Origin of the sequence: Streptomyces sp. NBC_00207 (assembly GCF_045160965.1) — a bacterium.
In the GTDB taxonomy this organism is placed as follows: domain Bacteria; phylum Actinomycetota; class Actinomycetes; order Streptomycetales; family Streptomycetaceae; genus Streptomyces.
In genome coordinates, this window is sequence record NZ_CP130715.1 from 8,362,879 (window position 1) to 8,593,564 (window position 230,686).

At 72.3% G+C, this 230,686-nt stretch carries 186 protein-coding genes and 6 pseudogenes (2 of these 192 running past the window's edge); 95 read left to right on the plus strand and 97 right to left on the minus strand.

The features are described from left to right. Both OG472_RS38690 and OG472_RS38695 read right to left on the minus strand, forming a co-directional pair. On the minus strand, positions 1 to 1,222 hold the 5' portion of the coding sequence (locus tag OG472_RS38690) for a PKD domain-containing protein (RefSeq protein WP_405942742.1). It extends 464 nt beyond the left edge of the window; the window shows 1,222 of its 1,686 coding nt (coding positions 1-1,222); it begins with the start codon at positions 1,220 to 1,222; its stop codon lies beyond the left edge, outside the window. Between the two features lie 207 nt (positions 1,223 to 1,429). Then, positions 1,430 to 2,074 carry a dihydrofolate reductase family protein gene (locus tag OG472_RS38695; protein ID WP_401606289.1) on the minus strand — a complete coding sequence of 215 codons (645 nt, stop codon included), beginning with the start codon at positions 2,072 to 2,074 and terminating at the stop codon, positions 1,430 to 1,432. A 249-nt stretch (positions 2,075 to 2,323) separates the two neighbouring features. Between OG472_RS38695 and OG472_RS38700 the strand changes: the two genes are divergently transcribed. After that, positions 2,324 to 3,463, plus strand: a complete 1,140-nt coding sequence (locus tag OG472_RS38700; RefSeq protein ID WP_401606292.1) for a PP2C family protein-serine/threonine phosphatase — start codon at positions 2,324 to 2,326, stop codon at positions 3,461 to 3,463. A 25-nt stretch (positions 3,464 to 3,488) separates the two neighbouring features. On the opposite strand, the gene OG472_RS38705 is transcribed toward OG472_RS38700, so the two are convergent. After that, entirely contained in the window at positions 3,489 to 4,445 is a 957-nt protein-coding gene (locus OG472_RS38705) for a hypothetical protein (protein ID WP_401606295.1), read from the minus strand. Positions 4,446 to 4,687: 242 nt separating this feature from the next. On the opposite strand from OG472_RS38705, the gene OG472_RS38710 reads away from it, so the two are divergent. Then, positions 4,688 to 5,449 (plus strand): hypothetical protein, encoded by a 762-nt coding sequence (locus tag OG472_RS38710; protein ID WP_405833767.1) that lies wholly within the window; start codon positions 4,688 to 4,690, stop codon positions 5,447 to 5,449. Between the two features lie 121 nt (positions 5,450 to 5,570). Next, positions 5,571 to 6,179 carry an endonuclease gene (locus tag OG472_RS38715; protein ID WP_401606300.1) on the plus strand — a complete coding sequence of 203 codons (609 nt, stop codon included), beginning with the start codon at positions 5,571 to 5,573 and terminating at the stop codon, positions 6,177 to 6,179. A gap of 48 nt (positions 6,180 to 6,227) precedes the next feature. Here OG472_RS38715 and OG472_RS38720 read toward each other — a convergent pair whose 3' ends face one another. Beyond that, positions 6,228 to 6,449, minus strand: coding sequence for a hypothetical protein (locus tag OG472_RS38720; protein WP_401606303.1), 222 nt, complete (start codon positions 6,447 to 6,449; stop codon positions 6,228 to 6,230). 209 nt (positions 6,450 to 6,658) lie between these two features. Here OG472_RS38720 and OG472_RS38725 point away from each other — a divergent pair, with 209 nt between their 5' ends. After that, positions 6,659 to 7,075, plus strand: a complete 417-nt coding sequence (locus OG472_RS38725) for an ATP-binding protein (RefSeq protein ID WP_405942743.1) — start codon at positions 6,659 to 6,661, stop codon at positions 7,073 to 7,075. 173 nt (positions 7,076 to 7,248) lie between these two features. Further along, the gene (locus tag OG472_RS38730; RefSeq protein WP_405942744.1) at positions 7,249 to 8,436 is read left to right on the plus strand and encodes a glycoside hydrolase family 64 protein; all 1,188 of its coding nucleotides are present in this window, start codon (positions 7,249 to 7,251) and stop codon (positions 8,434 to 8,436) included. Positions 8,437 to 8,445: 9 nt separating this feature from the next. On the opposite strand, the gene OG472_RS38735 is transcribed toward OG472_RS38730, so the two are convergent. Both OG472_RS38735 and OG472_RS38740 read right to left on the minus strand, forming a co-directional pair. Further along, positions 8,446 to 8,775: a hypothetical protein gene (locus OG472_RS38735; RefSeq protein ID WP_405833773.1), complete on the minus strand. Its 330-nt coding sequence runs from the start codon at positions 8,773 to 8,775 to the stop codon at positions 8,446 to 8,448. A gap of 115 nt (positions 8,776 to 8,890) precedes the next feature. Continuing rightward, a complete protein-coding gene (locus OG472_RS38740) occupies positions 8,891 to 9,679 on the minus strand; it encodes an SDR family NAD(P)-dependent oxidoreductase (RefSeq protein WP_401606314.1) in 789 nt (262 codons plus the stop codon). A gap of 74 nt (positions 9,680 to 9,753) precedes the next feature. Between OG472_RS38740 and OG472_RS38745 the strand changes: the two genes are divergently transcribed. The 6 genes from OG472_RS38745 to OG472_RS38770 all read left to right on the plus strand — a co-directional run bounded on the left by OG472_RS38745 (position 9,754) and on the right by OG472_RS38770 (position 14,989). Next, a complete protein-coding gene (locus OG472_RS38745) occupies positions 9,754 to 10,395 on the plus strand; it encodes a TetR/AcrR family transcriptional regulator (protein WP_401606317.1) in 642 nt (213 codons plus the stop codon). A 296-nt stretch (positions 10,396 to 10,691) separates the two neighbouring features. Then, positions 10,692 to 12,227, plus strand: coding sequence for a sensor histidine kinase (locus OG472_RS38750; RefSeq protein WP_405833779.1), 1,536 nt, complete (start codon positions 10,692 to 10,694; stop codon positions 12,225 to 12,227). A 6-nt stretch (positions 12,228 to 12,233) separates the two neighbouring features. After that, positions 12,234 to 12,641 (plus strand): roadblock/LC7 domain-containing protein, encoded by a 408-nt coding sequence (locus OG472_RS38755; RefSeq protein ID WP_383578087.1) that lies wholly within the window; start codon positions 12,234 to 12,236, stop codon positions 12,639 to 12,641. After that, positions 12,638 to 12,997 (plus strand): DUF742 domain-containing protein, encoded by a 360-nt coding sequence (locus OG472_RS38760; RefSeq protein WP_383578088.1) that lies wholly within the window; start codon positions 12,638 to 12,640, stop codon positions 12,995 to 12,997. The genes OG472_RS38755 and OG472_RS38760 overlap by 4 nt, the downstream gene beginning before the upstream one ends. Next, positions 12,978 to 13,598 carry a GTP-binding protein gene (locus tag OG472_RS38765; protein ID WP_401606324.1) on the plus strand — a complete coding sequence of 207 codons (621 nt, stop codon included), beginning with the start codon at positions 12,978 to 12,980 and terminating at the stop codon, positions 13,596 to 13,598. Before OG472_RS38760 ends, OG472_RS38765 begins: the two co-directional genes overlap by 20 nt. Next, positions 13,595 to 14,989: a cytochrome P450 gene (locus OG472_RS38770; RefSeq protein WP_405833782.1), complete on the plus strand. Its 1,395-nt coding sequence runs from the start codon at positions 13,595 to 13,597 to the stop codon at positions 14,987 to 14,989. The genes OG472_RS38765 and OG472_RS38770 overlap by 4 nt, the downstream gene beginning before the upstream one ends. Positions 14,990 to 15,044: 55 nt before the next feature. Here OG472_RS38770 and OG472_RS38775 read toward each other — a convergent pair whose 3' ends face one another. The 4 genes and pseudogenes from OG472_RS38775 to OG472_RS38790 all read right to left on the minus strand — a co-directional run. Then, positions 15,045 to 16,073, minus strand: a complete 1,029-nt coding sequence (locus tag OG472_RS38775; RefSeq protein WP_405942745.1) for a terpene synthase family protein — start codon at positions 16,071 to 16,073, stop codon at positions 15,045 to 15,047. Positions 16,074 to 16,237: 164 nt separating this feature from the next. Beyond that, entirely contained in the window at positions 16,238 to 17,155 is a 918-nt protein-coding gene (locus OG472_RS38780; RefSeq protein ID WP_405942746.1) for a methyltransferase domain-containing protein, read from the minus strand. A 203-nt stretch (positions 17,156 to 17,358) separates the two neighbouring features. After that, entirely contained in the window at positions 17,359 to 18,228 is an 870-nt protein-coding gene (locus OG472_RS38785; RefSeq protein WP_405833788.1) for an ABC transporter permease subunit, read from the minus strand. Continuing rightward, a pseudogene (locus tag OG472_RS38790) lies at positions 18,225 to 18,626 on the minus strand (ABC transporter ATP-binding protein); the annotation flags it as partial. The gene OG472_RS38785 and the pseudogene OG472_RS38790, both read right to left, overlap by 4 nt. A gap of 10 nt (positions 18,627 to 18,636) precedes the next feature. On the opposite strand from OG472_RS38790, the gene OG472_RS38795 reads away from it, so the two are divergent. After that, the gene (locus OG472_RS38795; protein ID WP_405942747.1) at positions 18,637 to 19,293 is read left to right on the plus strand and encodes a response regulator; all 657 of its coding nucleotides are present in this window, start codon (positions 18,637 to 18,639) and stop codon (positions 19,291 to 19,293) included. 825 nt (positions 19,294 to 20,118) lie between these two features. Further along, positions 20,119 to 20,481 carry a transglycosylase family protein gene (locus OG472_RS38800; protein ID WP_401606342.1) on the plus strand — a complete coding sequence of 121 codons (363 nt, stop codon included), beginning with the start codon at positions 20,119 to 20,121 and terminating at the stop codon, positions 20,479 to 20,481. 239 nt (positions 20,482 to 20,720) lie between these two features. Here the strand turns inward: OG472_RS38800 and OG472_RS38805 are convergent, their stop codons facing one another. Together OG472_RS38805 and OG472_RS38810 are read right to left on the minus strand one after the other, a co-directional pair. Next, the gene (locus OG472_RS38805) at positions 20,721 to 21,245 is read right to left on the minus strand and encodes a VOC family protein (RefSeq protein WP_405833795.1); all 525 of its coding nucleotides are present in this window, start codon (positions 21,243 to 21,245) and stop codon (positions 20,721 to 20,723) included. 144 nt (positions 21,246 to 21,389) lie between these two features. Continuing rightward, complete coding sequence (locus OG472_RS38810) at positions 21,390 to 22,127, minus strand: VOC family protein (RefSeq protein ID WP_401606479.1); 738 nt, start codon at positions 22,125 to 22,127, stop codon at positions 21,390 to 21,392. A gap of 389 nt (positions 22,128 to 22,516) precedes the next feature. Here OG472_RS38810 and OG472_RS38815 point away from each other — a divergent pair, with 389 nt between their 5' ends. From OG472_RS38815 to OG472_RS38830, 4 genes are read left to right on the plus strand one after another with little or no spacing between them, the layout of a single operon-like run. Continuing rightward, positions 22,517 to 23,203 carry a HemK2/MTQ2 family protein methyltransferase gene (locus tag OG472_RS38815; RefSeq protein WP_405942748.1) on the plus strand — a complete coding sequence of 229 codons (687 nt, stop codon included), beginning with the start codon at positions 22,517 to 22,519 and terminating at the stop codon, positions 23,201 to 23,203. Further along, entirely contained in the window at positions 23,187 to 23,465 is a 279-nt protein-coding gene (locus OG472_RS38820; RefSeq protein WP_401606351.1) for a CDGSH iron-sulfur domain-containing protein, read from the plus strand. The genes OG472_RS38815 and OG472_RS38820 overlap by 17 nt, the downstream gene beginning before the upstream one ends. Further along, positions 23,465 to 24,535, plus strand: a complete 1,071-nt coding sequence (locus OG472_RS38825) for an iron-containing redox enzyme family protein (RefSeq protein ID WP_405942749.1) — start codon at positions 23,465 to 23,467, stop codon at positions 24,533 to 24,535. Before OG472_RS38820 ends, OG472_RS38825 begins: the two co-directional genes overlap by 1 nt. After that, on the plus strand, positions 24,532 to 25,239 hold the full coding sequence (locus OG472_RS38830; RefSeq protein WP_405833801.1) for an HAD family hydrolase: 708 nt from the start codon (positions 24,532 to 24,534) through the stop codon (positions 25,237 to 25,239). The genes OG472_RS38825 and OG472_RS38830 overlap by 4 nt, the downstream gene beginning before the upstream one ends. Here OG472_RS38830 and OG472_RS38835 read toward each other — a convergent pair. Then, positions 25,197 to 25,703 carry a flavin reductase family protein gene (locus OG472_RS38835; protein ID WP_401606359.1) on the minus strand — a complete coding sequence of 169 codons (507 nt, stop codon included), beginning with the start codon at positions 25,701 to 25,703 and terminating at the stop codon, positions 25,197 to 25,199. The two genes, OG472_RS38830 and OG472_RS38835, sit on opposite strands and share 43 nt — an antisense overlap. Positions 25,704 to 25,914: 211 nt before the next feature. Between OG472_RS38835 and OG472_RS38840 the strand changes: the two genes are divergently transcribed. Beyond that, entirely contained in the window at positions 25,915 to 26,457 is a 543-nt protein-coding gene (locus OG472_RS38840; protein ID WP_401606362.1) for a hypothetical protein, read from the plus strand. Between the two features lies 1 nt (position 26,458). Then, positions 26,459 to 27,040 (plus strand): hypothetical protein, encoded by a 582-nt coding sequence (locus tag OG472_RS38845; RefSeq protein WP_405942750.1) that lies wholly within the window; start codon positions 26,459 to 26,461, stop codon positions 27,038 to 27,040. A gap of 57 nt (positions 27,041 to 27,097) precedes the next feature. On the opposite strand, the gene OG472_RS38850 is transcribed toward OG472_RS38845, so the two are convergent. Beyond that, a complete protein-coding gene (locus OG472_RS38850; protein WP_401606368.1) occupies positions 27,098 to 27,313 on the minus strand; it encodes a three-helix bundle dimerization domain-containing protein in 216 nt (71 codons plus the stop codon). Between the two features lie 204 nt (positions 27,314 to 27,517). Between OG472_RS38850 and OG472_RS38855 the strand changes: the two genes are divergently transcribed. Beyond that, the gene (locus tag OG472_RS38855; RefSeq protein WP_405833810.1) at positions 27,518 to 27,931 is read left to right on the plus strand and encodes a hypothetical protein; all 414 of its coding nucleotides are present in this window, start codon (positions 27,518 to 27,520) and stop codon (positions 27,929 to 27,931) included. Between the two features lie 22 nt (positions 27,932 to 27,953). Here the strand turns inward: OG472_RS38855 and OG472_RS38860 are convergent, their stop codons facing one another. Further along, positions 27,954 to 29,423 carry a membrane-associated oxidoreductase gene (locus OG472_RS38860; RefSeq protein WP_405942751.1) on the minus strand — a complete coding sequence of 490 codons (1,470 nt, stop codon included), beginning with the start codon at positions 29,421 to 29,423 and terminating at the stop codon, positions 27,954 to 27,956. Positions 29,424 to 29,566: 143 nt separating this feature from the next. Here OG472_RS38860 and OG472_RS38865 point away from each other — a divergent pair, with 143 nt between their 5' ends. Continuing rightward, positions 29,567 to 30,433: a GyrI-like domain-containing protein gene (locus OG472_RS38865; RefSeq protein WP_405942752.1), complete on the plus strand. Its 867-nt coding sequence runs from the start codon at positions 29,567 to 29,569 to the stop codon at positions 30,431 to 30,433. A 76-nt stretch (positions 30,434 to 30,509) separates the two neighbouring features. Here OG472_RS38865 and sigJ read toward each other — a convergent pair whose 3' ends face one another. Then, on the minus strand, positions 30,510 to 31,454 hold the full coding sequence (sigJ, locus tag OG472_RS38870) for an RNA polymerase sigma factor SigJ (RefSeq protein WP_405942753.1): 945 nt from the start codon (positions 31,452 to 31,454) through the stop codon (positions 30,510 to 30,512). A gap of 184 nt (positions 31,455 to 31,638) precedes the next feature. After that, the gene (locus tag OG472_RS38875; protein WP_401610440.1) at positions 31,639 to 32,400 is read right to left on the minus strand and encodes a ricin-type beta-trefoil lectin domain protein; all 762 of its coding nucleotides are present in this window, start codon (positions 32,398 to 32,400) and stop codon (positions 31,639 to 31,641) included. A 171-nt stretch (positions 32,401 to 32,571) separates the two neighbouring features. Between OG472_RS38875 and OG472_RS38880 the strand changes: the two genes are divergently transcribed. From OG472_RS38880 to OG472_RS38930, 11 genes are all read left to right on the plus strand, one after another. Beyond that, complete coding sequence (locus tag OG472_RS38880; RefSeq protein ID WP_405942754.1) at positions 32,572 to 34,464, plus strand: hypothetical protein; 1,893 nt, start codon at positions 32,572 to 32,574, stop codon at positions 34,462 to 34,464. Positions 34,465 to 34,990: 526 nt separating this feature from the next. Next, positions 34,991 to 36,637 carry a BTAD domain-containing putative transcriptional regulator gene (locus tag OG472_RS38885; RefSeq protein ID WP_405942755.1) on the plus strand — a complete coding sequence of 549 codons (1,647 nt, stop codon included), beginning with the start codon at positions 34,991 to 34,993 and terminating at the stop codon, positions 36,635 to 36,637. A 135-nt stretch (positions 36,638 to 36,772) separates the two neighbouring features. Continuing rightward, the gene (locus OG472_RS38890) at positions 36,773 to 38,995 is read left to right on the plus strand and encodes a TOMM precursor leader peptide-binding protein (RefSeq protein ID WP_405942756.1); all 2,223 of its coding nucleotides are present in this window, start codon (positions 36,773 to 36,775) and stop codon (positions 38,993 to 38,995) included. Further along, the gene (locus OG472_RS38895) at positions 38,985 to 41,057 is read left to right on the plus strand and encodes a TOMM precursor leader peptide-binding protein (protein WP_405942757.1); all 2,073 of its coding nucleotides are present in this window, start codon (positions 38,985 to 38,987) and stop codon (positions 41,055 to 41,057) included. The genes OG472_RS38890 and OG472_RS38895 overlap by 11 nt, the downstream gene beginning before the upstream one ends. A 44-nt stretch (positions 41,058 to 41,101) precedes the next feature. Further along, complete coding sequence (locus OG472_RS38900; protein ID WP_405942758.1) at positions 41,102 to 42,733, plus strand: SagB family peptide dehydrogenase; 1,632 nt, start codon at positions 41,102 to 41,104, stop codon at positions 42,731 to 42,733. 13 nt (positions 42,734 to 42,746) lie between these two features. Continuing rightward, positions 42,747 to 45,527, plus strand: coding sequence for a lantibiotic dehydratase (locus OG472_RS38905; protein ID WP_405942759.1), 2,781 nt, complete (start codon positions 42,747 to 42,749; stop codon positions 45,525 to 45,527). Next, on the plus strand, positions 45,515 to 46,612 hold the full coding sequence (locus OG472_RS38910; RefSeq protein WP_401610451.1) for a lantibiotic dehydratase C-terminal domain-containing protein: 1,098 nt from the start codon (positions 45,515 to 45,517) through the stop codon (positions 46,610 to 46,612). The genes OG472_RS38905 and OG472_RS38910 overlap by 13 nt, the downstream gene beginning before the upstream one ends. Continuing rightward, the gene (locus OG472_RS38915; protein WP_405942760.1) at positions 46,609 to 47,739 is read left to right on the plus strand and encodes a peptidase M50; all 1,131 of its coding nucleotides are present in this window, start codon (positions 46,609 to 46,611) and stop codon (positions 47,737 to 47,739) included. Before OG472_RS38910 ends, OG472_RS38915 begins: the two co-directional genes overlap by 4 nt. A gap of 108 nt (positions 47,740 to 47,847) precedes the next feature. Beyond that, positions 47,848 to 48,831, plus strand: coding sequence for an ABC transporter ATP-binding protein (locus OG472_RS38920; RefSeq protein ID WP_401610455.1), 984 nt, complete (start codon positions 47,848 to 47,850; stop codon positions 48,829 to 48,831). Then, positions 48,828 to 49,583 carry an ABC transporter permease gene (locus OG472_RS38925; protein WP_401610457.1) on the plus strand — a complete coding sequence of 252 codons (756 nt, stop codon included), beginning with the start codon at positions 48,828 to 48,830 and terminating at the stop codon, positions 49,581 to 49,583. The genes OG472_RS38920 and OG472_RS38925 overlap by 4 nt, the downstream gene beginning before the upstream one ends. Then, a complete protein-coding gene (locus OG472_RS38930; protein WP_405942761.1) occupies positions 49,580 to 51,517 on the plus strand; it encodes a TOMM precursor leader peptide-binding protein in 1,938 nt (645 codons plus the stop codon). Before OG472_RS38925 ends, OG472_RS38930 begins: the two co-directional genes overlap by 4 nt. A gap of 76 nt (positions 51,518 to 51,593) precedes the next feature. Here OG472_RS38930 and OG472_RS38935 read toward each other — a convergent pair whose 3' ends face one another. Then, positions 51,594 to 51,767: a thiazolylpeptide-type bacteriocin gene (locus OG472_RS38935; protein WP_007268044.1), complete on the minus strand. Its 174-nt coding sequence runs from the start codon at positions 51,765 to 51,767 to the stop codon at positions 51,594 to 51,596. Positions 51,768 to 51,931: 164 nt separating this feature from the next. Here OG472_RS38935 and OG472_RS38940 point away from each other — a divergent pair, with 164 nt between their 5' ends. Next, positions 51,932 to 53,233, plus strand: coding sequence for an amidohydrolase (locus tag OG472_RS38940; protein ID WP_405942762.1), 1,302 nt, complete (start codon positions 51,932 to 51,934; stop codon positions 53,231 to 53,233). Positions 53,234 to 53,311: 78 nt separating this feature from the next. Beyond that, a complete protein-coding gene (locus OG472_RS38945) occupies positions 53,312 to 55,153 on the plus strand; it encodes an SMI1/KNR4 family protein (protein ID WP_405942763.1) in 1,842 nt (613 codons plus the stop codon). Between the two features lie 50 nt (positions 55,154 to 55,203). Here OG472_RS38945 and OG472_RS38950 read toward each other — a convergent pair whose 3' ends face one another. The 15 genes from OG472_RS38950 to thpR form a co-directional block, all read right to left on the minus strand. Beyond that, positions 55,204 to 56,619 (minus strand): ATP-binding protein, encoded by a 1,416-nt coding sequence (locus OG472_RS38950; RefSeq protein ID WP_401610464.1) that lies wholly within the window; start codon positions 56,617 to 56,619, stop codon positions 55,204 to 55,206. Continuing rightward, positions 56,616 to 57,338: a response regulator transcription factor gene (locus OG472_RS38955; protein ID WP_401610466.1), complete on the minus strand. Its 723-nt coding sequence runs from the start codon at positions 57,336 to 57,338 to the stop codon at positions 56,616 to 56,618. Before OG472_RS38955 ends, OG472_RS38950 begins: the two co-directional genes overlap by 4 nt. Positions 57,339 to 57,363: 25 nt before the next feature. Continuing rightward, the gene (locus OG472_RS38960; protein ID WP_405833839.1) at positions 57,364 to 57,927 is read right to left on the minus strand and encodes a hypothetical protein; all 564 of its coding nucleotides are present in this window, start codon (positions 57,925 to 57,927) and stop codon (positions 57,364 to 57,366) included. Positions 57,928 to 58,019: 92 nt separating this feature from the next. Beyond that, positions 58,020 to 58,808 carry a cytochrome c biogenesis CcdA family protein gene (locus OG472_RS38965; protein ID WP_401610470.1) on the minus strand — a complete coding sequence of 263 codons (789 nt, stop codon included), beginning with the start codon at positions 58,806 to 58,808 and terminating at the stop codon, positions 58,020 to 58,022. Continuing rightward, on the minus strand, positions 58,805 to 59,413 hold the full coding sequence (locus OG472_RS38970) for a TlpA family protein disulfide reductase (protein WP_405833841.1): 609 nt from the start codon (positions 59,411 to 59,413) through the stop codon (positions 58,805 to 58,807). The genes OG472_RS38965 and OG472_RS38970 overlap by 4 nt, the downstream gene beginning before the upstream one ends. 5 nt (positions 59,414 to 59,418) lie before the next feature. Beyond that, complete coding sequence (locus tag OG472_RS38975) at positions 59,419 to 60,183, minus strand: thioredoxin family protein (RefSeq protein WP_405942764.1); 765 nt, start codon at positions 60,181 to 60,183, stop codon at positions 59,419 to 59,421. A gap of 267 nt (positions 60,184 to 60,450) precedes the next feature. Continuing rightward, complete coding sequence (locus OG472_RS38980; RefSeq protein ID WP_405942765.1) at positions 60,451 to 60,999, minus strand: hypothetical protein; 549 nt, start codon at positions 60,997 to 60,999, stop codon at positions 60,451 to 60,453. Between the two features lie 184 nt (positions 61,000 to 61,183). Continuing rightward, a complete protein-coding gene (locus OG472_RS38985; protein ID WP_405942766.1) occupies positions 61,184 to 62,041 on the minus strand; it encodes a CAP domain-containing protein in 858 nt (285 codons plus the stop codon). Between the two features lie 201 nt (positions 62,042 to 62,242). Then, positions 62,243 to 62,746, minus strand: coding sequence for a metallophosphoesterase family protein (locus tag OG472_RS38990; protein ID WP_401610475.1), 504 nt, complete (start codon positions 62,744 to 62,746; stop codon positions 62,243 to 62,245). Positions 62,747 to 62,867: 121 nt separating this feature from the next. Further along, positions 62,868 to 65,879, minus strand: coding sequence for a hypothetical protein (locus OG472_RS38995; RefSeq protein WP_405942767.1), 3,012 nt, complete (start codon positions 65,877 to 65,879; stop codon positions 62,868 to 62,870). A 416-nt stretch (positions 65,880 to 66,295) separates the two neighbouring features. After that, positions 66,296 to 67,024: a hypothetical protein gene (locus tag OG472_RS39000; RefSeq protein ID WP_405942768.1), complete on the minus strand. Its 729-nt coding sequence runs from the start codon at positions 67,022 to 67,024 to the stop codon at positions 66,296 to 66,298. Continuing rightward, on the minus strand, positions 67,009 to 69,750 hold the full coding sequence (locus tag OG472_RS39005) for a hypothetical protein (RefSeq protein ID WP_405942769.1): 2,742 nt from the start codon (positions 69,748 to 69,750) through the stop codon (positions 67,009 to 67,011). Before OG472_RS39005 ends, OG472_RS39000 begins: the two co-directional genes overlap by 16 nt. 82 nt (positions 69,751 to 69,832) lie before the next feature. Next, a complete protein-coding gene (locus OG472_RS39010; protein WP_405833852.1) occupies positions 69,833 to 70,492 on the minus strand; it encodes a maleylpyruvate isomerase N-terminal domain-containing protein in 660 nt (219 codons plus the stop codon). A 108-nt stretch (positions 70,493 to 70,600) separates the two neighbouring features. Next, entirely contained in the window at positions 70,601 to 71,539 is a 939-nt protein-coding gene (gene bla, locus OG472_RS39015; RefSeq protein ID WP_405942770.1) for a class A beta-lactamase, read from the minus strand. 83 nt (positions 71,540 to 71,622) lie between these two features. Then, complete coding sequence (gene thpR / locus OG472_RS39020) at positions 71,623 to 72,207, minus strand: RNA 2',3'-cyclic phosphodiesterase (protein WP_401610483.1); 585 nt, start codon at positions 72,205 to 72,207, stop codon at positions 71,623 to 71,625. Between the two features lie 258 nt (positions 72,208 to 72,465). Here thpR and OG472_RS39025 point away from each other — a divergent pair, with 258 nt between their 5' ends. The 5 genes from OG472_RS39025 to OG472_RS39045 all read left to right on the plus strand — a co-directional run bounded on the left by OG472_RS39025 (position 72,466) and on the right by OG472_RS39045 (position 79,491). Further along, a complete protein-coding gene (locus OG472_RS39025) occupies positions 72,466 to 73,632 on the plus strand; it encodes a glycosyltransferase (RefSeq protein ID WP_405942771.1) in 1,167 nt (388 codons plus the stop codon). Between the two features lie 301 nt (positions 73,633 to 73,933). Further along, positions 73,934 to 74,629 carry a response regulator transcription factor gene (locus OG472_RS39030; protein WP_405943241.1) on the plus strand — a complete coding sequence of 232 codons (696 nt, stop codon included), beginning with the start codon at positions 73,934 to 73,936 and terminating at the stop codon, positions 74,627 to 74,629. A 5-nt stretch (positions 74,630 to 74,634) separates the two neighbouring features. After that, the gene (locus OG472_RS39035; RefSeq protein WP_405942772.1) at positions 74,635 to 75,921 is read left to right on the plus strand and encodes an ATP-binding protein; all 1,287 of its coding nucleotides are present in this window, start codon (positions 74,635 to 74,637) and stop codon (positions 75,919 to 75,921) included. Positions 75,922 to 76,044: 123 nt separating this feature from the next. Next, positions 76,045 to 76,827 carry an ABC transporter ATP-binding protein gene (locus OG472_RS39040; RefSeq protein WP_405833858.1) on the plus strand — a complete coding sequence of 261 codons (783 nt, stop codon included), beginning with the start codon at positions 76,045 to 76,047 and terminating at the stop codon, positions 76,825 to 76,827. A 111-nt stretch (positions 76,828 to 76,938) separates the two neighbouring features. Further along, positions 76,939 to 79,491 carry an FtsX-like permease family protein gene (locus tag OG472_RS39045; protein ID WP_405942773.1) on the plus strand — a complete coding sequence of 851 codons (2,553 nt, stop codon included), beginning with the start codon at positions 76,939 to 76,941 and terminating at the stop codon, positions 79,489 to 79,491. A gap of 31 nt (positions 79,492 to 79,522) precedes the next feature. Here the strand turns inward: OG472_RS39045 and OG472_RS39050 are convergent. Together OG472_RS39050 and OG472_RS39055 are read right to left on the minus strand one after the other, a co-directional pair. Beyond that, positions 79,523 to 80,336: pseudogene (locus OG472_RS39050) on the minus strand (alpha/beta hydrolase). After that, positions 80,333 to 80,980, minus strand: a complete 648-nt coding sequence (locus OG472_RS39055; protein ID WP_405833862.1) for a DUF4389 domain-containing protein — start codon at positions 80,978 to 80,980, stop codon at positions 80,333 to 80,335. Before OG472_RS39055 ends, OG472_RS39050 begins: the two are co-directional and overlap by 4 nt. A 168-nt stretch (positions 80,981 to 81,148) precedes the next feature. Here OG472_RS39055 and OG472_RS39060 point away from each other — a divergent pair, with 168 nt between their 5' ends. Beyond that, positions 81,149 to 82,006, plus strand: a complete 858-nt coding sequence (locus OG472_RS39060) for a 2OG-Fe(II) oxygenase (RefSeq protein WP_401610490.1) — start codon at positions 81,149 to 81,151, stop codon at positions 82,004 to 82,006. A 158-nt stretch (positions 82,007 to 82,164) separates the two neighbouring features. Here the strand turns inward: OG472_RS39060 and OG472_RS39065 are convergent, their stop codons facing one another. Continuing rightward, entirely contained in the window at positions 82,165 to 83,112 is a 948-nt protein-coding gene (locus tag OG472_RS39065; protein ID WP_405942774.1) for a methionyl-tRNA formyltransferase, read from the minus strand. 274 nt (positions 83,113 to 83,386) lie between these two features. Here OG472_RS39065 and OG472_RS39070 point away from each other — a divergent pair, with 274 nt between their 5' ends. The 8 genes from OG472_RS39070 to OG472_RS39105 all read left to right on the plus strand — a co-directional run bounded on the left by OG472_RS39070 (position 83,387) and on the right by OG472_RS39105 (position 103,537). After that, the gene (locus OG472_RS39070) at positions 83,387 to 84,742 is read left to right on the plus strand and encodes a lysine N(6)-hydroxylase/L-ornithine N(5)-oxygenase family protein (protein ID WP_401610493.1); all 1,356 of its coding nucleotides are present in this window, start codon (positions 83,387 to 83,389) and stop codon (positions 84,740 to 84,742) included. Between the two features lie 98 nt (positions 84,743 to 84,840). Further along, positions 84,841 to 85,899 carry a FecCD family ABC transporter permease gene (locus tag OG472_RS39075; protein ID WP_405942775.1) on the plus strand — a complete coding sequence of 353 codons (1,059 nt, stop codon included), beginning with the start codon at positions 84,841 to 84,843 and terminating at the stop codon, positions 85,897 to 85,899. Next, a complete protein-coding gene (locus OG472_RS39080) occupies positions 85,896 to 86,975 on the plus strand; it encodes a FecCD family ABC transporter permease (protein ID WP_401610495.1) in 1,080 nt (359 codons plus the stop codon). The genes OG472_RS39075 and OG472_RS39080 overlap by 4 nt, the downstream gene beginning before the upstream one ends. A gap of 38 nt (positions 86,976 to 87,013) precedes the next feature. Next, on the plus strand, positions 87,014 to 87,862 hold the full coding sequence (locus OG472_RS39085; RefSeq protein WP_405942776.1) for an ABC transporter ATP-binding protein: 849 nt from the start codon (positions 87,014 to 87,016) through the stop codon (positions 87,860 to 87,862). Between the two features lie 112 nt (positions 87,863 to 87,974). Beyond that, positions 87,975 to 89,039 (plus strand): iron-siderophore ABC transporter substrate-binding protein, encoded by a 1,065-nt coding sequence (locus OG472_RS39090; RefSeq protein WP_405942777.1) that lies wholly within the window; start codon positions 87,975 to 87,977, stop codon positions 89,037 to 89,039. Then, entirely contained in the window at positions 89,036 to 90,823 is a 1,788-nt protein-coding gene (locus tag OG472_RS39095) for an ABC transporter ATP-binding protein (protein ID WP_405942778.1), read from the plus strand. Before OG472_RS39090 ends, OG472_RS39095 begins: the two co-directional genes overlap by 4 nt. Before the next feature lie 56 nt (positions 90,824 to 90,879). After that, positions 90,880 to 101,847, plus strand: coding sequence for an amino acid adenylation domain-containing protein (locus OG472_RS39100; protein ID WP_405942779.1), 10,968 nt, complete (start codon positions 90,880 to 90,882; stop codon positions 101,845 to 101,847). After that, the gene (locus OG472_RS39105) at positions 101,834 to 103,537 is read left to right on the plus strand and encodes an ABC transporter ATP-binding protein (RefSeq protein ID WP_401610504.1); all 1,704 of its coding nucleotides are present in this window, start codon (positions 101,834 to 101,836) and stop codon (positions 103,535 to 103,537) included. Before OG472_RS39100 ends, OG472_RS39105 begins: the two co-directional genes overlap by 14 nt. Positions 103,538 to 103,547: 10 nt before the next feature. Here OG472_RS39105 and OG472_RS39110 read toward each other — a convergent pair whose 3' ends face one another. Beyond that, entirely contained in the window at positions 103,548 to 104,672 is a 1,125-nt protein-coding gene (locus OG472_RS39110) for an alpha/beta hydrolase-fold protein (RefSeq protein ID WP_405833876.1), read from the minus strand. Positions 104,673 to 104,765: 93 nt separating this feature from the next. Between OG472_RS39110 and OG472_RS39115 the strand changes: the two genes are divergently transcribed. From OG472_RS39115 to OG472_RS39135, 5 genes are all read left to right on the plus strand, one after another. Continuing rightward, a complete protein-coding gene (locus OG472_RS39115; RefSeq protein ID WP_383577775.1) occupies positions 104,766 to 104,978 on the plus strand; it encodes an MbtH family protein in 213 nt (70 codons plus the stop codon). A 38-nt stretch (positions 104,979 to 105,016) separates the two neighbouring features. Further along, entirely contained in the window at positions 105,017 to 106,585 is a 1,569-nt protein-coding gene (locus OG472_RS39120; protein WP_401610509.1) for an amidohydrolase, read from the plus strand. A 381-nt stretch (positions 106,586 to 106,966) separates the two neighbouring features. Beyond that, the gene (locus OG472_RS39125; protein WP_383577773.1) at positions 106,967 to 108,379 is read left to right on the plus strand and encodes a family 2B encapsulin nanocompartment shell protein; all 1,413 of its coding nucleotides are present in this window, start codon (positions 106,967 to 106,969) and stop codon (positions 108,377 to 108,379) included. A gap of 219 nt (positions 108,380 to 108,598) precedes the next feature. Continuing rightward, positions 108,599 to 109,930: a family 2 encapsulin nanocompartment cargo protein terpene cyclase gene (locus OG472_RS39130; RefSeq protein WP_405942780.1), complete on the plus strand. Its 1,332-nt coding sequence runs from the start codon at positions 108,599 to 108,601 to the stop codon at positions 109,928 to 109,930. A 2-nt stretch (positions 109,931 to 109,932) separates the two neighbouring features. After that, positions 109,933 to 110,841: a geranyl diphosphate 2-C-methyltransferase gene (locus OG472_RS39135; protein ID WP_401610513.1), complete on the plus strand. Its 909-nt coding sequence runs from the start codon at positions 109,933 to 109,935 to the stop codon at positions 110,839 to 110,841. 103 nt (positions 110,842 to 110,944) lie between these two features. Here the strand turns inward: OG472_RS39135 and OG472_RS39140 are convergent, their stop codons facing one another. Continuing rightward, a complete protein-coding gene (locus tag OG472_RS39140; RefSeq protein WP_405942781.1) occupies positions 110,945 to 112,558 on the minus strand; it encodes an FAD-binding oxidoreductase in 1,614 nt (537 codons plus the stop codon). A 64-nt stretch (positions 112,559 to 112,622) separates the two neighbouring features. On the opposite strand from OG472_RS39140, the gene OG472_RS39145 reads away from it, so the two are divergent. Further along, positions 112,623 to 113,270: a TetR/AcrR family transcriptional regulator gene (locus OG472_RS39145; RefSeq protein ID WP_401610515.1), complete on the plus strand. Its 648-nt coding sequence runs from the start codon at positions 112,623 to 112,625 to the stop codon at positions 113,268 to 113,270. Here OG472_RS39145 and OG472_RS39150 read toward each other — a convergent pair. After that, positions 113,239 to 113,706, minus strand: a complete 468-nt coding sequence (locus OG472_RS39150; RefSeq protein WP_362242837.1) for a MarR family transcriptional regulator — start codon at positions 113,704 to 113,706, stop codon at positions 113,239 to 113,241. The genes OG472_RS39145 and OG472_RS39150 overlap by 32 nt on opposite strands. An 89-nt stretch (positions 113,707 to 113,795) precedes the next feature. On the opposite strand from OG472_RS39150, the gene OG472_RS39155 reads away from it, so the two are divergent. Beyond that, positions 113,796 to 114,662 carry an SDR family NAD(P)-dependent oxidoreductase gene (locus tag OG472_RS39155; RefSeq protein WP_405942782.1) on the plus strand — a complete coding sequence of 289 codons (867 nt, stop codon included), beginning with the start codon at positions 113,796 to 113,798 and terminating at the stop codon, positions 114,660 to 114,662. 817 nt (positions 114,663 to 115,479) lie between these two features. Beyond that, positions 115,480 to 116,214 (plus strand): NPP1 family protein, encoded by a 735-nt coding sequence (locus OG472_RS39160; protein ID WP_401610519.1) that lies wholly within the window; start codon positions 115,480 to 115,482, stop codon positions 116,212 to 116,214. 24 nt (positions 116,215 to 116,238) lie between these two features. Here the strand turns inward: OG472_RS39160 and OG472_RS39165 are convergent, their stop codons facing one another. From OG472_RS39165 to OG472_RS39245, 17 genes are all read right to left on the minus strand, one after another. Then, complete coding sequence (locus tag OG472_RS39165) at positions 116,239 to 117,375, minus strand: substrate-binding domain-containing protein (protein ID WP_405942783.1); 1,137 nt, start codon at positions 117,373 to 117,375, stop codon at positions 116,239 to 116,241. Between the two features lie 34 nt (positions 117,376 to 117,409). Then, complete coding sequence (locus tag OG472_RS39170) at positions 117,410 to 118,471, minus strand: ABC transporter permease (RefSeq protein ID WP_405833890.1); 1,062 nt, start codon at positions 118,469 to 118,471, stop codon at positions 117,410 to 117,412. Then, a complete protein-coding gene (locus tag OG472_RS39175) occupies positions 118,468 to 120,021 on the minus strand; it encodes a sugar ABC transporter ATP-binding protein (protein ID WP_401610522.1) in 1,554 nt (517 codons plus the stop codon). Before OG472_RS39175 ends, OG472_RS39170 begins: the two co-directional genes overlap by 4 nt. 127 nt (positions 120,022 to 120,148) lie before the next feature. Continuing rightward, positions 120,149 to 122,935, minus strand: a complete 2,787-nt coding sequence (locus tag OG472_RS39180; RefSeq protein ID WP_405942784.1) for a SpoIIE family protein phosphatase — start codon at positions 122,933 to 122,935, stop codon at positions 120,149 to 120,151. A 140-nt stretch (positions 122,936 to 123,075) separates the two neighbouring features. Next, positions 123,076 to 124,047 (minus strand): cyclase family protein, encoded by a 972-nt coding sequence (locus tag OG472_RS39185; protein ID WP_405833894.1) that lies wholly within the window; start codon positions 124,045 to 124,047, stop codon positions 123,076 to 123,078. 185 nt (positions 124,048 to 124,232) lie between these two features. Beyond that, entirely contained in the window at positions 124,233 to 124,952 is a 720-nt protein-coding gene (locus OG472_RS39190) for a DUF2993 domain-containing protein (protein WP_405942785.1), read from the minus strand. Then, positions 124,949 to 127,198, minus strand: a complete 2,250-nt coding sequence (locus OG472_RS39195) for an MMPL family transporter (RefSeq protein ID WP_405942786.1) — start codon at positions 127,196 to 127,198, stop codon at positions 124,949 to 124,951. The genes OG472_RS39190 and OG472_RS39195 overlap by 4 nt, the downstream gene beginning before the upstream one ends. A 133-nt stretch (positions 127,199 to 127,331) precedes the next feature. Next, positions 127,332 to 128,732: an ATP-binding protein gene (locus OG472_RS39200; RefSeq protein WP_405942787.1), complete on the minus strand. Its 1,401-nt coding sequence runs from the start codon at positions 128,730 to 128,732 to the stop codon at positions 127,332 to 127,334. Then, positions 128,729 to 129,421 carry a response regulator transcription factor gene (locus OG472_RS39205; protein WP_361756759.1) on the minus strand — a complete coding sequence of 231 codons (693 nt, stop codon included), beginning with the start codon at positions 129,419 to 129,421 and terminating at the stop codon, positions 128,729 to 128,731. The genes OG472_RS39200 and OG472_RS39205 overlap by 4 nt, the downstream gene beginning before the upstream one ends. 110 nt (positions 129,422 to 129,531) lie before the next feature. After that, positions 129,532 to 130,143, minus strand: coding sequence for a TetR/AcrR family transcriptional regulator (locus tag OG472_RS39210; protein WP_401610530.1), 612 nt, complete (start codon positions 130,141 to 130,143; stop codon positions 129,532 to 129,534). Between the two features lie 185 nt (positions 130,144 to 130,328). Beyond that, positions 130,329 to 131,189 carry a 3-hydroxybutyryl-CoA dehydrogenase gene (locus OG472_RS39215; RefSeq protein WP_405942788.1) on the minus strand — a complete coding sequence of 287 codons (861 nt, stop codon included), beginning with the start codon at positions 131,187 to 131,189 and terminating at the stop codon, positions 130,329 to 130,331. Then, positions 131,186 to 132,358, minus strand: coding sequence for an acyl-CoA dehydrogenase family protein (locus OG472_RS39220; RefSeq protein ID WP_405942789.1), 1,173 nt, complete (start codon positions 132,356 to 132,358; stop codon positions 131,186 to 131,188). Before OG472_RS39220 ends, OG472_RS39215 begins: the two co-directional genes overlap by 4 nt. A gap of 56 nt (positions 132,359 to 132,414) precedes the next feature. Next, positions 132,415 to 133,587 (minus strand): acyl-CoA dehydrogenase family protein, encoded by a 1,173-nt coding sequence (locus OG472_RS39225; protein ID WP_405833902.1) that lies wholly within the window; start codon positions 133,585 to 133,587, stop codon positions 132,415 to 132,417. A gap of 70 nt (positions 133,588 to 133,657) precedes the next feature. Then, positions 133,658 to 135,760, minus strand: a complete 2,103-nt coding sequence (locus OG472_RS39230; protein WP_405942790.1) for an acetate--CoA ligase family protein — start codon at positions 135,758 to 135,760, stop codon at positions 133,658 to 133,660. A 1-nt stretch (position 135,761) separates the two neighbouring features. Then, entirely contained in the window at positions 135,762 to 135,953 is a 192-nt protein-coding gene (locus tag OG472_RS39235; protein ID WP_401610538.1) for a ferredoxin, read from the minus strand. Next, positions 135,950 to 137,302: an NADH-ubiquinone oxidoreductase-F iron-sulfur binding region domain-containing protein gene (locus OG472_RS39240; RefSeq protein ID WP_405942791.1), complete on the minus strand. Its 1,353-nt coding sequence runs from the start codon at positions 137,300 to 137,302 to the stop codon at positions 135,950 to 135,952. Before OG472_RS39240 ends, OG472_RS39235 begins: the two co-directional genes overlap by 4 nt. Beyond that, entirely contained in the window at positions 137,299 to 137,739 is a 441-nt protein-coding gene (locus OG472_RS39245) for a hypothetical protein (protein WP_405942792.1), read from the minus strand. Before OG472_RS39245 ends, OG472_RS39240 begins: the two co-directional genes overlap by 4 nt. Positions 137,740 to 138,200: 461 nt before the next feature. Here OG472_RS39245 and OG472_RS39250 point away from each other — a divergent pair, with 461 nt between their 5' ends. The 8 genes from OG472_RS39250 to polX all read left to right on the plus strand — a co-directional run bounded on the left by OG472_RS39250 (position 138,201) and on the right by polX (position 148,258). Continuing rightward, positions 138,201 to 139,367: an aromatic ring-hydroxylating dioxygenase subunit alpha gene (locus tag OG472_RS39250; protein WP_405942793.1), complete on the plus strand. Its 1,167-nt coding sequence runs from the start codon at positions 138,201 to 138,203 to the stop codon at positions 139,365 to 139,367. Positions 139,368 to 139,592: 225 nt separating this feature from the next. Next, complete coding sequence (locus OG472_RS39255; protein ID WP_405942794.1) at positions 139,593 to 140,723, plus strand: spermidine/putrescine ABC transporter substrate-binding protein; 1,131 nt, start codon at positions 139,593 to 139,595, stop codon at positions 140,721 to 140,723. Between the two features lies 1 nt (position 140,724). Further along, positions 140,725 to 141,633: an ABC transporter permease gene (locus OG472_RS39260; protein WP_401610546.1), complete on the plus strand. Its 909-nt coding sequence runs from the start codon at positions 140,725 to 140,727 to the stop codon at positions 141,631 to 141,633. Next, complete coding sequence (locus OG472_RS39265; protein WP_401610547.1) at positions 141,630 to 142,595, plus strand: ABC transporter permease; 966 nt, start codon at positions 141,630 to 141,632, stop codon at positions 142,593 to 142,595. Before OG472_RS39260 ends, OG472_RS39265 begins: the two co-directional genes overlap by 4 nt. A gap of 5 nt (positions 142,596 to 142,600) precedes the next feature. Then, positions 142,601 to 143,692, plus strand: coding sequence for an ABC transporter ATP-binding protein (locus OG472_RS39270; protein WP_401610549.1), 1,092 nt, complete (start codon positions 142,601 to 142,603; stop codon positions 143,690 to 143,692). Between the two features lie 61 nt (positions 143,693 to 143,753). Continuing rightward, positions 143,754 to 145,070, plus strand: coding sequence for a flavin monoamine oxidase family protein (locus tag OG472_RS39275; protein ID WP_405942795.1), 1,317 nt, complete (start codon positions 143,754 to 143,756; stop codon positions 145,068 to 145,070). Continuing rightward, positions 145,063 to 146,463, plus strand: a complete 1,401-nt coding sequence (locus tag OG472_RS39280) for an aminobutyraldehyde dehydrogenase (RefSeq protein WP_405942796.1) — start codon at positions 145,063 to 145,065, stop codon at positions 146,461 to 146,463. Before OG472_RS39275 ends, OG472_RS39280 begins: the two co-directional genes overlap by 8 nt. Positions 146,464 to 146,530: 67 nt before the next feature. Beyond that, positions 146,531 to 148,258 carry a DNA polymerase/3'-5' exonuclease PolX gene (gene polX, locus OG472_RS39285; RefSeq protein ID WP_405942797.1) on the plus strand — a complete coding sequence of 576 codons (1,728 nt, stop codon included), beginning with the start codon at positions 146,531 to 146,533 and terminating at the stop codon, positions 148,256 to 148,258. A gap of 31 nt (positions 148,259 to 148,289) precedes the next feature. On the opposite strand, the gene OG472_RS39290 is transcribed toward polX, so the two are convergent. The 5 genes and pseudogenes from OG472_RS39290 to OG472_RS39310 all read right to left on the minus strand — a co-directional run bounded on the left by OG472_RS39290 (position 148,290) and on the right by OG472_RS39310 (position 151,757). Next, the gene (locus tag OG472_RS39290) at positions 148,290 to 149,126 is read right to left on the minus strand and encodes a methyltransferase domain-containing protein (protein WP_405942798.1); all 837 of its coding nucleotides are present in this window, start codon (positions 149,124 to 149,126) and stop codon (positions 148,290 to 148,292) included. A 155-nt stretch (positions 149,127 to 149,281) separates the two neighbouring features. Next, positions 149,282 to 149,563: pseudogene (locus tag OG472_RS39295) on the minus strand (methyltransferase type 11); the annotation flags it as partial. A gap of 339 nt (positions 149,564 to 149,902) precedes the next feature. Continuing rightward, on the minus strand, positions 149,903 to 150,436 hold the full coding sequence (gene cpt / locus OG472_RS39300; RefSeq protein ID WP_405833926.1) for a chloramphenicol phosphotransferase CPT: 534 nt from the start codon (positions 150,434 to 150,436) through the stop codon (positions 149,903 to 149,905). A gap of 75 nt (positions 150,437 to 150,511) precedes the next feature. Further along, entirely contained in the window at positions 150,512 to 150,847 is a 336-nt protein-coding gene (locus tag OG472_RS39305; protein WP_405942799.1) for a hypothetical protein, read from the minus strand. A gap of 130 nt (positions 150,848 to 150,977) precedes the next feature. Further along, on the minus strand, positions 150,978 to 151,757 hold the full coding sequence (locus tag OG472_RS39310; RefSeq protein ID WP_401610560.1) for an NAD(P)H-dependent oxidoreductase: 780 nt from the start codon (positions 151,755 to 151,757) through the stop codon (positions 150,978 to 150,980). A gap of 154 nt (positions 151,758 to 151,911) precedes the next feature. Here OG472_RS39310 and OG472_RS39315 point away from each other — a divergent pair, with 154 nt between their 5' ends. Then, positions 151,912 to 152,766, plus strand: coding sequence for a helix-turn-helix transcriptional regulator (locus OG472_RS39315; protein ID WP_405833930.1), 855 nt, complete (start codon positions 151,912 to 151,914; stop codon positions 152,764 to 152,766). Between the two features lie 137 nt (positions 152,767 to 152,903). Continuing rightward, on the plus strand, positions 152,904 to 153,686 hold the full coding sequence (locus tag OG472_RS39320) for a BTAD domain-containing putative transcriptional regulator (protein WP_405942800.1): 783 nt from the start codon (positions 152,904 to 152,906) through the stop codon (positions 153,684 to 153,686). Between the two features lie 33 nt (positions 153,687 to 153,719). Here OG472_RS39320 and OG472_RS39325 read toward each other — a convergent pair whose 3' ends face one another. From OG472_RS39325 to OG472_RS39340, 4 genes are all read right to left on the minus strand, one after another. Continuing rightward, complete coding sequence (locus OG472_RS39325; RefSeq protein WP_401610565.1) at positions 153,720 to 154,235, minus strand: hypothetical protein; 516 nt, start codon at positions 154,233 to 154,235, stop codon at positions 153,720 to 153,722. 45 nt (positions 154,236 to 154,280) lie between these two features. After that, positions 154,281 to 154,619 (minus strand): hypothetical protein, encoded by a 339-nt coding sequence (locus tag OG472_RS39330; RefSeq protein WP_383578002.1) that lies wholly within the window; start codon positions 154,617 to 154,619, stop codon positions 154,281 to 154,283. A 166-nt stretch (positions 154,620 to 154,785) separates the two neighbouring features. Further along, a complete protein-coding gene (locus tag OG472_RS39335; protein WP_405833937.1) occupies positions 154,786 to 155,343 on the minus strand; it encodes an NUDIX domain-containing protein in 558 nt (185 codons plus the stop codon). Further along, entirely contained in the window at positions 155,340 to 156,257 is a 918-nt protein-coding gene (locus OG472_RS39340) for an NUDIX domain-containing protein (RefSeq protein WP_405942801.1), read from the minus strand. The genes OG472_RS39335 and OG472_RS39340 overlap by 4 nt, the downstream gene beginning before the upstream one ends. Positions 156,258 to 156,657: 400 nt before the next feature. Between OG472_RS39340 and OG472_RS39345 the strand changes: the two are divergent. The 4 genes and pseudogenes from OG472_RS39345 to OG472_RS39360 all read left to right on the plus strand — a co-directional run. After that, positions 156,658 to 156,756, plus strand: a pseudogene (locus OG472_RS39345) (hydroxyacid dehydrogenase); the annotation flags it as partial. Between the two features lie 103 nt (positions 156,757 to 156,859). Further along, a pseudogene (locus OG472_RS39350) lies at positions 156,860 to 157,187 on the plus strand (ABC transporter permease subunit); the annotation flags it as partial. Positions 157,188 to 157,281: 94 nt separating this feature from the next. Beyond that, positions 157,282 to 157,941, plus strand: coding sequence for a hypothetical protein (locus OG472_RS39355; protein ID WP_405942802.1), 660 nt, complete (start codon positions 157,282 to 157,284; stop codon positions 157,939 to 157,941). A 449-nt stretch (positions 157,942 to 158,390) separates the two neighbouring features. Next, positions 158,391 to 159,905, plus strand: a complete 1,515-nt coding sequence (locus tag OG472_RS39360; protein WP_405942803.1) for a M1 family metallopeptidase — start codon at positions 158,391 to 158,393, stop codon at positions 159,903 to 159,905. A gap of 16 nt (positions 159,906 to 159,921) precedes the next feature. Here the strand turns inward: OG472_RS39360 and OG472_RS39365 are convergent, their stop codons facing one another. Together OG472_RS39365 and OG472_RS39370 are read right to left on the minus strand one after the other, a co-directional pair. Then, a complete protein-coding gene (locus tag OG472_RS39365) occupies positions 159,922 to 160,617 on the minus strand; it encodes an N-acetylmuramoyl-L-alanine amidase (protein ID WP_401610574.1) in 696 nt (231 codons plus the stop codon). Positions 160,618 to 160,944: 327 nt separating this feature from the next. Beyond that, on the minus strand, positions 160,945 to 162,255 hold the full coding sequence (locus tag OG472_RS39370) for a hypothetical protein (protein WP_405942804.1): 1,311 nt from the start codon (positions 162,253 to 162,255) through the stop codon (positions 160,945 to 160,947). Positions 162,256 to 162,561: 306 nt separating this feature from the next. Here OG472_RS39370 and OG472_RS39375 point away from each other — a divergent pair, with 306 nt between their 5' ends. Next, the gene (locus OG472_RS39375; RefSeq protein WP_314247744.1) at positions 162,562 to 162,765 is read left to right on the plus strand and encodes a cold-shock protein; all 204 of its coding nucleotides are present in this window, start codon (positions 162,562 to 162,564) and stop codon (positions 162,763 to 162,765) included. 734 nt (positions 162,766 to 163,499) lie between these two features. Here the strand turns inward: OG472_RS39375 and OG472_RS39380 are convergent. From OG472_RS39380 to OG472_RS39390, 3 genes are all read right to left on the minus strand, one after another. Then, entirely contained in the window at positions 163,500 to 164,081 is a 582-nt protein-coding gene (locus tag OG472_RS39380; protein WP_401610578.1) for a hypothetical protein, read from the minus strand. A 1,515-nt stretch (positions 164,082 to 165,596) separates the two neighbouring features. Next, positions 165,597 to 166,724: a tetratricopeptide repeat protein gene (locus tag OG472_RS39385; protein ID WP_405833946.1), complete on the minus strand. Its 1,128-nt coding sequence runs from the start codon at positions 166,722 to 166,724 to the stop codon at positions 165,597 to 165,599. A gap of 595 nt (positions 166,725 to 167,319) precedes the next feature. Beyond that, positions 167,320 to 167,640 carry a subtilase-type protease inhibitor gene (locus OG472_RS39390; protein WP_405942805.1) on the minus strand — a complete coding sequence of 107 codons (321 nt, stop codon included), beginning with the start codon at positions 167,638 to 167,640 and terminating at the stop codon, positions 167,320 to 167,322. A 582-nt stretch (positions 167,641 to 168,222) separates the two neighbouring features. Between OG472_RS39390 and OG472_RS39395 the strand changes: the two genes are divergently transcribed. After that, positions 168,223 to 169,017, plus strand: a complete 795-nt coding sequence (locus tag OG472_RS39395; RefSeq protein WP_405942806.1) for an ATP-grasp domain-containing protein — start codon at positions 168,223 to 168,225, stop codon at positions 169,015 to 169,017. A gap of 283 nt (positions 169,018 to 169,300) precedes the next feature. Here OG472_RS39395 and OG472_RS39400 read toward each other — a convergent pair whose 3' ends face one another. The 3 genes from OG472_RS39400 to OG472_RS39410 form a co-directional block, all read right to left on the minus strand. Further along, positions 169,301 to 169,747, minus strand: coding sequence for a GNAT family N-acetyltransferase (locus OG472_RS39400; protein ID WP_405833951.1), 447 nt, complete (start codon positions 169,745 to 169,747; stop codon positions 169,301 to 169,303). 86 nt (positions 169,748 to 169,833) lie between these two features. Further along, the gene (locus tag OG472_RS39405; RefSeq protein WP_405942807.1) at positions 169,834 to 170,325 is read right to left on the minus strand and encodes a hypothetical protein; all 492 of its coding nucleotides are present in this window, start codon (positions 170,323 to 170,325) and stop codon (positions 169,834 to 169,836) included. Between the two features lie 791 nt (positions 170,326 to 171,116). Further along, the gene (locus OG472_RS39410; protein WP_405833953.1) at positions 171,117 to 171,563 is read right to left on the minus strand and encodes a hypothetical protein; all 447 of its coding nucleotides are present in this window, start codon (positions 171,561 to 171,563) and stop codon (positions 171,117 to 171,119) included. A 504-nt stretch (positions 171,564 to 172,067) separates the two neighbouring features. Between OG472_RS39410 and OG472_RS39415 the strand changes: the two genes are divergently transcribed. Beyond that, entirely contained in the window at positions 172,068 to 173,405 is a 1,338-nt protein-coding gene (locus tag OG472_RS39415; protein ID WP_405942808.1) for a fibronectin type III domain-containing protein, read from the plus strand. Between the two features lie 57 nt (positions 173,406 to 173,462). Further along, positions 173,463 to 174,209 carry a lytic polysaccharide monooxygenase gene (locus OG472_RS39420; protein ID WP_405833956.1) on the plus strand — a complete coding sequence of 249 codons (747 nt, stop codon included), beginning with the start codon at positions 173,463 to 173,465 and terminating at the stop codon, positions 174,207 to 174,209. Between the two features lie 244 nt (positions 174,210 to 174,453). On the opposite strand, the gene OG472_RS39425 is transcribed toward OG472_RS39420, so the two are convergent. Further along, positions 174,454 to 175,305: a LysR family transcriptional regulator gene (locus tag OG472_RS39425; RefSeq protein ID WP_405942809.1), complete on the minus strand. Its 852-nt coding sequence runs from the start codon at positions 175,303 to 175,305 to the stop codon at positions 174,454 to 174,456. An 81-nt stretch (positions 175,306 to 175,386) separates the two neighbouring features. Here OG472_RS39425 and OG472_RS39430 point away from each other — a divergent pair, with 81 nt between their 5' ends. Together OG472_RS39430 and OG472_RS39435 are read left to right on the plus strand one after the other, a co-directional pair. After that, positions 175,387 to 175,881 (plus strand): cupin domain-containing protein, encoded by a 495-nt coding sequence (locus OG472_RS39430; protein ID WP_405942810.1) that lies wholly within the window; start codon positions 175,387 to 175,389, stop codon positions 175,879 to 175,881. A 45-nt stretch (positions 175,882 to 175,926) separates the two neighbouring features. Then, positions 175,927 to 176,286: a DoxX family protein gene (locus OG472_RS39435; protein WP_405942811.1), complete on the plus strand. Its 360-nt coding sequence runs from the start codon at positions 175,927 to 175,929 to the stop codon at positions 176,284 to 176,286. 174 nt (positions 176,287 to 176,460) lie between these two features. On the opposite strand, the gene OG472_RS39440 is transcribed toward OG472_RS39435, so the two are convergent. The 6 genes and pseudogenes from OG472_RS39440 to OG472_RS39465 all read right to left on the minus strand — a co-directional run bounded on the left by OG472_RS39440 (position 176,461) and on the right by OG472_RS39465 (position 182,868). Next, on the minus strand, positions 176,461 to 177,036 hold the full coding sequence (locus OG472_RS39440; protein ID WP_401610593.1) for a hypothetical protein: 576 nt from the start codon (positions 177,034 to 177,036) through the stop codon (positions 176,461 to 176,463). A 250-nt stretch (positions 177,037 to 177,286) separates the two neighbouring features. Beyond that, entirely contained in the window at positions 177,287 to 178,792 is a 1,506-nt protein-coding gene (locus OG472_RS39445) for a M4 family metallopeptidase (protein ID WP_401610865.1), read from the minus strand. 280 nt (positions 178,793 to 179,072) lie between these two features. After that, on the minus strand, positions 179,073 to 180,137 hold the full coding sequence (locus OG472_RS39450; protein WP_405833964.1) for a M4 family metallopeptidase: 1,065 nt from the start codon (positions 180,135 to 180,137) through the stop codon (positions 179,073 to 179,075). Positions 180,138 to 180,425: 288 nt separating this feature from the next. Continuing rightward, on the minus strand, positions 180,426 to 180,671 hold the full coding sequence (locus tag OG472_RS39455; RefSeq protein ID WP_405833966.1) for a hypothetical protein: 246 nt from the start codon (positions 180,669 to 180,671) through the stop codon (positions 180,426 to 180,428). Between the two features lie 152 nt (positions 180,672 to 180,823). Next, positions 180,824 to 181,012, minus strand: a pseudogene (locus OG472_RS39460) (AMP-binding enzyme); the annotation flags it as partial. A gap of 260 nt (positions 181,013 to 181,272) precedes the next feature. After that, entirely contained in the window at positions 181,273 to 182,868 is a 1,596-nt protein-coding gene (locus OG472_RS39465) for a CocE/NonD family hydrolase (RefSeq protein ID WP_405942812.1), read from the minus strand. A 173-nt stretch (positions 182,869 to 183,041) separates the two neighbouring features. On the opposite strand from OG472_RS39465, the gene OG472_RS39470 reads away from it, so the two are divergent. Together OG472_RS39470 and OG472_RS39475 are read left to right on the plus strand one after the other, a co-directional pair. Further along, on the plus strand, positions 183,042 to 183,308 hold the full coding sequence (locus OG472_RS39470; RefSeq protein WP_405833969.1) for a hypothetical protein: 267 nt from the start codon (positions 183,042 to 183,044) through the stop codon (positions 183,306 to 183,308). Between the two features lie 41 nt (positions 183,309 to 183,349). Continuing rightward, the gene (locus OG472_RS39475; RefSeq protein ID WP_405833971.1) at positions 183,350 to 184,201 is read left to right on the plus strand and encodes an aldo/keto reductase; all 852 of its coding nucleotides are present in this window, start codon (positions 183,350 to 183,352) and stop codon (positions 184,199 to 184,201) included. Between the two features lie 270 nt (positions 184,202 to 184,471). Here the strand turns inward: OG472_RS39475 and OG472_RS39480 are convergent, their stop codons facing one another. Then, complete coding sequence (locus tag OG472_RS39480) at positions 184,472 to 184,822, minus strand: VOC family protein (protein ID WP_401610602.1); 351 nt, start codon at positions 184,820 to 184,822, stop codon at positions 184,472 to 184,474. Positions 184,823 to 185,350: 528 nt separating this feature from the next. Between OG472_RS39480 and OG472_RS39485 the strand changes: the two genes are divergently transcribed. Next, positions 185,351 to 186,625, plus strand: coding sequence for a pyroglutamyl peptidase (locus OG472_RS39485; RefSeq protein WP_405942813.1), 1,275 nt, complete (start codon positions 185,351 to 185,353; stop codon positions 186,623 to 186,625). Positions 186,626 to 186,820: 195 nt separating this feature from the next. Beyond that, a complete protein-coding gene (locus OG472_RS39490; RefSeq protein ID WP_405942814.1) occupies positions 186,821 to 187,978 on the plus strand; it encodes a mechanosensitive ion channel family protein in 1,158 nt (385 codons plus the stop codon). Positions 187,979 to 188,092: 114 nt separating this feature from the next. On the opposite strand, the gene OG472_RS39495 is transcribed toward OG472_RS39490, so the two are convergent. Further along, the gene (locus OG472_RS39495) at positions 188,093 to 189,106 is read right to left on the minus strand and encodes an EcsC family protein (RefSeq protein WP_405833976.1); all 1,014 of its coding nucleotides are present in this window, start codon (positions 189,104 to 189,106) and stop codon (positions 188,093 to 188,095) included. Positions 189,107 to 189,343: 237 nt separating this feature from the next. On the opposite strand from OG472_RS39495, the gene OG472_RS39500 reads away from it, so the two are divergent. Continuing rightward, complete coding sequence (locus OG472_RS39500; RefSeq protein ID WP_405942815.1) at positions 189,344 to 190,087, plus strand: ferritin-like domain-containing protein; 744 nt, start codon at positions 189,344 to 189,346, stop codon at positions 190,085 to 190,087. Between the two features lie 197 nt (positions 190,088 to 190,284). On the opposite strand, the gene OG472_RS39505 is transcribed toward OG472_RS39500, so the two are convergent. After that, complete coding sequence (locus tag OG472_RS39505; protein ID WP_405943242.1) at positions 190,285 to 192,357, minus strand: HelD family protein; 2,073 nt, start codon at positions 192,355 to 192,357, stop codon at positions 190,285 to 190,287. 628 nt (positions 192,358 to 192,985) lie between these two features. Then, positions 192,986 to 193,645, minus strand: a complete 660-nt coding sequence (locus OG472_RS39510; RefSeq protein ID WP_401610608.1) for a TetR/AcrR family transcriptional regulator — start codon at positions 193,643 to 193,645, stop codon at positions 192,986 to 192,988. A 185-nt stretch (positions 193,646 to 193,830) separates the two neighbouring features. On the opposite strand from OG472_RS39510, the gene OG472_RS39515 reads away from it, so the two are divergent. Continuing rightward, positions 193,831 to 194,949 carry a serine hydrolase domain-containing protein gene (locus OG472_RS39515; RefSeq protein WP_405942816.1) on the plus strand — a complete coding sequence of 373 codons (1,119 nt, stop codon included), beginning with the start codon at positions 193,831 to 193,833 and terminating at the stop codon, positions 194,947 to 194,949. A gap of 96 nt (positions 194,950 to 195,045) precedes the next feature. On the opposite strand, the gene OG472_RS39520 is transcribed toward OG472_RS39515, so the two are convergent. Both OG472_RS39520 and OG472_RS39525 read right to left on the minus strand, forming a co-directional pair. Then, the gene (locus tag OG472_RS39520) at positions 195,046 to 195,843 is read right to left on the minus strand and encodes an SGNH/GDSL hydrolase family protein (RefSeq protein WP_405942817.1); all 798 of its coding nucleotides are present in this window, start codon (positions 195,841 to 195,843) and stop codon (positions 195,046 to 195,048) included. Between the two features lies 1 nt (position 195,844). Next, positions 195,845 to 196,567, minus strand: coding sequence for a hypothetical protein (locus OG472_RS39525; RefSeq protein WP_405942818.1), 723 nt, complete (start codon positions 196,565 to 196,567; stop codon positions 195,845 to 195,847). Positions 196,568 to 196,635: 68 nt separating this feature from the next. On the opposite strand from OG472_RS39525, the gene OG472_RS39530 reads away from it, so the two are divergent. Both OG472_RS39530 and OG472_RS39535 read left to right on the plus strand, forming a co-directional pair. Continuing rightward, positions 196,636 to 197,187: a MarR family winged helix-turn-helix transcriptional regulator gene (locus OG472_RS39530; protein WP_405942819.1), complete on the plus strand. Its 552-nt coding sequence runs from the start codon at positions 196,636 to 196,638 to the stop codon at positions 197,185 to 197,187. A 523-nt stretch (positions 197,188 to 197,710) separates the two neighbouring features. Next, a complete protein-coding gene (locus OG472_RS39535) occupies positions 197,711 to 198,355 on the plus strand; it encodes a GAP family protein (protein WP_401610869.1) in 645 nt (214 codons plus the stop codon). Between the two features lie 75 nt (positions 198,356 to 198,430). On the opposite strand, the gene OG472_RS39540 is transcribed toward OG472_RS39535, so the two are convergent. After that, positions 198,431 to 198,814, minus strand: a complete 384-nt coding sequence (locus tag OG472_RS39540) for a VOC family protein (protein ID WP_401610616.1) — start codon at positions 198,812 to 198,814, stop codon at positions 198,431 to 198,433. 309 nt (positions 198,815 to 199,123) lie between these two features. Here OG472_RS39540 and OG472_RS39545 point away from each other — a divergent pair, with 309 nt between their 5' ends. Then, positions 199,124 to 200,788, plus strand: coding sequence for a hypothetical protein (locus OG472_RS39545; protein WP_401610618.1), 1,665 nt, complete (start codon positions 199,124 to 199,126; stop codon positions 200,786 to 200,788). A 302-nt stretch (positions 200,789 to 201,090) separates the two neighbouring features. On the opposite strand, the gene OG472_RS39550 is transcribed toward OG472_RS39545, so the two are convergent. Further along, positions 201,091 to 202,056, minus strand: coding sequence for an alkaline phosphatase family protein (locus tag OG472_RS39550; protein WP_405942820.1), 966 nt, complete (start codon positions 202,054 to 202,056; stop codon positions 201,091 to 201,093). Positions 202,057 to 203,300: 1,244 nt separating this feature from the next. On the opposite strand from OG472_RS39550, the gene OG472_RS39555 reads away from it, so the two are divergent. From OG472_RS39555 to OG472_RS39600, 10 genes are all read left to right on the plus strand, one after another. Beyond that, positions 203,301 to 203,489: a thiazolylpeptide-type bacteriocin gene (locus tag OG472_RS39555; RefSeq protein WP_401610622.1), complete on the plus strand. Its 189-nt coding sequence runs from the start codon at positions 203,301 to 203,303 to the stop codon at positions 203,487 to 203,489. A 22-nt stretch (positions 203,490 to 203,511) separates the two neighbouring features. After that, positions 203,512 to 203,694, plus strand: a complete 183-nt coding sequence (locus OG472_RS39560; protein ID WP_401610624.1) for a thiazolylpeptide-type bacteriocin — start codon at positions 203,512 to 203,514, stop codon at positions 203,692 to 203,694. A gap of 137 nt (positions 203,695 to 203,831) precedes the next feature. Continuing rightward, on the plus strand, positions 203,832 to 206,600 hold the full coding sequence (locus tag OG472_RS39565; protein WP_405942821.1) for a lantibiotic dehydratase: 2,769 nt from the start codon (positions 203,832 to 203,834) through the stop codon (positions 206,598 to 206,600). Positions 206,601 to 206,761: 161 nt separating this feature from the next. After that, on the plus strand, positions 206,762 to 207,937 hold the full coding sequence (locus OG472_RS39570; protein ID WP_405833994.1) for a lantibiotic dehydratase C-terminal domain-containing protein: 1,176 nt from the start codon (positions 206,762 to 206,764) through the stop codon (positions 207,935 to 207,937). Next, positions 207,934 to 209,874, plus strand: coding sequence for a hypothetical protein (locus OG472_RS39575; RefSeq protein WP_405942822.1), 1,941 nt, complete (start codon positions 207,934 to 207,936; stop codon positions 209,872 to 209,874). The genes OG472_RS39570 and OG472_RS39575 overlap by 4 nt, the downstream gene beginning before the upstream one ends. Next, on the plus strand, positions 209,871 to 211,883 hold the full coding sequence (locus OG472_RS39580) for a TOMM precursor leader peptide-binding protein (RefSeq protein ID WP_405942823.1): 2,013 nt from the start codon (positions 209,871 to 209,873) through the stop codon (positions 211,881 to 211,883). Before OG472_RS39575 ends, OG472_RS39580 begins: the two co-directional genes overlap by 4 nt. Positions 211,884 to 211,939: 56 nt before the next feature. Further along, positions 211,940 to 213,751 (plus strand): thiopeptide-type bacteriocin biosynthesis protein, encoded by a 1,812-nt coding sequence (locus OG472_RS39585; protein ID WP_405942824.1) that lies wholly within the window; start codon positions 211,940 to 211,942, stop codon positions 213,749 to 213,751. Positions 213,752 to 214,198: 447 nt separating this feature from the next. Next, a complete protein-coding gene (locus tag OG472_RS39590) occupies positions 214,199 to 216,025 on the plus strand; it encodes an ATP-dependent nuclease (RefSeq protein ID WP_405942825.1) in 1,827 nt (608 codons plus the stop codon). Between the two features lie 379 nt (positions 216,026 to 216,404). Next, positions 216,405 to 217,589, plus strand: coding sequence for an exonuclease SbcCD subunit D (locus OG472_RS39595; RefSeq protein ID WP_401610635.1), 1,185 nt, complete (start codon positions 216,405 to 216,407; stop codon positions 217,587 to 217,589). Position 217,590: 1 nt separating this feature from the next. Beyond that, the gene (locus OG472_RS39600; RefSeq protein WP_405942826.1) at positions 217,591 to 220,602 is read left to right on the plus strand and encodes an AAA family ATPase; all 3,012 of its coding nucleotides are present in this window, start codon (positions 217,591 to 217,593) and stop codon (positions 220,600 to 220,602) included. 416 nt (positions 220,603 to 221,018) lie between these two features. Here the strand turns inward: OG472_RS39600 and OG472_RS39605 are convergent, their stop codons facing one another. The 9 genes from OG472_RS39605 to OG472_RS39645 all read right to left on the minus strand — a co-directional run. Then, positions 221,019 to 222,434, minus strand: coding sequence for an FAD-binding oxidoreductase (locus OG472_RS39605; protein ID WP_405942827.1), 1,416 nt, complete (start codon positions 222,432 to 222,434; stop codon positions 221,019 to 221,021). Continuing rightward, positions 222,431 to 222,754, minus strand: coding sequence for a hypothetical protein (locus tag OG472_RS39610; RefSeq protein ID WP_401610638.1), 324 nt, complete (start codon positions 222,752 to 222,754; stop codon positions 222,431 to 222,433). Before OG472_RS39610 ends, OG472_RS39605 begins: the two co-directional genes overlap by 4 nt. Beyond that, on the minus strand, positions 222,751 to 223,119 hold the full coding sequence (locus OG472_RS39615; RefSeq protein ID WP_401610639.1) for a cupin domain-containing protein: 369 nt from the start codon (positions 223,117 to 223,119) through the stop codon (positions 222,751 to 222,753). Before OG472_RS39615 ends, OG472_RS39610 begins: the two co-directional genes overlap by 4 nt. Before the next feature lie 164 nt (positions 223,120 to 223,283). Then, positions 223,284 to 224,051 carry a response regulator gene (locus tag OG472_RS39620; RefSeq protein ID WP_405834006.1) on the minus strand — a complete coding sequence of 256 codons (768 nt, stop codon included), beginning with the start codon at positions 224,049 to 224,051 and terminating at the stop codon, positions 223,284 to 223,286. 194 nt (positions 224,052 to 224,245) lie between these two features. Next, positions 224,246 to 225,967 (minus strand): tryptophan 2-C-methyltransferase, encoded by a 1,722-nt coding sequence (gene tsrT, locus OG472_RS39625; RefSeq protein WP_405942828.1) that lies wholly within the window; start codon positions 225,965 to 225,967, stop codon positions 224,246 to 224,248. Between the two features lie 41 nt (positions 225,968 to 226,008). Beyond that, positions 226,009 to 227,220 (minus strand): acyl-CoA dehydrogenase family protein, encoded by a 1,212-nt coding sequence (locus OG472_RS39630; RefSeq protein WP_405942829.1) that lies wholly within the window; start codon positions 227,218 to 227,220, stop codon positions 226,009 to 226,011. Between the two features lie 22 nt (positions 227,221 to 227,242). Next, positions 227,243 to 228,457, minus strand: coding sequence for an acyl-CoA dehydrogenase family protein (locus OG472_RS39635; protein WP_405834010.1), 1,215 nt, complete (start codon positions 228,455 to 228,457; stop codon positions 227,243 to 227,245). A 32-nt stretch (positions 228,458 to 228,489) separates the two neighbouring features. Then, positions 228,490 to 229,788, minus strand: a complete 1,299-nt coding sequence (locus OG472_RS39640; RefSeq protein WP_405942830.1) for an ATP-grasp domain-containing protein — start codon at positions 229,786 to 229,788, stop codon at positions 228,490 to 228,492. Next, positions 229,788 to 230,686, minus strand: partial view of a lysine N(6)-hydroxylase/L-ornithine N(5)-oxygenase family protein gene (locus OG472_RS39645; RefSeq protein WP_405942831.1) — the 3' portion only. 385 nt of this gene lie beyond the right edge of the window; the window shows 899 of its 1,284 coding nt (coding positions 386-1,284); its start codon lies beyond the right edge, outside the window; the stop codon is at positions 229,788 to 229,790. Before OG472_RS39645 ends, OG472_RS39640 begins: the two co-directional genes overlap by 1 nt.

Below are 230,686 nucleotides of genomic sequence, written 5' to 3' on the forward strand. Positions count from 1 at the left end.
AGGACCCGTTGAAGACCTTGATCGTCCCGTCCGCGGCCACCGGCACGATCACCGCATTGGCCACCGTCTGACCGGGCACGAAGTTCAGGTTCGACGCCGTCGGGACCGCCCCGTCGCCGGAGTAGGCGGTCAGGTGGCCCGGGCCCTCGGGTTCGGTCACCGTGACGTTCAGCGCCACGGCCGTGATGCCCGGAGGCACGCCCTGCAGTCCGCCGATCCGGGTCGTGAAGGCACTGCGCGCGGCGAGCCGGCCCCGGGACGCGCCGAGACCCTCACGGGTGTCCACGAACCGGGCGGGTGTCATCGAGGTGTAGCCGCCGGCCGAGGCCCGGGTGAAGTAGCCGGTGACGTCGGCGATCAGGTCGACCGGCGCCGGGCCGCCGTTGTAGAGCTCCACGTACCCGTCCTCGCCGACCGGCACGATCACCAGGTTCGGGACGGACCGGCCGGCCGTGTAGTTCAGGTTCGAGGTGCCCGGGCGTTCGTAGCCCGTGCCGGGCCACGCGGTCACGTACCCGCTGTCGACGGTCTCCGTGACCGTGACGTTGAGGGCGACCGCGGTGACGCCCGCCGGGACGGCGGCGTTGCCCGCCACCTTCACCCGGACGGAACCGAGCCCGGCGACCTTGACCGCGGGCGCGCCGGTGCCGTTGCGGGTGTCGAGGAGGCGGGTCGGAGCGTGCGGGGTGAAGTCGGAGCCGGGGGTGAGGAAGGCACCCCCGTTGACGGCCTGGACGGCATTGGCGGTGTCGGTCACCGTCACCTTCACCTGGTACTCGCCGGACTTGTCGTACGTGTGCGAGTGGTGCAGCTCGGCGGTGCCCTGGGCGGTGAGCGTGTCGGTCTTCCCGTCGCCCCAGTCGATGACGACGCCGAGCGCGAAGTCGGCGCTCGTGATCAGGGTGGTGAGCTCGATCCCGTGCGCGGTGTAGCTGGTGCCGCTGACGTCCACCGCGAGGGCCGGGTTGGCCCCCGCGTCCGCCGCGGCCACCGTGGCCTGCGCGGTCTGCGGTGCGGCGGCCTTGGCGTTCGCCTTGCCGTTCGCCGCGGCGGCGCCGGGCAGGGTGGTACGGATCGTGCGGTCGGCCGGGCTGTGGAAACCCTCGGAGGTGGATGCCTTGGCTATCGCCTCGGCCACACCGGCCGCGACGGGTACGGGATCCGCGGCCTGCGCGGTGCCCGGGATGATGCCGAGACCGGCCGCCACGAGGGCAGCGGTCATTACGAGTCGGTGGTTGCGCACCGGCCCCCCAGTTGTGGTGATGAGCGAAGAGGGGCCAACGTATGGAAGGTTCCGGCCAAGGGTCACGAGGATCTGGCACGATTCACTCCATAGGGGCCAATGCTTTACCGGCTGTGCGGTTTGTGATCGACAGGAGGCCGTCGGGACCGCGGCCCGCGGGCGGGCCCGTACAGGCGCGGGGCGGCCTCAGCCGTCGCTTCCGACGCCGCGATCGGGTGCGCTCATGTCCCCCGTCGCGGGAATGCCGTCGGCGAGCCCGTAGCGCAGGTACACGGTGCCCTTCGGCCCGGCCGCCGGGGGTGCGAGGAGCCTGACGTTGGTGGGCACCGCGCCGTCGTCGAACACCTTCTTCCCGACGCCGAGCACGATCGGGTGCACCCAGAGGTCGAGCCGGTCGAAGAGCTTCTCGCGCAAGAGGGTCTGCACGAGGTTCAGGCTCCCGACGACCTTCACGTGCTCGTGCCGGTCACGGATCTCACGCACCGCGGCGCCGAGGTCCGGGCCGAGCTGCGCGGACCCGGCCCACGAGAGGTCGGGCCTGCCGCGGGAGGCCACGTACTTCGGGACACCGTTGAAGAGCGTGGCGATCTCGCCGTCCTCGCCACCCTTCTGGTGGGGCCAGTAGGCGGCGAAGATGTCGTACGTCCGCCGGCCGAGCAGGAGGGCGTCCGTGCCCTCGTACGCGGCGCCGACCTGCGCCCCGGCGACCTCGTCCAGCAGGGGCGCCTGCCAGCCGCCGAACGGGAACCCCACCGGGTCCTCGTCGGGGCCGCCGGGCGCCTGCCCGACGAGGTCGAGGGTCGCGAACAGCTCGATTTCGATGAGGCCCATGGCTTGCTCCCGATGAGTCGGTTGTCTCCGTCAAGAGATAGACCCGCGGGCGCCCGCAGACTCATCGCCGCGACGGACCCCGGTGTGAGGCGACCTGGTCCGGGTTGCTGGCGCCCTGCTTGCGGACAGTTTCCGTCCGCAAGGGAGGAGGTTGATCAGCGACGGCGAGGTTCGGTGGTGCGGGCCATCGGGCGGTCGGCTCTGTCCGTCAGAGCGCTATGCCCCCATTGCGCAGATAGTCTGGGAAGTGTGATCGAGTCCGGACGGCCGCGACTCCGTCGGCGCTACGGCCCGGGGAGGCTTGTACGGCTGTCACCGGTCATTCTGACCATCGTGATCGCCAGCTTGGCCTACGGCACTCCGCGGGAAATGGCCTTCAGTCGCCTCCTGCCCGCGGCGCCGGCCCTGGCCGCCGCCATGTGGCCGGTCCTCCCCACCGTCCTGCTGGGGACGGTCTGCCTCTTCCTGATGATCGGCCTCGGCTTCCTCTTCCCCGACCTGGGAACGTGGTGGACGGCCGCGGGGATCGTCGCGGTCACCGTGGCCGCCGCGTACGGAAGCCATGTCCGGCTCCAGCGGGAGCGCACCCTCTTCCAGGTACGGCTCGTCGCCGACGCGGCGCAGCAGGTGGTGCTGAGCCCCATGCCACACCGCATCGGGAACATCGAGATCGAGTCGCTGTACCTCGCGGCCGCGGCGGAGGCCCGCATCGGCGGGGACTTCTACGAAGTGGTAGACACTCCGTACGGGGTCAGACTGCTCATCGGCGACGTGCGGGGCAAGGGCCTGCCCGCAGTGGGGGCCGCCGCGGCGATCGTCAATGCCTTCCGGGAGGCGGCCTTCGGCGAGACCGACATGGTCAACGTCGCACGAAGACTGGACGCCAGCAGCACCCGCTACAACGCCGCCTTCCCGCCGGAGGGGCCGATGGAGCGCTTCGCCACCGCCCTTCTCGTCCAGATCCCGCACGAGGGCAGTCGTATCGACATCCTCAACTGCGGACACCCCCCGCCACTGCTCCTGAACCGCGGGAGACTCCGTGTCCTCGAGTCGGACACCCCCTCGCCACTGCTCAGCCTCGCGGAGCTGATCGGCGATCGCTACACCGTCGACACCTTCGATTTCGCGGCCGACGATCTGTTGCTCCTCTATACCGACGGGATCGCCGAGGCCCGCGCACGCGATGGCGAGTTCTTCCCGCTCACCACCTGGATGAGCCGACAGCCCCCGACACCGCCCCGCGAACTGCTCACGGCTCTTCACCGCGACCTCGTCCGCTACAGCAGGGGACGCCTTGACGACGACATCGCCGCCCTCGCCGTACGCCTGTGCGAGTCCTCAGGTCGGAGCCCCGGAGTCCCGGAGCCAGGAATCCCGGAGTCCCGGTGAGCGGCCCGCACCCTGGTGGCCGGTGTCACTCGGCCGGGGCCGCGTGTGGGCTCCGGGTGACCGGGGGGAGAGCCAGGCCGGTGGGGGTGTTGAGGCCGGTGGAGTTCAAGGTGCTCTGGGTGCCGTTGGGGAGGACACGGAGGACACGGTTGTTGAAGGCGTCGGCCACGTAGAGGGTGCCGTGGTGGTCGACCGCGAGGCCGAGCGGGCTGCTCAGGCCGGAGGTGGGGACCGTGGTCTGAGCGCCGGTGCCGGAGGCGATCTTCACCACGCGGTTGTTGCCGCTGTCGGAGACGTAGAGGTCTCCTGTGGTGCTCAGGGCCAGTCCGGTGGGCTGCGAGAGGCCGGTCGTGGGGAGGGTGGTCTGGCCGGTGCCGTCGGCCGGCACCTTCACCACGCGGTCGTTGACGAAGTCGGAGACGTAGAGGTCCCCGTCGGGTTCGAGGGCCAGGCCCCAGGGATGCAGCAGTCCGGTGGTGGGGACCGTGGTCTGGCCGGTGCCGTCGGCGGGCACCTTCACCACGCGGTCGTTGAAGCTGTCGGCGATGTAGAGGTCACCGACGGGATCGACGGCCAGGCCGAGGGGGCGCGAGAGGCCGTCGGTGGGGACGGTGGACCGGCCGCCCCCGCCCGGGAGCAGCCGCACCACGCGGTTGTTGCCCGTGTCGGAGACGTAGAGGCTGCCCGTACGGTCCCAGGCCAGGCCCGTCGGGCGTACCAGGCCGTCCAGGGGGAGGGTGGTCTGGCCGCCGCCGTTGGACAGGGTGACCACGCGGTTGTTGCCGTAGTCGGACGCGTACAGCGGCAGGGAGGTGTGCGGGCGGGCGTCGTGGGGCTGGGGGACGCCCACCGCTCGCGCGGGCAGCACGCACAGGAGCAGCAGTCCCGTGACGGCGGCGAGGCGGCGGGTCAGCGGCCGGCGGATCCGGCGGGAGGGTGCCGGAGGCTCTTGTCCGTGCGAGTCGGCCGGGACGCGTTCCACGATTGACCCACCTCTTCCGCAACGGCCGGCAGTACGTCGTGCCGACCCGGTCCGTCGACCCTAGGCGGCAGCTGCGCGTGGCTCCGGAGCCACGCCATCGGCGGCGCCGCGGGCCACTCCAATGCGCTGCCGCCTCGCTGGTGGCTCCTGCCGGGTGCCATGAGTACGCGTACTCATGCGTTCGCGCGGGGGAGCCGGGAGTGTGTGGGGGAGGAGCGAGCAGGCATGGCAAGGGGTGGGGAATGGGAGCGAGGCGCGGCCTGGGCGCCGGCGTGGTGGCCGTCGCGGGCGCCGTGATGGTGGCCATGACCAGCGGGTGCTCGACGTTGCCCGACGCCGACGAACTGCGGGCCATGGCCACCACGGACGGCGCACAGCTGAAGCGGGACTCGGCAGAGGCGCGTATCCGCGCCCTCAGCGAGCGGTTCGACCAGGTCGAGGGGTTGCGGTACGGATACACGGTGCTCGAGGACGAGTGCACCGGCCCCAGTGACGGGGGTTTCAAGAAACAGGCCACCGTTCACCTGATGACCTGCTCGATGAGTGTGAGCACCATTTTCGGGGTGGAGGGTGACGTCACCGACGTGCTGCGGCGCATCGACGACGCGGGCATCACGCAGTGGACCCCCGATGTCAACGGCCCTGGAAGTCCCTCCTCGGGCACGCTCGAGTACGCGCTGCAGTACCACCGGCTCGGCGGTGTGTTCCCTGACGGACTGCTGATGCCCGCACCGTTCCTCGCATCCGAGAACAAGGCAATCGGCATCGGATGGGACCATCCGCCCCGGCCCGGAGAGCGGGCGGAGTCGGGGCAGGTCCAGACCGTGGGCTCGTCCGTGTGTCCGCCGGATGCGGCGGTCTACTCGCGGTGCCTCACCAGCCCCGAGCGGCCGGACACCATAGCGGCCCTCCGCGCCCGATACGGAGCGGTTCTCACCGTCACGGTCGGGCCGGCTGCCGGCGGTGGGACCTACTTCACCGTGCCGCGCCCGAAGGCCACGTAGGAGGCACGCACCGAGACCACCGCACTATGGTGTGGCCGGTCGGTCGGTGCGGGACGCCGCAGACCCCGGCCGCGCGCCGCCCGCGGGGCGGCCCGCGTACGTACGGCAGGGAGAGACCGGCATGACGCAGCGCACCACGGTCCGCGATCTGCTCGACGAGCACGGGCGGACCCACGCGGCGGAGGCGGGCATCCGGCTGCGCAGCACACCCGCCCCGCTCTACCAGCTCCTGACCCTCTGCGTGCTCTTCTCGGTGCGCATCCAGGCCGGCATCGCGGTGGCCGCGGCGCGCGAGCTCTTCGCGGCGGGGATGCGCACGCCCCGGGCGATGGCCGCCGCTTCCTGGCAGGACCGGGTGGACGCCCTCGGCCGTGCCCACTACCGCCGCTACGACGAGAGCACCGCCACCGCGCTGGGGGAGGGGGCGCAGCTCCTCCTCGGCCGCTACCGCGGAGACCTGCGCCGGCTGCGCGACGCCGCCGACGGGGATCCCGGCCGGATCCGCGCACTCCTCCAGGAGGTCCCGCGGATCGGACCGGTCGGAGCGGACATCTTCTGCCGGGAGGCCCAGGGCGTGTGGCCCGAACTGCGGCCCGCGTTCGACAGCCGCGCCCTCCACGCCGCCGCCGCGCTCGGGCTCCCGAAGACACCCGCCGGCCTGGCCCGCCTCGTCACGGCCGAGGACCTGCCGCGGTTCGCGGCAGCCCTGGTCCGGGCCGAACTCTCCTGAGGAACCGGACCGGCGGCAGCGCCGGGGCTCCGGCCGGCCGTGGTCCGGTCACCACTCGGGATGCACGTCGTGGCTGTCGTAGCGCACGCCGGAGGCGGTGACCCAGGGGCGGAAGCGGCCGGGGCCGGTGCCGTCGTGGGCGTACGCGACCGGTTCGAGGGTCTCGTCGGTGACGATCACGGCGCCGGCCTTCTGGGCGCTGCGCAGGGCGTGCGTCCAGTGCCGGCCGCGGTGGCCGGTGCGGTAGTCGGGGGTCTTGCACTCGGACATCGGGTCTCACCGCCTTGATACGGCCCGGTTCGGCTGGTACCGGGAAGCACATATACCCAGATATGCCTCACTCGAACAATTGATCGCCCATGTTTCGGTCGTGGGCGGGCACGCGAGTGGGGAGGGCGGGGAGCGGGCAGGTGCATCTAGGTAGGTGTTGAACGTCCACACCGTACGTTCTCCGATACGAGGCGTCTGGAGCCGATTCCATGCCTCTTCCTCCGATCCCCCCGACATCCCCGATCCTGCACATGGAGCTGACCGGCGGGGCGGCGCCGGGCGACGCCCGGCGTGCGGCGCACGACTTCCTGGGGCGACCCGTGAACGGGGCCCCCGCGTTCCCGCCCGTTGCGCTCGACACCGCCCTGCTGGTGATCAGCGAGCTCGTCACCAACGCCGTACGGCACACCTCCGGCGGATGCGTGCTGGACCTCCACCTGACGGCCGGCGGCGTCGACGTCGCGGTCACCGATACCAGCAGCGCCGAGCCGCGGCCCCGGCAGCCCGGTCATCAGGGTGAAGGCGGGTGGGGGTGGCACCTGGTCAACCGGCTCGGAAGCCGCGTCGAGATCCGCCACCGCGGTGAGCGGGACGGCAAGACCATCCACGTCTACGTCCCCCGCTGAGGCGCGCCGCGCCGGCGTCCGGCCCCTACCGCCTGCGCGGCCGAATGCGCGATTCATTGACAGAAGTTGAACGCAATCAGATGCTGAGAGCGCTCTCAGGCTTCAATGCATCCATTCATCCATGCTCGTGTCCGTCCCTCCGGCCCGCGAGGCTCCCCCCAAGGAGGAAATACGTGTTCCGCTTATCGAGACTGCTCGTGTCCGGAGCCGCGGCACTGGTCGTCGGCGCCGGCCTGCTGGTCGCCGGTCCGCCGACATCCGCGGAGGCCGTGCCGGCGACCATCCCGCTCACGATCAAGAACAGCTCGGGACGCAGCGAGCCGGTCTACGTCTACAACCTGGGCACCGTGCTCGCGACGGGCCAGCAGGGCTGGGCCGACGCCAACGGTTCGTTCCACCCGTGGCCCGTGGGCGGCAATCCCCCCACCCCCGCACCCGACGCGTCGATCACGGGTCCGGCCAACGGGCAGACGAAGACGATCCGGATGCCCAAGTTCTCCGGGCGCGTCTACTTCTCCATCGGCCAGAAGATCGTCTTCAAGGTCAGCACCGGTGGCCTGGTGCAACCGGCCGTCCAGAACCCCTCCGACCCGAACCGCAACATCCTGTTCAACTGGTCCGAGTACACGCTCAACGATGCCGGCCTGTGGATCAACAGCACCCAGGTCGACATGTTCTCGGCTCCGTACGCGGTGGGCGTGAAGTCGGCAGGCGGCACGGTCGGCAATACCGGCCGGCTCAAGCCGGGCGGCTACAACGCCGTCTTCAACCAGCTGCGTGCGGCCGGCTGGGGCGGACTGATCCAGAACCGCCCCGACGGCACCCCGCTGCGCGCCCTCGCGCCCGGTCACGGCATCGAGGCGGGCGGAATCCCGGCCGGCGTGATGAACGACTACGTCAACCGGGTCTGGGACAAGTACAGCTCGTCCACGCTCACCGTGACGCCGTTCGCGAACCAGTCGAACACCAAGTACTACGGCCGGGTCTCGGGCAACGTCATGAACTTCACCAACGGCTCGGGCGCCGTGGTCACCAGCTTCCAGAAGCCGGACTCCGACAGCATCTTCGGCTGCTACAAGCTCCTGGACGCCCCCAACGACCTCGTCCGCGGCCCGATCTCCCGCACCCTGTGCGCCGGCTTCAACCGGTCGACGCTCCTGACCAATCCCAGCCAACCGGACGCGAACGGCGCCGGCTTCTACCGTGACGCCGTCACCAACCACTACTCCCGCATCATCCACGGTCAGATGGCCGACGGTAAGGCGTACGGCTTCGCCTTCGACGACGTGGGTGCCCATGAGTCGCTGGTGCACGACGGCAACCCGCAAGAGGCCTTCATGACGCTGGAACCGTTCAACTAGGTCCCGGGCTCAGTGGCTGTGGCGCGCGCCGTGCTCCAGCCACTGGGGTCGGCCCGCACCGGCTCCACGGCCGATGAAGATCGGGGGAGCGTGTTCGCCCGGTCCGGTGGCGGTGAGGGGAATGCCGAGGCTCTGGCACATCCGCTGGGCGCGGGCCAGCGCGCTGAAGGTCATGGGGGAGGGGGTGCCGGTCGGCAGCTCGATCGTGACCTGGGAGGGGCGGTGCGCCTGGACGAGGGACTCGATCTGCAGGGCCGCGGCGGACCGGTTGGTGACGTTCAGCTCCTGCAGGATCTTCACGTGCAGGGTGTCTGCGGCGATGTGGTGACTGATGACCATGCTGCGCCTCCCGCACACCGGGACCCGGACGGCACCGGCGGTGTGCGGTGCCCGGGTACCAGTGTCGCGCAGGAGCGCCCGAGCGGACGAGCGCGGAGCCCGGCGAAGGGCCCGGTCAGGCCTTGAGGGCGCGCCCCGCCACGGCCAGGGCGAGGCGGCGGGGAGCCAGGGCCGAGGCCGTGGCGGAGAGCCGGTTGCCGAGGCCGACGACGATGCTGGCCGGGGTCTTGCCGCGGTCCAGCGCGCGGCGCGCCGCGGTGACGACCTGCTCCGGGGTGGCCATCCGGCCCACGGCGGCGTCCCGGCTGCCGACGACGTCGAAGAACTCGGTGTGGACCGGCCCCGGCGAGACGGCGAGCACCCGCAGGGAGGAGGCGCGCGTCTCGTACGCGACGGCCTCGGTGAAGTTCAGGACGAAGGCCTTGGTGGCGCCGTAGACCGCCATCGCAGGGGTCGGCTGGTAGGCGGCCGCGCTGGCGACGGTGACGAGGGCGCCCCGGCCGTCGGCCGTCAGGCCGGGCAGGAACTCCCTGGTCAGTTCCGTGACCGCGAGCACATTGAGCTGGATCATCTCGCTGATCCGGGCGGGGTCCTCGCCGGCGAAGGGCCCGTGGCTGCCGAAGCCGGCGTTGTTGATCAGCGTGTGGACCGGTACGCCGAGTGCGTCGAGCTCCGCGTGGAGTGCCGCCGCGGCACCGGGCCGGGCGAGGTCCGCGGCGATCGGGCGCGCCCTGACCCCGTACCTGCGCTCCAGGTCCGCCGCCAGCTCCTCCAGCCGGTCGACGCGCCGGGCGACGAGGACGACGTCCGCTCCGCGCTCGGCCCACTGTCGGGCGAACTCGACGCCGAGGCCGGCGCTGGCCCCGGTGATCAGGGCTGTGGTTCCGCGGTATGTCATAGACATGGTTCGGCGCTCCGTTCCGGGACTCCGGCTGATGGTCGATACTTAGAATGTAGGCAGAGCCAACATTGTTGTCAATGACAACATCGGAGGAGGAGACCGCCTTGGCCGACGCCGATGCGCCCTATCACCACGGCAACCTCAGGGAGGCCCTGCTGGTGCGTGCGGAAACCGTGCTCGCAGCGTCGGGGGCGGACAGCCTCTCCCTCCGTGCCCTCGCACGGGACCTCGGCGTCAGCCACGCGGCGCCGGGCCGCCACTTCCGCGACCGGCAGGCGCTGCTGGACGCGCTCGCCGTCAACGGCTTCACCCGGCTCAACGAAAGCCTCCGGGCCGCCGTGGGCGGCCCCGGCCCCGTCGCCGACCGGCTCGCCCGCATGGGCCGTGCGTACGTGGACTTCGCCGTCGCGCACGCCCCGCTGCTGAGTCTGATGTTCACGGCCAAGCATGCCGACCACTCCAGCGCCGAACTCCGCGAGCTCGGCCACCAGAGCCTGGAGATCGCCGCCGAACTGATCGCCCTCGCCCAGCAGGAGGGCGTCGTACGGGCCGGAGACCCGGCCCGGCTCGCCCAGGTCGCCTTCTCCGTGGTGCACGGCCTCGCGTCCCTGGCCGTCGGGTCCCTCCTCGAGGACACCCCCCTGGACGAGGCGACCGACCTGGCCCTCGACGTCCTGCTCACCGGCCTCCGCGCAGCCGATCCCGCGCCGCGGCCCTAGCGCATTTCCCTCCAGGACGCCACCGCAGAAGAAAGCGACGCGGCCGGAACCGATCGGAACGGGCGGGTGGGTTCCCGTCCGGCGAGCGGGGCCGGCGCGCCTTCCACCTCCCGCTACGCCGCCTCTCGCCGCGGACGGGCGCTTTGACTTGCCGAAATTCGGCGTCGCTTGTGGCGCATAACGGTTCCTCCGGTCCGATGAACTCCAAGGAAAGCCCGCGTGCGGGAAGTTGGGCGTAGTTATGCTCCCGCCCACCGGTCAGAAGGTCCCCCCTTTTCGATAGTTCGAGGACGCCGATGGAGCAAAGAGACATTCCCCCCGAAAGTGCCCACGTGGAGGGCAGAGCAAGCCGGATGCTGCCCTCGATCGCGGTCGTGGCCGCCGCCTGCCTGGCCGGGGCGCTCGCTTCCTCCTCGGCACCGCTCGGCACCGCCGTGATCGCCGTGGGTGCCCTGTGCACCGCAGCGGTCTTCGTCGAAGCGCTGCGGCGCGGCCGCGCCCTCGCCGCCGGACGCGCCCAGGTCGCGGCACTCCAGCACGTTCTGGCCCGGCAGGAAGCCGAGGCGGCCCGGCTGTCCGAGGTGGTGCTGCCCGAGGCCATCGAGCGACTGCGCAAGGGCGAGCTGGCCGAGGAGGTGCTGACCGCCCTGGGAGGACGCGGCGGCCACGGCAACCGCTGGGGCGACGACGAGGCCCTGACCCCGCGCTTCAGGGCCGCCCTGCAGGCCGTGCTGTCCCACGTCGTCGACGCGGTCGACAACGAGGAGAGCCTTCGCGACTCGGCGCAGCGCGCCTTCGTGAACGTCGCCCGCCGCGTGCAGGCGATCGTCCACCAGCAGGCCCACGAGATGCGCGAGATGGAGGACCGGCACGGCAGCAACCCGGACGTGTTCGGCGACCTCCTGCGACTCGACCACGGCACCGCCCTGATCGGCCGGCTCGCCGACTCCATCTCGGTCCTCGGCGGTGCGCGCCCCGGCCGCCAGTGGAGCAGGGCCGTCACCCTCTACAGCGTGATGCGCGGTGCGATGTCGAGGATCATCGACTACCAGCGGGTGGAGCTCCACTCGGTCTCCGAGGTCGCCGTCGTCGGCCCGGTCGTCGAGCCGCTGATCCACACCCTGGCGGAACTGCTGGACAACGCCACCCGGTACTCGCCGCCGCACACCCGGGTCCACCTCACGGCCGTCGAGGTGCAGTCGGGCATCGCCGTGGAGATCGAGGACGGCGGCCTGAGCATGAGCGAGGAGGCCCGCGGACGGGCCGAGAAGATGCTCGCGCAGGCGCAGTCCGGCATCGACCTCAACGACCTGGGCGAGACGCCGAGGCTGGGCCTCGCGGTGGTCGGCCGGCTGGCGCAGGCGTACGGGTTCCAGGTGTCCCTGCGCTCGTCCGCGTACGGCGGCGTCCGCGCCGTGGTCATCGTTCCGCAGCACCTGATCACCACGGCCTCCTCCGCGACCGGTCTGGCCCACGGCATCGGCTCCTCCTCGGGTCCCAGGGCCGTGGCCGCCACACCGCGCGAGCACCCCTTCGACCGCTCGCCGGCGGGTGTGTCCGCGCCCCGGCCGGCACCGGCTCCGGCGCGCGGGCCGGCGCCCGTCGGCGCCGCGCAGCCGGCCACCGAACGCACCGCGACCGGCCTCCCGCAGCGACGCCGGAAGGACCGTGCCACCACCTTCGACGTCCGGCCGGCCGCGGAGCCGCAGCCGGCGGGCGACCAGGGCCCCGGAATGTGGCTGGAGGCCTTCCACAGCGGACTGTCCGGCGCGCCCGGCCACGACGCGCCGGGCGCCGAAGGCGCGCCGGGTTCAGCGACCAAGGGGGCGTAAGCAGTGATGACCCAGCGAATCAGCAGCATGGACTGGATGCTCAAGGACCTGGCCGCCGGAGTGCCGCAGACGCGGCACGTGATCGTACTGTCCGCGGACGGGCTCTGCGTGGCGCAGTACGGGGCCGAGACCGACACGGCCGACCGCCTGGCAGCGGCCTGTGCGGGCCTGCAGAGCCTGGCCGGGGCGGTGGCCGCGGAGCTGCCGCGCTCAGAGGGCAGGATGCGCCTGGTCGTGATCGAGATGGACGGCGGGTTCTTCTACCTGATGGCCGCCGGCGACGGCTCCTATCTCGCGGTCCTCGCCGACGAGGGCGTGGACGCGGGCCTGATGGGCGCGCAGATGCGCAACCTGGTGACCCGAATGGGGGAGCACCTGAGCAGCCCGCCCCGACATGACGGGCAGCCCGCGTGAATGAGCCGCCCACAAGCTGGGAGGACCGCAGCCCCGAACGGCTCTACGTCATCACGGGCGGACGCAGCGGACCCTCCACCGCCGTCCATCTGGACCTCGTGACCTTAGTCGTGGCCAAAGGCCCCGCCCGGCCGGAGATGCAGCCCGAGCAGGCGGCCATCCTGCGGATGTGCCGGTCACCGCTGTCGGTGGCCGAGATCGCCGCGTACGCAGGCCTGCCCGTGAGCGTCGTCACCGTGCTGGTCGGAGACCTGATGGCCGCTCAGCGCGTGTACGTCCGCCCCCCGGTTCCCGCCGCGCAGCTACCCGACCTTGCTCTGATCGAGGCAGTGATCGATGGACTTCAGAAACTCTGACCCGCCCGCCGGGCCGCGCGAGGCGGACATACTCCCGCAGACGGCCGCGGCCGCCGTGAAAGTCGTCATCGTCGGCGGATTCGGCGTGGGCAAGACGACGATGGTCGGTGCGGTCAGCGAGATCAAGCCGCTGACGACCGAGGAGACGATGACCAGGGCCGGCGTCGGCGTCGACGACACCTGGGGCGTGGCCCGCAAGATCACCACCACCGTGGCCATGGACTTCGGCCGCATCAGCATCAACGACGAACTCGTCCTGTACCTGTTCGGAACACCCGGCCAGGAGCGCTTCTGGTTCCTGTGGCGCGGGCTCTTCGAGGGCGCGCTCGGAGCGGTCGTACTCCTCGACACCCGGCGGCTGGAGATCAGCTTCGACGTCATCGGACGGCTGGAGGAGCGGGGCGTCCCCTTCGTCGTGGCCGTCAACTCCTTCCCCGGCGCGCCCGAGCATCCGCTGGAGGAACTGCGCCAGGCCCTCGATCTGCCCCCCGCCGTCCCGATCCTCGTCTGCGACGCCAGACGGCGGGACTCGTCCCGCGATGTCCTGCTGACCCTCATGCGCTACCTGCACTCCCAGGCAGCCACCCAGGAGGCAATGTGAGCACCACCCCCACCCCACCGCCCGAGTGCCCCGCCCACGCGGCGGCGACGGCGGGCGGCCTGTACCGCCTCCACGGAGCGGAGGCCCAGGCCGATCCCCTCGCGTTGTACGAGAAGCTGCGGGCCGAACACGGCGCGGTGGCCCCCGTACTGGTGAGCGGGGACCTGCCGGCCTGGCTCGTCCTCGGCCACCGGGAGAACCTGGACGTGGCGCGCACGTCCTCGCGCTTCGCCCGCGACCCGCGGGGCTGGCGCGACATGAGAGAGGGCCGGGTGCCTGCCGACACCCCGCTCGGCCCCATGGTCTCCTGGGTGCCGGTGTGCAACTTCACCGACGGGCCCGTTCACGAGCGGCTGCGCTCGGCCGTGGTGGAGTCCCTGGAGCGCTTCGACAAGCGCGGCATCCGCCGCTACGTGACGCGCTTCGCCAACCAGCTCGTCGACCAGATCGCGGCCGAGGGGTACGCCGACCTGGTGTCCGCCTTCTCCGACCAGCTCCCCATGCTGGTCATGACGCAGCTCATCGGGGCTCCCGACGAACACGGGCCGCTGCTGGTCAACGCGGCACGCGACATGCTCCAGGGGACGGAGACGGCCCTCCAGAGCGACCGCTACGTCACGACCACGCTGGAGAACCTGGTCGTCGAGCGCAAGGCCAGGCCCGCCCGCGACCTCGCCTCCTGGCTGCTCGAGCACCCTGCGGACCTGACCGACACCGAAGTGCTCATGCACCTGCGCGTCGTGCTGATCGCGGCCTACGAGACCACCGCCAACCTGATCGCCAACACGCTGCGGACCGTACTGACCGACCCGCGCTTCCGGGCCAGCCTCTCCGGAGGCCACATGACCCTGCCCGACGCCCTGGAGCAGGTCCTGTGGGACGACCCGCCGATCAACACGATCATCGGGCGCTGGGCCACCGGTGACACCCTGCTCGGCGGCCAGCAGGTGAAGGCCGGCGACATGATCCTGCTCGGGCTGGCCGCGGGCAACGCCGACCCGCAGATCCGGCCGGATCCCGACGTCTCCGTCCACGGAAACCGTTCCCACCTGGCCTTCAGCAGCGGCCCGCACGAGTGCCCGGGCCAGGACATCGGCCGTGCCATCGCGGACACCGGCATCGAGGTGCTGCTGGACCGGCTGCCCGACCTCCAGCTGGCGGTCGACGCGAGCGAACTGCAGTGGCGCGGCACCCTCATGTCACGCCACCTGCTGTCCCTGCCCGTACGGTTCGCCCCGCGCTCCGTGCCGAATGCGGAGCCCGAGGCCGAGCAGCCGGCCGGGCACCCCGTTCACGCGCTCATCCCGCCGCAGCCGACGGCGGCGCCCGCGGTCGCCGGCCGCCGACGGCGCGGCGTCAGCTGGTGGCGGCGGCTGCTCGGCCGCCGCTGACCCGCACCCCGTACCGAGGGCCCCGGCCGCACACGGCCGGGGCCCTCGGCATCGCTCAGTCGCGTACCTGCCGCCACCAGGAAGCGAGGGCCGGCACATCCGGCGGCTCGGTTCCGGCGAAGCTGGGGGCATCGGCGAACCGGACCGCGAACCGGGCCTCCGCGAGAGGCAGTTCGTGCCGGTTGCGCGGGCTCGCGTACCGGGGTGCCCGGCTCTGCCAGGCGATGGAGCCGGCGACGTAGTGCCCCAACGCGGCCAGGTGGCGGCGCAGTTCCCCGTTCGCACCGGCGGGGCCGTCCGGGCCGTCCGGGCCGTTCTCCAACTGCGCCCGCAGCCGGGTGAAGAGGACCATCACCCGGTCACGCAAGGCCACCGCGAGCGGCACCGCCTCGGCGGGGGAGCAGTTCTCCTGCCGGGCGAGGACGTTGACGAGGTTCACCTCCCGCGGCTCCAGGTGGTCGTCCTTGTCGTAGGAGAACAGGTCGTTGTCCGCGCTGACGACGAAACCCGCCGCGTCCGTCAGTGCCGTCAGAGCGGGGGAGCAGAGCACCTCCGCCGGCAGCCGGTCCCCGCGTGCGGCGTCGGACCAGGTCAGCGAGAAGCGCGTACCGTTCGCCAGCGGCCCCATGGCGACGAAGTCGTTCAGCCCCGGCATGGTCCCGGCCTCGGCCTGGGCGGCCCGCCAGGCCGCCCCGAGCAGCCAGTCGCGCGTCCCCTCGACGAACCTGCGCAGCTCGTGGGGCGTCAGCATGGCATGGGTGCGGCCGACCAGGTCCAGCAGCGCGCGGGTCATCGGCCCGTCGGGCAGAACCGACGCCCCCGGGTCCTCGATGGTCCGCAGCAGTCGTACGCCGTGTTCGACGACGGCGCCCGTCCCCACCTCGTCGGAGCCCGAGTCCTGCCAGTCGTCGACGGCGTTGGCCCAGTAGTTCCACTCGGTGAACAGCAGGAGGACCTCCACGTCCCCGTCGGGGATGATGCGGCAGGAGAAGTCGGCGCTGTGGGTGGCCAGACCCCATGCGCGCTCGACCGGGTCCGGGTAGACGCCGAAGGCGTCCAGCCACTCGACCGCCAGGGCCTCCACCTGCTTCGCCTCGGGATGGACGAGGTCGCGCTCCAGGGGGCAGTAGAAGGACGGCAGGCGCGGGCCGAGGAGCGAAGGGCGCGGTGACGGCGACGTTGTGGGTGGGGGTGGGGGTGGGGGTGGGGGTGGGGGTGCGGGTGCGGGTGTGGGTGCCGGTGACGCCGTCATGGGCGGCCACCGATCCGGAAGCGCAGGAGCCGCGTCTGCACCGCGTGGTCACGCCAGAGCCGGAAGAATCTGCTGTGTGCGAGCGTCGACTGTTCGAGCCGCTCGCCGGTCCACGCGCCGGGCACGATGCCGGCGCCGGCGCGGAGCCGGTCGAGTTCGGCGGTGTTCCACGCCATGGACTGCACCCAGAACTCCGCCACCGAGTCCGTCACGTCCTCCTCGTGCACGAGTTCGAACCCGGCCGCCTCGGCCGCGGCCAGGTACTCACCCAGCAGTCCCAGGCGCGTTCTGTAGTAGCCGTCGATGAACTCGCGCCACTGGGAGCGACCCGCGAAATGCTCCTGGATCCCGAACCATCCACCGGGCTTCAGCGCCTTGGCGACGACGTCGAAGAGCCGGGTCCGGTCGGTGTAGCCGCTGCTCTCGTTGGCGTAGACGGCATCGTACGCACAGGTCTCGTCCAGGTCGTGCACATCCGCCAGCACGGGCTTCACCCGCTCGTCGACCCCGGCGCGCCGGGCGAAGTGCCGGACGATCGGGATGTGTTCCTCCGCGATGGTGAGGCTGGTGACCGAAGCCCCGTGCTCCTGCGCCCAGTACAGCGACGTCCCGCCCAGGCCGCAGCCGATGTCCAGCAGCCGGCGGGGCGGTGCCTCGTACGCGCCCCACGAGCGGGCCGCGTGCTCGACGATCCGCTCCTGCGCGTCCAGCATGCGCTGCTGCAGCACGCTCTGGGAGACGGTGGTGTCCGGCGGACCGTCCGGGTACAGCCCCACGTGGAAGTGGACACGCGGGCCCGGGCCGTACTTCTGCAGGATCTCCTGTGTCTTGTGGCTGTAGTAGAGCCGTATGGGATCGGCCGCCGCCGAACGCCGGTCGCCGGCTAAGGACGATACGAGGGGGGTGACGCGCATGGGGTGTCCGCCCTTTCGTGGGGTAGGGCTGCCTCCGGGACACGCTGTCACCGCTCTCACCGCGTCCCGTACGGCACACTGTTGAAGCACGGATCATCGTGGCACCTTGATGGCCGCACGTCAGCCCACTGGAGCAACACGAAGCCGCGTCCGAATCCCACCGGAAACGGGCTGATCGGCCGGGTGCTTTGCCTGTCACGTCTTCACAGGTCGCGCCGGTGGACGGCGAAAGTGGCGAGGGCTGCGGCGGCGAGTGGCCAGGCCGCGTACACGATCCACGCCCCGGTGATCGTCGCCGGGTAGAGCACCGGCACGGGCGAGTCGCCCACCTCGGTCAGCCGGTCCCAGGCGCCCCGGGGCAGGGAGTGGAGGAGGGCGGCCGACCACGCGTTGCGGTCGTTGATCAGGGAGGGCAGCAGCAGGAGGACGCCGGTGAGCGTGACGATGGTGGTCGCGGTGTGCCGGATGAGTGCGCCGAGGCCCATGCCGATGAGCGCGCACACCGGCGCGAGCAGGGCTGAGGCCGCAGTGGCGCGGAGCGCGCCGGGGTAGTCGAGCGGGAGGCCGACGTGCCGGCCGGACAGGACGGCCTGCGTGACGCCGAAGGAGACGGCCGCGGCGAACGCGCCGTAGACCAGCATGACCGCCGTCACGACGGCCGTCTTGGCTGCCACCACCGAGCGGCGGGCGGGGACGGCGGCGAAGGTCGTACGGATCTGTCCGGTGCTGTACTCGCCGACGAGTGCGAGTGCCCCGATGCTGCCGGCGGCGAGCATGAGGACCATGCCGGCGCCGAGGGTGAAGGCGTCCCGCATCGCCCAGATCGGCACGAAGAGGTCTTTGGTGCCCTGGGGATAGTTCGGATAGTTGTTGTAGTCGGACACGGCTGCGTTCACGTTGATGCCGATGACGACCAGTGCACCGATCCCGAAGGCCCAGGGAGTGGAGCGCAGCGACCACAGCTTGATCCATTCGGCGGCGAGGAGATCGCGGAAGCGGACGCGGAGGGCGGCGGGGCGTACGGCGGCGGATGCGGCCGTCGTGTGCGGGGGCGCCGGGTGGGTCGGGGTCATCGGGGCTCTCCTGCGTATTCGACGCGGTCGGCGGTGAGTTCCATGAAGGCCTCCTCCAGGGAGGAGGTGCGGGTGGCCAGTTGCTGGAGCACGATGCGGTGCCGGAGGGCGAGTTCGCCGATGCGGTCCGCGCTCAGGCCGGTCACCTTGAGCTCCTTCGCCCGGTCCGGGCCGTCGCACTGGACCGAGGCGCCCTCGGCGGCCAGCACGGCCGTGAGCGCGGTGGGGTCCGGGGTGCGCACGGTGACGCTCTGGCGGGTGCCGCGGGCCGCGAACTCCTTCACGCTCTCCGCGGCGATCAGCTCGCCCCTGCCGATGACGACGAGGTGTTCGGCGGTGTGCTCCATCTCGCTCATCAGGTGGCTGGAGACGAACACGGTGCGCCCCTCGGCGGCCAGCCCGCCTTCCATGACGATCCGCGTCGTTCTCGCCGACGACCAGCCGCTGGTGCGTTCCGGCCTGAGCGTGCTCATGGCCGGCACCCACGACATCCATGTCGTCGGAGAGGCCGCGACGGGCATCGAAGCGCTGCTGCTCGTCGGGGACCTCCGGCCCGACGTGGTGGTGATGGACATCCGCATGCCCGGAATGGACGGCATCGAGGCCACCCGGATGATCATGGCGGACTCCACGACGACTCGGGTCCTGATCCTCACCACCTTCGAGGACGACGACTACGTGTACGCCGCCCTGCGCTCCGGTGCGAGCGGGTTCCTCGTCAAGAACATGGACCTGGACGACATCCTCACCGCGATCCGCGTGGTCGCCGCGGGAGACGCCCTGATCGCGCCGAGCGTCACCCGCCGCCTGATCGAGGAGTTCGCCGCACGACCCGAACCCACTCCCCGGCCACGACCGGTCGAGGGCATCACGGAACGGGAACGCGAGGTGCTGACGCTCATCGGAGGCGGCATGTCCAACAGTGAGATCGCCGCCCGGCTCTGCATCAGCGTGGCCACCGCCAAGGCCCACGTGGCACGGCTCCTGTCCAAACTCAACGCCCGAGACCGGGTCCACCTCGTCATCCTCGCCTACGAAACGGGCCTGGTCACACTGCCGGGCTGACCAACTGACCAACTGACCGCTTCGACTTCGATGAAGGTGCAGTGCTGGCGTGCGCGTGGGGCGACTACGCGAGCCACAGAGAGCTGCGCCGATGACGTGCCGGAGGTATGTCCACGGCATCCGCGGCATCGAGGGCGAGTTCGCCGGCGCGGGAGTGCACCAGCCCCAGGAGGGTCCCCACTTGGGCTCGTAGCCGCGCTCGCGCCCGGCGTTCTTCCACTGCGGACCACCGGGCGACGGAAGGGTCCTTCTGGTGCCGGGGGAACGAGTAGACGTCCACCGTGCGGCGGATCATGCGGGGTTGGGGCCTTCTGGAATTCCGCGTCGCATCGGTGAAGGTGTGTGCGCTGTACCTCAGGTCGTAGAGCACCACGGAATGCCAGGGGTTTCCTGATGAGCAGTCGTGTGCACTCCGGCTGTGCGAAGGGGAAAGATGGTGGGCGGTGCGTGTCACGGGACTCCGTTCCCAGCAACCGCCAGGTACCTCCTGGCGGGCTACCTGAAGCCCGTTGCCCCTGTCGAACGTTCGTTTTCCATGCGCGCAACCCTACCGGTCCGTCGTGGCAAACGCCGCGATCCCCGAGAAGGCTTGCGGAACGACGGTCGCGACGGTGACGACGGCGCGGTGGGGTGCAGTGGGGGGCCCGGGCTGTGGTGGGAGGGGGTGTGGAGCGGCCGTTCGGGTGGCTTCGTCCCTTCCAGGGCCCCAAGTGCCGTGGGAAGGGCGTCGCTCCGTGCTGTGCTGTGGCCACGGCCCGAAGGTGGCCGTACGTGGGCCCGCCCGCTGTTCGCGGCAGGTCCGCACAACACAGCTGAGGAGGACTGATGTCGCTCCACCGGAAGGACCGGCGAAGCCGGAGCGTGATCGGCCAACTGCTGGCCGCCGCAGTCTTGTTGACTGTGGCCCTGTTGGACGTTTCCGGGGCTCATGCCGCCGCGGTCCACTCCAAACCGAAACCTGACTGGAACGCCATCGCCCGGTGTGAATCGGGCGGGAACTGGCGGGCGAACACCGGCAACGGCCACTACGGCGGGTTGCAGTTCACCCAGTCCAGCTGGAACGCGGCCGGAGGCCGCAAGTACGCGCCGCGCGCCGACCTCGCCACGAAGTCGGAGCAGATCGCGACGGCGCGAAGACTCGCCAGGATCCAGGGCATGGGCGCCTGGACCTGCGCACGACGCCGCTGAGGGCCCACGGCCCGACAGGGCGGCGGGGCCGCCCTGTCGGGGGCGGTCCCGGCCGGAGCCCCCGACGGTCACCAGGTGTTGCCGACCGCGTCCGTCTTCCCGCCGAACCGGCCCTGGTAGTTGGAGGCGTAGTCGCCCACCCGGACCGGACGGCAGTCCTTGCCGGTCGCCCAGTGGCATGGCTGGGGGAGGCGGGCAGGGCCTGCGCCGTTGCCGGGGCCGGGCGCCGCCAGAGGGGTTCAGGGGGCCGGATGCCGTGGGGCGCTGGCCACCCCGGACTCCCGGCCGCTGAGCTCGGCGTCAAGGGTCTCCTGGGCGATGCGCATCGACTCGGCGTACTGCGGCTGGGACATCCGCTGCCAGGCCCGGTCCGGTGCCACGTCCTCGACGCGGCTCGTCACCCACCAGATGTTGCCGAACGGGTCGCGCACCCTGCCGCCCCGGTCCCCCCACGCACTGTCGATGGCCTCGGTGACCACCGTTGCCCCGTGCGCCACGGCGGCGGCCATGGCGGCGTCGGCATCGGGGACGTAGAGGCGCAGCAGCGCGGGCATCACGGGCCAGTCGGGCCTGCGGTCGAAGGCCAGGACGACCGTGTCGCCGACGCGGATCTCGCCGTGGCCGATGGTGCCGTCCTCGAGCGGCACCCGGGAGAGCTCTTCTCCGTCGAAGGCCGCGGTGATGAAGTCGAGCAGCGCGCCGGTGTCCTCGGTGACGACCCACGGTGCGACGCTGGTGTAGCCCTCGGGCGCGGTGTGCTTCATCGGGCCGTCCTCTCTGCCGGTTCCTGCTGACGTGACGACAGTACGACCGGACTAGGTCGGATTCCGTCCTAGAACCCGCCCGCCGGGTGTGCCGCGATCCGGGGGCGGGGGCACCGGGCGCGTGCCTGGTGCACGGCCGACCGGTCAGGCAGGCGGGTCCTGGGGCGCCACCACGGTGAAGAGCGCCCCCTCGGGATCGGCGAGGACGATCCACCGGCTCGTACTGGACGTCTGTACGGGGGAGGCGGTCCTGCCGCCCTCACGGATGGCGGCCTCGACCGCGCTCTCGAGGTCCGGCACCCGGAAGTGGACGTGCCAACGGGGCCGCACTTCGGGGTCGGGTGCCGCTTCGAGGGCGCCGCCGCTGATGCGGGCGACGGTGTCGTGACCGTGGCGCAGGACGACGTGGGCGTGCTCGTAGGAGACCGTGCAGCAGGCCGGCCGTTCGCTGCCCCAGTCGAGGACCTCCCCGTAGAAGATGGCCGCTGCGAAGGCGTCACGGGTCCGCAGTTCCAGCCAGGCCGGGGCGCTCCCCCGGCCGACGGACCAGTCGGGGACGACCTCGCCCTGCCAGAAGCCGAAGACGGCCCCGGCCGGGTCCGCGGCCAGGGCGGCTCGCCCGGTGCCGAAGGCGAGGGGACCGACCGCCATGGTGGCGCCGCGTTCGCGGATCCGTGCGGCGGTCACGTCGGCGTCGTCGACGGCGAAGTACGGCGTCCACACCACCGGCACGCCGGCACTCCCGCCGAGGGCGCCGACACCGGCGACGGGAGCCCCGTCGCGGAAGGCGACCATGATGCCGTGCCCCAGGTGCGTGGCACGGAATTCCCAGTCGAGCACGGCACTGTAGAACCGCTGGGCGGAGCCGAGATCCCGGGCCAGCAGGCTGACCCAGCACGGGGCACCGAAGATCTCGTGGCTCGACGTCGACACAGCTGTCAGCCTCATCTGCCGCTCAGGGGGACCGGGACCCTTCCACCGTAGACCCGGGCACGGCGCCGGGCCGTGAGCCGCCGTTCGAACCGAGCCGGTGGGCGCGGCGCACGGTCACCGGCCCGGTCCGTACGGACGACGTGGGTGCGCCGTGCCCGGCCCCGGGCAGGCGGGAGCGATTTTCCGTCTGATCCTCCGAAGATCGACGTGATTCCGGATGGGGAGCGTGTGACGGGGCAGCCGCACAGTCTCACCGGTTCACCCGTCACAGGGCGACCGGTTCACCAGCCACTGCGGTCCGCCACAGCCGGGCCCTCGACCCATCCCGGAGGTATGCGGTGTCCAGTACGGCTCTCACCCCGGGCGCGCTGCCGGTCGGCTTGATCGCACTGCCCGGCGTCTACCGGCCGCAGGCCGATACCCGCCTCCTCGCGCAGGCGCTCGCCGACGAGGAGCTCGGGCCGCGCACGGACGCACTGGAGATAGGAACCGGGACCGGTGCGCTGGCCCTGCACGCCGCGGCCAGGGGAGCCCGGGTCACGGCGGTCGACGTCTCCTGGCCCGCCGTGGTCACGGCGCGGCTGAACGCGCTGCGTCGGCGGCTGCCCCTGCGCGTCCTGCACGGCGATTTCGCCGCACGGACCGCCGGGCGCCGCTTCGACCTGGTCGTCGCCAATCCGCCGTACGTCCCCGCCCCGGGGGCCCGGCTGCCGTCGCACGGGCCGGAGCGCGCCTGGGACGCCGGTCCGGACGGGCGCGGGGTCATCGACCGGATCTGTGCGAGCGCCCCGGACCTGCTGCGTCCCGGCGGTGTGCTGCTCCTGGTGCACTCGGGAATGTGCGGAGCCGGGACGACCGTGGACCGGCTGACGGGGGCGGGGCTGGCGGCAGGGGTCGTGGCGAGGGCTTCCGTGCCGTGGGGCCCGGTCCTGCGGTCGCGAAGGGCCTGGCTGCAGGGGCAGGGCCTGGCCGGTGGCGCCGAGGAGTGGGAAGAGCTGGTGGTCGTCCGTGCCCGGCACCTCTGAGCGCAGTACTTCCGACAACGCCCCGGCCTCGACTCCGGCCCCGGTGGCCGCGCCCGCGCGCCGGGTGTCCGTGGACCCCGAGGGCCCGGTCCTGGTGGAGGGGCCCGTCGAGATCGTCCTGGACGACGGGACGGTCGCCCGCTCGGACCGCTTCATGGTCGCGGTGTGCACCTGCCGCCGCAGCCGTACGTACCCCTGGTGCGACACCAGCCACCGCCGTCGCGAGCGGGCCGACCCGCCGCCCGAGGACAGGACCCCGTGATGACCCCTCCCACCTCCGGCGCGACGGCGACCGCCGCCGGCCCCCGCCTGGCCGAGGGGCGGGGCCCGCTGTCCGCGGCCGTGGCGGACGCCCTGAGGTCCGGCGGCCCGCCCGCGTACGCCACCGGGTCCGTGCTGAAGGCAGACCCGTGGGAGGAGGACCTCCAGCTCGCGCTCTACCTCCTCTACGAGCTGCACTACCGCGGCTTCGACGGCGTGGACGACGAGCGCGAATGGGATCCGGACCTGCTGCGGCTGCGCCAGGCCCTCGAAACCCGCTTCCTCCACGCCCTGCGCACCGAGCTGTCCGACGCTCCCCGGTCACGATCGGTCGAGGAGGCCTTCGCCCCGCTGCTCGTCGAGCCCGTCGACCTCTCCGGCAGCCTCAGCCACCGTCTCGAAACCGGGGGAGAGCTCTGGCAATTGCGCGAGTACGCGGCCCTGCGCTCCCTCTACCACCTCAAGGAGGCGGACCCGCACGCCTGGGTCATCCCCCGGCTCACCGGACGGGCCAAGGCCGCCATGGCCGCCATCGAGTACGACGAGTTCGGAGCCGGCCGCGCCGACCGCATCCACGCGGAGCTCTTCGCGGCCCTCATGACCGACCTCGGGCTGGATCCCGCGTACGGCCGGTACCTGGACCGCGCACCGGCGCCCCTGCTCGCGACCGTGAACCTCATGTCCCTCTTCGGTCTCCACCGGGCGTCGCGCGGCGCTCTCGTCGGCCACTTCGCGTGCGTCGAGATCACCTCGTCGCCCGGGTCCAGGCGCCTGGCCAAGGCCATGCGGCGCTGCGGAGCCGGACCCGCCGCCGAGCACTTCTACGCCGAGCACGTGGAGGCCGACGCCGTCCACGAGCAGGTCGTACGCCACGAGGTCATCGCAGGCCTCCTGGCCGACGAGCCGGACCTCGAGGCGGACATCGCCTTCGGGTGCGCGGCGACCGTCCTGCTGGAGGACCGCCTCGCGACCCACATCGGCGAGGCCTGGGACCAGGGGCGCAGCGCACTGCGTTCGCCCCTGCCGGCCCAGGCAGGCCCGGCCACCGAGCCTCACGGGAGGCGGACATGAACCGCGCCGCCCTGTTCGATGTCGACGGCACCCTCGCCGACACCAATCACCTGCATGTCGTCTGCTGGTGGGAGGCCTTGCGGCAGGCCGGCCACGACGTCGCGATGCACGACATCCACCGGGCGATCGGACTGCCGGGGGAGGACCTCCTCGCGCACCTGCTGGGCGAGGGCCGGGACACGAGCGAGGACGACACGCTCAGCGCCGCCCACACCACCCTCTACGGCACGTACTTCGACCGGCTGCCCGCGTTGGACTCGGCAGCCGAGCTGCTGCGCGAAGTCGACCGCCGGGGTTGGCGGGTCGTGCTCGTGACCTCGGCGAAGGACGCCGAGCTCGACGCGCTCAGGCGGGCCGTCGGCGCAGACGAGGCCATCACCGCGACGGCGAGCTCCGACGACGTGAGCGAGGGCAAGCCCGCACCCGAGCCGGTGGTGCACGCCCTCGGCCTCGCCGGTGCCGCCGCGCGTGACTCCGTGTTCGTCGGCGATACCGTCTGGGACATGCGGGCGGCCTCCCGGGCCGACGTCGCGTGCGTGGGACTGCTCTGCGGCGGCATTCCGCGGCGCGACCTCGAAGAGGCCGGGGCGCGCGCCGTCTACCGGCACCCAGCCGACCTGCTCGCGCACATCGACGGCAGCCCGTTCGCCGGGGGCGGGCGTCACACGGGGTGGCCCGGCGGGATGCCCTCGGCGTCGCTGTAGCGCAGCAGCCCGACGGCGGACCCGTCGGTCCCGTCGTCCCCCGGCGGGCCCTCCTCGACCGGTGCCAGGAGGAATCCCACGTGGTCGCCGCCCTCGATCCGCCCTTCGATCTCGCCGACGAACCAGGTGCGCACGTCCGTCAGCACAGGACTGCCGTCTCTGCTGGGCCGCCAGGAGACCCGCGCGAGCTTGTCCACCCGGTCGCCGGTCTCGCCGCCGAACAGCTCCGCCAGCCCGTGCTGGTCCCGGCGCAGTGCGTGCACGGTGAGGTACGAGGCTCCGCGCGCCACGCGGTAGGTGTGATTGGCCGTGGACAGCCACACGACGAAGCGCGGCGGACGGATCGAGCACTGGGAGGCGAAGCCCACCAGGCACCCCGAGCGCTCCTCGCCGGCCGCGACCGTGACCACGTACATAGGCCCGTCCAGTACGCCGGTGAAGGCATCGAGCCCGGTCTCGGGCATGACCACTCCTCTCACCGGTGAGCGGCTACCCGGCCCGACGACTCCGAACCACACCACACCACACCACACGGCAGGGCACGGCACCGCACCGCGCGGGCCGTGTACGAGATCTTCACCGGTTGGCCTCCCGGGCCGCGACGCGGGTTTGCCCCGCACGGACAGGGGCAGCCGAGTGAATGAATCCGACGAGGCCCCGGAATGGAGGCCGACCATGTCAAGCACCACACTCATCGTCGTCATCGCCGTCGCAGCGGTCGTCGTGATCGCGCTCACGGTCGCGATGTGGTCGATGGCGCGCCGACGGCATCTGCAGAACCAGTTCGGACCCGAGTACGACCGCACGGTCGAGGCGGAGGGTGGCCGGATGGCCGCCGAGCGCGAGCTGCGCGCCCGCGAGCAACGCCACGACAAGCTCGAGATCAAGGAACTGCCCGCCGACCGGCGAGACCGGTACGCCACCGAATGGAGCACCGTACAGGAGCATTTCGTCGACCGGCCGGAGGGCTCCGTGGAGGAGGCCGACGAACTGGTGTCGCGGCTGATGCGCGAGCGGGGGTACCCCACGGACGACTACGGCGGCCGGCTGCGCGACCTCTCGGTCGAACACGGCCGGACCCTGGAGCACTACCGGGCCGCCCACGACGTCAAGGTGCGCAGCGCCGACCAGCGGACGACCACCGAGGAACTCCGCGGGGCGATGGTGCACTACCGCGCCCTGTTCGACGACCTGCTGACAGACCAGAGGAGCCGGTGAGATGCGTAACCACGGAAGCAACGAAGAACGAGTCGGCGACGCAGGCATCACGACGGAGGACATCGCCCATCCGGTCCCGGCGTCGGACCCCGGCACGAACCGTGACTTCGACGACGGCGGTGGCGGTGGCGGTGGCGGTTCGGCCGACGGGCGGACGCCGCCCACGTACCCGGGGGAGGCCACCGCGGACGCGGCCGCCGACGAGCCCGAGACGCTTGAGGACGGCGAAGGACGCCCGACGGATCGCACGGATAGCACGGATAGCACGGATCGCACGGCGGGGACGGGCCCCGCGGACGCGGCCGACGGTGTCGACGAGCCGCTGCTCGGGGCCGAGGACACCGCGGACTACCGCAAGGCGTGGAGCGAGATCCAGGGCCGGTTCGTCGACGACCCGCAGGAGGCGGTCAGGTCGGCGGACGCCCTCGTCGCCGAGGTGATGCAAACCCTCGCCCGTACCTTCTCCGCCCACAAGCAGGGGCTGGAAGGCCAGTGGGGCAAGGGCGAGCAGGTCGCGACCGAGGAACTGCGACTGGCGCTGCAGCACTACCGGTCGTTCTTCAACCGCCTCCTCAACACCTGACCCGTGACGCCGGCCAGGGCCCGCCGGCCCGCCACGGCCGGCGGGCCCTGGCGAGGGTCAGGCTTCGCTGACCGGCCGGTCGTCGGGGGGCAGCAGGTCCTTGGCCCTGCGCTCCATCAGGACCGGCAGGTAGGTGCGTACGCGTGCGTACCTGAGTTCTTCGTACGCCGTCTGTACCGAGCTGCGCACGAGCCCGGCATCCAGTTGAGGGTGCTCCTTCATCAGCCGCTCGGCGACATGGCGGATGGCAAGGGCATCCTCCGACTCGGCCATCAAGCACCTCACCCTTGCGTCGGGGACCGCCTTTCCCCAGTCTCGCGGAGCGGCCCCCGGGCGGGAAGTCGATCTTTCGCCGCTCTGTCCGGCTGTCCGGGTCCCGTCCGGCCGGAACCTGCGGGCCCCGGCCCCCCCGGCCGGAGGACGATTCCGCGTCCCGGGTCGCCCGGCGGCGTGCCGGAGCGCAGCATGGAACAGGTGATGACCGTGTTGGTGGTCGGCGTGCCCGACGGCGAGCAGCTGGAGCTGCTGCGCTCGGGCATCCAGCGCAACCCGCACTTCCGGGTCGTGTCGCACGCCGACGACCCCGCCGTCGCGCTCGCGCACGCCCGCGTCCTGCTGCCCGACATCACGGTGCTGTCCCTGCCCGCCGGGCTCGACAGGATCGACGCGGACCCGGAGGTCCTGCGCGTCTTCCACGGCGTGCGCACCCTGGACCCCCCGAGCGGTGTGGTGCTGCGGACGGCCGCCGCCCGTGTGCCCCGTGCGGTATCAGGTCTCGCGGTCGACGGAGCCGTCCACGTCGTGCGCGAGGGAGACGCCGACGCCCTGATGCGGGCCCTGCGCACGATCGGGCTGCGCCGGGCCAGCTGCGACCCCGACCAGAGGCCCTGACCCCGGCGGCCTGGCAGGAACCTCACTGGCGGCTGACGGTACGGGTCACACCCGTGAGGATGGTGGTGGCCAGGACCCAGCCGGCGATGATCAGGGCGTACGACAGCCACTGGTGCCAGCCGTCCGGGGAGAACGCCGTCTCCTGACCGAAGCTGATGACCGGCAGGAGCAGGTCGAGGGTGTAGAAGACGGCGTTGAAGCGCGGGGCCTCGCCCGCCTTGATGGGAGCGGGCTGGTCCAGACCGTAGGCGATCGCCCCGAGGGCCAGGAGGGACAGCAGCCAGACGGCCGCGCGCAACGGGCGGAAGCCGTAGCCGACTGCGGCGTCCTGAACGTAGCCCCACAGCCGTCCGTACCACGGGAGCGTGGTGCGCCGGCGGCGCTGCTTGGCGAGCTGTACGAGCCGGGCCGCGTCGTCGTCCCCGACGTGGCGGTACGCGGCCGTCAACTGCTCGTAGAGGTGGGGCTCGTACGGGCCGCCGCCCTGTTCGAGCATTGGAAGACGGCGCCCGGCGGGCTCGTGCGGGGAGAGCACGGTGTAGGTGAGATTGCTGAGGAGCACCTGGTCCGGGAGCACGTCCGGTTCGAGGCTCAGGATCTCTATCTGGGACCGCCGCAGATTCAGGGCGCCCTCGACGCGGTCGCCCGCGCCCAGCCAGAGTTCACCGATGACGCAACTGCTCGCCCGTAGCGCCGTGTCGCCCGGATGCGACAGGTCGGCGTGGAGCAGGTCGAGACGGCTCGTGATGTGCGAGCCCCGGAGCTCGACCCGGCCCCGCGCGCGCATGCGACGTGCGCGTACATGCGCTCCGACGGTGAGGTTCTGTGCGTCCAGCGCGGTGCCGCCGGGTGTGTCGAATTCCGCGTCCTGCAGGTTGATCCGCCCCGCGACGGACGCGCCGGTGAGCCGCACCTGCCCGTGCGCGCGCATCTGCGGCGCCCAGATGTCCGCCCCGATCGCGGCCTGGTTGAGCTGCAGCACCGGCTCGGAGTCGTCCGCTGCCGTGAACCGCGTCCGTTCCATGTACAGCGCCCCGGAGACCTGCGCACCGCTGAGCCGCACCGGCCCCCGCATCTGACAGTCCGTCATCCGCAGGACGCCCTCGACACGTACGTTCGCCGAGGTGAGGCCTGGCAGGACCGACCCGCTCAGGTCGAGTTCGCGCAACTGGGCGCCGTACAGGTCGGGGGCTTCGTCGAACCGGCAGCCGTTCAGTCGGACGGAAACGCCGATCGCGGCGTGCTTCAGGTCCAGTACGCCGACGACCCGCGCTCCCGTGACGACGAGCGCGGCGATCTCCCCCTCCTCCCGCGGGGCCTCGACCAGCAACCTCCGCAGCACGGCGGCACGTACGGTACGCCCGGGGCCCCGGGCGGCGTCGCCGGGCGGCGGATCCTCGTCCCCCGGGGCGCGGAAGTCCACGGCCTCGCCTCGCGGATAGGCCCGCCACACACGTGCCTCGGCGGGGGACAGACGGCTGATCTCGCTCACGCAAGGACTCTGACCTGCCGCATTCGGCCTGTCAACCGGCTTTCCGCCGTGCCGCGGCCACCCGACCGGACCGGGCACAGGATGTCGGGTGTGCCACGGTGGGCCCCTCCTAACGTGGGTGTTCGAAAGGGAAGGAGGCCGGGGTGCTGGAGCGGTGGAACCAGGCCATGGAGCACATCGAGTGCCATCTGGATCAGCGGATCGAGGTGGCCGACCTGGCACGGATCGTCGTGACGTCCGAGTACCACTTCCGGCGGCTGTTCTCCGCGTTGGCGGGGGTTCCGCTGTCGGAGTACATCCGGCGCAGGCGGCTCACGGTCGCGGGTGCAGAGGTGCTGGGCGGTGAGCGGACGCTGCTGGAGGTCGCGGTGCGTTACGGCTACACCTCGGGAGAGGCGTTCGCGCGTGCGTTCCGCGGCATGCACGGCGTCGGTCCCGGCGAGGCGAGGCGCAGCGGTGCCAGTCTGCAGTCCCAGCCCCGGATGTCCTTCCGCCTCATCGTCGAAGGGAGCAGCAGCATGCAGTACAAGGTCGTGGAGAAGGACGGGTTCCGAGTGGTCGGCAGGAAGGCGCGGGTCCCGCTCGTGCACGAGGGGGTGAACCCGGCCATCGCCGCCTTCATCCGGGGGATCGGCCAGGAGACGCTGCAGCGCATCGAAGGCTTGTCCGACCAGGAGCCGGAGGGGATCGTCTCGGTGACCGACGATCTGGACGACAGCCGCGCCGAGGGAACCGAACTCGACTACTACCACGGCGTGGTGACCCGCGCCGCGGTGCCCGAGGACATGGACGCGCTCAGTGTCCCGGCCGGGGCGTGGGCCGTCTTCGAGAGTTCCGGGCCGTTTCCGCAGACGCTCCAGTACCTGTGGCGCGACGTGTTCACGCAGTGGTTCCCGTCCAATCCCTACCAGAGCAGGCCGGGGCCCGAGATCCTGCGGACGCGGGTGTCGCAGGACGGGGAGACGGCGGACGCGGAGCTGTGGATCCCCGTGGAGCGGACAGCGGTCTGAGCGAGGGCGCGCGGCGGTCCGGGCCGCCGCGCGCCGGATACGTTGCCCACCTTCGCGGCGCGGCTGAGGCAGTGGGTCAGCCTTGTCCGTGTTCGTTCCAGGGGCGGAGTTTTTCCGGGTTGCGGACGGCCCAGATGCGGGTGATGCGGTTGCCGGTGAGGCTGAAGGCGGCCACGGTGACGGTGGTGCCGCGGTGCTGGGCGACGAGGCCGGGCCGGCCGTTGACCGTCCGTTCCAGGAGGGTCAGTCCGGGTGCCTTGTCGGCGATGTGGATCAGGTACTGGGCGATGTTCGTGCTGCCTTCGACGGGGCGCAGGACGGTGCCGACCAGGCCGCCGCCGTCGGCGGTCATGGTGGCGTCGGGGTCGAGGAGGTCGACGAGTGCCTTGATGTCCTTGGCCTCCCAGGCTGCTTTGAAGTCCCGTACCAGGCCGGCCTGTCCGGGTGCGGGGGCGGCGGGGGTCCGGGAGGCGTGGATGCGCCGGCGGGCGGAGGTGGCGAGTTGGCGGCAGGCGGCGGGTGTCCGGCCGACGATCTCGGCGACTTCGGGGAAGGGGTAGCGGAAGACGTCGTGCAGGATGAAGGCCACGCGTTCGGCGGGTGTCATGGATTCCAGTACGACGAGGAAGGCCATGTTGACGGATTCGTCGAGGGTGATCCGGTCGGCGGGGTCGGCCGGTTCGGTGGTGCCGGCGCCTGTCCGTCCGCTGATCCATTCGGTGCGGTCGGGCAGTGGTTCGGGTATCCATGCGCCGACGTAGCGTTCGCGGCGGGCTCGTGCGGAGCCGAGTACGTCGAGGCAGATGCGGCTGGCGACGGTCGTCAGCCAGGCGCCGGGTGACTCGATGGCCTGCTGTTGTTGCCGCGACATGGCGTACCAGCGGGTGTAGGTCTCCTGGACGGCGTCCTCGGCCTCGGCCAGTGAACCGAGCAGCCGGTAGGCGAGGTTGATCAGCTGCCGCCGCTCGTCGACGACCGCACTCAGGCCCGGTTCCGGCGGGGTGTCTGCGGGGGTGTTCATGGTCGCGACCGCTCCCTGGTTCTTCTCGTCCGCATTGCGCGGCCCTGTGTCGTCGAACCAACGAGACACTACCGATCCACCGCAGCGAGGCAGCAGAGGGGGCAGACGGGCGTGGCCGCCGCGGACGCGCCGGCGCCCTGCCCGCGGGGAACGGGCAGGACGCCGGAGTACGGGGCCGGGAGCGTCAGGTGCCCAGGGCGGAGCCGCGCCACTGCTGGTTGGTGTGGCTCGGGGCGCAGTCCCAGATGCCGAGGCGGGCGCCGTTGCCGGTGGCCCAGCCCAGGGCGTCGAGGCACTTGCCGGAGTGGACGCTGCGCAGCAGGCCGCCGGGCAGCTGCTCCCACTTCTGGTTGGTGCCCTGGTGGCAGCTGTTGAGGCCGAGGAGGGAGCCGTTCTCGGTCTTCGCGTACTGCACGTCGAGGCACTTGCCGAGCGCGCGGACCGTGCCGTCGGCCTCCGGCTTCCACAGCTGCGCCGAAGTGCCGTTGCAGTCGTAGAGCTGGATCGGGGTGCCGTCGGCGGTCTTGGCGCCCTTCACGTCCATGCACTTGCCGGAGTGCACGCCGACGATCTGCCCGGAGCCCGGGGGCGGCGGCGGGACGCAGTAGATCTCCAGGGACACCTGGTAGTAGCCGCCATTGCCGACCGGGGCGGCCACGGGACCGGCCGAGCGGGAGCAGTTGGCCGCCGGGTAGCCCTCCTGCGTGGCCTGGGCGTACGCGCTGTTCCAGGCGGCGTCGGTGGCGATGTTGAGCGGGCCGTAGCCGGCGCCCAGGAAGTACTTGGGGGCGGTGGGGGCCAGCGCCGCCGCCGGGGTGGGGGCGGCGGTCGCGGCGGGAACTGCCGTCGAGGAGGCGGTCGCCGAGGCGGCCGCCGGTCCGGCGACGAGCGTCGCGGCGGCCAGGAAGGTCGCGGCCGTGGTCGACAGCCATCGAGCCAACTTCACGAGGGGTCCTTTCACAAGGGGACGGATCAGGGGAACCGCCGGGCCCGCGGTGGTCACGACCCTAGCCACGGGACGCCGCCGCGAAGTCTCACCGAGGTATCAACTCCGGCCGCCGAACGTCCTGTTCCGGCCGTGACGCGAAGTGATCACCCTGGGTATCGTTCCGGGACCGTGGAGACCACCGACGATCTCGCCCGGCTTCGGGCCGCCGTGGACACGCACGCCCTGGTCAACCTGACCGGTGGGCTCGGCAGCGGGAAGAGCCGGCTCGCCCGGCGGCTGCCGGTCGCGGCGGCCGTCGACCTCGCCGCGGACGGCGGCCTCGGGGGGTTGCGAAGGCTAGCCGCGCAGCCGGGCGGTCTGCTGCTCGTCGACAGCGTGGACGGGCCGGGCCGGGCCGAGGCGGTCGCGGCGGCGCTGGACCCGGCCGGCGACGCGCCCGGGCCCGCCCCGTCCGGTCTGCGCAGGCCCGTGTTGCTGGTCAGCAGGCTTCCGCTGCGCGCGGCCGCCGACTGGGGCGAGCGGGCCCCGGTGACCGTCGGCCTCGGCCCCCGGCCCGCGGCGGCCGTGGAGGCGCAGGCCCGGGCGGCGGGGGTCACCGACCCGGAGGCGGTGGCCCTCGTGGTCAGGCTGGCCGGCGGGGTACCCCTGCTCGCGGATCTCGCCTGCCGTGCCCTGCACGCGGGGATCGCCCCGGACGTGCCCGGCGCGGCCGCCGACCGGATGGCCGGCGAGGTGCTGGAGCGGCTCGGCCGCGAACGGCCGGGCCAGCGCTGGCGCCACGCGCTGCGCCTCCTCGCGACCGTGCGGACCGGGGACGAGCGGCTGCTGTCCGGCGGGCCGGAGCTGTTCGAGACCCTGGCGGGGCTGAGTCTGGTCCGCCGGGAGCGGCTCGGGCTGACCGTCCGGGAGCCGTACCGCAGCCTGTTCGAGACGGCGTACCGGTGGCGCCGCCCCCAGGCGTACGAGGAGGTGCGCACCCGTGCGGCGGGCTACCGGCGGGCGCTGCTCGCCGAGCGGCCGGCGGGGCCGCAGGAGCGGGCCGGACTGGTCGAGGAGGGACTGTTCCTGACGGGGGATCCGCTGGTGCGGACCTCCCTCTTCCCGCCGGCCGAGGAGTTCTCGCGGATCGGTCCCGCCCGGCCCGGCGAGGCCGACGACATCGGCCGGCTGATGCACCGGTGGGCGGTGCGGGGCGGCTTCGACGTGCGGCGCTCCGAGCGGATCGTGGAGCGCTGGCTCGACGGCGGTCCCGCCGCGTTCAGGCTGGCCCGGGACCGGGAGGGCCGGCCGGTCGGGCTCGCCGCGCTGCTGCCGGTCGGCGCGGACACGGAGGCCGGGATCGAACCCCTGCTCCAGCAGCACGCGGCGGACCTGCTCGGCGGCCCCGGCCCCGGCGGGCTGTTCCTCGGGGCCGCGTACGGTGCGGATCCCGTGGTGCACGCGCAGATCCTGCGGGACATCCTCGGGCAGGCCGTACGGGCCGGGCACCTGGTGGTGTCCACCGCCAGCCCGGACTACCAGGCGCTGCTGCACACCCTGAGCTTCCGGCCGCACGGCGGCATCCGCGACGACGTCTACCGGTGCGGGCGCCGCCCGGAGGTCTACAGCCACGACTTCGGCGCGGCCGGGCTGCCGGGGTGGATGGGCGCACTGACACCGCCCGGGGCGGGTCGGCCTGCCGCGGGGTCGGCCGGGCCCGGGGGACGGGACGTACGCGGGCCGGACGCACCCGTGCGCGACCTACCGGTGCTGGTGGCACGGGCGCTGGCCCGCCTCGGCGATCCCGCGGAGCTGGCGCGCAGCCCGCTGCTGGCCTGTCCCGGGATCGGGTCGCCCGCCGGACTGCGGGCCTGGCTGCGGGACGCGGTGGCGGAGCTGGCCGTGGCCGAGGCGCCGGCCGACGCGGAGGCGGGGGCGATCCTTCAGGCGTACTACCTCGGCCGGTCCCGTACGCACCATCAGGTGGCCCGGCGGCTGCACCTGAGCCGGGCCACCTACTTCCGCAGACTGCGGCGCGGGCTCGCTCTCGTGGCGGCCCGGCTGCCGGTCCGTACCGGATGACGAGACGTGTGGCCGGTCCCTGGGACGGGGATGGGGATGGGGACCGGCCATATCAGTGGCGGAATATGCACCTTAATTGGATCACGACATCGTGCTTGGATGGCGCCGCCGCAGTAATTCGTTTACGGATGAACGGCTTTGGCGAACCGGCGGTAACTCCTCGAAGCGCCCAGGTTACGGAGAAGGGAGAAAAAGCCGACGGGTGCGAAATGGACCATCCCGCGGCTCGACTTCCGCAAGATCCGTTATGTAGTGTTCCAGCTATTCACCGCCCAACGGGGGCGGACGGCAACTGAGGGCTTGGTCCGGACTATTTCCGGAGTGTGACGGGCCCCGCAGAACCGACAGACCACCGCCCCCGCCGCGCTCCCTACAGGGGGAATGCGTGTCCCGACACGGGGGATCAGTCATCCGGTTCCAGCTTTTGGGGCCTTTGAGCATTGCGCACGGCCCCGAAACCGTAGTTCTCAAACCGTCCAAGCCGACCAGTCTTCTCGCCGCACTTCTGCTGCACCCGGGCGTCGTCGTGTCGACCACTTACCTGCTGCGCGCCGTATGGGACGAAGAACCGCCCGCCACGGCCCGCGCCGCACTGCAGACGTGCGTCCTCCGGCTGCGCCGGCTATTCGCCAAGTACGGCATTTCCGCGACCACCATAGAGGCCGTTCCCGGCGGTTACCGGATGCACAATGACACCGAGACCCTGGATCTCGTGCTGTTCCGCACGCGCACGGCCCAGGCCGCCTCGGCGGCCGGCCCGGGGGAGGAGCTCTACCGGCTCCGGGAGGCGCTGTCGCTCTGGCGCGGACAGCCGCTCGCCAACGTGGCCTCGCGCATGCTCCAGCAGGACGCCGTGCCCGCGCTCGAACAGGAGCGGTTACGGGTCCTGGAACGGGTCTGCGACCTCGAACTGGCCGCCGGGAACTGCCATCAGGTCCTCGTCGACCTGTACGAGGGCGCACGCCGGCACCCGGTGCGCGAACGCTTCACCGAGCAGCTCGTCGAGGCCCTCTACCGCACCGGACGGCAGGCCGAGGCGCTCGCCGAGTACCGCACGGTGCGCGACCGGCTGCGCGACGAACTGGGCATCGACCCGGGCCCGGGGCTGCGGCGACTGGAACTCGCCATCCTGCGCGCCGAGGACCTGGCCCCCGCCCCGCCGGAGCCCCCGCGGGCGGTGGCCACGGCCGAGGTCCCCGCGCTGCCCGCCGGAGCGGCCGCAACGGTCCGGCCGGGCCCGACGGTGCTCCCCGTACCGGCCTTCGCCGGGCGCGAGAGCGACCGTGCGGCCATGGCCGCACGGCTCACCGCCGCCGACGGACCGCGCCTGGTCGTCGTCTCGGGAGCGCCGGGCATCGGCAAATCGGCACTGGCCCGCCAGACCGCGTACGAGGTGCAGGAGTGCTTCCCCGGCGGGGTGTTCACCCTCCACCTGGCCCGGCCGGACGGGACCGCCGTCCCCGTGGAGGAGGCGGCCCGCCTGCTGCCGGAGCCCGGGGCCGGGCGGCGGCTGATCGTCTTGGACGGCGCGGCCGGCGCCTGGCAGGTGCTGCCCCTGCTGCCCGCGGCGGGGGACGCGTCCGTCCTCGTGACCAGCAGGCGCGGCCTCGCGGCGGTCGTCGCCACACACGGCGGCTCGGTGTACCGGCTCGACGTGCTGCGGCCCGCCGAGGCGTACGGGCTGCTCGCCGGGCTCGTGGGCGCCGAGCGGATCGCGGCCGAGCCCGCCGCGGCCCGGCGACTGGCCACCGTATGCGGACACTTCCCGCTCGCCCTGCGGATCGCCGCGGGACGGCTGCTGACCCGGCCCGGCCTGTCGGTCGCGGACGGTGCGGCCTGGCTCGCCGAGGATCCCCCCGGGCGGCTGGCGCTCGCGGAGGACGCCCGGCTCTCGGTACCCGAGGTGCTGGGGCAGGCGCTCGACGGGCTGGCTCCGGAGCTGCGGGAGGCGTTCCTCCGGCTGGGCGAACGCGCCGCGGACGACGACCCGTCGGCCGAGGAGAGCGAATCCGTACTCGAACAGCTCGTGGAGGCAGGTCTGTTGGAGGACGGGCCGCCCGGCCCGTACCGCCTCCACGACTTCCTTCGCATCTACGCGCGTTGGCACGTCCGCATGCGCAAGACGGCTGCCGTCGCGGCACCCACGGCCACGGCAGCAGCCGCACCCCGCTGATCCGAACCCGCCGGCCCCGCCCGCATCGCCCGCCCCCACCACCTCCCCTCCCCCTCGTCTTTCCTCCTCCCCTCGCCTCGCCCTCAGCCTCCCTCCCTCGCCGATCCCGCCCAGACCGCACTCAGGGGTGTCCCCATGGCCCACGCCAGCTATCAAGCCGTTGCCGCGACCCGTCCCCGGATCCGCCGGGACGTGCTCTTCACCGAGACGCCGGACGGCGTGCTGTTCCACAACGCGGACGGCGGCTTCCGCCTCACGGCCAAGTCCGCGTACCGCTTCGCGACGCTGATCGTCCCCCACCTCACCGGCGAGCACTCGGTCGCCGACCTGTGCCGCGGCCTCGGCGAGGCACAGCGGAAGATGGTCGGCGACCTGGTCCGGACCCTGTACGAACGGGACTTCGCCCGGCCCGTCACCACCCCCGCCGAACCCGCGGCCGGGCAGGCGGTGCCCGCTCCGGACGTGGCCCGCCGGTACGCCCCGCAGATCGCCTACGCCGACCACTACGCCGACGACGCCGAGGCACGGTTCCTGCGCTTCCGGGAGACCCGGGTGGCCGTACTCGGCGAGGACGAGGTGGCCCGCTGGTGCGCGTCGAGCCTCATACGCAATGGCTGCGCGGCCGTCGGCGTGCTGCCGGGCCTCGACACCTCGGCGCTCGACGAGGAGGTCGCGGAAGCCGTCGCCGACGGCTGCCCGGCCGAGCTCCGCACGCTGCTCCCGGCCGCCGGCCGGGAGCCCAGCTGGTCCGAACTGGCCGACTACGACCTCGTGGTGGTCACCGGCGGCCGGCGCGCCCCCGCCCGGCTGCTGCCGCTGCTGCGCGCCGGCATCCCGGCGGGCCGCACCCTCCTGCCCGCCTGGTCGTACGGCTCCGACGCCGTGATCGGCCCCCTGATGGCCTCCGGCACCCCCGGCTGCTGGACCTGCGCCGCGCTCCGGCTCGGCGCTGCCGTGGGCCGCGACACCGCTGCCGCCGCCGAGCTGTGGAGCGCACTGGCCCTGCCCGGCAGCCCCGCGGCGGCAGGCCCGGAGCCGGGACGGCCGCTGGCCGCCATGATCGGCAACCTCCTGGGGTACGAGGTCTTCCGCACCACCTCGGGAGCCCTGCCCGCCGAGACCGCGGGCCAGGTGATCGTGCAGGACACGGCCTCGCTGGACGTCACGGCGGAGCCGCTCCTCGCGCACCCGCGGTGCCCCTTCTGCGCGCCCGGTGAGGAGACGGCGCGGGAGGCCGCGGCGCCCGTGGACCTCTCCACGGCAGGCACCACCGGGACGCCCGCCCTGCCCACCCTGGAGACCGCCCGGGAAGCGGACGCGCTGGTCGAGGAATTGAACCGGCGCTCCGCACTCGTCCGTCCGTACACCGGCGTGTTCACGCGCTACGCGGACGAGCCGCTCACCCAGCTCCCCCTCAAACTCGGTGTGGTGGAACTGGGCATCGGACACGCGGGCCCCCGGGCGATCACGGCCTTCGACGTCCACCACGTCGCCGGGGCGCGGATGCGCGCACTGGACGCCGCAGCCGTGGTCTACGCCGAGCACGTGGTCCCCGCCTACGGTGTCGTGGCCCGGTCCGAAGGGGCGGTCGCGGAAGGCTCGCTGACCGTCGCCTCCGGTCTGCCGGGCACGGCCGGCGCCTGGCAGCAGGCCGTCTCGCTCGTCACGAAGGAGCCCGCGCTGGTTCCCGCGGGTGCGGTCCGCCCCTTCGGGCCGCACAACGGCGACCGGCTCTTCGAGCGCACCCGGGCCGGCGCCGGCGCCGGACCCTCGCCCGCCGACGCGGCCGCCGCGGGACTGCTGTCCGCCCTCGCCCACGACGCCCTGCTGCGGGCGGTGCGCGGGGCCGCGGCCGCGCCCGTACCGCTGACCGCCGAGACGCCCGATGCCGAACTCGCCTTCCTCGTACGGTCGGCGGAGCGCCTCGGCCTGGGCGTCGAGCTCCTGGACCTCGGCGAGGGCGGACGTTCCGGGGTGCAGGTGCTGCTCGCGCGGGCGGGGGAGCGCTGGGCCGTGTGCGCGGACCTGGACCGGCAGGCGGCGACGGTGGCCGCGCTGCGGGACCTCCTGGGCGCCGTGCAGTACGAGCGGGACGACTCCGCACCCGGCGGACCGGCCGACACCGGTGATCCGCTGCTGCGGGACCTCGACGCCCGCACGCTCCCGGTGTCCGCCGACGCCCGGCCCGTCACCGGCGGCGAGGCCGCCGACTGGTCCGAGGTGCTGGACCGGCTGCGGGGGACGGGCCGAGACGCCTACGTCGTCCGCACCGGGGCCGCGGACCTGGCCTCGGCCGGACTGCACACCGCCAGAGTCCTGCTCACCACCGCCGCCCAGGAGCCGGGCGATGACCACTGAACCGCTGACCGCCGGTCCACCGACCCCCGACCCGCTGACTGCCGGTCCACCGACCTGCGACCCACTGACCGCCGGTCCACTGACCCCGGACCCGCTGACCGCCGATCCGCTGCACACGCCTGCGCCGGCCGCCGACCGGCTGACCGCCGGTCCCGAGGTCCCCGACGCGCTCGGCCCGGACGCGGCGGCCCGCTTCACCGCGCTGCTGGAGCGCGCCCTCGGCCTGCTCGGCGGCCCCCGGGTGAGGCTGGCGGTCCTCGGGTTCGGCGACGCCTTCACCCGGCCCGCCCCCGAGGCGGGCGACGGGGCGGCCGTCCCCGTCCACCTGTACGGCCACCAGGCGGTCGTAGGGCCGCCCGGTGGCTGTGCCCGGTGTCTGGAACGCCGCTGGCAGGCAGTACGGTCCGTCGCGCTCCGCGACGCCCTGGAACTCGGCGGCGGCACGCTGGCCGCCGCCGACTCGCCGTACGCGCATCCCTTCGCCGCCGACGCGCTGGCCGCCCTCGTCACGGCGACCGCCGAGCCGCGGCCCGGACCCCCACCCCCGGGAGTCTTTCCCGAGGTCCGGCTGCTGGACCTGCGGACCGGCTGCGTACGCAGGTACCCGCTGGTCCCCGACCCCGAGTGCCCGGTGTGCGCGGAGCCGGGGGAGGACACCGCGGAAGGAGCGGTGCCGACGCTGGCGCCCGCGCCGAAGTACCGGCCCGGGGTCTTCCGTACCCGCCCCGTCGAGTCGTACGGCATCGACGTGGCGGCCTTCGCGAACCCGCTGTGCGGGGCCCTGGGGCCCTCCCTCGTCCAGGACGTCTCCTCCACCTCCACCTCCGCGACCATCGGCTGCTTCTCGATGCGCTCGGGCGCGTACCTGCGCGAGACGTTCTGGGGCGGCCACACCGACTCCTTCGCGCGCAGCGCGCACGTGGGAGTGCTGGAGGGGCTGGAGCGCTACGCCGGGATGCGGGCGCGGGCGCGGACCACGAGCGTCACAGGGTCGCTGAACCGGTTCGGGGCCGACGCCGTCGACCCGCGGGAGGTCGGCCTGTACAGCGAGGCCTTCCACCGGGAGAACCCGCGCGTGCGCCCCTTCGACCCGGACCGGGAGATCGCCTGGGTGTGGGGCTGGTCGCTGCGCGACCGGGTGCCCCGCCTGGTCCCGGAGATCCTGACGTACTATCACGCACCGGGCCTGGAGAACCGGTTCGTGCAGGAGAGCTCCAACGGCTGCGCCTCCGGGGGCAGTACGGCCGAGGCCGTGTACTTCGGGCTGATGGAGGTCGTGGAACGCGACGCCTTCCTGCTCACCTGGTACGGGCAGCAGCCGCTCCCCGAGATCGACCCGGCGAGCAGCTCCCGGCCGTCGACCCGCGCGATGGTCGACCGGCTGGCGATGTACGGCTACCGGGCCCGGTTCTTCGACACCCGGATCACCTTCCCGATCCCCGTCGTGACGGCGGTGGCCGAGCGGTTCGACGGCGGCCCCGGCCGGATGTGCTTCGGTGCGGGAGCCGGTCTCGACCCGGAGTCCGCCCTGGACTCGGCGCTCTGCGAGATCGCCACGGACGCCGTCAACCTGCCCGGGCGCACCGAGCGCGACGAGGCCCGGCTGCGCGCCATGGCGGCCGACTTCGGCCTGGTCACGGCGCTGCACGACCATCCGCTCGTGTACGGGATCCCGGAGATGGGCCGGCACGCGGACTTCCTGCTGCGCCCGCCCGGCCGGGAGCACGAGCGCCCCCGGACGGTGGCCGATCTTCAATGGCCCGACCCATGGGGCTGCGCCGCGTCCGAGGACGTGCGCACGGATCTGGAGCGGTGTGTGTCGGCGGTGACGGCGGAGGGCTTCGACGTCGTGGTCGTCGACCAGACGATGCCCGAGCAGCGGGCCCTCGGCCTGCACACCGTGAGCGTGCTCGTCCCCGGTCTGCTCCCCATCGACTTCGGATGGTCCCGGCAACGGGCCCTCGGCATGCCGCGGATGCGGACGGCCCTGTTCACCGCCGGGCTGCGCGAGCGCGCGCTGGAGCCCGGCGACCTGAACCCGGCCCCCCACCCCTTCCCCTGACCCGGCCGCCGCCACCGGCGTCCCACCCGAACGTAGGAGGACCCATGGGCTACGCCCATGTCTACGCCCACGCGATCATGCACCGCGGCCGGGTACCGATGGAGCCCGTCGACTTCGTGCCCGACTGGGCCGACCGGCCCCGCAAGGCCAAGTTCCACCCGTACGCCGAAACGCTCCCGCTGCCGGCCGAGACGCCCGCCGAGATGCCGGACGCAGTGGCGCAGCGGCCCGCGGCGGGGTTCACCCTGCCGCTGCTGTCCGGGCTGCTCAGGGACTCGTACGGGCTGACCGGACGGCGTCTCGCGGTCCAGGCCAACACCGACCTGGCCGCGCTGCCGCACTACACGCACGCCAACTGGTCGCGGGGCACCGCCTCGGGCGGCGGGCTCTACCCGGTGGGTATCCACTGGGCGGCCGGGCCGGGTGGGCCGCTGACACCGGGGCTCTACCACTACGCGCCGCACCAGCACGGGCTGCGACGCCTGCTGACGGGCGATGTCACCGGGCAGGTCAGGGAGGCCCTCGGCGCCGGGGCGGGCGCGGCTGCGCAGGCCACGCAGTACCTCGTCCTCAGCGTCAAGTACTGGCAGAACGCCTTCAAGTACAACAGCTTCTCCTTCCACGCCGTGAGCATGGACGTGGGCGCACTGGTGCAGACCTGGCGCCTGTGGGCGGCGCAGTACGGGCTGCGGATCGACCCGGTGCTGTGGTTCGACGAGGAGCGGCTGGCCCGGCTGCTGGGCGTGGTGCCCGAGGAGGAGGGCGTCTTTGCGGTCGTGCCGCTGACCTGGAAAGACGGGACGGCGCCGGGTGAAAGCACGACGGCGCCGGGTGACAGCACGGCGGTGCCGGGGGAGAGCCTGCCGGTGCCCGGTACAGCCGGCGCCGCGGACGCCGCCGTCCGCCACCGGGACGTCGAACGCTCCCGGCAGGTCATCGTGTTCGAGACGCTGCTGCGCATCCACGACGCCACCGCCGGGCGGGCCGCCGACCGCCCGGCACAGGGCCTGCTGGACCGGGCCGCCGCGCTCCCGCCGCGGGGCGCCGACCCGCTGCCGCTGCCGCCTCCCCTCGCGCCGCCGGCCGACACCGGGCGGGCCCTGCGCGAACGCCGCAGCAGCTTCGGCCGCTTCGACGCCTCCCGGCCGGTCGCGTCCGACCCGTTCGCCGCCGTACTGGCCGACTGCGCGGCCACCCGGTACGGCACGGAGGCCGAACGCCCGGACGGCCCCCCGCTCACCTCGCTGTACGCGTTCGTCAACCACGTCGAGGGCATCGCCCCCGGCGCGTACGCCTACGATCCCGCCGCGCACACCCTGCGCCTGGTGAAACCGGGCCCGCCGGGCCCCTTCCTCCAGCGCAACTACTTCCTCTCCAACTACAACCTGGAACAGGCCGGCGCGGTGCTCGTCCCGACGGTCCGCACCACGGCGGTCCTGGACACCGTGGGCGACCGCGGCTACCGCCTCGTCGGCGGCACCATCGGCGCCGTCGCGCAGACCTTCTACACCACCGCCGCGGCCCTCGGCCTGGGCGCCGGCGTCGCGCTCGGCTTCGACAACATCGCGTACATCGAGGAGTTGGGGCTGACCGGAACCGACGAGGCACCCCTGCTGATCATGCTGCTGGGCCACGAGCGCCCGCGGCCGGCCGACTTCCGCCACGAAATAGCCTGAAGGGAGCGGGACCATGAACACCACCGAGTGGCACGCGGGCGACCGCTTCATGCTGCGGGTCGCGGGGCTGCCGCTGGCCGCGGTCGACGCCCTGCGCGCCGCGGACACCCGCCGCTGGGCCGAGGACGTCCTCACGGCCGAAGCGGCGCTGAACGCGGGCGCCGCGCGGCTCGGCGACCTCCTCCACGCAGCCGTCGGGGCCACCGACCCGGCTCCGGACGGCCCGGGCGCGGTCCGGCGCCGCGCACTCCTGCGGCTGCGCCGCCAGATCCACAACGGCCGGCTGCCGGCCCGTCCGGACGCCTCGACGGAGACGGCAGTGGAGGCCGTCGCGGCCGTGGACGAGGCCTCCGCCGAGCGGTTGGCCGGCTGGCTGCACCGGCGCCGGCTGCTCGACAAGCTGCTGGCCGAAGGCCCGCTGGTGCTCACCGCGGACCTGGCCCGCAACCGGGCCGCACTGCGGGAGCTGGTGGCCGACGACCGGCTGCGCCTCGGCCTGCTGCTGGCCTCTCCGGTGCTCGAGGGCCAGCTGGACGGCTACGCGCGTACCGAGGGCGTGCCGACCGGGCGGGCCCGCAAGGCCGAGCGGGCGGTCCTTTCGTACGTGTACCGCACGGCCTGCAAGACCAGCCCGTTCAGCACCTTCACCGCGGTGGCGACCGGCCGCTTCACGGACCCTGCCGGAGCAGGCGGTGCCGGGACGGACCGGGTGGGAGCGGACGGCCGCGGAGCGGATCGTGTCGGAGCGGACGGCGTGCGGGTGGCCGACGCATGGACCAGCCACGTCCGCCTCAACGTCGTCGTCCTCGCCCGGATCGCGGAGCTGATCCTGGCCGATCCCGTCCGCCGCCGGGACCTTCCGCTGCGCCCGGCCTCGGGCTGGGGCCACGAGGACGACCGGATCCGCTACGTGCGGCGCTCGGTCACCGCGGGCGACGACGCGGCCGCCGTCACCTTCGACGCGGTCAAGGACCGGCTGTTCTTCCTGCGCCGCAGCGGCACCCTCGACCGCCTCCTCGGCCTGTTCGCCGAACGCCCCGAGCTGCGGCACCAGGAGCTGGCCGACTGGCTCGCCGCCGAGCACGCCGCCGACCCCGCCGACTGCGAGGCATACGTCCGCGCCCTCCTCCAGCTCGGCATGGTGCGCGTGCCCTGCCTGGACACCGAAGTGCACAGCGGCGACCCGCTGCGGTCCTTCCAGCAGTCGCTGACCGCGCTGGAGCGGCCCTGGGCCGACCGGCTCGCCGCCCTGCTCGAAGCACCCGCGGCAGCCCTGGCCGCCTACCCCGCGGCCGGGCACGCGGAGCGGGCCGGGCTGCTGAGGGCGCTGCGCGCCGGCCTGCACCGGGTCCAGGAGGAACTCGGCGCACCGGACGCGGCCCTGCCGCAGACCCTGCTGTACGAGGACGTGAGCGCGGGCCGCGAGCTGCCCTGCCCGCCCCCGGACTGGGCGGCGCTGCGCGCGGTCGAGCGGATCCTGCCCGCCTTCGACCTCACACTGGCCCAGCGGATCACCTTCGAGGGCTTCTTCACCGCGCGGTACGGGGCAGGCGGACGCTGCGAGGACCTGCTGGGGCTGGTGCACGACTTCCACGAGGACTTCTTCGACCAGTACCTGTCGTTCACCGCGCGCCGCAAGCCCTTCGACGAAGACGGCCGGTACGTGCCGGAGGAGAACTGGCTGGGCCTGCCGGGCATCCGGGCCCTGGACGCGGCGCGCCGGGCGTTCACCGGCCGGATGAGGCAGGCCTGGGCGGCGTACGAGGGCGCCGGCGTCCTTCGTCTCGACGAGGCGGACCTGACGGCGGTCTCGGATGAACTCGACCCGGTGACAGTCGACTTCGCGCCCCGCTGCCACCACCTCCAGCTCGCCGCCGATCCCGCCGACGGCACCCCGCTGACCGTGCTGAACCGTTCGTACGGCGGACTGTCCTTCCCCTTCAGCCGGTTCACGCACGTGAACGACGGGCCGGGCGGGACGGACTCCGGCTTCTCCGCGGAACTCCGGGCCACGGCAAGCCGGATCACCCCGCCCGGCGCGGTCCTCGCCGAGGTCACCGGCGGCCCGGCCACCACCAATCTCAACCTCCACGGCCGGCTGACCGACTACGAGATCGTCTGCCCCGGCGAGAGCGGCACGCTCCCGCCGGAGCGCCGGCTCCACCTCGACGACCTGTACGCCGAGCACGTGCCGGAGACAGGCAGGGTGGTGCTGCGGTCGCGGCGGCTGGGCTGCCAGGTGATCCCCGTGTACCTCGGATACCTGGTGCCGCTCGCGCTGCCCGCGATCCCCCGCACGCTCCTCCTGCTGTCCCCGTCGTCGATGTCGCCGCTGGAGGTGTGGGCCGGCGTGCCCGAGGGAGCCGCGCACGACCACGTGACCGCCCGGCCCCGGGTGGTGCACGGCGACGTCGTGCTCAGCCGGCGCAGCTGGACCACCACGGCGGGTCACCTGCCCGTCCAGGGGGCCCGGGAGGCGGCGCACTTCCTCGACTGGCAGCGCTGGCGCCGCGCCCACGGCCTGCCGGAGCAGGTGTTCGCGACCGTCTCGGCAGGCCCCTCGGCCGCCGGGGCCAAGCCGCAGTACGTGGACTTCGCGAGCCTCCTCTCGCTCGCGGCCTTCGAGACGCTGCTGCGCGATCCGGCGTACCGGGTCGTCTTCCGCGAGATGCTCCCCGGCCCCGACGGCCTGCACGTGCACTCCGCACGCGGCGCCCACGTCGCCGAACTGGCCGTCGAAACCTTCACCACGACCATCCGAGACCAGGAAGGCGGCACGCGATGTCCGAGCTGACCCCGTCCACCCCCGGCGCACACGACGGGACCCGCGGCGCCTGGCAGGCCCTGCACATCTTCTACGCCGCCAACCCGCAGCCCCTGCTGGTGCAGTGCGTCCGGCCGCTGATCGCCGGTCTCACCGCCGACGGGCTGCTCGCCGGGCACTTCTTCATCAACTACTGGCTGGAGGGGCCGCACGTACGACTGAGGCTGCGGCCGGCCACCCCCGAGGCAGGGCCCGAGGTGCGGCGGCGCGCCGAGGAGGCGGTCGCCGCGTTCCTCAAGGCCCGGCCGGCGCTGTACGAAGTCGACTCCGGATTCCTCAACGAGTTCTACAACACGCTGTTCGACATCGAGTTCCCGGAGGGCGACCGGGCCGCATTCATGGGCCCCGACGGCCGGATGAACCTGCGGCCGAACAATTCGTACTCCCGGGAACCGTACGAGCCCGAATTCGGAAAGTACGGCGGCCCGGCAGGCGTCGAACTCGCCGAATGGCATTTCGCCCGCTCCAGCGATCTGGTCATCGACGCCCTGCACCGGATGAACCTGCACCTGCGGACCGTCCTGCTCGGCACCTCCGCCCAGCTGATGATGGTCATGGCGGGCGTCTTCCTGCCGGAGCGCGAGGAACTCACGGGATACCTCGACCGGTACTACGCCTTCTGGCACCAGGCCTTTCCCGGTACCGGGTTCATCGGCTCCGAGGAGTACGACCGGACCTACGAGCAGACCGCGCCCGGGCTCGGCCGCCGCTTCACCGCCGTGCGCGAGGCGCTCGCCTCCGGAGAGACCGGCCGGCTGCCGGCCTTCCTCGCCGGGTGGGCGGAGCACTGCCGGGAGCTGCGCGAGCGCGCCGAGACGCTCGCCGTCGGCGGGGACCTGGTCTTCCGCTCGTGGGACGGCACCTGCGACGAGCAGGTGACGGATCCCGCCGCGGCCCTGCCGCTGCTCCTGTCCCCGTACATGCACATGACCAACAACCGGCTGCACGTCACCATCCGCGACGAGGCGTACCTGGCGCACCTGCTGGGCCGGGTACTGCGCGAGAGCGACAGCGGCACCGGAGGCCGGACCGAGGGCGCGGCGGTCGCCCCGTGACCGGCCCCGCACCCACCCCCGCGCCGGGCCCGGCCGGGCTGCTGGAACACCGGCCCGCCCTGCGGCCCGAAATCCTGCTGTCCGCCCCGCTGCTCGACGGACCGGCCACCGTCCACCTGGTCAAGGACCCGCTGTCCGGCGCCTCGTTCGAGATCGGGCCCAAGGAGTTCTTCCTCGTCTCGCGGCTGGACGGCTCCCGCAGCCTGGCCGAGATCGGCACCGAGTACGGACACGCCTTCGGGCGGCGCCTCGGCGAGGGCAACTGGCAGCAGCTGCTGGCCCTCCTCGGCACCCGCCGGCTGCTCGTGGGCGGCCCGCCGCCGCCCGCACCCGCGCCACCCGGCAGACCCCTGCAGGGCACGCTGCTCCGCGGCACGCTGCGCCTGGTCGCGGACGCCGACGCCACCACGGCCCGGCTGCACCGCGCACTGCGCCCGCTGCTGCACCCCGTGCTCCTCGGCCCCCTGCTCCTGGGCTGCCTCGCCATGGAGGCCGTACTGGCGGCGTCGTTCGGTGAACTCGCCGGTTCCTTCGGGTGGTTGCTGCGCCATCCGGCAGCCCTGGCGGCGGTGGCCACGCTCATGTGGCTGAGCACGGCCCTGCACGAGTTCGCGCACGGCGTCGCGGCCCGCCATGTCGGCGGCACCGTGGGCGAGATCGGACTGCGGTGGCGGCTGCCCGCCGCCATCATGTACTGCACCGTGGACAACTACCGCTTCCTGGAACGGCGTCGGCACCAGGTGGCGGTCGCCTCCGCGGGTGCCTTCGCCAACCTGCTGTTCCTGCTGCCGTTCTTCGGCTGGTGGGCGCTGCTGCCCGGGGGCGACCCCACCCGGCGGGTGCTCGCCGCGCTCCTGCTCGCCGGCAGCGTGCAGGCACTCGTGAACCTGATCCCGCTGCCACCGCTGGACGGGTACACGATGCTCGGCCACGGCCTGCGCGTGACACGGCTGGCGCCCGCCAGTTCGGGGTACCTGCGTCTGCGGATGCGCGACCGGGCGGCCGCCGCCGCGTACCCGCCGAGGGCCCGCCGGCTCTACCTCGGATACGGCATCGGTTCCGCCGTGCTCGTCCTGCTGCTGGCGGCCGGCCTCACGGGCGCCCTCTGGTACGCCGTCACCACCTGACCCCACGACCCGGACCACCACCGAAAGGACCTCCGGCCGAGGGGTCCGGCCCGAAATCAGACCCGACAGCCACGACAGCCACGACCGACACAGAGGGACGCACGACCCATGACAACTGACAGCACCCAGCCGCCCGACTCCCCGGCCATCGCCGTCCAGGACGTACACAAACGCTACGGCGACCGCAGGGCGGTGGACGGGGTGTCCCTCGACGTGCGCCGCGGCGAGTTCTTCGGGCTGCTCGGCCCCAACGGGGCGGGCAAGACCACCCTCATAGAGATCATGGAGGGGCTGCGGCAGGCCGACGACGGCACGGTCCGCGTCCTCGGCCAGAGCCCCTGGCCCCGCAACACCGCCCTGCTGCCCCTGATGGGCGTGCAGACCCAGGCCTCGGCCTTCTTCGTACGGCAGAGCGCGCGCGAGCACCTCGTCACGGTCGCCGGTCTCTACCGCTGCGACCCCGCGGCCGCCGACCGCACGCTGGAGAGCGTCGGGCTCACCGAGCAGCGTGACGTCATGGTGGAGAACCTCTCCGGCGGCCAGCGCCAGCGCCTGGCCATCGCCTCCGCCCTCGTCCACAGCCCGGAGCTGATCTTCCTGGACGAGCCGACGGCCGCCCTGGACCCGCAGGCCCGCCGCGATCTCTGGGAGGTGTTGCGCGCCCTCAAGAGCGAGGGCCGCACCATCGTCTACACGACCCATCACCTCGACGAGGCCGAGGCGTTGTGCGACCGCGTCGCGATCCTCGTCGGCGGCCGGATCGCCGCCCTCGACTCGCCGCACCGGCTGGTCGCCGCGGCCGGTGCGCCGTCGCGCCTGCTGCTGCCGGTGGGCCGGATCGGCGTCGACGAGGCCGCGGCGCTGCCCGGCGTGGACCGGGCCGTCCTCCAGGGCGGCTCCCTGGTCCTGGAGACCACCGCGCCGGGCAGGGTGCTCCAGGCCGTGGACGCGCTCACCGGGCTGGACGGGGTGATGACCCGTACGGCCACGCTGGAGGACGTCTACCTCGAACTCACCGGCGCCGCAGCACACCCCGACCCCCGGATCGGCCCCCAGGCAGGCCCCCACACGCAGACGGAGCACCAGGCATGAGCGCATACACGGCCCTGACCGCCGCCGGCTACCGGGCGCAGGTCCGGGACAAGGCCACCCTCTTCTTCACCTTCGCCTTCCCGCTGCTCTTCCTGGTCGTCTTCGGCCTGATCTTCAGCGGGCAGGACGTCGAGGAGACCGGCCGCCCCTACATCTCGTACATCGCGCCCGGGGTGATGTCGTGGGGCGTCGCCAACGCGGCCGTCTTCGGCATCGCGTTCACGCTGATGCAGTGGCGGCGCGACGACCTGCTGCGGCTGATCCGGCTGACGCCGACCCCGCTGACCACCGTGCTCGCCTCGCGGTACGTGCTGGCCCTGGCCGTGGGCGTGGTGCAGGCCGCGGTGTTCGTCGCCGTGGCGATGCTCCCCGGTTTCGGGCTGGTCCTGGACGGGCGGTGGCCGCTGGTGCTGCCCGCCCTGGTCCTCGGGATCACGGCGTTCCTCGCGATCGGCGTGATCGTCGGCACGTACGCGAACACCCCGGAGGCCGTGGCCGCCATCGCCAACTGCCTGATGGTGCCGATGGCGTTCCTCTCCGGCTCGTTCCTGCCGCTCGACATGATGCCGTCGTGGCTCCGGTCGGTCTCGCGCGTGCTGCCGCTGCGCTACCTCAACGACGCGGCGACCGGCGCGCTCACCGGCACAGGCCCCCTCACCGCCGTCTGGACCGGATGGGCGGCCCTCCTCGGCTTCGCCCTCCTGTTCGGCGCGATCGGGCTGAAGACCTTCCGCTGGAGCAACCGGACATGACGACGACCTCCGCACGTCCGCTCGCCCCCGACGGGACGCCCCTGGAGGCGGCGAGGCGGGACCTCGCCCGGGCGCTGGAGCCGCTCGGCGCCGTCGTGGTGACCCTGGGCGTCCACGACGCCCTGGGGCCGCGCTCCGCCGATCCCTTCGCGGCGGTCCGGCCCGGCGCGAGCGTGCACCTCACGGCGCGCGAGGTGCTCGTCGGCCCGTGGGGCGGTGACGGCACCGCACCGGCGTGCGGCCAGTGCCTGGCCATGCGGCGCCAGCGGCTGCGCAGCCGGAGCGAACGCGACGCGCTGGAGACCGGCCTGGGGACGGGCACGCCCGCCGGCCCCGAGTGGCCGCGGCTGTCCCCGTACGCGCACGACGCCGTGTACGCGCTGCACGAGGCCGTCCACGGCGGCCGGGCCGGGGCACCCGCGGGGGAGTCCGCCGACCGGACCCTGCCCCAGGTGTCCCGGCTGGACCTGGAGACGCTGCGGATCCGCACGTACCCGCTGCTGGCCGACCCGCTGTGCCCGGACTGCGGCCCCCGGGGCACCGACACCCCCCGGCCCTTCGCGCCCGCGTCCCGGCCCAAGCCCGACCCGGGCGCGCAGCGGCTGCGGGCCGCGTCCTCGTACCCGATGCCGTACGCGGCGCTGGCGAACCCGGTGACGGGGGTGCTCGGCGGCGGCACCTGGCTCAACGTCACCTCGCCGACCACCGCCCCGGTCGCGGGGAGCGTCTTCATGCGCGGGTACGCGGGACTCACGGACGTCACCTGGAGCGGGCAGGCCAACAGCTTCACCGCCAGCCGCGACCTCGCGTACCTGGAGGGGCTGGAACGGTACGCCGGAACGCACCGCCGCACCGGGAACAGCCTGCTCACCGCCTCGTACGCGGAGCTGGGCGAGCGCGCGCTCGACCCGGCCGAGTGCGGCTTCTACGCCCCCGGGACCTACCGCGACGACCCGCTCGTCTCCCCCTTCGACCCGCAGCGGCCGATCCCGTGGGTGTACGGGCACTCGCTGCGCGACGACCGCCCCGTCCTGGTCCCGGCCCGGCTGGTGCACTACAGCGCCGGGCTCGCCGCCGACAACTTCGTCTTCGAGTGCTCCAACGGCTGCGCCATCGGCAGCTGCCCGGAGGAGGCGCTGCTGGGCGCGCTGCTCGAACTCGTCGAACGGGACGCGTTCCTGATCGCCTGGTACGCCGGATTGCCGCTGACCGGGATCGACCTGGCGACGGTGCCGGGAACGGCGGTGCGCACGATGGCCGACCGGGCGGCGCTCCAGGGGTACGACGTGCACGCCTTCGACAACCGCATCGACCTGGCCGTGCCCGTGGTGACCGGGCTGGCGGTGCGGCGCGACGGCGGCCCGGGGCTGTTCTCCTTCGGCGCCGGAGCCGCGCTCGACCCCGCGACGGCCGTGGAGGCGGCCCTGTCGGAGGTGCTCACGTACATTCCGCACCTGCCCCGCCAGGTCGAGGAGCGGCGCGGCGAACTGGAGGCGATGGCCACGGACTTCAGCCGCGTCCTGCACCTGAAGGACCACGCCCAGCTGTACGGGCTGCCGGCCATGGCGGAGCACGTACGGCCCTACCGGGAACCGGTGGCCGTGCGCGCGATGGACGACGTGTACGGGTCCTGGACGGAGCACGGCCGGCCGCGCACCGGCGATCTGCGCGACGACCTGCTGTGCGTCGTGGACGAGTTGGTACGGGCGGGGCACGACGTGATCGTCGTCGACCAGACCACCCCGGAACAGCGGCGGATCGGGCTGCACACGGTCTGCGCGGTGGTGCCGGGGCTGCTGCCGATCGACTTCGGGTGGTCCCGGCAGCGGGCCCCGTACCTGCCGCGCCTGCGGAGCGCGCCGCGGCGCGCGGGGCTGCGGGAGGCCGACCTCACCGAGGCCGACATCCGCAGGGTCCCGCACCCCTTCCCGTAGCTCCCGCACACGGGCGGATGCCCCGGTCCTCGCACGGGCGAGGGCCGGGGCATCCGGGTGTCCGCTGCCCGACGGGTCAGGCGGAGCAGGAGGTGGTGCTGGTGGTCGAGGAACACGTCGAGGTGGAGCTGCAGCTCGTGGAACCGGCGAGCACGACCTCGCTGGCATCCGAGTAGTCGGAGATCTCGAAGGTCTCGGACTCCAGCTCCAGGATCTCGTCCGCGAGCGAGGCGAGCGGCGACTTCTCCATGATGACTCCTTCTGCGCGGGGGCCGGCACCGGGCTGTGCCGTGCCTGCCCCCATCAGAGCCGGTGCCGCCTGCAGCGGACCCGTCGGACCGCTGACACTCCGCTGACACGAGGTGTCAGCGCCTTGCAGTACCCGATCCCGCCCCGCCGGCCGATCATGGCGGGATGACCGGCCACGCACCCGCCCCGCTCGCCCGACTGGACGCGCACCTGCGCGACATGACGACGTTCTACCTGGAACTGCACCGGGATCCCGAGCTGTCCGGGGCGGAGCGGCGCACGGCGGACCGTTTCGCCGGGCGGCTGGAGTCGGCGGGCTACGCGACCACGCGCGGCATCGGCGGACACGGCGTCGCCGGGGTGCTGCGCAACGGCGACGGCCCCACGGTCCTGCTGCGGGCCGAACTCGACGCCCTGCCCGTACGGGAGACGAGCGGGCTGCCGTACGCGGCCGACGGCGAGGCGGCCCACGCCTGCGGGCACGATCTGCACCTGGCCGCGGCGGCGGGCGCGGCCGCGCTGCTGGCCGGGGCGCCACAGGCCTGGCGCGGCACCCTCCTGGTGGTGGGGCAGCCGGCCGAGGAGACCCTCGAAGGGGCCCGGGCGATGCTGGCCGACGGCCTCTACCGGCGGTGCGGCCGCCCGGACGAGGTACTGGCCCAGCACGCCGCGCCGCTGCCGGCCGGGATGGTCGCGCACGCCTACGGGCCCGTGACGGCCGGCAGCATCACCTTCCGGGTGGTCGTGCACGGCCGGGGCGGGCACGCGGGCGCCCCGCACCTCGCCGTGGACCCGGTGGTGGCGGCGGCCCACGTGGTGACCCGGCTGCAGACGGTGGTGGCGCGGGAGGCCGCCCCGGCGGAGCAGGTGGCGGTGACCGTCGGCTCGTTCCGGGCCGGCGACCGGGCGAACGTCATCCCGGACCGCGCCGAACTGGCCCTCACGGTCAGGGCGGTGAGCGAAGCCTCGCTGGCCCGGGCCGCCGAGGCCGTGGAGCGGATCGTCCGCGCCGAGTGCGCGGCCGCGGCCTGCCCGCGGGAACCCGAGATCGTCCGGACCTCCGCCTCCCCGGTCACCCACCCCGATCCGGGGATCACGGCCGGCCTACGGGAGGCGCACGCGGCCGAGTTCGGGCCGGAGCGGGTGGCGATGTGGCCGCCCTCGCTCGCGACGGAGGACTTCGCCCTGTTCGGCGATGCGGGCCTGGACGTGCACGGCGAGCGGGGCATCCGGCTCGGCTACTGGATGCTCGGCACGGTCGGCCCGGCCGCATGGTCGCGCGCTCCCGGCACGACGGCGGCCGAGAAGCTGGCGGCCCTCCCGGCCAACCACGCACCGGACTTCGCCCCCGACGCCCGCACCGCCCTGCCGGCCGGCATCCGTGCCCTGACGAGCGCGGCACTGGCCCGGCTCGGCCCGCCCAAAGGAGGCGGGGCAGCGGAGTTCCGGTGTCCGGGCCCGCAGTGACGGGGCGGGAGCCGGGAGCCGGGGGAGCAGGGCCCGGGTCCGCGGCCGTTGTCAGTGGGGGCTGCCAACATCGCCGTCATGATGCGATTCGAGTGGCGCCCCTTCCTCGAGCGGTGGAGCGGGGAGTGGGCCGACGCGTACGACCCGGAACACGACGGCCTGCCGGGCGCAGAGGACTGGCGTGCGGCCCGCTGGCTGGGCCGTGAGGCGGCGGACGGGACCGGGATCGAAGCCGCCGAGGCCCGTCTCGGCGTCACCCTTCCCCCGTCGCTGCGGTCCTTCCTCGCGGTCACCGACGGCTGGCACCACGCGGGCAACTTCGTCTGGCGCCTCGCCGGCTGCGAAGACCTCGACTGGTGCGGAGATCCGCACGGCATGCGGGATGTCTGGCTGGACAGCGCCGGGGACGACGCCGACGAGGACCTCGTCCGCGAGGCGGGAACATGGTCCCGCTCGCTCCAACTCGCCACCGAGTCCGACATGGTGGACGTCCTGCTGGATCCGGAGGACGTGGACGAGCGGGGGGAGTGGGCCGTCTACACCTGGGCGCCGTGGCGCGCAAGCCCACCGGAACGCCACCCGTCCTTCCGCCACTTCATGGAGGACATGTACCGGGAGTTCCACGCCATGGCCTCGGACCGGCCGGCCTTCGCGAACGAGACCACCCGGGCGTTGGACGACCATGTCGAGCAGGCGCGGCTGGCCGCCCTGCGGGGCGAGCACGAGGCGGCACGGGAAACCCTGTCCGAAGCCGTGGCGTTCGGCCGGCCGAGGGCGTCCCGGCTCCGGGACCAGATCGACGCGCTGTGCGGCACGGCCACCGGAGCCGAGGGAGGGGCCTCGCTCGCCGACCCGTACGTCGCCCACGAGGCGGTGCCGCTGACCTGCCGGGCGCAGCCGCAGTACGGCCCCCACCGGGAGGAGTCGCTCACGCGGGGGTATCCCGAGGAGGACCGGCCCGCGGTCGCCGCGACCCTGCGGGCGATCGAGGAGGCGACGTTCCGGTACCAGGCGGACGGGGCCTTCGGGGCGGCCGTGGAGACGGCCCGCGCGCTGGCCCGGCGGGCGGAGCCGGAGGCGGCCTGGCGGACGCTGGCCGCCGCGGTGCCCGAGTGGACCCCCCGGTCCGCCGACCACATCGCCCCCGTCGGCCTCCTGGCGGACCCGTACCTGGGTCCGGTCCTCACCCCGGAGCGCGGCCGCGTCCTGCTGGCCACCCCCCGCGGCCCCGGCGCCGCGAAGGCCTCCCCGGCACCCGCCGGGTCCGCTCCCGAGGACGGTCTGGGCTGGCTCGCGGAGGAATCCCGCCACGGGTTCCGCATCGTGCTGATCGCCGGCGTGGAGCCGTCCGAGGTCCCGCGCCGCCTCGGCTCCGACGACACGACGACCGTCCATCCGGCCCTGACCGTGGGCGACGCATGGCAGGCGCGACCGGGCGGAGAGCCGTGGGAGGCCCGGACGGTGGCCCGGTTCGGCGCGGCGGGCGACGGCTGGGTCTTCGCCCACTCCGACCGGGGCATGGACGCCGCCCAGGCCCGCTTCCGGTCACCCGCCGAGGAGGCCTCCCGCGGCACGCGGGCCCTGACGCTGACGTACGAACCGCAGTGGGGTTCCGAAGACAGCGCGGCCTTCCACTTCTCCTGTGCGGAGAACGGAGAGCGGCGCTACGGCCTGACGGTCCGGGGCGAGTCGCGGACGACGACCGGGGAGATACCGGCAGGGCTCACCCCCGGCGGCCTCTTCGCGGGGCGCACCATGCCCGAGGGGCTGCGTACGGCGCTCGACTCGATCGCCGCGCACTTCGGGGTCACGGTGTCACGGGAGGCCGTGTGCCACGGCCGCCTGGACGGCTTCGAGACCCGCAGCTGGCTCCGCGAGCCGGGCTCCGGGGAGGGCTACGCCTATTGGACCCGTTCCTGACCCGACCCGCCGGCCGTCCGCCGTCCCGCCGCCGCGAGCCTGTCCCGGCCTCAGGTCCGCGGTCGGCGGGTGGCCCGCCAGGTCGGACGGCGGCGGGAGAGACGCGGCCCCCGCCCCGTCGGCGACGGTGTGGCGAGCGCGAACGTCACGGTGATGTGGGCGCCTCCCAGCGGACTGCGCGTGATCCGCATCGCGCCGCCCGTCGCGGTCGAGGCCCGTTGCGCGATGTCGAGTCCCAGCCCGGTGGAACCGGTGCTGCTCCCCCGCGAGAGGGCCCGGTCCGGGTCCGGGATGCCCGGCCCGCCGTCCTCCACGACCAGCTCCACGGCGTGGGCCGTACGCGCGACGCGGACGCCGAAGGGTGTCCCGGAGGCGGTGTGGCGGAAGATGTTGCCGATGAGCGCGTCCACCACGGCGGCGACGTCGTCCTCGGAGAGGCCCACGGCCGTGGGTTCCTGGGTGAGGTCGAGGGAGCAGCAGCGCTGCTGCTGCTCCGCCAGGACCGCCCAGAAGGCGGTGCGGCGGCGGACGACGTCGGCCGCCTCGCAGCGGGGGCCGGGCGCCCCCGGGCCGGCGGCGCGGTCGCCCGTGAGAGGTTCGGCGGCGAGCATGCCCTGGCCCATGGGTCCCACGGCGAGCGGAGTGCGCGCCGTGGCGATGATGGCCTGGAGTTCCGTCTCCAGTTCGCCGACGGCCGCCTCGACCCTGGCCGACTCCGGTGTGCCGGCCATCCGCTCCGATGCCAGGTGCAGGGCGGTCAGCGGGGTGCGCAGCCGGTGGGACAGGTCGGCGACGAGTTCGCGTTCGACGGCGAGCAGTTCGGTCATCCGGTGGGCCATGGCGTTGAAGGCCACACCCGCCTCCCGCAGTTCCTTGGGACCCATCGGCTCCACACGGGTGTCCAGGTCGCCCTGGCCGAGGGCGCGCGATGCCTGCGCGAGCCGCTTCGAGGACCTGACCACCTTCGCGCCGAGACGGTCGGCGACCAGCACGGACCCGCCGATCAGCCCCACGGCGAGGAAGAGCATGACCGCCCACGACTCCTTGACGCCGCGGGTCAGTTCCTCCTCCGGTACGAAGTTCTCGATGACGGCGACCTGCTCCCCGGGAAGCACCACGGGCTGCAGACAGATCCAGCCGTGCGGAACCTCCTGCGAGATGGACTCGCGTCCCTGCTGTGCCCGCTCGAGCAGCTCCGCGGGGGCTTTGGAACTGCCGAGGGGCCCGGTGTCCGGCAGGTGGACGACCAGGTGCTCGGCGGCGTCCAGGCTCGCGGCGGACTCCCGCAGGGCCGCCGGATCCGTGCTCAGTGCGAGGACGGGCGCCAGGGCGGCGGCACGCTGTTCGGCCGCGGTGACGCCCTGCTCCTTGACGAGCGACATCACCAGTGCGGCCAGCGGTATGAGGAAGGAGAGGGCGACCATGGAGGTCACGGCGAGCGCCACTCCGGCCAGTGAGCGTCTCAACGCGGCGCCACCAGTTTGATGCCGACGCCGCGGACGGTCAGCAGGTACCGCGGGGCCGCCGCGCGTTCGCCCAGCTTGCGGCGCAGGGACGACAGGTGCACGTCGACGGTCTGGTCGTCCACGTACGGCTCGCGCCAGACCTCGGTCAGCAGGCGGCGCTTGGAGACGACCTGGCCGGTGTGGTGGGCGAGGAACGCCAGCAGGTCGAACTCCCGGCGGGTGAGGCGCAGCTCCCGGCCGGCCAGGTACGCGGTGCGCGCGCCCGGGTCCACGGCCAGCTCGCCCACGGTGGTGGGGCGCAGCGGTTCGGCGGCCGGTGCCACCGGTGCGCCCGCCTGCGCACCGGTGGGCGGGACGTGGCTCGTGCGCCGCAGGACGGCGGACAGGCGGGCGACGAGCTGCCCCCCGGAGAAGGGCTTGACCAGGTAGTCGTCGGCTCCCGCGTTGAGGAGCTTGATGATTTCGGTCTCGTCGTCGCGGGCGGTGGCCACCAGTACGGGAACGGAGGATATGCCGCGGATCATGCGCAGTGCGTCTCCTCCGTCCAGATCGGGCAGTCCCAGGTCGAGGACCACCGCGTCGACGGGCGACTGGGTGACCTCGCGCAGGGCGCCGAACCCGTCGCCCGCGCTGCGCACGGCATACCCGTGCTCCGCCAGGACCTCGATCAGTGACTGGCGGATGCTGGGGTCGTCTTCGACGACCAGGACGCTCGGCATGGGCACACCTTAGGGGCTCCTGCGCCTAGTGGGCGTCGAAGGTCGGGCCGTCACCGGTGACGCGCAGCTGCACGGGGCGGTCGGAGACCGGGATGGTGCAGCCGTCCTGGGTGCTGCAGCTCGCGTAGCCGAGCAGCAGGGTGGCGTTCCCGTCCCCGTCGGCGCGGACCGGGAGGGTGGTGGTGACGGGGCCGTCGGGGTAGACGGGGACCGGGGCGTCGACACCGGGCACGCTGATGGACCGTACGTCCTGGGCGGCCTTCAGCCTGCCCTCCGCCTTGAGGACCCCCGAGACGGCCATCGCGGTCGGGCGGCCCACGTCCTCGATGCCGGTCGCCGGCAGGTCGATGCTGTAGAGGTGGAACCCCTTGCGCTCGGGCGTGAAGACCGCGGTGACGGTGCCCTTCGAGGCGTGCCAGTCGGACACCGAGAGGGTGACGGTGACCCCGTTCTCGGTGAAGCGCGTCGTGGGCGCGGCGGTTCCGGCGGCGCCGGAGTCCCCGGCGGGCTGCTGGCCGCATGCCGCGAGCGCGGCCAGGGAGACGAGGGCGGCCGCCATGCGGGCCTTACGGGAATGTCTGACATGCATGGAAAGGTTCATGGGTGTCTCTGCACTTCTGTGTCACGGATCACGGATCACGGGATCGGGCCGGTTCTTCGATTTCGAGGCGTACGACGGCTCTAGAGGGCCGTGCTGAAGTTCGCGCTCCACAACTGCATGCGGTACACGAGGTCGTTCCACACCCCGGTGGCCAGCAGGACGCCGACGAGCACGAGCATGCCGCCGCCGATCCGCAACACCCACGGGTAGTGGCGTTTGACCAGGCCGAACGCGCCCAGGGCGCGCCGGAACGCCAGCGCCGCCAGGAGGAACGGCAGGCCCAGCCCGAGGCAGTACGCCGCCATCAGCAGGGCGCCGCGGGCCGCGCTCGCCTCGGTCCACGCGAGCGCCTGGACGGCGGCCAGCGTCGGGCCGATGCACGGGGTCCAGCCGACCGCGAACACCGCTCCCAGTACGGGCGCCCCGGCCAGCCCGAGGGCGGGGCGCCGGTGGCTGCGGAACTCCCGCTGGGTGAACCCCGGCAGGAACCCCATGAAGGACAGCCCCATCAGCACGGTGAAGACGCCGAGCACCTGGGTGACCATCTCCTGGTGGGCGAGGAGGGTACGGCCGAAGTAGCCGAACAGGGCGCCTCCGGAGACGAGTACCGCGGTGAAGCCCAGGACGAACAGCAGCGCCCCGGTCGCCATGCGGCTGCGGCGCCCGCCACGTGCCTCCGCCAGGTCGGCGACCGACAGGCTGGTCACGTAGCTGAGGTAGCCGGGTACGAGCGGCAGGACGCACGGCGACAGGAAGGAGACGAGTCCCGCGACGAACGCCACGGGGGCCGCGATCGCCAGCGTGCCGTTCACGAGGGAGGGGGCGTCCGCGAGGGCGAGCGTCCGGTACGCGAGCGCCGCCCCGGTCACGACTCCTCCTCCACCACGCGCGCGAGCAGGGGCCGCAACTGCTCGTCGGTGACGGCGCCGCCGATGGCGACGGCGATGCGTCCGCGGCGGTCGATCACGAGGGTCGAGGGGATCGCCTGCGGGTTGAGCAGCTCGGGAGGGAAGCGGAGCAGGAGTTCCCCGGAGGGGTCGTGGAGGCTGGGGAAGCCCAGGCCGTGCTCGCGTACGAACGACCGGGCCGCCGTCCGGTCCGGGTCCCGGGTGTTGATGCCGAGGAAGCGGACCTCCTCGGCCGGGGTCTCCCTGCTGAGCCGCGCCAGGTCCTGGGCCTCAGCCCGGCAGGGGCCGCACCAGGAACCCCAGACGTTGACGACGACGACCTGGCCCCGGAACCCGGCGAGGCCGACCGGCTCCCCGTCCAGGTCGTCGCCGGCCAGCACAGGCGCGTCCCGACGGGCGCCGGGGTCCAGGACCTTGGCCTCGGCGGCCCTGGTGACGCCGGCCCGGCCGTCCGGGGCCCCGGCGCCGCCGTCGTCCGTCGCGAGGCCGGCGAGGAGCAGACCGGCCGCCACCGCGAGGCCCGCCCCGGCCGGAACCACGACGGCCCTGCGGACCGATCGCCTCATGCGTCTCATGACGCCCACTTGCGCAGGAAGGAGTTGATGCCGTCCGCGGTCAGGGACGGGTTGCCCGTGACGTGGGTGTCGGTGCGCACCGTGCCGGAGGAGGAGACGACGACCAGCACGGGCATCGTGTACGTCCCGCCGGACGGGCTGTACTTGCGCAGGAGCGCCGAGTTGGCGGAGCTGTTGCCGCCGATGTCGATCTTGACGAGGTGGTACGAGGCCCCGATGATCCCCGCGGTCTGCGGCTGGGCGAACACCTTGTCGGCGGCCTTGCAGTTGCCGCACCAGTTCGCGCCGAAGTCGAGCAGTACGGCCCGTCCGTCGGACTTGGCCGCCCGCAGGGCCGCCTCGATCTGCTTCTGCGCGTCGGCCGAACTGTCGTAACCGGGTCCGGGTATCCGGGCCGGCTCCGGCGCGGCGGACGTACGGGCCGGCTTGGCCGACGTGCGGGCGGGGGAGGCCGGTCCGGACGCGGCACGCGAGGCGGTGGCGGACGCGGAGGCGGACGGCGAGGCCGAGGCGGTCGGGGAGGCCTCGGGGGACGCGGTCGCGGACTCCGACGCGGACGGGAGGGCCGCCTCCGCGGACTGTCCGGCCGTGGCCGGCGCCGCGGAACCGGCGGGCTGGGAGGACGGCCCGCAGGCGGCGGTCAGCCCCACCGCGACCACGGCGGCGGCGACCAGCGGCAGACGCGTCCCCAGGAGCGCGGCGGAGCGGGGCGCCGTCGTACGGCGGTCGGCGCGAACGGGTCGGAGCAGGCGAGAAGTCATGGCGAGGACACCCCAAGGCACGATGCGGACTGCGGGAAGGGCCGAAGGCCCCCCGGCTCGGCGGAACCGGCGGCCCGGGGGTTCGCCGGGTGCGGTTCCCCGGCGCCGAGGGCCGCTCGGCTGACGCGAGCATAGGCCCCGGCAGGGCCTGCGGAACCGCCTCGGCGCGATCTTGAGGTTGCCCTAAGGAAGCGCTCACCTTCCGCTTCGCCGGAGCGCGGCGCACGAGGGCGTACAAGACCCTGAACCGCGCAAAACGGACCGGCGTCAGAACGAGGATTCGCGGACGCTCGCCTTCGCCGACGGGACGATCGTCGCCGTGACCACCGACCGGTGGTCGGTGCCGGAGAACGTGACGGTGAGGGTGTCGTCCGAGGTCTGTGCGGTGGTGGCCTTGAAGCCGCGGCTGGGGATCGCGGAGATCAGGCACACACCCCGGCTGCCGTAGCGCACCGTCACCTTGCCGCCCGTGGAGGGGACGGTGTGCAGGCCCGCTCCGCCCTCCTCGCAGTCGACGGCGGTCTTCGGCGCGGTGGTCCGGGGAGTTCCGGGCGAGGCCTTGGCGGGGGTCGCGGCCGAGGGGGTCGGGCGCTGCGTCACGGTGGGCGAGGGGCTCGCGGACGGGGACGGTGAGACCGGAGCGGGGCTCCCCGCCTCCCAGGCCGGAGGCGTGTCGATGACCACCGGGGCGGACCGCGCGACCGGGGGCGTATGCCTGGTCGAGCCGACCACGAACTGGACCGTGGCGAGCACGGCGGTCACGCTGGTGGCCGTGCACGACAGCCATATGAACAGGTAACGCGGAATCCGGGGCACGGCCCCATAGTGACCGACCCGCCGGCCGGCTCGTCACCGCCTCCCCCCGAAGAGCCCCGGAGCCCCGTGTACGGGCCCGCCGCCGGCCGGTGAACGCCGACGTCCTCCGACCCGTGGGACGGGTCGGAGGACGTGTGTGGGGGGTGGCCGGTTCGGTACGCGGGCTTCGCCGGTCCGGGTCTCGCTACTTCGGGGTGCCGAAGTCCTGCGTCCACCACGGGCCGCCGTCGCCCTTGTGGACGCCGATGCCGATTTCCTTGAAGGAGCAGTTGAGGATGTTGGCCCGGTGGCCGGAGCTGTTCATCCACGCCTTCATGACCGCGTCGGGGTCGGCCTGACCCCGGGCTATGTTCTCGCCCAGGCGGGACCACCCGTATCCGGCGGCCTCCACCCGGCTGGTCATGGTGGACCCGTCGGGGCCGGTGTGCGACATGACGCCGCTCCGGGCCATGGTGTCGCTGTACGTCCGTGCGGCGGCGCTCAGCTTGGCGTTCATGCTCAGTGCGCCGCACCCGGCGGCGGCCCGCTCCTTGTTGACCAGGGCGAGGACCGCGGACTCGGCATCGCCGTTGACGGTGCCGGAGCCCGAGCCCCCCGAGCCGCCCGAGCCCCCGGAACCGCCGCCCGTGGTCGTGGAGGGCTTGCGCGTCGGGTCGGCGGCCCGGGTCGACGCCGGCTTGGCCGGAGCGCTGCTCTCCTCCGTGTCGGGCTTCGGCGGAGCGGCGGACTCGGAGGCGGTGGCGTCCGGGGTGCCGGACGGGCTCGGGCTCGCCGTGGCCGTGGCGTCGGTGGTGGGCGTGGGGTCGGCAGGGGAGGATGCCGCCCCCACGCCGTCACCGGTCCCCGCGGTGCCGGCGGAGGCCCCGGCGGCGCCGTCGGCCCGCCGGTCTCTGCCGGCATCACCGTCGGAGTCGGCCACGGCGACCCCGACCGCCACCGCCGCGGCCGCCGCGGTGACGGACAGGACGATGCGCGTGCGCACCGTCCTCTTCCGTCGCGCCTCGGCGCGGGACGGCGTTTCGGGAGTGTGGCTGCGGCTCATGACGGTTACACCTCACAGGAGAAGGGGAGGAGGGGAGTCCGGCTGAGCCTAGGTCGCCGACCAGCGAAAAGAGCCCGTTGGAGGGGTTCTTCAGGTTCCCCTAAGGAAACCCGCAGGGGCAACACAGGGACGAGCCGGACAATCGCCCCAACTCGGCTTGCCCGGCGCGTGTGTTGCCGGGCGGCGGAATTCGCCCCCGGCTCAGGAGCGCGCGGGCAGCCGGTGCAGAACGACGTCGTGCAGGGCGCCGTCGGCGACAGTGAGGGTCAGGAAGGTGTGGTGGGGCTGTCTCCGACGGTCCGTCGGAGAGCCGGGGTTGAGCAGCCGGAGCCCGCTCGGGGCCGTGGAGTCCCACGGGATGTGGCTGTGGCCGAACACCAGGACGTCCGCGTCGGGGAAGCGTGCGGCGCAGCGCCGTTCGCGCCCGTCGGCCGGGCCGGTCTCGTGGACTACCGCGAAGCGCAGACCGCAGAGTTCGGCGCGGGCGACCTCGGGCAGCCTGCCGCGCAGGGCGGGCCCGTCGTTGTTGCCGTACACGGCGATCAGGCGCCGCGACCTCGACTCCAGCAGGTCGAGCGTTGCCTCGTCGGTCCAGTCCCCGGCGTGGACCACCACGTCGGCTTCGCCGACGGCGGTCAGCAGGTCTTCGGGCAGGTGCCGGGCCCGCGCGGGCACGTGGGTGTCGGAGGTCAGCAGCAGCCTCATGGGTCCACCGTAGACGAGCGTGCCGTCGCCTCGCGGGGGAACCGCTGCCGGAGTACGGAGACTGCCAGGGGCGTGCCCCTGGCAGTCTCCGTCCGGTCGCCCGCTGCGGCGGTGCCGGTCCTTACGGCCTGACCCGCACCGAATCGCAGCCGAGGGCGCGGAAGACCGTGCCGTTGCCGGCCCGGAAGTCCGCCCTCAGACAAGCCTGGGTGCTCTGCGCCGTCAAACCGCTGTCTGCGGGCTTGAAGTGCATCACCATGTCGAGGTCCGCATCGCGGGTGGTCTCGTCCAGTTCGTAGGAGCGCTCGATGTGCCCCCTGTTGTGAATCTCCCTCGCGCCGGACACGGTGCCCGTGTTGAACACGTTGCCCCGCAGGCCCCAGCGGGCCGAGAGGGCGTCGATCGCCGTCGCGTCGAAGGCGAGCGGGAGCCCGTACTCACCGGCCGACGTCGTCAGCGCGGCCAGTGTCGCATCGGTGTTGAGGTTGATCGAGTTCGGGAAGCCCTGCGGCCGGACGTTGACGGCGATCGGCACGACGCAGTCGATGCGGAACGACGCGGCCTTGGAGTTGTTGGCCGTGTCTGGATCGACCGCGTCCGGATCCCGCAGGCTGATCGCGTAGTTGAACGAGATGGTCTTGTAGCCGGGTGTCCGGCAGCTCAGGGTGAACGTCTGGCTGATGGTGCGCGGCGAGCCGACCGCGAGGGCGATCTGTTGCGCCGAGGTCGTCGCCGGTGACACGCCGGCTCCCCCGCCGGCGGTGGCGGTGCCGGCCAGCACGGTGTCGACGGGGCTCGACGGCCCGCCGTTCTCGACCGTCACGTCGACCGTGGCCTGGGCGGACTGTCCGACCAGGATTTCGAGCGGCGAGGACGTGCCCACTGCCGTGACCTTGGCGTCCGCCTTGGTGATGACGAGGGTGTCCGCCGACGTGCTGTCGTTCCCGGGGTTCGGATCGGGTCCGTACAGGTTGTCGACGACGGCCTTGGTGGTGATGGACCGCTGTCCGCCGGGGTACAGGAAGCCGGGCGGGACGTCCACGCGGATGTCGAACGCCCTCGACGCGTCGTCCTCCAGGCTGCCGAGGTTGCAGGTGACCACGAGCCCGGAACGCACGCACGGCACGCTCGAGTCGACGAAGGCGACACCGTCCGGGAGGGTCGTCTTCACCTCGGTCGAGTGGGCCGGGTTCGGCCCGTGATTGGTCGCGGTCACGGTCAGCTTCAACCGCTCACCGGCACCGACCGGGTCGGGGCTGTCGGCGATGGCGACGCTCACGTCCGCCGTGTTGATCTGCGCCGTCATGACGTCCCGGTCGGCGAGCGTCGGGGGCTTGGTGGTCTCGGGATTGACCGCTCCGTTCGCCGAGTCGCCGAACTGGCGGAACGGGAGGGAGACCCGGAGCCAGTCGTGGAATCCGGTGATCGTGTCCGTGTTGGAGATGTTCTGCGCGCAGACCAGCGGCTCCTGGGTCGGAACCGCGGGCGGGGCCGGGAGCGGCGGCGGCGGACTCGAAGTGTTGATGTTGGTCGCCCCCACGTTCGTGTCGAACGGCGGGTCGTTCGAATCCCCGTCCCAGTCGATGCCGCCGGTCAGCGGGCCGGTGCGCCGGTTGCCCCGCCCGTCCTTGAAGACGGCGAGGTTGGCGTTGTCGCTCGAGTCCAGCACGACGGTCTCGTCGAGGTCGTTCTCCACCAGCGGGGGCAGTGGGGCCCTGCCGTGGGCGGGTGCCAGTCCGGGGCGTGCGCCCGTCAGTTGAATGCGCGGCGGCGAGAAGTCGATGACCGAACCGCCGCCGGCGCGACTGATGCCGAACTGCTCGTCGTAGTCCATGATGCTGAGGTAGTTCGGCTTGCAGTTCTTGTCTTCGTTGCCGCCGTGATCGAGCGCGAGGTTGTGCCCGAGCTCGTGCATGACGGACCCACCGTCATGGTTGTAGTCGACGAAGTCGTTGCCGCCGAGTTCCCCCTCCCCTCCCGCGTCGCAGGCGGTGTCGGGCCCCGCCCCGTCGGTGTCCTGATCGCTTCGCGTGCTGATGGCGTAGCGGAAGATCATCCGCCGGTTCGTGTTGAAGTTGGGTGTCGGGAACGCTCCGCCCCCGCCCCTCTTGGCGTTGTAGAAGGCCGCGTCGAGACCGCAGTTGTTCAGGTGCGCGGGGATCCGGTTCCCGCCGCCGAGGTCGTCGCCGACGAGGCAGTCGGGATTGGCGGTGTCCGCCGGTGTGCAGTTGGGAGCCGGGTCTTCGACGCTCGTCTCGAGGAACTCACCGGAATCGCCGCTGTCCACGTTGTCGCAGTCCTGGTCGGCGGCGTCGGTCCGGCCGTCCCCGCTGTTGTCGATGCCGTCCGTACAGGTGCCGGGGACCTGGCCCTTGCGGGCTTCGAGGTCCACGAGGTTGCCCGTGTCGACGTGCAGCCGGATGCCGTCTGTGTTGTCGATGTTCTCGAACGGCGCGTCGGCGAAGGCGTCCTTCATCGCCTGGATGTCGTCGCGTTCGGGAGCCTCGCCGCCCGAGTAGTCGAGCTCCAGGAAGAGGTCCTTGTGGTCGGCCGTGGCGCCGAAGCGCGGAAGGTCGACGTCGATCGTGGTGTCGCCGTTGTCGTTGTAGCCGTTGTGCTCCCAGCCGTCGAGCAGGCCGTCGGAGTCGGCATCTCCGGTGGAGGAGTTGACGCCGATGTCGAAGCAGATCTTGACGGCTTCGCCGCCGTCCCCGGTGACGCAGTTCGTCGGCCAGTTGACGTCGCCGCTCCACCTGCCGTTCCGCAGGTCGACGGCCACGGTCACCGTCTCCCCGGCGCCGGACTTGATGTCGAGCCGGTCGTCGTTCGATTCCAGCTCGCCGGTGTCCGTGCAGAAGGGGACGTCGCAGTCGTCGTGATCCCAGACGGCCAGGGTCAGATGCGCGGTGGGAACGTCGTTCACGGTGAACGGATCGACGAGGCCGGACATCACCCAGAACGGTGTGATGTGGGGATCGTCGTCCACATGGTCCGTGAAGCTGTTGCCTGCGGTCCGCTTGGCGTTGATGGTGCCCGTGGCGAACTCGACGCCGGCGTAGAAGTCGGCGTCACTGCGGCCGATCCCGTCGAGATCGTCGCCGACCCCGTCGACACTCGTCACGGTCAGGGACATCGGAAACGTGGGCGCGGCGCTCGCCGATGGCGTACCTGTCCACGTCGCCAGTCCGCAGATCACGATCATGACGACGGTGCCGACCCGGAAACGTGCTGTGCGGTGTCGCGGTGGCGCACCCCGCTTCTGTCCGAAAAGCCAATGAAATGCACGCCCGACGGCCACTTTGCCTCCTCCGAAACGGAACCGATCACCCTGATGGGAAACTGTGTGATAAGAAATGGAAAACACAGCGGCAAAGCTCGGCTCGGAGCGGGTCGAATACCCTCGCCCGGCATGCTGAAAGTTAGCGCGTCCGCACTATATGGCGTCAAGGGTTCGACAGGGTTGCGTATTCGGTGTGATGAATTACGGAGTCGATATAACTTCTGCTCGGCTTATCGCACCGATTCTTTATGCGGATGATTTCTCGGTGTTCAGCGGGTGGTGAGGTCGATGGCGTCGGCCGCTTCGCGGACCTCCGCGTCCTGGTGGCGGCGCAGGGTGCGGACGGCTGCCCTCCAGGGTCCCGGCCAGTTCAGGCCGGGGCCGAGGGCGGCGGCGAGGGCCGCGGCGAACAACCCGTCGGGCAGGGTGCCGGCGGACAGGGTGCGTACGGCCCCCAGCGCCCCTTCCATCTGCTGCATCGAGCGGGAGGAGTAGTAGTGGCGCTGGTGCAGCTGTGCGGCGCTGCGGCCGGCCAGCGCGGGGCGGTCCGCGACGGCGGCACTCAACTCGCGGCAGGCCGCGATCAGTTCGGCCTCGGGCATGGCCGGGTCCACGGCCCGGACGAGCAGGGAGACGCGCAGGCCGGTCAGCCGCGGTTCGGCGGCCACCTGCCGCGCGAGCGGGGCGCACAACCGGCCGGGCACCGTGACCATGGTCGAGTCGAGCAGGTGGCACAGCCGATGGCGGGCGGGCCGCTCGGGACCGTCGGCGTCGCCGCCCTGCGACGCGCCGTTCTGGGAGCCGCCTTCCTGGGACCGGCCGACCTGCGACGCGCCGTCCTCCGAGGCCATGGCCGACAGCAGTCGGGTGACCGCCTCGTGGAGCGCACTCCCGGGTGCCGCCCCGCCCGCCGGATGGGGCAGCTCCGATCCGGCGATGCCCAGCAGGGTCTTGCCGGCCGCCTCCCACGTGAGGGAGGAGGTCAGGTCGGTGACCATGTCCCCGTGAGCGTCCCGGTGACCTCGGGTGCGTACGCGGCCCATTCCGCCAGGGACCAGAACACGCTCTGGGACGTCAACTCGTCGGCGGTGGCGAGCAGTCCGGTCACGAGCCGGCCGTAACGGGACCGGTGCGCGGGAGCCACCTCGGCCGGTCCGCGCAGCACGGCGCAGCGGGCGGCTTCCGGGCCGTCGGCGACGGCCGACTCCAGCAGCGACCACGCCGCTTCGGCGGGGAGCAGGGCAGGAGCCAGGGCGACGGCGGCAGTCCGCAGGTCCGGATGGGCGCAGGCGTCGAGCGCAGCCCCGGCGAGGAGCTCCGCGGCGTCCTCCGGCGGGAGGTGGCGGGCGGCGAGCCGTGCCGCCGACTTGCGGACGGTGACCTTCACCCCGCCTTCGCGGGTGAGCAGTTCGCGCAGCGCGGAGGCGAGGGCGTCCGGGCGGACCCGGAGCGCCACCCGGTCGGCGACCGCCCAGACAGCGGCCGCGTCGTCGGCGCCGGCGCTGTCGACCAGCAGGCGCAGGGCGGCGTCCGGTGCCTCCCCGACGGCGGCGGCCGCCAGCGCGGCGGGGTCGGCTCCCGCTTCGGCGGCGCCGCCGCACCGCCGGACGAGCTCGTACCCGTACCCCGGGACCCCGGCCGCCTCGCGGAGCAGGGCGGCCCGGTCGTCCAGGGACCGGCCCGGGTCGGCGAGGGCCGTCTCCGCCAGGCGTACGGCGGCACGCTGCTGGCGGGGCAGCCACCGGTCCGCACGGCGGAAGCGGGGCAGCGCGCGGACCGCGCCGGGCGCCGGGAAGCGGCCGGTGGGCGGCGGGTCGGCCAGCGCGCGGTCCAACAGGTCGGTGCGGTCGGCGGCGAGCACGTCGAGTACAGGGGCGAGCGCTGCCGCCGAGGGCTCCCGCTCCAGGAGTGCGGCGACCCTCCCGGCCCGCGTCGCCGGGTCGGCCAGCCAGGCCGCGGCCAGCTCGGCGAAGGCCCCGTCGGGGCAGTCGAGCAGGCCGACGGCGAGGCGGTCCTGCAGCTCGGGGATCCGGCGCGCCCGGTTGCCGAACGCCTCGACCAGGGCGAGCAACGGCGCGTGGTCGCCCCGCCCGGCAGCGCTGTCCAGCCAGGGCCGTACGGCGTCGAGTACGAGGCGTTCGCGGCCGTGGCGCAGCGCCCGGTCCAGCCGGACGGCGGGTGCGAGCGAGCCGGTGTGGGCGGTGAGCTCCCTCATCAAGTGCACGGCGAGTGCGCGGAGTTCCGCGTCGGCCGAGGAGTCGAGGAGGCCGAGGGCGAGAGAGTGGACGGCGGTCCGGGTGGCCGGCGAGCAGTCGCGGGCGCGCAGGGCGTCCAGGCAGAGCCGCTGCAGGTCGTCGCGGCCGACCCGGCCCGTGGTCCCCGTGAGGGCCGCCGCGAGCAGCGGCGCGCGCAGGGCGCCGAAGGCCTCCAAGGCAGCCCGGCGTACGGGGTCGCGCTCATTGCGCAGCCGGCGCGCGGCCAGGTCCAGTACGGCGGCCACCTCCGCCGGATCCGCCGCGTAGCCGGCGTTGGACATCACCTGCCGCCAGGCGAACGCCCGGTCGTCGGCGTCTCCGGAGCCGGTGGCATCGAGGAGTTCCGGCCGGGCCTCGGCGGGCGGGAGCATGGCGAGCGCGGGCCACACCTCGAACGCGGACCATCGCTCGGCGCGGCCCCGCGCGACCTCCTCCCGTGCCACGGCGTGCCGTTCGGCCTGCGGCAGCAGGGCCAGTACACCGTCGGGGATGCCGCCGGGGGCGTGGCCCGGCCGTGTGGCGGCGACCGCCTCGTGGAAGGCCGTCCGGTCCGCGGGCGGCACCGCACGCAGCATGGTGACGTAGGCGCCCCGGTGGGACCAGCGGGCGGCGAGCCGGTGCAGGGACGGCGGAGCGGCTGCGACCAGCCGGCGGAGCACGGCCGGATTGGGGGTGCGCTCCCAACGGCTGCTCCCCCGGCCGGGGTCGGCGAGCCAGCGGGCGGTCCGCTCGGCATCCGCGTCGACGAGATCGGCGAGCCGGTCGTGCAGCGGGTCGGGCAGGTCGCCGGGGCCATGGCGTTCGAGGAGGTCCAGCACCCGCGCGGGTGCGGCGGGCAGGGCCGCCGCGATCCCGTTGGCACGATGTGGCCACCAGCTGCCCCGCAGGCGGGGGGAGAGCGAGGCGAGCTCGCGTTCGGCCTGGTCGAGCACGGCTGCCGGATGGCGGCGGGCCAGCAGGCTCCAGCCCTCGAAGGCGACCGCGCCGGCGAGCTCCGGCAGCATCCGGGCGGTGAACTCCGGGGAGCAGCCCGGCAGCAGCAGGGCCGCGTCCCGGTCGCCGCGCTCGGTCCGCAGCCGCAGCAGCAGGCGCTCGGCGAGGGCGGGCCGGCTGCCGTCGCGCAGCAGCCGGGCGAGGTCGGCGCGGACCACGGCGGGGGCGTCGTCGTACGCGGCTTCGACGACCCCGTCGGGGACGGCCGAAGCGCGGACGCCGCGCAGGACGTAGCGGCGGACGACCGGGTCGGGATCGGCCAGGCGCCCGGCCAGGTGGTCGGTGTCCGCCCCGGCCAGGGCGGCGAGCGCGCCGAGCCGCCGTTCGTACGGGCCGAGCCGGTCGAGTGCGGTGAGCAGCGGCCGGAGCTCGCCGCGGGCGGCCAGCGCGTGCGCGGTGAGGGCGGTGTGCCGCAGGCGGGCCTTGTGCGGGAGGGAGTCGAGTGCGGAGAGCAGCTGTTCGACGGTGGTGATCATCGGGACGGATTGTCACAGACACCCGCCCGTGACTCCTATCGAATATCGGTGCGGGCGCGGACCGGCGTGCGGCGGATCCGGGTCAGCCGAGGACGAGGGGGAGGGAGAGGGGCGTGGCCGACCTGCCCAGTTCGGCCTGCTCCGCGCCGGTCGGGGCCCGCCGTCCGGTGCCGATCAGCAGCGCGTCCTCGTCGGAGAACGACGGGGGGAAGGCCGCGCCGGCGATCTTCTCCAGCAGCTCGCGTGACCGGGCGAGGCCCTCGGCGGGCGGTTCCGCCGCGTCCGGGAGGTGCGCGATCAGGTCGAGGTGGTGCAGGGTCCATTCCAGGACGTACGCGGCGAGGTAGTCGCCCGTGGTGAGCACCTCGCCGCGGGTGCCGACCCGGACCGCGGGATCCGCGAGTGCCGCGGCGCGGCCGGCGGCGGAACCGACGTCGTCCAGGTGGAACCTGAGCAGCCACGGCTCCTCGTAGGCGGCGGCGAGGCGGACGGTCAGCGCGTCGAGCGGGTCCTCGCCGGTCGGGGCCCCGACGAGGTTCCAGTAGGTCACCGCGTCGCGGGTCGGCTCCGAATCGGCGGGGGTGACGAGGGTGATCAGCACGTCCTGGGCATCGATGACCAGATGGCAGACGAGGTCCCGCACGAGCCACCCGGCGCAGCCGGACGGCCGCGCGAAGTCCTCGTCACGGAGTTCGGCGACCGCCGTGCGCAACGCTGCCCAGGTGTGTGAGAAGAGGTCCACGGCCGCGAGCCTAGTGCGGTGCCGCGTTTTGCCGTGCCCTGCCGTGCCCTGCCGTGCCCTGCCGTGCCCTGCCGGGACCGCCGCCGGAGTGCCGGGTTCGGCGGGCCGTCAGGCGAGCGCCGCCGCCAGCGCCTTGGCGGCCCTCGCGACCAGCGCGTCCGTACGCGGTGCGGCGGGCTCCGGCTTGGTCGTCAGCACGGCCAGCACCACCGGCGGCCGCCCGGGAGGCCAGGCGATGCCCACGTTGTTGTTGGTCCCGTACGATCCGGTGCCCGTCTTGTCCCCGATCACCCAGTCGGCGGGCAGGCCGGCCCGGAAGCGGTCGTTGCTCGTCGTGTTGGCCAGCAGCCAGCTCGTCAGGTGCTCCCGGTGCCGCGGGACCAGCGCGTCGCCGAGCACGAGCCGCCCGTACGTCCGCCCGATGGCCCGCGGGCTGGTCGTGTCGGTCACCCGCGAGGGCTCGGCCGAGTTCAGCTCCGGCTCCCACCGGTCGAGCCGCGTCGTACGGTCCCCGACGGAACGGCAGAAGGCGGTGACCGCGGTGGGGCCGCCCAGCTCGCGAAGCAGCAGGTTGGCGGCGGCGTTGTCGCTCTGGGCGATGGCCGCGGAGCACAGCTCGGCCACCGTCAGCCCGCCGGCGATGTTCTCGGGCCGCTCCGTCACCGAGCCGCCGCCCGCGGCCGTGACGTCGTCCTGCGTGTAGTGGATGCGGCGGGCGAGGAACTCGCCGTCGCGGTCCAGGTCCCGCATCACGGCAGCCACGGCCGGCGTCTTGAACAGCGAGCACATGGGGAACAGCTCGTCGGCGCGGTACAGGGCCGTCCTGCCGGTGGCCGTGTCCCGCGCGTACGCCCCCAGCCGCGCGCCGTACTCGCGCTCCAGCCCGCGCAGCTGCCGGACGACCTCGCCGTCCCTGCCGTCCCTGCCGTCCCTGCCGTCCACGCTGTGCCCGTCGCGTGACGCCGCACGCGCCGTGCCCGCCGGCAGGGCCGCGGCCAGCGCCGCCCCCGCTCCCAGAGTCAGTACTGCTCGACGGGTCTGTTCCACGTCGGCTCTCCTCTTCCCTTTGACGATCACGTGGCGACATAGACGCCAAAGATGATCAATCCGGTTCCCTCCGGCCACCCGTTTCAGTCCAGTCCGTCGAAGCTCCAGGCCCGGATGTCGCGGTAGTGGATGGGGCCGGGGCCGCGGCCCGTGTTGCTGCCGACGAGGTGGAGCCGCCGCGTCTGCCACGGGCGGCCGGTGAACGCGGCGAGCCCGGCCGCCGCCTCCACCGCGCTGGTGCGGTCGTTGCGGCGGGAGCGGGCCAGCGTCAGATGGGGGCGCAGCGGCCGCTCCTGGAAGTCGATGCCGCACGCGCGGACCGTACCGCGTACGTCGGTGGCGAGGAGGTGCAGTGCTTCGAGCTCTCCGTCGATCCCGGTCCACAGCACCCGTTCGTCGAAGTGCCCGCCGCCGCGCAGTGCCAGCTTCAGGGGCCGCCGGGCCGCGGCGAGGTCCGCGAGCGGCTCCTCGAGGAGCGGAACGGAGGTGACGGGGAGCTCGCCGAGGAAGGCCAGGGTGATGTGCCAGTCCTCGATGCGGTTCCAGCGCATGTCCGGGTACGCGTCGTAGGCCGGCCGCAGCTGCTCGGCCAGCTCCTCCTTCGCGTCGTCGGGCGGGGCGAGCGCTATGAACACGCGGACGGTCTCGGCCTGGATCTTTTCGTTCACGGAGGACTTCGTACCGTGTCCGGGCGGGTCCAGTCATCTTTGCGTTCCCGCGCGCGGTGCGGCAGGGGACGACAAAAGGAAAGGCAAGGAGGTCATGCGCTCCTTGCCACGCTCAACGTATAGCGCACATGGGGCCTTGCGGCAAGACCCCGCTCGTGCCGCAGAATCGCCGATCGAACCTGGAATCTGCGGAAGTTGGGGTTGTTCACGTTGCGTGTGTTGCTGTCGACGTACGGGTCGCGCGGAAGTGTCGAGCCGATGGCGGGCCTCGCGGTCGCCCTGCGAGAGCTCGGTGCGCAGGTGCGGGTGTGCGCGCCGCCGGATGCGGAGTTCGCGGAGCGGCTGGCCGGGGTAGGTGTCGAGATGGTGGCGGCCGGACAGCCGGTGCGTCCGATGGTGCACTCGGTGACGCCGGGCTCGGCGGTGGGGCTCGCGCAGCGCGTGGCCGACCTGATGGGCGCGCAGTTCGAGACGGTCGCCGCGGCGGCCGTGGGCTGTGACGCGCTGGTGGCGACGGGGCCGTTGCCGGCCGTGACCGGTGCGCGGTCGGTGGCCGAGAAGCTGGGCATCCGCTACGTGCACGCGAGCCACCAGCCGGTCGCCCTGCCGTCCCCCTACCGGCGGCCCCCCGCGCGGCGGGGCCGGCCGTTGCCGCCGGGGGTGAGCGACAACCGGGCGCTGTGGGAGCTGGACGCGCGGATCGCGAACGAGATGTTCGGCGAGGAGCTGAACGGCCGGCGGGCCGCGTACGGCCTGCCGCCGGTGGAGAACGTCCGCGACTACGCCTTCACCGACCAGCCGTGGCTGGCCACGGACCCGGTCCTGGACCCCTGGCGGACGACGGACCTCGACGTGGTGCAGACCGGCGCCTGGACCCGGCCCGACGAACGCCCGCTCCCCGCCGGCCTGGAGGCGTTCCTGGACGCCGGCGCACCACCGGTGTACGTCGGCCTGGGCAGCACGCCCCTCGGCGCCCCGGAGGACTTCGCGCGGACGGCCGTCGACGCGGTCCGCGCGCAGGGCCGCCGCGTGCTCCTCTCCCGCGGCTGGGCCGGCCTGGACCTGGTCGACGAGCAGGACGACTGCTTCGTCGTCGGCGAGGTCAACCAGCAGGCGCTGTTCCGGCGGGCGGCTGCCGTCGTGCACCACGGCAGCGCGGGCACCACGACGACCGCCACCGGGTCCGGCACGCCCCAGGTGGTCGTGCCCCAGGGAGGAGACGCACCGTACTGGGCCGGCCGGGTCGCCGACCTGGGCATCGGGACCGCCCACGACGGCCCGGCCCCGACCACCGAGTCCCTGTCGCTCGCGCTCGAGGCGGCCCTGGCGCCCGAGACCGGCGTTCGGGCGACCGCCGCGGCCGCCGCGATCCGTACCGACGGGGCGACGGTCGCCGCGAAACTGCTGCTCGACGCCGCCGGCTGAGCCGGCCGGCGATCCCGGTGCGGGGCACCGCCCCGGGCGTTTTGTATCGGGCGGGTATCAGGGAGCGCTTGGTCGTCCATCGAACGAGCGCGCCGGGCCGGTGGCGAACGGCCACGCCCGATGTCTGCCATATCGTTCCCTTCAGGTCCCGTCCGCGCATGGGCGCGGACGGGACCTGCCCGTTTCTCACGACCGTCCGAACAGGAGCCGTCCGCCCGTGTCCTCGTCCGCCCCGCCCCCGGCACTGGCCCCGGCCTCTCCGCCGCCCGTTCGCGTGCTGCTGGTGGAGGACGACGACCTGATGCGCCGCTCCTTCACCGTCGCCCTCGAGCGCTACGGCTACCGGATGAAGACCGCGGCCGATGGGCTGGCGGGTCTGGAGCTCTTCCGCGAGGAGAGCTTCGACCTGCTGATCCTGGACGTGATGCTGCCCGGCCTGGACGGGATCGGCCTGTGCCGCAGGGTCCGGGAGACCAGCCTGGTGCCGGTCCTCATGATGTCCGCCCGCGGCGACGGACTCGACGTCGTCGCCGGTCTGGAGGCCGGCGCGGACGACTACGTGGTCAAACCCGTGGACACCTACGTGCTCGTGGCACGCATCCGTTCGCTGCTGCGGCGGGCGACCTACGCGCCCGCACCCGCACCCGCACCCGCACCTGCCCCGGAGCCCGGCCGGGCGACCGGCGACGCCGGGCCGCCACCGTCCGCGGGGGAGACGCTGGTCTTCGGGGACCTGACCATCGACACCGGCGGCCTGGAGGTCTTCGTCGCCGGAAGCCCCGTGGCGCTGACCCCGACGGAACTGAAGCTGCTGCTGGCGTTCGCCGCCCACCCGGGCATCGTGCTGGAGCGCCACACCCTGCTGCGGGACGTGTGGGACTACGGCTGGGACGGCGACAGCCGCGTCGTGGACCTGTGCGTGCAGCGGCTGCGCAGGAAGCTCGGCCGCGACAGGATCGAGACGGTCCGCGGCTTCGGCTACAAGCTCAGGCGCTGAGGCCCGTGCGTCCGTTCCACCGGCTCCGGCCGGCCCGCGTGTCCCTGCGCTGGAAGATCGCCGCACTGGCGGCGGCCACGGCGTTCCTGGTGGTGGCGGCGGTGGCCGTCCTCGTGCACGTGTGGACCGCGCAGGACATCCGCAGCCGGGCCGAAGCCCAGGCCTTCAACACCGTGTACTCCGCCATGGCCACCTACCGGCGCACCGGAACGCTGATCGACGGTGCCGAGCTCGATCCGGCCGAGCTGCCCGTCGCACTGCGCCGCCCGGCCGACGGCGTCCGGCACGTCGCCCACGACGGGCACGTCGAAGGCAACGTGGGGCCCAGCGTCTGGGCCGCCCAGCGCACCGGCGGCCCGGACAGCCCGGTGCTCGCCGTCCGGGTCAACATGAGCTCGGAGCTCCACGAGCTGCAGCGGCTCGACGTCAGCATGGCGCTGGCCTCACTGCTCGCGCTCGTGGCGGCCGTGCCCCTCGCGGTCTACGGGGCCGGGCTGCTCGCCCGTAGGCTGCGGCGGGTCTCCGAGACCGCGGGCCGGATCTCCGCCGGCGACCTGGACGCCCGGACCGGGCCCACCGGGGGCGGCGACGAGGTGGCCGACATCGCCGCCACCGTCGACCTCATGGCCGACAGCCTCAGCCGACGGCTGCGTACCGAGCGGCAGTTCACCGCGGACGTGGCCCACGAGCTGCGCACCCCCGTCGGCGGTCTGCTGGCCGCGGCCGACCTGCTGCCCCGCGGGGAGACGGAGGATCTGCTCCGGGCCCGGGTGCGCGACCTGCGCGGCCTGGTCGAGGACCTCCTCGAGATCTCCCGGCTCGACGCCGGCGCCGAACGGCCGGTCCGCGACCGAGTCCCGCTCGGCGCGGTCGTCTCCGAGGCGGTGGCGCGTACCGGCCTCGACACCGAGGTCACCGTAGGAGTCGCCGATCTGCAGGGCGCCGACGCCGCCCGGACCGGAGAGGCGGGGGAGAGCGTGGAGACCGATCCGCGCCGCCTCGAACGGATCGTCGGCAACCTCGTCGTCAACGCCCACCGGCACGGGGACACCCCGGTGCGCGTCACCGTCGAGGGCCGGACGGTCGTCGTCCGCGACCACGGCTCGGGCTTCCCCCGGGACCTGCTCCTCGACGGCCCGCGCCGCTTCCACACGGGCGGCACAGGGCGCGGCTCGGGCCACGGCCTGGGCCTGACCATCGCCCTCGGCCAGGCCCGGCTCCTCGGAGCCGAGCTGCGTTTCGAGAACGCCCCCGACGGCGGCGCGGTCGCCACCCTCCGTCTGCCGGCCTGACCGCCCGCCCCTACACAACCGATACGAAGGGGAGCGGACGCCGATACGCGGCGGCCCGGGCCCCGATACGTTCCCCGGACACCCTTCGGAGTGCACCTTTCCGCACCCGATGAGGAGTCCTACGTGACCGCCGACCCCTTTGCCCCGCACCCGCTGCACGCGCCGACCGGGGCCGCGGCCGCCACCACCGACCTGTCGAAGGTCTACGGCAGCGGCGACACCCGCGTCGTCGCCCTGGACCGGGTCAGCATCGCCTTCGGTGAGGGCGAGTTCACCGCGATCATGGGACCCTCCGGCTGCGGCAAGTCCACCCTGATGCACTGCGCCGCCGGTCTCGACTCCTTCAGCTCCGGCTCCGTCCGCATCGGCACCACCGAACTGGGCACCCTCGACGACCCGCAGCTCACCCGGTTGCGCCGCGACCGGATCGGTTTCATCTTCCAGGCCTTCAACCTGCTGCCGACGCTGACCGCGCTGGAGAACATCACGCTCCCGCTGACCATCGCCGGCCGCCGGCCCGACCGGCAGTGGCTGGACCGCGTGGTCTCCATGGTCGGACTGGCCCAGCGCCTCGACCACCGGCCGGGACAGCTGTCCGGCGGGCAGCAGCAGCGCGTCGCGGTGGCCCGCGCCCTCGTGTCCCGCCCCTCGATCATCTTCGGCGACGAACCCACCGGCAATCTCGACTCCCGGTCCGGGGCCGAAGTCCTCGGCTTCCTGCGCGACTCGGTGCGCGAGCTGGGGCAGACCGTGGTCATGGTCACCCACGACCCCGTGGCCGCCGGCTATGCCGACCGCGTGGTCTTCCTCTCCGACGGCCGCCTGGTCGACGAGATGAGCCGTCCCACCCCGGACCGGGTGCTGGACCGGATGAAGGAATTCGACACCCGCTCGCGCACCAGCTGACCCGCCCCCGCCCCGCCTCCACCCCGCCCGCACCCCGGCACCAGCCCGAGCGCCGCACCGGCCGCCCTTCCGCCCGCTCGCACCAGCCGAGCCCGCCTCCCCAGGATCCGCATGCCCATGTTCCGTACCGCCCTGCGCAATGTTCTCGCGCACAAGGCCCGTCTCCTGATGACCGTGTTCGCGGTCATGCTCGGAGTCACCTTCGTGTCCGGCAGCCTCGTCTACGGCGACAGCGTCCACCGCGCCGCCACCGCCCGGGCGACCGCCGGATACGAGCGCATCGCTATCAGCGTCTTCCCCGAGGACTCACAGGACTCCCCGAACCGGCGGGGCGGGCCGGCCGGCATCGATGGCGGCACCGTGAACACCCTGGCCAAGGTCCCCGGCGTCGCCGCCGCCGCGGGCCGCGTCACCGGTTTCGCGGCCGTTGCCGACCGCGAGGGTCGGCTGCTCGGTCACGGCCCGTCCCACAAGGGGGGCAACTTCGCCCCGGGAGCGGCCGGCACGGACCCCGCCTACCGCTTCACCCAGGGTTCCGGCCCGGCCGGCGGCGACACGATCGCCCTCGACGAGACCACCGCCGCGAAGGGCGGCTTCCGCGTGGGCGACACCGTACGCGTCGGCACGAACCAGGGCGCCGCCTCCTACACCCTCAGGGGGGTCTTCCGCACCGACGGGACCACGCTCCCCGCCGGGGGCAGCCTGACGCTGTTCGACGAGGCCACCGCGCAGCGGCTCTTCCTCCAGCCCGGCCGCTACCAGAACGTGGACATCACGGCCGCACCCGGCGCCGACGCGCAGCAACTCCTCGGCCGGATCGAATCGGTGCTGCCCCAGGGCACCGGCGCGGCCACCGGGGCCCAGCTCGCCCGGATCCAGGCGAACCTCGCCACCAGCGACGGCGACACCATGAGCCAGATCCTGCTCGGTTTCGCCGCGGTCGCCCTGTTCGTCGCCACCCTCCTCATCTCCAACACCTTCACCATGCTCGTCGCCCGGCGCACCCGGGAGCTGGCCCTGATGCGGGCCGTCGGGGCCTCGCGCAAGCAGGTGCGCCGCATCCTGCTGACCGAGTCCCTCCTCGTCGGCGCGGTCGCCTCCGCGGCCGGCCTCGCAGCCGGCACCGGGACCGCGGCCCTCCTGCAGGCCCTCTTCGCCCCGGCCGACGCACCGGCCGGGCCGCTGGTCCTCACCCCGGGCACCGTGATCGCTTCCCTGCTGGTCGGCACCGCCCTGCCCGCGGTCGCCGCCTGGCTGCCGATCCGCCGGGCCATGGCCATCCCGCCGGTCGCCGCGCTGAGCGCGGCCGAGCCCGCGGCGCCCGCGCGCACCGGCTCCCTGCGCACCGGTTTCGGCGCCGCACTCCTGGTCACCGGTCTCGCCGCCGCCGTGTACGGGGCCCTCACCACGGGGCGGGACTCCCGGACCGTCATCGGCCTCGGCGCGGCCCTCACCCTCACCGGGACGATCGTCCTCATCCCGCTGCTGGCCCGCCCGTTCGTCGCCCTGGTCCGGCCGCTGCTGACCCGCCTCCACCCGGTGTACGGCGGCCTCGCCGCCCGCAACACCGTGCGCGACCCGCGCCGTACGGGCGCCACGGCCGCCGCGCTCGCCATCGCCCTCACCCTCGCCTCGGGCCTGTCCGTCCTCGGGGCCTCCGCCGCCCGGTACCTCGACCGGGCGACCACCCACGACTTCACCGCCGACTACCTGGTCAAGCCCGCCGAGGGCGGCATGCGGATGACCCCCGACACCGCGGCGGCCCTCAGGAAGGTGCCCGGCGCCGCGGTCAGCCCGCTCAACCAGTCCACCGAGTACCGGCTGGCCGGAACCCCCTCCGTGCTGACCGGCGTCGACCCCGCCACGATCGGCCGGCTGCTGCGCTACGACGTGGTCGAGGGCTCCCTCGACCGCCTCGCCGAGGGCCAGATCGCCGTGGCCGAATTCAAGGCCAGGGCGGCCGGCTGGCACGTCGGCCAGACCCTGCCCCTGCAGCGTCAGGACGGCGGGCGGGGCAGCGTCACCATCGGAGCCGTCTACCGGGCGGACGAGCAGAGCAACCTGCTGCCCACCATCACCGCCCCCGACTCCCTGGTCGCCCGCTACGACCCCACCCCGCACACCGCCGCAATCCTCGTCGCCACGGCCGGCGGACCCGGCCGGACCGCACTCGGCAACGTCACCCATGCCCTCGGCGACAACCCCGCCCTGGCCGTCCTCGACCAGGCGGGCATCCGGGCCCAGGACAGCGGGTCCATCGGCGACCAGCTCAACGTCTTCTACGCCCTGCTGAGCATGGCCCTGGCGATCGCCGCGCTGGGCATCGCCAACACCCTCGCGATGTCCGTCCTCGAACGCCGCAAGGAGATCGGCACCTTGCGCGCCCTCGGTGTGGACCGCGCCGGCGTGAGCCGGATGATCCGGCTGGAGGCCCTGGTCCTCGGCGGGCTCGGCGCGACGCTCGGCACGGTCCTGGGCGTCTTCCTGGGCTGGGCGCTCGGCCGCACCCTCCAGGAGAGCGTCGCCGGCTACGCGCTGGTCCTCCCCTGGGGCCGGCTCGCCCTCGGCGTGCTCGTGGCGATGGCGGGTGCGCTGGCCGCCTCGCTCTGGCCGGCCCGCAGGGCCGCCCGCGTCGACATCCCGGCCGCCACGGCGGCGCAGTAGCCGCGCGCCCGGGCGCGCCGTCGTGACCTGCTCAGCAGTCGGCGGGCCCGGCACCGGGCCGGGCGAGGATGCGCCGGAGCCAGGCGGAACGGGCGTCGCGGGCGTCGCGGCTGAGCGCCGCCTGCGGTGCGAAGCCGTCGAAGCCGTGGAAGGCCCCGGGCCACACGTGCAGTTCGGCCTGGCCGCCGGCCTGCCAGATCGCGTTCGCGTAGGCCACGTCCTCGTCCCGGAAGGTCTCGGCCGACCCGACCTCGATGTGGGCCGGGGGCAGCCCGGACAGATCCGTGGCGCGGGCCGGGGCCGCGTAGGGCGGCAGGTCCGCGGCGCCGTACCGGTCGCCCAGCAGTGCCTGCCACGCGGTGGCGTTGGAGGTCCGGTCCCAGATGCCGAGGCCGGCATCTGGTGGCTGGAGACGGTGTCGCCGCGGTCGTCGAGCATCGGGCACAGGAGCAGCTGCCCGATCGGTGCCGGCCCCCCCCGCGGTCGCGGGTGAGCAGGGCGAGTGCCGCGGCGAGTCCGCCGCCGGCGCTCTTGCCCCCGATGACGATGCGGTACGCGTCGACGCCCAGTCCGGCCGCGTGCTCGGCCACCCGGACGAGTCCGGCGTAGCAGTCCTCCACCGGGCCCGGGTACTGCGCGTGCGGTGCCGGCCGGTACTCGACGGAGACGACGGCCAGCTCCAGGGTCATTCCGCCGCCGTGCAGGTAGTACAGCACCGGCAGCGGGCCCGCGACTGCGGCGGGCCGTGCGCTCACGAGCGTGACGTCCGGCTCGCCCGGCGCTCCCGGCACCACCAACGGGCCGCGGCATCCTGCTCCTGCCCGGTGTCCGAGCGCGCGGTTCATACGGCGGTCAGCTGCTCCTCACCGCCCATGTCGAGGCGGAAGGGCGGGTACGCGTCCGTCATGAGCGTGGCGTACGCCGTCACGCGGAGCACCCACCGGTTGAGCCCGATCACCAGGTCGAACAGGTCCCGCGGGTACTTCTCGGTGAAGGCCAGCGTGACGACCGCGATGAGCGCGAGCAGGCCGATCAGGCCCGCGCTCCACCAGCCGCCGTGCGCACCGGTGAAGAAGCCGATCACGAGGTAGTGCGGAATGGCGAGCAGCCACCACTTCACCAGGACCAGGCCCCGGGAGAGGTGTTCGGGGTAGGCGATGTCCAGCCGGGCCGGGTAGTCGGGTTCGGGTCCGAGGCTGAAGGGCGGGTACCGGTCGGTGCCCAGGGCGGCGTAGGAGTAGTAGGAGACCCGCCAGGACCATCGGAGGACCCCGAGGTTGAAGTCGAAGAGGGCCCGCGGATACCGCTCGGTGAAGAGGATGGCGAAGAAGGCGATCACGCAGATCACGAGGAAGGCGATCCACAGGAACGCCAGCACGATGTAGTGCGGAATGGCCATGATCCACTTGACCAGCCACAGCCAGCGCGAAAGCGGTGCGTCCAGTCTGGCCGTCACCGTTACCGGCGGGTAGGAGGTCTGCAGACTCATCGCGCTCACCTCATCGGCTCACCCCCCTTCCCATCATCCCGGCTGTGCGCACCGCCCTCCACTCGGACGGACCCGGAGCGCGGGGAGGCGGGGCGGGAGCGGCGTACTCCTGTGCGCCCCCGTGTGCTCCTTCGATGGTGCGGGCCGCTCCGCTTACGGTTCCGGGCCATGAGTGGATACGCGAAGGAACCGGCCACCCCGACGGAAATCAGCACCCGGGACTTGCCTCCCTCCGACCGGTGGTCCACGACCCCCGTCATACCGGCCCCGGTCTGCCGCTTCGAGAACTTCCTCGGCGAGGAGCGCGCCGCCGGCCTGCTGGCGTACGCGATCTCCCGGCAGCCCGACTTCAACGCGGGAACGGTCCTGGACCCCCTGTCGGGCCAGGTCTCCCACAAAGGCCGCAGCTCCCTCGTCCTCCCCGTGACCAGCTCCGTCTTCAGCCGGCACCTCGCCGACTGCCTGCCGCTCGTCCAGGAGGTCCTCGGTCACCAGGCCGCGCTCACGCAGACCCTGACGGTCCTCACCGCGCACGGGGAAGGAGGCCACTACGGCATCCACACCGACGCCTCACGGGTCCGCGACGTCGGCACGGCCGTGTCGGCCGTGTACTACCTCCACCGCAGGCCCCGTGGTTTTGAAGGCGGCCAGCTTCGTTTGTACGACACCCAGTTCCACGAGAGCGGACCGCAGCCGGCGGAGACCTACCGCACCATCGAACCCGAGCACGACACCATCGTGTTCTTCCCGGCCAGCGCCTTCCACGAGGTGGTCCCGTCCACCTGCCCCAGCGGCCGGTTCGAAGACCACCGGTTCACGCTCACGACGTGGATCAGCGACACCGAGTCCGCGCCTACGACACCCGACACCCCGTTCCGGATCTGGCAGTGGATGGCCCGCGCGGCCGAACACACCCGCCCGCTCGCGGACATCACGCGCGACCACGACGGCGCCAGGCCCATCGCCCTCCCGGCCGCCGATCCGGACACCCGGCTCACCCTTCCCGCACCCCGCACGGCACCCTGAACGAGGTCCTCGGCACCTGCCTGCTCGTACACAGCCGCCGGCAGCCGCATGCGGACGGCGCCCGGGACCACCGTCGGGCCGACGGTGGCCCCGGGCGCCCCGTCAGGGCGGCGTCGTCAGGACCTAAGCGTTACGGGCGCCCCGTCAGGGCCGACGGGTCAGGCGCGCCCGGTCAGGTATCCGCCCATCGAGGTGAAGTACTCGGCCGCGGGCAACTCCCGCCCGTCCTCGGTCCGTACGCGCGTGATGGCCAGCCCGTGGTTGCGGCCGGTCCGGGCGTCGGCGCCCGCGACGATCACCACGCCCTCGCCCTCGCGGTAGAAGATCCGGCCGGGCGTGCCGCCGTAGCGGCCCTCGGACACGCAGGCGGACAGGACCTCGAGGCGCCTGCCCTTGTGGAAGGTGAAGGCGCTGGGGTACGGCTCGGACTGGGCGCGGACCAGGCGGTCCAGGTCCTCCGCGGGCCAGGTCCAGTCGATGCGGCTGTCCTCGAGGGACCGCTTGTGGAAGAAGCTCGCCCGGGACCGGTCCTGCCGGGTGAACTCCGTCCGCCCGGAGGCGATGAGGTCGAGGGCTCCGACGGTGACCGGGGCGATGAGGTCGACGGTCCGGTGGAAGAGGTCGGTGGCGGTGTCCGTCGGCCCCACCGGTACCGACTCCTGCCGCACGATGTCCCCGGCGTCGAGTTCGTCGTTCATCATGTGCGCGGTGACTCCCACTTCGGTCTCGCCGTTGATCAGCGCCCAGATGAGGGGCGAGAAGCCGGCGTACTTCGGCAGCAGCGAGTCGTGCACGTTCAGCGTGCCGTGGCGGGGGAGCCCGAAGACCCTAGGGGGCAGCCAGGTGCGCCAGTTGTTGGCGACGATGATGTCCGGATCGGCCTCCTTGAGGCGCTGGAACAGTTCGTCGTCGTCCGGGCGGTTGCGGAGCAGGACCGGGACGCCGTGCTCTTCGGCGAGGTCGGCGACGGAGTCGCTCCAGATCTTCTCGTAGGCGTGCTCGCTCTTCGGGTGCGTCACCACCAGCACCACGTCGTGCTCGGAGTCCAGGAGGGCTTGCAGGGTGCGGTGCCCCCAGGTCTGGTAACCGAACATGACGACCCGCATGGGGTTCCTCCTCGGGGGGCAGGGGCTGGTTGAGGTCGAGTAAAGCAAGGCTTGCCTAAGTTGGCAACGGCGCCCTTCCTGCCTCAAGTTGACGATCGCTCCGCCCCCGACTGCCCGATTTGCCTATCGACAGCTCCTGATTGATCAGCTTAGCCTTACCTAAGTTTCGGTCGCGTCTCCGTCGGCGTGCCCGGTTTTCCCGCCTTCCCGATGCCGACCGACCGACCGCCTTGCCCGCCCGGCACGGCGGCTGCCCTCGCACGATGGGAGTGACATGGCACAGGCTCGTCCTGGCGACCCCCCGCTGATCCACGACCTCATAGGAATCGGCTTCGGCCCGTCCAACGTGGCCATGGCGATCGCGGTCGGCGAGCACAACGCACGCGTCGGCCGGGAGGAAGTGATCACCACTCACTTCTTCGAGCAGCAGCCGCGCTTCGGCTGGCACCGGGGCATGCTCATCGACGACGCGACCATGCAGGTGTCCTTCCTGAAGGACCTGGTGACGCTCCGGAACCCGGCCAGCGAGTTCAGCTTCCTGTGCTACCTGAAGAGCAGGGGGCGGCTGATCGACTTCATCAACCACAAGAACCTCTTCCCACTGCGGGTGGAGTTCCACGACTACCTGGAGTGGTCGGCGGCCAAGGTCGACGACATGGTCTCCTACGGTCACGAGGTCGTGGGCGTCACGCCGGTGGTCCGCGAAGGAGTGGTGGACCACCTCGACGTGACGGTCCGGTCGGGGGAGGGACTCGCGCTCCACCGGGCCCGCAACCTCGTCATCGGCACCGGCCTGCGCCCCCTCATGCCGGAGGGCGTGGAACGCACCGACCGCATCTGGCACAACTCCGACCTCCTGACGAAGGTCGACGCCCTGCAGGGCGCCGCCCCCTCCCGGTTCATCGTCGTGGGCGCGGGGCAGAGCGCCGCCGAGAACGTCGCCTACCTGCACCGCCGCTTCCCGCAGGCCGAGGTCTGCGCCGTCTTCTCCCGGTACGGGTACAGCCCCGCCGACGACAGCGGCTTCGCCAACCGGATCTTCGACCCGGAGGCGGTCGGCGAGTTCTTCACCGCACCCGAGAACGTCAAGCGCAAGCTGATGGACTACCACCGCAACACGAACTACTCCGTGGTGGACATCGACCTGATCGACGAGCTGTACCGGCAGATGTACCAGGAGAAGGTCCTCGGTACCGAGCGCCTGCGCTTCCTCAACGTCTCGCGGCTGACCGGCGTCAAGGAGGCGCCGGGCAAGGTCCACGCCACCGTGCAGTCCTTGGTCACGGGCGAGGAGACGCTCCTGGACGCGGACGTCGTCGTCTTCGCCACCGGCTACCGCCCGGCCGACCCGCTCGGCCTCCTCGGTGAGGTCGCCGACCGCTGCCTGCGCGACGAGGAGGACCGCGTGCGCGTCGAGCGCGACTACCGCATCGCGACCGATCCGGAACTGCGCTGCGGCATCTACGTGCAGGGCGGTACGGAGCACACGCACGGCATCACGTCCTCCCTGCTGTCCAACACCAGCGTCAGGGTCGGCGAGATCCTCGACTCGCTCCTCGACCGGGGCTTCACGTCCGATTCCGACGAGGTCCGGACCGTGGCCGACGGAACGGGCAGCACGGCCCGCTAGCCCGATCCGCGGACCGGTGCGGTCCGCACACTGCCGCCTGGTGGCGCGTGCCACCGGCGATGTCCCGCCGGTGGAGCGAAGGGATGACGTAGAGCGACATGGGCACGACTACAGTGCAGCGCCCCGCGCCCAGGGGTGCAGCGGAGGCCCGCCGGCGCCGGGTTGTGGGGGTGCTGGCACTCCTGTTGACCCTCCTGACCGCAGTGGTGGTGTCGTTGGCCGTCGGTGCCCGCGCGCTCGGTCCGGCCGACGTGTGGCACGGGCTGACGGCGGAGCCGGATCCGGACCGGCGGCTCACCGAGATCAGGCTCATCGTGCAGACCGTACGCGTGCCCAGAACGGTCCTGGCCGTGGTGGCGGGCGTGGCCCTCGGCGTCGGCGGGGCGTTGATCCAGGGGTACACGCGCAACCCGATCGCCGACACGGGCCTGCTCGGGGTGAACTCGGGCGCCTCGTTCGCCGTCGTGACGGTGATCGCCGTGTTCGGGCTCGCCGGCCCGTTCCAGTACGTATGGTTCGCCTTCCTGGGGGCGGCGGTCGCCGGTGTCGTCGTGTTCGGACTGGCGAGCATCGGCCGGGGGGCCGGCAACCCCCTGACGCTCGCCCTGGCCGGGCAGGGGATCACCGTGTTCCTCGCGGCGATGACCACGGCGGTCGCACTGTCGGACAAGGCCTCGCTGAACGCACTGCGCTTCTGGAACGCGGGCTCCGTGGCCGGTGTCGGCTTCGACGTCATCTGGCCGGTGACGGCGTTCATCTCGGTGGGGCTGGTGCTGGCCCTGCCCACGCTGCCCGCCGTCAACCTGCTCAACCTCGGCGACGACGTGGCGCGCGGCCTGGGCGTGAACATCGTGCTGAGCCGGACCGTCGGCATCATCGCCATCACCCTGCTGGCGGGGGCGGCGACGGCGGCGTGCGGGCCCATCGCCTTCCTCGGTCTCATGGTGGCCCACGTGGCCAGGTACCTGACCGGGCCGGACTACCGCTGGCTGGTGCCGTACGCGGGTCTGCTCGGCGCGATCGTCCTCCTGGTCTGCGATATCGCGGGGCGACTGCTGGTGCGGCCGGGCGAATTGGACGCCGGTGTCGTGGTGGCCCTCCTCGGGGCCCCCTTCTTCGCGGTTCTGGTGTGGCGCGGAAAGTTCAAGAGCGCATGAACGGGGCCGATGTGGAAGTCGTGGAGGTCGTGAAGGCGCCGGTGGCGCCGGGCGTCCGGCTCGGCCGGGTGTCGTTCGTGTGGCGGCCGTGGATGGTGTGCGCCACCCTGCTGCTGGCGGCGGCGACGTTCCTGGTGTTCTGCCTGTCCATCGGCGTCGGGGACTTCCCCATCGGCCTGCCCCAGGTGATCGCCACGATCCTCGGCCGCGGCGAGCCGGTGGACGAGTTCGTGATCATGGACCTGCGGATGCCGCGGGCCCTGGCCGGGTGCGTCGTGGGCATCGCGCTGGGGGTGTCCGGGGCGATCACCCAGTCCATCGCGCGCAACCCGCTGGCCAGCCCCGACATCCTGGGGATCACCGGGGGCGCCGGCGCGGTCGCGGTGTTCCTGGTGACGGTGTCGGGCGGGACCGCCGCGGCGGTCGTCAGCTCCGTAGGCCTGTCGGGGGCGGCGCTCGCGGGCGGTCTCGGCACGGGGCTCCTCGTGTACTTCCTGGCGTGGCGGCGCGGGATCGACGGCTTCCGGCTCATCCTCATCGGCATCTCGGTCAGCGCCGTGATGGAGGCCGTCACGACCTGGCTGCTGGTCCGGGCCGACATCAGGGACGTGGCCCGGGCCCAGGCGTGGCTGATCGGCTCGCTGGACAACCGGTCGTGGGACGACATCCGCGTGGCGGTCTGGTGCACGCTCGCGCTGATGGTCGTCGTGGCGTGCGCCGCGTTCCAGTTCAAACCGATGCACCTCGGCGACGAGGTGGCCGCGGGCCTGGGCGTCCGGTACTCGGCCGTCCGGGCGGTCCTGCTGCTGTGCGCGGTTCTGCTGGCCGGCGTGGCGGTGAGTGCGGCGGGCCCGGTTCCGTTCGTGGCGCTGGTCGCGCCGCAGGTGGCGATGCGTCTGCTGAGGTGTCCGACGCCGCCGATGGTGGCCTCCGGCATGGTGGGGGCCCTGTTGCTGACCGGCTCGGACCTGGTCGCCCGTACGGCGCTGCCGATCACCCTTCCAGTGGGCGTGGTCACCGCCGCGATCGGCGGCCCCTTCCTCGTCCACCTCCTGGTGCGGGCGAACCTCCGTTGACCGACTCGTATGCAGGCACGTCTAGTTCAGGGGGACTTGTGTCCGTACCGCAGATCACCGGGAGCCGGTCCGCGGGTGAGGAGACCTCACGGCTGGAGGCCAGGGGGGTCACCGTCGGGTACGGCGGCCGGAGCGTCATCGACGACCTCCACGTGGCGATCCCGCCCGGGGTGATCTCCACGATCATCGGCTCGAACGGCTGCGGGAAGTCGACCCTGCTGCGGACCCTCTCGCGGCTGCTCAAGCCGACGAAGGGCTCGGTCGTCCTGGACGGCGAGGACATCGCCACGCTCAGGACCCGGGACGTGGCGAAGAAGCTCGGCCTGCTGCCGCAGGCGCCGGTCGCGCCGGACGGGCTGACGGTGGCGGACCTGGTCGCCAGGGGGCGCCATCCGCACCAGAGCTGGCTGCGCCAGTGGTCCTCGGACGACGCCGCCGTCGTGGAGCGGGCGCTGGCCATGACGGGGGTGTCCGACCTGGCCGACCGTCCGGTCGACGCGCTGTCCGGCGGACAGCGCCAGCGCGTCTGGATCTCGATGACGCTGGCCCAGGGCACCGACCTGCTCCTGCTGGACGAGCCGACCACCTTCCTTGACCTGGCGCACGCGATCGACGTGCTCGACCTCGTGGACGACCTGCACGAGTCGGGATGCACCGTGGTCATGGTGCTGCACGACCTCAACCTGGCCACGCGCTACAGCGACAACCTCATCGTGATGAAGGCCGGATCGATCCTGGCGCAGGGGCACCCGCGGGACGTGATCACCGCCGAGCTGCTGCACGAGGCGTTCGGGCTGCGCGCCAAGGTGATCGACGATCCGGTGGGGGACCGGCCGCTGATCGTGCCGATCGGCCGCACCCACGTCCAGCTCGGCGGGGGCGACTGATTGGACAAAAGTCCGGTTCAAGTAAGGCTAGGCTAGCCTTACTTGAGCGCGATATGGTGTGCCTGCCCTCGGGCGGGGGTGCAGTGGACAGCCCGAAAGCAAGGGATTGCGGATGCTTCTCCATCGAACGACTCGTACGAATTCCCGGGGGCGGCTGACGGCGGTACTCTGCGCCGCGGCCCTCGGTGTCGGCCTCCTGGCCGGCTGCGGTTCCGACGCGAAGGACCCGTCCGCCAAGAAGGGCGACGACGCCCCGGCTGCCGCGGCCGGCACCTTCCCGGTCACCGTGGAGCACGCGTTCGGGTCCACGAAGGTCGCCAAGGCACCCCGGCGGGTCGTCTCCGTCGGCTACACCGACGACCAGGCCATCCTGGCGTTCGGCATCAAACCGGTCGGCATGGTCGACCAGTACCCGAACCCGCCGGGCGCCGGCCCGGACATCAACACCCAGTGGCCCTGGGTGAAGGACAAGTGGGGCGACACCCGCCCCGAGGTCGTCATGAACAACGGCGACACCGGACCGAACTACGAGAAGATCGCCGCCCTGCGGCCGGACCTGATCATCGCGGTCTACTCCGAGATCGACCAGGCCGCCTACGGGAAGCTCTCCAAGATCGCCCCGACGGTGGGCCGCACCAAGGCCGAGAAGGAGCCGTTCAGCGCCCCCTGGCAGGACAACGCGGTCCACATCGCCAAGGCCCTGGGCCAGGAGGCCAAGGGCACCGAACTGGTGAAGGGCATCCAGGACAAGCTCGACGCGGCCAAGAAGGCACACCCCGAGTTCGCGAACCAGACCGCCGTCGCGCTGTCCTGGTACAAGGACTCGGCGGCCCCCTTCACCTCCACCGACGTCCGCGGGCGCCTGGTGACGGGCACCGGCTTCAAGTACCAGACCGAGATCGACAAGATCGCCGACGGCAAGTTCTACACCACGCTGTCCCCCGAGCGCATGGACCTGATCGACGTCGACCGCATCTTCGTCGTCAACGACAAGGCCGACACGGAGGCGCTCAAGAAGTTCGAGCTGTTCGCCAACCTGGCCGCGGTCAAGAACGGCAAGGTGTCGTACCTGCTGGACAGCGAGGGCCCGGCGGTCGGCGCGGCCATGTCCCAGGGCACCCTGCTGTCCCTGCCGTACGCGATCGACGAACTCGTCAAGTCGGTCGGCCAGGTGTGAGCACCACTGACACGCGCGTCGCCCCGTCGACCCTGCGCACGACGAGCGGACGCGAGGCCACCCGCTGGGTCGCGGCGCACTGCCGCGAAGTGCCCTGGCTGACCGCCGCCACCGTGCTCACCACGGTGGCCGGGGCGGCGCTCCAGGTACTCCCGCTGCTGCTGCTCGGCAGGGTCGTGGACGGGGTGGTCGCGGGCGAATCCCGCGCCATCCTGGTCACGACAGGGGTGCTGATGGTGGCCGCCGCGCTGCTCGGCGCGGCGGCCACCGCCCTGTCGACCTACCTGGTCGGGCGGCTGGGCACGGACCTGCTCGCGCGGCTGCGCGAAGGCGCCGTACGGGCGGTGCTGGCGATGCCGAGCGCACGCATCGAACAGGTCGGCCGGGGAGACGTGCTGTCCCGGGTCGGTGACGACGTCGCCGTGCTCTCCAGGGGCATCCGCACGGCCGTCCCCACGGTGTTCTCGGCGGGCGTGCTGGTGGTCATCGCCACGCTCGGCATGTTCGGCCTGGACTGGCGGCTCGGCCTGGCCGGCGCCGGCGCACTGCCGGCGTACGCCCTGGCCCTGCGCTGGTACCTGCCCCGCTCCGCCCCGCTCTACCGCAGGCAGCGCGCGGTACAGGCCGACCGCGCGCAGGCCTTGATCAGTGGGCTCAACGGGATCGACACGGTCCGGGCGTACCGCCTGGAGGGGGCCGTCCGGGACAAGGTCACCAGCGAGTCGTGGCGGGTGCGCGAACTCGGCATCGAGGTGTTCCGGCTCTTCGGCCGCTTCGTCGGCCGGGAGAACCGCGCCGAGTTCATCGGACTGGTCCTGATCCTCGTGGTGGGGTACGCCCTGCTGGAGGCCGATGCCGCCAGCCTGGGCGAGGTGTCGGCGGCCCCGCTGCTGTTCCACCGCCTGTTCACCCCGCTGGGCTCCATCATGTTCACCTTCGACGAGGCGCAGAAGTCGGGCGCGAGCCTGACCCGGCTGGTCGGCGTGCTGGGGGAGGACGCGGAGGACCGGCTGGTCGGCGCCCCCGGCGTCGCACCGGCGGCCGACGTGCCGTACGCGGTGACGGTGGAGGGGCTCACGTTCAGCTATCCCGACACCGACGAGCCGGTCCTGCGGGACGTCAACCTGACGATTCCGGCCGGGGGTTCGCTCGCACTCGTGGGGGCGACGGGCGCCGGCAAGTCGACCCTGGCCGCGCTGATCGCGGGCATCGGGACCCCGCAGGCCGGGTCGGTGCGCATCGGGCCGACCGACCTCGCCGGTCTGGACGAGGCCGGGGCGCGGGCCCTGGTGACCATCCTGACGCAGGAGACGCACGTGTTCTCCGGCCCGCTCGCCGACGACCTGCGGCTGGCCGCGCCGGAGGCGACCGACGCCGAGCTGATGGACGCCTTGCGCACGGTCGGCGCCGACAGATGGGTCGACGCGCTGCCGGGCGGAACGGGCGCGCTCGTCGGCGAGGGCGGCGAGCGCCTGGACGTCACCAAGGTCGCCCAGATCGCCCTGGCCCGGCTGGTGCTGGCGCGGTCCCCGGTGGTGGTGCTCGACGAGTCGACGGCGGAGGCGGGCAGCGAGGGCGCGGCCGAGCTGGAACGGGCGGTGCTCGCCGCGTGCGCAGGCCGGACCACGCTGTTCGTGGCGCACCGGCTGACGCAGGCGATGGCGGCGGACCGGATCGCCGTGCTGGACGCGGGACGCGTCGTGGAGCACGGCACCCACAACGAGCTGGTGGCTCTGGGCGGCGGATACGCGCGCCTGTGGCGGGCCTGGCGCGAGGGTAGCTAGCCCACCCTGATCCGGGTGGGCCGACTTACGGACTGTGAAGGGGCGTTGAGTCTTCGATGACGGAACCGACCGCTCGTCTCGTGCGGCTTTCTCCCACACGCCTGGCCGGCGTGCGCCGACGAACAGGCGACTACTCCGACAGGACCATCGCCCACGCGTGCGCCATCGGGCTGTCGTACTGGGCGACGGGCCGGAGTCCGGACGGCATGGAGCTCGCCTCCGCCACCTTGTTCGCCGACGTCCTCGGGTGGGTCGACAACGGCGGCGCCGGGGCGCCCGGTTGGGAGGTAGGCGCGGACGGCCGGAGCATCACGGTCCCTGAAGACGTCGTACCGGCCGACGCGCAGCACGCACTGGACGACCTGGCCGACTTCCCGGACCGGTCCATCGGCAGCATCGGCCCGTCCAGCGTCGCGGCACGGCTCGCGAGCCTGGCCGAGTGGAACGACACCGGGACGGACCGGGTCCGCCCGACCATCGTGGAGATGTTCCGCGAGCAGGCCCGGGCCAGGCCTGACGCCGTCGCCGTCATCGACGAGCACCGTTCACTGACTTACCGTCAAGCAGCCGTATTATCCAGCCAGTTGGCCCATGATCTGATCGAACGCGGCATCACCGCCGAGCAAGTCGTCGGCATTTCCCTGAGCCGCTCCGCCGACATGGTGATCGGGCTGCTCGGCGTACTCCAGGCGGGGGCCGCGTTCGTCCCGCTCGACCCGCAGTGGCCGGCCGCGCGCCGGGCCGTCGTCATCGACGACGCCCGCGTCGTACTGCAGCTGGGCGGCCCGGGCGAGCCCCACCCGGGCGAACCGCCGACCGTGGTCGTCGACCTCGGCGACTGGCGGTACGGCTCCCACCCGGGAGACGGGACCGGCATCACAGTCCCCGGGAACGCGCTCGCCTACGTGATCTTCACGTCCGGCTCGACCGGCCGGCCCAAGGGCGCGATGATCCGGCACGAAGCGATCAGCGAGCGCCTGCTGTGGCAGGTCGACGAGATCCTGCACTTCGGCCACGACGACGCGTCGCTGTTCAAGGCACCGCTGTCCTTCGACATCTCCATCAACGAGATCTTCCTGCCGCTGGTGTCCGGCGGCCGGCTGGTCGTCCTGCGCCCCGGCGGCGAACGCGACCCGCACCACCTGCTCGGCGTGATCGTCGAACAGCGCGTCACCTTCACCTACCTGGTGTCGTCCATGCTGGACGTGCTGCTGGAGATCGCGGGCGACTCCGGGCGGCTGGACAGCCTGCGGCACGTCTGGTGCGGCGGCGAGGTGCTGACCCCGGAGCTGTACGAACGGTTCCGCACCCGGCTCGACATACCCATGTACCACGGCTACGGCCCGGCCGAGACGACGATCGGCGTCTCGCACGTCATCTACCGGGGCGCGGCCGAACGCCTGTCGACATCGATCGGCAAGGCCAACCCCAACACCCGGCTGTACGTCCTGGACGAAGAACTGCGCCCGGTCCCGGTCGGGGTCGGCGGCGAACTGTACGTCGGAGGCTTCCTCCTGGGGCGCGGATACGTGGGTGCGCCCGGCATGACCGCCTCCCGCTTCGTCGCCGATCCCTTCGCAGGGGACGGGTCCCGGCTGTACCGGACCGGTGACCTCGCACGGTTCGCCCCGGACGGCTCGCTGGACTTCCTCGGCCGGGCCGACAACCAGATCAAGATCCGCGGCATGCGCCTGGAGATCGAGGACGTCGAGACAAGCCTCGCGGAACACCCCGCCGTACGGCACACCTGCGTCCTCGCGAAGAAGAACACGGCCGGCGGCACCTACCTCGTGGGGTACGTGATCCCGGCCGCCGGGAGCGAGGACCTGCGGGCGGACGAGGTCAAGGCATGGGCCGCCGGGCACATGGTGGACTACATGGTGCCCACCCACATCGTCGTGATGAAGGAATTCCCGCTCACCGCGAACGGCAAGCTCGACCGTGGCGCACTGCCGGAACCCGAGCTCGGCACCGGCTCCCTCGTCGCACCGGCCACCGACAACGAACGCCTGGTGTGCGCAGCCGTCGCGGCGCTGCTCCGGCTCCACGAGGTCGGCGTCGACCAGGACTTCTTCCAGCTCGGCGGGGACAGCCTCCTGGCCATCTCGCTGCTGAGCGCTCTGCGCACCGTGGGCCTGCACGTCACACCCCGGCAGATCTTCACCAACAGCGTCATCGGCGCGCTGGCAGCCGTGGCGAGCCGCGAGGGCGCGGCCGCCGTGGACCACGGCGACGTCGCGACCGGTTCCGTCACGGGATCGCCCGTCGTGCGGTGGCTCGGCGAGACCACGGACGCCATCGACGGCTTCGTCCAGTCCGTGGTGCTGAACACCCCCGCGGATCTGACATCCGAGGCCCTCGACGAGATCCTCGCCGCCGTGGTCGCACGGCACGACATGCTGCGCGCCAGGCTGGTGCGCGGCGACCACTGGAGCTTCGACGTCCCGGAGGCCGACGGGACCGCACCGGGATGGCAGGAGGGCGGCGACCTGCCGCTCGACGCATGCGTCGCGCTCGCCACCGCCGGACTGGACCCGGACGGCGGCGTGATGCTGCGTGCCGTGTGGCGCCGGGCGCAGCGGCAGCTCGTCGTGGTCGTCCACCACGTGGTGATCGACGGCGTGTCCTGGCGGATCCTGCGGGAGGACCTCGCCACGGCGTGGCAGCGGTTCGCCGCGGACACGCGGGTCGAACTGCCCCCGGTGGGCACGTCGTTCCGGCGCTGGACGCAGCTGCTGGAACGCGCGGCGTTCGACGAGGACCGCGCCCACTACCAGCGCCCCCTGCCGGGGGCGGACGCACCGGTGGGCAGGCGCGCGCCGGCCGCCGCCGACACCGTGGAGCGGGAGCGGACGATCACCGTCCCGGTCGGCCCCGAGGTCACGGCCGCCCTGCTCGGCGAGGTTCCCGCCAGGTTCCACGCGGGCGTGAACGACGTACTGCTGACCGCCCTCGCCGTCACCCTCGCCCGGTGGCGCCGCGACCTCGGGCAGGACCAGACGTTCGCGCACATCGAACTGGAGGGCCACGGCCGCGAAGGACACCTCCTCGCGGACACGGCCGGGTTCGACCCCGAACTCTCCCGGACCGTCGGCTGGTTCACCACCCTCTTCCCGGTGACCGTGGACCCGGGAACGGCCGCCGACCTCACCGCGCCCGCGTACCTGGCCGCCGCCCTCAAGGCGGTCAAGGAAGACCTCGCCGGGGTCCCGGGCAACGGCCTCTCCTACGGCGTCCTCCGGTACCTGAGCGGCGGCACCGGGTCCGACATACCGGCGCCCCAGGTCCTGTTCAACTACCTGGGCCGCTTCGAGGCGGGAGCCTCCGGCGACTGGCAACTCGCCGGTAGTACAGACCAGTTGGGTGAGCGGCGCGATCCACGGATGAGGCTGCCGCGTGCCCTGGAGTTCAACGCCATCGCCGAACCGGCCTCGACGGCCGGCGCGTACGAGCTGACCACCACCATCTCCTGGCCCGAGGGGATGTTCGCCGACGAGGACATCGCGACCATCGGCGGGTACTTCCGGGAGGCCCTGGCCGGGCTCGCCGCACTCGACCAAGGCGGCCACTCGCCCAGCGACTTCGACCTGGTGGCGCTCACCCAGGCCGATGTCGACGACCTGGACGGCCCCGCGCTGCGCGACGTCCTGCCGTTGACCCCGCTGCAGGAGGGCCTGTACTTCCACTCGGTCTTCGACGACGACTCCGCGGGCAGCTACGTGGAACAGCAGCTGCTGAGACTGGACGGGGAGGTGGACCCCGACCGGCTCGCGGCGGCGGCCACCCGGCTGCTCTCGCTCTTCCCCAACCTGGCCGCCCGGTTCACGGCCCTCGCCGACGGCCGTGTGGTCTCCGTACTGGAAGGCGCAGTGGAGGCCCCGTTCACCACGCTGGACCGCCCCGGCATCACCGACGAGGAGATCCGCGACCACGCCGAGCGGGACCGTCGCGCGGGGTTCGACCTGGCCACCGGACCGCTCATGCGGTACACCCTCATCCGCGCGGGCTCCGGCCGCGACGTCCTGGTGCAGACCGTGCACCACATCATCGCCGACGGCTGGTCGGTGCCGCCGATGCTCCGCGCGCTGCTCGCCGAGTACCACGCGCCGGGCACCGTGTACCCGCTCGGCGGCTTCGCCGACTACGTGCGCTGGCTCGCCGAGCGCGACGAGGACGAGAGCGACCGGGTGTGGCGCGAGCAGCTCGCCGAGCTGTCCGGCCCCTCGCTGGTCGCCGAGGGGCACACGCCGTCCGACCGGTTCGCCGACACGGCAGTCGAGCCGCAGGACGACATCGACGAGGCCGCCCGCTCGGCCGGTGTGCCGCTGAGCGTGGCCGTGCACAGCGCCTGGGCGGTGACGCTCGGCGGCGTCCTGCACGGCAGGGACGTCGTGTTCGGCTCCACGGTGTCCGGGCGCGACGCGGACGTGCCCGGCATCGCCGACATGGTGGGTCTGTTCATCAACACGATCCCCGTACGTGCCCGGTGGGCTGCGGGCACCACGGCGCGCGATCTGCTCGCCTCGGTACGCGAACACCAGACCGCGGTGCTGCCGCACCAGCACGTCTCGCTGGCACGCATCGGCCGCCAGGCCGGCGCCGGACCGCTCTTCGACACCCTGGTGGTCTTCGACGTCGCGACCGAGGTGGCAGGCCTGCGGGGGCCCGAGGACACGCTGGTCGTCACCGACATCGTGAACGAAGGCGCCCCGCACTACCCGCTGACGCTCGTGGGGGAACGCGCACGCGGCGGGCGTCCGCGCTTCAACCTCATCTACGACGGCGCCCTGCTGCGGGAAGCGGGCGCGCAGGCGATCCTGCACACCTTCACCCGCACCCTCACCGGTCTGCTCACCCGGCCGGACGCCCTGGTCGACGACCTGGCCCGCGAGGACGCCCGGCGCCCCGCACGGATCAGCCCGACGACCCTCGGCGAGCTCTTCGACGCCGCCGCGCAGCGATACCCGGCCGCCACCGCCGTCACCCAGTGCGCCCTCGACGGCGCCGGCCGTTCCCTCACCTACAGCGAACTGGCGCAGGCCAAGGACGAGTTGGCCTCGGTCCTGCGCGCGGCCGGCGTCCGGCCGGGCGAACGGGTCGCCGTCGCCGTGCCCCGCTCCCCGGAGCAGGTCGTCGCCCTGGTCGCCGTAGTCACCGCGGGCGGCGCGTACGTGCCCCTCGACCTCGCGTACCCGGACGAACGGCTGGAGTACGTCCTCGCCGACGCCGCTCCGCAGGTCGTGCTCGTGGACCGTGAACAGCGCGACCGCTTCATTCAGTTGCTGGACCGGGCGGGCGTGCCGGCCCGTGTCCTCGTACAGGGGGACGAGGCTCCGCGGGAAACCGCCCCGCCGCCGGCCGGGGCCGGGGCGGACTGGCACGATCCCGCGTACGTGATCTACACGTCCGGATCGACCGGCCGGCCCAAGGGCGTCGTCGTCCCGCACTCCAGCGTGGTGACCCTGCTCGCGAACACCCGGCCCGACATGGACTTCGGCCCGCACGACGTGTGGGTGCAGTTCCACTCGTACTCCTTCGACTTCGCCGTCTGGGAGCTGTGGGGCGCGCTCACGCACGGCGCCGAACTGCTGGTGCCCGAGTACGGTCTGACCCGCTCCCCGGTCGACTTCCACCGGCTGGTGCGCGAGCGCGGAGTGACCGTGCTCAACCAGACCCCCTCGGCCTTCTACCAGTTCATCGAGGCCGACCGGCAGGCCGGCGAGCCGCTCCCCGCGCTGCGCCGGGTCGTCTTCGGAGGCGAGGCGCTGGACCTCGGCCGGCTGGGCGGCTGGGTCGAGCGGCACGGCACCGCTTCGCCGGAGCTGGTCAACATGTACGGCATCACCGAAACCACCGTCCACGTCACCCACCGGGTGCTGACCGACCGGGACTTCGGCCACGGCGACGACGCCAGCCCGATCGGAGCGCCGATCCCCGGCCTGGTCACCTACCTGCTCGACGACCGGCTCCGGCCCGTCCCGCCGGGCCGGGTGGGCGCCATCTACGTGGCCGGCGACCAGGTGTCGCTCGGCTACCTGGGCCGGCCCGGGCTCACCGCGGGCCGGTTCGTGGCGGACCCGTTCGCGGGCGGCGGCTCCCGCATGTACCACACGGGCGACCTCGCCCGCCGTACCCTCGACGGCGAGCTGGAGTTCACCGGCCGCGCCGACGACCAGGTGCAGCTCAAGGGCTTCCGCATCGAGCTCGGCGAGGTGGAGTCCGCGATCAGGGAGCTCGACGGCGTGGTCGACGTGGCCGTCACCGTGGCGGACAGCGGCGACCACCTGGTCGCGCACGTCGTGGGCCCGGTCCCCGACGGCGCCACCGCCCTCACCCGCCTGCTGTCGGCGAAGCTGCCCGCGCACATGGTGCCCGGCCTCGTCCTCCCGGTCGACGTCCTGCCGCTCACGGTCAACGGCAAACTGGACCGCAAGGCGCTCGCCGCACGGGCCGCACACCACGCCGAGCGGGCGGCGCACCACGAGACCCCGGTGGCCGCGACCGGCTCCGCGCTCACCGCGCTGGCCGGCATCTTCACCGACACGCTGCCCGGTGTCGCCGTCGACGGTGACACCGACTTCTTCCGGGCCGGGGGCGACAGCATCCTCGCCATCATTGTGGTCAACCGGGCCCGGGCGCTCGGCCTCACCATCGCACCCCGGGACGTGTTCCTTCTCAAGACCCCGCGCGCCCTGGCCGAACACCTGGCGACGATCACCCCGCAGGACGGGGCGCCGGCACCCGCACTCACCCCCGCCGCCCGCGAGGACGGCCCGCTGACACCCACACCGATCATCCTGCGCCAGCGCGAACTGGGTGGCTCCCTGGCCCGGTTCGCCCAGGCCAGGACACTCGTGGCCGCCGAGGGCACCGGCTTCGCCGACGCCGAGCGCGCCGCGAACGCCGTCGTGGCGGCCCACCCGGCCCTGCGGCTGCGGCTGCGCGTCGAGCACGGGGTGTGGGCCCTGCGCACCGAACCGGCCCGCCCGGTCACCGTCGTACGCGTGGACGCCGACGACGCCACCGGTGCCGGCGCCACCGATGCGACGACCGCCGCGAACGAAGCCGCCCGGCGGCTCGATCCCGAGGCCGGAGACGTCATCGCGTTCACCTGGCTGGAGGCGAGCCGGACCCTCGTGGTCACCGTGCACCACCTGGCCATCGACTCGGTGTCCTGGCTGGTCCTGCTGGACGACCTGGCCGCCGCCCTGCGCGGCACGGCCCCGGCGCCGCCCACCACCTCCTACGCCGAGTACGCGGAGGCACTCGCGCACCGGTCCGCCCACGTGACCGACGGCCTCGGGCACTGGATCACCACCCTCCAGGCGCCCCCGCTGCTGCCCGCCGTCGAGGCGCTGCGCGAGGCCACGGTCGTGCTCCCGCCCGACGTCAGCGACCTCGTGACGCGTACCGCACCCGCCGCCCTCGGCATCGGGCTCACCGAGCTGCTGTGCGGCGCGCTGCGCACCGCACTGACCCACGTACAGCCGTCGCCGACCGATCTCGCCATGGACCTGGAGCGGCACGGCCGGGTCCCGGTGCTGGCACACCACGACTACACCCGCACGGTCGGCTGGTTCACCTCCATCGCGCCCGTGCGCCTCACCGCCCACACCGACCCGGTGGCGGCCGCCCGCGAGGTGGCCGAACGGCAGCCGGACGAGCGGGCGCACGTCGCCTACGGCCAGCTCAGGTACCTCAACCCGCAGACGGCCCCGCTGCTGGACGCCCGCCCGCAGGTGCTGTTCAACTACCTCGGCCGGGGCAGTGAGTCCCAGGCCCTGCACCTGATCGGCGGCGACCAGGGCAGCCCGTACGCCGTCGAGGTCAACGCGTGGACCGACGCGGCCACCGGCAGCCTGCACGCGGCCTTCACCCTCGCCGAAGGCGTCCCCGACGAGATCACCGGGCACTGGCGGCGGGCACTGGAGCGCCTCGCGGACGCCTCCACGACCGCCGAGCGCACGGCGCCGGTCACCCCGCTCCAACGGGGTCTGTTCTTCCAGGCACAGCTGGCCGGACCGGCCGGACACTACGTCGCGCAGAGCTGGTTCACCTTCGACCGGCGCCTGGACACCGACGCACTGGCCGAGGCGATGGCCTGGGTCATCGCGAGGCACCCGGTGGTGGGCGCCGGCTTCACCACCGACGACGACGGAAACGCCGTACAGGTCCTCGCCGCGGGCCGGCGGGTCGGCGTCCGCACCCTCACCCTCTCGACGGACGCGGAAGTCGACGCCCTGCTCGCCCGGGACCGCGACACGGGATTCGACCCGGGTGAGCCGCCGCTGATCCGGCTGACCGTGGTGCGGCTGCCCGACGACCGTGACGGCCTGCTCCTGAGCTACCACCTGCTGCTGTGGGACGGCTGGTCCCGCGAGATCGTGCTGCGGGACCTCTTCGACGCCTACCAGGCCGCCGTCGCGGGCGAGCTGCCCTCCCCGGCCCCGGCGACACCGAGCTTCGAGGACCACGCCCGGGCGCTCGACGCCAAGGACGCGGCCGTATCGGAGCGCTTCTGGGCGGAGCACCTGACGGGCCTCCCGGGCCCGACGCTGCTCGCCGGACCGGCCCCGGCCCTCGTGGACGACCTGCCGCGCACCCTCGTGCACACGCTCCCCGCAGCACAGTCGGAACTCCTGCGGGAGGCGGCCAGGGCGCACGGCGTCACGCTGAACTCGGTGCTGACCGGCGCGTTCGGCCTCCTCCTGGGCGCCCGTACGGGCCGCAGCGACGCCGTGTTCGGCGTGACCGTCTCCGGCCGCGAGGGCGAGGGGCTCTCCGACATCGTCGGCGTACTCCTCAACACCGTGCCCATGTGGACGCGGGCCCGGCCCGGCGACACGGCCGGCGCCTACCTGTCCGCCGTACAGGCGGCGAGGGTCGCGGCGATGGAGCACGAGCACCTCGGGCTCGGCGAGATCCAGCGGGCCAGCGGCCACGACACCCTGTTCGACAACCTGTTCGTGCTCCAGAACTTCCTGGACATGGACGCGTTCGCCGCGATGAACACCCGGCACGGCATCACCGCCGTGCGCGCCGACGACTCCACGCACTACCCGTTCACCTGGGTCGTCACGCCCGGCGACCGGCTCACGGTCAAGCTGGAGTACCGCGACCACGACACGCCGGCCGCCCGCCGGCTCCTCGACGACTACCTGCGCGTGCTCGACGACCTGGCCCGCTCCACCGGCCCGGTGGGCGCGCTGCCGGGCCTGGAACCGCGGCCCGGTCCGGCCGCCCGCACCGACATCGGCACCGACACCGTGGTCGACCGCTTCGACCGGGCGGCGGACCGCAACCCGGAGCGGATCGCGCTCGTGGCCCACGGCCGGACCATGACCTTCGGCAGCCTCCGGGACCGCAGCCGCGCCGTGGCGGGCGTGCTCGCCCGGCGCGGCATCGGCCCCGAGAAGACCGTGGCCCTCGCCGTCCCGCGCTCCCTCGACTCGATCGTGGCGCTGTTCGCGGTGCTGCGCACCGGCGCCGCGTACGTGCCGCTGGAGCTGGACCACCCGGACGAGCGGATCGCGGCGATCGTCGGGGACGCCCGCCCCGACGTGATCCTCACCGTGAGCTCCGTGTCGCCCCGGCTGACCGGCGACCTGATCGAGCTGGACCGGCCGCTCCCCGAGGCCGAACCGTTCGTGACGTTCGCCCCGGACGACCCCGACCGCCTGCGGCACCCCGCCTACACGATCTACACTTCCGGATCGACCGGGCGCCCCAAGGGGGTGGTGACCGAGTACGCCGGGCTGACCAACATGCTGATCAACCACCAGCGCCGGATCTTCGAGCCGGTGCTGGCCGAGCACGGCCACCGGGTCTTCCGCATCGCGCACACCGTGTCCTTCGCCTTCGACATGTCGTGGGAGGAGCTGCTGTGGCTCGCCGACGGCCACGAGGTGCACGTCTGCGACGAGGAACTGCGCCGCGACGCCCCCCGGCTCGTCGCCTACTGCCTCGAGCACGGGATCGACGTCGTCAACGTGACCCCGACCTACGCGCAGCAACTGGTGGCCGAGGGCCTGCTCGACAACCCGGAGCGCCGGCCGGCCCTGGTGCTGCTGGGCGGCGAAGCCGTCACCCCGACGCTGTGGCAGCGGCTCGCCGAGACCGGGGGGACGGCCGGCTACAACCTGTACGGTCCCACCGAGTACACCATCAACACCCTCGGCGTCGGCACCTTCGAGTGCCAGGACCCGGTGGTGGGCGTACCGATCGACAACACCGACGTGTACGTACTCGACCCGTGGCTGCGCCCGCTGCCGGACGGGGTCCCCGGTGAGCTGTACGTGGCGGGCATCGGCATCGCCCGCGGCTACCTCGGCCGGCCCGGCCAGACCGCGGACCGCTTCGTGGCCTGCCCGTTCGGCGCGCCGGGCGAGCGGATGTACCGCACCGGGGACCTCGTGCTGCGGCGGCCCGACGGGAACCTGATGTACCTCGGCCGCACCGACCAGCAGGTCAAGATCCGGGGACACCGCGTCGAACCGGGGGAGGTCGAGGCCGCGTTCGCCGCGCACCCGGCGGTCCGGTTCGCCGCCGCCGTCGCCCAGCCCGACCCGCAGGTCGACGGAGCGTACCGGCTGGCCGCCTACCTCGTGCTGGACGGAGCGGAGTTGACGGCGGTGGCCACCCAAGTGGGCGCGACCCTGCCGGACTTCCTGCGCCCGACCCACTACGCCCAGGTCGACGCCATCCCGCTGACGGTGAACGGGAAGGCCGACACCAAGGCGCTGCCCGAGGCCAAGCCGCTCGGCGCGCTGACGACGGCGGGGGAGCGCCGCCCGGAGACCGGGACCGAGACCGTCGTGTGCGAGTTCTTCGCAGAGGCACTGGACCTGGACGATGACGAGGTGTGCGCGGTGAGCGACTTCGTGTCCCTCGGAGGACACTCCATGCTGGCGGTGCGGCTGATCGGGCTCCTCCGCCGCGAGTACGGTCCCGTGATCACGATCCGTGATCTGTTCACCCTGCGCACCCCGGAAGCGATTGCCCGTCACCTCGATGAAGACTCCTGACACGCAGCGGCCCCACGCAGGGTCCGACATCCTCCGTACCGCACTGCGCCGCAACGTCGGCGCCATGATCTGGGGCACCGTCCTCATGGGCCTCTACCAGGCCGGTGAGACCGCCTTCCCCATCGCTCTCGGCCTGATCGTCGAGCACACGATGCGGGGGGAGCGCAGCCTCGGCGCGCTCGCCGTGTCCATCGCCGCGCTCGCCGTGATCATCACGACCGTGTCGCTGTCGTGGCGGTTCGGCATGCGCATCCTGCAGAAGGCCAACACGACCGAGGCGCACCGCTGGCGGGTGCGCGTAGCGGACTGCGGACTCCAGCCGGTGGCCAGGGACGTCGACCTCAAGTCGGGCGAGGTGCTGACCATCGCCACCGAGGACGCCGACCAGACCGCCGATATCATCGAGGTGGTGCCGCTCCTGGTCAGTTCGCTGGTCGCGGTGCTGGTCGCGGCGGTCGCGCTGGGCCTCGCCGACCTGCGGCTCGGCCTGCTGGTGATCGTGGGAACCGTCGCGATCCTGTCGATCCTGAGCGTGATGTCCAAACGGATCGGCTCCAGCACCCGCGAACAGCAGGCCCGGGTCGCGCGGGCGGGCGCGAAGGTCGCCGACCTGATCACCGGCCTGCGCCCGCTGCACGGGTTCGGCGGCAACCACGCCGCGTTCCGCTCCTACCGGAAGGTCAGCACCGAGGCGAAGCAGCAGGCGGTCACCGTGGCCCTGGCCAACGGCGCGTACGCGGGCACCGCCATGGCCCTGAACGCCGTCCTCGCCGTCTCCGTGACCCTGACGGCAGGCTGGCTGGCGTTCGACGGCCGGATCACCATCGGGGAGCTCGTCATGGCCGTCGGGCTGGCCCAATTCATCATGGAACCGCTCAAGATGTTCTCGGACATGCCCAAGTACGTGATGATGGCCCGCGCTTCGGCCGAGCGGATGGCCCTGGTGCTTGCCGCGCCACCGGTGACGGCCCCGGGGCCGGAGCGGCCGGCCGCGGGCGGGGACCTGGAGATCGACTGCGTGCGGTACGGGTCCCTGCGCGAGCTGAAGTTCCGTGTTCCGGCCGGCGAGTTCGTGGCGATCGCCGTCTACCAGCCGCGCTCCGCTGCCGACCTCGCCTCGATCCTGGCCGTCAAGATCCCGCCGGACGCGTACGAGGGGGTGGTGCGGGTCAGCGGGGAGGACATCGCCGACCTGTCGATCGAGGCGGTCCGCGAGCACATGCTGGTGAACCCCTACGAGGGGGAGATCTTCGCGGGCACCCTCCGCACGAACATCGACCCGTCGGGCACCAGCCGCACGCTCGCCGAGGCCGTCGAGGCCTCCATGCTGACCGACGTCGTCGCCCTGCACCGCGAGGGGCTCGACCACGGGGTCCGCGACCGAGGGGCGAACCTGTCCGGCGGACAGCGGCAGCGGCTGTCCCTGGCCCGCGCCCTCGCCGCCGACAGCGACATCCTCGTCCTGCACGACCCGACGACGGCCGTCGACGCGGTCACGGAACAGCTCATCGCGCGCAACATCGCGGAGCTGCGCCGGGGCCGCACCACCGTGGTGATCACCGGCAGCCCGGCCCTCCTGGACGCCGCCGACCGCGTCCTCGTCCTGGACGACGGGGTCATCACCGCCGAGGACACCCATCGCAACCTGCTGGCCACCGACGAGGACTACTGCCTGGCCGTGGCCCGCTGACGGACAGGGCCTAGCGAACGGCCCAGGCGACATCCCTGAGCAGGGCGTGGCGCCAGCCCGCCCGGTCGTGGCCGGAGGCCGAGCGGGACACCCGCACGGTCGCACCGGCCCGTTCGGTCAGGGTCTCGACCAGCTCGCAGTGGGGCAGCATCCGCCCTTCGTGTTCCCCCACGTCGAAGGCGATCCGCAGACCGGACAGGTCGGGGCTCTCCCGCAGGCGTGCGGCGAGGGCCCCGCCGACCGGGCCGCCCAGGGGGTCCGCCCGGTCCGGGGCACCGGGCGTCCACCAGAACGACGGCGACTGACAGGTGACCCGGGACACCATCTCCGGGAACTCCAGCGCCGCGTACAGCGCGCTCAGCCCGCCGAGGCTCTGTCCGGCGACCACCAGCCGGTCCGGGTCCGCGGGCAGGCCGGTCTCCGCCACCAGCGGCAGCAGTTCGTCCCGGACCCCCTCCCACAGCTCGGGCCTGCACCCGAACTCGGCCTCCCGGTCCCGGACCGGCAGGAAGACGAGGGTCACGGGGGGCATCTCGCCACTGGCGACGGCCGAGTCGAAGGCGGTCACGGCCGGGTGCAGGTACAGCCAGTCGTCCCCGTCGAGCAGCAGGACCACCGGACCGCCACCGCCCGCCGCGTGGACCCGTACGGTGCGCCGGCCGCCGAGCCGATCGCCGGCCCAGCGGACCCGGGTGCGCGGGAGGGGCAGTACGTCGTCACCGCCGGGGTCGACGAGGGGCCAGTGCGGCTGGGCGGGAGCGTCGGGGGTCGCGGCGATGGACCGGTCACCGCCCGCACCGGCCGGGTTGAACGGGTCGGCGTGCGCCGAGCCGTCGAGGAGGAACCAGTAGGTCACGCGCAGCCGCGCGGGCATCGGGACCTCGGCGTACCAGCAGTCCGAGCCGGCCCACCGGCGCAGGGGCACCGGTTCCGACCAGCTCTCGAACCCGATGCTCGCCGGAGCGCCGCGCCACAGGAACAGGGTCACCCAACTCCCGTCGTCGGCACGGACGGACGCGGGTGCGCCGACGGCCGCCCAGAATGCCTCGGTACCGGGTTCGCCCGGCAGTCCGTACGCGGCGAAGGAGTGGTCCGTACCGGCCCCGCGGCCGGAGACGGGATCGGTCAGGCGCATGCTGATCTCCTTGTGAGCGGCAAGGGGAAAGACTAAGCTCTTCCGAATTAGGCGAGCCTAACCTAATCATGACGTTCCCGGGAGGTACCGACCGTGAGCACCAACCCCTTCGACGACCCCGAAGGCCGCTTCCTCGTGCTGGTGAACCACGAGGGCCAGCACTCGCTGTGGCCGGCCTTCGCCGAGGTGCCCGGCGGGTGGACGACCGTCTTCGACGAGAACACCCGGGGGGCGTGCCTGGACTTCATCGAGGCCAACTGGACCGACCTGCGCCCCCGTTCCCTCGCGCAGTCGATGGACGCCTGACCCGCTCCGGACGACACCACAGGGGAACGACACCGCCCATGCTGTGCACCAAGCTCATCAACGCCCGCTTCCTCACCATGGACCCGGACCGTCCGGTCGCCCGCGAACTGGGCATCTGGCACGGCCGGATCGTCGGGCTGGACGAAGCCGTGGCCTCCCTGCCTGCGCGCGAGGTGATCGACCTTCAGGGGGCCACCGTGCTCCCGGGGTTCATCGACGCGCACGTGCACCTGCCCTGGACCGGCTTCACGCAGAACACCCCGAGCATCGCGGGCTGCACGCGGATCGACGAAGCGCTCGCCGTCGTGGCCGAAGCCGTCGCCCGGAAGAACTCGCCAGGATCCTGGGTGAGCATCGTCGGCTACGACCAGCGGGCGCTGGGGCGCCACCTGACGGCCGCCGAACTGGACACGGTCAGCCAGGGGCACAAGCTGTACCTGCTGCACGACTCCGGACACGGCTGCGTCGTCAACACCGCCGTCCTCGAACTGCTCGCCGCGGACGTCCCGCACGAGAACGGCTTCCTCGCCGAGGGTGCGATGGGCGCCGCCCGCGCGCTGCGACTGCCGTACTCCCAGGAGGAGGTGGCCGAGTCCATCGGGCGGGCCGCCCGCACCTGCCTGGCCGAGGGCATCACCGCCTGCGCCGAGGCGGGCATCGGCGGGGCCCTCTTCGGCCACACCCCGGTCGAGCTGGGCGCCTACCAACTCGCCCGGGAGAAGGGCCTGCTGCCGCTGAGGGTCCAGCTGATGGTCTCCGCCGACCGGCTGCGGCCGGTCGGCGCGCACGAGGCCGACGGCATTCCCAAGGCCCTCGACCTCGGCCTGCGCACCGGCTTCGGCGACGACTGGCTCTCCGTGGGCGCCCTGAAGATCTTCACCGACGGCGGCATGATGGCCCGTACCGCCGCCCTCAGCGCCCCGTACGAAGGGCTGGACCACGGCGGCCAGTTGCAGGACGACCCCGAGGTGCTCGCGCAGTCGATCGTGGACGGCCACCTCGCCGGCTGGCAGCTCGCCGTGCACGCCATCGGCGACCGCGCGGCCGACGTGGCCCTGGACGCCCTGGAACGGGCCCAGCGGCTGCATCCCCGCCCGGGCGCCCGGCACCGCATCGAGCACGCCGGCCTGATCCGCCCCGACCAGCTCCCGCGCATCGCGCGACTGGGCGTCAGCGCCGTCGTCCAGCCCGGCTTCCTGCACTCCTTCGGCGACGACTACGCGACGATCATGGGCGCGGAGCGGGCGCCCTGGCTGTACCGGGGCAGGGGGTTCCTCGACCACGGCATCACCCTGGTCGGCAGCTCCGACCGGCCGGTGACGGACGGGTCCCCGCTGCGGGCCATCCAGTTCATGGTCGAGCGCGCCTCCGCATCCGGCCGGCTGATCGGCCCGGACGAGGGCATCACCGTGGACGAGGCCCTGCACGCCTACACCGTCGCCGGCGCCTACGCCTGCCATTGGGAGGACAGCGCGGGCAGCCTCACCCCGGGCAAGCGCGCCGACCTGGTCGTGCTCGGCGACGACCCGCGGCGCGTCGACGTCCCGCGCATCGGCGACATCGAGGTGGTGGCCACGTACGTGGACGGGCGCGAGAGCGGAAAGTAGCCGACGGCGTGAAGGCCCGCCGCGCCCCCACGGGCGCGGCGGGCCTCGCCATGTGGCCCGGCGGCACGTTGGCCGGATTCGCCTCCGGTGGGACGCGGACCGCGCCCGGGGGCCCACGTCATGCGCGGGAGGGTCGTCGGCCTCGGCGCGACGGCGGTCTGGATCAGGCCGAATACCACCGGTCGCCTGGGCAAACGTACTGCGGCTCAAGATCACTGCATCGAGGTAATGAGGACGGCGTGTCAGGGCCCGTCGGCCGTACCCGCCGTTAGTGTTCCCCGGGATCTGGACGGATTCCTGAATATTCACCCTCTTTTTCCCTCTTTCACCGGTGACGTGCACACATGCCGATCACCGCCCTTACGAAGGAGAGCTCGACCGATGACTGTTGACACGAGCCCGGAAACGCAGCTGGAACCCACCCAGCAGTCCAGCCTGAGTACCGCCGCCGCCCGCAACCTTGCCAGCACGACCAAGTCCGCCCCGCAGATGCAGGAGATCACCTCCCGGTGGCTGCTGCGCATGCTCCCCTGGGTGGAGACCAAGGGCGGCACCTACCGGGTGAACCGCCGGCTCAGCTACACCGTCGGCGACGGGCGCATCGAGTTCATCCAGGACGGCGGCGACGTCCGGGTGATCCCCCGCGAGCTCGGCGAACTCGCCCTGCTGCGCGGTTTCGAGGACGAGGAGGTGCTGGCCGCGCTCGCCGGCCGGTGCGTCCAGCGCGACTTCCGGGCCGGTGAGGTGCTGGTCGAGCGCGGGACCCCCGCCGACCAGATCCACCTGATCGCCCACGGCCGGATCAGCCAGACCTCCGTCGGGAAGTACGGTGACGCGGTCGCCGTCGCCGTTCTCGCCGACGGCGAGCAGTTCGGCGAGAACGCCCTGCTGGACGCCGACGCCGCCTGGGACTACACCGCCACCGCCGAGACGCCCGGCACCCTGCTCACCCTGTCCCGCGCCGAGTTCGCCGCCGTGCTGTCCGCGGCTCCGAGCCTCCAGGCCCACGTCCAGCGGTTCAGCTCGCTTCCGCACCAGCGGCAGAACAAGCACGGCGAGGCCGAGATCGCCATGTCGGCCGGCCACACGGGCGAGGCCGAACTGCCCGGTGCCTTCGTCGACTACGAGCTCAAGCCCCGCGAGTACGAGCTCTCCATCGCGCAGACCGTCCTGCGGATCCACACCAGGGTGGCCGACCTCTACAACGGGCCGCACAACCAGACCGAGGAGCAGCTCAGGCTCACCATCGAGGCGCTGCGCGAGCGCCAGGAGCACGAGCTGATCAACAACCGGGAGTTCGGCCTGCTCCACAACGCCGCCTTCAAGCAGCGGATCCAGACCCACTCCGGCCCGCCCACCCCGGACGACCTCGACGAGCTGCTCTGCCGCCGCCGTGGCTCCAAGTTCTTCCTGGCCCACCCCAGGGCGATCGCGGCGATCGGGCGCGAGTTCAACTCCCGCGGCCTCTACCCGGACCACGTCGACGTGGGCGGACAGCAGGTCCCGGCCTGGCGCGGGGTCCCGATCCTGCCGTGCAACAAGATCCCCATCAGCAAGGAGAACACCAGCTCCGTCCTCGTCATGCGAACCGGCGAGGACAACCAGGGCGTCATCGGCCTGCGCCAGACCGGCCTGCCGGAGGAGTACGAGCCCGGCCTGTCGGTGCGTTTCATGGGCATCGACGAGAAGTCGATCATCTCCTACCTGGTCACGGCCTACTACTCCGCCGCGATCCTGGTGCCCGACGCGCTCGGCGTGCTGGAAAACGTGCAGATCGCCCGCAGGCGCGACTAGCGCCGACCCGACCGGGGACAGCCGGTGGTCCGCGGCCGGGCCCGGGCCCTCCGCCACCTGCCGACCTGTGCCCTCCGGTCCTGATCCACCGGACACCCGTCGGCGGACACCCGTCGTCGGCCCGCCCGACGGGCACGACGGCCCGGCCCGCACCGTCCCAGGCCGGCCGCGCATGCCCGGGATCCGGGACAGCCCACCCACCCCAGCAAGGAGCCACGGATGCCCGAGCCCGGGCCTTCCCCCCTGCAGTCGAGCCTGCCTGCCGCTGCGGCCCGTTTCGGGGCCCACGTCTTCGCCGGCGCCCTGGCCTCCGGTATCGAGGCCGCCGACGCCCTGTCCACCGTGCCCGCGGAAGCACCCGTAGGAGTGCCCGCGGCAGTGCCCTCGGCGGGGCCCGTCGGCGTACCCGTGTCCGGGGACGCGCCCGCTGCCGCCGTGCGGCAGGCCGGCCCCGCCCTGGAGCGGATCCTGCGCGGACCCAGCGGGCTGGGCACGGCGAGCCTGCACCTGGCCGCCCGGGCCGAGGTGCCGCCGGCGGCGCCGGCGGCTCCGGCCCCCGAGGAGCCGGTACCGGGCCGTCCGATCCCCGGCCTCTACCACCACCCGATCCAGGAGCCCGATCCCGCGCGGGTGGCGGAGGTCAGCCGCAGGATCAAGGACTGGGCGGTGGACGAGGTCGACCTGTACCCCGACGACTGGGAGGGCGAGTTCGACGGCTTCTCCGTCGGGCGTTACATGGTGGCCTGCCATCCGGACGCCCCCACCGTCGAGCACCTGATGCTGGCCACCCGCCTGATGGTCGCCGAGAACGCCGTCGACGACTGCTACTGCGAGGACCACGGCGGTTCGCCCATCGGCCTCGGCGGACGCCTCCTGATGGCGCACACCGCCCTCGACCCCCTCCACACGACGAAGGAGTACCAGCCGGAGTGGGCGCAGTCGCTCCACTCGGACGCGCCCCGGCGCGCCTACCGCTCCGCCATGGAGTACTTCCTGCAGATGGCCAGCCCCTCCCAGGCCGACCGGTTCCGGCACGACATGGCCCGTCTGCACATGGGGTACCTCGCCGAGGCGGCCTGGGCGCAGACGGACCACGTCCCCGAGGTGTGGGAGTACCTGGCGATGCGCCAGTTCAACAACTTCCGCCCCTGCCCGACCATCACCGACTCCGTCGGCGGCTACGAACTGCCCGCGGACCTCCATGCTCCGGCCGCCATGCAGCGGGTCATCGCACTCGCGGGCAACGCCACCACGATCGTCAACGACCTCTACTCCTACACCAAGGAACAAGCCAGCCCCGGCCGGCACCTGAACCTGCCCGTGGTGATCGCCGAACGCGAGGACATGTCCGAGCAGGAGGCCTACCTGAAGGCGGTCGGGGTCCACAACGACCTCATGCACGAGTTCGAAGCCGAATCCGCCGCCCTGGCGGCCGCCTGCCCCGTCCCGAGCGTGCTGCGCTTCCTGAGAGGCGTGGCCGTGTGGGTCGACGGCAACCACTACTGGCACCAGACCAACACCTATCGCTACAGCCTGCCCGACTTCTGGTAAGGATGGATTTATTCGTGACCAGCACCGATTTCACCACCGCCGCCGCCACTTCTGCCGACCCGGCCGTGATCATCCCCTCCCCGGCGACGCCCTACCAGGGGGACATCGCCCGTTACTGGAACAACGAGGCCCGGCCCGTCAACCTGCGCCTCGGCGACGTCGACGGCCTTTACCACCACCACTACGGCATCGGCGACGTCGACCACGCCGCCCTCGGCGACGCCCGCGACAGCGAGTACGAGAAGAAGCTGGTCGCCGAACTCCACCGGCTGGAGTCGGCGCAGGCCGAGGTCCTCCTGAACCACCTCGGCCCCATCGGGCGCGAGGACACCCTCGTGGACGCCGGCTGCGGCCGCGGCGGCTCGATGGTCATGGCCCACCAGCGCTTCGGATGCAAGGTCGAGGGCGTCACGCTGTCGGCCAAGCAGGCCGACTTCGCCAACCAGCGCGCCCGCGAGCTCGGTATCGACGACCACGTCCGCGCCCGCGTCTGCAACATGCTCAGCACGCCCTTCGAGACCGGGCAGGCCGCGGCCTCGTGGAACAACGAGTCGAGCATGTACGTCGACCTGCACGACCTCTTCGCCGAGCACTCCCGGGTCCTGGAGGTCGGCGGCCGCTACGTGACCATCACCGGCTGCTGGAACCCACGGTACGGCCAGCCCTCGAAGTGGGTGTCCCAGATCAACATGCACTTCGAGTGCAACATCCACTCCCGCCGCGAGTACCTGCGCGCCATGGCCGACAACCGTCTCGTACCGCAGGCCGTCATCGACCTGACCCCCGAGACGCTGCCCTACTGGGAGCTGCGGGCCACGTCCTCGCTGGTCACCGGCATCGAGGAGGCGTTCATCGAGTCCTACAAGGACGGCTCCTTCCAGTACGTGCTGATCGCCGCCGACCGCGTCTGAACCGACCCCGTCCGGTCGACCGCGTCCGGCCGACCACCGGCCCGGGTGGGGCCCGGATCCGCCCCCCGGCGGACCCGGCACCACCCGCCGCCCTCCGGACCGGTCAGTCCACGAGCACGCCGGGGTTGAGGATGCCCCGCGGGTCGAGCGCCCCCTTCGCCGCCCGCAGGGCGAGGGCGAAGGGCTCGGGGCGCTGGCGGTCGTAGTCCGGCCGGTGGTCCCGGCCGACGGCGTGGTGGTGGGTGATGGTGGCCCGGTGGCGGTGCAGGACCTCGCCCGCCACGGCCTTGAGGTCGTCCCACAGCGCAACCTCGTCGCCGGCCCGGCCGGCGGCGAGGACGGTGAAGTACGGGGCCGCGCCGTCCGGATACACGTGCGTCAGACGGCAGTTGACGGTGGCGGGGTGTCCGGTGGCCTTGAGCGCCGCCGCGCCGACCTCGGTGCGCACCGCCTCGATCAGGCCGGGGATCCGGTCCCACGTGGCGGCCGTTTCGAAGGTCTCCGCCACGGCGCCCATCCTGGCCAGGCCGTCGCGCAGGTAGGGCATCCGCAGGAAGGCCGAACGCCAGGCGCTCACGGCCGCGTCACCGGAGGCACCGGCGGCCGGGTCACCGCCCCCGTTCGCCGCCTCGTGCCGGCCGCCGTGCGAGCGGGCCAGGGCGACGGCCCGTTCGAGCCGGGCGGTCACCGGTTCGTCCGCCGACTCGAACCCCAGCACCAGCACGGCGCAGCCGTCCCGTGCCGCGCCCGACAGTGCGGCCTCACCGGCGTCCAGCAGACGGCAGTTGGCGGGGGAGAGGTCGGACTGCGCGAGCGCCCGCACCGCCCGGAGCGCGTCGTGGAAGTCGGCGAAGGCGACCGAGGCGGACGCCTTGTGGCGGGGACGCTCCTGCACCCGGACCCATGCCTCGGTGATGATGCCGAGGGCCCCCTCGGAACCCAGGAACAGGCGGTCGGGGGAGGGGCCGGCCCCGGAGGCGGGCAGCCGCCACGAGTCGCTGGTGCCGGCCGGGGTGACGACGCGCAGCGCCTGCACGAAGTCGTCGATGTGCGTGCGGCCGGTGGCGTAGTGGCCGCCGGCGCGGGTGGCGAGCCAGCCGCCGAGGGTGGAGAACTCGAAGCTCTGCGGGAAGTGCCGCAGGGTGAGGCCGTGCGGCCGGAGCTGGTCCTCCAGGCTCGGCCCGAGGGTGCCGGCCTGGATGCGGGCGGACCGGCCCTCGGTGTCCACCTCCAGGACGCGGTCCATGGCGCTCAGGTCCAGGGACAGCACCGCCCGGTGGGCGTCGCCGCGGTACTCCACGCCCCCGGTGACCGAGGAGCCCCCGCCGTACGGGACGACGGCGATCCGCCGCTCACCGGCCCAGTCGAGCAGGTCGGCCACGTTCCGGTCGTCCAGTGGGCGGGCGACGAGGTCGGGGATGCGGCCGGGCCGCCCGCGCAGGGCGCGCATCACGTCGCGGTACGCCTTGCCCATGGCGTGGGCGGCGCGGTCCGCGGGATCGGCGCTGACCAGGTGGGCGAGGCTGCCCGGGGGCTCCACGGCGGGGGCCCCGATGTCCAGGTCGCCGACCCGGGGAACGGGGAGCGGGCGGGCCAGGGTGCCGGGGAGGAGGGCGCCCATCGCGGCGCATTCGGCGTCGTCGGGATGGGAGTCGGCCCACCCCCACCCCCACCAGGAGCGGGTACGGGACGTCGGCTGCGCGGTGGTGCCGGTCATGGGGGCACTCCAGGGGTCGAGGTAATTTACCTAGCGGTAAATTACCTACTGATAATATCTGCTCATGGCAACCCCTTCAGCTCCTCCGTCCAAGGCCGGCACCAAAGGAGTCCCGCGGGAGCACCGCCGTCGGCAGATGCTCGAGGCCGCGACGGAGGAGTTCGGAACGCGCGGCTACGCGGCCGCGTCCCTCCCCGCGATCGCCGCGCGGGTGGGCGTCACCAAGACGCTGCTGCACCAGTACTTCGGGACCAAGGAGGAGCTGTACGTCGCCTGCCTGGTCCCCGTCGGTGACCGGCTGCTGGACGCGATCCGCACGGCGATGGGCCCCGACGGGACCGCGCCGGACACGGCGCTGCGCGTGCTGCACGGGATCTTCGCCGCCCTGGAGGGGCGGCGGGAGGCGTGGTTCGTGCTGTACGACACCACGCTGCCGCCCGGCGGCGAGGCCGCCCGACGGGCTTCGGAATACTGGGCGGCCGTCGACGGGCTCGCCGCCGGCGGCACCGCCGACCTGCTGCGCGCGGCCGGATCCACCGACCCGCTGGACGCCGACGCGCTCAAGTACGTCTGGCGGGACCTGGTCGCCACCCTCGTCCGCTGGTGGGTCAAGCACCCGGAGCAGTCCCCGGAGGCCATGACCGGGCGCTGCGCCCGCCTCTTCGCGGCGGCCGCCACCCTCAGTCCTGAAGGCGGCCCTTCTCGGCCTTGAGCTTGCGCCACACGGTCCCCAGCGCCTCGATGTCCCGCTCGTCGAGGAGCTCGGTGAAGACCGGGGCCAGGGCTTCGCGCCGGGTGGCGTCGGCCTCGGCGAAGAGCGTGCGTCCCGCCTCCGTGAGGGAGACCTCCACCGACCGGGCGTCGCGCGCCGAGGGCGTGCGGGTGACCAGGCCCCGGGTCTGGAGGGCGTCCACGACCCGGGAGACCTGGCTGCGGCTGAGCAGCGTGCTGTTGCCGAGGACGGAGGCGGGCACGGGCTCGGGGCTGGAAGCCAGCCACAGCATGACCTCGAACCAGGACACGGGCAGGTCGTGGGCCTTCACGAGGGCCCGGTCGACGCGGTCGGTCAGCGTGGTGCCGGCCCAGACCAGCCCGTAGAAGGCGTGGTCGGCCGCCGGCATCTCGGCTTCGGTGAGCTTCTTCGGCATGTCGGCAGTCTAGAGGTTGCGTGCGCACGCACATAACTTTATGGTGTGTGTGCACGCACATAAATCACGTTCCGTGAAAGGTGACCGCCATGTCGACCCGCCCTGCCACCCCCGAGGCCTCCCTCCGTACCGTCCTGATCACCGGCACCTCCTCCGGTATCGGCCTGGCGGCCGCCGTCGCCGCCGCCCGGGCCGGCTGGCGCACCGTCGCCACGCTGCGTGACGTCAGCAAGGCCGACGCCCTGCGCAAGGCGGCCGCCGAGGCGGGCGTCGAGCTCGACATCCGCCGGCTCGACGTCGTGGACGAGGCCTCCGTCGCCGCCGCCGTGGACGGCGTGATCGCCGACTACGGCCGCCTGGACGCGGTCGTGAACAACGCGGGAGCCGGACACGTCGGCACCCTCGAACTCGAAACCGTCGCCGACGTCCGCGAGGTCATGGAGGTCAACTTCTTCGGCGTGCTGAACGTCTCCAAGGCCGCCCTGCCGCACCTGAGGGCCACCGGTGGCCGCCTGATCACGGTCACCAGCGTCGGCGGCGTCATCGGGCAGCCCTTCAACGAGGCCTACTGCGCCGCGAAGTTCGCCGTGGAGGGGTACATGGAGAGCCTCGCCCCCGTCGCGGGCGCCGTCGGCGTGAGCGTGTCCGTCATCGAGCCGGGTGCCGTGGCCACGGAATTCGTCAACAACATCGGGCTCGACATCGAAGGCCGGATCGCCGCGGCCGGCCCGTACGCCGACGCGCTGCGCCACTACGTCGAGCGCACGGTCGGCCAGTTCCTGGACGGCGCCCAGACCCCGGCCGGCGCGGCCGAGTCCGTGATGGAGGCGCTGACCGTCGAGCGGCCCGCGTTCCGCATCCAGACCTCGCAGTGGGCCCGCGATTTCACCGGCAACAAGCTGGCGGACCAGGACGGCTCGGCGGTCGTCGGCATGACCGGCACCTGGGTCGCCTGACCGGCGGGGACCGGGCCGGGGCGCCCGATCTGTGCTCCGGCCGGAACCGGGTCATCATGGCTGGAGGCCGGCCGGCCCTCCGTGCGGGGGTGCGGCCGAGCGAGCCGGGAGGTGACTCGTACGCATGGACGAATCACGCAGGGCCTGGATGATGATCGGCGTCGTCGTCGCCGTCATCTTCCTGAACCTCGTCGCCATCGTCCTGATGAACATCGTCGGGCGATGACCGTTCCCACCGGAGGCCGGCGGTGGCGCCGAAGCCCCTGAGCCGGCCGATGGCCTCCTCGGCGTAGGAGCCGGCGGAACAGCGCCTGCGCCGGCAGGGGCGAGGCGGGCCGCCTCGCAGTCGACCGCGCGGGCCGGGCCATGCCCGGCCCGCGCGGTCGACTGCGAGCATTTCCGGCCACGCGGTGCGCGCGCGAAGAGCACCCGGCTCCTCCCCGGGCGCGGCCGGGACCGGCGGTCCGGCGGTCCGGCGAACACCCCTTCCCTGTCCCCGCACTTCGCCGGCAGGCCGTATCCACCGGCGTAGGCAAGCTCCTGCCCTCCGGCCCGTGGTCCCCCTCCTCCACCGGGACGTACCGGACCGGCCTGTTCCCATTTCCTGACATCCACTCACATCGCTTGGTGCGAGCGGCTGTCCGGATCGGCGCAGGGCCGGAAAGAGGGGCTGTTCGGACCCTTGCCGTGCCGACCGCGGTTCGCGAATGATGCTCCGGGCGTGTCGGCCGATGGCGGCCGCGATCCGCCCGCGCCCGTCGAGCCGACCGGTCAGGAGCCCGTTTTGCGGACGAACCGTCACATCCGGAGATCAACCGTGGTCGTCGGGGCAGCCCTCGCGCTGGTCGTCGGCATCCCCCAGGTGGCCTTCGCCGCCCCGCCCCCGGCCCTGCCCGGCCAGGCCGAGGCGATCGAGCGGACCTTCCAGCCCGCCTACGACTACGACACCGACGGCTGTTACCCGACCCCCGCCATAGGCCCGAGCGGGGAACTGAACGGCGGACTCAAACCCACCGGCGCCCTCAACGGCAGCTGCCGGGACGCCTCGGACCTCCAGAACACCAACGGCTACTCCCGCTGGAAGTGCAACAACGGCTGGTGTGCCGTGGTCTACGCGCTGTACTTCGAGAAGGACCAGGCCCTCGCCGGTGTCTCCCTCGGCGGTCACCGCCACGACTGGGAACACGTGGTGGTGTGGATCCAGAACAACGAGGCCAAGTACGTCGCGACCTCCGCCCACGGCGACTTCAACATCCACACCCGCGACCAGATCCGCTGGGACGGCACCCACCCCAAGATCGTCTACCACAAGGACGGGGTGGGCACGCACTGCTTCCGCGCGGCCAACACCAACGACGAGCCGCCCGAGAACCACCGCGGCACCTGGCAGTTCCCCGCGCTCGTCGGATGGTCGGGCTACCCCGCGACCCTGCGGGACAAGCTCAGCCAGGCCGATTTCGGCAGCGCGCACTTCGGCCTGAAGGACGACTCCTTCGCCTCCCACCTCGCGGAGGCCAAACCGGCGGGCATCCCCTTCGACCCGTACCAGTAGCCGGCCGGCGGCAGGGGGAGCGCGTCACCTGCCCCAGATTTTCCGGTACCCCTCGCGGTAACCGGACGGATCCCAGGACGTGGCGCCCTCGCTGTTGCCGGCCGTCGCGATGTGTACGGGGGCCACGTAGCCGCTGGCGGGCCGGCCGGCGAAGGCGCGGTTGAACTCGTCGACGATCTGCCAGCCCTGCAGGGACAGCGGCTCGGGGACGGTGGCGGCCTGGAACTGCCTGCTGTTGATCCGCTGGAAGGCGGACGGGTCGCCGTCGCCCGCGCCGATGTTGAAGGGCGGTCCGGACCCCGGCTTGCCGGCCGCGCGCAGGGCCGGGGCCGCGTCCGCGAAGTAGAGGTCGTTGATGGCGACGGAGTGGGTCCAGTCGCCCTGGAAGCGGGAGAGGAGGGAGGAGACCGCCTGGGGGGTGCGGCTGGCGGCGTCCGGGATGGGGATGTTCTCGCGGGCCAGGAGCCGTACGCCGGAACAGGTGGCCAGCTCCTGCCGGATCAGGTCGGACTTGTTCTTGGCGAAGGGGATCGAGTCGTCGGTGAAGAGGACGACCCCTGCATCGCCGCGGGACCCGGCGATGATCCAGTCCGCGCTGATCCGCGCCACGTCCTCCACCTTCGTCGTGACGTTGGTGAAGAGCCTGGGGTGCTGGCTCGGGCCGGGCGAGCCGACGGCGTGCCAGCCGATGACCGGGATGTGCGCGGCCTCGGCCCGGGCCATCTGCTGCGAGGTCAGCTGGGGGTCGAAGCCGCCGATGACGATGCCCGAGGGCTTGAGGGTGATGGCCTGGCTGAGCGCCGCCTGGATGCCGGCGGGGGTGCCGTCCCCGTCGATCACCCGGACCTTCCAGCCCATGGCCTTCCCGGCCTCCTCGATGCCCTTCGCCACGCCCGCGACACCGGGGTTGGTCATGGTCTGCGCGACGTAGACGAGGGTCTTGTCGGCGGCAGCCGGGGGGCCGCCGGTGGGGCCGTGCCAGGCGGCGTCGGTGTTCTCGGCCTGCCGGACGGCGGCCTCGGCCTTCGCGAGGACGGCGGGGCACCCGGCCTTCGACGGCCCGGCGCCGGTCGACGGGCCGCTCCCGCAGCCGGCGACGAGGGCCGAGGCCGCCGTCAGCAGTGCTGCGGCCGTGAGGGTGGTCTTGCGGTTCGGGTGCACGGTGCTCCTGGTGCGGGTGCGCGTACGAGGTCTGCTACGGATGGCTGTCCTGCGGTGGTGCGGCCGGAGGCTGTGCGGGGGACCGGCGGGTCGCCGCGGTGTCGGTGCGCAGCCTGCGGCGGGCGGAGTAGCCGGCCAGGCCGACGGCGATGAGCAGGGTGGCGCCGTTGAACAGCGGCGTGGCCCAGAACTGGGCGCCGAGCTGGCCGATTCCGGCGAGGCCGATGGCGAGGACGGCGACGGCCACGACGGTGCCGAGGACGTTGGCGCGGCCGGGCTTGATCGTGGTGGCACCGAGCAGGGCGCCGACGAAGGCGGGCAGCAGGTACTCCAGGCCGACGCTCGGGTTGCCCGTCTGCTGCTGGGCGGCGAGGAGGACCCCGGCGAAGCCGACGACCAGGCCCGATCCGGTGAAGGCGTAGACGGAGTACCGGTGGGTGGGGATGCCGATGATGCCGGCGGCGCGCGGGTTGGAGCCGATGACGTACAGGTACCGGCCGAGCGGCAGCCGCTCCAGGACCACCCAGAGGCCGGCGGTGAGGGCGAGCACGTAGAAGGCCGGCAGCGGCAGGCCGAGGAACCGGGAGTCGTAGAGGCCGGTGAAATCGGCGGGGAGGCCGTTCGGCCCCGGGACGATCCGGCCGCCGTCGGTGATCCAGCCGGTGAAGGCGTACATGATGCTGCCGGTGCCGAGCGTGGCGATGAAGGAGTCGATCTGCCCGAACTCGACGATGACGCCGTTGAGCGCGCCGACCGCAGCCCCTCCGAGCACCACGACGAGGCAGGCGGCGGGCCAGGGCCAGCCCTCGTTGACGATGAGCTGCATCACCAGCACGTGCGCCAGGCCGAGACCGTACCCGATGGACAGATCGAACTTGCCCGCGGCGATCGGGATCGTCGCGCCGAGCGCCAGGAGGGCGGGGATGGACTGGTTGGAGAGGATCGAGGACACGTTGTCCCGGGTGGGGAAGGTGCCCGGCAGGGTGAGGGAGAAGACGAGGAACAGCAGGACGGCGAGGGCCAGGAGACCATAGCTGCCGACGAGGTGCCCGCGGAGGTGGCCCAGCAGGGATCGGCGCGAGGGGGAGTGGGTCATCGGCTCGTCGCGGTCCCGGTGATCGGGGGCATGGCCGACGCGGTCCGGGTGAGTTCGGTGACGGTGAGGGCCGCACCGGTCAGTTCGGCGCTCACGGTCCCGCGGACGAAGACCAGCGCACGGTGGCACACGCCCGCGACCTCCTCGAAATCGGTGGAGATGAGCAGGACCGCCAGGCCCGAGGACAGTGCGTCGTCGAGCAGCCGGTGGATCACGGCCTTGGCGCCGACGTCCACACTGGCGGTCGGCTCTTCGAGGACGAGCAGGCGCAGGTTCCCGCGGAGCCACCGGCCGACCATGACCTTCTGCTGGTTGCCGCCGGACAGGGTGGCGATCGGCACCTCGCTGTCGCGCGGGTGCACCGAGAAGCGGTCGATCAGGGCGGTGGCCTCGGCGCGCTCGCGGCGGGGGCCGGTCCACCGCAGCGCCGGGACACCGGCCGCCCGGGGGTTCGCCAGGAAGTTCTCCCGTACGGTCAGTTCGGCGGCGCAGCCCTCCTCCTGACGGTTGCCCGCCACGAAGCCGACGCCGGAGGCGAGCGCGGCGGAGACCCTGCGCGGGCGGTACGGCCGGCCGTCGAGCAGCGCCCGCCCGCCGAGGATCGGCCGGGCGCCGGCGAGGGCGCGCCCCAGGTCCATGTGGCCGGCGCCGGTCAGGCCCACCATGCCGAGGATCTCGCCGGCCTGCAGGTCCAGGCTGACCGGTCCGGCGTACGCGGTCCGCACGCGGTCGAGGCGCAGGAGGGGCGGCCCGGTGGTGGCGCGGGGCGCGGCCGGCGCATGGGCGGCCGGTTCGTGGCCCACGATGGCGCGCACCAGCCGGGCGGGGCCGAAACCGGCGAGGGAGCCGCGTTCGACCACGTGACCGTCGCGCAGGACGGCGAAGGTGTCGGCGACCTTGTACACCTCGTCGAGCCGGTGGCTGACGTAGAGGATGCCGTGTCCCCGGTCGCGCAGGGCGTGCAGGACGTCGAACAGCCGGGCGCAGTCCGCGGCGGGGAGGGTGGCGGTCGGCTCGTCGAGCACGATGAGGTCGGCCTCGGTCGCCAGGGCGCGGGCGATGGCGACCAGCGAGCGCTCGGCGGGGGCAAGGTCGGCGATGCGGGCGTCGGCGTCCAGGTGCCCGGCGACGATCCGCAGGGCCTCGTCGCAGCGCTCGCGGGTGCGCCGCCAGGAGATCAGTCCGCGCCGGCGCGGGTAGCCGGTGCCCAGGGCCACGTTCTCGGCCACCGTCATCCACGCGACGAGACCGAGGTCCTGGTGGATGAAGGACATGGTGCGGGCCGCGGCGTGCGAGCCGAGCGGGTGGCCGGCCACCGTCACCTCGCCCTCGTCGGCGCGGTGGACCCCGGCGAGCACCTTGATGAGGGTGGACTTCCCGGCGCCGTTGGGACCGAGGAGGGCGAGGACGCTGCCCCGGTGGATGTCGAGGTCGACCCCGGCCAGCGCCACCGTGCCGCCGAACCGCTTGCCGAGACCGCGCATGCGGACGAGGGGTCCGCCACCGAGGGGCGGAGGAGGGCTCATCGAGGTGTCGGGAGCGTCATGCACAGACTTCTCCGGGGGTCGGCCTCCGAGTTCTTCCCGACTGCATGGGGATTCTATGCCGATCTGCCCGTATATCTACAGCATTGAACTCGCCGGGACGTGCCGTCGTGGGCCGTCGTGGGCGGGGCCGTCACGCCGCGGTCAGGGCGCACTCGGCCCAGATGACCTTGCCCTCGGTGGTGTACCGGGTACCCCAGGCCTGGGAGAGCTGGGCGACGAGGAACAGGCCGCGGCCGCCCTCGTCGGTGCTGGCGGCGTGGCGCATGCGCGGGGCGGTGCTGCTCGCGTCGTGCACCTCGCAGATCAGGGTGCGGTCGTGGATGAGGCGCACCCGGATGGGCGCGGTGCCGTAGCGGACGGCGTTCGTGACCAGCTCGCTGAGCAGCAGTTCCGTGGCGAACGCCGACTCGTCCAGGCCCCAACGGCTCAACTGGCTCACGGCGGCGGCGCGGACGTCGCCCACCAGGGCCGGGTCGGCGGGCAGCTCCCAGGAGGCGATCCGGTCGGGGGGCACGGCATGGGTGCGGGCGACCAGGAGGGCGATGTCGTCACCGGGGTGCTCGGGGGCGACGGCGTCGAGCACCGCCTGGCAGGTCTCCTCGGGGGTGCGGTCCGGGTGGGCCAGCGCGCGGGTGAGCTGGCCGAGGGCCACATCGATGTCGCGATGGCGGTCTTCGACGAGTCCGTCGGTGTAGAGGACCAGCTGGCTGTGTTCGGGGAGCTGCATCTCCACCGACTCGAAGGGGAGCCCGCCGAGGCCGAGCGGGGGTCCGGCGGGCAGGTCGAGGAGGGTCACGGCGCCGTCCGGGTGGACCAGCGCGGGCGGAGGGTGGCCGGCGCGGGCCATGGTGCACCGCCGCAAGGTGGGGTCGTAGACGGCGTACAGGACGGTGGCGCCGACGATGCCGCTGCCGAGGGCCGGATTGTCTCCGCCCTCCTCCCGGTCGAGGCGCACCATCAGGTTGTCGAGGTGGGTGAGGAGTTCGTCGGGGGCGAGCTCCAGTTCGGCGAAGTTGCGGGCTGCGGTGCGCAGCCGGCCCATGGTGGCGGCGGCGTGCAGTCCGTGGCCGACGACGTCCCCGACGAGGAGGGCGACGCGGGTGCCGGAGAGGGGGATGACGTCGAACCAGTCGCCGCCGACTCCGTGCTCGGCGGGCAGGTACCGGTGGGCGACCTCGACGGCGTCCTGGTCGGGGGTGCCGCGCGGGAGCAGGCTGCGCTGGAGGGCCAGGGCCAGGGTGTGTTCGCGGGTGTAGCGGCGGGCGTTGTCGATGCAGAGGGCGGCGCGGGCGGCGAGCTCCTGGGCCAGCCAGCGGTCGTCGTCCCCGAAGGGGGCCGGGTCCTGCGAACGGTAGAAGCTCGCGATGCCCAGCAGGACGCCGCGGGCGTAGAGGGGGACGGTGATGAGCGAGTGGATGTTGTGCGCGAGGAGCAGCTCGGCGTGCTCGGGGTCCTGGGCGATCCAGCCGAAGGCGGCCTTGAGATCGGGTTCCAGCACGGGCTGACCGGTGGTCAGGCAGCGCATGTGGGGCGTGGTCGGGCGGAGGGTGACCTGCTCGCCCACCGGGTAGAAGGGGCAGTCCTCGCGGATCCCGTGGACCACCGTCCGGTGCATCTCGGCGGTGGGGTGGGCGGACTCCTCACCGCGCAGGACGCCCTCGGGCATGTCGATGGTGACGAAGTCGGCCAGCCGCGGCACCGCTGTCTCGGCGAGTTCCCACGCGGTGCGGCCCACGTCCAGGGTGGTGCCGATGCGGTTGCTGGCCTCGGCCAGCAGCTCCAGGCGGCGCCGCGCGGCGACGGCGTACTTGCCCACCTCGGGCTCGCCCACCAGCACCAGCCCCCGGACCGTGCCGCCGGAGGAGTCCTCGGTGGCGGGTGCGCCGGAAGTGCCGGGTGCGCCGCCGGATGTGCCGGGCGTGCGGGCGGCCCTCGTGGCCGTAAGGGGCGCGGCGCGGGAAAGAGGACCGGGAGGCGGGCCGGTGGGGGCGGGGGCGTGGTGCTCGTCCTCGTCGGGGAGGAGGGCCTCGATGACGATGCCCTCCACCCCCGAGGGGCTCGTCACGGGACGGCTCACGAGGGTGACCCACCGGTCGCGGGACAGGGGCACCTCGGCCGCCGCCCACTGGGCCGAGGACATCAGCTCCGTGGCCTTTTCCTTGAGCGTCATCTGATCGCTCTGCTCCAGCTCGCTCTGGAGCAGCTCGGCCATGCCGAGCGCGTGGCCGTTCCCGGAGTGGTCGTCCGCCCCGGTCCGGCTCGCGGCGTCGAGGTAGGCCTGCAGCAGGCCGCGCTCGCGCGCCGAACTCTGCTCCATCAGCCGTCTCTCGATGGCCTCGGCCGCCTTGCGCACCACGGGGACCAGGGCCGGGTCCGCGTCGGTGTAGGGATAGCCGAGGCACAGGACGCCCTCGATGTGCCCGCTGAGCTGGTCGCGCAGGGGGATCGCCGTACAGGCGCTCGACTGGGACCGCTCGGCGAAGTGCTCGGCGCCGAAGACCTGGCAGAGCCGCCGTTCCGCGAGGGTGAGACCGATGCCGTTCGTCCCGGCGAACTGCTCGGCGAAGACGAAGCCCGGAACGGTCTGGATCGGGGAGAGGCGCTTGACCATGGACTTCTCGCCGAAACGGCGTTCGAGTACGGTGCCGTACCCGTCGGCGAGGCTGATGTTCATCTGGCTGCCCGCGAAGACCGACTCCAGCCGGTCGAGCACGGGCCGTGCGGCGCGGATGAGCCGGCCGTCCGGGTCGAAGTCCGGCGTGAACGGAAGCTCGGACTGGTCGGGCGAGATCCCCAGCAGCTGGCTGCGCTGCCACGAGTGCAGGATCGGCCCCCTCACGCTCCCCTCGACCGACTCGCCGTGCAGGAATCGGTCACGGGGACGCACGGGCCCGATGCGGTCTCCCACCACCCCCATGTGCACCACTTCCCTCGGCCTTCAGCCCTCGGTCCATGCAGCAATGCCCTGAATCATCAGATTTGAGTATATTCCTCAGATTTTTGGGATGAGCAGGGGAGACGAGGGAGTGCACGCAGCCGGAGCGGTGGGCCCCGCCCTCACAGGACCGCGACCGGATTGACGGGCGAACCCGTCCCGCCCGGCACGTTCAGCGGCGCCACGACGAGCATGAACGCGTAACGGCCTGCCTCGGCGCAGGCGGCGGAGAGGGGTTCCAGATCGAGGTTGTCCAGCAGCGGCACCCCCATCGCGGTCACGGCGAGGGTGTGCACGGGGGAGTGCAGCCCCTCGACCGGCGAGGGCCGTACGTCGCTGTCCCCGTCGCCCCCGAGCAGGGCGATGCCGCGCTCGGCCAGCAGCGGCAGGGCGTCCACGTGCCAGCCCGCGCTCGCCCCGCCGGGGTCCCACGGGCCGGATTCCCGGCGGCGGCGGAAGGCGCCGGAGCGCAGCAGCACGGCGTCGCCGTCCCCGATCGTCACCCCGAGCGCCTCCTCGGCGGCGACGAGGTCCCGCGCGTGCACCGCGCGCCCGGGATCGAGCCAGGGGACCCCGAGGACGGCGGGCAGGTCGATCAGCACACCCCTGGTCACCAGCGGGCCGAGCGCCGACACCGCGCCGAAGCGGGCACCCGCCGCATCGATGCACTCGCGCGCCGCCCGGCCGTCGTACAGGTGCCCCCGGTAGGCGACGTGTGACAGCGCGTCGAGGTGGCTGACGCCCTTGCCGTGGTAGTCCACGGCCAGAAAGTCCTTGTAGACGGAGGGCTCCGGAGCCTCCACGTCGCCGAGGTCGGACATGTAGTGCAGGGCCGGCTTCGCGTTGTCCGGACCGGGCCGGGTGTCCCAGGGCCGGGCCGTCGGGACGACCGTCCCGGTCCGGACCAGGGCGGCGGCCCGCCGCACGTGGTCCGCCGTCACCCGGTTCCAGGCGCCGCGGTCGGCCGCGGCCCACCGGCCCCACGTGCGGACCCGGGCGAAGAGCGCGTCGAACTCCTGGCGGGAGACGGCGGGCCCGTTGCCGGGGGCGGCGGCCGGCGGGGGGCCGGGGACGTCAGCGGGGTCGTGGCTCATGTGCGCATCAGCGCTCCAGGGTCCGTGGGGTCCGTAGGGTTCTCGCGATCTCGCGATCTCGCGATCTCGCGGTCTCGCGGTCTCGCGGTCTCGCGGTCTCGCGGTCTCGCGGTTCTCGCCCCAGGATTCCCTCCCGTGCCCCGTACGCGAGCGGGCGCGCGGGCCGACTCCCCGTCCCGTCGGTGTCAGGCACCCGCCAGGGGGGCGGGGCCGCCCTTCAGGACGACGTCGAGGCCGTCCGGCCGGACGCGTACGGACGTGGCTTTGAGGCCGAGCGGGTACTCCTTAGGCGCACCCGGCTCCGCTCCGAAACCGCCTTCGCCCATGCCGAGCCGGCTGGTCGGCACCGATCGGCCGAACACGGTGAGCCCGTCGACGGCGAGGGTGACCTTGCCGTCCGCGAGTACGGGACGCAGCGTCAGCTGTCCGGCGCCGCCGGGGCCCACGGCAGCGAGTACGGTTCCCCGCGCCGGATCGGTGGTGACCGCGGACACCGGCACGGCCGGCACCGCGGTCCGGATCGCGGTGGCCAGGGACTGCGTGGAGGCGGTCACCTGGACGTGCGCAGCGCCGACGGCGGCCCCGTCGCCGAGCCGGACGTCGTCGAGCCGCGCGCGGACTCGTACCTGCGGGAGGCGCCCGACCCGGGCGTCGTCGCTGCTGACGTCGAGCCGGGGAATGCTCCCGTGCGCCAGGTCCCACAGGGCCCAGTCACCGGACACACCGACCGTCACGTCCTCCCCGAGGCCGGGTGCCGCCTTCGTGACGTGGTTCCGGATCACGGAGCGGGCGGCGAACTCGGCCGCGCCCGTGGCGACGACGGCCAGCAGGACCACGGCGGTCGTGACGGTGAGGACGAGGTGGCGGCGCAGGACTGCGCGGGTCTTCGGCAGGCGCTGCTTCATCGTCGTTCTCCTTGAGCGGCCGGGGCCGGGGGCGTGGGCGTGGGGGCGGATACGGCCGACGGGGCGGGTGCGGCAGGGGGCCCTTCCGGGTCGAGATGCGGAAGGAGCCGGTCCAGCCAGCCGGGGAGCCACCAGTTGGCCCGCCCGAAGAGGTACATGGACGCGGGCACCAGGAGCAGGCGGACCACCGTGGCATCGATGATCACGCTGACGCCCAGTCCGAGGGCGAGCATCTTGACGGCGACGTTCGTGGAGAGCAGGAACGCCAGGAAGACACTGGTCATGATCAGGGCCGCGCAGGTGATGACGCGGGCCGTGGCGGCCAGGCCGGTGGCGACGGCCAGGTGGTTGTCCTCCCGGTGCAGCCACGCCTCGCGGATCCGGGAGAGCAGGAAGACCTCGTAGTCCATGGAGAGCCCGAACACGATCGCGAACATCATCATCGGCACGTAGGACTCGACGGGCACCGTCTCGGTGACGCCGAACAGCTCGCCGCCCCAGCCCCACTGGAAGACCGCGACGACCACCCCGTACGCGGCGGCGATCGAGAACAGGTTGAGCACGGCGGCCTTGAGCGCGATCAGGGGACTGCGGAAGACGGTGAGCAGCAGCAGGAAGGCCGCGGCGACGACCACACCGATGATCAGCGGCAGTTTGGCGGCGAGGGTGTCGGTGAAGGTCTGGGCGGCGGCGGCCGTGCCGGTGACGTAGCCCGTGGCGCCGGTGCCCGACAGAGCCTGCGGCACCGTTTCGTCCTGCAGGGTGTGGATCAGGTCGGCGGTGGCGCCGTCCTGCGGGCCGGTGGAGGGGGTGACCGTGGTGATGAGCAGGACGTTGTCCGGGCTGGGCACCGGGGGCGTCACGGAGGCGACGCCCGGTACGGCGGCCAGTTCGCGCTGCAGCGAGGCGGCGAGGTCCTGGCGCCGGTGCTCGTCGGCGACCTGCCGGCTGTCGAGGTGGGCCACGACCGTGAGCGGGCCGTTGGCGCCCGGGCCGAAGCCCTCGGTGATCAGGTCGTAGGCCCGGCGGTCGGTCCTGCTGGTGGACTGTGCTCCGGCGTCGACGTGCCCGAGCTGCATGGAGGCGACGGGGACGGCCAGGATGCCGAGCACGAGCAGGCCTCCGACCAGGAACAGCCAGGGGCGCCTGCTGACCCGGACGGCCCAGCGGTGCCAGACGTCGCCCTCACCGGTGGGTTCGGCGACCGGCGTGCGCACGTGGAGCCGGTCGATGCGGTTGCCGAGCAGCCCCAGCAGGGCGGGAGTCAGCGTGACGGTCGCGGCGGCGGCCACGACGACACTGATGCCGGCCGCGACGCCGAGGGTGCCGATGAAGCCCACACCGGAGACGCAGAGCCCGCCCAGTGCCATGGCGACCGTGGCGGCGGCCACCAGCACGGCCCGCCCGCTGGTGGCGACCGTACGCCCGACCGCCTCGGCGGGCTCCGTGCCCGCCTGCAGCAGGGCGCGGAAGCGGGTGGTCAGGAACAGCGCGTAGTCGATCCCGACACCCAGGCCCATCATCGCGGCCAGGGTCGGGGACGCCTGGGCGAAGTCGAAGGTCCCGGCGAGCAGTCCGAGACCGGCCAGGCTGACGGCCAGGCCGAGCACGGCCGTCAGCAGCGGCAGACCGGTGGCGGCGACGCTGCCGAAGCCGATCAGCAGCACGAGCACGGCGACGGCCAGGCCGATGGCCTCCGAGGTGTGGTCGGCGGACTTGGGCGTGGCCAGCTGCCCGAGCGGAGCCCCGTACTCGACGGTGACGTGGTCGGAGCGCAGCGGCTCGACGGCGCTGTCGACCCCGGCGAGGTAGGAGGCGTCGAAGGTCGCCGGGTTGCCGTCGAAGCGGACGGTGATCCGGGCTGTGTCGCCGTTCGCGGAGACCGCCCCGGGCGTGGTGAGCGGGTCGGCCACCGAGAGGACGTCCGGCAGCCGGCGCAGGGCGTCCACGGACGATTCGATCGCGGCCCGGTGCCCGGTGACCGAACCCTGGTCGGAGGTGATCACGATGGGTGCGGCCGTGCCGCCGGAGCCGCTGGTGTGGGCGCCGAGCAGGTCGGATCCGGTCTGTGTGGGGGTACCCGGCAGGGAGAAGCTGTCCGCGAAGGTGCCGCCCCACGCGTGGTTGGCCAGCCCGAGGCCGGCCAGCAGCACCATCCACAGCGCGACGACCCGCCAGGCGTGGCGGGCACACCAGCATCCGATCCGGTGGAGGAGCCCCGGCCCCTCGGCCGATGAAGTGTTCATGGGGACTGATGGTGCACGGGGCGTGTAAGGGGGCCGTGGGCGCATTGTTCGGGGAATGTACGGGCGCCCCTGTACCGGCTGCCCCCGCCCGCGCACCCGGCCCGCGCACCGCCGGGACGAGGGCCGTGTCCGCTCACGCGCTCCCGGGGCCCGGCGGAAGGGTCACGGTGAAGCAGGCGCCGCCCTCCGGTCCGTGCCCGTCGACGCGGATGGCGCCCCCGAGGCGGCCGGTCAGCCGGTGGGCGATGGTCAGCCCCAGCCCGGAGCCGACCGGGCGGGTGCCCCGGTAGCGCTCGTGGAGGGCGCCGTGGTCGAAGGCGATGCGCACGTCGTCGTCGGTGAGGCCCGGTCCGCCGTCGCGGACCTGCAGTTCGGCCCCGCCGTCGGGGGCCGCCCGGACCGCGAGGACCAGGGGCGCGCCCTCGGGTGTGACCCGCAGGGCGTTCTGGACCAGGCCGTCGATCAGCTGACGGACCCGGAACGCGTCCGTCTCGACGACGACGGGCCGCCCGGGCCGCTCCAGCCGGAGCCCGACACCGAGGCGGGCGCAGGGGCCGGTCCAGAAGGCGGCGGCCTCGGCGACGACCGCGCCCAGGTCGGCGGGGGCCATGTCGAGACGGAAGTCGTCCGCCTCCAGCCGGGCCAGGTCCAGCAGGTCCCCCAGGAACCGGTCCAGGCGCCGGGTCTCGTCGGCCAGGACGCCGCCGACCTCGGACACCCGCTCCGGCTCGATCAGGCCGTCGGCGAGCGCCTCGGCGTAACCCTGCAGCGCGGTCAGCGGGGTGCGCAGGTCGTGCGAGACGGAGAGCAGGAACTCCTGCTGCCGGTTCTCGCTGTGTGCCAGGGCCTCGTCCAGGACGTTGAGGGCCCGCCCGATGTCCGCGGTCTCCCGGGGGCCGTCGACGGGGGCCGGTACACCGCGCTCGCCGTCGGCCAGCCGGTGCGCGATCTGCGCGGCCCGTACGAGGGGACGGGCGATGCGCCGGGCCAGCAGCGCCCCTGCCAGGGCTGCGCCGAGCATGCCGACGATCAGCGGCACGACCACGTTGCGGCGGATCTGGTTCGTGTTCTCACTGACGACCGCGTACGGCTCGGTCAGCACGACCGCGCCGCCCCGCACACCGGGCCGCCCCACCAGCAGCACCTCCTCACCGCCGAGAAGGCCCGTGGTGGACACCGGCTTCCCTGCCAGCAGCGCTGCTTTCGACGCCCGGTCGACGGCCGGGGTGGCGGTTCCGCTCACCGTGCCGTCCGGGGCGATGACCGCGAGCTGCACGCCGTTCGGCCCCGCCAGGACCTGGGCGCCGGTGAAGAGCGCCTCGGACAGCGCCGGCAGGCGGCTGAGCACCGTCGCCTGACGCGTCAGCTGGTCGCGTTCGCGCTGCTCCGCGCCGTGCGCGGCGGTCTGCCAGGCGATCAGCCCGGTGAGTGCCACGGCGAGCGCCGCCACCACGGTGCTCAGCACCACGATGTTGCGCGCGAGGGAGCCGCGGGTACCGGTACCCGTACGGGCGCCGGGGCGGGGGCGGTTCACGCGCGGGGAGCGATCGCGCTGTACCCGACGCCCCGGACCGTACGGATCGGGCTCGCGTCGCCGAGCTTGGCGCGCAGCTGCGAGACGAAGACGTCGACCATCCGGGTGTCGCGGTAGCCGGGGTAGCCCCACACCTGGGCGAGCAGCTGCTCCCGGGTGAAGACCTGCCCCACGTGCCGGAGCAGGTGTGCGAGCAGGTTGAACTCGGTGGCGGTGAGCTCGACCGGCTCACCGTCGCGGCGCACGGTCCGGCTGACCGGGTCCACGCTGAGCCCGCCGAGGCTCTCCGCCGGCTGTGCGGGCGGACCCGCCGCCCGGCGCAGAACCGTCTTGACCCGTGCGACCAGCTCGCGCGGCGAGAACGGCTTGGTCAGGTAGTCGTCGGCGCCCAGCTCCAGACCGAGGATCCGGTCGGCCTCCTCACCGCGCGCGGTGACCAGCAGCACCGGCGTCCAGTCGCCCGCGTCCCGCAGGGCACGGCAGAAGGCGATGCCGTCCATGCCCGGCAGGCCGATGTCCAGCACGATGGCCACCGGGTGCATCCGCCGCGCGGCCGCGAGCCCGGCGCTCCCGTCGGCCTCCACGTGGACACCGAAGCCCTCGCGCGACAGGTAGAGCCTCTGCACATCGGAGATGTGGCGCTCGTCCTCGACGATCAGCACGAGGCCCTTGGACTCCGAACCCGTCATCACTGCCTCTCACGTGCGGAAACACCGTCGATGCTAACCCCATCGACCCGGCGTTCCGGCGGGCGCGCCGCCACCCGTACATTCCCCGAACAATCCGCCGGCCGGCGCCGTCAGACCTCCGGGAACACCGGGGCGATCCCGAGCGCGGGCGCGATGGCCCGCCAGATCGTCGACTGGGCCGTCGCGAGGTCGACCCGGGGGTCGTCCAGCATCAGGCGGATGCCGAGGCCGTCGCACAGGGCCAGCACCAGCGTGCCGAGTGCGGCGACGTCGCAGTCGGTGAACTCGCCGGAGGAGATGCCCCGTTCCACGGTCCCGGTGACCCACGCGTGCAGCTGGTCGTACAGGTCGACGGCCAGGGTGCGGGCCGTGCCGTCGCGCAGCGCGCGCACCCACAGCTCCTGCCAGAGCTTCCAGTCCTGCCGGAGCTCCTCGTCCGTCGGCAGCATGCTGCGCACGATGCGGGCCAGGACGACCGCGGCCGGGTCCGTACCGGTGTCGCTGCCGGTGTCCGTGCCGGTCCGGGCGAAGGAGTGCGTCATCGCCTCGGCGAAGAGCTTCTCGCGGGTGTCGAAGTGGTAGTGCAGCAGGGCCTTCGAGACGCCGGCGTGCTCGGCGACCTTGCGCATGCTGACGTACTCGAAACCGATGTCGGCGATCACCTCGCACGCGGCCGTGAGGATGCGTTCCCGTGTCTCGAGTGCGCGCTCGGCCTTGGTCACGTTGGCTGCTCCCCGTGTCGGCGCCCATTGGGTCAGTGGGTGGGTGGTTGGTTGAGCGGGTGGAGATGGCGCGGGTGGTGGGTGAAGGTCCGGCGGCCGGGCCGCCGGACCACCATCCTCCCGCATCGGGCCCCCGGCCCCCGGCCGTTGGACCACAGCGGCCGGGAACGGAGTCGGGGACGGGGTCAGGAATAGGTGTGGAAGCCCCGGCCCGTCTTGCGGCCGAGCAGGCCCGCGTCCACCATCCGGGCCAGCAGCGGCGGCGGGGCGTAGAGCGGCTCCCGGTACTCCGCGTACATCGACCGGGAGATGGCCTGGACGGTGTCCAGCCCGATGAGGTCGGCCAGGGCCAGCGGTCCCAGCGGGTGGGCGCAGCCGAGGGTCATCCCCTGGTCGATGTCCTCGGCCGAGGCGATCCCGGACTCGGCCATCCGCACCGCGGCGAGCAGGTACGGCACGAGGAGCGCGTTCACGACGAAGCCGGCCCGGTCCTGGGCGCGGACGACTCGTTTGCCCAGCACCCCGGAGGCGAACTCCCGTGCGCGCTGCACGGTTTCCTCGCCGGTGAGCAGGGAGGGCACCAGCTCCACCAGGGGGAGCACCGGAACGGGGTTGAAGAAGTGGAGGCCGACGACCTGCGCGGGCCGCGAGGTGGCGGCGGCCAGCCGGATGACCGGGATGGAGGAGGTGTTCGTCGCCAGCACGGCGTCCCGGCGCTCCACCACCCGGTCCAGCCGGGCGAACACCTCCAGCTTGGCCCGTTCGTCCTCGGCCACCGCCTCGACGACCAGGTCCCGGTCCGCCAGCAGGGACATGTCCGTGGTCAGCGTGATCCGGCCGGTCGCCGCGTCCCGGTCGGCGGCGGTCAGCTTCCCGGCCGCCTCGGCCCGGGCCAGGGAGCGCCCGATCCGCTCCAGGCCGGCGTCCGCCGCGGCCCGGTCCGTCTCCACCACCACGACGTCCCGCCCGGCGCGGGCGCAGACCTCGGCGATGCCGGATCCCATCAGCCCGCAGCCCACGACCCCGACGCGCTCCGCGTCGGTCACCGGGTCACCGGCAGCTGCAGAACGCCCGTGCCGCGCTTGACCAGTTCACCCGCGACGATCAGGCGCTGGATCTCGGAGGTGCCCTCCCAGATGCGGTCGACGCGCAGTTCGCGGTAGAGCCGCTCGACCGGGTAAGAGCAGTCGTAGCCGCGGCCGCCGAAGATCTGCAGGCACCGGTCGATGACCCGGCCGGACGCCTCGCTCGCCGACAGCTTGGCGATGGCCGCCTTGGCGTGCAGCGTCTTGCGGTCGATCCCGCCCTCGTCGACCTCCCAGGCGACCTGGTGGGTGTAGGCGCGGTTGACGGCGATGTCGACGGCGCAGTCGGCGAGCATGCCCTGGATCAGCTGGAAGTCGGCGATGGGCGAGCCGAACTGGCGGCGCTCCACGGCCCAGTCGCGGGCCAGCTCCAGGGCGCGCTCGGCCGCCCCGATCGTCCGGGCGGCGATCATCAGCCGCTCCTCGGTGAACCAGGAACGGGTGATGTCGTAGCCGTTGCCCACCTCCCCGAGCACGGCGTCCGCCGGGACGTGGACATCGGTGAAGGTGAACTCGGGGTGCTCGTAGACGAAGGTGTGCATCCAGCGGGGCACCCGGGTCATCTCGATGCCGGGGGTGTCCTTGTCGACGAGGAACAGGGTCGGCGCCCCCTCCTCGCCGGCGGCGGCGAGCACGATCATGAAGTCGGCGTGGTCGCCGACGGTGACGAACCACTTCTCGCCGTTCAGCACCCAGCCGTCCGCGGTCCGCGTCGCCGTGGTCTTCAGGCTCTGCGGGTCGGAGCCGGCCTCGGGCTCGCTCACCGCGTAGCAGTCGCGGCGCCGTCCCCGGATCACGGGGACGAGGTACCGCTCGCGCTGCTCGGGCGTGCAGAAGGACAGTGCGTTGGCGGGACGCCACACCATGTCCCACAGGGCGCCGGTGAGCCGCCCGAGCTCCGCCTGGACCGTGACCTGCTCCAGGATCGTGAGGCCGGCGCCGCCCCACTGCGCCGGCATGTTGACGGCCTGCAGGCCGCTGTCGAGGACGGCGTCGCGGATCTCGGTGTGGGCCTGCGGGGGCAGTCCGTTGTTCTCCTCGCAGTCGAGCTCGTACTTCATGATGAACTCGGTGAGGGCGCGCGCCGAGTCCCTGAGCTCTTCCTGACGGGCGGTGAGACGGAAGTCCATGTCTGTGTTCCTTGTGATCGCGGGTGCGGTACGGGGGCAGGTGACGGCAGGAGGGGTCAGGAGGCGGGCAGGGCGAGGGCCCGGGTGCCGCGCTTGATCAGCTCGTTGGCGATGATCAGGCGCTGGATCTCGGAGGTGCCCTCCCAGATGCGGTCGACGCGCAGTTCCCGGTACATGCGCTCGACCGGGTATGAGCGGTCGTAGCCGCGGCCGCCGAAGATCTGCACGCACCGGTCGACGACCCGGCCGGCGGCCTCGCTCGCCGCGAGCTTCGCCGTCGACGCCTTGGCGTGCAGGGTCTTGCGGTCGGTGTGCGGCTGGTCGGCTTCCCAGGCGACCTGGTGGGTGTAGGCGCGGTTGACGGCGATGTCGACGGCGCAGTCGGCGAGCATGCCCTGGATCAGCTGGAAGTCGGCGATGGGGGAGCCGAACTGGCGGCGCTGCACTGCCCAGTCGCGGGCCAGCTCCAGCGCCCGCTCGGCGGCGCCGACGGTGCGGGCGGCGATCATCAGCCGCTCGTCCGTGAACCACTCCTTGGTCAGCTCGTACCCGTTGCCGACACCGCCGAGCACGTCCTCGTCGGCGACGAACACGTCGGTGAAGGTGAACTCGGGGTGCCCGTTCACCGCGGAGTGCATGAAGCGCGGGACCCGCGTCATCTCGACACCGGGTGCGTGCTTGTCGACGAAGAACAGGGTCGCGGCCCGCTCCGGGCCCGCATCCGCCTGGACCAGCAGGAAGTCGGCGATGTCGCCGCAGGTGACGAACCACTTCTCGCCGTTCAGCAGCCAGCCGCCATCGGTCCGGGTCGCGGTGCTCGTGCCCGAGCCGGGGTCGGAGCCCGCACCGGGCTCGGTGACCGCGAACGCGTCGAACCGCTCGCCCCGGATGACGGGGAGGAGGTACTTCTCCCGCTGCGCCTCGGTGCCGTACGCGAGGACGTTCGCGGGCCGCCAGGGGATGTCCCAGAGGCAGTTGGTGACCTTGCCGAACTCCTCCTCGACGATGACCTGGTCCAGCAGGGACAGGCCGGCGCCGCCCCAGGCGGCGGGCATGTTGATCGCGTAGACGCCGGCGTCCATGGCGGCGCGGGTCAGTTCGCGGACCGTGTCGGCCGGCAGCGGGCCGCCGGCCTCCTCGGACCGGTCCTCGTACCGCATCAGGAGCCGGGCGTAGGCGGCGGCGCGGGCCTTCAGGTCGGCCTGCTCGGGGGTGTAGCGGAAGTCCATGGTGCGGTGTCCTCCGATGGAAGGGATGAGGTGGGGGAGGGGGAAGCGGGAAAGCGGGGATCGGCCGGGGTCAGCCGAGGACGGCCCGGGCGTCCAGGGCCAGGGCGCCGTCCGGGCGTACCAGCAGGGGGTTGACCTCCAGCTCGGCGATCTCCGGATGGGCCGCGGCCACCGTGGTGATGCGTTCGATCACGGCGGCCGCGGCGGCCACGTCCACGGCCGGCTTGCCGCGGACGCCGTCCAGCAGCGCAGCGGTCCGCAGCCCGCGCAGCAGGGCCTCGGCCCGCCCTGCCGGTACGGGCGCCAGCGCGAAGGCCACGTCGCGCAGGGTCTCGGTGAGGACGCCCCCGAGACCGACCATGGCCACCGGCCCGAACCGCGGATCGTGGTTCACGCCCACGATCAGCTCGACGCCGTCGGAGAGGTCGGCCATCGCCTCGACCGAGTAGGCGGGCGCGCCGAGCCGGGCGTGCATCTCCCGGTACGCGGCGAGCAGGGCCTCGCGGTCGGCCAGCCGCAGCGCGACGCCCCCCGCGTCCGACTTGTGCAGGAGGTGCAGGGCCTTGAGCACGTACGGGCCCTCGAACTCCGCGGCCGCGGCCAGCAGTCCGGCCTCGTCGGTGATCTCGCGCGCGGCCGGGAACGGCACCCCGGCGGCGCCGAGCAGCGTACGCACCCCGTGGTATCCGGCGTCCCGCAGGGGCGCGGCCGGAGCCGGCAGGGCGGGGAACTCCGGGAGCTCCCGTGCGTCGCCGCCCGCCCGGCCGGTCATCGCCGACAGCGCGCGGGCCGCGTCCTCGGTGGCGGCGAACACCGGCACCCCGGCTCCGGCCAGCACCCGGCAGCTCGGCGACTGCGGATACATCGACTGCACGACCAGCGGCTTCGGTGCTGCCGCGAGGTGCGTGACGATCTTCTCCGCGGCCAGCGTCTCGCCCTCCGCGAGGACGGAGCCGCCGGCCGGTCCGCCGCCGAGGCCGCCGTCCGAGGCGGCGTAGCCGCCGAAGTAGCCCGTCATCAGGACGGCGTCGACCTCGTCGGCGGAGAGGAGCTCCGCGACCGTGTCCGCGTACGAGAGGGGCTGCTGCTCGCCCATGCCGGCCAGGTCGACCGGGTTGCCGACCGCGGACTGCTGCCACAGCACGGTCCGCAGCCGTGTCTGCGTGGCCGCGCCCAGTTCCGGCACGTCGAGTCCCGCGTCCTCCGCGGCGTCGGCGGCGATGGCGCCGTGGCCGCCGCCGTCGGTGAAGACCGCGGTCCGGACGCCGCTCGCGCGTCCCTTCGTACGGGGGTGGCCCGGCCGGGCGCCCAGGGCGGCCAGGACGACCGTCATCTCCCTCGGCGTGCGCACCAGTTCCACGCCCGCGTCACGGCAGGCGGCAGCCACCACGTCGGCCGAGGTGGTGAGCGCCCCGGTGTGCGACTGGGCGCTGCGCGCGGAGGCGGTGCCCCGTCCGGCGGTGAGCAGGACCACGGGCTTGCCGGCCGCGGCGGCGGCCCGGGCGAAGGCCCTGCCGTCGCCGAAGTCCTCGGCGTACACGGCGATCGCCGTGGTGGCCTCGTGGCGGGCGCAGTCCTCGACGAGGTCGACGAGGGTCACGTCGGCCTGGTTGCCGAGCGAGACGAACCGGGAGAATCCCAGACCGTGCGGGGCGCCGCGGAGCTGGAGTTCGAGGGCGAGGTTGCCGCTCTGGCTCAGCAGGGCGACACCGCCGGGTGCGAAGCGGTCCGAGGCGAGGTAGAGCTCGGTCGTGTTGTCGGCGATGCCCAGGCAGTTGGGTCCGACGAGGACGGCTCCGGCTTCCCGGACGCGGGCGACGACCGCGCGCTGGCGGGCCAGTCCCGCCGGGCCGGCCTCGGCGAAGCCCGCCGTGATGCCGACGATCGCCTTCGTCCCGCAGGCCAGGGCGTCGTCGACGGCGGCCTCGAAGCCGTTGCCGGGGACGGAGATCACCACCAGCTCGACGGGTTCGCCGATCGCGGAGAGGGACGGGGCGGCCGGTCTGCCGAGGACGGTGCCCCCGCGCCGGTTCACCAGGTGCACGGGCCGCCTCCGTCCGTCGGCGCGCAGCGCCTGGGAGGCCACGGCGTGCCCATACTTGGCCGGGTCGTCGCTGGCTCCGACCACGGCGACGGAGCGGGGGTCGAAGAGGGCGGTCAGATCGCGTCCCATGTCACTTCTCCACTCGGAGGGCGGAGTTGGGGCAGCTCTCGGCGCAGGCGCGCGCCGCTTCCTCGGTACCGGACGGGACCGCGACGGCGATGACCTTCGCGTAGCCCCATTCGTCGAGTTCGACCAGCTCGGGTGCGTGTTCCTGGCACAGCCCGTAGCCCTGGCAGCGGGTGGAGTCCAGCAGGAGTTTCACGGTGTTCCTTTCAGGGCGGGCAACGGGGTGGGGAGGGCGGCGCCCTTCGGCACGGCCGTGGCGGATGGTGCCGCGGTGGACGGTGCCGCGGTGGACGGGGCCACCGTGGGCACGGACACCGTGAGGCGTCGGCGGCCGTCCGCGGGCGCCGTGGCCGCGCACACCGGGCACGGCGCGGCGAGATGGGAGCGGACGAGCCGGGGGAAGGCGCGGAGCAGGCTGCCCGCAATGCCCGCGGCGGCGTCGAGCAGGCCGCAGGCGCCGCGCCCCGGCAGCCCCTGCGACCAGCGCTGCAGGCTGTCGGCGGTGTCTGGCCTGGCCGTCCCGGCGGCGAGGGCGTACAGAGCGTCGCCGACGGCCCTGGTCCCGGAGACGCAGACCCCGCACTGGCGGGCGCTCTCCGCCGCGAGGTGGCCGGCCGCGTCGGCGGCGGCGGTCACCGGGCAGGTGCCGGGGGACAGGAAACGGATCGCCCCGCAGCCCAGTGCGGTACCGGCGGCGGCGAGCGCGCCGGGTTCGAGCGGGAGGCGGTCCACGGCGGCGGAGTCGACGAGCCCGCCGAACAGTCCGCCCATCAGCGCACCGGTGGCTTCGGGGGCGCCGAGCAGGGACGCCAGGGTGCGCAGCGGCGTGCCGAACGGGACCTCGGTGAGGACCGGGGCGGCGGGCCCGCCGGACAGGGTGACCAGGGTGGAGTCGGCGATCCGGTCCCGGAGGTCGGGGCGGGCGGCGGTGAGGGCGATCCGGGCGAGGGTCTCGACGTTGGAGACCAGGGTCGGTGCGCCGCCGACCCCCCGCTCGAAGGGGCGGGGCGGCTTGGCGGTGGGCAGCGCCGGTCCGCCGTCGATCCGGCGGACGACCGCGCTCTCCTCGCCGGCGACGTAGGTGTGGGCGGTCTCGACGACCTCGACGGGCAGGCCCGGCGCCCGTTCGGCCAGGGCCCGGCGGACGCGTGCGCCCGCTTCCGGGTCCGAGAGGTAGACGTAGCCGCGAACGGCGCCGGTGACGGCGGCGGCGCGGGCGAGGCCGTCGAGGACCAGGTGGGGCCGGGCCCGCAGCAGCCAGCGGTCCTTGACCGAACCCGGTTCGCCCTCCTCGCCGTTCGCCACCACCACCGGGCGGCCGCCGCGGTCCCGTACGGAGCGCAGTTTGACGGCGACCGGGAAGCCGGCCCCGCCCCGGCCGCGCAGACCGGATGCGGCGAGGTGGTGCAGCAGCTCGTCCGGGCCGGTGGCGTGGCCGGCGTAGCCACCGGCGGCGCGGTAGGCCTCGGCGCTTTCGGCCGCGTGGGGTGACGCTCCGAGTACGGAGTGCGGTGGCGGCTGCGCCGGCCGGCGGATCGTGGTCATCGGCTTTCTCCTGTCCGGGCAGTGGTCCGCAGGGTCCGCACGGCGCTTTCCAGCGCGGCACGGTCCCTGGCGGTGCGGCCGTATCCCGGTCCCGGGAGGCCGATGAGCATGCGGTGGTGGTCGAGGACCACCTCGGCGGCGAGCAGGGCGGCCGAGCGGTCGCCCGGCTCCGGCCCCTGTCCCGGCCCCTGCCCCGCGCCAGCGGCCACGGCGGTCACCAGCTCGGTGACCTCGGCCAGGTAGCGCAGCCAGCTGTGCCGACTGCCCCGCAGGACCAGGCGCTCCACGCGGCGCCGCTCGGCGGCCGCCAGTTCGGCGGGTGCCGTGGGTGCCTCGGGCGGGTGGTGCGAGGAGGCGCGCAGGGCAGCGACCGCCGCGGGCAGTTCCCGCTCGGGTTCGGGGGTGAGCCCGAGCCAGTCCAGACGCCGACCGCTCATGCGTGCCTCCGGGAGGGGTGGGTGGAGGGGGAGGGGGAGTTCCGTGACCGTCCGGGGTGGGCCGGGTCCGGGACGGTGACGGGAGCCGAGGGCGGGGGAGCGGGGATGCCCGGGGCTCGCCGCGGTGACACCGGGGAGTCGGTGGCGTGCGGCGGGGAGCGAGGGAGAGGGAGGGGGTGCGGCCCGGGCGGGTGCCCGGGGGGCGGGGCTGCATCCGGCCCGACAAAAGGCCCAGAAGTGGAGGAACACCGGTGCAGCGACGAGAATTACGCTAGCTGACCGATCGGTCAGCGTACAAGTCTTGACCCGGCGGAAATCAGCCAGCAATCTGACTGCCCAATCGGTCAGCAAGGTTGCGGCGCCCGCCGCGTCCGGCTGCCCGCCACCGGGTCGTCACGCCGTCGATCTCTGAACCGGACGCCGAACCGATCGCCGCACAGCCGGCACGGAGGAGTCACCCGATGCACTCCAGAGCCCCCGAAAAAACCCCCGCCGACCAGCAGCCGGTCCAGGACGCCCCCGGGCCCGCACTGGCAGCCCGCTACTACACCGACCCCGTCACGGCCGCCGCCGAGACACGGCAGGTCTTCGCCAAGTCCTGGCAGCTCGTCTGCCACGAGTCCGACCTGCCCGGCCCGGGAGCCCGGCTCGCCGCCACGGTCGCCGACCGCGAGGTCCTCGTCGTCCGCACCGAGGACGGAGGCCTGGCCGCCCACCTCAACGTGTGCCGCCACCGCGGAACACGACTGGTCACCACCCCCGAACCGGCGGGCAAGGCCATCCGCTGCCCCTACCACGGCTGGACCTACCGCCTCGACGGCAGCCTGGTCGGCGCCCCGGAGGCCCGGCAGATCCCCTGCCTCGACAAGCCCGGGCTCGGCCTGTTCCCCGCCCGCGTCGAATCCTTCCTCGGCTTCGTCTTCGTCAACCTCGACCCCGACGCCGTCCCCCTGGCGGAGCAGTGCGCCGGGCTCGCCGAAGCGGTCGGCCACTACGCCGGAGCCGATCTGGTGCCCGTCGGCCGCAGCCGCATCCACGACATGGCCGGCGCCGAGGTGCAGCAGGCCAACTGGAAGGTGGCGGTCGACAACTACCTGGAGGGCTACCACGTCCCGGTGGCCCATCCCGGGCTGATGCGGCTGCTCGACTACCAGGGCTACACCTGCGAGATCGAGGACTCCTACGCACTGTTCGCCTCACCCCTGCGCGACAAGCCGTCCTCGAACTGGGCCGAACGCCTCTACCAGCGCATCGCCGCCCCCATGCCCGGCCTCGCCGAGGCCGACCGGCGGGTCTGGCGGTACGCGGTGATCTACCCCAACACCCTCATCGACTTCTACCCCGACCACGTGCTGGCCTGGACCGCGATCCCGACGGCGGTGGACCGGGTGGCCGTACCCGGCGCCTTCTACACCCGGCGCGGCACCGGGCTGCGCACCCGGCTCGCCCGGCGCCTGAACATCCACATCGGCTGGATCACCAACGACGAGGACGCCGAACTGGTCGCCCGCGTCCAGAAGGGGCTCTCCACCCCGGGCTTCGAGCCCGGGCCCCTGTCCCGCCGCGAGTCGGCCGTCGGCTGGTTCGCCGGCCGCATCCGGGCGGACCTCGACGCCGCCGGCCAGTGAGCCGCTCCGCCGAAGGCCCGCCGCGCGAGCCCCACCGGACGACCGCGCGAGCCCCACCGCACGACCGCGCTGGCCGTCCCACCGTAGAACCGCGCAGGCCGCACCACCGTACGACCGCCTCCACCCGCACTACCCGTTGCACAGCGTCACGCGTCCGCGCCGCCCCCCCGTCACCACACCGGCGCCCCCCATCCCCCCCCGAGGCCCCCTACGGAGAGGACCCCCATGTCCCCCGAGGCACTCCACCTGTCCAGACGCTCCTTCCTCCGCGCCGGCACCGCCACGGCCCTCGGCCTCGCCGCCGCCGGCTGCGGATTCGCCTCCGGCACCGACCCGGCCGGCGAAGCCGCCGGTCAGGAGCCGATCGACGTCAAGGTCGACGGCGACCTGGTCTATTTCAACTGGGCCGACTTCGTCGATCCGGCCGTCTTCGAAGGATTCGAGAAGGAGTACGGCGTCAAGGTCGTCCAGTCGAACTTCGACTCGATGGAAGGCATGGCCGCCAAGCTCAACGCGGGCAACCGCTACGACATCATCTTCCCCACCGCCAAGTGGTCACAGCGCCTGGCCGCCGGCGGCAGACTGCGTACGATCGACCACAGCCGGCTGAAGAACGCCGAGGCCGTGTTCGGCGGCTACGACTACTTCGCCGACCCCTGGTACGACCCCGGCTCCGCCCACACCGTCCCCTTCACCATGTTCAAGACCGGCATCGGCTGGCGCCGGGACCGGCTCGGCGACCTCACCGGGTCCTGGGACGACCTGTGGAACGCCCAGGCCAAGGGCAAGGTCTTCGTCCTCGACGACCGCGACGAGGTGCTCGGCATGGGAGCCCTCAAGCTCGGCCTCGACCTCACCACCGGCGATGCGGGCGACCTCGCACGCGTCACCGACACCCTGCGCTCGCTCCGCCCCCGCCTGCGCGGCTTCTCCAGCGACAGCTACAACAACCTGCTCAACGGCAACGCCGACATGACCCAGGCCTGGAGCGGGGACATGGCCGCCATGCTCGCCCAGGCGGAGGACCCCACCGTCTTCGGCTTCGAGGTCGCCCGCGAGGGCGCCCCCGTCAACTCCGACTGCTACGCCATCCCCGCCAACGCCCAGCACCCCGGCACCGCCATGCTCTTCATCGACTACATGCTCCGCCCGGAGAACGTGAAGAAGAACGTCGAGTACATCGGCTACCCCATGCCGGTCCGCGGCAGCGAGGACACGTACACCGCCCTCGTCGAACCCTTCCCCCAGTGCCAGGTCACCGCACAGGACCTCAAGGACGACCGCTACTTCCGCAACGGCACCGCGGAGGCCGAACAGCGCCGCGACGCCGCCTGGACCGACGTGAAGGCCGGCTGACATGGTGCGACGCGATCGATCCGGCCCCGCCGCCCGCCCGCGCGGAGGAACGGCCGCCGCGTCGGGGGCGCGGCTGTGGACCTGGCTCATGCTCCCCGGCACCCTCTGGATGACCGGTTTCCTCCTCGCCTCCCTCCTCCTGGTGGCCACCCTCGCCTTCGGTACCACCGACCCCCTCGGAAACCCGCGCTTCGGATTCAACACCGAGAACTTCGCCGCACTGGCGGACCCGGCCTACCGCACCGTCCTGCTGCGCTCCCTCGGCTACGCGCTGATCACCTGCCTCATCTGCCTGGCCGTCTCCTACCCGGTCGCGTACGCCATCGCCCTGCACGGCGGACGCTTCAAGAACCTGCTGATCGCCGCGATCGTCGTGCCGTTCTTCGCCAACTACCTGGTACGGATGTACGGCTGGTCCGTGGTCCTCTCCGACGACGGGCCGCTGCTCAGGGCCCTGCGGGCGATCGGGATCGCCGGCGACGACACCAGGATCCTGCAGACCGGCCCGGGCGTGATCGCCGGACTCGTCTACGGCTTCGTCGTCTTCATGGTCATCCCGCTGTACGCGGCCATGGAACGCATGGACACCTCGCTGATCGAGGCCGGCCGCGACCTCTACGGCGGCCCCTTGCGGACCTTCCTCTTCGTCACCGTCCCCGCCACCCGGCAGGGCGCGGCCGCCGGCTGCGTCCTCGTCTTCCTGCCCGCCATGGGCGACTTCGTCAGCGCCCAGCTCATGGGAGGCCCCGACCAGATCATGATCGGCAACCTGATCCAGGACAAGTTCTTCCAGGGCCAGAACTGGCCGCTCGGCTCCGCCCTGACCATGCTGCTGATGGCCGTCCTCCTGCTCGGGATGCTCGGCTACCTGCGGCGCACCCGCAAGGACGAGGCGGAGGCGGCCCGATGACCCTCCGACCCGGGCCCCGGGCTTCCCGTACGGCCCTCCCCGCGCCGCGCGGCACGACCGCGGACACCGCCCCCCGCCCCGACGGCACGGCCGGGCCGCACGGGCCCGCCGGACCGCGGCCCAGCCCCCCGCGACCCCGTCGCCCCCGCCGCGGCGCCGACCGCAAGCCCCGTTTCGCCATCGCCGTCACCGCGCTCTTCTTCGCCCTGCTCTACCTCCCCGTCGGCGTCGTCATCCTCTTCTCCTTCAACTCCCAGAAGTCCCTCACCGTGTTCGAGGGCGTCAGCCTCCGCTGGTACACGACGTTCCTCCACGACGACGTACTCCTCGACTCGCTCGGCATGAGCCTGCGCGTGTCCCTCGTCGCCATGGCCGGCTCGCTCGTCCTCGGCGTGGCCCTGGCCCTGGGCCTCGTCCGCAACCGGAGCCGCCTCGGCTCCTTCGCCGGCCTGGTCATGCTCGTCCCGCTGATCACCCCGGAGATCGTCACGGGCGTCGCGGCGATGCTGCTCTTCAAGGGCCTCGGCATCACGCTGTCCACCGGCACCGTGATGCTCGCCGAGATCACCTTCTCCATCTCCTACGTGACGGTCATCCTGCGCTCCCGCATCGCCGCCCTCAACCCCGAGGTCGAGGAGGCCGCGATGGACCTCGGCGCCACCCGCCGGCAGGCCCTGCGCCTGGTGACCCTGCCCGCCCTGCTCCCCAGCATCCTCGCCTCCGGGGTGCTGATCTTCGCCCTGGTCTTCGACGACTTCGTCCTCGCCTACTTCACCACCGGCGTCGACCCGCAGCCGCTGTCCGTCCGCATCTACTCGGCGATCAGGTTCGGCGTCCAGCCGACCATCAACGCCGTCGGCACCCTGATGCTCGTCGGATCCATCGGACTCATCGTCTTCGCGCTCGCCATCCCGCGCCTGTTCGGCCGCCGCGGCGGCCTCGATCTGCTCTCCGGGAAGTGACCCCCATGTACCCGACCCCCGTGCACGACCAGCCCGCCGTCCGGCTCGACCGCGTCGGCAAGCGGTACCCCAACTCCGAGGCCTACGCCGTCCACGACGTCACCCTCGACATCGCCCCGGGCGAGTTCTTCTCCCTTCTCGGCCCCTCCGGCTGCGGAAAGACCACCCTGCTGCGGATGACCGGCGGCTTCGCCGACCCCACCGAGGGCAGCGTCCTGCTCGACGGCCACGACGTCACCGGCCTTCCGCCCAACAAGCGCAACGTCAACACCGTCTTCCAGAGCTACGCCCTCTTCGACCACCTCTCGCTGGCCGACAACGTGGCCTTCGGCCTCAAGCGCAAGGGCGTCGCCCGCGCCGAGATACGCGAGCGCGTCTCCGACATGCTCGACCTCGTCCAGCTCGGGGGACTGGCCGGCCGCAAGCCGCCCACCCTCTCCGGCGGCCAGCGGCAGCGCGTCGCCCTCGCCCGCGCCCTCGTCAACCGGCCCCAGGTCCTCTTGCTGGACGAGCCGCTGGCCGCCCTCGACCTCAAACTCCGGCGCCGCATGCAGGTCGAGCTCAAGCAGATCCAGCGCGAGGTCGGCATCACCTTCGTCTTCGTCACCCACGACCAGGACGAGGCACTGACCATGTCGGACCGCCTCGCCGTCATGAACGAGGGCCGCATCGAGCAGTGCGGTACGCCCGAGGACGTGTACGAGCGCCCGACGAGCAGCTTCACGGCCTCCTTCATGGGCACCTCCAACCTCGTCCCCGGCACCTACCGCGCCGGCCGGGTCGTCCTCGACCAGGGCCCCGCCCTCCCCGTCGGCCCCCGGTCCGAGGTGTCCGACGGCAGCCGGGTCAGCCTCTCGATCCGCCCCGAGAAGATCTGGCTCTCCGACTTCGAACCGGGCATGGCGAAGGTGAGCGGAGTCGTCCGGGAGACCGTCTACTGCGGACCGACCACCACCTACCTCATCGAACTGGCCCCCGGCGTCACCGTGTCCGTGCTGGAGCAGAACACAGTCCGCTCCCGCATGGAGGACCGCTGGAGCGGCGGCGAACAGGTCGAGATCGGCTGGAAGCCCGAACACTGCCTGGTCCTCGACTGAACCCGGGCCCGCCGCCCCCGCTCCCGCACCACCGCCCGGTACCGACCGAAGGAAGCACCCCATGAACCACGACGTCATCGTGCTCGGCGCGGGGCTGGCCGGTCTCGCCGCCGCCCGTGACCTGGCCGCAGGCGGGGCCGACGTCCTCGTCGTCGAAGCCCGCGACCGGGTCGGCGGACGCGTCGAACAGACCACCCTCCCCGACGGCCGGCTGGTCCAGCTCGGCGGGGAGGTGGCGGGACGGGCCCACACCGCCTACACCACACTCGCCACGGAACTGGGCCTCACCCTGGTGCCCAGCTACGTCGCCGAACCCGGCGCCCTCGTCCGGGCCACCCCCGAAGGGATCTCCGCAGCACACCCGCCCCACTGGTTCGGCCCCGGCGACGACGCCTGCCACACCAAGGTCACCGCCGCCTTCACCGCGCTCGCCGAGACCGTCGACCCGGCCGACCCCTGGGCACACCCCGAAGCCGCCGCCCTCGACCGGCTGTCCGTCGGCGACTGGCTGCGCGCCCAGGGCGCCACCCCGGCCGTCGTACGCCTCTGGGAGATCGGCCAACTCGCCCTGGCCGACGGCTCCTGCGAACGGACCTCCCTGCTCGCCGCCCTCCGCAAGCACGCCGCCGTACCCGCCGACGGCCACTACGAGTACGAGGCGTGGGAGGGCCTGCGGGTCGCCGAGGGATCGGCGACCGTCGCCCTGCGCATGGCCGAGGGGCTCGGCGGCCGGATCCGTACGGGCTCACCCGTCGAGGCCGTCGCGATCCGCCGGCCCGGCCACTGCACCGTACGCCTGGCCGCAGGCGAAACCCTGACCGCCGGAGCCGTCGTCAGCGCCCTCCCCGTCGGCCCGCTCCGCTCGGTCGCCGTCACCGGCGTGTCCGACGAGCGCCTCGCCTCCCTGCACCGTCAACGCAACGCCCTCGCCGCCAAGTTCACCGCCGCGTACGACAGACCCTTCTGGCGCGAGCGCGGCCTCAGCGGCCTCTCCGAATGCGAAGGGGTCCTCGGCAGCACCTGGCCGCAGAGCGAAGGCATCCTCTCCGCCCTCGTACCGCCCGAACGCTACGGAGTCCTCCTCGGCACGCCCGCCGAGCTGCGCCCCGCCGAACTCCTCGCCGACATCGCCCGCCTCTACGGCGACGAGGCCCACCGGCCGCTCGCCACGCACCTGCGCCTGTGGGGCACCGACCCGTGGACCCAGGGGTACGTCACCCAGTGGACCCCCGGCGACGTCATGGCCGTCGGCCCCCGCCACGGCACCCACGAACCGCCCTTCTACGTCTGCGGATCCGACCAGTGGGTGGCCGGCTACATGGAAGGCGCCGTCCGCACCGGACGCGCCGCAGCCGAGGAGGCGCTGCGCCGTGGCTGACCCCCTGCACAACCACATCGGGGGAGAGGACCGCCCCGCCCGCTCGGGCGCGACGATGCCCCTGACCGATCCCGCCACCGGCCGGGTGCACCGCCACGCCCCGCGCTCCGGCCCCGCGGACACGGACGCGGCCTGCGCCGCGGCGGCCACGGCGTACGCGCACTGGTCCACCACCACCCCGGCCACCCGCCAGCGCGCCCTGCTCGGCATCGCCGACGCCATCGAGGCACACGCGGACGCCCTCACGGCCGCCGAGACCGCGGACACCGGCAAACCGGCGGAGCAGTTCCGCACCGAGGAACTGCCCGCGATCGTGGACGCAGTCCGCTACTTCGCCGGCGCCGCACGCAGCCTCCCCGGCGCCGTCGCGGCCGAGTACACCGAGGGCCGAACCTCCCTGCTGCGCCGCGAACCGGTCGGCGTCTGCGCCCAGATCACCCCCTGGAACTACCCGCTGATGATGGCCGCGTGGAAGATCGCCCCGGCGATCGCCGCCGGCAACACCACCGTGCTCAAGCCCGCCGACACCACGCCCTCCTCCGCCGTGCTCCTGGCCCGGCTCGCCGCGGACCACCTGCCTCCGGGGGTGCTCAACGTGGTCTGCGGCGACCGCGACACCGGCCGGGCGCTGACCGCCCATCCGGACGTCGCCCTGATCGCGGTCACCGGCAGCGTCCGCGCCGGCCGGGAGATCGCGGCCGCCGCCGCGGCCGGCCTCAAACGGGTCCACCTGGAACTCGGCGGCAACGCGCCCGTCCTGGTCCACGAGGACGTGGACGTGGCGGCCACCGCCGCCGCCCTCGCGGCGGTCGCCTACTACAACGCCGGCCAGGACTGCACCGCGCCCACCCGGCTCCTGGTCCACCGCCGGATCCACGACGCCTTCCTCGCGGCCTTCGCCGCCGAGGCGGCGAAGCTCCGTACCGGCATCGACTTCGGGCCCCTCAACAGCGCCGCCCAGCTCGCCTCGGTGCAGGCCCTGCTCGACCGCCTGCCGGCGCACGCCGGGATCGTCACCGGTGGGGGCCGGCCGCCCCGCCCCGGCTTCTTCCACGAACCCACCGTGGTCGCCGGGGTCCGCCAGGACGACGAGATCGTGCAGGAGGAGACCTTCGGTCCGGTGGTGACCGTCCAGCCCTTCGCCGACGAGGCCGAGGCCCTCCACCTGGCCAACGCCGTCCGCTTCGGCCTGGCCGCGAGCGTGTGGACCACCGACCACGACCGGGCGATGCGCGCCACCCGCGCCCTCCACACCGGCATCGTCTGGGTGAACACCCACGGCACCACCGTCTCCGAGATGCCCCACGGCGGAGTCAAACACTCCGGCTACGGCAGCGACCTCTCCCTGTCCGGCCTCCTGGACTACACCCAGGCCAAGCACGTCATGCTCTGACCCACGGGGTGCCCTGCTCCTGACCGCCCGATGTGCCCGGGCGCGGCCCGCGGGGCACCCTGGAGGCATGGCCCGAGCCAACGACCAGGTCGAGGCTCTGCTCCAGGAGTACGCGGACCTCATCGCGATCCGGGGCGGGGAGGCCTTCAAGGCGCGCGCCTACGAGAAGGCCGCGCGAGCCGTAGGAGGCCACCCGGAGGACGTCTCCACGCTCGACGCCAAGGGCCTGCGCGAGATCCCCAACGTCGGCAGGTCGGTCGCCGACAAGATCCTCGAATACCTGCGGACCGGCCGCATGACCGTGGTCGACGAGGCCAGGGCGTCCGTGCCGCCCGGAGTGCGCGAGCTGATCGCGATTCCGGGGCTCGGGCCCCGCAAGGCCATGGTGCTCTACGAGGAGCTGGGCATCAGCTCCGTCGACCAGCTGCTCGACGCCATCCGGCAGGAACGGCTGCGCGACCTGAAGGGCTTCGGCGAGCGGACCGAGGACAACATCCTGCACGGCATCGCGGTGCTCCAGAAGGCCGGCGAGGGCCGGATCCTCGTCAGTGCGGCCATGGACGTCGCCGAGCAGCTCGTCGCCGAACTCTCGGAGATCCGCGACTGCGTCCGGTGCACGTACGCCGGCTCCCTGCGCCGGATGAGGGAGACCATCGGCGACGTCGACATCCTGGTGGCGGCCCGCCGGTCGGCCCCGTTCATGGACGCGCTCACCGCCCTCCCGCAGACGGCCGAGGTCATCGCGCACGGGCAGAAGAAGACCTCCGTACGGACCGCCACCGGCCTCCAGGTCGATCTGCGCGTCCTGCCGCCCGCCTCCTGGGGTGCGGGGCTGCAGTACTTCACCGGATCCAAGGCGCACAACATCCGCACCCGCGAACTCGCGGTGCGCCAGGGCCTCAAGCTCTCCGAGTACGGGCTCTTCGACGCCGAGAGCGGCGAGAACATCACCTCCGAGACCGAGGAGGCGGTCTACGCCAGGCTGGGGCTGCCCTGGATCCCCCCGACGCTGCGCGAGGACCGCGGCGAGATCGCGGCCGGGCTGCGCGGCGAACTCCCCGACCTCCTCCGGGAGAAGGACGTCCGCGGCGATCTGCACACCCACACCGACCTGACCGACGGGCTGGCCCCGCTGGAGGACATGATCGCCGCCGCTGCCGCCCGCGGATACGCGTACTACGCGGTGACCGACCACGCGCCGAACCTCTCCATGCAGCGCATGACGAGCGAGAAGATCCTCGCCCAGCGCGAGCGGGTACGGGCACTGGACGGCACGCACCACAGGATGCGGCTGCTGCACGGCACGGAGCTCAACATCGGCCCGGACGGCACCCTGGACTGGCCCGACGAGTTCCTCGCGGACTTCGACATCTGTGTGGCCTCCGTCCACTCGCACTTCAACCAGAGCAGGCAGGAACTCACCCGCCGCCTCATCCGCGCCTGCGAGAACCCGAACGTCGCCGTCATCGGCCACCCCACGACGCGCCGGATCGGCAAACGTCCGGGCATCGACGCCGACTTCGACGCCGTCTTCGAGGCCTGCGCGCGGGCGGGCACCGCGCTGGAGATCAACGCGCATCCCGAACGGCTCGACCTGTGCGACGAGGACATCCTGCGCGCGAAGAGGTACGGAGTGAAGTTCGCCGTGAACTCCGACGCGCACGCCACCACGCACCTGCCGTACATGCGCTTCGGGGTCGCGACCGCGCAGCGCGGCTGGCTGACCGCGGACGACGTCATCAACACCTGGCCCCTGGCGCGGCTACGGCGGTTCCTGGGCAAGAAGGGCGCCTGAGGCCGACGGGCCGGGGACGCCGGAAGAGCGGTCAGCGCGCGAGGACGGCCTTGGCGAGGAAGTGCTGTTCGGCGTCGTCGTACGTCGTGAGCCGCCAGCCCGTGGCCTCGAGCACGGGCCGGAGGTTGGGCTCGGCGAGCGGGTCCTCGGGACTGAGGGGCCGCCCGTGGCGGGCGGCCCGCTCGGCCCGGCCCGCCGGGTGGAAGAGGAGGAGGGAGCCGCCCGGTGCGCTGACGCGCGCCCATTCGCGCAGGGCGGTGCGCGGGCGGGGGAGGTGGTCGAGGAGCCCCGCCGCGAAGATGCCGTGCACCGAGCCGGGTCGCAGCGGCAGTCTGGCGACGTCGGCGAGGAGGAGCCCGCCGGTCGTGGCGCGGCCGATGCGGGCGGCCGCCGCGAGCATCGCGTGGGTGAGGTCGAGCCCGAGCACCGTGCCCTCGGCGCCCACGTGTGCGCGCAGGGCCGGCATGGCCCGTCCGGTACCGCACCCGAGGTCGACCGCCGTCTGCCCGCGCCGCAGGCCCATGCGCGCGACGGCGGCCTCGTAGGCGGGGGTCTGGTAGGCGAAGCGCTCCTCCCACGCGTCCGCACGCCGGGTGAAGAACGCACGGGTGGCGGTGTGCTCGGCGCGGCCGGCGACCAGCTCGGCGAAGCGGGCCGGCAGCGGCCCCCACCAGCGCTCCGGAGCCGAACGCGCCGGCCCGTCCGCTGCCTCGACCGCCTCCGTCTCCGTCTCCGCCTCTGCCTCTGCCTCCGTGGCCTCGGGGTCGAGGGGGAAGTGCAGGCCCCAGGCGCTGGCACCGATGCGGAACGCCTGGACGCGCTGGTGGTCGTCCGAGGCCAGGACCAGGGCGCCGGCGGGCAGTTCCACGGTGTCGTCGTGCCCCCACCGCGCCGCGGGGAGCTCCGCCGCGACGCCGGCGAACAGCGGATCGAACCGGACGCGGGTGCCGTGCGTACGGTCCTCCGGGTGGCCTGCCCGGGGGCGGACCCAGCCTGGTGGACGACGGCGCCGCCGGCCGCCACGGCGAGCAGATGCGCGCCCAGGCCGAGCCCGAGCACGGGCACTTCCCTCGCCAGAGCGCCGCGCAAGAGCTCCAGCTCGGCCTCGCGCGCGGGGGCGCTCCCGCCGGACCGGATCCGTGCGGCCCCGCCCGTCACGACGACGGCGTCGACCCCGGTGAGGTCTTCGGGCAGGTCGTCTTCGCCGGCCTGGTAGACGCGGAGGTCCAGCCGGGCCGCTGCCAGGGCCGCCCCCACGGTGGAGGGGGCTTCCGCAGGTGCGTGCTGCAGGATGACGACTGCCATCGGCTACTCCTTACATTCGAGCCATGGCGGCATGATCGGACCGCACATGCGTAAAGAATGCCGTGGGGAAGGCCGCATATGCCAGACCTGTAGGGAAGGTGTCGCTCCATGAAGGAGCCCCTGTACGCCGAACACCGCGATCGGCCTGCAGGGGCTTCCTTGCGCCGCGCCCGCGGTGACTGCGAGAGCCGCCAGACAGTCGGGGAGCGGGCGTCCGTGGTCAGTGAATCATTCAAGAGGAGAATCGGTCAATCATTTGGCATCTGCTAGCTTGATTACGCATTCTCTTGGCACATGAGCTCTCGGGTGGCGGTGCGGGGGCCGCCCACGGCCCGCCGGTCACATGACGTGGGAGGCGATGGTCCGCGCGCAGTCCAGGGACTCCGTGTGCGTGGTGTCGACCTCCAGGTCGTAGACCACGCCGTGGTGGGCGAGCTCCGACTGTGCGGCGGCCATCCCCCGGGTCCGGTCCCCGCGGGCCGTCTCGCGGCCCGCGGCGACCGCGCTTTCGCACCTCACGCCCACCCACAGCACGTCCAGACCGTCGAGGGCCTCACGCCACCGCTCCTGGGAGGCCGCTCCGCCGAGGAAGACGTCGTCGACGATGGTCCTGGCACCCGCACGGGCCATCGCGGCGACTCCCGCCATCCATGCCGCTTCCAGCCGCCGGAACTCCGATCCGATCTTCACGCCGCCGTCCGCGGCGAACTCGATTCCCGCGACCGACGTCTGCAGGGAGGCGGGCATCGCCTCGATCAGCGAGTCGACGGCGGCGGCGAGCCACGGATCCGGCAGGACTTCCTGCAGGCATCGGACGATCCCGGACTTGCCCGAGCTGGACCCGCCGTTCAATACGATCACTTGAGTCGTCATCAGGTCACGGTAGGGGCGACGGCCTCGGCGCCCGAAGCGATTTTCGCCAGGGAGCGCTCGCGGACCGCGGCCCGGCTAGCGCCGGCCGGCGGGCGGGTACCAGCCGGGCCAGGCCACGGCAGGGAGGTGCCGCGCACGCTTCTTGCCGGCCTCGTGTACGAGGGAAATGGTCCCGGAGATGAGTGTGGAGATGAAGGACAGGGCCACGGCGGTCGGCCGCCAGGAGTTGGCGTCTCCCATCAGGGTCAGCCACATCCCTCCCGTGCCCGCCGCCAGTACCAACAGCAGGGGGATCCTGGCCGCGAGTGACAGCCGGCGGCTCACCGCGACGAAGAAGTATCCGACTGCGCCGCCCGGCGCGACGGCGAGCAACAGGCCCACGGCCAGGAAGGCAAGCAAGAAGATGATCACGTCGCACTCTCTCCGGGCGCAGGGGCGGCCCATGCCGAGGGGCTGGGCGGTGCCCATACGGCACCGCCCGCGAACTCCCCGACGGAGATACTGCCAGAGGACTTGAACGTGTTCAATCCTGCGTCGGCCGTCAGCCGCGCACGTGCAGCCCGAAGCCCGTGCGGCCCGCCGGCTCGAGCCCCTCCTTCAGGTGCAGCGAGGGGATCTCGTAGTCACCGAAGTTCTGCCGCCGGAACGCGATCGGCTCGGTCGACTCCAGGGTGAGCAGGCGCTGCTCCCAGGCCTTGGCCACGTCTGCGTACTCCTCGTCGGACATCCGGTCGGCGCCGTACAGCACGAACGGCGGCAGCGCCTCGATGCCCGGGTAGTAGAGGATGCCGTGGTGGATCGGGAACAGCAGGTCGTCGATGGGGCCGTTGATCCCGCGAGCGGCGTAGTGCGACTCCGGGCCGCCTACGGTCACCGACAGCAGGGCCTTCCTGCCCGCGAGGGTGCCTTCGCCGAAGCGCTCGCCGTACTTGGTGTCGCTGTGCTCGCCGACCCCGTACGCGAAGCGGTAGGTGAACACCCGGTCCACCCAGCCCTTGAGGATCGCGGGCATCGTGTACCACCACAGCGGGAACTGGAAGATGATCGTGTCGGCCCACAGCAGTTTCTCCTGCTCGGCGAGGACGTCCGGGGTGAGCGTCCCGGCATTGAAGGCCCGGCCCGAGTCCAGGGCGACCCTCAGCGGACTCGAGGCGTCGGGGCCGTAGTCCGCGGCGTCCACGACCGCCTTCCAGTTCATCGCGTACAGATCACTCACCCGTACCTCGTGTCCGGCGGCCTCCAAGGTGGACACCGCGAGGTCCTTCAGCGAGCCGTTGAGCGACTTCGGCTCCGGGTGTGCATGGACGATCAGCGTCTTCACGGGAACTCCTTCGGATCGGATGCCTCCGATCCTGGGCGCTGCGGCGCCCGGCGTTCAGGGGCGCCTCTTCCATCGGACCGGACTTCCTGGTACCGGACTTCCTGGTACCGGCAGGACCACCCTTCACGGGCACCACCGAGGACATACTGGGAGCATGGACGATCTTGCGGGCTTCCTGAGGACCCGGCGTTCCCGGGTCGACCCGGCCGCCGTCGGCATACCCACCGACAGCCGCCGCCGGGTCGAAGGGCTGCGCCGCGAAGAGGTCGCGCACCTGTCCGGAGTCAGCGTCGACTACTACGTACGCCTGGAGCAGGGCCGCGCGACCCAGCCCTCCGAGCAGGTCCTCGACGCGCTCGCCCGCGTCCTCGGCCTCGACGAGACCGAACGCGGGCACCTCTACCGGCTCGCCCGGCAGCGCCGCCGCCGCGCGAAGGCGCCGGGCGGGAGGGTCCGGCCCGAGTTGCTGCGCGTCCTCGACCTCGTCGTCGACGCACCCGCGCTGATCATGGACCACCGCATGGACGTGCTCGCCGGGAACCGCCTCGCCGCGCTCCTCTACGGCCGGCCGTTGCCGGGCCTGAACACCGCCCGGCACATCTTCCTCGAGGAGGCCGAGCGCGGCCTGTACGCGGGCTGGGAGACATGCACCCTCGACGTGGTCGGGCACCTGCGCCTGGCCGCCGGCAAGTACCCCGACGACCCCCGCCTGGCCTCGCTCATCGGCGAACTGGCGATGGGCAGCGAGCGCTTCCGCCGCCTCTGGGCCCGCGCGGACGTGCGCGCCCGCACTCACGGACGCAAGGCCTACCGGCACCCGCTGGTCGGACTGCTGGAACTGCACCACGAGAACTTCGCACTGCCGGACGAACCGAGCATGGAGCTGCTCGTGCTGTCCGCGGCTCCCGGCAGCCCCGCGGCGGACGGGCTGCGCCTGCTCGCGGGCCTGGGCACGGACAGCGGTGACGCGCATGCGCATCCCGCGGTGAACGCTCAGGTCCGCGAGTAACCCGAACACGCCCCAGCGCGCTCAATGACCCGTGCCCGATTCATTTGCTGGCCGGAAACCTCCAACCGGCCTGCATTTTGCGCTCTTTACCCGAACAAGCGCGGGCCGGTAGCGTCCGGAGACCGAAAGGTCACACCATGCTGCCGGGGGGAGCGGAACTGGTGTCGGACGCGCTGGACTTACATGTTCTCGGACGGCTCGACGGACAATTGGCGGGGCGGCAGCTCGATTTCGGATCGCCGAAACAGCAGTTGGTCCTCGTGGTCCTCCTCCGGCACGCCGGACAGGCCGTCAGCGTGGACAGACTCGCCGACGCCCTGTGGGGAGACACCCCGCCCGCCTCCGCGACCGCGAACATCCACCTCCACGTCCACCGGATCCGCAGGGCACTGGGACCGGGCCGGCTGCAGACCGCGCGGCGACGCGGATACGTACTGGACGTGGCGCCGGAGGAGGTCGACGCGTGGCGCTTCCTCACCCGCATGCCCGACATCCGCCACGCCCTGGAGCGGGGCGACCTGGCGAGGGCCTCACGGCTCAACCGTGAGGCCCTCGCCGAATGGCGTGGCCCCGCGTACGCCGACTTCGCCGACCATCCGGCCCTGCGCGACGCCGCCGCCTACCTCGCCGAACTGCGGCTGGAGGCCATCGAGCAGCAGGTCGACATCGATCTGGCCCTGCGCGACCACGCCCACCTCATCGGCAGGCTGCGGCTGCTGCTCGCCGATCATCCGTACCGCGAACGCTTCCACGAGCAGCTGGTCCTGGCCCTGTACCGCACGGGGCGGTCGGCGGAGGCGCTGGAACAGTGCCGGGACACCCGGCGGCTCTTCGCGGAGGACCTCGGACTGGACCCGGGCGCGCGGCTGCGGGAGCTGGAGAAGCGCATTCTCGACGGGGACGAGGACCCGGACCTGTAGGCGCGGGAGCGCCGTTCCGGCCGCGGCCGCCCGTCAGGGGAACGCCACCGTGGAGAGTTCCGGATAGAGCCTGGCGGCGCTCGCGTGCACGCACGTGCGCAACTCGTCCCCGCCGGGCACCGCGCGCAGCAGATCCTGCGGATTCCTCTCCCGGCCGGAAAGCCCGATTCCCTTTTCGGCCAGGCAGTCGCGAACCGCCGTCATCAGGTCCGGCGCCATGAGGGACGCATTGTCCTCCGTATACGCGGCCGCCACGGCGTCCAAATGAGCGGTACGGCATTTCGTGGTGACTTTACCGACCTCGTTCGCCGACTTTGCGGGTGCGCTGTACCGCAGCACCATCTTCTCGTGGTCCACCGGATCCCAGCCCTCGTTGACGAGCTCGATCCCCTCGGCTGCCAGACACTCGGCGAACCGGTCGACAGCGGCCTCGTACACCGCGTCCGTGACCTTGCCCGTCGGCCGCGCCTCGCCGCCGGCCGGTGCGGACCGGCCGGCGCCGCCCGCCTGCGACGAGCATCCGGCCAGTCCGCCCAGCAACAGCGCCACGAGGACCAGGCTCCGTGCCCACTTCGGTCCCATCAGCACGCCGCGCTAGTGGGAGCGGACCCAGTCCTCGTTGGCCTGGGTCTTGTGCCAGGCCTCGGAGATTCCGTTCCAGCCGGAGGTGATGCTCACACTGCCCGACTCGTGGACCTCGGACCACTTCCCGTTGGAGAGCTTCACGAGCAGCCAGGCGTGACCGGCGCAGTCGCCCGAGTCCTTCCTGGTCCACGCGTACTCGTGGCCGGCCGAGAGGCCTCCCGTGTACACGCACCCGCTGCGCTTCTTGTAGAAGTAGCCGCTGTGCGCGACGGCGGGCTGCACGGCCAGCGAGACGGCCGCGCCGGCGAAGGCGAGGACGGCGGTGGCGTTCCGGAGGGTGCGACTCATTGATTTCATGACGAGGCCTTCCGATGGCTCGAAGGAAGCGGCCACCCGGCGACATGCGGGCCGGCCCGATGCGTGCAGCCTCTCCGGCGTCCCTATATCCCCCCTACACGCCGGGATATGGACGGGGCCGTGAGAGCCTTCGGGGCATGAGCGCGATCACTCGGGCTCAGGGGCTGTCGGGCCCGGCGCCGTTCAGGAGCCGGGTGCGGCGCGGGCCGTCGGGCCGGTGGGGGATCGGGTCGCCGAGGTGCTGGAAGTGGACGGCCGCCGGCCGCCCGGCCGCGTACGCGTCGAGGCCGGCCCGGCAGTACGCGATGATCGGCTCGGGCAGGTCGTCGAGCCGGTACCAGCCCATCGCGTCGCACACCTCCGGCTCCCGCACCGCCGGCGCGCCCGCCCAGCGCCGGACCTCGAAGAACAGGCCGAGCCGGGCGTGGCCCCGGGGGCCACGGTGATGGACGGTCACCGCCGACGCCACGTCCCCGAGGGCGATGAGGACGCCCGTCTCCTCCCGGGCTTCCCGGACCACGGCCTCGACCACGTCCTCGTGCGGGCCGTCGAGGTGCCCGGAGGGCAGGTGCCACATCCCCGCCGCGTAGACCCGGCCCGCCCGCCGGGACAGCAGGACCTCCGGCCCCCGCTCGCCGTCCCGGCGCAGGATCAGGTGCACGTCGACCGGGAGGGTGTACCGGCCCACTGCCCCCGGGTGCCCGGCGGCGGTCACAGCCAGCCCATCTCGGTGTAGAGCCGGCCCGCCCGGATGCCCTCGATCGCGGCCCGGGCGTACGGCACGATCGGCTCCGGCAGTGCGTCGGCCGGCCACCAGTCCCAGCTCACGCACTTGTCCGGTTCGCGGACCTCGGCCGTCCCCTCCCACCGGTGCGCGCGGAAGACGAGTTGCAGGCGCGGCCGTGAGCCCGGGGGGTCGACCAGGTGCAGGACGTGCGCGATCTCGACGTCCTCGGCCCGTAGCAACAGGCCGGCTTCCTCCCGTGCTTCGCGGACCAGGCAGGCGATGGCGGACTCCTGCTCGCAGTGGCCGGCGAGGAAGTGGTGGTTCGACGCGCCGAAGGCCGAGCCGGGGTGGCGCAGCCCGAGCAGGACGCGGCCGTCGCGCTCCAGGTAGAGGTGGGCCCCGACGATGTTGGGAACGGCCCGGCCGCCCGTTTTCCCGGCGGGCGCCGTGGCCGCCGTACGCGGGCCCGGCTCCGCCCCGTCCACCTGCGCCCGGTGCCGGTCGATGACCTGCTGTGTCCACGTGCACATCGTCAGGTGCGCCGTCGTACGGGCATCGAACCAGCGCAGCATGATGCCCTCGCTGAGCGGAAGCGCGTCGGCATCGCCGTCCCAGGAGCCGAGGTAGACCTGGATCCGGCCCGTGGCGCCGTCGGGTCCGTGGCAGTCGACGACGGTGAACGGTTCGAGCGGAAGCGTCAGCCCGGTCTCCTCCTTCAGCTCCCGCGCGATCGTCTCCTGCAAGGTCTCGTTCCCCTCGCGGCCGCCGCCCGGAATGCTCCACGTGCCCGGGTCGCAGATATGGGGTTTGTTCGCATCGCGCAGGTGGAGCAGGTACTGGCCGCGCGAGTTGACCAACAGAGCGGCCGTACCGTTCGGTTCGACGGAAGGGGTGGACGACATGGCGGTCTCCTTCTTTGGCCTCGAATCGGGGCCCGTCACGGGCGACATCCTGCCCCGCTGCCCGACCTCGAATGCGCGGCGATCGGGTACGACGGTCTTTGGCGATAGTTGTGAACGAATAGAGCCATTCGATTGATGGATCTTGACGCTCGGAATCTGGATTCATGGAGTCGGCGCGGCCTCACTCCGCCGCGAGGAGCCCCAGATGCCCGTTCGCCGCCCGCGGACCCTGCTCGCGATGGCCCCCGAGCTTCGTTCCCGCCTGCTGGACGACGCCACCGCCCGCCAGCTCCGGGAAGTGGCCGAACTGGACCAGGAGTTCGCCGTCGACGACTTCGGCGGACCCGCGGCCGCGCAGGTACTCGCGGAGGCGGAGGTCCTGCTCACCTTCTGGGGCCCCATGGTCGACGCCCGGGCGCTGGCGGCCGCGCCCCGCCTCAAAGCCGTCGTACACGCGGCCGGCTCCGTCAAACAGCTGGTCACCGACGCCTGCTGGGACCGGGGCATCGCCGTCTCCTCCGCCGCGCCGGCCAACCCCCTCCCCGTGGCCGAGTGCACCGTGGCCATGGTCCTCCTCTCCAACAAACGCGTGTTGCAGCTGCGGGAGCGTCCCGTACGAGGTCATCGAGGCCGCCAGGGTCGACGGCGCGGGCGAGCTGCGGACCTTCCGCACGATCGCGCTGCCGATGCTCGCCCCGGGCTTCGTGACACTGTTCCTGTTCTCCTTTGCCGCGAGCTGGAACAACTTCTACGGCGCCCTCGTCATGCTGAACGACAAGGAGCTGTACCCCGGCAGCCTCGGCCTGCTCACGTGGAACATCTCGACGACGGAGAGCCCGGAGATGTACTCGCCGGCCATCACCGGCTCGCCCCTTCCTCTGCCTCCGGCGCTTCTGGCGCTCGGGACTGACGGCCGGCGCGGTGAAGTAGCCGAGGGCGCGGCCTCCCCGACGCAGGGCCGTACCGGGTGCACCATGGCCTTGCCCGCGGTACTGGCCCTGAGCAGCGGATGAGAGATCGTGTCATGAGTGAACGGGGTGTGCGCCGACGTCGCTTCGATACCGCTCATCTGTGGGTCACGACGGTTACCGGCCTCGTGGCGCTCGCCATCTCGCTCTACAACTTCGCAACGCTGCAGCGGACACCGGAAATCGATGTCCATCTGCCTCATCTCGTACGGATCGAGCCCCGGGCGCCGGGCAACTCCGTCCACGTGTTCCTGCAGCCGACCATCTCGACACGGATCCGTACCGAAGACGTCGAGGTCGTCACCGACGCGAGGCTGGAGCTGAAGCCGGCCGACCCGGGGGTTCCCACCCCCGCGTTCTACTGGAATGAGTCGGGCGCGTGGATCTATGACTTCGACGCGAATCAGGTCAACTACAACAGGGTTGCGGACCCGACCCCGCTGGTGGTCAGCCAGGACAAGCCCCAGCAGCCGACGATCCTCTTCCATGCACGGGATTGGGCCTTTCGGAAAGGCCGGTACACGGGGTCCCTCGTCCTCCAGCGGGCCAGCAGCGGAACGCCCGTCACGAAACGCTTCTGCATCGAAGTCTCGGACGCGGCACTGAAAACCTTCTCGCAGGCCCCGGAGCGAGCGTTCTTCGAACTCCGCAACGATGTCCCCGGCCCCGGCCCCGGCAAGAAGCCGGCAGCCTCGGACTGCTACTCCTTCCACTGATCCGCCCCCGGCATGCCCGGTGATCACCGGCCACGCACCGTCGGAGCGCTCCCCGGGCCGGCTCCCGTGACGAGCCCCCGCAGAACCCCCTCGCGGGTGCCGGGGGTGAAGCCTGCCGGGCAGCGCGGGCCTGGTGGCGGAGATCAGTGCCGACCGGTCCGCCGACTGGGGTGGCGTCTTCCGGCACCCCCCTGCGATGCACAAAGCGGATCGAAGACGCAGCCCGACAAGGTCTGCCCGGTCGGGTGATTGCGGGGCACTCGCCCGCCGCTCGTGATCCCCGCGATCACGGGGGTGGCCCAGTGCACGCCCAGCGCACGCCCGGTGCGGGGAGCGCGGCGAGCTGCGCCTGGTCGGTTCCCACCGGCACCCCGGCCACGTCCCGGGCCGCTCCGCCGGAGGGGCCACGGGCACGGCGTGGCGGGGTCGGGGCGCTTGGGGGCTGGGTCATGATCGGCTGCGTGAAGACTTCCGGACGTCTGGCCGCCTTCGCGGTCGCGGGCCTGCTCGCCGCACTCCCCGCGTGCTCGGGCTCCGACGACCGTGGCGGTCGTGGGGGCGGTGGGGCGGGGGTCCGTACGGGCGCAGACGCGAGGGCGGGTGCTCGTGCCGGCGTGGATCCTGCTCGGACGGCGGCGCCTCGCACGGAGTTCCGGGGCGGGCACGCCGCTGCCTCGGGCGCCGGCGACCCGTACTTCCCGGGGCTCGGAAACGTCGGCTACGACGTCACCCATTACGCCCTGACCCTGGCCTACGAGCCCGGCAGCGGCCGCCTCGAGGGCACTGCGGAGATCACCGCGAAGGCCACTGCGGACCTCAGCGCCTTCAATCTCGACCTCCTCGGCCTGGAGGTGCTGAGCGCCACCGTCGACGGCCACAAGGCGCGGGTCCGGCACGACGGGCAGGAGCTGACCCTGCAGCCGCGCGATCACCTCAGGAAGGGCGCCGCCTTCCGCAGCGTCGTGCACTACGCAGGCACGCCGGAGCCGATCACCCATGACAACGGGTGGCGCGAAGGCTGGTTGAAGACGGACAACGGAGCAGTCGCGTTCGGCGAGCCGACGGGCTCGATGTCCTGGTTCCCGGGCAACCACCACCCCTCGGACAAGGCCTCGTACGACATCACCGTCACGGTCCCCAAGGGGGTGCAGGCGATCTCCAACGGGCAGCTGCGCGCCCGACGCACCAGCGGCGACCGCGCCACCTTCCACTGGCACCAGGCCGAGCCCATGGCCAGCTATGTGGCGACCGTGGCCATCGGCAGCTACGACATCACGACCTCCCGGACCCGATCGGGCATCCCGATCGTGTCGGCGATGGACACGACCGCGGGCGTGGACGAGGACGGGGCGGTCCTCGGCAGGTTCCCCGAGATCATGGAATGGGCCGAGGAAAGGTTCGGCCCCTACCCCTTCTCCGCCGCCGGGGTGATCGTCGATCAGGCGGCCGATGTGCCCTACGCCCTGGAGACCCAGACGAGGCCGACCATTCCGGCCGGCATCTTCCACACCACCAACGTGGTGCACGAACTGGCCCACCAGTGGTTCGGCAACTCCGTCACCCCGCGGACCTGGCGGGACATGTGGCTCAACGAGGGCTTCGCGACCTACGCGGAGTGGCTGTGGACCGAGGACCACGGCGGGGCCAGCGCCCAGGAGCACTTCGACCGCAACCACGCCAAGGCCGCGGACGACGACGAGTGGGACTTCCCGCCCGCCGAGCCGCCGAGTGCCTCGGACATCTCCGGCCAGCCGGTGTACGTGCGCGGCGCGATGGTGATCCACAGGATCCGCCAGACCGTGGGCGACAAGGCCTTCCGTGCCCTGGTGCGGGGCTGGACCCTGCGCCACCGCCACGGCCACGCCTCCACGGACGACTTCACCGCGTACGCGGAGGCCAAGGCCGGCCGGGACCTCGACTCGATCTGGGACCCGTGGCTCTACGGCGACGGCAAGCCCGAGTGACGGGGCCGGCGCGGTGTCAGGTCCTGACGCGCCGGTGGGCGGTCTCGACGAGCTTCATGTACGCGTCCCAGTTCCACACGGGCCCGGGGTCCTCGTGGGTGGACAGCGGGATTTCGACGTGGCCCAGGATGTGGTCCCGGTCGACCGGGACGTCGTACTTCGCGCAGATCGTGGCCGTGAGCACGGCGGATGCCTCGTACATCCCGTCGTTGTAGACAGGCTGGTCGATCCAGCCCTCGTGCTCGATGCCGATGCTCCGGTAGTTGTGCCAGACACCGCCGGAGTGCCAGGCAACGTCGCGCTCGCGCACACACTGAGCGATCCGCGTGCCGGTTGCGCTGACCACGTAGTGCGCGGACACCCTCTCGGAGGGGTCCTTGAACCTGGAGAGCATGATCGGCAAGCGGTCCGTCGTCAGATGAATGACGACGTATTCGATGGGATAGTCCTCGGGACGGTCGCAGGACGCGTAGTTGGACTCGCAGGCCTCGACCCAGACGGCGGGGGCGTAGTCCACCAGGGCGTCCCGACGCCGGGCCGCAGGTGGCCCGGCTGCGGCGACGGGGGTCTTGCGCACAGGGCTCGGCAACGCAGCCTTCACCTTCGCCCCGGACCCCATCAGCCGCGGCAGCTCCACAGCGGCCAGAGCCGTACCCGCCGCGCCGGCAGCACCCCACAACAGCCGTCGACGGCTCAGCGGGCTGTCTTCCATGGCCACTCCTCATGAGGTCAAGCAGGCAGGCAGAGGATGACACGCCGCGAATCACGACATCACGCTACATAAGCGGCACATCACGTAATCTGATCCTCAACCAGTGCCCGCACCCCAGCAAGCCGATCCTCCACCACTCGGCGCAAGGAGATGCTGATCGAGTGCTCCTGGCGTCCGCTGGGGCATGACCGGCGCCCCCCGCGTCGGCCGCACCCTCTCCAGCCAAGGTCAGGGACGCAGTGCCCTCCGGGGCGGTCCACACGCCCGGACGGTCCGTGTGCAGCCCGGAGCAGGAGCCGGCGACCGCAGCCACGCCCGGGCCTGCCGTCAGGAGTTGGGCAGGCGGCGGAAGCGGTCGTCGTCCTGGTAGCCGACCGCCGGTATGCCCAGCAGGTCGTCCACGCCGGGGAAGCCCTCGCCCGCCTGGAACTCCGCCCCGTGCACCGACGCGTCCTGCGGCGGACCCGCGTACATGCCGGTGTGGGCGCTGCCCAGTTCCATGAGGTAGCCACCCGTCGCCGAAGGGCGGCGCCGGTCGCTGGCGACGGCCTGGGCGGCGTACGTGTTCATGGCGGCGACGCGCTGGTAGAGGGCGGTCACCGACATCGGGGGGCGGCGGGCCGGGCGGCCGTCCAGGCCCTTGACCCGGATGTGGTGCGTCCGGGCAGCCTCCAGCACCGCTCCCAGGCCGGTCGCGCCCAGGTTCATGTTGCTGTCGTAGCGGGCGACGAACGCCTGCAGTCCGGGGCTCATCGTCCCGTCGGCGAGGTACGCGTCGACGTGTGACTGGTATCCGTCGTCGCGGATGCTCTCCAGGTAGAGGGTGCTCACGCCGGCGGCCTGGATCTCATCCATGTGCGTGCACAGGAACTCCCAGATGCGTGCCCCGGAGTGGGTGCCGCCGATGGCCACGCCGTCGAACTGCTCCAGCAGCGCGCGCAGGTCGCCCATCGCGTCCTGGGAGCCGGCGCCGGCCAGGGTGTCCTCCACCGTCTGGTGGCGCTGCTGCCGGTCTTCGGGAGCCTCCGTGTACGCATCGCGCGTGGCCCGGGCGTCACGGCCGAGCTGTGTGTCGCGTGCGTCCTGGCGGTTCCAGTGGCCGAGGGTGCGCGGGTCGGCGCGGCCGATGCCCTCCAGTACGTCATTGCGTCCGGCCGTCGGGGGGACGTCCGGCGCGAGCCTGCGGATGTTGCCCAGGTTGTAGTGGAGCAGCTGGTCGGTCTCCTGGAGTGTCTGCGGGTCCGCGTCGATGGCTACGCGCTGCTTGTTGGCGGCGTCCCGGGTGGCCTGCGGCAGACTCTGCCATTCGTCCGCCGTCAGCGCGTTCGGTGTGCGGTCCTTCGCCCGGGAGCTGCGGGGACCCCGTACGCGCAGCGCTGGGCCCGGCGGGTGCCGGTGCAGTTCGTCCTGCTCCATGCGCTGGACCACGGGAGCGGGACCCGACGACGGCTCCGCGGTGTGCGCGTGCCGCTGTGCCTCGATGATGCGCGACACCACGGCGTTCCCGGCGAGAGGCTGGAGCTGCAGCATCGACTCCGCGGTCGTTGCGCCGCCGGACCGGGACTGTCGCGCGGCCTGCGCGGCTCCCGGGCGCTGCGGTCCTTTCCGCTGCTCGTCACCGGCCTGCTGCGCCCGCATGCGGCGTCCCCTCTGCGACATGGACTGGGAACGTCCAGTGTCACTGCGCTGCCTTCCCCGGCGGTACGTCCGGAGGGGCAGGTACGGGTGCAGGCGCCTTGCCCTCTCATGCCCCGCGTAGAGGGCTGGGAAGGTGAGTCCGACGTGCCCGGGGTGGTGGAGGCGGGGCCGGGAGGCGGGGGAGTCGCCGTGCCCGGTCTCGTCCCGTTCACTCCTGGGTGGTGTTTCGCCTGTGCAGGGTGGGGGAGTATCGGGTTGCCGCCGGCCGCGGTGTTCGCGGGCCGGGGTGGATCGGGAAGGCGTGTCATGGCTCAGGGGACTGTGAAGTGGTTCAACGCGGAGAAGGGGTTCGGGTTCATCGCGCCGGATGACGGTACTCCGGACGTGTTCGTGCATTTCTCCGAGATCGATGCGTCCGGGTTCCGGTCGCTCGAGGAGAACCAGCGGGTGGAGTTCACCACTGGCCAGGGCCCCAAGGGTCCCCAGGCGCAGCAGGTCCGACCCATCTGATCCTTCCCATCTGGTGCCGTCTCGCCTGACCGCTGCCGCGGAACCCGCCCCTGGCCAGGCCCCGGCGCCCTACGACCCGTGGCGGGGAGCTCCGCCGCTGCTGCGTTCTGCGCCGCAGCGGCCATGCCCCACAGGCCGGTACGCACCTCATGCCTGCGGGCGGGCCGGCCCTCGACGTACGGCGGACGCCCCGGATCAACGGATTACCAGGTGGTCGCCCACGCATTGGTGGGGACCCCTGCCGAGCAGCGAGCGGTCTGGACGTAGATGCCGGGCTGGTTCGGCGATGCGTAGGTCACCGGACTGGACACCGTGTGGACCATGGGTCGGCCCGGGCCGTGTCCCCCGCGGCACGTCGCGTGGATCTGGTACCAGGAGCCGCCGTTGGGGTTTCCCTGGCAGGCGCCGATCCCGCCGGTCGAGGTGATGCCGTAAGTGCAGTAGCTCGAAGGTGTTGCATGGGCCGGCGTCGACAGCATTCCGCTTCCCGTGGCGCAGAGGAGCGCGACTGCTGTCGCCAGGATCTTCCGCCTCATTCGCTTCCCCCGATCGCTGTTGCCGCCCACCCCATCGAGCGCCAGAGCAGTAGTCAGCGAAGCATCCGCTCCGCGTCGGCAGCAGGTGGTACGGGGCAGCGCGCGAAGCACACGTGCTGCTCCCTCCGCCACTTCGCGCCACTCCGAGGCACACCTCGATCACATGGCCGACGCCTTGCCCTCGGTCGTATCAAGGGGTCAGCCGATGCGGACCGTGATCTCGGGGAGGGGTATGTCGGCAAGGTTGAGCTGGAGCCCGGCCAGGGTCAGGTAGGTCTGCGAGTCGGTCAAGGCGGAGTTGGCGGACGGCGCCTGGCTCTTCCCGCGCGTGCTCACCAGCAGGTACCAGCCCCCGCGCTTGTAGCTGCGGGAGGCGTCGGCGCGGTCGCCGTTAGGGTTCAGCGTCCAGCCCTGGCGCTCCAGGTCGGCGCAGATCGCGTTCATCTCCGACTGTGCGGCGGTCATCTCTCGGACGGCCGTCCAGCCCGTCCTGTTCGAGTTGGCGCCGGCCGGGCCGAGCGGGCGGCCCTGCGCCGGGTCGAGGCCCGCCGCGCTGAGCGCGGTCCGGATCACCTCGTCCACCGCGTCCCGGGTGAGGGGCGGTGACGTGGACTCCGGTGCGGGCGCCGCCGCGGACGGGGACGGCGTGGCCGCGGGCGCGCCCAGGTGGACGCGCCCGTCGTCGTCTATCTGGACGTGGTCCGGCATGACCACGGCGGCCAGACTCACGACCAAGGCCGCGGCCAGCCCGATCCACACCCTCTTCAACAGCTCGTTCAACGCGAAACCCCCCGAGTGATCATTCAGAGGGAGTCTCACACACACTGCTCGACGGTCTGGGACGGCGGGGGAGAGGCAGCCGCGGTCGCGGACTGTTTTGATCCAGTCCGGCGAAGGCTTCGCTGAGGCCGTGGTCTGGGTAGGGGCGCCCGGAGATCGCGTCCATTGGAGGTTTGCCGCCTGCTGACAATCCGGACCAGGTTGAGGACAATTGGCCTACGTTGGTGGAAATGCAACTCATCGGGGGTGGCTCTATGCCCGGTAGGGGTCGACGCAGGACCGGTCAAGGCACGGGGCGGCCCACGGGGCCCCGGTGGAGGCTCCCAAGGCGAGGCAATCCGCCTCCACCAGACCACGGCACCAGGCCCGCAACCGGACAGAACCCGGCGTCGACACCGTCCGGTGGAACCGACGGTGGAGGAAACGGCGAAGGCAAGGAGCGAATCGTTCCGCAGAACGACATCTGGCACAGGCCTCCCACGTGGACGAACACCCCACCTCCCACCAGTGACGCTGGTGCGTCTGCTCCGGACGCCGGCACAGAGCATCACCAACCTCCTCCACCCCCGGCCTCGCCTCCTCGCCAGGACGCAGGTGCGCCGGGCTCGGACGCCGGCGGGGGCCCTGCAGGACACCACGAAGCGCCGTCGGCGCAAGAGCCCGCGGCCGCCTGGGGAGGAAAAGCACTGCACGCGACTGCGGGCAAGGAACAGCCACTTCATGCGGCAGACTGGTCCGACAAAGCGCCGCATGCAGTCCCGGGCAAGGAACTGCTGGACGCACCGCACGCGCACGGAGCACCAGGCTCCGCCGCGGATCCCGGAACCCTTCAAGGAGCGGCGCACCCCGCCCACCCGGCTGGGGCCGGATCCACGGGCCATGGTGGATCTCCACATGGCGGGTTGCACGCCCTATCGCCGGGCGGCTCCCCGACGGGCGATGGGCATATTGCCGCGCCCCCCGCTTCCAGCCCTACCCCAGCCCAGGTCCCAGGGGGCTCCGACGAGGGGACGGCCCTCACGGCTGAGCCGGCCGCGTCGCGCGATGATGCAGGCACCGAGACGACGCCCGTCTCCCCTCCGGCCGACGCCGGCCAGCTTCAAGGCGAGAACTCGGTAGACGGGATCCCCGTCATCGGGCCCGCCACAGGGGCCACCCTGTCGTCGGAATCGATACCGGAGACGGTTACGGCCACTCCCCAGACAGAGCAGAGTGACCAGGCCGCTCCAGCACAGCCGTCCTCCGCCTCCGGGGAATCCGGGCAGGGGAGCGGACAACAGCCCCCCGTTTCCAGCGGCGGCGCGCATGAGGGGCACGACCTTCCGGGCAGGGACTTCGGGTCGATCTCGTTCGACTTCGACGGCGGGCTGCCCGACGGCACGGTGACGGATGGCACGGTGACGGATGGCAGCCCGGACGGCACTGCGGACGGTGACCATGGGTCAGGCAGCTTCGAGAGCATTGCCCTACTGGCCCCGCCCGAGGCGATGGGCTAGGCCCTGCGACCGGCCGGGATCACGTCATGATCCCCCGGACATCGCGTCGTTCGGGGAAGATCCGCGATTCGACGTACCGGCCAAGGTTCTTCACCTGCTGCGGGGTGCCGATGCCGGGCAGCTCCACGTAAGCCGTGGAATACGCCCCCGACTCGTTGTAGCGAAGGCCGAGCGAGGCCGTGTGGGTGAGGTACGTGCCGAAGGTTCGTACGTAGCTCGGTGACTCGACGATCTGGTAGTACCAGACGAACTGGACCTTGCGGCGGATGAAACCGGACTTGATGTCGACACCGTACTCGTAGAAGTCGGCGCCGTTTGCCCGCGGCTTCACCAGCAGAAGAACGAAGGAGGACAGGAAGTAGATCCACGCCAGGAGGGCGGGGACCGTGTTGTACATGGCCATACCGAGGCCGATGCCGAGCTCGGTGAGGACGTACCCGGCCAGGGTCAGTGCGACGGCGATCAGGAAGCGCTTCGCGATCAAGGACAGAAGGTGTCGTGCCTTGAGGTTCACCTCGTACTTTGGTGCGCCGCGGTCGGCGACACGGTGTGTGTCGGACTGGGCGCGCAGGGAAGGTGGACCCGGGTTGATGGGCCTGCCGGTGACAGGCAGTCCTGCCTGGATCGAGGCGGCAGCGGGGGCTGTGCGGCTGAGCGACTCCTGGCAGGCCCGGAGCCTGGCTCCGGTGTCGCGGAACTCGGCAACTCCGAGGACTTGCCGGGCAGTTTCGAGGACCTTGGCGTAAGCCTCCGCCGCCCCGTGCAGATCGGTGTCTGCCTGAAGGAGCCGACCGAGGCGATAGGAGGCCTCGTAGTGCTGCGGATCGTCGTCCAGGAGACGTCGAAACTGCGCTTGTGCTTCGCCATACCTGCCCGTGTCGGTCAGGCAGATCCCCAGCGCGTAGCGCGCGGCCAGGTGCTCGGGCTCCTGCCTCAGGAGTTCTTGCAGCAAGGGCACGGCAGCCTCCGGCCGCCCGCGCCGGTGCAGAGCACTCGCCTGGTCGTACAACGACCCATCATCCGCCCCCATGCTGACCTCCGAGCTGCCGATTCCCCTGCGTAGCCACCCGCTCACGCAACAGCATTGTGCCGCTCTGTGAGGTACGCCATAAGGCCAACCAGGAAAGTACTGGCCGCCCATCTCCATGCGCTTGGGTCGGCGAACTGCGGGCTGCGCTCCGTCGGCGCCACGATTGCGCGATCGGAGCAGAACCGCATGGTCCTGAACGCCAGAGCGGTGCGTGACACATGCCAACTACCCGCGTGGGGGCGGCCGCAGGGGCCAGAGCGGAGGAGACACCGAATGATCCCGATGCCGTCGCACCCGTATGAAGGAGACGGGCGTACTCGGCGTCCTGGGGCCTGGAGTCGCCGTGCCGTTCGGACCCGCAGACCCTCGTGTGTCCGCACGGCACGGCCGGATCAGTCGTCGGCCAGGGCCGTGCCCGTGTCCGCCAAGGGTCCCTGCAGGGTGACGTGCTGGAGCCAGGTCCGTCCGGCGGATCCGAACAGCCTGTGCCGATGTGGCGTGCGAGGGTCAGGCCCGGCGCCCACCCGTTGGGGGCAGTACCGCCGGGCCGACCCATCCGTGACGGCGGGGCGGGGTCCAGCAGCGCAGTGCGCTGCAGGCGGGGGTGCTCACCTCCCTTTGCAGGCGATGAGCAGCCGTGGGTGGCGCGGTCGGGCTCGCTCAGGCGTAGTCTCCTCCGGCTGCACTGCAGCGGACGGGAGGGCGTGGAAAGTCAGAACGCGTACACCGGGTTCCCGTTCAGGGTCGCGGACATCATGCACGCGTTGGAGAAGGTGTGTTTCCAGGCGACGCGCCTGCCGTGGAGTACGCCGTCCGCGGTGACCGTAACGGGGGCGAAGTGCTTGGGGCATGCCCGCGATGCATTCGGTGTTGCCAGCAGGCGGTCGAGTTCGCCGTCGGTGGCGTTGAGGGCGTCGCACGCGGCCCTCGGGGCGGGGTGAGTGCCCTCGGCGGTGTAGGAGCAGCTGAGGGTGGACGCGCGCATGACGGTGTCCGTGGGTGCGCCGGAACCATGGGCAACGGTGAAGACCATTGCGGACGGGCCGTGCACACCGGCGGGTTGAGCCTCCGCGAGACCCGTGGTGCCTGCAAGACACAGGAGACTGAGGGCGGATACTGCGATGGTGTGGTGACGCATGACAAGTTTCGCCTTCGATTCGAGGATGATTGCGGTTCGGTGCCTGCGATCTGACGCTCCACTGAAGACGAGCCTGGCAGGTCCGAAGGAGGGTTGCCAACGGGCGGTCGATTTACGGACAGATGATTGGAATGCTGGATCACCGGCCGGTGTCCGCCCGGCTGGCGCGATACACCCAGGCTCCCGAGCGGCTCCGGGGCGGGGGTGCCGCCCTGCCGCGCCGTGTTCCTCCCTGGTGGCGGCGGTGCGCGGTTCGCCGAATCGCCGTGCAGGGTGACGGGATGAATGCGGTCAACCCAGGTCTCGGGCGCCGAGCTCCTGAGTGAATCCGGTCCAGCGGAGCTCGGCGGGAAGGTGGCCGGTGTCGACGAAGACGAGGGGCCGCCGGTGAGGCCCGTCACCCCGCGGGGCCGGAGTAGTTCGGGCGCTCGTTCGGTCGACAGCGGATTCGTTAGCGGATTCGTTAGGCTCACGGGAATGGAAGCCCGTACCCCGTCCGTCCTCCTCCTGTCCGCCGCCCGCACGTCGACCGCCGAACTCATCGCGCGAGCGGCGGCCTGGCGCGGCTACGACGTGACCGACCGGGCGGCGGATGCCGAAGGCCGCAAGGTGCACTGGTACGGCGGTCCCCGTGCGGCCGCACGCCATGCCGGCCCGCTGGGCCTGGGGCTGCTCGAACCGGCCGACGACTGGCTGACGCACCTACCGCGCCCCCTCCTGCGGCGGGGCGTGCGGCTCACCACCCTCGGTGAGGCACGGGAGCTGCGGGAGCGGGTTTTCGTGAAGCCGCCCTCGGCCAAGATCGACCTGCTGCCCGCCGCCGTCCACGAGGACGGGACCAGCCTGCCCGGCGGGCTCGACGGCTCCACCCCGGTTCTGGTGAGCGGTGTGGTGGAGTTCGCCACGGAGTACCGGCTGTTCGTCCTTGACGGCGAAGCCGTCACCGGCAGTCGCTACGCCGTCCACGGACGCCTCGATCCGGCGCCGCTGGACGCCGAGAGCCGTGCCTTCGCCCGCACGGTCCTCGACGCCACGGCCGTCGGCCTGCCCAGCGCGGTGTGCCTGGACATCGGTCGGCTCGCCGACGGCGACTGGGCGGTGGTCGAGGCCAACATGGCGTGGTTCGCCCACTGTTACACCGCGGAACCGGACCGCGTCCTCGATGTAGTGCTCCGTGCCGCCGGCCCGATCGCCGCGGTTGCGGACCGGGACCGACGGCACCTGCGCAGGTCGGCGGATCGTCCGGAAGCGGTCTGGGGCAGGGCTGTCTGACCACGACGATCTCCGGTGCCCAGGCGACGCTGACGCTCAAGGCGAAGCACGGCCGGTCCTCCTGGAAGGACCGCTGGACGAACAAGAGGGTCCGACGACGCCTCAGGGCCACTACCCGCGTGCAGAACAGCGGCTGGAGGCTCACCTGGACGGGCTACGCTCCATCCCAGCCCGTGCCGGAGCGGAGTGTGCGGGACGGGCCCCGCCCCCGCTCACGGGACGCAGTACGGCCAGGGGCACCCCGCACCGGACGGACCGGGGTGCTGCGCCCCGGCCGCACGGGTCAGGCCAGGCGCAGGTCGATCCAGGGCACGGTGTCGCCCTCACGCAGCAGATAGCGTTCGACCTCAACGAAGCCGCGCCGCTGGGCGAAGCGCAGCCCGCCCGGGTTGGAGGCCAGCACCACGGTCTCGATGACCTGAGCGTCCAACGCGCGGGCCTGGCCCAGGGCACGCTCGTAGAGGCGGGAGCCGAGGCCGTGGCGGCGGTATTCGGGCAGGACGCGGGCGATGACCGTGGCGGTGGCGCCGTTGTCGCCGGTGGGCGGGCGCACGGTGGTGCAGCCGACCAGGACGTCGCCGAGGTAGGCAACTTCCATACGGTTGCGGCCGGTGCGGGCACGGACGTCGTCGAGGGACAGCACGTCGCCGGGGATGATCAGGTTGTGGACGTACCGCCAGTCGTGGATCGAGGCGTCGTCGTCCACCGCTTGGATGCGCAGGTCGGTCATCGGCCCAGCAAACCGGTGCGCGCCGCGGCGCGTCAACCGCGATTGCCGTGTGGGGAAGTGCAGGTCAAGGCCGGTCACGGCACCGCTCAAGGTAGTGCCTTCAGCGGGCCGAGCTTGGGGATCAGCGCCTGGAGGAGTTGAGCCATCGCGTTGAAGGAGCCGTCAGTCTCGGCGTCGGTCAGCGGCGCGGTCGGCTCGGCCTCGACCTCGCACCCGAGATTGCCGGCCCGGACTTTCAACCCAATGGTGGGGCTCTTCGGGGCGCGGTACCGGAAAGCCTGGTCCCCCAGGCCGGTGACCGTCTCCGGGGGCCCGTAGAAGGCCGCCAGACCCGCGAACCCGTCGATGGCCTTGTCCGCGTCTCTCCAGGCGCTGCATTGAACGGTGACCTTCACCAGGTCGGTGCCGCTGCGGGACATCGACTGCTTGCACATGGAGCCGGAGACCACCTCCGGTTCGAGGCCGGTGTTGTATCCGTCGCGGGCACCTTGGAGCTGGAACAGGTCAGCGAACTCCTTGAAGTCGAGGTGTTGGCAGATGTACCTGGGCGGGGGGTAGTCGCCCGGCTTGACCGTCATCGCGCCGTCGTCGGTCGGCGGCGGGCTCGCGGTCGGTATGGTCGATGAATGGGAGCCCCCGAAGGCTATCGCCAACCTGATCAGCAGGCCTGCGGCGACGAGTGATGCCCCGATCACCGCCCAGACCTTGCTACGGCTCGTACCTGGCATGGCGCCCCTTCCCCTTCGTTGTCTCAGAGCGTCTCCACGCTACCGAGAAGCACTGACAGAGCATCAGTGGACGGTGCGTGACTCGGAGGGCATGCCTGCACGCTGAAGGGAGGGCCGCTGCGGGCTGCCAGGAATGCCGCCGCGCCCGGGCGAAGTCGCGGTCCCGCCCACCGGCAACAGCCCGTGGCTGCCGCGGGCGTGGGGCACGGGCGGTGACGGCGTTGAGGGGAGGGCGTCTCGATGGCCTGCGTTCCCCCTTCATCCGTAGTCGTCACGGAAGCGCGGTCAGAACCGCACGCTGCCACCGGCATGGCGTTCCCTGCCCGGCATCACCAGTTTTCGGAGTGCGGCTCCGAACGTGAACCCGGCCTCCGGGCTGGCAAGCCGGCGGGCAGAAACCCTTTGCAAAGGCTCCTGTGGTTCACCGCTTGGGAGACCGCCTCTGACGTCCCCAGCGCGGGCCGCCAGCACCCGGTGGCGGCCCGCGCTGTCGTGAAATGGTCAGGGCCGTGCCCGTGATGCGCCGACGGACGTGGAGGTGAATCCAGTGCTCCCTGTCTTCTTCGCCGTACTCGCCGCCGTGCCAGTAACCCGCCGTGCCTCAAGCCGGGCTTGCAGCCCTGCGGCCACTGCGCGGACCGTCAGCAACCGTTCCCGGCATTGAATTTGGGGGTGCGCATCGTGTGCGAGACACCGTTGATCCTCAGCGTCACCGTGCCGTGCAAGTAGTTGCAGTTGATCTCGGTGGCCCGGGCATAACACGCGGTGCTCTTCTTCGCGCTGAGAAAGCTATTGGGGCAGGTGTCGTGCGAACCGTCCATCGTGGTGATCTCGCCGCCGATCGGGACGGCTTTGCCTCCGCCGTTGCCGACGATCATCACGACCTGGGACTTCGAGTTGGGTAGCAGGACGTAGCAGGCGTACATCGCCACCGTAGAGGTCCCACGGTGGTACTGCTTCGCGCTGCACGCCCGGCTGCCCGAGAGATTGGGGCTGCCCCAGGTCGCGGCCGAGGCAGGACCCGCCGCAACGAAGGCGAGCGTCAGAGCGGACATCAGGACGACAAGGCTTCTCAGGACCTTGGGCACAGAACTCCCCGTATCTTCACCCCATTTGGGGCGTAGCCGAAAGGAAGGGAAAGTAGCCGCCTGTCGACGAGATCGTCAAGCGGACGGTCCCTTGTCCGGTCTCTGTTCACGAGACTGGGTTTCGGCCGACGTCGGCCGAGTCGGCGGCCGGCGCATGTCACGGTGCCGGACCCGCAGAGTGCTTCACCGCGGTCTGGCAGCGGGTGAAGCCTGCGCGGCTCCTCTCCTCGCTTCGTGCTCCACCCATCGGGCTCGGCGTTGGCGGTCACGGGCGCAGCACCCGAGGTCGGAACGGAGCGTGATCATCAGTGTCCGCAGGGTCGAAGGGCGAGCACAGGGGATCAAGAGCGCCCTATCCGGACCTTAAGGGACGGATAACAGCGAGCTCGCAGGCCCTCGGAGGCCCGTTCCGGCCGCAAACCGTGCTTAGGGTCACGGGTGTTGACCGAGGCACTTTCGACGCTGCCGCTGCACCGGCGGATCGGCTTTACCAAGAGGTTTCTGATGTCCCGAAAGCGAATTGCCCTGGCCTGCGCGGCCGTAGTCGTCGGGGTCTGCTCCGTCGTCGTACCCGTCGCCGCCAATGCGGGAGAGGAAAAGGACGGCCTCAGCGCCGCCTGCCGCGTCGCGGACCAGGCCACCGTGTGGTGGGCGTCCGGCGAGGTCTCTCTGGCCAACAAGGGGGCCCGGCCCGTACGGGACTGGACCGCCGAGTTCGACGTGTCGCAGGGGCAGGTCACCCTCGACAACCCCTGGGCGTACGAACTCCGCCAGACCGGCAAGCACGTCACCGTCAAGCCGATCGCCGACCGCGCCGATGTGGCCGCCAACGGCAGCCGCGCCGTCAAGGTCGGGATCAACCCCGCCGGCAAGGGCATACCCAAGATCACCGGATGCAAGGTGAACGGCGCGTCGGGCAACGGGAGCGACACCGGCACGAACACGGCCGTCCCCGCCGACAGCGGCTCCTTCGTCAAGGACGACACCGCCGTCCACCTGATGTGGAAGCCGCCCGCCGGCGGCGCCGAAGTCGTGCGCTACGAGGTCTTCCAGGACGGCAAGCAGGTCAAGACCGTCAAGGACACGATGGCGGACATCGAGCGGCTGGCCCCCGCCACCCGCTACGCGTTCAAGGTCCGCGCCGTCCGCGCCGACGGCCGCACCACCGGCTTCAGCAAGGACATCGTGCTCACCACCCTCGCCGCGCCCGGCCAGGACAAGGCGAAGCCGGTCATCCCCGCGGATCTGGAGGCGACGGCCTCCGGCCCGTACCAGGCCTCCCTGGGCTGGCGTGCGGCGACCGACGACGTCGCCGTCACCGGCTACCGGATCTACCACAACGGCACCAAGGTCCAGGAGGCGGACGCCAAGGCCACCTCGGTCACCGTCTCCGGCCTGACCGCGAGCACCGCCTACCGTTTCAAGGTCACCGCCGTCGATGCCTCCGGCAAGGAGTCCGACCCGACCCGCGAAGCACAGGTGACGACCGCCGCGGTCCCCGACGGCAACGGCGGCAAGGCCGCCCCCGGCGACTTCGCCGCCACCACCGCCACGAAGCAGGACGGCGGTGTCACCCAGCACTACCTGAACCTCGCCTGGTCCGTCCCGCAGGGTGTCGGCCAGATCACCGCCTACCAGGTCTACCTGAACGGCAAGCCCGTCCAGACCTTCATGTGGGGCACCGGCGACCCGGTGCTGCCGGTCCCGACGACGAAGGGTTCGCGCGAGGTGCTCGTCGGCTCCCACCCCGGCACGACGTACACCGTGAAGATCCGGGCACGGCTCGGCGACGGCACGTGGGGCGCGTTCTCCCGCGAGCTGACCGTGAAGACCGGCGGCTGACCACCCGCCTGCCGCCTCACGCACACGAACGACCCCATGACCAGGAGCGTCCCCCTCATGAGTACGACCCGCCCCACCGCCACCACTTCCCCCGACCCGGCACGGCCCCCGGCCCGCCGCACCGCCTTCCTGCGCCTCACCGCGCTCGTGGCCCTCCCGCTCGCCGTGAGCACCCTCGGCTCCGCACCCGCCTCCGCTCACGGCTCCACCGCCGACCCGGTCAGCCGCAGCGTGGCCTGCACCAAGAACCCGAAGGCGAGTGAGGCCTGCAAGCTCGCCCTCGCCGAGAGCCCCGGCATCCCCGGCGACTGGAAGTCGATCGTCCAGGGCCGCGCCATCGACCACAGCACCCCGACCTCCTCCCCGCAGCACCGCGCCCGCATAGCCGACGGCAAGCTGTGCAGCGCCGGCAACGCACAGTTCTCCGGCCTGGACCTGGCACGGGACGACTTCCCCTCGACGACACTGCCCGGCGGCGCCGAGTACGACATCCGCTACGACATCAGCGCGCTGCACAACCCGTACCGCATGGAGATGTACGTCACCAAGGACGGCTACGACCCGAAGAAGCCGCTGAAGTGGTCCGACCTGGAGGACACCCCCTTCCTCAGCGCCGACAACACCGCGGCCACGGCAGCCCCCTCGGGCTTCCTCGGCGCGAAGGCGTTCACGTTCAAGGCGGTGCTCCCCGAAAAGAAGGGCAAGCACCTGATCTACACGATCTGGCACGGGCTGAAGCGGCCCGACGGCTCCTTCCAGAGCGAGGAGGCCTTCTACTCCTGCTCGGACGTCACCTTCAAGTAGGCGGACGCCGGCAGGCCCACACCCCGAGCCCGGGCACCCCCCTTCCCCGGGCTCGGGGGTTCGGCCGTCTCTCTCGGCATCAGCGCACCGCGCCGGTGCCGCAGGCGGGCCGATCGCAGCTCTCGGGCCCACTGCGGAAGTCCGTACTGAAAGCCGCCCGGTCCCCGCCACAGCGGGGACCGGGACCGCTGAAAGTGGCCTTGTTCACGAGAACCCGAGCTGCGGCAGTGCCGGTTGCCGCGGCTCAGTGACGGTAGGCGGTCGTCGCGGTCTCGATGAAGGATCGGATCAACGGGTTGGTGTCGCCCTCGTTCCAGGCCGCCACCACTCGGCTCGGAGGCATGTCGGTCAGCGGCACCACGGTCAGCTCCGCGGACAGGTCGTGCCCGAGCGGGGCCAGGCCGACCGTGCCGTTCCACAGCACCGCCTGCAGACATTCCTGGACCGCACGCACCACTGGGCCCTCGCGCGGCCTGCCGCCGTTCCAGTACGACTGCCAGACGGGGTCGGTGCCCTGCGGGAACCGGAACCAGCGGCGGTCGCTCAGCTCGGCCAGCCGCAGGCCGTCGCGGCGGGCCAGCGGATCGTCGGCGCGCAGGAGCGCGCCGACCGGATCGGCTCGCAGCGTACGGACCGTCAGGGCGGTTTCGTCGAACGGCGCCCTGGTCAGCGCGACGTCGACCAGTCCGGCGCGCAGCCCGCAGGTGGGGTCACTCAGATCGGTCTCGCGGATGCGGATGTCGATGCCGGGATGGTTTCGGCGATAGGCGGCGGCCAGCCTGGACACGCCCGGGTCGGTGCCGTCGTCCAGGATGCCGATGGTGATGGTCGAGGCGCCGGCCGCCGCGCTCACGCGTACCCGGACGCGGTCGGCATGGCCGAGCAGGGCCCGCGCCTCGTCGAGCAGCACCGTACCCACCGGAGTGAGCGTGACGCCGGTCGGCGAGCGGGCGAAGAGCAGGGCCCCGACCTCGGCTTCCAACTGCTTGACCGCCCGGCTCAGCGGCGGCTGGCTCATGTGCAGCCGGGTGGCGGCCCGGCCGAAGTGGAGTTCCTCGGCGACCGCGACGAAATAGCGCAGGGTACGTAGCTCCACGCTGCAACGATACCCACCGGGTATCGGCGCCGTGGAACAGGTCTTGGACACTGACGCAGCTCGGGCGGTGCACTGGTGGGCATGACCGAAGAAGCACGAAACAGCGCGCCGCGTACCGGACCCGCCCTGTCGGTGGTGGGTCCTGGCGAGGGCGAGACGATCGTCCTGGGCGCCACGCGCATGCGCGTCCTGGAGGACGGCAGCCACACCGGGCACCGCCTCGCGATCACCGAGTCCGTCCTCGCCCCGCACACCCAGGGACCGCCTCAGCACCGCCACGGCCTGCACGACGAGGGCTTCTACGTCCTCTCCGGCACCGTCCGGTTCACCGTAGGGGACGAGGACCACGACGCCACCATCGGCACGCTCGTGATGGTTCCGCCCGGCACCCCTCACACCTTCGCCAACCTGACCGACCAGCCCGCCGTCCTGCTCAGCACCTTCACCCCCGACCTGTACGTGCAGTACTTCCGAGACCTCCAGGAGGGGCTCGCAGGCGGCCGGCCGCTGACACCACAGGCCAACATCGACGCGATGAGCCACTACGCGACCGAACCCGCCACCGACCTCGACTGAAGCAGTCGACGGGTCTCCGTGAACCGAGACTCAAGAACGGGAACCATGAACATCGCCTATTGGATCGTCGCGGGACTGCTCGCGCTCTTCTACTTCTACGCAGGCGCACTGAAGGTGATCCGCAGCCGCGATCAACTCCGGCCGATGATGGCCTGGGTCGACCGCATCCCCCTGCCCGCCCTCAGGGCGCTTGGGGCAGTTGAAATACTTGGCGCGGCCGGCCTGGTACTGCCGCCGCTGACCGGCATCGCGCCCTCGCTGGCGGCGGCTGCGGCCATCGGCTTCGCACTCCTGCAAATCGGCGCGATCGCCGTCCACCTGAGCGGCCAGGACCGCCGGATCGCACTCAACACCGGTCTCACCGTAACCGCGGCCGTGACCATCTGGCTGGCCGTCCGGCTGTGAACAAGCACAGTCTCGGCCGCGGCGCCCCGCGGGGCCGCAAGCGTCCCGCGGAGGGCGTGGTAGGCCCGCGCTCGCCGAGTTCCTCCGGCTCGGCCGCCCGTTCGCCGGTCATGGTCCCGGCCCGGTCGGCCCGTCGCCGGTCCGAGAGCCACCTGCCGAACCGCCCCGACGAGCTCAGCGGCCGGGCGTGCGGGCGCGCAGACGGTTCGAGACCAGGATGAGTTCCTCTGGCACGACATTCCTTCCCAGGACGAACCGGCCGAGCAGGCCCTGTGGCCCGGTGACGACCACGACGTGACCGTCCAGGGCCAGCTGCAGTTCCCTCCACGGGTGGCTCCACTGCGGCAGATAGCCGAACTCCCACAGTTGGAGCCGTCGGGTGGTCGTCGTCAGGGAGTAGGACGTGTAGTCGTCTTCCTTGAAGGGTGCAGGCGCTTGAGCGCCCTCGGGGACGAGCTTCACCCGGTACTGGCCCAGTTCCCTTTCGCCCGTCTCGAGCGTGTCCCTGCGGACCTCGGCCTTGACCCTGTCCCGGCGCCCGGTCACCGCTCCGCCGAAGGCTCCCAAGAAGCCCGCGACGAGACAGAACGTCAGGTTGAGCCACCAGGGCCAGTGGTCCGTACCGTCAATGGCGATCGGTATCACGCCGGCTGCGCCGGCGATCCCGCCCCAGACCGTGGCGCGCCGCACACGTCTGCGGCGTGCCACGTCCGCCTCGCCCGCCGCTGCTTCCTCGACCGTCCCGTCCATGGACTCCCCCAACCCCCGATGGCGCAGCAGTTACTGCTCGTCAAAACAGTACGTGCGCGCTTCGCAAGCCGGCGGCCAGGAGGGCTGCCACGCCTCGTTGGAAGGCAGCCCCCAGCTCGGTCAGTTCTGTCCAGGACCGTTCGCCCGGCGCTGGAGCCAGCGTCCGAGGTCGTCGCCTTCGAAGGCCATGCCGTGCTCGCCCCGGCGGGCCCGCAGGGCCGCCGGGGCGAGGTGCCGCTCAGGAGCCGGCTCAGCCGTTGACGTTGACGGCCTTCCAGGCGGCCGCCACCTGCTGGTACTCCACGCTGGTCGATCCGTACAGGTCGGCCGTCGCCTGCAGGGTCGCGGTGCGCGCTCCCGCGTAGTTGGTGGTCGACGTCATGTAGGTCGAGAGCGCCTTGTACCAGATCTTGTAGGCCTTGGTCCGGCCGATCCCGGTCACCGTCGAACCGTCGTAGGTGGGCGAGTTGTACGAGACCCCGTTGACCGTCTTCGCGCCGCTGCCCTCGGAGAGCAGGTAGAAGAAGTGGTTGGCCACGCCCGAGGAGTTGTGCACGTCGAGCCGGCCCACGGTCTTGGACCAGTAGTCGGCCGAGGCGCCGTCCTTGCTGGGCTTGTCCATGTAGCGCAGCGGCGTGCCGTTGCCGCGGATGTCGATCTTCTCGCCGATGAGGTAGTCGCCAACGTCGGCCGAGTTGTTGGCGAAGAACTCCACCGAGGTGCCGAAGATGTCGCTGGTGGCCTCGTTGAGGCCGCCCGACTCGCGGCTGTAGTTCAGCTTGGCCGTGGCGGCGGTCAGGCCGTGGCTCATCTCGTGGCCGGCGACGTCCAGGGAGGTCAGCGGCTTCTGGTTGGCGGCGCCGTCGCCGTACGTCATGCAGAAGCAGGCGTCGGACCAGAAGGCGTTGACGTAGGCGTTGCCGTAGTGGACGCGGGAGTAGGCGGCCTTGCCGTCCCCGGCGATGCCGTTGCGGCCGAATTCGGACTTGTAGAAGTCCCAGGTCACGGCAGCGCCGTAGTGGGCGTCGGCGGCGGCCGTCTGGCGGTTCGACGGCAGCCCGTCGCCCCACTTGTCGTCGGCGTCGGTGAACAGGCTTCCCGTGCCGGTGGTGCCGCCGTTCAGGTCGTAGGTCTTGTGGCCGCCGCGGATGCCGTCGGTCAGGCTGTAGGACGCCCCGCTCTGCGTGGTGTCCAGCGTGACGGAGCCGGAGTACTGGCTCGTGCCGGTGCCGGTGTCGATGGCCTCGTAGGAGTACAGCTCGGCGCCGGTGGCGGCGTCCGTGATGACGTGGCGCTCGCTGGGGGTTCCGTCGTGCTGGGTGCCGGTGACGACGGCCTCGTAGGCGAAGACCGGGTTTCCGCTCGCGGCCCAGACGACCTGGCGGGCGCCGGCGGGCGCGGCCTTGAGGGAGGAGCGGGCGGCGGCCGGGGCTATTCGGGCCTCGATGCCCTTGGTGGTCTTGCGGCTGCCGTTCTTCTTCTGGTGGACCACCAGATCTCCACCGAGGACCGGCAGCCCGGCGTAGGTGCGCTCGTAGCGGGTGTGCACCGTGCCGTCGGCGTCCTTGATCACATCGCGGGCCACGAGGCGCTCGTCGTCGGCCAGGCCGATGGCCCGCGCGGTGTCGGCCGCCGTGTTCTGGGCCGCGGTGATCGCCTGAACGCGTGCGTCGGTGGTGAGGGCGAGCGCGGTGGCTCCCGCCTCGCGCTCGGCCGAGGCGTTGGCGGAGCCGCTCTGGACGGAGATCGCGACCATCGCCGCCGACGCGACGACGGCGGCGGCGCGCAGCACTCGGGTGCGGCTGCGGGGGGTGCGGGATGAGGACGTGGGGAGGGTCACTCGTGCTCCTTCAATTGCCGTGGGGGGCCAGGCGGTTGAGATTGCCAGGAAGGAGCGGTGGATTGACAGGTATGCAACAAGGATTTGACCAGCTGTTGTCCGGAGAGAGGGGAGCGATGTTCGCTGAGCGACCAAAAATGGAACATTCCGTTTCCCCGGACGCGGTGTGCACCGAGTCCGGGGAAGGGTCCGGCCGCTACTGGACGCCGGGGATCTGCCGGGCCTTGAACGCGGCGCGCACGGCGTCCGCGGCGTTCGCGCCGTACATCCGCTCGGCGGTCGAAACCGTCGTCAGGGCCGCGTCCTTGAAGGACGTGTCCGGCGCGAAGCCGAACTGGGCGTTGACGATGATGCGGTCGGCGGTCCGGGCGCCCAGGGCGTTGCGGATGTCGAAGAGGGCGCGGGACCAGATCTCCCCGTCCGCGTGGACCTCGCCCTCCAGGTCGGCGTACACCTTGTTCCCGTCGATGCGGCGCAGGCAGTGCGGGGCGTCGCTGTAGGAGGCCGCGTCCCAGTCGGCGACGCAGGCCAGGTCGGCCCGCCGCGGCCAGCCGTACGCGGCGTCCGCGTGGGCGCCGACCTCGACGGCCAGGTAGTCACCGAAGGCCTCGCCTATCGCGCCGGCCTCGGGAGAGGTGCCGAAGCCGGGGACCTGCGCGTTGTGCACCGCGTGGCCGTATTCGTGGACGATCACCTCCGCGTCCTCGGCGTCGTCGACACCGCCCTTGCCGAAGCGGATCTCGGTCTTCTTGTCCGAGAAGAAGGAATTGTCCGCGCCCCACTGGTTGATGCGGACCGGCTGGGCCCGGTCGTTGGCCCCGGGCAGTTCGGTGCCGAAGCCCAGCCCTTGCAGGTACTCCTGGGCCTCATTGACCCAGAAGTAGGCCATGACCTGCTCGAACTGGTCGTCGGTGCGGTTGTATACGGTCGCGTCCGCGGGTTTCGCCGAGGCGCCGGTGTCCGATCTGACGTACGCCCACCGGCCCGACAGCCGGCCGCTGGCGTCCAGGTTGCGGAGCGCGGCCGTGGTGTAGGCCGAGGCGGGCACGGCGTCCGCGGCGTCCTTGGCGTCGGCCAGGGTCTGATCCCCGGAGGACTGAACGGGGTTGACCATGAAGATGCGGGCCTGGGGCAGCGCTGCTGCCGGCGCGGACCCGGACCCGGACGCCGAGGCAGGTCCGGTCAGGGCGACCAGGGTCAGGGCGGCGGTGGCCGTGGCGGTGGCCGCGGCGTTGAGACCGCGGGGTGTGCGGCGGGACATGGACATCCTCCTGTGAGGGACGCGTAGTGCCGGAGAAGAGACACGCAAGGGCGGGGTGTGGCCGTGATCCTCGCGCACGACATCCGGCCCGCGCCAGGTCCGCGTTCCGGAAGTTCCGCCGCACACGACGCCATTCGGGCAGGGCAATCGCCCCGCTCCCCGCCGCGTTGCCGTCGTGCGGGGCCCCATGAGGTGAGATGTCCGACCAGGCGGCCATCGACTCGACCTGGTCATCTCCTGGCCCGGGCCAAGAGACGACCGGATGAAGACCTCACCCCTGTTCGTCCCTCACCCCTGTGTGTCCCTCACCGATCCGTCCCGACCGGTCTGCATCGCGGTCGGCAGGTCCGGCCAGTACGCGAACTGGGGTGTGGTGCGGTCCTCGACCGACTTGAGCGCGGCCTGGTGTTCGGGAGAGCCGGGGTACACGCCGTCCATGGCCGCGGCCTCGTAGCGGCGACAGGCCCATGCGGCGGCCGCGTGCACAGCGCCGACAGCGGTGGCGATCGGGTAGATCAGAGCAAGGTTGGCCATGGCGGGGCCTCCTGTCGATGTGGTGGGCCCCGGCCTTTCGGGACGGTTCTCCGGTGAGCTCCCGCTGCTCGTGCTCGAAGGCAGGCTCGGGGTCCTCCGGAGTGAGGGCCGGTAGCAGGCGGAGCGGCGCGCTTGGTGGGATGCGACACGGGTCATGAAGGGGTGGGGGTGATGACGATGTCCCGTTTGAGGATCTTCCCGGTCGGCCCCTTGGGGAGTGCATCGGTCAGCCTGATGACCCGGGGGTACTTGTAGGCGGCCACCTGTGCCTTCACGTGGTCGCGGATCTCCTCGGCGGTGGCCTGTCCGCCGGGCTTGAGGACCACTACCGCTGCGATCTCTGGGCGGGACGGCTGGTAGGACGCGGTCGGAGGTAGGCCATGGTCACGGCGGTCCCCGGGGGTGGGCGGGGCCGCGGCCCCGCAGGGGGTTGGGCCGGGCGAGGAGGAGACCGAGGCGTCGGCGGGGACGTACGGGGTGCAGCCCGTTCGGCCGGCGGGACGGCGCAGACCTCCTCGGTGACCTCGGCGATGTGAACCGCTCGATCCCCGGACGGCCTTAGCCGGGCGTCAGGATCTGCACAGCCGGCCACGTGGGGGAGCTAGCGGATGACGGGCAGGATGAGATGGGAGGGGTGGTCGGGGTCGTGGTGGATGAGGTCGCGGCCCGCCTTGTGGCCGTAGTAGTGGTGGAACAGGCCGTCGGCGACGGCCGAGTCACCGTTGGCGATCTCCAGGCGGATCCGGCTGCCCTTGGGGAAGAGATATGAGGTCGGCCAGACCTCGATCTCGTAGCGGACGACGCTTCCCGGCTCGATCGGCCGGGGCGGGTGGGTGCGGTGGGATGCCTTCAGCCAGCCGCGGGTGACCGTGGCGGAGGGGGGCGGTACGTTCTTCGCGACCCTGCGCATGAGGGCCTTCTTGAGCCGGGGCACGGCCTTCTGCTCGGAGATCTTGACGTGGAAGTCGGTGTCGGTCTGGTCGGACTCCGCGTACAGCACCAGGGTGATCTTCCCGGTGACCTCGGTGTCGTGTTCCAGGGGCGCGGTGGTGAAGGTGAGGATGCCCCGGGTGGGTTGTGGGATGCCGTCGGTGATGACGGTGGTTCCCACCGTCCACTCGGGGTTGGGGTAGTCGTAGGCGGTCGCCGTTCCGGCCGGCCGGGTGGGCGGGGTGGTGGTGAGGCTGCCGTCGTTGAGTGAGAGGACGGCGCGTGCGGGTTCGGGGTCCAGGTAGAGGGTGATCGGCACGGCGCGCTGGGGTGGCCATTCGGATTCCTCCCGCGGCGGGCGCCCGGAGTTGGCGACCTGGATGCGGACCGCCGGGCCGTCCATGACGCCGTTGTCGACGCCCTTGAGCCAGTGGTCGTACCAGGGGCGGATGTGGGTGTCGAGGAAATCGGGCTGGTAGTAACGCTCTTGGCTGTCGGTACCGGCGAGCACGACGAGACGCTTGTCGGTGCCCTTGAGTCGTTCGTAGCCGTCGAGCTGACCGCGCAGGTGCAGGCCGACGCTGTGCCACCAGGCGATGTTCAGCACCGGGACGTCGATGTCCTCCACCTTCACCGCACGCTGCTCCCACCAGTCGTCGAAGACGGGTCGGTCCAGGGTCATGCCGATGAGGTCGGCGGTGATGCCGCCGGGCCGGGGCGTGGTGCCGCCGCCGATCGTGGCGCTGGCGCGGAGGTTGTCGGTCGACCAGAAGTTGAGGAACCCCATGGAGTAGACCCCGCCGTGGTAGACCGCGTCGCGGTAGACGTCCGTGAATCCGCTGTAGACCAGCGCGCAGGTGAGGTGCGGCGGGCGCTGCGCGGCGGCCAGCCACTGGTTCACGGCGTAGGCGCTCTCCCCGATCATCGACACCTTGCCGGTCGACCAGGGGCGGGAGGCGATCCACTCGATGGTGTCGTAGAAGTCGCGCTGCTCGGCGGGGCCGAACAGCTCGAACCGTCCCTCGGACCTGCCGGTTCCGCGCTGGTCGCCGACCACGACGGCATAGCCGTGGCCGGTCCAGTAGTCGAGGGGGCCGGTCTCGATGAACCGGAACATCGACACCGCCGGCAGGTACAGCAGGTCCTTCTGGTACGGCGCCACCGCGTACAGCGTTGGGAACGGCCCGTCCCCTTCCGGCAGGTACACGTCAGCGTAGATTCGGACGCCGTCGGTCGCAGTGATCCACTCGTTCTTGATCGTTCGCATGACCCACTCCTTAATTTCCCCATGTGTGGAAATTAATTTCAACGTATGCTGAAACTCTCGCCGAGGGGAAGCCCCCTCTCCCAACCGTTACGGAAGGTGATGCGGTGTGACCGGTCGAGGGGCGGGCGTGGGAGCATGCGCCGCGCGCAGGCCGGGGCGGCGGCGTCGCGATCATGCCGACGCTGCTGATCGCCCGCGTGGAGGCGGGGGAGGCGGCCGCCGCCTGGCGCCACGCGCAGGAGTACCGGGCGCAGCCGCAAGCCGCCTCGCAGGCGGTCGTGCTGCTGCGGGAGGCCGCCAGCCTGACCGGCAGCCGCTCGCCGAGGACGGGCCCGAAGCCGTACCGGCAGGGTGACGCGCACCGCGGGCCGTGGCCTGCCGCCCACCACGTCCGTTACCGGTGTACCGACCCGCCCGCGTCCCGGGCAGAGTCCGCCTGACCGGGCCGGGTCCCGCCCGCACAGCGAAGGACAACCCGCTCATGCAGACCGTCACCCTCAACAACGGCACCCGGATGCCGCTCCTCGGCTTCGGCGTCTACCAGATCCCCGCCGAGGACACCGAACGCGCCGTCTCCGAGGCCCTGGCCGCCGGCTACCGCCTGCTGGACACCGCCGCCGCCTACCGCAACGAAGAAGCCGTCGGCCGCGCCATCAAGTCCAGCGGCATCCCGCGCGAGGAGCTTTTCGTCACCACCAAGCTGTGGGTCCAGGACGCCCCCGCCGAATACAACACCCGCCGCGCGTTCGAGACATCGCTGGCCAAGCTGGAGCTGGACCACCTCGACCTGTACCTGATGCACCAGCCCTTCGGTGACGTCTACGGCCAGTGGCGCGCCATGGAGGCACTCAACCGCGAGGGCGCGGCCAAGGCGATCGGTGTCGCCAACTTCTACCCCGACCGGCTGATCGACCTGATCCTCAACAACGAGATCACCCCGGCCGTCAACCAGATCGAGACCCACCCCTTCTTCCAGCGCGCCAGCTACCAGAACCTCATGCGCGAGCACGGGGTGCAGATCCAGTCCTGGGGCGGCTTCGCCGAAGGCAGGAACGACCTGTTCACCAACCCGCTGCTCGCCGAGATCGGCAAGGAATACGGCAAGTCGGTCGCACAGGTCGTGCTGCGCTGGCTGACCCAGCGTGACGTCGTCGCCATCCCCAAGTCCGTGCGCGCCGAGCGCATGGCCGAGAACATCGACGTCTTCGACTTCAAGCTCACCGACGAGCAGATGGCCCGGATCGCCACCCTCGACACGGGCAGCTCCGTGTTCTTCGACCACCGCGACCCCGAGATGGTCACCCGGCTCGGGGGGCACCGCCTGGACAGCTGAGCCGCACCGGACGCTCCTCGCCGGCCGCGGGTGCCCCGAAGCAAACGCCCGGGGCACCCGCCCGGCCCCCCACTTCGTCCAAGTGGGACGCCGCCTCGTTCGAGTGCGCCAACGGCAGGGCCCACCCGGAAGAGGGGTGCAGTAGCCACTGCGGGAAGCCGCCTTTGATCGTCGTACCTGATGCCCGGACGGCTGAGTCGTACGCTCACTGGTCCGCAGCTGCCAGCCTCGGACGCGTGGTGTGATGGGCCGAGCCGAGTGCTGTGGAGGTCACAAGCCGTGGGCGACGGGGTGCGACGGTTCGTACAGCGGAAGTTCGGCGCCGCTGGGAAGCCGGACTGCAGTCAGTTTGCCCCAGCGCTGTTCGCTGACCGGGCGGGTGATCTCGACGCCTTTGGCGCGGAATTCGCGGAGCTGGGAATCAAGGTTGTCGCACATCAGGTAGAACTCGTGCCGGGGTGGGCCATCGGACGGGTGTACGGCGACTTCGGCCGGGGGCAACTTGAAGATGAGCCAGCCGCCGCCCGCGTCGACCATGGGGAAGTCGAGGACGTCACGGATGAAGGCACGGTCCGCCTCGGCGTCCTGGCTGTAGAGGATGACATGCGCACCGCTGATCATGGCTGGCTCCTGTCCATCAACGTGCTGACGGTCGCGTCCCGGCATCCTGGCACGCCAAGGCCAAGAAGATCCTCGGCTGGGTTCGATGACACGGCGGCTGAGTGGAATGTCCAACGGACAGTGGGATCCGGAATCGGGTTCCGGCCGGGTCGGGGCGGACTGTCCAGGGGGGAAGACCAGCGCCTAGCGCCGCCGGAGGCACCCTTGCCCGGCCGGCAGGCCGGCACGCTCCGTAGCGAGAACCAGGGAGGCGCGGGCTGGGTGGTGCGTCTGAATCGACCTGTCGAGGGAAGACCCGCCGGTGGCTCTGTTCTCCGGTCATTCCGGTCGGCGACCCGATTCGGTTGCATCGATTCGATCGATTCGTTCGTGCGCGAAGGCACGGCGCGGCAGCGAGGGGTACATGGGTGATCCGGGGTCTGCTCCGCACGGCGAACCGGACGCGTCAGGGGCGGAGTTGAGCCAGTCCTGGCGGCTGCGGCCGGTGTGCCTGGTGGGGGTGACGGGCGCTATGTAATGTCACATCGCATGATGTTCTTACGTCGTGCGGCATCGGCCGCCGCCCTCCTCGCCACCGTCCTGCCCGTGGCGGTCGCCTCACCCGCGCACGCGGCCGACGGCGCGTCCGCCTGCCGCCCCCCGGCGTCCGTACCGCTCGACGCCGAACAGGCGCGGCTCGCGGACGCCCGCACCACCGCCCTGGTCGAGCGGGCCGGGTTCGGGGACTTCGTACGACGGTTCCCCGCCGCCCTGTGCACGACGCGCAGCCCCGCCGAGGCCGAACGGCTCCTCGACTCCTGGGGCCAGGCCCTCTGGCAGACCTCCGTACGGCGGGCCCAGGGACAGCGGCCCGGCGGCGGCCTGGCCCCCGGGGATGACCGGCCGCTGTACTGGGCGCGGCTCGGTATGACCGCTGAACTGGCCCGCTGGCAGCCGAAGTTCACCGTGGACCGGGTGGCGCTCCGGGCCCGCTTCGAGGACGCCTCCCGCGGCCTCACCGACAACGCCTTCCGGACGGCGCCCGGCGTACGGAGGATCTTCATCAGCGGGTTCGACCCCTTCGGACTCGACGCGGAGATCCGCCGCGCCAACCCGTCCGGATCGGCCGCCCTGCAGCTCAACGGGCGGCGCGTGACCCTCGCCGACGGCAGCCCGGCCGAGATCCGCGCCGTCGTCCTGCCCGTCCGGTACGCCGACTTCGACGCCGGCATCGTGGAGCGGGCGTTCGCCCCGCGCCTGGCCGCCGGTCCCTCCTCGGCCGACATCATCACCACCGTCAGCCAGGGCTACCCCGGCATCTTCACCCTGGAGGACTGGGCGGGGCGCGCGCGGTCCGCCGACCCGTACCCCGACAACGCGCGCGCCCTCTCCGGCGGCACCCGCGAGCGTCCGGTGACGGCTCCCGGCCTCGGCCCGGGCCCGGAGTTCATCCGCACCACGCTGCCCGCCGACGTGGTGACCGCCGCCGTGCAGACCCCGTACCCGGTCCTCCTCAACACCGAGGTGACCGAGATCCCGGCGGGCGGCACGGTCCCCGTCGACCGGATCGACGGCCCGACGCCGGGCTCGCGGGCCGTCGCGGGCGGCGGGGGCGGCTACCTGTCCAACGAGGTCGCCTACCGCTCCAACCGGCTGCGCGGCGAACTCGCCCCGCACCTGCCCGGCGGCCACCTCCACACCCCGGTACTCACCGGTCTGCCGGCCGACCCCCAGCTCCTGACCGGCCCCGAGTTCGAAGGCAACGAGAGCGCGATCGCCGCGGAGGTGCGCGCCGTCCTCGAACACGCCGCCGTACGGCGGTAGCCGCCGCCCCGCCTGCGGTGCGTCACCCCGCCATGGGGCAGGATGGCAGCCCGTTCCGGAATGCGTACACACGCCCGAACGCGGCTTACAGCACGACGAACTGACAGGTGACAAGGTGACGACACACCTCATACGACGGTCGGCAGCGCCCACCGCCACACCCCCGGGCCGGGGCCGCGTAGCGGAGGGGGTCCGTTGAACCGCGATCTCGTCCTGCACGACTGGCTGGTCGCGGGCATCGCGTTGGCGGCGGGCGCCGCGGCCGGGCTGCTGCTGCGCGGCCTCCTGCGGTGGCTGGGCCGGCACGCCGAGCGGACCCGCTGGCGGGGGGACGACGTCATCGTCGACGCGCTGCGCACCATCGCCCCGGGGGCCGCGCTCATCGCGGGCGCCGCGGTGGCCGCCACGACCCTGCCGCTGACCGCGCGGGTCTCAGGGTTCGTGAACCAGTCCCTGACCGCGCTGCTCATCCTCATCGCCACCCTGAGCGCGGCACGGGTCGTCGCGGGCCTCGTCCAGTCCGTGGCGGGCGCGCGCACCGGGGTGGCCGCGTCGGCGTCCATCTTCGTCAACATCACGCGGATCGTGGTCCTCGTGATGGGCGTGCTCGTCGCCCTGGAGACCCTCGGCGTGTCCATCGCGCCCCTGGTCACCGCCCTGGGCGTGGGTGGTCTGGCGGTGGCCCTGGCGCTCCAGGACACCCTCGCCAACCTCTTCGCCGGGGTGCACATCCTCGCCTCGAAGACCGTGCAGCCGGGTGACTACATCCGGCTCACGAGCGGCGAGGAGGGGTACGTCGTCGACATCAACTGGCGCAACACCGTGGTGCGCAACCTGTCGAACAACCTGGTCATCATCCCCAACGGGCGTCTCGCGCGGACGAACATGACCAACTTCACCCAGCCGGAGCAGCAGTTCTCGATCATGGTCCAGGTGGGAGTGGGCTACGAGAGCGACCTGGAGCACGTCGAACGGGTGACCCTCGAGGTCGTCGACGGCGTGATGGCCGACATCAACGGCGCGGTCCCCGACCACGAAGGGGCCGTCCGCTTCCACACGTTCGCGGACTCCCGCATCAACTTCACCGTGATCCTGGGCGTCGGCGAGTTCAGCGACCAGTACCGGATCAAGCACGAGTTCATCAAGCGCCTGCACCGGCGCTTCCGTGCGGAGGGCATCTCGATCCCGGCCCCGACCCGTACGGTCGCCCTCCAGCAGGACGAGCTCCCGGCGTCCTCCCCGCACACACCCGTGCCCCACCAGCGCGGGGCATCACCGTCAGCGTCACCGGCACCGTCGCCCGCCGTCGCCCCGCCACCACCGGCAAGAAGGAGTGACGCCCTCACCCAGTGACCTGCGATGGCCCGTACCTGGTCGACGGCTTGATTCCGCAGCTCGGAGTCAAGCCGTGCAGGGGTGGGCCGACAGGTCACGCAGAGGCTGCATCGTGGACCCGGCGGCCCTCACTCACGTGGCATCGGTCTGGGGGTCGTCATCCTGGTCGGTCACCAGTGCGCTCGGCATCGGCAGCCCGTACTTGTCGCACAGGAACCGGGTCTGGCAGTACCGCTGGGCGTCGGCGGCCACTCTGCCGAGGACCGCGGAATTCATGCCGGCACCGATGAGGACACCCACGAACGGCACGACCTTGGCGACGTTCTGAACGGGCACCCTGGAGCCGGCCGGGCCCAGCTGCTGCATCAGCTTCTCAAGGGCGGCCAGGAGGCGGTGGTCGTGGCGGAGCTTGTCCGACCAGCGTATTCGCCCCTTGACCGCGTGAGCCGCCTGAGCGGCCTCACGCAACGGCTGGGCTTTGGCCGCCTGTGCCATGAAGGACCGGCGTACCAGGCGTTGGATGAAGAGCTGCTCATCGGGATCCTTGGCGTCGTAGCCGTAGGAGTACGCGATGCGCGCTGCGATCGACGCGCTCAGGACCTGGATGACGAGGATGTCCGCTGTCATCGCGACGGGAATACCGGCGACGGGGACCATGGCCAGCAGGCCCATGGCGCCGCCTTCGAACGCGCCGGCGGTCCGCCAGGTGAGGGTGTTGCGGGTCAGCAGCCGGTCGCAGACCTTGAGGTCCTGCTGCCGTAGCTCGGCGAAACCGTCGAGGTCGATACCTTGCTTGCGGACGAGCTTCTCGACGCTCTTCGGGTCGTTGAGGTCCATGGCCCAGTCGTTGACCAGCTCGAGCAGCGCTGCCGCGGCTCCGAGCGCCGGTCGCATGGCCTTGTCGGCGACCGCGTCGCCTGCGCGACGGAGCGGTTCCGTGACCGCCTCCGGCACGGCGTCCGCCACCCGTCTCGCGGCGTTTCCCGCGACCTCACCGGTGCGACCGAGGGCGTTGCTCGCCCAGTTCGGCAGACCACGGCGGTTGTTGCGGCGCTGCCAGTGCTCGTTGAGCGTGTCCCACACCTGCGCCTCGTACGCGCTCATCGGGGTTGCACCGTCGACGAGTGGGTCGGCGTAAGTGCTCATGGGGGTTCTCCATTTCGACTGTGATCGCTCGGCCACGGTGCCCGCCCTGACGGCCGCCACGTGGGTGAGGCCGCAACGTAACGGCCAGGCTTCGTCGTTGTGGTCGACGAGCCCTCATGCTTGGTCATTTTTTTGGTCCGGGGAAGGCCCGGGAGGCGGTCGTCCGTGTCGTTCTGTTACGCGGTCATGACACTCCAGCACTTTTGAACGCGCTCAAGAGTGGCTAGATTCTTGAACATGATCAAAATTGGGTACGGGGCATGGGTGAGCGAGTTCGAGGCCGAGCGGGAGCGTCGGGCGGCTCTGGGTGACCCCGACTGGGGGAACCGTGCGCAGCTGCCGGCCGAGATCATCCGCAGCATCCAGAAGTTCCAGGTCGGCGAGGATGGTGACGGCTCCGCACTCTCCGGCAAGGCCGACCTCGCGGGTGATCCGGTCTACTCCGAGGCGGTCCGGCTCTTCATCGCCGAGGAGCAGAACCACGCGCGGATGCTGAAACTGCTGCTGGCGGCCGGCGGGGCCGGCACCCTCGACGGCCACTGGAGCGACGCGGCCTTCGTCCGGGTACGGCGACTGCTCGGACTGCGGGTGGAGTTGCTGGTGCTGATGATCGCCGAGGTCGTGGCCCTGTCGTACTACCGGGCCCTCCGCGACGGAGGCGCCGACCCGCTGGTCTCCGAGGTCGCGGGCCGGATCCTGGCGGACGAGGAGCGGCACGTCCCCTTCCACTGCCTGCGCCTGCGGGAGGGCTTGGCCGGGCTGCCGCAGCCTGCCCGCCGGGCGGTGACCGCCGGGTGGCGCGGGTTGCTGGCCTGCGCCGCCGCCCTGGTCGCAGTGGACCACGGCCCGGCCTTGCGGACCCTCGGGGTGGGCCGCGGCGCGTTCGTCGCGCAGACCGTGCGCTCCTCCGCATGGATGGCCCGCGCGATGTCGGGCGGCGGCCCGGTTGCCGCACCGGCTGGGGCGGGCGCGGGAGTGTGACCTCCGCCGCCGTTGGGGGAGAGGGGCGCACGCCGTTACCCGTAAGCGGCACCCGCCTCGACATCTCCCAGGCATGGCGCACCTGACCGAGCACATCAGACGGTTCGGCGAGTGCGACCACGAGCAGCCCCGTGCGCGCGGGCCGGTGTCCGTACCGCGCCGGGTGCGCCCGCGGCGACGACGCGGGCGCCGAGTCGTCAGGCGGGCTGCATAGAGATGGTGCAGAGGCGCTTCGTGGCCCGGGTCAGGGCTACGTACAAGTCCCTTTCCCCACCGGGGCGGGCCGTGCTGATCTCCTCGGGGTCCATGACGACGACCCCGTCGAATTCCAGGCCGCGTGCTTCGGACGCCGGCACGATGCGTGCGTGGCGAGCGATGCCCTGGGCCGTCAGCTCGCCCACCCTGGTGTCCGCGCAGATCACTCCCAGGAGCTCGCCCGGGTGCGCGGTGCTCTGGGCGCGGAGTTCCGAGACGACGGCGGTGACCAACCCGTCCGGTTGTGTGGTCACGGAGCGAGGACTCTCACCGCTTCGCAGTGACCGTGTGGGCTTCTGGTCCGGAGCGATCCGCGTGAGCAGGTCCCGGACGCTCTCCAGGATCTCCTGCGTGGTGCGGTAACTGACGGTCAGGTGGTGCAGTTTGAAGCGCGGTCCGACGTGGGGGCCCAGTGCTTCCTTCCAGTCGCGTGCCGTCGCGACCGGGCCTGCCTGGGCGAAGTCACCCACCAGCGTCATCGCCCTTGCCGGGCAGCGGCGGACGATCATCCGCCACTGCATGGCGGTCAGTTCCTGCGCCTCGTCGACGACGACGTGCCCGTACGTCCGCTCGGGAGGGCCGTCGACCAGGCTCGCCGCCTCGTCCAGCAACGGCACATCGGCATCGGTCCACGGGTCGTCCGGACCGCGCAGCAGAAGGGACCGCTCCTGCGCCGTCAGGCGGGGCAGGTGCTCGGCGAGAGCGCCGGCGTTCGTCAGGAGCGCCTTCACGAGGTCACCGGGCACCAGCCGCGGCCACAACTCCTCGACCGCCCGGTCGACGCCGGCGTCGTCGAGGAGATCGGCTCGGATGGCGTCCAGGTCCAGCTCGTGGGCCGGACCTGCATCGGGCGCACCTTCGACACGGCGCCGGGAGGCTCCCGTGAACCGGTCGAGGTCGAGGCCCGTCATTCTTTCGGTATCGGCGTCGATCTGCTCCAGGACGTCGCCCATGTCCCGTTGCATCGCGTCGGTGACGGCGTCGACCAAGAGCTCTTTGAACACCTGGCGCGCGGGGTTGTGCCCCGGTACGGCCGCCACGGCGGCGTCGCGCGCCGTGGCGACTTCCTCGCCGGACAGGTGAACCGGTTCCTGTCCGACCCGCACGGTGAAGTCACCCGCGGGGGCCTGGTGGACGCGCAGCAGGCCGACCAAAGCGTCGGCGAGGTCGGAGCTGCCCTTGAGACGCGCCGTATCGAACGGGTCCACCATGTCCGTGGACACGCCGGCCAGTTCCCGGCAGGTCGCCAGAACGACGTCGTTCTCTCCGAGCGAGGGAAGGACCTGGGAGATGTAGTCGAGGAACCGGGTGTTCGGGCCCACCACCAGGACGCCCTCCTCCGCGGCGCGCGGGAACGCGTACAGGACATAGGCCGCCCGGTGCAGGGCGACCACCGTCTTGCCGGTGCCGGGCCCGCCCTGCACCACGGTCACCCCGCGGTGGGCGGAGCGGACGATCTCGTCCTGCTCGGCCTGCAGCGTCGCGACGGCCGCGTGCATCCTGCCCGTACGCCGTGCCGACAGAGCCTCGGTCAACGGGCCGTCCCCCACGACGTCCTCGTCGGTCGGGGCGGTCCCGTCCAGCAGTTCGTCGCTCACCGAGATGACCGTGCGCTCCTCGAGGCGCAGGTGCCGGCGTCGCCGCAGGTCCATCGGGTGGACCGGCGTTGCCTCGTAGAAGGGCCGCGCCGCGTTCGCGCGCCAGTCCACGAGCAAGGGCAGGTCGTCCTCTTCCGTATGCAGTCCGATCCGCCCGATGCGCAGGGCCGTGCCATCCGGCCAGTCGATGCGCCCGAAGACCAGCCCCTTCTCGGCGCCCTCCAGCCGGCCGATTTCCTTGGCCAGACGCTCGGCGGCAGTTTCTCTCTCGTATGCCTCACCGGGGCTTTCCGCCGGGGCCTTCAGCACACTCGCTCGGTGTGCTCGCGCCTCGGAAAGCCGCTCGGTGAGCAACTCGTATAAGGAGGACACGTAATCCCGCTCCGATTCAAGTGCACGCACAGCGGGATCATTCATTTTCGACAACAGGGGGCTCCTTCGATTCGAGCCATACCATACGATCAAAGTTCCCTGAAGGTAAGTCTTGACTTACTTGGTGAGCCATGGCCCTGCGGCTGAATCCGTGGCGGCTGACGGTATGGCACATCGCGCATTCCACCGTTCCGTATATCGCTCATTGCGCCCCGATGCCCGCCTGCCTTATTTGCCGCGCTCGGGGAACGGGGAAGATCCGGCGAGGCGACCGGTGCCATTGAGCTCATTTCCAGGGGGCATCTGGTCGCTTGGTCCGGAGACCCGACCGAGGAGACGAGCGCGACCCGGCCCCGCTCGACCTGGATCCGCCGATCTCCGGCCTCCGCGTCTTTGATTTCGCCAAAGGAACGAATGACGACAGCGGCGCGGCGAGCGTCCAATAAACCCGGGCCTTCCGGGGCCCGGCGGCGGCGCCCGCCACCCGTGTACCGGCGAGGCCGCTCCATCGCCGCCCTCGCCCGCGACCATGACGTCAGCCGCGGCGCCATCCGTACCGCCGTCGCAGACCTCCTGCCCGAGTGCACGGGCCGTCGATCCGGGCGCCCCGGCCCCGGAAACGGCGGTCGCCCACCGTACGACGCGGCCAGGGCTGATGGGCCCGAAACCCCCGCTAGCGCGGGCGGATTGCGGTCTCGATGTGGGCGAGTTGGGCGGCGAGGATCTCTTCGAACGCGGCGCGGCGGTCCACCCCGAGGGGGCGGACGTCCCGGGCGAAGTGGGCCAGGGCCGGGAAGCGTTCGGGGTCGGCGCCGAATATCGCGACGCGGAACAGCTCCATGCTCTGTTCGTGCTCTTCCGAAGTGATGCTGCTGACTGCGGCCTCGGAGGCGATCAGTGCGGCGATGAGGACCGCGAGCCGGTGGTAGCGCGCCGGGATCTCCTCGTCGGGCAGTCCCGACGCGCGCAGGGCCTGTAGTACCTCTTCCACGACCAGCCGGGAACCGGCGCCGCCCGAGGCGTAGCGCCCCCAGACCGCGGCGAGCTGGGGCTGCTGGCCGAACGCCTCCCTCACGCGCAGGGCCAGGGTGGTGATGCGCTGCTTCCAGTCGCCCTCGGGGCGGTAGCCGTCCATGGAAGCCAGGAGGATCCGGTCGGCGACCGCGCGCAGCAGTTCGGTCTTGCTGCGGAAGTGCCGGTAGAGGCTGGAGGAATCGGTCCCGAGGGCTGCGGCGAGCTTGCGCACGCTGAACGACTCTGTGTCGCTCGTGCGCAGCAACTCCACTGCCGCATCGAGGATTTCCTCGGTCGACCAGCGCCTTCGACCTGTCATTTCGCCCCTCTCGTCGGACTCAGTGTACCTGTGCACTTGGTGTTGCACGCACTGCGTGCATAATGAGGGCATGAGTGTGCCGAGCGACCCGGCAGTAGGCGGGCCGACGTGCCACGCGTGCCCTGTCACCCGGGTCAGGCGACCGATGCGGTGCCCGCCCGGGGGAACACGAAAGGACGCAGGACGTGAAGAACCCACTGGATTCCACGGCGCTGGATGCAGCCCTCGAAGCCGTCCACCGCGCAGGGGTGCCTGGCCTGTTCGCCGAGTTACGGGACGGTGATCAGGTCTGGCGCGGCGCCGCCGGGGTCGCCGATGTCGCCACCGGGCGTCCCGTCACCGCCGACATGCGGCACCGTGTCGGCAGCATCACCAAGACCTTCACCGCGGCAGCGGTCTTGCAGCTGGTCGAGAGCGGTCAGATCGGTCTCGATACACCGATCGGCCAGTACCTTCCGAAGCTGGTTCCCGGCGAACGCGGCGACACGATCACGGTCCGGATGCTGATCAACCACACCAGCGGCCTCGCCGAGTACCTCCCGTACGCCTACCCCTCCTTCAAGGCGTACCCCGACCTCGCGAGCACCAGCCCCCAGAGCATGGACGACCACCGGTTCACGCGGTTCGACCCCACGGAACTGATCGAGATGGGGGTCACCGCACCCGCCTTCGGCCCCCCGGGCGGCGCCCCGGGCCTGTACTCCAACACCAACTACCTGCTCCTGGCCCAGCTCCTGGAAGAGGTGAGCGGTGCCACGGCGGAGCGGTACATCACCCGGAACGTCATCGAGCGCGCCAGGCTCCGGGACACCGGGTTCCCCACCGGACCGTACGTCGAAGGACCGCACTCGCAGCTCTACGAGGCGTGGTTCGGCATGATCGACCCGCCGCGCGACTACAGCGTCTTCGACATGTCATATGCGGGGCCGTCGGCCTCGCTGATATCGACCGTCGCGGACCTCAACCGTTTCTTCGGCATGCTGCTGGCAGGGGAGATCGTCAGCCCGTCGTCGCTGGCGCAGATGCAACGCACCGTTCCGGTCATCTCCCAAGAGAGGAAGACGATCGACTACGGCCTCGGCCTGTATCCGATGGAGGGTCCCGGTCAGGGCGTCTTCTGGGGCCATGGCGGAACGGTCTGGGGTGGTGGGGCGCTGGCCATGACCCGTGCCGACGGCAAGCGGCAGATGGCGGTCGCGGTGAACCTGCAGAGGTGGAACAGGCTCGACTCCTCCGGCAGGCCGCAGCCCCATCCCATCGACGACGCGCTTGCGACTCTCTACCGCCTGGCGATGTACGGCTGATCGAGACCGAGACCGACACCGAGGAACTGGGCAGCGCCAAGGCCGAGCCGCGCACTTGCTGCCGGCAGTAAGGAGTGCGTGCGCGGCTCGGGGCCGTCAGGGGTGGAGGGTCTCCAACAGAGCGGCCGTGACGGCGCGTTGGCCGACGGGGGTGAGGTGGAGGCCGTCGGCCTCGTGGTGGCCGCGAGCCGCGTGGCGCGTGTCGACCACCGCCTCCGGCCGGTCCAGCAGGAAGCCGGCCACGGCGTCGAGGTCCGCCTCGGACCAGCTCAGCCCGGCCCGCCGGAAGTGCTCGTACCGCTCCACCAGGTCGGGGTCCGTGCCCGTAGGGGTGAGCCAGACCCACCGGGCTCCCGTCCGGGCCACCGCGAGGTCGTGCAGCGCGGTCAGGTTGCGGCAGGTCTCGGCGAAGTCGACGAGCGGGGTGCGGTCGATGCGCTGCACGTCGTTCGCGCCGAGCATGCAGAGCACCCAGTCGGGCCGCTGGAAACCCAGCACCGGCAGCTGCTGCGCCAGCGCCTGGGCGGTGGTGCTCCCCGACACGGCCAGGTTGGTGCACCGTACGCCCTCGGGAAGCAGGTGCCGCAGGATCCCGAACCAGGAGAGCCGGTCGGCGGTGGTGCTCTCGCCGAGGGCCACGACGTGCTCACCCGGCCGGAACGGCAGCGCGGCGATACGGGAGGCCGCGCCCGGTTCGGCCGACAGTGCGGCCGCTGCCTCCCGGTTGCGGTCCTCGAACCGCTCCAGCCGGCCCCGGTAGTCTCCGGCATCGGTCCCGAACAGGGCCGCCAGCACCGGCTCGTCGAGCGGGCCCAGGTAGCGCAGGAGCTTCTCCGGCTGGTGGAAGCGCAGCAGGCGCTCCGCCTGGTCGGCGTTCCGGTCGGTGGTCGTCATGTCAGCCCTCCTCGGGGACGCGGGCGCGGGCACGGCGGCGCGGCAGCAGGAAGCCCGCGGCGATGAGCCAGGTCAGCCCCGTAAAGCGGGCGACCGGCAGGAGCAGGGCCGCTTGCTCGGTCAGCAGCACGAGGGTGGCCAGCTCGGCGACGGCGGCCACGGCCAGACCCGCGACGGCCAGCGCACGCGGCAGGAGTCCGGCCAGCAGCCCGGGTACGGCGATCCCTGCGACGAGCAGGCCCAGCATGACCACGTGGCCGGGACCGCCGAGGCCGAACGCCAGGTACTGCAGGGCCCGTACGAGTTCCGGCCGCTGCGTGACTTCGCCGTGCGACAGCACCCAGGTGACCAGTCCGGAGCAGGCCAGGAACGCCGCGGCGAGCACCCCGCCCGCGAGGGCGATGGTGGCGCCGGGCGCCCGGACCCCGAGCCGGTGGAGGCGGGCCGAGGCGGTTGCCGCGTAGATGGCCAGGGGGACGGAGGCGGCGAACTGCAGGGCCCCCGAGACCCGGACCGCGTCCCCGTGGTCGCGGAAGTACGCGGTGATCGTGTCCGCGGCGCCGAAGGGCGACGGGAACGGATCGCCGCCGGCCAGCAGGGTGCTGAGGACGAGGCCGGCGAGGAAGAGGGCGGTGAAGACCACCGCGAGGACGCCGGGCGGCGGGCCGGACTGCGGGGCGGTGGTACGGGTTTCGCGCGGGACACGGCTCTCGATCGTTTCCACGGCACAATCCGTTCTGGAGAAGAATGATTCACTTGAGAGAATCATTTCGTGTCGCGTACGATAGCTGCGTGAACACCGCCCGGCAACCAGATCCCTCCGCAGCCCCGGCTCCGGCCGAGGCCGAGGCCCAGCCTCCGGCTCCGGCTCCGCGAGGAGCGGCCTTCCTCCTCGCCCAGATCGGCGCCCACGCCGCGGGGCGCTTCGCGGAACGCGTCGCCGCGCTCGGACTCACCCCCGCCGATGTCGGCCTGTTGCGGATGGTCGCCGGGCGGCCGGGGCGCAGTCAGCGCGCGCTGGCCGAGGACCTGGGCGTCGTACCCAGCCGCGTCGTCGCGCTGATCGACGCCCTGGAGGGCGAGGGGCTGGTCGAGCGGCGGCGCAGCGCCGGGGACCGCCGCAACCACGAACTGCACCTCACACCCGAGGGGCGGCGGAGTCTCGGCAAGGTCTCCCGGGTGGCCTCCGCCCACGAGGACGACCTGCTGGCCGCCCTCGACCCCGACGGGCGGGCGCAGCTCCTGGAACTCCTCGAACGCGTCGCGGCGCAGCAGGAACTGACGCCGGGCGTGCACCCCGGCTACCGCACGCTCGCCAAGCCGGCGCCGAAGCGGAAGGACTGAGGGCCGACGGGCGGCAGCCCGCAGGAGGCTCCGCGGGGCGCCGGAACACAGCCCGGCGCTGATCGCGCCAGGTGGGTCAACGAGGGCATTGCCGGCGCCAAGTACCGGATTACGTCCGCGCAGGACGTCTCTCCACGTTCATCGGAGACTGACGGTCAACCCTCTTTGACGGCGATGCGCCGGCGGTATGCGGCTTGCCGAATACGTCGTCGGCCGAACGAACCGCGGCCGGCCCGCCGCACCTCGAGGTGGCGGCACCGAACCGCACCTGGGGTCAACGCGTTGAAGCGGCGCACGCAGCTGTCGACGGTCCTTTCCCGGCATGCCTCGCGAACTGCCGGACGTTCCCCCTACCGCCCGCGCGCGGTGCGGCATTCGGGGACGTGCGCGTGGCCTGCTTGACCGGTCGGGCCGTCGCCCGCAGAGTCGGAGCGCGGTGTCGTGACAGCGCCGCCCGACCCCGTTCTTCGGCTCACCCGTTCGAAGGCGGCAGACGGCCTGGCTTCCGGGAGTGACTGCACTGATGGTCCTCGACCTGGTCGTGATCGGTATGGCCATCACCCTGGGGCCTCTGCACAACAGCGCCTTCATCCTGCTGCTCTCCTCGCGGCGCGGCGTCCGCAAGGGCCTGGCGTTCCTGTTGTCGTGGCTTGCCAACCTGGTCGTGGTGATCGCGTGTGTGGTGCTGCTGACCGGTGGCGAGCCCCCGGCCCGCCACACCGCGCCGTCGACCGCCGCGGCGTGCGCGAAACTCGCCATCGGCCTGGGTCTGGTGCTGTACGGCGCACACCGGCGCCGTCGGCCGCCTCGCCCGCACGGCCCGCCGCGCTGGACCGCTCGGGTGGACGGTGCCTCACTGGCCACGGCCGCCGGGCTGGCCTGGCTGCTGCAGCCCTGGGCGCTGGTCGGCGCCGGCGCCGCGACGGTCGTCGCCGCGGACCTTTCCTCCCTCACCGACTGGCTCGCACTGGCCGGCTACTGCCTGCTGGCCACGCTCGGCCTCATCGTCATGGAGACGTACACGGTCTGGGCACCGGCGGCCGCGGGCGCCAGGTTGAACGCCCTGCGGACGTGGCTCGAGCAGCATCAGGAGCAGCTGATCGTCACACTCTCCCTGCTCGTCGGCCTGTGGCTGACGGCCCGAGGCATCTATGAGCTGGTCGCCTGACCGCCCCCGCGCCGGCCGCCCCGGCTCACGCGGCATCGGCATCGTTTCCGCCTGGACCAGGGCGGCGCGTGACGGTCAGGAATTCATGGCGGCTCGGTCGGACTCGCTGCGCAGAACGCAGAATTCGTTGCCCTCGGGGTCGGCGAGGACGGCCCAGCCTGAACCGTCGGGGTTCCGGTGATCGGCGACGAGGGTGGCGCCGAGGCCCAGCAGCCGGTCCACCTCTTGATCGCGCGAGGTCTCAGGGCGCAGGCACAGGTGGATCCGGTTCTTGATCGTCTTGGTCTCGGGCACCTGGTTGAAGTACAGGACCGGGCCTTCCGCCAGCAGCACCTGAGTCTCCCGGTCACCCGGTCTGTCCTCCGGATGCTGCGGACGGCCCGTCACGCTGCTCCAGAACCGGGCCAGCTCGTAGGCATCCGCACAGTCGATCGCCACGTTCTGCAATACCGAGACCATGCGCGCGAGTGTTCCTGATCTTCACGCCGAACGCCAATGAGATCGCTTCACCGGCCGACCTTGCACCCCGACCTGGCCCGAGGGTGCGAGAAGTGCGAGGTCACGCCCCGTCCGCCGGGCTCCGAGTGCTGCCAACAATTCGATCATGCCCGGTGCAACCACCATGAACGTCCTGTCGTCCTCGTCGACAGGGCGTTCACATGATCCGAAAGAGTGTTCGGATCGACCATCGGTGTGTGTATGCTGAACGCGCTTCACTTTCTGAACAAGTTCAAAAGCAAGGGGGGACCGGTGCAGCGTCACCGCGTCATGATTTCGGCTGCCGTCGTCGCGGCAGCCATCGGCTTCGTACCGAACGTGGCCCAGGCCTCAGACCAGCCTGCGGACCGTACGGGCAGCGTTGCCGCCAAGATCGATTCCGCGAAGGCCGCGGCGGCGGGTTCCGCCGTCTTCCACAGCCCTGCCGAGCGCACCGTGCGCAAGGCCACCGCCGCCGCGCCAGCCGATGCGGGCAAGAACGGCAAGACGGCCGCCGCTCCGCAGGCCGCCGGCGCCGTGAAGGACAACCCGGGCCTCGCGGTCGACCTGCTCGCTTCGGGCACCACCGCGCACGGCATCAGCCTGGCGTCCCAGATCAGCACCAGCGTCGAGTCCTCGATCCGGGTCGAGATCAACTGGGGTGACGGTCAGACCGAGACCGCGCACACCACCAACGCCAAGCTCCTCAAGTCGAACCACAAGTTCGCCGAGGTCGGGACCCACAAGGTCACGGTCACGCTGACCGACCTGAACAACAACGTCACCGCCACCAACAGCGTGGACGTCCAGGCGTACGGTTCGAAGTTCACCCCGCACGGCCCGACCCGGCTGCTGGACACCCGCGACGGCACCGGCGCCACCGCCGGCCCGGTCGTCCCGTACGGCACGGCCCGAGTGAAGATCGGCGGCAACAGCGGCATTCCGGCCGACGCGACCGCCGTGGCCCTCAACCTCACCGTCACCAACGCCCGTTCCGGCGGCCACATCACGGCCTACCCGTCGGGCACGGAGCAGCCGAACACCTCGAACGTCAACTTCGTCGCGGGGCAGACCGTGCCGAACATGACGATCGTGCCGGTCGGCTCGGACGGCTACGTGGAACTCGTCAACCGCAGCTACGGCGACGTGGACCTGATCGCGGACGTCACCGGGTACTTCACCCGCACCAACGCCAGCGGCTACACCTCGCTGGACCCGGCCCGCATCGTCGACAGCCGTGAGGGCCTCGGCACCTCGTGGGGTCAGGTCGCCGGGCAGAGCACGTTCCCGGTCCAGATCGCGGGCAGGGCCGGCGTCCCGTCCTGGGGGGTCACCGCCGTAGCCCTCAACGTGACGGTCACCAACCCGCGGAACGCCGGCCACCTGACGCTCTTCCCGAGCGGGCAGCAGGCCCCGTCCACGTCGAACGTGAACTTCACGGGGGGCCAGACGATCGCGAACTCGGTGATCGTCCCGGTGGGCTCCGACGGCAGGATCAACATCCGCAACGGCTCCTGGGATCCGGCCGACGTGATCGTGGACGTCGTCGGCTACTACAGCCCGGACAGCAAGGCCGCCTACCTGCCCGTCAAGCCCACGCGGTTGTACGACTCGCGCGAGTGGTCCCCGGTGCAGGGCCAGGACTACAGCTACCTGCCCCTCGGGGACGGCAAGCCGTGGGTCACGGGCTACGTCCTGAACGCGACGGTCACCAACACCCAGGGCGACGGCCACCTCACGGTCGCTCCGGACTCGAACACCTGGGCGCAGTACCTCGGCGGGACCCAGATCCGGCCGACACCGCCCAACTCCTCCAACCTGAACTGGACGAAGGGCGCGACCGTCCCGAACCTGGTCCAGGCGAGCACGGGCAAGCACGGCGTCATCGACCTCTGGAACCGCAGCTGGCAGCCCACCGACATGGTGGTCGACATGTTCGGTCTCTACGAGTACTGATCCGCCCGGCGGGCCGAGCCCGCACGACCGCGCCCCGGGAACAGCCAGTACGTACGGCTGCTCCCGGGGCGCGTCCCCGTCCGGGCCGGATCCGGGCAGGTGTCACACGGGTGGCGGGAGCGCAGTTCCGGCAGGTGATGTCCGCAGGGGCGCCTCCCGGGTCCTGCCGCGCAATGCCCGGGCGTCAGTTGTGCGGGGCCTCCGGTACCCGGGTGGGTGGCACCAGGCGGGGGAAGTGGATGGCGAGGAAGTCACGCATGATCTGCAGGGCCTGTTCCGGGGGGACCTCGGCCTTGGGATCGTCAGGGAGTCCCTCGATACGGATGTCGTGATCGTGCGCGAATCCCTTCGAAAGCCGCCTTGCCCAGAGTGGAGAGGGTCCTGCCCACCGGCAGGGCGTCCTCGACGTACCGGGGCACGGGATGCGGGGCCGGCGTCGGCCAGGTGTCCGGGTCTCGCGGGGTGTCGAGGGTGAAGGTGTGGGAGATGGTCCGGGCGGCGGCGTCTCGCGCGGTGAGCGGGGCGCCGAGGTCCCACTGCTCGCGCAGGGTCGCGATCAGTGAGGTGTGGCGGTGTTCCTCGTTGAACACCGCGCCTTCGGCCACCCAGGGGGAGACCACGACCGCCGGGACCCGGTAACCCGAGCGGTCGAACGTGAACCCGAGCTGTCCGGCCGGAGCGGACGGGTCGGGCGGCGGCACCCGCCCGGGCGGGACGTGGTCGTAGGTGCCGCCGGGTTCGTCCCAGCCGATCAGCAGGGTCGTGTTCCACACGTTCGACCCGGTCGGCGACTGCATCGCCCTGTAGGCGTTGTAGATCCGGGCCAGGAACGCCTCGCCGCCCAGGATCGAGGACGGCGGGTCGACGCCTGGGATCACGATGCCGTGGCCGAGGACGCGCGAGAACGCGGGGTGGTAGTCCCCGTGCCCGAGCACCAGGCTCGGTTCGATGAACGAGAAGTCGGGCAGGTCACCGTTGCCGGCGTCGGTCTCGAACTGGGAGAACGGCACGAAGTGCGTGTCGAAGCGGTCCCTGAGCCGCGGGTAGTGGATCAGGCCGGTGATGGAGAACCGGTCCGGCTCGGCGACGTAGACCTTCCACGTCCGGCCGTGCCGTTCGAGCCGGTTGAAGATCGTCTCGGCATCGTTCTCGAGCACCCAGTTCTTCACCGGCGAGTTCACCACGAGCCCCGAGGCCGTCGCCGCGGTCCAGAACGAGCGGTTGGTGAACGTCTGCGACGGCACCTCGCTGAACCAGTGGTCGAACACGCCGAAGGCGCGCCAGGCCGCTCAGTACGGGGATCTGTTCCGGGGTGAACCCGGTCATCACCTGCGCGTACTCGTCGTAGGTCGGCTGGCGGCCCAGTTCGCCGGTCAAGGTGCTGATGTAGTCGGTGACGAAGCCGTCCATCGTGGCTGCCCGGCCGGGCTCGGGCGCGTTGTACGGCGCCGAGATGTCCTCGCCGACCTTGAAGCGGTTCTGCACGCCGAGGATGTTGAAGAGCTGCGTGTTGGTGTGCGGATACTCCTCCCCCGTATCGGGATTGGGGCTGTCCATGTCCGTTGCCACGGTGTACGGCACCACCTTGCGGTCGGCGCCGTGCTCGGCCCATTCCGGAACCGGGTTCGTGAGGTCCCTGCCGGTCACTCCCTCGAACGTCTTGCCGTCCTGGGGCCCGTACAGCCGGCCGAGTACGTTGTCCAACGACGGTTCTCGAACACGACGACCACCATGTGGTCGAGTGCGTGGTGCTTGCTCTGGCGTGCCATCCCTGACCTCGGATCTCGACAGACCGGCTGTTCGACCGTGGCCGGACCGGTTCCGGCGTGCCAGGCGACGGTGACCGCACCGCACCGCACCGTGACCACACCGTCGCGGGCCGAGCCCGCAGTGCCTGTGATGCACGGCCCGGGGACACGCTCCGGGCGAGGACGCGGGGAACCCGAGGGTCCTGCCGACGCCCGGCGGACCGGCCCCGGTCGGAACGGGCGACACGGATGCTTCGGGGCCCGATCACTCGTCGCCCTGACCTCACTTCCAGCGTCGTCCACTCGCGCAGGCGCACGCCGCCGACCGGCCCTTGGCTGGACCGCCCGCCGGCCTCGCCGAGAGCCCCCGGCATCGTGTGCCGCGACGAAGACGGAGGATTCCCTGTTCGCCGCCGCAGTCCCCCCGTCCGTCGCCGATAAATGTCCATTAGATTGGCTGAATTCAGGCCCTGCATCGTCATTTCCGTGACCCCGCCGGGAAATGCGGGCGCTTACGCTCCGGCGGGGCTCGAGCCGCCCCGGGGAATATGGGGGCGCGGTCGGAAATCCGGCCGGAAACATGTCCACGGCTGGTTTTGGCCGGCAGTGACGTGACTAAGTCGAACCGGACTTGCCGAGGTAGCGAGCAGGAGCCCCATGCGCTTGCCGCCGTCCGGACGACCTCGCAATGCTTTCCGAACGATCCGCTCGACGGACGTTCAGTGCACCTTCGGCTTTCCGCTTCCACATCCCGGGAGACTCATATGTCCGACACCGCACGTACCCCCGCGGTCGAACTCCACGATCTGGAGCTCGACCTCGGGGACCTCACCGTCACCTCGATGCGGGACACCGCCGCCCTGCCCGAGGGCGGGGCGTCCTGGGGCTCCTGCTCCTGCCAGGGTTCGTCGTCCTGCGCCCAGCCGCACGCCTCGGTCGCCCTCGAGGCCTGACCCCGTACACGAGAGGAAACCCATGACCGACCACACGCAGTCCTCCGGTTACGACCTCGACGACCTCGACCTCGGTGAACTCACCGTGACCTCCATGCGGGACACGGTCGCGCTGCCCGAGGGCGGCGCGTCCAACGGTGGCAGCTCCTGTTCCTGCGGATCGTCCTCCTGCGCCCACCCGCAGATGCCCGAACTCCCCGTCTAAGGGAAGACGGGAGCACCACCGACCAGCGCACCACCGTAGGAACGCACCACGGCACCACCGCTCGGTAGACGCTTCCCGCCGTGCCCCGCGCCCGGCGGGAAGCCCGCGCGCCGCCCCCACCCACAGGACGGAAACCCATGCCGCAGCCGCACCCCACCCCCGGCGCCGACGGCTACCGGGTACGGTCCGCGCCCTACGCGCTGGCCCGCGCCACCGTGCTCGCCCACCCGGCCCAGCACCCGGCCCCGGCCACCTTCCGGGACCTACTGGCCCGCCTTCACCGGCTCGACACCGAACTGGCCCTGACCGCCGCACCGCTCTGCGACGACCTGTACGCCGCCCGCGACGGACACCCCGCCGACTTCCACCGCGACGTCGTCCTGCCCCTGCGCCGGGCCCTGCACAACGGCCGCGAACCCCGCCCCGCCGTGCTCGCCCGCCTCGGCGACCTGCCGGCCCGCCTTCCCCGGCTCGCCTCCTGGCTCGCCCTGCGCGCCGACCGCGACACCCTCCTCACCGCCCTCGACGCCGCCACCGGCCCCGCCCTCGACGCAGAACGCGCCGGGCTCGCCGCCCTCTGCCGCGAACCCGCCCTCGCCAAGGCCACCGCCCTGACCAGCGCCGACCTGCTGCGCGCCGTGAACCGTGCCGCCACCGGCGCGGCCGACCGCCGGGCCCGCAAGGAGGAGCCCACGGTGTTGCGCTACGCCCTGCGGGCCAGCACCAAGACCAGCCCGCTGTCGTGGTTCACGGCGGTCGGATGGGGCCCGCTGGCCGGCGCCCCCGCCGACGGCCCGGCCCGCCCGGTGACCTCCTGGGGCGCCGCCCCCGTCCTCGAAGGCCCCCTGCGGTCCGTCGTACGGGCCAACCGCACCCTGACGACCGCACTGACCCTCGCCCTCCTCGACGCGCCGCACCGCCGCACCGCGCTGCCCCACCGCATCACCAGCACCGCACGGACCGCCGGCGGACGGGCCGCGTACTTCCGCGACCAGCCCTCCTTCGCCGGCGGCCGGTACCTCGTGCCCGCCGAGGACGAGGCGGAAGTCGCCTCCGGCGGACCGCTACGCCTGCTCACCGGCCTCGCCGAGAACCCCGTACTGCTCGCGGAGCTGACCCGGCAGCTTGCCGCGGCCCTCTGCCCGGCCGGCGGCAGTGACGGTGACGGTGGTGGTGGCGATGGTGACCGGGCTGCGGCCGCGGCCTTCCTCGACCAGCTCGTACGTGCCGGGCTGCTGGTCCCGCAGGACCCCGTTCCCCCGCAGGACCCGGACCCCCTGCAACGCCTCGCCGCCTGGTTGCGGTCCTTCGCGCCCGGCCACCCCGAGGACGCGGCACGCGCCGCCCGGATCGCCGAACTCGGCTCGCTGACGGCCCGGTTCGCCGCCGCCCCGGCCGCCGAGCGCCCCGACCGGCTCACCGACCTCACCCGGCGCTGGACCGCCGAGCTGGCGGCCGCCGGGAGGCCCGTGCCCACCGCCTCCGCCCCCCTGACCGTCCTGTCCGAGGACGTGGTCGCCCCGCACCCGCTGGCGCTCGACGGCTTCCTCGGCGCCGCCGACCACGAGGCGCTCGGCGAGGTCACCGCCCTCGCCGAACTCTTCGACCTCGGCCATCTCGTCCGCCGCGCCGTCCGGGACCGCTTCGTCGAGCGTTACGGCGCCGGCGGACGCTGCGCGCACCCCTGGGAATTCGGCGCCGACGTCACCGCCGCCTGGGAGTCCGCCGGACGCATCGCCCTCCTCGACCCCGCCGACCGGGACGCGTTCCCCAGCGCAACCGAACCGCTCGCCCGGCTGCGTGCGGAGGTCGCCGACGCCCTGCGGGACCGGAACGGTCCCGCAGGCCGCGACACCCCGGATCCCTCCGACGCCCCTTACGCCTCTGACACCTCCGGTGCCTCCGATGCCTTCGACGAGGCGGTGCTCCCCGCGGACCTCCTCAAGACCCTCGGGGAGCGGCTCCCCGCCCCGACCGTCGAACGGCCCCTCAGTTACGCCTACTTCCTCCAGCGCGACCCTGCCGCCGGGCTGCTGGCCGTCAACCACGTCTACGGCGGATGGGGCCGGTTCGCCAGCCGCTTCCTGGACTCCCTGGACCCGCGTGCCACCGCCGAGGTGTCCCGGCAGATCCGGCGCGGCCTCGGTCCCGGCGCCCGCCCCGCCCAGATCCGCCCCGTCGGCGGGTTCAACGCCAACCTCCACCCCCTCCTCGTCCCGGACGAGATCGGCCCCGACCGGCACCGCACCCCGATCGCCGAGGCCGACCTGGAACTCGTCCACGACGAAGCCACCGACCAGGTCCGGATATGCCTGCGGACCACCGGCGAGCCGCTCGACGTGCTGTACCCCGGCTTCCTCGCCCCCGTGCTGCTGCCGGCTCGTATCGCGCCCCACCTCGGCGACCACCCGGGCGGGGTCGTCGACTTCCGGCCCCTCGCCCCCCGGCGGGCCCTGGCCGCACCCGGCGGCAGGGTCACCGTCAGCTCCCGGCTGCGCCACCGGCACGTGGTGCTCCAGCGCCGCCGCTGGCTGCTGCCGTCCGGCGTGGTGGCCCGGCTGCGCGCCGACCTCGCCGCCGACACCGGGCCCGGCCGGGTCCCCGCGGCGGCCGCGGCCAACTGGCGGGCCCTGCTCGGCCTGCCCGAGCAGGTCTTCCTGCACCCGGTGGCCGGCGCTCCCACCGGCCGGGCCACCGAGGACTTCCTGAGCCGGCTGGCCCGCCCCAAGCCGCACTTGGCGGACCTCGGCAACGCCCTGCACCTGCGCTGCCTCGCCAAATGGCTGTCCCGGCACACCGACGGCGTCGTCCTCGAAGAGGCGCTGCCCGCGCCCGGCGGCCTGGCCGCGCCCGTCCGGGCCGTCGAACTCGTCCTGGAGGTCTACCGGGACGGACGCCGGCGATGACCCGCCCACCGAGCCGGCCGCGCCCATCGAGCCTGCCGAGCCCGGCGAGTTTGCCGAGTCCGCCGAGTTTGCCGCGTCCGCCGAGCCAGGCGAGTTCGCCGAGTCAGCCGAGCCCACCGCGCCCGCCGAGTCCGCAGCACCAGGAGAGGAGCCTGCCGGACATGCCGTCCCACGCCCCCGAAGCCCCCGCAGGAGGCGACCCGCGCGACAGCAGCGCGCTGGACGTCGTCGCGTACTACCACCACCCGGTCAAGGCCCCGCTGCTGCGCGAGGTGATGCTGCCGCTCGCCGCTGCCGCCGCCGCGCACGGGACCGCTGCCCACGTGGAGCGGCACTGGCTGCACGGCCCGCACCTGCGACTGCGCCTGCAGGGCACCGATCCCGCCCGGGTGGCGGTGACCGCCGAGGCCATGGCCGGGCGGGTCCGCGCCTGGCTGCACGCGCACCCCTCGCAGAGCGACCTCACCGAGGCCCAACTCCTGGAACGGGCCGCCGAGGCCGGGCGGGCCGAACTCGTCGCCCCGCCCTACGGGCCGGTCCTCCCCGACAACACGGTCCGGATCGAGCCCGTCGACCGGTCCTCCGTACGCGGTCTCCTCGGAGCGGACGGGACCGCCCTGCGGGAGGACCTGCTGCGGTCCGGTCTGGACGCCCTGCGGGCCGGCGCCGGCTTCCTCGGCCGGCACGGGGACACCGACCGGGCCCGGCTCCGCCTCGCGGTGACCGCCCTCGCCGCGCACGCCTGCGCCCACCCCGGCGGCCTGACGGGCGGGCACTGGTCCTACGTCTCCCACCTGGAGGACTTCCTGCTCCACGACGACCCGGACGGAAGACTGCGCGCCACCTTCGAGCGGCACGGGGAGCGCGCCGGGGACACCGTGACCGCCCTCGTCGGCCGCATCGCCGAGGGGGGCGCTGAGGACTGGGAACAGGCCTGGGCCGGCTTTTCGCAGGGCGCCTGGCGGCTCGCGCAGGAGCGCTACGACGACGGCGCCGACCTGCACGGAGATCCCCTCGCCTACCGGGTCCGGGCAGCAGCCACCGGGGACGCCGCCGCGCACGAGCGCTGGAACCAGGACATCCGCACCCGCTACAGCGAGTTCCACCGACTGTTGCGCCGCGCCGACCCGGAGGGCGCGATGTGGAGCCGCCCCGACTACCTCGTCCACCGGGCCTGCACCAACGCCCTGTACCGGCTGCTGACCGTCTGCGACGTCCGCCCGTTGGAGCGCTACCTCGCCGCGCACCTGGTCGTCCGCGCCGTGCCCGCCCTGACCGGCTGCGACTGGCGCACCGAGATCGGCGCCGTCATCGACGCGGTGGAGGCACGGACGTGACCGGCGGGAACACCAACGCGAACACCGGGAGGGGCCGCGGCGCGAGCGGGGGCGACCGGCTGCGCCCCGGCACCGCCGTCACCCCGCTGCGCGCCGGTCTGCACCTGCGGGGGAGGCGTGGCAGCGTCACGCTGGAAGGCAGCACCGCCGTTCCGGTGGTGTGGGGCCTGCTGGAGGAACCCCTGCGCGCCGGCCGCCTCGCGGAGTTCCGGGAGGGCCTGGAGCCGGGCTCGGCCGTCCGCACCGCCGTCGACACCCTCGTCGGCCAACTCGCCGAGCACGACCTCCTCGCCCCCGGACCGCCCGCCGCCGCCGGGAACCCGGACCCCGCCGCCGGGAACCCGGACCCCGCCGCCGGGAAGCCGGACCCCACCGGCGCGGTGGACCCCACCGGCGCCGTGGACCCCGCCGTTGCGCAGTGGATCGACGCCGTGGCCGGGCGCCCCGCCGACGCGGCCGCCGCCCTCGCCACCGCCCGGGCCGAGGTCCTGGCCCGCGACCCAGCCAACCCGTTCGCCGCCGCCGCCGTACGGGCGTTGGAGGCCGGCGGCCTGCCCGTCACCCGCACCCCCGACCCGGGTCTGCCGGGGGACCGGGTCCTGCTGACCGTACGCGGCGCAGGCCGGGACCGGACGGTCGCGGCCGGACGGGGCGGCGCCACCGGATACGTGACCGCCCCCGGCAGCCCCGCCCAGGCACGGGCCGACGCGGCGGCCCTGGAGGCCCGGCTCGCCGACGGAGAGGGGGGCGCCGGGGGCGGTGCCGCACCGCAATCCCATGAGGTCCCGCGCGCGTTCGCCGCGCTGCTGGCCGGCGCCGCCGCGCACCGGCTGATGTGCGCGGCCGCCGGACTGCCCGACCCGGCAGCCGAGGGAGACGACCCGCGGCTGCTCCCCGGGATCCCCGCCGTCCTCCTCGCCGACGCCCGCCCCGCGCGCGCCGACCACCACAGCTGGCTCGGACCCGAGCGGATCGACACGGACCGCCGCGTCCGCCTCGGGCCCCCGGCCGGGCTCGGTGAGGCGCTGCGGCGGATCGTCGCCCTTGGGGAGCACCGCTGCGGATCCCTGCCCGGACCGCTGCCGGGGGAGCTGGCCCAACTCCCGGTGCCCCTCGCCACCTGCACGCTGCCCGGCCCCGCCACCGGGAACACCGGGACGCCCCGTACGCTGACCGGCGGCGCGCCCCGCCTCGACCTGGCCCGGCTGGAACTGTTCTGCCGGGCCGCCGAACTGCTGCTCGGAGAAGCCGCGTTCACCGTCGGGGCCGACCCGGGGCACGCCCGCGGCCGCGCCCTGCGCCACGCGGCAGCACGCCGCCTCGCCGCCGCCGTCACGGACGAGCGCACCGCGGTGGACCCGGCCCGATGGTCCGGCCACCCGCAGTTCCGCCACTGGTGGACGACTCTGACAGTCCGGCTCGGCAGCGCCGCGCAACTGGAGGTGCACCGTGCGGCGCCCCGTGCGGAGGCGTACCGGGCCGTGGTCCGCCGCACCTTGCCGGGGCCGGGGCCGGGGCAGGCGTCGGGGCGCGGGCCGGGCCCGGTGCTCGGGGAGGCGGTCGAGGCGACGCCCGGCGACGCCGCGTCCTTCGCCGCGCTGGCCGCCGTCACCGCCGTCTGCACCGCCGCGTACGGGGCGTCCGCCGGCCGGCCCCGGCCCTCCGGCGGCGCGGTCGCCCCCCTGGCGGCGGCCGGTGTGCGCACCGCGGCCTGGGAGGACCTGGGCTGGACGGCGGGCTGGCTCGCCGATCTGGCCGGGCGCGAGGAAGCCTTCCAGAACACCCTGCACCAGCTGTCCGGAGCCCACCCCGCGGTCACGCCCGCCACTCGCTGCACGCCGGACCCCGCACCCGACCTCGCACCGGACCCCGAACCCGCCGGCCTGCTGCGCTCCTTCGGCTTCACCGTGCTGCGCACCACCGAGGAGGCCCGATGACCGGCCCCGCCGTCGCCCCCGCTCCCGTTGCCGCACTCCTTGCCGCTGCCGCCGCTGCCGCCGCTGCCGTTCCAGGTCCCGGTCCCGTTCCCGTCCCCGTGCTGGACGCCGACGCCGCCCTGGCGGCCACCACCGGCAGGGCCGCGGTCCTGCTGACCCGGTGGACGCTCGGCCTCGCCGAGGAACTGAGCCGCCACGCCCTGCGCCACCCCGTGGCCCTGGTCCCGGTGCGCTACGACGGGGCGCTGGCGGTGGTCGGGCCGGTGCTCCGGCCGGGCGGCGCGGCCTGCCTCGTCTGCACCGAGTACCAGCGACTGGCGACCGCGGGCGGCCGGGTCCCCTGGCAGAGCCCGAAACTGACCCTGGCCGGAGTGCCCTCACCGGCCCTGACCCCGGCCGTCGAGGCCCTCGTACAAGAGCTCCTCGACCACCCGGACGCGGACCTGGACCTGGACCTGGGCCTTGACCCGCACTCGGATCCGGATTCGGCCCCGAGCCCGGACTCGGCCGTCGTCCACGTCGTCCACCAGGGCCGCGGCACCTGGTCCACCCACCGCGTCCGCCCCGTCGGCGGCTGCGCCGTGTGCCGCCCGCTGCCGTCCGACGCGCAGGCCCCGGTCCGCCCGTTGCCCTCGGGGCCGCGCCCGATGCCCGACCCGGCCGTCCTGCGCGGCCCCAACCCGCGCACGACCGGCGCCGCGCTGCGGGCCGCCCTGTACGACGAGCGGTTCGGGCCGGTGCGGCTGCTGCGCCGCTCCGAGGACTCGGCCTTCAGCCTCACCAGCGCGGTCGTCACGGACGGCCGCTCCGTCGACGACGGCGGATACGGCCGGGCCCGCACCTTCGCCGACAGCGAGCGCATCGCCCTCTTCGAGGCCGTCGAACGGTACGCCGGCATGCGCCCGACCGGCCGCCGCACCGACCTGCTGGCCTCCTTCGCCGAGCTGGGGCCCGACCGGGCACTGGATCCCGGGCGGCTCGGCCTGCCCGACCCCGCCCACCACGGCCACCCCGGCTCGCCCACCGTCCCCTACACCCCGGACCTCCCGCTCCACTGGGTGCGCGGCTGGTCCCTCACCCACCGCAGGCCGACCGCGGTCCCCGAACACGTCGCGTACTGGGACGTGCCCGGTCCGGACCGGACGCGCGTCGTGTACGAGTCCTCCAACGGCTGCGGGCTCGGCAACAGCCCCGAAGAGGCCGCCCTGTACGGCCTGTTCGAGGTCGCGGAGCGCGACGCCTTCCTCATGGCCTGGTACGCGGCCACTCCGCTGCGCCGCGTCCACCTGCCGGCCGACGACCGCGACACCCTGCTGCTCGCGGACCGGGCGGCGGCCGCGGGCTACGGGCTCCGCCTCCTGGACGCGACCAACGACTTCGGCATCCCGGCCGTCCTGGCGGTCTGTCGCTACGAGGGCGGCCACCCGGACGCGCCCCGGATGTTCCTGGCGGCCGGCGCCCACCGCGATCCGCTCGCCGCGATCCGCTCCGCCGTCGCCGAGGTCGTCACCAACGTACTGGAGGCACCGCACCGCTCCTTCGCCGAGGGAGGGCCGCGCGATCCCGAGCGGCTGCGGCCCATGCTGGAACGCCCGGAACTCGTGCTCAGCCTGGACGACCACGTAGGGCTGAGCACCCTGCCCGAGGCCGCCCCCCGCCTGGAGTTCCTCTTCGCCGACACCCCGGTCGTGCCGGTCGCCGAGGCCTGGCCCGGTGCCCCCGCGCCGGTACCGGACCTCTCCGCCCTCCTGACGCAGACCGTCGACCGGCTGGCCCGGGCCGGACTGGAGGTGATCACCGTCGACCAGACCGAGCCGGGGCTGCGCGAGCGGTTCGGCCTGCACTGCGTGAAGGCCGTCGTCCCCGGCGCGCTGCCGATGACCTTCGGGCATGTCAACCGGCGCACCCTCGGCCTGCCCCGGCTGCTGCAGGTGCCCCACCGCCTGGGCCGGATCGCCCGGCCCGGGCGCCACGAGGAACTGCCCCTGCACCCGCACCCCTTCCCCTGACTGGCCCGCCCCGCCCTGACCGACATGCGACGACGAGACGACGAGGACCGGACGACGTGACGACGACCGACATCGACACCGACATCGACACCGGCACGGGCACCGCCGCCGGCACCTGGCAGAGCCACCACCTCTTCCTGCATTCCACCACCGAGGACACCGACCGCTTCCTGGTCCGTGACGTGGCCCCGCTCCTCGACGGCCTCGTGGCCGCCGGCGAAGCCGCCGACTGGTTCTTCATCCGCTACGGGGAGGACGGCCCCCACGTACGGATCCGTGTCCGTGCCGCCGGGCCCGCGACCGCCGCGAACCTCCCCGCGACCGCCGCGGACTTCCCCGAGCTCGCCCCGAAGCTCCGCGAACTACCGGACCTGCTCGCGCGGGAGGCGCTGCAGACGCCCGCCGTGCCCGGCCCCTGGCCCTCCCGGCACGGTGAGATCCGCGCCGTGCCCTACGTACCCGAAACCCGGCGTTACGGCGGACCGCAGGCGCTGCCCGTCGCCGAAGCGGTCTTCGGCGCCTCCACACGCACCGCCCTCGACGTCCTGCGGGCCCTGCCCACCACGAGCACGGCCGCCTCCCGGCTCACCGCGGCCGCGGACCTGGCGCACACCACGGCGTACGCGCTCGGCATGGACCGGCTCGCCGCCGCCCGCTGGCTGCGCGCGCACGCGGCGGGCTGGCGCTGGGTCAGCGAGGTGCCGCTGCTGCCCGGTGCCGCCGTCCACACCCGGGTCAACACCGTCCACGCAGCGCAGCGCACCGCCCTCAGCGGGCGCGCCGCGGACCTGCGCGACCGCCTCCGGGCGGGCACCGCGAAGCCCTGGCTGGCGCGCTGGGCCGAACGGGTGAGTGAGGCCGATGCGCTGCTCGACGGCCTGGGGGAGCGGAGCCGGGCCGGGGTCTGGGGCTCGCAGCTGCACATGCTGTTCAACCGGCTGGGCGTGACCCCCGACGAGGAACGGGCCGTCTGCCGGCTGGCCGCGCGCACCCTGCTGGAGGCGGACGGACCCGCCGGGTTCTTCCCGCCGGGCCACACCGCACCCGACCTGCAGTACCTGGAGCGCAGCAAGTTCCAGATCGGCCGCGGCGAGGACTCGGCACTGCGCCCGCTGCCGGGCGCGGCCCCGGCGTCCGCAGCGGCCGAGGACGTCGAGCCGGCCCCGGCAGCCGAAGTCCCGCTCCCCGCCGATCCGTTGCCCGAGGTGTCCCTGGCCGCCGTCCTCGCCGCCCGCTCCTCGCTCCGCGGTGCCCTCACCGGCCCGCTGGACGCCGGTACGCTCGGCGCCCTGCTGTGGCACTCCCTCGCCGAGAGCGGCCGCAGCGAGCAGCGCCTCGCCGACGGCAGGACCCGTACCCTGGCCCACCGCCCCTACCCCAGCGCGGGCGCCCTCTACACGGCACGCGTCCGCCTCCTCGTCCTCGACGTGGCCGGGCTCCCGGCCGGCACCTACGACTGCGTCCCCGAACGCCGGACCCTGCGCCGCATCGGCCCGGTGGCGCCGCTGGAGGACATCACCGCCCTGTCGACCTACCTCTCGCGCCCGTCGGCCGACCCGGACTGGATCGGCGTCGCGCGGGCGCCGGTACTCCTCGGCCTCTACGCCGACCTCGGCCTGCTGCGCCGCCGCTACGGACTGCGCGCGCTGCGCCTGGCCCTGCTGGAGACGGGCCACCTGGCCCAGACCTTGCTGCTCACGGCATCGGCTCTGGGCCTGGGCGGGACCCCGCTGGGCGGCTTCCACGACGACCTGGCCCACGAACTCCTCGGACTCCACGACCCGGACCAGCCCCTCCAGTACCTCCTGCCCCTCGGCCGCCGACCGCAGCAACCCGGCAGCCACCGGGCGCCCTTGCCCCCGCACTGACGTCCAGGATCCCTGCCCGCCCCGGAGAAGCAGCCGACTGCTCAGCAGCCGGCCGCTGAGCCGTGTGCGCCCCCAACTCGCCCTGGGCAACGTAACGGTGGGAGAGGTCCTCACCGCCGTCTTCTATGCCGCATCCGAAGGCGTCGAGCGGATCTACATCACGGGCGGCGGCCCCTGGCACCGCGACGCCGACCGCCACCCATACCTCAAGGATGCGCCGGTCGCCTGCGGCGAAAGGTGCCCGCCGAACCACCGGAGCACGCGCCGGAGACGGCGCGGTGCCGTCACCAGATGAGGGTGAACTGGCTGAAAGAGGAAGGGGAATTGATCGTCAGACTCTAGGATGACGGTCTGCGGGCTGGCGCATGAGTCCTCCCGTGCAGCGCAGGACTCCTGTGCCACAACTGTGCCCTGTGACGGCACTGGGAGATTCGGAGCGGTTCGACGGTGCGTCTCGACAGCTTCTCCACGCTCGGATTTCGCTCGCTGGCGCAGGTCGCCGACATCCCCGTCAGTCGTCCGACCATCCTCGCGGGACGCAATGACGGAGGGAAGAGCGCCGTTCTCACTGCACTGTCCTTCCTCCTCGGCGCTCACCGCCTCACAGATGAGGACCGGACCTACATCCAGGGCGAGGGTGTCGTCGGCCGCCGGTGCGAGGAGACCTGGGTCGAAGGTGCCTTCACGCTCGACGCCGCCGAGCGGGCCACTGCAGAACTCCCCGATCGGGTCAGGATCCGGCGCGTTTCCCGGGCCGGGGAGGCAACCTGCTGGGAATACTTCGGCCGGCACCCCGCGGACAGCCGGCTGCGTGGCCTGGACCGCCTCCTGAAGGGACCGCTCGCCGAGCTCGTTGCGGAATTCAGGCTCTTTCCGGCCGGTTCACTCAAGGACGATCTCCTGGCTGCTCTCACCGCCTACGCACGGACCGCGCCCCAGGTCGAGGAATGGCTGCCGCTGCCCAAGCAGCTCGAAGCCCGCCTGCCCCGCCTGCTCCGCTTCGGCGGCAAGGACGAGAGCCCGGACGATGCCGTCCGCACTGCCCTGAACAGCTGCTACGAGACCCACCTCGAGGACGAGACCCTCCAGGGGCAGGTGCGCCAGATCGAATCGGAGATCACCCACAGGCTGGAGAAGGAAGCCGACTCCCTGTGCCAGCACATCCGCCGACACTGCACCGAATTCGTCGGCGTCCAGGTCAGGCCGGAAGTCTCCTTCAAGGGCGGCTTCAAGAGAGCGCCTTTGGAAGTGTCCCGGGCCGACGGGGAGCCCGTCGACCTCACCCGCTCGGGCCAGGGCAGCAAGCGGCGCATCGCGCTCGCCGTCTGGGAGTGGACCAGCAGCCTGCTGGAAGAAGCCGAACTCAGCGCCGCGGACGCCCCCGCCGACGAGGAGCCGACCCAGACGATCGTCGTCTACGACGAACCCGACACACACCTCGACTACAGCCACCAGCGCACCGTCATGGACATCATCCGCAAGCAGTGCGCCCTGCCCCACGTCAGCGTCATCGTGGCCACCCACTCCATGAACCTGATCGACGGAGTGGACATCGCCGACGTCGTTCACCTCAAGCTCAACGGCAGCGGCCGCACCACCGTGGAACGCCTCGTGGACGACTCCCACGACGGCATCGACTTCCACCTCGGCCAGATCGCCGCAGCACTGGGGCTGCGCAACTCCGTGCTCCTCCACGAACGATGCTTCCTCGCCGTGGAGGGAGAGACCGAGCAGCAGAGCATCCCCCTGCTGTTCCGCCTCTCCCAGGGACTGTCGCTGCAGGCGGCAGGCATCGCCTTGTGGGCCTGCGAGAACAACGAGGGTGCCCTGCATCTCGCCCGCTACCTCGTCAAGCACCAGCGAACCGTCATGCTCATGATCGACGCAGACAGTCGCGACAACAAACTCCTCAAGGACGAGAGGCTGCGCCGCGCCGGCCTGGACCTCGAAACGCAGGTTTCGTACATCGGCGAAGCCCAGGGATACAGGGAGCTGGAAGAGCTCTTCACCGACGGGCAGTGGGCCGCGGCGGCGAACCGGCACTGGCCCCGCTCCGCTCGGCAGAACTGGAGCCCTGATGACTTCGCCGTCCACCGCAACGGCGGGAAATTCAGCGGCAAAGTCCTGAACATGCTCAAGGAACAGGCGGAGCATCGGAGCCCCAGCGGCAAACCCGACATGGTCTACAAGCTCACCACCACGCTCCAGCATGCACAAGACGTGCCGCAGCAGCTACGGGACGCCTTCGAACAGCTGCAGAGACTGGCTCACTGATCTGCCCGCCGGCCCTTGCGGCGCTCCCGCATGCGTTCTTTGCGCTGCTCGGCCGTGGGTTCGGTCCAGACGTGCCAGCCTGCCTCCGGAACCCACTGCCGGGCATGTCCGCGTGCCTCGATGCCGCACCATCGGCAGCCGCCGGGCGCCGGAACGCATACGGGTTGAGCAGAATGCGGTGAGGACATGTCCTTCTCCCTTCCCCCACTGCTCATCTTCCCTCCTGCCACTGACAATCGCCCGACCTCGCTTTCCCCTGTGCGCAACCGCAGCCCAGGGGGAGAAACCTTCCCTCAATCGCTGCCATACCCGCGTACGCGGTTCCGTCTCTCGGGAAAACCGTCCATGACCCCTATGGCCGCGGTTACGGTCTGTGCTCATGAGGTTCCTGCACACTTCGGACTGGCACCTGGGCCGCCGGTTCCACGGAGAAGACCTGATCGACGCCCAGCGCAAAGTCCTCGACCACATCTGCGACACCGTCCGGACCGAGCAGGTGGACGCCCTGCTGGTCGCGGGTGACGTCTACGACCGGGCCATTCCCGGCCTGGACGCGGTGCGCCTGTTCAGCCAGGCCCTGCACCAGCTGGCGGACCTGGACATACCCACCATCATGATCAGCGGGAACCACGACTCCGCCCACCGCCTCGGCGTCGGCGCCGGCCTGCTGGCACGGGCCAGGGTCCATCTGCGGACCGATCCCGCCGACATCGCCACGCCCATCCTGCTCGAGGACGCCGACGGCCATGTCGCCGTCTACGCCGTCCCCTACCTCGAGCCCACCCTCGTGCGCACCCACCTGGACGCCGAGGCAGCCTCCCACCAGGCCGTACTCACCGCCGCCCTGGACCGCGTCCGCGCCGACCTCGCCACCCGCCCCGAAGGCACCCGCTCCGTCGTTCTCGCCCACGCCTTCATCACCGCCGCCGGAACTCCCGCCGGCGAAACCGACAGCGAACGGAACATCAGCGTCGGCGGCGTCGCCCACGCCGGGGCCTCCGTCTTCGCCGGCATCGACTACGCCGCCCTCGGGCACCTCCACCGCCCCCAACGGGTCACCGACACGGTCCACTACAGCGGCTCCCCGCTGGCCTACTCCTTCTCCGAAACCGGCCACACCAAGTCGCTGACACTGGTCGACCTGCCCGCCGGTGCCGCGCCCACCGTCACCCGCACGGACCTGCCCCCGCAGCTGCGGCTTCCGCTGGCACGTCTGACGGGCCGACTGCAAGACCTGCTGACCGACCCGGCCCACGAGAGCCTGACCGAGTCCTGGCTGCACGTCACGCTCACCGACACCGCCCGCCCCTACGAACCGATGGCGCGCCTCAAACAGCGCTTCCCCCACACCCTGCAGCTCGAACACATCCCCGCCGTCCTTCCCGCCCAGGCCACCACCACCCCCACCTACAGCGAGCGACTGCGCGGCCGCGGCGACCTCGACATCACCCACGACTTCATCACCGTCGTGCGAGGCGCCGAGCCCACCGACGAGGAACGCGCCCTCCTGCAGGAAGCGATCGACAGCTCCCGCACCAACGCCCAGGAGAAGGAAGCCGTCTGACATGCGCCTGCACACCCTGCACCTGCAGGCATTCGGCCCCTTCGCCGGCACCCACACCGTCGATTTCGACGCCCTGACCCGTGACGGACTGTTCCTCCTCCACGGCGACACCGGCGCCGGGAAGACCACCGTCTTCGCAGCGATCTGCGTCGCCCTCTACGGAGAGCCGCCAACCGACCGCAAGCTCCAGCTGCGCAGCGACCACGCGCCCGCACACCTGCTGACCGAGGTGACCCTCGAAGTCACCCTCGCCGGAAAACGCCTGCGGATCCGACGTGTCCCCGCCCAGCTGAAACCGAAGGTCCGAAAGGAGGGCACCACCCAGCAGGCGGCCGAGACCCACCTCAGCCAGTGGACCACAGACCCCCTCGGACAAGGCCGCTGGGAAGCGCTGAGCAGGTCCCACAGGGAAGCCGCGGACGAGATCAAGGAACTGCTGGGCATGAGCCGTCAGCAGTTCTGCCAGGTCGTGCTCCTGCCGCAGAACGAGTTCACCAAATTCCTGCGCGCAGGCGCCTCCGACCGCAAGGACCTGCTCGGCAAGCTCTTCCACACCCACCGATTCGGATCCATCGAGAACTGGCTGGCCGGGCGGAAGAACGCCCTCTCCACACAGCGCGACGAGGCCCGCACGGCCGTCATCCGGCTGACCGAACGCATACAGCAGCAAGCCGGAGACGACCTCGCACCCGAACAGGGCGCCCCTCTCGCCTCCGATCCCGCCACCCTCACCGACCCCGCCGTCGCCTGGGCCACCGCCCTGCACGCCAAGGCGGCCGCTCACGAGCGCGACGCGGCAACCGCCGCCGTTCTCGCAGAACAGGAACTGGCCGCCTTCCGGGACGGCGAACGCGCCGTACGCGACCTCGCCTCCCACCAGGAGGCACACCGCCGAGCGCGCCACCAGCTCGAGACGCTGGACGAACAGACGGACCGGCAGGCCGACCTCGACCGGCAACGACAGGACGCCCTGCAAGGGCAGAAGGTCGCCCCGCTGCTGAAGGCCGCGGCCGCCGCCGCAGCTCAGAGCGTCCGCGCGCAGGAAGAAGAACGCCACGCCCGCACCCTCCTGAACCCCGCGCACGCGACGCTCGACGCTGTCGAGCTCACCCACGCCGCACAGCAGCTGCGCGCCGAGATCGGCGGACTGCGCGCGCTCCTGCCCGATGAGGCGGCCCTGCAGGGGTACAAGACAGACCTGCAGAAACTGGATGACGAACGCCAGGAATTCGCCCAGGACCTGCACGACGCCGACGCCTGGCTCAGCGATGAGCCCCAGCGCCGTACGGAACTGCGCGCTCGCCTCGAAGCAGCCCGCGCCGCCGAGGAAACCAGCCGTGAACATGCCACCGCACTGACACTGCTCGCCGCCCGCATGGACGCGGCGAAACGCCGAGACGCCCACCTCAAGCAGATCGGCACGGCCGAGCAGGCACTCCTCGCGGCACAGACCGCGGCGAACGAGGCCGCCCGGGAACACATCGACATCCGGCGCAGGCGCACCGACGGCATGGCCGGCGAACTCGCCCTCCAACTCACCGACGGCGAACCCTGCGCGGTCTGCGGTTCCCCCGTCCATCCGAACCCGGCCGCCCCCCACACCGACCAGCCCACGGCCGCCGACGAAAAAGCCGCCGAAACCCGCCACGCGCAAGCCCAGGACACCCAGCGGACACTCCAAGACACACTGCAGCAGCTCCTCGAGCAGGCCGCCGCCGCCCGAGGCGAGGCGGGCGGAGACGCCGCCCTGGCCGACCTCACCAGCGAGCACACCGCACTCCGGACCCGTCTGGCAGCAGCCCTCGAGGCCGCGGCCGACACCGGTCCGGCAACCGAGGAACTCCACGCCCTGGAACAGCAGCACAATCGGACCACCAGCGCCCGCACCACCGCAGCCACCAGGCTCGCCGCCGCCGACGCCGGCTACGACGCTCTCGCCATCCGAGTCCGGGAACTCGACCAGAAGCTCGCCACCGCCCGCGCCGACGCCCCCACCCTCCCGCTGCGCATCACGCACCTCACCCAGGCAGCCGACCGCCTCACCACCGCGGCCGAACACGCCGGCGCCACCTTCCGCACGGCCGCGGAGCACGGGCAGGTGACAGAGCGAGCGGAGCAGGCCGCACGCTCGGCCGGCTTCGACTCCCTCGACGCCGCCGCGCAAGCGCTGCGCTCCGACGACGAGATCCGCACCCTGGAAGACGAGATCAACCAGTGGCGCGAACAACGCGCAGTCGCCACCGCACGCCTTCAAGAGCCCGCCCTCGCCGCGGCCTCGGCCTTGCCGCCCGCCAACCTCGAGGAAGCCACCGCGCAACTCGACGCCGCCACCACCCGTCACACCCGGGCCGCCGCCGAAGCCGCGCACACCGCCGAACGCACCCGTGCCCTCGCCGGCCTCCTCGCACGGCTCACGACCCACCTCAAGACCCTCGAACCACTCGAACACGCCTACCGCACCGTCGACCACCTCCATGGCCTGGTCAACGGCACCTCTCCCAGCAACCAGCTCCGCATGCAACTCGAGGCCTACGTCCTGGCCGCCCGCCTCGAAGAAGTCGTGGCCGCCGCCAACACCCGCCTCACCCGCATGTCGGAACACCGCTACACCCTCGTCCACTCCGACGCCCGGGCCTCGTACGGAGCCCGCTCCGGCCTCGGCCTGAAGATCACCGATGCCTGGACGGGGAAGGACCGCGACACCGACACCCTCTCCGGCGGCGAATCCTTCTTCGCCTCCCTCTCCCTCGCCCTCGGTCTGGCCGACGTCGTCACCGCCGAATCGGGCGGCCGGGTCCTCGACACCCTCTTCATCGACGAAGGCTTCGGCACCCTCGACGAGGACACCCTCCACAAGGTGCTCGACGTCCTGGACTCCCTGCGCGCGCACGACCGCACGGTCGGCGTCATCAGCCACGTCCCCGAACTCCGCCGGCGCATCACCCACCGACTCCACGTCCGCAAGACCACCACCGGCTCGACCCTCGTCCAGCTGACCGAAGCAGCACAATGACGCCGACGGCCGACAGCGCCGCCCCCGGGGTCCTCGGCGGAGGGCGGCCTCCATGGCCGCGCGCTGTTCGGCGGCCTGGCTGCCCAGCAGGGCCAGCCTTCCGGTGAACGGCGCGGCCGCGGGGTCCAATCCGCCGCCCGGCAGCATCTCGCGCCACCTGTCGCGGAGCCGGTCGAACTCGTCGCCCGTGGTGCAAGCGGCGCCGGCCGTCGAGAGGGTGAAGGCCGAGGGGATTCCGGTCACCAGGGCGGCGTTGCCGGAGAGGCGGAGGAAGGAACGGCGGGACCATGGAACGGACCTGGAGCCTCCAGAGCTGGGGGATGCCCTGTCGACCGCTTCTGGCGTGCGTGCGAAATGACGCTCAAGAAGCGCGTGGAAATCGATCGTCTCGACAGATCGGTCGTTCCGGTCCCCTCTCAGGATCCGATGGCCTGCCCGAACGTGAAGAAGCCGTCCGGGTCCACCCGCTTCTTGATCTCGACGAGGCGCGGATAGTTGGCGCCGTAGTACGCCGTGCGCCAGTCCGGCAGGTCCGGGTCGATGAAGTTCTGGTACGCCGCGTGCGTCACGTACGGCGCCACCGTCTCCCGCAGCCCTGCCAGCCAGCGGAGGTTGGCCTCCACGGTCGCCGCGCTGTCCCGCCCGGACCAGGAGGTGTCCATGCTGACCAGGCACAGCGCGTCCCGGTGGACGAACGCGGTGTCGGCCGGGCCCACCCGGTTGATCGCGCCGCCCCACGTGTAGAGGGCCAGACCGCAGCCGTCGGGATTGGAACTGCCAGGCCGGCGTTCGAGCCACGCGAGGACGGTGGTGACGGCCTCGGCGGGCAGCGGCTCGGTGGCGAAGTGCGTCCGTACCGCGAAGGCCCCGGCGGAGGTCTCGTGCAGCAGATAGTCCTGCGCCTCCCAGAACGTGCGGTCGGCGATGTCCGTGCGGACCGGGCGGGTCAGTGCGAGCGCCGGCGCGAGGAGCTCGCGCAGCTCGCTCGCGGGGCCGAGGTGCAGACCGACGGCCGACACCGTGGTCTGCGGTCCTCCGGCGGCGCTCACGCCGAGCCTGAGCGAGAACTCGTCCGGTGCCTTCCGCGCGATCTCCTGCATCACCGGGAAGACTTCGGGGGCGTCCGGCCCGTCCCACAGCAGCAGGCAGGTGGACACGTCGGACACCGGGACGGCCCGGAAGGTGAAGGACAGGTTGATGCCGAAGTTGCCGCCGCCACCGCCGCGGCAGGCCCAGTACAGCTCGGGGTTCTCCTGGGCGTCGCACGTCAGTATCCGCCCGTCGGCGGTCAGGAGCGTGGTCCGGACGAGCGCGTCCGCGGTGAGCCCGAGCTTGCGGGAGGTGGACGACGAGCCCCCGCCGAGGGTGAGGCCGGCGACGCCCACCGAAGCTCCGTTGCCCAGCGCGAAGGCCATCTCGTGCGGCTGGATCGCGGCGCGGACATCGGACATCCGGGCCCCGCCCGCAGCCGTGACCAGCCCCGTGGAACCGTCGGCGGACACGGTGTTCAGCGCGCTGAGATCGACCACCAGGCCGGCGCCCGCCGAGTAGCCCGCGTAGCTGTGGCCGCCGCTGCGCGCGACGAGGCCGATGCCCGTCTCGCGCGCCCACTCGACGGCGCGGCGCACGTCCGCGGGGTCCGCCGCGGAGAGGACCCCGCTCGGCGTGTTCGCGGCGTAGCGCTGGTTGAAGGGGGCGCTCGACGCACGGAATCCGTGGTCGCCGGGGCGCAGTACGCGGCCCGCCACGGTCTTCTCCAGCCGCCGCCAGTCGGCCTGGGAGGCGCTGTGCACCGCACCCGCGCCCGTGCCGGCGCCCGCGCTCGTGTTCACTGGACCTCCTCGATGTAGGAGACACCGGTGGCGGCGTGCGGGCCGTAGCGTTCCCAGACCTCACGCAGCCGCAGGCGGCCGTCCTCGGCCACCTCGGGTGTGTTGACCGTGCGCCCGCAGACCACCTCGCCGCTCGCGAAGACGATGGTGTACCCCATGGAGAGGGTGCCGTCCGGCTCGCAGGTGCCGACGGTCCACCCGCGGCGCACCTCGCCGCCGATGACCTCTCCCCAGACGAGGTCGCCCTGCTGGTGGTAGACGGCGACGGTCCGTACGTCGCCCGTCGGCTTGCGGAACTTCCGTCCGTCGTAGTCGATCACGTGGCCGGGTCCGGCTGCAGGGCGAGGAACTCGGCGGACATCTCCGGGCCCCACCAGATCGCGTAGTAGGAGAAGTCCTCGTCGTGCTCGTTGACGACGTGGTGCTCCACCCCGGCTCGCATGACGGCGATGTCCCCGGCCGCCAGGGCGTGCCGCCGGCCCTTGCAGACCACCTCGGCACGGCCGGACATGACGATGAAGATCTCGCGTTCGTGGTGCGCGTGCGTGTCCGTCACGTCGCCCGGGCGCAGGACGCACCAGGCGCCTCGAAAGGGGGTGTCCAGTCCGGGCCACGGATGGAGCAGCCTGAGGTCGAGTCCGTGGTCCCGGACCAGGTTTTCCGGCTCCCGGGTGCGAATGGTCACGTCGGCTTGCTGATGGTCGGTCAACGTCCCCTCCGATCGACGTCCTTCAATTCCGGCGGTGCGCGACGTCGATCAGGGTAGAAGCCGGTGACTCCCTTTCGACAGGGGAATCATTCCCTTGTCGAAAGGGAATTGGCGGTACGGGAGATTCCGGGGCCGGCGGATCAGCCGTGCCCGAGACCGGCGTCCCGGGCCAGTACGATGGCCTGCGAGCGATCGGCGACGCCGAGCTTGCCGAATATGACGGAGACCCGGTTGCTGACGGTCTTCGAAGCGAGCACGAGCTCACGGGCGATCGTGGAATTCGACTTCCCCGCGGCGATGCGTTCCAGCACGTCCCGTTCCCGGTTGGTCAGCTGCGGGAACGGATAGAAATACTGCTGCCCGCTGGTCGGGCACATGAGGGCGCCGAGCCGGCCGGCGATCGATTTGTCGATGATCGCCTCGCCGGCGGCGACGGCCTGGATGCCGCGCAGGATCTGGTCGGCGTCGGCCCGTTTGAACAGATAGCCGCGGGCCCCGGCCTGGAGCGCGGAGGTGATGGCTTTGTCATCATCCGCGCCACTGAAGACGAGAATGCCGGTTTCAGGCCATAATCGTAAGATTTCGGGTATCACCCGTAAGCCGGCCGATTCATCCATCAGCGGGTCCAGCACGAGGACGCGGGGCCGGCAGCGGGACGTCTCCACGATCACCTCGTCGGCCGTGGCGGCCTCCCCGACCACCGATATGCCCCCCGACCGTTCGAGTACGGAACGGACTCCATGGCGGATCGCGGGCTGGGCGTCGGCGAGAACGACGGTGACCGTGGTGCGGACTCTTCGGACGGCGGGGAGATCGTCCTCGGTCAGAAGCGGCGTGTTCTCTCTTCGTGCATCAGCATGTGACGAAAGTGGCCAGAGTAATCTCGCGGTGTTTGTTTTCTGGTTCATTCGTACCTTCCCCCCACTCGATCGTGCAAGGCGGTCCACGCTGACCGGCCGGTACCCAGAATGGTCCAGACGTCAGTCCACCGCAACGGTGGGGAGGGATTCCGAGAATGTGATAGTTATACCTGTCGAGGCATCACTATTCGCGTTGAATTCGTGCGCTTCGCATGTGCATCGACAAGCGAAATCGAGCAATGTCACGCGCCGACGGATCCGACCACTCCGACATCCTGTGCGCGGTGCAGGATCGCTTCCCGATCCCGCCAGTGCGCCCAGAATGCGCCGGTGTATCCGAGGCCGTTCAGACTCGTCAGGAACGGATTGTCCGCGTAGTTGTTGTCGTGCTCACTCGAGCCGGCCAGCGTCGGCAGCATCACCCGGTGGTGGTCGGCGGGATCGACGAGTTCCCACAGCAGATCCACGGACCGGCTCCAGCGCCCCGAGGGATCGTCCACCGTACCGGTGTCCTCCACGAGGTCCGGCGAAAAGTAGCAGACCAGACGGAAGTTGCCCGACTCGTCGAACATGAACTGCCGCTCGTACTCCACCGGCCCGGAGCACTTGGACGACGGCTTCAGGATGATCGGCCCGGTCGCGGTGTTGGACTGCAGTCCCGGCACCGTCCGGACCCCGTCGCACTCCTCGGCCATCGCCATGCCCAGCGGCGTGTGGGGGAAGAGCCGCAGACCCAGCGAGAACCCGGTCACGGTGGCGTCCAGCGCCATGAACGCCTCTACGCATTCGCGCATGGTCTGCGGGGTCTCGCCGGGCATTCCGAACAGCGCCTCGACCATGGTCAGCATGCCGTTGGCGTGGCAGAGCCGGACGAGGCGCTCCGTGTCGGCGAAGGTGTAGTAGGTGGTGCCCTTCTCCGTGATCTTCCAGCCGCTCAGCATGTCCTTGCGCACGTGGTCCGAGCCGACGTTCACCCCGCGGCAGCCCGCCGCGGCCAGCAGCCCGGCGAACTCCTCGTCGAAGGGGGAGGGCTGGCAGTAGACCCACAGCCGCAGCTCGTTGAGGGGGTTGGCGGGGTCCGCGTGCTTGCGCCGGACGATCTCGCGCAGCAGGTTCTTGGCGTGGGAGATGGAGAGGTTGAACTCGCTGTCGGTGGTGTGCTGGTCGAGGATCCCCTGCTCGGCCAGCGACTGCATCTCGTCCACCACGGCGGCGACGTCGCGCCGTCCGGTCCGGATGCCCTTCGCGTCCGGCTCCACGCAGTGCGAACAGCGGTAGGTGCAGCCGTTCTTGGTGAGGATGCCGGCCAGCCCGCCGCGCTGGTAGTACAGCAGGTTGTCCACCTTGTGCGGGGCGCCGGAGCGGCGGACGTACGTCCCGGCGCGGTCCACCTGCCAGGTCCGGTCCTCGAACTGGCCGGCGGGCCGCGGCTGCGCCGTGCGGCGGTTCGACAGGGAGAGCGCCGGCGGCGGCACCCGGGTGACTCCTTGCGGGGTGTTGCGGAGGAGACCGCTGACCGTGTCCGTTCCGCGCCCGGTGACCAGTGCGTCGGCGAGATCGCAGATGATCTGCTCACCCGGTCCCTTGACGCCGAAATCGATGCCGAAGTAGTCGACCAGGGCGAAGGGCATGGAGGAGAAGCCGATGCCGCCGCCGACGATCGGAGCGTCCGTCAGCCGCTTGATCTCGGTGATGATCTCCTTGTGCTCGCCGACGAAAGGGCGCTGCTCGAAGGCGTACACCGTGTCGGTGTTGCGGATGGTGACACCGACGAGGACGGGGCTGCGCGCACCGAAGTACTCGGAGAGGCAGGTCTTCCAGTCCTCCCGGTGGAAGGTGAGGTCGACCACCTCCACCTCGAAGTCGGCGGCCTCCAGCGACGTGGTGAGCACGTCCAGCGCATACGGTGCGATCGGTGGGTGCACCTTGTTCGGATTGACCAGCAGCACCAGGCCTCGGCCCATCGGATGTTCTCCCCCCTGGCCTGCCACGCAGGCGAATTGCGTTACTTGACGATGCCGAGGCAGATCCCGAACTCGGGCTTCCCGCCCAGCAGATAGGCGCCGGCCGACTGGAGAATCCGGTCCTGGGCGGTGGCGTGCTGGCACATGGTCGTGGTGTCGCGCATCCAGCGGTCCATCGGCGACGACTGGTGGATCGACCAGGTCTGGAGCAGGTCGCAGAGCCTGCTCACGATCGAGCGCGAGGTGCGGAAGGCGTGCACCCAGGCGATCGGGGACGCGGCGCGCTCCTCCGGAGTGAGGTCGTCCAGCGTGCCCCCGGCGGCCAGCACCTCCCACTGGCGGCGCTGGCTCCCGTACACCCCGTTGCGGGTGGCCAGGAAGTCCGCCTCGCACTCGGCGAGCGTGACCTGCGCCCGGAAGTGGTCCTTCCACGCCACACCGGTCATCCGGTCGACCCGGGTCCTGGCGGTCTCCCGGGCGTGGTCCAGGGCGGCCCGGGCCACCCCCAGCGCCACACCGCACATGCTGCGCGTGAATGCGTCCGGCTGCGCGAGCGGCCCGGGCCGGCCGCGCACCTTGCCGAAGCTGTACGTGAGCTCCTCCGGCACGAACACCCCGGCCATGGTGTAGTCGCAACTGCCGGTGCCGCGCATGCCCATGGTGTGCCAGTTGTCGATGACGTCCACCTGCGCGCGGGGCACCAGGAACTGCCGCGACTCGTGCGGATTGCTGCCGTCCGGGCTCGCGTACGGCTTGCCGTCCTCGTAGACGAACGCGCCCGAGGTCACCCAGTCGGCATGGGTGATCCCGCTGCCGAACGACCACCGGCCGGACAGCCGGAATCCACCGGGCACCCGCTCGGCACGGCCCGTGGGCTGCAGCAGCCCGGCCATGATCGTGTCGGGGGTGGGGAAGACCTCCTTGGCCACCCTCTCGTCGAGGAAGGCGCTGAAGATCCCGCTGCTCGCGCCCATCACCGCGCACCAGGCCGCGGACGCGTCCCCGTGGGCCAGGGTCTCGACGACCTCGGTCTGCTCCATCGTCGTCAGTGCCAGGCCGCCCAGCTCACGGCCGAAGGCCATCCGGAACACCCCGGCGCCGCGCAGCATGTCCACCACGTCCGCCGGCAGCCGCCGTGCCTCTTCGATCTCCGCCGACCGCTCCCGCAGCAGCGGTGCCAGTTCCCTCGCACGAGCGAGGAGCTCCGCCGCGTCGGCGGGCACCCCGGCTCCCGGGGTCCGGGTCATGGTCATGTGAACGCCCTTCGATTCGGCTCTACTTGACGATGCCGAGGCTCATCCGGAACTTCGGCGGCCGGCCCAGCAGGTAGGCGCCGCCCGACTCGAGGATCAGGTCCGAGGCGGCGACGTGCTGGCACATGGTCGCGGTGTCGCGCATCCAGCGGTCCATCGGCGAGGACCGGTTGATCGACCAGGACTGCAACAGGTCGTAGAGCCGGTTCACGATCGCCCGCGAGGTCCGGAAGGCGTGCACCCAGGCCAGCGAGGACGCCGCCCGCTCGGTCGCGGTGAGGTCGTCCAGCGTGCCGCCCCCGGCCAGCACGTCCCAGTGCCGCTGCGAACTGCTGTAGACCCCGCTGCGGGTGGCGTTGAACTCCGCCTCGCACTCGGCGAGGGTGACCTGGACGCGGAAGGTGTCCGCCCACGTGGCGCCCGTCATCTTGTCCACCCGGGTCAGCGCGGTCTCCCGGGCGTGGTCCAGGGCGGCCCGGGCCACCCCGAGCGGCACGGCGCACAGGCTGCGCATGAAGGAGTCCGGCTGGGCGATCGGGGTGTCGGTCCGGCCCCGCACCTTGTAGAAGGTGTAGGTGTGCTCCTCGGGCACGAACACGTCGGTGATCGTGTAGTCGCTGCTCCCGCTGCCGCACAAGCCCGTGGTGTCCCAGTTCCCGACGACCTCCACCTGGTCGGCCGGTACCAGGAACTGGCGCGAGGCGTGCGCGTTGCTGCCGTCCGGGCTCGCCCACGGCTCGCCGTCCTGGTAGATGAACGCGCCCGAGGTCACCCAGTCGGCATGGGTGATCCCGCTGCCGAACGACCACCGGCCGGTCAGCCGGAATCCCCCGGGAACGCGTTCGGCGTGGCCGGCCGGCGCGATCAGCCCGGCGGTGATCATGTCCAGATTCGGGAAGACCTCCTTGACGACGGCGGGGTCCAGGAAGTTGCTGATCGCTCCGGTCATCGCGCCGATCGCCGCGCACCAGCCGGCCGAGGCGTCCCCGTAGGCGAGGGTCTCCACGACCTCGGCCTGCTGCATCGACGTCAGTTCGGGCCCGCCCCACTCGGGGCCGAAGCACATCCGGAAGACCCCGGTGTCGCGCAGCATGTCCACGACGTCCGTGGGGAGCTGCTTCGCCTCCTCGATCTCCTGCGACCGCTCCCGCAGCAGCGGGGCCAGCGCCTTCGCCCTTTCGAGGATCTCCGCCGCGGTGGTGGGCGCCTCGGCTCCAGGGCTCCAGGTCGTGCTCATGGGTTCCCCCTCAAGTGATGGTGTGGTGACGGTCATTCGTCCACGTCGAGCAGCCCGGCCGGCATGTCGAACGGCGCGTCCGGCTCCGGCGGGCCGATCGGCTCCGCGTCCAGTACGACCAGCGCCTGCGCCGCGTCCAGCCGTTCCAGGCAGGTCGGTGTGTCATCGGCCTCGCACACCACGAAGGAGTGGCGTGCCAGGTAGCCGCCCGGGGGCAGCCGCAGGACGGTGCCCGGCTCGGCCATCGGCGCGGCCGTGACCAGGCCGGGCGCCCGGGCCGGCACCGTCACCGAGCGCAGCACGCAGTCGCGCTCGGGACAGCCGAACCGGATGCCGGCCACCGCCCGCCGTGTGGGCCGGGTGTCGGGCCGCCGGCCGGTGGCCACGTCGAACAGCACCTCGCCGGGCTCGATGCCGGTGGCGGTCCTCCCGAGGAAGGGGATCAGGTCCCCGCCGAGGCGGCCGTTGACCTCGATGACGAGCGGCCCGTGCGGGGTCAGCCGCAGCTCGGTGTGGGTGATGCCGTCCTCGATGCCGAGCGCCTGATGGGCCCGGGCCAGCGTGCCCATCAGCTCGGGGTCCGCCAGCAGCGGGTCGGCCGCGTCGACCAGGTGGCCGACCTCCTCGAAGTACGGCTGGTCGCTGCTGTGCTTGCGGGCCACGAACATCGGGAGGTACTCGCCCTTGTGCACGGCGCCGTCGACGCTGATCTCCGGCCCGGGGGCGTACCCCTCGACCAGAGCGCTCGCCCGGTACGGTCCCGGATCGACCTCGCTCGCGGACAGGGCGATCCGGAACGCCGCCTCCACCTCGGCCGGGCCGGCGGCGAACACGACACCGATGCTCGCGCCCATGGCCCGCGGCTTGACCACGACCGGATAGCCGATCCGCTCGGCCGCCGCCCGGGCCTGCTCGACCGTGGTGGTCAGCTCGAAGCCCGGCTGGTACAGGCCCGCTGCGGTGAGCTCGGCCCTGGTGCGCTCCTTGTCCCGGCACCCGCGTACGCCGGGCACGGACAGTCCCGGCACCCCGAACTCGGCGGCGAGCAGGCCCGCGTCCAGGACCAGCGGCTCGTCCCAGCACATCAGGCCGGTGATCCGGCGCCGTGCGGCCACCTCGCGCGCGGCCGCGCCCATCGCCTCGGAATCGAAGACGTTCGCGACGATGATCTCGTCGAAGTAGTCGCGCTGCCAGGTGGGTCTGAGGTTGTTGAGCAGCACCATGTCCAGGCCGGCCGCGCGGGCGCGGCGGCGGATCGGCGCGATGAGGTACTCCCGGTACACCTTCAGCCCGCTGCCGACGACCAGCAGGGTGCCCTCGCCGGTTCCCATCACGCGTTCCCGGGTTCGGTGGCGGTTTCGCGGCGGGTGAGGAGGTCGGTGAGGATGTCGTGGGAGCGGTGGGCGAGGACGCTGATGAGGGAGTCGGCGATGCCGTGGGTTTCTTCGTTGACGCCTTGGAGGTAGACGGCTCCCCAGGCGGATGTGCCGAGGTCGACGCGGTAGTTGCGGCTGACGGTGACCTGGTCGAGTCCGACCCGTGCGGCCAGGTCCCGTACGAGCGCGGGCTTGCGCGCGTCGAAACCGGTGCCCAGCACCACCAGGTCGCACCGCAGCGGCTCGATCTTGCCGTTGATCCGGTCCCGGAGATCGAGTACGACCTCCCCTCCCTCGGTCCGCGCCCCCACGACCTCGGTCATCGCCCGGACCTCTGAGCGCTGCGGGCCCACCGCCCTCTGCCGGTAGAGCATCGTGTAGAGCTCGTCGAGGAACGGCGGTGCCAGCCCCGCGTAGTTGGTGAACCGCATTTCGTCCAGGAGTTGTGCGCGCACTTCCGGCGGGCTGTCGTAGAACTCGTCGACGAAGGACGGAAAGAACAATTCGTTGACGAATTTGCTGGTCTGGTAGTTCTGCAGTCCGATCGAGCGGACCACCATCGTCACCTGACTGGATGGCAGGTTCTCGTGCAATGCGAAGAACATTTCCGCGGCGCTTTGTGCTCCGCCCACTACGACGGCGCGGACGGGTTCGTCCTTGGGGATCTGTGCGATCCGGGTCCGGTACTGGGCGCTGTGGATGAGCCGGTCGCCGGGCAGTGTGGCGAAGACGTCGGGTACCCGTGGATCGCGTCCGCCCCCGACCACGAGGTCGCGGCAGCGGATGGTGTCCCCGTCGGTGAGGCGTACCTGCCAGCCTGATACCGATCCGTCGGCTTCGCATACCGGGTCGA

Excerpts from the sequence above, each read along its gene's own strand:
- OG472_RS38695 (WP_401606289.1), bottom strand. The coding sequence starts at position 2,074 with ATGGGCCTCATCGAAATCGAGCTGTTCGCGACCCTCGACCTCGTCGGG.
- OG472_RS38710 (WP_405833767.1), top strand. The coding sequence starts at position 4,688 with ATGGGAGCGAGGCGCGGCCTGGGCGCCGGCGTGGTGGCCGTCGCGGGC.
- OG472_RS38715 (WP_401606300.1), top strand. The coding sequence starts at position 5,571 with ATGACGCAGCGCACCACGGTCCGCGATCTGCTCGACGAGCACGGGCGG.
- OG472_RS38720 (WP_401606303.1), bottom strand. The coding sequence starts at position 6,449 with ATGTCCGAGTGCAAGACCCCCGACTACCGCACCGGCCACCGCGGCCGG.
- OG472_RS38725 (WP_405942743.1), top strand. The coding sequence starts at position 6,659 with ATGCCTCTTCCTCCGATCCCCCCGACATCCCCGATCCTGCACATGGAG.
- OG472_RS38735 (WP_405833773.1), bottom strand. The coding sequence starts at position 8,775 with ATGGTCATCAGTCACCACATCGCCGCAGACACCCTGCACGTGAAGATC.
- OG472_RS38740 (WP_401606314.1), bottom strand. The coding sequence starts at position 9,679 with ATGTCTATGACATACCGCGGAACCACAGCCCTGATCACCGGGGCCAGC.
- OG472_RS38745 (WP_401606317.1), top strand. The coding sequence starts at position 9,754 with ATGACAACATCGGAGGAGGAGACCGCCTTGGCCGACGCCGATGCGCCC.
- OG472_RS38750 (WP_405833779.1), top strand. The coding sequence starts at position 10,692 with ATGGAGCAAAGAGACATTCCCCCCGAAAGTGCCCACGTGGAGGGCAGA.
- OG472_RS38755 (WP_383578087.1), top strand. The coding sequence starts at position 12,234 with ATGACCCAGCGAATCAGCAGCATGGACTGGATGCTCAAGGACCTGGCC.
- OG472_RS38765 (WP_401606324.1), top strand. The coding sequence starts at position 12,978 with ATGGACTTCAGAAACTCTGACCCGCCCGCCGGGCCGCGCGAGGCGGAC.
- OG472_RS38780 (WP_405942746.1), bottom strand. The coding sequence starts at position 17,155 with ATGCGCGTCACCCCCCTCGTATCGTCCTTAGCCGGCGACCGGCGTTCG.
- OG472_RS38785 (WP_405833788.1), bottom strand. The coding sequence starts at position 18,228 with ATGACCCCGACCCACCCGGCGCCCCCGCACACGACGGCCGCATCCGCC.
- OG472_RS38795 (WP_405942747.1), top strand. The coding sequence starts at position 18,637 with ATGACGATCCGCGTCGTTCTCGCCGACGACCAGCCGCTGGTGCGTTCC.
- OG472_RS38800 (WP_401606342.1), top strand. The coding sequence starts at position 20,119 with ATGTCGCTCCACCGGAAGGACCGGCGAAGCCGGAGCGTGATCGGCCAA.
- OG472_RS38805 (WP_405833795.1), bottom strand. The coding sequence starts at position 21,245 with ATGAAGCACACCGCGCCCGAGGGCTACACCAGCGTCGCACCGTGGGTC.
- OG472_RS38825 (WP_405942749.1), top strand. The coding sequence starts at position 23,465 with ATGACCCCTCCCACCTCCGGCGCGACGGCGACCGCCGCCGGCCCCCGC.
- OG472_RS38830 (WP_405833801.1), top strand. The coding sequence starts at position 24,532 with ATGAACCGCGCCGCCCTGTTCGATGTCGACGGCACCCTCGCCGACACC.
- OG472_RS38835 (WP_401606359.1), bottom strand. The coding sequence starts at position 25,703 with ATGCCCGAGACCGGGCTCGATGCCTTCACCGGCGTACTGGACGGGCCT.
- OG472_RS38840 (WP_401606362.1), top strand. The coding sequence starts at position 25,915 with ATGTCAAGCACCACACTCATCGTCGTCATCGCCGTCGCAGCGGTCGTC.
- OG472_RS38845 (WP_405942750.1), top strand. The coding sequence starts at position 26,459 with ATGCGTAACCACGGAAGCAACGAAGAACGAGTCGGCGACGCAGGCATC.
- OG472_RS38850 (WP_401606368.1), bottom strand. The coding sequence starts at position 27,313 with ATGGCCGAGTCGGAGGATGCCCTTGCCATCCGCCATGTCGCCGAGCGG.
- OG472_RS38855 (WP_405833810.1), top strand. The coding sequence starts at position 27,518 with ATGACCGTGTTGGTGGTCGGCGTGCCCGACGGCGAGCAGCTGGAGCTG.
- sigJ (WP_405942753.1), bottom strand. The coding sequence starts at position 31,454 with ATGAACACCCCCGCAGACACCCCGCCGGAACCGGGCCTGAGTGCGGTC.
- OG472_RS38890 (WP_405942756.1), top strand. The coding sequence starts at position 36,773 with ATGGCCCACGCCAGCTATCAAGCCGTTGCCGCGACCCGTCCCCGGATC.
- OG472_RS38895 (WP_405942757.1), top strand. The coding sequence starts at position 38,985 with ATGACCACTGAACCGCTGACCGCCGGTCCACCGACCCCCGACCCGCTG.
- OG472_RS38900 (WP_405942758.1), top strand. The coding sequence starts at position 41,102 with ATGGGCTACGCCCATGTCTACGCCCACGCGATCATGCACCGCGGCCGG.
- OG472_RS38905 (WP_405942759.1), top strand. The coding sequence starts at position 42,747 with ATGAACACCACCGAGTGGCACGCGGGCGACCGCTTCATGCTGCGGGTC.
- OG472_RS38910 (WP_401610451.1), top strand. The coding sequence starts at position 45,515 with ATGTCCGAGCTGACCCCGTCCACCCCCGGCGCACACGACGGGACCCGC.
- OG472_RS38920 (WP_401610455.1), top strand. The coding sequence starts at position 47,848 with ATGACAACTGACAGCACCCAGCCGCCCGACTCCCCGGCCATCGCCGTC.
- OG472_RS38925 (WP_401610457.1), top strand. The coding sequence starts at position 48,828 with ATGAGCGCATACACGGCCCTGACCGCCGCCGGCTACCGGGCGCAGGTC.
- OG472_RS38930 (WP_405942761.1), top strand. The coding sequence starts at position 49,580 with ATGACGACGACCTCCGCACGTCCGCTCGCCCCCGACGGGACGCCCCTG.
- OG472_RS38935 (WP_007268044.1), bottom strand. The coding sequence starts at position 51,767 with ATGGAGAAGTCGCCGCTCGCCTCGCTCGCGGACGAGATCCTGGAGCTG.
- OG472_RS38940 (WP_405942762.1), top strand. The coding sequence starts at position 51,932 with ATGACCGGCCACGCACCCGCCCCGCTCGCCCGACTGGACGCGCACCTG.
- OG472_RS38945 (WP_405942763.1), top strand. The coding sequence starts at position 53,312 with ATGATGCGATTCGAGTGGCGCCCCTTCCTCGAGCGGTGGAGCGGGGAG.
- OG472_RS38955 (WP_401610466.1), bottom strand. The coding sequence starts at position 57,338 with ATGCCGAGCGTCCTGGTCGTCGAAGACGACCCCAGCATCCGCCAGTCA.
- OG472_RS38960 (WP_405833839.1), bottom strand. The coding sequence starts at position 57,927 with ATGCATGTCAGACATTCCCGTAAGGCCCGCATGGCGGCCGCCCTCGTC.
- OG472_RS38970 (WP_405833841.1), bottom strand. The coding sequence starts at position 59,413 with ATGAGGCGATCGGTCCGCAGGGCCGTCGTGGTTCCGGCCGGGGCGGGC.
- OG472_RS38975 (WP_405942764.1), bottom strand. The coding sequence starts at position 60,183 with ATGACTTCTCGCCTGCTCCGACCCGTTCGCGCCGACCGCCGTACGACG.
- OG472_RS38985 (WP_405942766.1), bottom strand. The coding sequence starts at position 62,041 with ATGAGCCGCAGCCACACTCCCGAAACGCCGTCCCGCGCCGAGGCGCGA.
- OG472_RS38990 (WP_401610475.1), bottom strand. The coding sequence starts at position 62,746 with ATGAGGCTGCTGCTGACCTCCGACACCCACGTGCCCGCGCGGGCCCGG.
- OG472_RS38995 (WP_405942767.1), bottom strand. The coding sequence starts at position 65,879 with ATGTCCCTGACCGTGACGAGTGTCGACGGGGTCGGCGACGATCTCGAC.
- OG472_RS39000 (WP_405942768.1), bottom strand. The coding sequence starts at position 67,024 with ATGGTCACCGACCTGACCTCCTCCCTCACGTGGGAGGCGGCCGGCAAG.
- OG472_RS39005 (WP_405942769.1), bottom strand. The coding sequence starts at position 69,750 with ATGATCACCACCGTCGAACAGCTGCTCTCCGCACTCGACTCCCTCCCG.
- OG472_RS39025 (WP_405942771.1), top strand. The coding sequence starts at position 72,466 with ATGGCGGGCCTCGCGGTCGCCCTGCGAGAGCTCGGTGCGCAGGTGCGG.
- OG472_RS39030 (WP_405943241.1), top strand. The coding sequence starts at position 73,934 with ATGCGCCGCTCCTTCACCGTCGCCCTCGAGCGCTACGGCTACCGGATG.
- OG472_RS39045 (WP_405942773.1), top strand. The coding sequence starts at position 76,939 with ATGCCCATGTTCCGTACCGCCCTGCGCAATGTTCTCGCGCACAAGGCC.
- OG472_RS39055 (WP_405833862.1), bottom strand. The coding sequence starts at position 80,980 with ATGAGTCTGCAGACCTCCTACCCGCCGGTAACGGTGACGGCCAGACTG.
- OG472_RS39060 (WP_401610490.1), top strand. The coding sequence starts at position 81,149 with ATGAGTGGATACGCGAAGGAACCGGCCACCCCGACGGAAATCAGCACC.
- OG472_RS39065 (WP_405942774.1), bottom strand. The coding sequence starts at position 83,112 with ATGCGGGTCGTCATGTTCGGTTACCAGACCTGGGGGCACCGCACCCTG.
- OG472_RS39070 (WP_401610493.1), top strand. The coding sequence starts at position 83,387 with ATGGCACAGGCTCGTCCTGGCGACCCCCCGCTGATCCACGACCTCATA.
- OG472_RS39075 (WP_405942775.1), top strand. The coding sequence starts at position 84,841 with ATGGGCACGACTACAGTGCAGCGCCCCGCGCCCAGGGGTGCAGCGGAG.
- OG472_RS39080 (WP_401610495.1), top strand. The coding sequence starts at position 85,896 with ATGAACGGGGCCGATGTGGAAGTCGTGGAGGTCGTGAAGGCGCCGGTG.
- OG472_RS39090 (WP_405942777.1), top strand. The coding sequence starts at position 87,975 with ATGCTTCTCCATCGAACGACTCGTACGAATTCCCGGGGGCGGCTGACG.
- OG472_RS39100 (WP_405942779.1), top strand. The coding sequence starts at position 90,880 with ATGACGGAACCGACCGCTCGTCTCGTGCGGCTTTCTCCCACACGCCTG.
- OG472_RS39105 (WP_401610504.1), top strand. The coding sequence starts at position 101,834 with ATGAAGACTCCTGACACGCAGCGGCCCCACGCAGGGTCCGACATCCTC.
- OG472_RS39110 (WP_405833876.1), bottom strand. The coding sequence starts at position 104,672 with ATGCGCCTGACCGATCCCGTCTCCGGCCGCGGGGCCGGTACGGACCAC.
- OG472_RS39120 (WP_401610509.1), top strand. The coding sequence starts at position 105,017 with ATGCTGTGCACCAAGCTCATCAACGCCCGCTTCCTCACCATGGACCCG.
- OG472_RS39125 (WP_383577773.1), top strand. The coding sequence starts at position 106,967 with ATGACTGTTGACACGAGCCCGGAAACGCAGCTGGAACCCACCCAGCAG.
- OG472_RS39130 (WP_405942780.1), top strand. The coding sequence starts at position 108,599 with ATGCCCGAGCCCGGGCCTTCCCCCCTGCAGTCGAGCCTGCCTGCCGCT.
- OG472_RS39135 (WP_401610513.1), top strand. The coding sequence starts at position 109,933 with ATGGATTTATTCGTGACCAGCACCGATTTCACCACCGCCGCCGCCACT.
- OG472_RS39140 (WP_405942781.1), bottom strand. The coding sequence starts at position 112,558 with ATGACCGGCACCACCGCGCAGCCGACGTCCCGTACCCGCTCCTGGTGG.
- OG472_RS39145 (WP_401610515.1), top strand. The coding sequence starts at position 112,623 with ATGGCAACCCCTTCAGCTCCTCCGTCCAAGGCCGGCACCAAAGGAGTC.
- OG472_RS39150 (WP_362242837.1), bottom strand. The coding sequence starts at position 113,706 with ATGCCGAAGAAGCTCACCGAAGCCGAGATGCCGGCGGCCGACCACGCC.
- OG472_RS39155 (WP_405942782.1), top strand. The coding sequence starts at position 113,796 with ATGTCGACCCGCCCTGCCACCCCCGAGGCCTCCCTCCGTACCGTCCTG.
- OG472_RS39170 (WP_405833890.1), bottom strand. The coding sequence starts at position 118,471 with ATGACCCACTCCCCCTCGCGCCGATCCCTGCTGGGCCACCTCCGCGGG.
- OG472_RS39180 (WP_405942784.1), bottom strand. The coding sequence starts at position 122,935 with ATGGGGGTGGTGGGAGACCGCATCGGGCCCGTGCGTCCCCGTGACCGA.
- OG472_RS39185 (WP_405833894.1), bottom strand. The coding sequence starts at position 124,047 with ATGAGCCACGACCCCGCTGACGTCCCCGGCCCCCCGCCGGCCGCCGCC.
- OG472_RS39190 (WP_405942785.1), bottom strand. The coding sequence starts at position 124,952 with ATGAAGCAGCGCCTGCCGAAGACCCGCGCAGTCCTGCGCCGCCACCTC.
- OG472_RS39195 (WP_405942786.1), bottom strand. The coding sequence starts at position 127,198 with ATGAACACTTCATCGGCCGAGGGGCCGGGGCTCCTCCACCGGATCGGA.
- OG472_RS39205 (WP_361756759.1), bottom strand. The coding sequence starts at position 129,421 with ATGACGGGTTCGGAGTCCAAGGGCCTCGTGCTGATCGTCGAGGACGAG.
- OG472_RS39220 (WP_405942789.1), bottom strand. The coding sequence starts at position 132,358 with ATGGACTTCCGTCTCACCGCCCGTCAGGAAGAGCTCAGGGACTCGGCG.
- OG472_RS39225 (WP_405833902.1), bottom strand. The coding sequence starts at position 133,587 with ATGGACTTCCGCTACACCCCCGAGCAGGCCGACCTGAAGGCCCGCGCC.
- OG472_RS39230 (WP_405942790.1), bottom strand. The coding sequence starts at position 135,760 with ATGGGACGCGATCTGACCGCCCTCTTCGACCCCCGCTCCGTCGCCGTG.
- OG472_RS39240 (WP_405942791.1), bottom strand. The coding sequence starts at position 137,302 with ATGACCACGATCCGCCGGCCGGCGCAGCCGCCACCGCACTCCGTACTC.
- OG472_RS39245 (WP_405942792.1), bottom strand. The coding sequence starts at position 137,739 with ATGAGCGGTCGGCGTCTGGACTGGCTCGGGCTCACCCCCGAACCCGAG.
- OG472_RS39250 (WP_405942793.1), top strand. The coding sequence starts at position 138,201 with ATGCACTCCAGAGCCCCCGAAAAAACCCCCGCCGACCAGCAGCCGGTC.
- OG472_RS39255 (WP_405942794.1), top strand. The coding sequence starts at position 139,593 with ATGTCCCCCGAGGCACTCCACCTGTCCAGACGCTCCTTCCTCCGCGCC.
- OG472_RS39260 (WP_401610546.1), top strand. The coding sequence starts at position 140,725 with ATGGTGCGACGCGATCGATCCGGCCCCGCCGCCCGCCCGCGCGGAGGA.
- OG472_RS39265 (WP_401610547.1), top strand. The coding sequence starts at position 141,630 with ATGACCCTCCGACCCGGGCCCCGGGCTTCCCGTACGGCCCTCCCCGCG.
- OG472_RS39270 (WP_401610549.1), top strand. The coding sequence starts at position 142,601 with ATGTACCCGACCCCCGTGCACGACCAGCCCGCCGTCCGGCTCGACCGC.
- OG472_RS39275 (WP_405942795.1), top strand. The coding sequence starts at position 143,754 with ATGAACCACGACGTCATCGTGCTCGGCGCGGGGCTGGCCGGTCTCGCC.
- polX (WP_405942797.1), top strand. The coding sequence starts at position 146,531 with ATGGCCCGAGCCAACGACCAGGTCGAGGCTCTGCTCCAGGAGTACGCG.
- cpt (WP_405833926.1), bottom strand. The coding sequence starts at position 150,436 with ATGACGACTCAAGTGATCGTATTGAACGGCGGGTCCAGCTCGGGCAAG.
- OG472_RS39315 (WP_405833930.1), top strand. The coding sequence starts at position 151,912 with ATGGACGATCTTGCGGGCTTCCTGAGGACCCGGCGTTCCCGGGTCGAC.
- OG472_RS39320 (WP_405942800.1), top strand. The coding sequence starts at position 152,904 with ATGCTGCCGGGGGGAGCGGAACTGGTGTCGGACGCGCTGGACTTACAT.
- OG472_RS39330 (WP_383578002.1), bottom strand. The coding sequence starts at position 154,619 with ATGAGTCGCACCCTCCGGAACGCCACCGCCGTCCTCGCCTTCGCCGGC.
- OG472_RS39340 (WP_405942801.1), bottom strand. The coding sequence starts at position 156,257 with ATGTCGTCCACCCCTTCCGTCGAACCGAACGGTACGGCCGCTCTGTTG.
- OG472_RS39355 (WP_405942802.1), top strand. The coding sequence starts at position 157,282 with ATGAGTGAACGGGGTGTGCGCCGACGTCGCTTCGATACCGCTCATCTG.
- OG472_RS39360 (WP_405942803.1), top strand. The coding sequence starts at position 158,391 with ATGATCGGCTGCGTGAAGACTTCCGGACGTCTGGCCGCCTTCGCGGTC.
- OG472_RS39365 (WP_401610574.1), bottom strand. The coding sequence starts at position 160,617 with ATGGAAGACAGCCCGCTGAGCCGTCGACGGCTGTTGTGGGGTGCTGCC.
- OG472_RS39370 (WP_405942804.1), bottom strand. The coding sequence starts at position 162,255 with ATGCGGGCGCAGCAGGCCGGTGACGAGCAGCGGAAAGGACCGCAGCGC.
- OG472_RS39375 (WP_314247744.1), top strand. The coding sequence starts at position 162,562 with ATGGCTCAGGGGACTGTGAAGTGGTTCAACGCGGAGAAGGGGTTCGGG.
- OG472_RS39385 (WP_405833946.1), bottom strand. The coding sequence starts at position 166,724 with ATGGAGATGGGCGGCCAGTACTTTCCTGGTTGGCCTTATGGCGTACCT.
- OG472_RS39390 (WP_405942805.1), bottom strand. The coding sequence starts at position 167,640 with ATGGTCTTCACCGTTGCCCATGGTTCCGGCGCACCCACGGACACCGTC.
- OG472_RS39395 (WP_405942806.1), top strand. The coding sequence starts at position 168,223 with ATGGAAGCCCGTACCCCGTCCGTCCTCCTCCTGTCCGCCGCCCGCACG.
- OG472_RS39400 (WP_405833951.1), bottom strand. The coding sequence starts at position 169,747 with ATGACCGACCTGCGCATCCAAGCGGTGGACGACGACGCCTCGATCCAC.
- OG472_RS39405 (WP_405942807.1), bottom strand. The coding sequence starts at position 170,325 with ATGACGGTCAAGCCGGGCGACTACCCCCCGCCCAGGTACATCTGCCAA.
- OG472_RS39415 (WP_405942808.1), top strand. The coding sequence starts at position 172,068 with ATGTCCCGAAAGCGAATTGCCCTGGCCTGCGCGGCCGTAGTCGTCGGG.
- OG472_RS39420 (WP_405833956.1), top strand. The coding sequence starts at position 173,463 with ATGAGTACGACCCGCCCCACCGCCACCACTTCCCCCGACCCGGCACGG.
- OG472_RS39430 (WP_405942810.1), top strand. The coding sequence starts at position 175,387 with ATGACCGAAGAAGCACGAAACAGCGCGCCGCGTACCGGACCCGCCCTG.
- OG472_RS39435 (WP_405942811.1), top strand. The coding sequence starts at position 175,927 with ATGAACATCGCCTATTGGATCGTCGCGGGACTGCTCGCGCTCTTCTAC.
- OG472_RS39440 (WP_401610593.1), bottom strand. The coding sequence starts at position 177,036 with ATGGACGGGACGGTCGAGGAAGCAGCGGCGGGCGAGGCGGACGTGGCA.
- OG472_RS39445 (WP_401610865.1), bottom strand. The coding sequence starts at position 178,792 with ATGGTCGCGATCTCCGTCCAGAGCGGCTCCGCCAACGCCTCGGCCGAG.
- OG472_RS39450 (WP_405833964.1), bottom strand. The coding sequence starts at position 180,137 with ATGTCCCGCCGCACACCCCGCGGTCTCAACGCCGCGGCCACCGCCACG.
- OG472_RS39455 (WP_405833966.1), bottom strand. The coding sequence starts at position 180,671 with ATGGCCAACCTTGCTCTGATCTACCCGATCGCCACCGCTGTCGGCGCT.
- OG472_RS39465 (WP_405942812.1), bottom strand. The coding sequence starts at position 182,868 with ATGCGAACGATCAAGAACGAGTGGATCACTGCGACCGACGGCGTCCGA.
- OG472_RS39470 (WP_405833969.1), top strand. The coding sequence starts at position 183,042 with ATGCCGACGCTGCTGATCGCCCGCGTGGAGGCGGGGGAGGCGGCCGCC.
- OG472_RS39475 (WP_405833971.1), top strand. The coding sequence starts at position 183,350 with ATGCAGACCGTCACCCTCAACAACGGCACCCGGATGCCGCTCCTCGGC.
- OG472_RS39480 (WP_401610602.1), bottom strand. The coding sequence starts at position 184,822 with ATGATCAGCGGTGCGCATGTCATCCTCTACAGCCAGGACGCCGAGGCG.
- OG472_RS39485 (WP_405942813.1), top strand. The coding sequence starts at position 185,351 with ATGATGTTCTTACGTCGTGCGGCATCGGCCGCCGCCCTCCTCGCCACC.
- OG472_RS39495 (WP_405833976.1), bottom strand. The coding sequence starts at position 189,106 with ATGAGCACTTACGCCGACCCACTCGTCGACGGTGCAACCCCGATGAGC.
- OG472_RS39500 (WP_405942815.1), top strand. The coding sequence starts at position 189,344 with ATGATCAAAATTGGGTACGGGGCATGGGTGAGCGAGTTCGAGGCCGAG.
- OG472_RS39505 (WP_405943242.1), bottom strand. The coding sequence starts at position 192,357 with ATGAATGATCCCGCTGTGCGTGCACTTGAATCGGAGCGGGATTACGTG.
- OG472_RS39510 (WP_401610608.1), bottom strand. The coding sequence starts at position 193,645 with ATGACAGGTCGAAGGCGCTGGTCGACCGAGGAAATCCTCGATGCGGCA.
- OG472_RS39520 (WP_405942817.1), bottom strand. The coding sequence starts at position 195,843 with ATGACGACCACCGACCGGAACGCCGACCAGGCGGAGCGCCTGCTGCGC.
- OG472_RS39535 (WP_401610869.1), top strand. The coding sequence starts at position 197,711 with ATGGTCCTCGACCTGGTCGTGATCGGTATGGCCATCACCCTGGGGCCT.
- OG472_RS39540 (WP_401610616.1), bottom strand. The coding sequence starts at position 198,814 with ATGGTCTCGGTATTGCAGAACGTGGCGATCGACTGTGCGGATGCCTAC.
- OG472_RS39545 (WP_401610618.1), top strand. The coding sequence starts at position 199,124 with ATGATTTCGGCTGCCGTCGTCGCGGCAGCCATCGGCTTCGTACCGAAC.
- OG472_RS39555 (WP_401610622.1), top strand. The coding sequence starts at position 203,301 with ATGTCCGACACCGCACGTACCCCCGCGGTCGAACTCCACGATCTGGAG.
- OG472_RS39560 (WP_401610624.1), top strand. The coding sequence starts at position 203,512 with ATGACCGACCACACGCAGTCCTCCGGTTACGACCTCGACGACCTCGAC.
- OG472_RS39565 (WP_405942821.1), top strand. The coding sequence starts at position 203,832 with ATGCCGCAGCCGCACCCCACCCCCGGCGCCGACGGCTACCGGGTACGG.
- OG472_RS39570 (WP_405833994.1), top strand. The coding sequence starts at position 206,762 with ATGCCGTCCCACGCCCCCGAAGCCCCCGCAGGAGGCGACCCGCGCGAC.
- OG472_RS39580 (WP_405942823.1), top strand. The coding sequence starts at position 209,871 with ATGACCGGCCCCGCCGTCGCCCCCGCTCCCGTTGCCGCACTCCTTGCC.
- OG472_RS39595 (WP_401610635.1), top strand. The coding sequence starts at position 216,405 with ATGAGGTTCCTGCACACTTCGGACTGGCACCTGGGCCGCCGGTTCCAC.
- OG472_RS39600 (WP_405942826.1), top strand. The coding sequence starts at position 217,591 with ATGCGCCTGCACACCCTGCACCTGCAGGCATTCGGCCCCTTCGCCGGC.
- OG472_RS39620 (WP_405834006.1), bottom strand. The coding sequence starts at position 224,051 with ATGAACCAGAAAACAAACACCGCGAGATTACTCTGGCCACTTTCGTCA.
- tsrT (WP_405942828.1), bottom strand. The coding sequence starts at position 225,967 with ATGGGCCGAGGCCTGGTGCTGCTGGTCAATCCGAACAAGGTGCACCCA.
- OG472_RS39630 (WP_405942829.1), bottom strand. The coding sequence starts at position 227,220 with ATGACCATGACCCGGACCCCGGGAGCCGGGGTGCCCGCCGACGCGGCG.
- OG472_RS39635 (WP_405834010.1), bottom strand. The coding sequence starts at position 228,457 with ATGAGCACGACCTGGAGCCCTGGAGCCGAGGCGCCCACCACCGCGGCG.
- OG472_RS39640 (WP_405942830.1), bottom strand. The coding sequence starts at position 229,788 with ATGGGAACCGGCGAGGGCACCCTGCTGGTCGTCGGCAGCGGGCTGAAG.